The 228,286-nt window shown below is 70.3% G+C and carries 207 protein-coding genes, 8 tRNA genes, 2 pseudogenes and 1 riboswitch (2 of these 218 only partly in view); of the genes and pseudogenes, 135 read left to right on the top strand and 82 right to left on the bottom strand.

The features are described from left to right. Positions 1-1,095 carry the 5' portion of an ABC transporter family substrate-binding protein gene (locus tag EDF46_RS10385; protein WP_123506204.1) on the bottom strand. It extends 579 nt beyond the left edge of the window, so 1,095 of the gene's 1,674 nt are visible here — the first part of the coding sequence; the start codon lies at positions 1,093-1,095; its stop codon lies beyond the left edge, outside the window. A 210-nt stretch (positions 1,096-1,305) separates the two neighbouring features. Between EDF46_RS10385 and EDF46_RS10380 the strand changes: the two genes are divergently transcribed. From EDF46_RS10380 to EDF46_RS10370, 3 genes are read left to right on the top strand one after another with little or no spacing between them, the layout of a single operon-like run. Beyond that, positions 1,306-2,292, top strand: a complete 987-nt coding sequence (locus EDF46_RS10380) for an ABC transporter permease (RefSeq protein WP_123506203.1) — start codon at positions 1,306-1,308, stop codon at positions 2,290-2,292. A 10-nt stretch (positions 2,293-2,302) separates the two neighbouring features. After that, positions 2,303-3,352 carry an ABC transporter permease gene (locus EDF46_RS10375; RefSeq protein WP_123506202.1) on the top strand — a complete coding sequence of 350 codons (1,050 nt, stop codon included), beginning with the start codon at positions 2,303-2,305 and terminating at the stop codon, positions 3,350-3,352. Further along, a complete protein-coding gene (locus EDF46_RS10370; RefSeq protein ID WP_123506201.1) occupies positions 3,349-5,472 on the top strand; it encodes an ABC transporter ATP-binding protein in 2,124 nt (707 codons plus the stop codon). Before EDF46_RS10375 ends, EDF46_RS10370 begins: the two co-directional genes overlap by 4 nt. Before the next feature lie 26 nt (positions 5,473-5,498). On the opposite strand, the gene efeB is transcribed toward EDF46_RS10370, so the two are convergent. From efeB to efeU, 3 genes are read right to left on the bottom strand one after another with little or no spacing between them, the layout of a single operon-like run. Next, a complete protein-coding gene (efeB, locus tag EDF46_RS10365; RefSeq protein ID WP_123506200.1) occupies positions 5,499-6,812 on the bottom strand; it encodes an iron uptake transporter deferrochelatase/peroxidase subunit in 1,314 nt (437 codons plus the stop codon). Between the two features lie 7 nt (positions 6,813-6,819). Then, a complete protein-coding gene (gene efeO / locus EDF46_RS10360; RefSeq protein ID WP_123506199.1) occupies positions 6,820-8,016 on the bottom strand; it encodes an iron uptake system protein EfeO in 1,197 nt (398 codons plus the stop codon). Then, positions 8,013-8,882, bottom strand: coding sequence for an iron uptake transporter permease EfeU (efeU, locus tag EDF46_RS10355; protein ID WP_123506198.1), 870 nt, complete (start codon positions 8,880-8,882; stop codon positions 8,013-8,015). The genes efeO and efeU overlap by 4 nt, the downstream gene beginning before the upstream one ends. Positions 8,883-9,020: 138 nt before the next feature. Here efeU and EDF46_RS10350 point away from each other — a divergent pair, with 138 nt between their 5' ends. The 4 genes from EDF46_RS10350 to EDF46_RS10335 are packed head-to-tail and all read left to right on the top strand — an operon-like array spanning position 9,021 to position 13,125. Then, on the top strand, positions 9,021-10,322 hold the full coding sequence (locus EDF46_RS10350; RefSeq protein ID WP_158614213.1) for a PIG-L family deacetylase: 1,302 nt from the start codon (positions 9,021-9,023) through the stop codon (positions 10,320-10,322). Continuing rightward, entirely contained in the window at positions 10,319-10,645 is a 327-nt protein-coding gene (gene fdxA, locus EDF46_RS10345; protein WP_123506196.1) for a ferredoxin, read from the top strand. The genes EDF46_RS10350 and fdxA overlap by 4 nt, the downstream gene beginning before the upstream one ends. 10 nt (positions 10,646-10,655) lie before the next feature. After that, positions 10,656-11,786, top strand: a complete 1,131-nt coding sequence (gene dapC, locus EDF46_RS10340; protein WP_304999888.1) for a succinyldiaminopimelate transaminase — start codon at positions 10,656-10,658, stop codon at positions 11,784-11,786. 40 nt (positions 11,787-11,826) lie between these two features. Beyond that, positions 11,827-13,125, top strand: coding sequence for a citrate synthase (locus EDF46_RS10335; RefSeq protein ID WP_123506195.1), 1,299 nt, complete (start codon positions 11,827-11,829; stop codon positions 13,123-13,125). Positions 13,126-13,146: 21 nt separating this feature from the next. Here EDF46_RS10335 and dapD read toward each other — a convergent pair whose 3' ends face one another. After that, positions 13,147-14,115: a 2,3,4,5-tetrahydropyridine-2,6-dicarboxylate N-succinyltransferase gene (gene dapD / locus EDF46_RS10330; protein WP_123506194.1), complete on the bottom strand. Its 969-nt coding sequence runs from the start codon at positions 14,113-14,115 to the stop codon at positions 13,147-13,149. Positions 14,116-14,205: 90 nt separating this feature from the next. On the opposite strand from dapD, the gene dapE reads away from it, so the two are divergent. From dapE to EDF46_RS10315, 3 genes are all read left to right on the top strand, one after another. Then, positions 14,206-15,279 carry a succinyl-diaminopimelate desuccinylase gene (dapE, locus tag EDF46_RS10325; RefSeq protein WP_123506193.1) on the top strand — a complete coding sequence of 358 codons (1,074 nt, stop codon included), beginning with the start codon at positions 14,206-14,208 and terminating at the stop codon, positions 15,277-15,279. Then, the gene (locus EDF46_RS10320; RefSeq protein WP_233579990.1) at positions 15,264-16,517 is read left to right on the top strand and encodes a hypothetical protein; all 1,254 of its coding nucleotides are present in this window, start codon (positions 15,264-15,266) and stop codon (positions 16,515-16,517) included. Before dapE ends, EDF46_RS10320 begins: the two co-directional genes overlap by 16 nt. Positions 16,518-16,612: 95 nt before the next feature. Next, positions 16,613-16,789, top strand: coding sequence for a DUF3117 domain-containing protein (locus EDF46_RS10315; protein ID WP_084816223.1), 177 nt, complete (start codon positions 16,613-16,615; stop codon positions 16,787-16,789). A 107-nt stretch (positions 16,790-16,896) separates the two neighbouring features. Here the strand turns inward: EDF46_RS10315 and EDF46_RS10310 are convergent, their stop codons facing one another. After that, positions 16,897-17,523, bottom strand: coding sequence for an O-methyltransferase (locus EDF46_RS10310; protein WP_123506192.1), 627 nt, complete (start codon positions 17,521-17,523; stop codon positions 16,897-16,899). Positions 17,524-17,586: 63 nt separating this feature from the next. Here EDF46_RS10310 and EDF46_RS10305 point away from each other — a divergent pair, with 63 nt between their 5' ends. After that, a complete protein-coding gene (locus EDF46_RS10305; RefSeq protein WP_123506191.1) occupies positions 17,587-17,973 on the top strand; it encodes a Sec-independent protein translocase TatB in 387 nt (128 codons plus the stop codon). Positions 17,974-18,075: 102 nt separating this feature from the next. On the opposite strand, the gene EDF46_RS10300 is transcribed toward EDF46_RS10305, so the two are convergent. From EDF46_RS10300 to EDF46_RS10275, 6 genes are all read right to left on the bottom strand, one after another. Beyond that, the gene (locus EDF46_RS10300; protein ID WP_123506190.1) at positions 18,076-18,993 is read right to left on the bottom strand and encodes a LysR family transcriptional regulator; all 918 of its coding nucleotides are present in this window, start codon (positions 18,991-18,993) and stop codon (positions 18,076-18,078) included. A 361-nt stretch (positions 18,994-19,354) separates the two neighbouring features. Further along, the gene (locus tag EDF46_RS10295) at positions 19,355-20,500 is read right to left on the bottom strand and encodes an Mrp/NBP35 family ATP-binding protein (RefSeq protein WP_123506189.1); all 1,146 of its coding nucleotides are present in this window, start codon (positions 20,498-20,500) and stop codon (positions 19,355-19,357) included. Then, positions 20,493-21,020, bottom strand: coding sequence for a DUF1003 domain-containing protein (locus EDF46_RS10290; protein ID WP_123506188.1), 528 nt, complete (start codon positions 21,018-21,020; stop codon positions 20,493-20,495). The genes EDF46_RS10295 and EDF46_RS10290 overlap by 8 nt, the downstream gene beginning before the upstream one ends. After that, positions 21,007-22,326 (bottom strand): magnesium transporter MgtE N-terminal domain-containing protein, encoded by a 1,320-nt coding sequence (locus EDF46_RS10285; RefSeq protein WP_123506187.1) that lies wholly within the window; start codon positions 22,324-22,326, stop codon positions 21,007-21,009. The genes EDF46_RS10290 and EDF46_RS10285 overlap by 14 nt, the downstream gene beginning before the upstream one ends. A 58-nt stretch (positions 22,327-22,384) precedes the next feature. Further along, on the bottom strand, positions 22,385-23,875 hold the full coding sequence (locus tag EDF46_RS10280) for an aminopeptidase P family protein (RefSeq protein WP_123506530.1): 1,491 nt from the start codon (positions 23,873-23,875) through the stop codon (positions 22,385-22,387). A 52-nt stretch (positions 23,876-23,927) separates the two neighbouring features. Continuing rightward, positions 23,928-24,944: an endonuclease/exonuclease/phosphatase family protein gene (locus tag EDF46_RS10275; protein WP_233579989.1), complete on the bottom strand. Its 1,017-nt coding sequence runs from the start codon at positions 24,942-24,944 to the stop codon at positions 23,928-23,930. A 57-nt stretch (positions 24,945-25,001) separates the two neighbouring features. Between EDF46_RS10275 and EDF46_RS10270 the strand changes: the two genes are divergently transcribed. Then, on the top strand, positions 25,002-25,856 hold the full coding sequence (locus EDF46_RS10270) for a PHP domain-containing protein (protein ID WP_123506186.1): 855 nt from the start codon (positions 25,002-25,004) through the stop codon (positions 25,854-25,856). Positions 25,857-25,927: 71 nt separating this feature from the next. Here the strand turns inward: EDF46_RS10270 and EDF46_RS10265 are convergent, their stop codons facing one another. After that, entirely contained in the window at positions 25,928-27,430 is a 1,503-nt protein-coding gene (locus tag EDF46_RS10265) for a DEAD/DEAH box helicase (protein ID WP_123506185.1), read from the bottom strand. Positions 27,431-27,528: 98 nt separating this feature from the next. On the opposite strand from EDF46_RS10265, the gene EDF46_RS10260 reads away from it, so the two are divergent. Continuing rightward, positions 27,529-28,254, top strand: a complete 726-nt coding sequence (locus EDF46_RS10260; RefSeq protein WP_233579988.1) for a ferritin-like fold-containing protein — start codon at positions 27,529-27,531, stop codon at positions 28,252-28,254. 69 nt (positions 28,255-28,323) lie between these two features. On the opposite strand, the gene EDF46_RS10255 is transcribed toward EDF46_RS10260, so the two are convergent. After that, positions 28,324-28,623: a hypothetical protein gene (locus EDF46_RS10255; RefSeq protein ID WP_123506184.1), complete on the bottom strand. Its 300-nt coding sequence runs from the start codon at positions 28,621-28,623 to the stop codon at positions 28,324-28,326. A gap of 7 nt (positions 28,624-28,630) precedes the next feature. Then, a complete protein-coding gene (locus EDF46_RS10250) occupies positions 28,631-28,855 on the bottom strand; it encodes a DUF3107 domain-containing protein (protein ID WP_123506183.1) in 225 nt (74 codons plus the stop codon). A gap of 132 nt (positions 28,856-28,987) precedes the next feature. Here EDF46_RS10250 and EDF46_RS10245 point away from each other — a divergent pair, with 132 nt between their 5' ends. Both EDF46_RS10245 and EDF46_RS10240 read left to right on the top strand, forming a co-directional pair. After that, positions 28,988-32,080, top strand: coding sequence for an ATP-dependent DNA helicase (locus EDF46_RS10245; RefSeq protein ID WP_233579987.1), 3,093 nt, complete (start codon positions 28,988-28,990; stop codon positions 32,078-32,080). Next, on the top strand, positions 32,077-35,328 hold the full coding sequence (locus EDF46_RS10240) for an ATP-dependent DNA helicase (protein WP_233579986.1): 3,252 nt from the start codon (positions 32,077-32,079) through the stop codon (positions 35,326-35,328). The genes EDF46_RS10245 and EDF46_RS10240 overlap by 4 nt, the downstream gene beginning before the upstream one ends. Before the next feature lie 307 nt (positions 35,329-35,635). On the opposite strand, the gene EDF46_RS10230 is transcribed toward EDF46_RS10240, so the two are convergent. Next, positions 35,636-36,637: a phosphotransferase gene (locus EDF46_RS10230; protein WP_123506180.1), complete on the bottom strand. Its 1,002-nt coding sequence runs from the start codon at positions 36,635-36,637 to the stop codon at positions 35,636-35,638. Positions 36,638-36,775: 138 nt separating this feature from the next. On the opposite strand from EDF46_RS10230, the gene nudC reads away from it, so the two are divergent. Both nudC and EDF46_RS10220 read left to right on the top strand, forming a co-directional pair. Then, entirely contained in the window at positions 36,776-37,744 is a 969-nt protein-coding gene (gene nudC, locus EDF46_RS10225; RefSeq protein ID WP_123506179.1) for an NAD(+) diphosphatase, read from the top strand. 1 nt (position 37,745) lies between these two features. Further along, positions 37,746-39,458, top strand: coding sequence for an ATP-dependent helicase (locus tag EDF46_RS10220; protein WP_123506178.1), 1,713 nt, complete (start codon positions 37,746-37,748; stop codon positions 39,456-39,458). On the opposite strand, the pseudogene EDF46_RS18725 reads toward EDF46_RS10220, so the two are convergent. Both EDF46_RS18725 and EDF46_RS10210 read right to left on the bottom strand, forming a co-directional pair. After that, positions 39,415-40,203, bottom strand: a pseudogene (locus tag EDF46_RS18725) (hypothetical protein); the annotation flags it as partial. The gene EDF46_RS10220 and the pseudogene EDF46_RS18725 overlap by 44 nt on opposite strands. Positions 40,204-40,273: 70 nt before the next feature. Then, a complete protein-coding gene (locus EDF46_RS10210) occupies positions 40,274-41,638 on the bottom strand; it encodes a zinc-dependent metalloprotease (RefSeq protein ID WP_123506176.1) in 1,365 nt (454 codons plus the stop codon). 151 nt (positions 41,639-41,789) lie between these two features. Here EDF46_RS10210 and EDF46_RS10205 point away from each other — a divergent pair, with 151 nt between their 5' ends. The 3 genes from EDF46_RS10205 (at position 41,790) to EDF46_RS10195 (ending at position 46,146) form a co-directional block, all read left to right on the top strand. Further along, complete coding sequence (locus tag EDF46_RS10205; RefSeq protein ID WP_123506175.1) at positions 41,790-42,914, top strand: PDZ domain-containing protein; 1,125 nt, start codon at positions 41,790-41,792, stop codon at positions 42,912-42,914. A gap of 109 nt (positions 42,915-43,023) precedes the next feature. Further along, complete coding sequence (locus EDF46_RS10200) at positions 43,024-46,023, top strand: UPF0182 family protein (protein ID WP_233579985.1); 3,000 nt, start codon at positions 43,024-43,026, stop codon at positions 46,021-46,023. Positions 46,024-46,072: 49 nt separating this feature from the next. After that, a tRNA-Met gene (locus EDF46_RS10195) sits at positions 46,073-46,146 on the top strand. A 93-nt stretch (positions 46,147-46,239) separates the two neighbouring features. Here the strand turns inward: EDF46_RS10195 and EDF46_RS10190 are convergent. Together EDF46_RS10190 and fdhA are read right to left on the bottom strand one after the other, a co-directional pair. Further along, on the bottom strand, positions 46,240-47,205 hold the full coding sequence (locus EDF46_RS10190) for a family 43 glycosylhydrolase (RefSeq protein ID WP_123506526.1): 966 nt from the start codon (positions 47,203-47,205) through the stop codon (positions 46,240-46,242). Between the two features lie 111 nt (positions 47,206-47,316). Further along, entirely contained in the window at positions 47,317-48,540 is a 1,224-nt protein-coding gene (gene fdhA, locus EDF46_RS10185) for a formaldehyde dehydrogenase, glutathione-independent (protein ID WP_123506174.1), read from the bottom strand. Positions 48,541-48,683: 143 nt separating this feature from the next. Between fdhA and EDF46_RS10180 the strand changes: the two genes are divergently transcribed. The 5 genes from EDF46_RS10180 to EDF46_RS10165 are packed head-to-tail and all read left to right on the top strand — an operon-like array spanning position 48,684 to position 53,944. Beyond that, the gene (locus EDF46_RS10180; protein WP_158614212.1) at positions 48,684-49,307 is read left to right on the top strand and encodes a molybdenum cofactor guanylyltransferase; all 624 of its coding nucleotides are present in this window, start codon (positions 48,684-48,686) and stop codon (positions 49,305-49,307) included. A 9-nt stretch (positions 49,308-49,316) separates the two neighbouring features. Next, positions 49,317-49,574 carry a DUF6457 domain-containing protein gene (locus EDF46_RS18720; protein ID WP_158614211.1) on the top strand — a complete coding sequence of 86 codons (258 nt, stop codon included), beginning with the start codon at positions 49,317-49,319 and terminating at the stop codon, positions 49,572-49,574. Then, entirely contained in the window at positions 49,571-50,740 is a 1,170-nt protein-coding gene (locus tag EDF46_RS10175) for a molybdopterin molybdotransferase MoeA (RefSeq protein WP_158614210.1), read from the top strand. The genes EDF46_RS18720 and EDF46_RS10175 overlap by 4 nt, the downstream gene beginning before the upstream one ends. Positions 50,741-50,783: 43 nt before the next feature. Next, positions 50,784-51,653 (top strand): formate dehydrogenase accessory sulfurtransferase FdhD, encoded by an 870-nt coding sequence (fdhD, locus tag EDF46_RS10170; protein WP_123506171.1) that lies wholly within the window; start codon positions 50,784-50,786, stop codon positions 51,651-51,653. Further along, on the top strand, positions 51,650-53,944 hold the full coding sequence (locus tag EDF46_RS10165; RefSeq protein WP_123506170.1) for an FdhF/YdeP family oxidoreductase: 2,295 nt from the start codon (positions 51,650-51,652) through the stop codon (positions 53,942-53,944). Before fdhD ends, EDF46_RS10165 begins: the two co-directional genes overlap by 4 nt. 51 nt (positions 53,945-53,995) lie before the next feature. Here EDF46_RS10165 and EDF46_RS10160 read toward each other — a convergent pair whose 3' ends face one another. Beyond that, entirely contained in the window at positions 53,996-55,735 is a 1,740-nt protein-coding gene (locus EDF46_RS10160; RefSeq protein WP_123506169.1) for an AMP-binding protein, read from the bottom strand. A 63-nt stretch (positions 55,736-55,798) separates the two neighbouring features. On the opposite strand from EDF46_RS10160, the gene EDF46_RS10155 reads away from it, so the two are divergent. Together EDF46_RS10155 and EDF46_RS10150 are read left to right on the top strand one after the other, a co-directional pair. After that, on the top strand, positions 55,799-56,800 hold the full coding sequence (locus EDF46_RS10155; RefSeq protein WP_123506168.1) for a glycosyl hydrolase family 18 protein: 1,002 nt from the start codon (positions 55,799-55,801) through the stop codon (positions 56,798-56,800). A 47-nt stretch (positions 56,801-56,847) separates the two neighbouring features. Beyond that, positions 56,848-57,687 carry a carbon-nitrogen hydrolase family protein gene (locus tag EDF46_RS10150; RefSeq protein WP_123506167.1) on the top strand — a complete coding sequence of 280 codons (840 nt, stop codon included), beginning with the start codon at positions 56,848-56,850 and terminating at the stop codon, positions 57,685-57,687. Positions 57,688-57,735: 48 nt separating this feature from the next. Here the strand turns inward: EDF46_RS10150 and EDF46_RS10145 are convergent, their stop codons facing one another. Next, on the bottom strand, positions 57,736-58,935 hold the full coding sequence (locus EDF46_RS10145; protein WP_123506166.1) for a pyridoxal phosphate-dependent aminotransferase: 1,200 nt from the start codon (positions 58,933-58,935) through the stop codon (positions 57,736-57,738). Between the two features lie 60 nt (positions 58,936-58,995). On the opposite strand from EDF46_RS10145, the gene EDF46_RS10140 reads away from it, so the two are divergent. The 6 genes from EDF46_RS10140 to EDF46_RS10115 all read left to right on the top strand — a co-directional run bounded on the left by EDF46_RS10140 (position 58,996) and on the right by EDF46_RS10115 (position 65,273). Beyond that, positions 58,996-60,672, top strand: coding sequence for a S1C family serine protease (locus EDF46_RS10140; protein ID WP_123506165.1), 1,677 nt, complete (start codon positions 58,996-58,998; stop codon positions 60,670-60,672). A 103-nt stretch (positions 60,673-60,775) separates the two neighbouring features. Next, complete coding sequence (locus EDF46_RS10135; protein WP_233579984.1) at positions 60,776-61,819, top strand: glycosyltransferase family 2 protein; 1,044 nt, start codon at positions 60,776-60,778, stop codon at positions 61,817-61,819. Between the two features lie 6 nt (positions 61,820-61,825). Then, the gene (locus EDF46_RS10130; protein ID WP_123506164.1) at positions 61,826-62,635 is read left to right on the top strand and encodes a CDP-alcohol phosphatidyltransferase family protein; all 810 of its coding nucleotides are present in this window, start codon (positions 61,826-61,828) and stop codon (positions 62,633-62,635) included. Positions 62,636-62,664: 29 nt separating this feature from the next. Beyond that, positions 62,665-63,513 (top strand): glycosyltransferase family 2 protein, encoded by an 849-nt coding sequence (locus EDF46_RS10125; RefSeq protein ID WP_233579983.1) that lies wholly within the window; start codon positions 62,665-62,667, stop codon positions 63,511-63,513. Between the two features lie 60 nt (positions 63,514-63,573). After that, positions 63,574-64,878, top strand: coding sequence for a CDP-glycerol glycerophosphotransferase family protein (locus EDF46_RS10120; RefSeq protein ID WP_123506163.1), 1,305 nt, complete (start codon positions 63,574-63,576; stop codon positions 64,876-64,878). Between the two features lie 92 nt (positions 64,879-64,970). Next, entirely contained in the window at positions 64,971-65,273 is a 303-nt protein-coding gene (locus tag EDF46_RS10115) for a helix-turn-helix domain-containing protein (RefSeq protein WP_158614209.1), read from the top strand. Between the two features lie 82 nt (positions 65,274-65,355). Here EDF46_RS10115 and EDF46_RS10110 read toward each other — a convergent pair whose 3' ends face one another. The 5 genes from EDF46_RS10110 to EDF46_RS10090 form a co-directional block, all read right to left on the bottom strand. Next, a complete protein-coding gene (locus EDF46_RS10110) occupies positions 65,356-65,634 on the bottom strand; it encodes a hypothetical protein (protein ID WP_123506161.1) in 279 nt (92 codons plus the stop codon). A gap of 109 nt (positions 65,635-65,743) precedes the next feature. Next, positions 65,744-66,613 carry a hypothetical protein gene (locus EDF46_RS10105; RefSeq protein WP_233579982.1) on the bottom strand — a complete coding sequence of 290 codons (870 nt, stop codon included), beginning with the start codon at positions 66,611-66,613 and terminating at the stop codon, positions 65,744-65,746. Between the two features lie 9 nt (positions 66,614-66,622). Next, a complete protein-coding gene (locus EDF46_RS10100; RefSeq protein WP_123506160.1) occupies positions 66,623-67,378 on the bottom strand; it encodes an ABC transporter ATP-binding protein in 756 nt (251 codons plus the stop codon). Next, on the bottom strand, positions 67,378-68,190 hold the full coding sequence (locus EDF46_RS10095) for an ABC transporter permease (protein ID WP_123506159.1): 813 nt from the start codon (positions 68,188-68,190) through the stop codon (positions 67,378-67,380). Before EDF46_RS10095 ends, EDF46_RS10100 begins: the two co-directional genes overlap by 1 nt. A gap of 61 nt (positions 68,191-68,251) precedes the next feature. Next, entirely contained in the window at positions 68,252-68,944 is a 693-nt protein-coding gene (locus EDF46_RS10090; protein WP_123506158.1) for an NTP transferase domain-containing protein, read from the bottom strand. A gap of 264 nt (positions 68,945-69,208) precedes the next feature. On the opposite strand from EDF46_RS10090, the gene EDF46_RS10085 reads away from it, so the two are divergent. From EDF46_RS10085 to EDF46_RS10075, 3 genes are all read left to right on the top strand, one after another. Beyond that, positions 69,209-70,243, top strand: coding sequence for an ABC transporter ATP-binding protein (locus EDF46_RS10085; RefSeq protein ID WP_233579981.1), 1,035 nt, complete (start codon positions 69,209-69,211; stop codon positions 70,241-70,243). Next, positions 70,219-71,784 carry a hypothetical protein gene (locus EDF46_RS10080; protein ID WP_123506157.1) on the top strand — a complete coding sequence of 522 codons (1,566 nt, stop codon included), beginning with the start codon at positions 70,219-70,221 and terminating at the stop codon, positions 71,782-71,784. The genes EDF46_RS10085 and EDF46_RS10080 overlap by 25 nt, the downstream gene beginning before the upstream one ends. A 92-nt stretch (positions 71,785-71,876) precedes the next feature. Then, entirely contained in the window at positions 71,877-72,152 is a 276-nt protein-coding gene (locus EDF46_RS10075; protein WP_123506521.1) for a DUF3039 domain-containing protein, read from the top strand. A 4-nt stretch (positions 72,153-72,156) separates the two neighbouring features. On the opposite strand, the gene EDF46_RS10070 is transcribed toward EDF46_RS10075, so the two are convergent. Further along, a complete protein-coding gene (locus EDF46_RS10070; RefSeq protein WP_233580013.1) occupies positions 72,157-73,407 on the bottom strand; it encodes a nicotinate phosphoribosyltransferase in 1,251 nt (416 codons plus the stop codon). 82 nt (positions 73,408-73,489) lie between these two features. Here EDF46_RS10070 and murI point away from each other — a divergent pair, with 82 nt between their 5' ends. Genes murI through EDF46_RS10055 form a run of 3 tightly spaced genes read left to right on the top strand, consistent with a single transcriptional unit; the run spans position 73,490 to position 75,722 of the window. Then, positions 73,490-74,356, top strand: coding sequence for a glutamate racemase (gene murI / locus EDF46_RS10065; RefSeq protein ID WP_123506155.1), 867 nt, complete (start codon positions 73,490-73,492; stop codon positions 74,354-74,356). Beyond that, positions 74,353-75,081 (top strand): ribonuclease PH, encoded by a 729-nt coding sequence (rph, locus tag EDF46_RS10060; protein WP_123506154.1) that lies wholly within the window; start codon positions 74,353-74,355, stop codon positions 75,079-75,081. The genes murI and rph overlap by 4 nt, the downstream gene beginning before the upstream one ends. A gap of 2 nt (positions 75,082-75,083) precedes the next feature. Beyond that, on the top strand, positions 75,084-75,722 hold the full coding sequence (locus EDF46_RS10055; protein WP_123506153.1) for a non-canonical purine NTP pyrophosphatase: 639 nt from the start codon (positions 75,084-75,086) through the stop codon (positions 75,720-75,722). A 653-nt stretch (positions 75,723-76,375) separates the two neighbouring features. On the opposite strand, the gene EDF46_RS10050 is transcribed toward EDF46_RS10055, so the two are convergent. Beyond that, a complete protein-coding gene (locus EDF46_RS10050; protein ID WP_123506152.1) occupies positions 76,376-77,077 on the bottom strand; it encodes a DedA family protein in 702 nt (233 codons plus the stop codon). 250 nt (positions 77,078-77,327) lie between these two features. Here EDF46_RS10050 and EDF46_RS10045 point away from each other — a divergent pair, with 250 nt between their 5' ends. Further along, positions 77,328-78,110, top strand: a complete 783-nt coding sequence (locus tag EDF46_RS10045; protein ID WP_123506151.1) for a hypothetical protein — start codon at positions 77,328-77,330, stop codon at positions 78,108-78,110. Between the two features lie 52 nt (positions 78,111-78,162). On the opposite strand, the gene EDF46_RS10040 is transcribed toward EDF46_RS10045, so the two are convergent. Together EDF46_RS10040 and EDF46_RS10035 are read right to left on the bottom strand one after the other, a co-directional pair. Then, a tRNA-Leu gene (locus EDF46_RS10040) sits at positions 78,163-78,247 on the bottom strand. Positions 78,248-78,280: 33 nt separating this feature from the next. Then, positions 78,281-79,540, bottom strand: a complete 1,260-nt coding sequence (locus EDF46_RS10035) for an MFS transporter (protein WP_123506150.1) — start codon at positions 79,538-79,540, stop codon at positions 78,281-78,283. A 56-nt stretch (positions 79,541-79,596) separates the two neighbouring features. On the opposite strand from EDF46_RS10035, the gene mnmA reads away from it, so the two are divergent. The 8 genes from mnmA to EDF46_RS09995 all read left to right on the top strand — a co-directional run bounded on the left by mnmA (position 79,597) and on the right by EDF46_RS09995 (position 89,550). Next, positions 79,597-80,721: a tRNA 2-thiouridine(34) synthase MnmA gene (gene mnmA, locus EDF46_RS10030; RefSeq protein WP_123506149.1), complete on the top strand. Its 1,125-nt coding sequence runs from the start codon at positions 79,597-79,599 to the stop codon at positions 80,719-80,721. 18 nt (positions 80,722-80,739) lie between these two features. Continuing rightward, a complete protein-coding gene (gene ligA, locus EDF46_RS10025; RefSeq protein WP_123506148.1) occupies positions 80,740-83,016 on the top strand; it encodes an NAD-dependent DNA ligase LigA in 2,277 nt (758 codons plus the stop codon). 166 nt (positions 83,017-83,182) lie between these two features. Continuing rightward, entirely contained in the window at positions 83,183-84,703 is a 1,521-nt protein-coding gene (locus tag EDF46_RS10020) for an alpha/beta hydrolase (protein WP_148061191.1), read from the top strand. 97 nt (positions 84,704-84,800) lie between these two features. Continuing rightward, positions 84,801-85,100 (top strand): Asp-tRNA(Asn)/Glu-tRNA(Gln) amidotransferase subunit GatC, encoded by a 300-nt coding sequence (gene gatC, locus EDF46_RS10015; RefSeq protein ID WP_123506146.1) that lies wholly within the window; start codon positions 84,801-84,803, stop codon positions 85,098-85,100. Continuing rightward, positions 85,097-86,638 (top strand): Asp-tRNA(Asn)/Glu-tRNA(Gln) amidotransferase subunit GatA, encoded by a 1,542-nt coding sequence (gene gatA / locus EDF46_RS10010; protein WP_123506145.1) that lies wholly within the window; start codon positions 85,097-85,099, stop codon positions 86,636-86,638. The genes gatC and gatA overlap by 4 nt, the downstream gene beginning before the upstream one ends. Next, positions 86,638-88,140, top strand: coding sequence for an Asp-tRNA(Asn)/Glu-tRNA(Gln) amidotransferase subunit GatB (gene gatB, locus EDF46_RS10005; RefSeq protein ID WP_123506144.1), 1,503 nt, complete (start codon positions 86,638-86,640; stop codon positions 88,138-88,140). Before gatA ends, gatB begins: the two co-directional genes overlap by 1 nt. Positions 88,141-88,153: 13 nt before the next feature. After that, positions 88,154-88,723 (top strand): hypothetical protein, encoded by a 570-nt coding sequence (locus EDF46_RS10000; protein WP_148061190.1) that lies wholly within the window; start codon positions 88,154-88,156, stop codon positions 88,721-88,723. Next, positions 88,720-89,550: a DUF3097 domain-containing protein gene (locus EDF46_RS09995; protein ID WP_123506142.1), complete on the top strand. Its 831-nt coding sequence runs from the start codon at positions 88,720-88,722 to the stop codon at positions 89,548-89,550. Before EDF46_RS10000 ends, EDF46_RS09995 begins: the two co-directional genes overlap by 4 nt. 79 nt (positions 89,551-89,629) lie before the next feature. Here EDF46_RS09995 and EDF46_RS09990 read toward each other — a convergent pair whose 3' ends face one another. Both EDF46_RS09990 and EDF46_RS18320 read right to left on the bottom strand, forming a co-directional pair. After that, a complete protein-coding gene (locus EDF46_RS09990) occupies positions 89,630-90,727 on the bottom strand; it encodes an SGNH/GDSL hydrolase family protein (RefSeq protein WP_123506141.1) in 1,098 nt (365 codons plus the stop codon). An 18-nt stretch (positions 90,728-90,745) separates the two neighbouring features. Next, a complete protein-coding gene (locus EDF46_RS18320; protein WP_158614208.1) occupies positions 90,746-90,919 on the bottom strand; it encodes a hypothetical protein in 174 nt (57 codons plus the stop codon). A 90-nt stretch (positions 90,920-91,009) separates the two neighbouring features. On the opposite strand from EDF46_RS18320, the gene EDF46_RS09985 reads away from it, so the two are divergent. After that, positions 91,010-91,657 carry a spermidine/putrescine ABC transporter substrate-binding protein gene (locus EDF46_RS09985; RefSeq protein WP_123506140.1) on the top strand — a complete coding sequence of 216 codons (648 nt, stop codon included), beginning with the start codon at positions 91,010-91,012 and terminating at the stop codon, positions 91,655-91,657. Next, positions 91,657-92,046: a DUF3054 domain-containing protein gene (locus tag EDF46_RS09980; RefSeq protein ID WP_123506139.1), complete on the top strand. Its 390-nt coding sequence runs from the start codon at positions 91,657-91,659 to the stop codon at positions 92,044-92,046. The genes EDF46_RS09985 and EDF46_RS09980 overlap by 1 nt, the downstream gene beginning before the upstream one ends. Before the next feature lie 15 nt (positions 92,047-92,061). On the opposite strand, the gene EDF46_RS09975 is transcribed toward EDF46_RS09980, so the two are convergent. Further along, positions 92,062-92,382 (bottom strand): ATP-dependent DNA ligase, encoded by a 321-nt coding sequence (locus EDF46_RS09975; RefSeq protein WP_123506138.1) that lies wholly within the window; start codon positions 92,380-92,382, stop codon positions 92,062-92,064. A gap of 141 nt (positions 92,383-92,523) precedes the next feature. Between EDF46_RS09975 and EDF46_RS09970 the strand changes: the two genes are divergently transcribed. Continuing rightward, complete coding sequence (locus EDF46_RS09970; protein WP_123506137.1) at positions 92,524-93,090, top strand: hypothetical protein; 567 nt, start codon at positions 92,524-92,526, stop codon at positions 93,088-93,090. Here EDF46_RS09970 and EDF46_RS09965 read toward each other — a convergent pair. Further along, entirely contained in the window at positions 93,080-94,762 is a 1,683-nt protein-coding gene (locus tag EDF46_RS09965; protein WP_370454101.1) for a long-chain-fatty-acid--CoA ligase, read from the bottom strand. The two genes, EDF46_RS09970 and EDF46_RS09965, sit on opposite strands and share 11 nt — an antisense overlap. 93 nt (positions 94,763-94,855) lie before the next feature. On the opposite strand from EDF46_RS09965, the gene EDF46_RS09960 reads away from it, so the two are divergent. From EDF46_RS09960 to EDF46_RS09950, 3 genes are all read left to right on the top strand, one after another. Next, positions 94,856-95,674, top strand: coding sequence for an SDR family oxidoreductase (locus EDF46_RS09960; protein ID WP_199738258.1), 819 nt, complete (start codon positions 94,856-94,858; stop codon positions 95,672-95,674). Between the two features lie 39 nt (positions 95,675-95,713). After that, the gene (locus tag EDF46_RS09955) at positions 95,714-96,637 is read left to right on the top strand and encodes an oxygenase MpaB family protein (RefSeq protein ID WP_233579980.1); all 924 of its coding nucleotides are present in this window, start codon (positions 95,714-95,716) and stop codon (positions 96,635-96,637) included. A 356-nt stretch (positions 96,638-96,993) separates the two neighbouring features. Further along, on the top strand, positions 96,994-97,422 hold the full coding sequence (locus EDF46_RS09950) for a BLUF domain-containing protein (protein ID WP_123506133.1): 429 nt from the start codon (positions 96,994-96,996) through the stop codon (positions 97,420-97,422). Between the two features lie 63 nt (positions 97,423-97,485). Here the strand turns inward: EDF46_RS09950 and EDF46_RS09945 are convergent, their stop codons facing one another. Further along, on the bottom strand, positions 97,486-98,280 hold the full coding sequence (locus EDF46_RS09945; RefSeq protein ID WP_123506132.1) for a phosphatase PAP2 family protein: 795 nt from the start codon (positions 98,278-98,280) through the stop codon (positions 97,486-97,488). Between the two features lie 44 nt (positions 98,281-98,324). After that, positions 98,325-98,723 (bottom strand): class I SAM-dependent methyltransferase, encoded by a 399-nt coding sequence (locus EDF46_RS09940; protein ID WP_370454086.1) that lies wholly within the window; start codon positions 98,721-98,723, stop codon positions 98,325-98,327. A 145-nt stretch (positions 98,724-98,868) separates the two neighbouring features. Between EDF46_RS09940 and EDF46_RS09935 the strand changes: the two genes are divergently transcribed. The 3 genes from EDF46_RS09935 (at position 98,869) to EDF46_RS18535 (ending at position 101,311) form a co-directional block, all read left to right on the top strand. Beyond that, a complete protein-coding gene (locus EDF46_RS09935; protein ID WP_123506131.1) occupies positions 98,869-99,585 on the top strand; it encodes an HAD family hydrolase in 717 nt (238 codons plus the stop codon). Positions 99,586-99,757: 172 nt separating this feature from the next. Further along, positions 99,758-100,384 (top strand): DUF2510 domain-containing protein, encoded by a 627-nt coding sequence (locus EDF46_RS09930; protein WP_123506130.1) that lies wholly within the window; start codon positions 99,758-99,760, stop codon positions 100,382-100,384. Positions 100,385-100,810: 426 nt separating this feature from the next. Further along, positions 100,811-101,311: a CPBP family intramembrane glutamic endopeptidase gene (locus EDF46_RS18535; protein WP_199738257.1), complete on the top strand. Its 501-nt coding sequence runs from the start codon at positions 100,811-100,813 to the stop codon at positions 101,309-101,311. Between the two features lie 265 nt (positions 101,312-101,576). On the opposite strand, the gene EDF46_RS09920 is transcribed toward EDF46_RS18535, so the two are convergent. From EDF46_RS09920 to EDF46_RS09905, 4 genes are all read right to left on the bottom strand, one after another. After that, entirely contained in the window at positions 101,577-103,295 is a 1,719-nt protein-coding gene (locus EDF46_RS09920; protein ID WP_123506128.1) for a long-chain-fatty-acid--CoA ligase, read from the bottom strand. Between the two features lie 29 nt (positions 103,296-103,324). Then, on the bottom strand, positions 103,325-103,882 hold the full coding sequence (locus tag EDF46_RS09915) for a TIGR03086 family metal-binding protein (RefSeq protein ID WP_123506127.1): 558 nt from the start codon (positions 103,880-103,882) through the stop codon (positions 103,325-103,327). A gap of 149 nt (positions 103,883-104,031) precedes the next feature. Then, positions 104,032-104,592, bottom strand: coding sequence for a YceI family protein (locus EDF46_RS09910; RefSeq protein ID WP_123506126.1), 561 nt, complete (start codon positions 104,590-104,592; stop codon positions 104,032-104,034). Positions 104,593-104,732: 140 nt separating this feature from the next. Further along, positions 104,733-105,737 (bottom strand): aldo/keto reductase family protein, encoded by a 1,005-nt coding sequence (locus EDF46_RS09905; RefSeq protein WP_123506125.1) that lies wholly within the window; start codon positions 105,735-105,737, stop codon positions 104,733-104,735. A gap of 234 nt (positions 105,738-105,971) precedes the next feature. On the opposite strand from EDF46_RS09905, the gene EDF46_RS09900 reads away from it, so the two are divergent. The 6 genes from EDF46_RS09900 (at position 105,972) to EDF46_RS09875 (ending at position 112,915) form a co-directional block, all read left to right on the top strand. Continuing rightward, entirely contained in the window at positions 105,972-107,483 is a 1,512-nt protein-coding gene (locus EDF46_RS09900; protein WP_233579979.1) for a glycosyltransferase family 2 protein, read from the top strand. After that, positions 107,480-109,465 carry a glycosyltransferase family 39 protein gene (locus EDF46_RS09895; protein WP_123506124.1) on the top strand — a complete coding sequence of 662 codons (1,986 nt, stop codon included), beginning with the start codon at positions 107,480-107,482 and terminating at the stop codon, positions 109,463-109,465. Before EDF46_RS09900 ends, EDF46_RS09895 begins: the two co-directional genes overlap by 4 nt. A 61-nt stretch (positions 109,466-109,526) precedes the next feature. Next, positions 109,527-110,405: a DUF4397 domain-containing protein gene (locus EDF46_RS09890; RefSeq protein ID WP_123506123.1), complete on the top strand. Its 879-nt coding sequence runs from the start codon at positions 109,527-109,529 to the stop codon at positions 110,403-110,405. A 47-nt stretch (positions 110,406-110,452) separates the two neighbouring features. After that, positions 110,453-111,574 carry a glycosyl hydrolase family 8 gene (locus EDF46_RS09885; RefSeq protein WP_158614207.1) on the top strand — a complete coding sequence of 374 codons (1,122 nt, stop codon included), beginning with the start codon at positions 110,453-110,455 and terminating at the stop codon, positions 111,572-111,574. Position 111,575: 1 nt separating this feature from the next. Then, positions 111,576-112,226, top strand: coding sequence for a sortase domain-bontaining protein (locus tag EDF46_RS09880; RefSeq protein ID WP_123506121.1), 651 nt, complete (start codon positions 111,576-111,578; stop codon positions 112,224-112,226). 26 nt (positions 112,227-112,252) lie between these two features. After that, complete coding sequence (locus EDF46_RS09875; protein WP_233579978.1) at positions 112,253-112,915, top strand: 1-acyl-sn-glycerol-3-phosphate acyltransferase; 663 nt, start codon at positions 112,253-112,255, stop codon at positions 112,913-112,915. Positions 112,916-112,972: 57 nt separating this feature from the next. Here the strand turns inward: EDF46_RS09875 and treZ are convergent, their stop codons facing one another. Genes treZ through glgX form a run of 3 tightly spaced genes read right to left on the bottom strand, consistent with a single transcriptional unit; the run spans position 112,973 to position 119,192 of the window. Beyond that, complete coding sequence (gene treZ / locus EDF46_RS09870) at positions 112,973-114,730, bottom strand: malto-oligosyltrehalose trehalohydrolase (protein WP_123506120.1); 1,758 nt, start codon at positions 114,728-114,730, stop codon at positions 112,973-112,975. After that, positions 114,727-117,078 carry a malto-oligosyltrehalose synthase gene (treY, locus tag EDF46_RS09865; RefSeq protein ID WP_123506119.1) on the bottom strand — a complete coding sequence of 784 codons (2,352 nt, stop codon included), beginning with the start codon at positions 117,076-117,078 and terminating at the stop codon, positions 114,727-114,729. Before treY ends, treZ begins: the two co-directional genes overlap by 4 nt. After that, on the bottom strand, positions 117,075-119,192 hold the full coding sequence (glgX, locus tag EDF46_RS09860) for a glycogen debranching protein GlgX (RefSeq protein WP_123506118.1): 2,118 nt from the start codon (positions 119,190-119,192) through the stop codon (positions 117,075-117,077). Before glgX ends, treY begins: the two co-directional genes overlap by 4 nt. A gap of 135 nt (positions 119,193-119,327) precedes the next feature. Between glgX and EDF46_RS09855 the strand changes: the two genes are divergently transcribed. After that, positions 119,328-120,278 carry an NAD(P)-dependent oxidoreductase gene (locus tag EDF46_RS09855; RefSeq protein WP_123506117.1) on the top strand — a complete coding sequence of 317 codons (951 nt, stop codon included), beginning with the start codon at positions 119,328-119,330 and terminating at the stop codon, positions 120,276-120,278. A 7-nt stretch (positions 120,279-120,285) separates the two neighbouring features. On the opposite strand, the gene EDF46_RS09850 is transcribed toward EDF46_RS09855, so the two are convergent. Next, entirely contained in the window at positions 120,286-121,566 is a 1,281-nt protein-coding gene (locus EDF46_RS09850) for a hypothetical protein (RefSeq protein WP_148061189.1), read from the bottom strand. A 169-nt stretch (positions 121,567-121,735) separates the two neighbouring features. Further along, positions 121,736-122,041 carry a hypothetical protein gene (locus EDF46_RS18010; RefSeq protein ID WP_148061188.1) on the bottom strand — a complete coding sequence of 102 codons (306 nt, stop codon included), beginning with the start codon at positions 122,039-122,041 and terminating at the stop codon, positions 121,736-121,738. Positions 122,042-122,137: 96 nt separating this feature from the next. Then, positions 122,138-122,248: riboswitch (TPP riboswitch) on the top strand. Here EDF46_RS18010 and EDF46_RS09845 point away from each other — a divergent pair. The 4 genes from EDF46_RS09845 (at position 122,243) to EDF46_RS09830 (ending at position 125,710) form a co-directional block, all read left to right on the top strand. Next, positions 122,243-122,875: an ECF transporter S component gene (locus tag EDF46_RS09845; protein ID WP_123506518.1), complete on the top strand. Its 633-nt coding sequence runs from the start codon at positions 122,243-122,245 to the stop codon at positions 122,873-122,875. (Overlaps the previous riboswitch by 6 nt.) Positions 122,876-122,878: 3 nt before the next feature. Next, a complete protein-coding gene (locus EDF46_RS09840; RefSeq protein ID WP_123506115.1) occupies positions 122,879-124,384 on the top strand; it encodes an ABC transporter ATP-binding protein in 1,506 nt (501 codons plus the stop codon). Next, positions 124,381-125,175, top strand: coding sequence for an energy-coupling factor transporter transmembrane protein EcfT (locus EDF46_RS09835; RefSeq protein ID WP_123506114.1), 795 nt, complete (start codon positions 124,381-124,383; stop codon positions 125,173-125,175). Before EDF46_RS09840 ends, EDF46_RS09835 begins: the two co-directional genes overlap by 4 nt. Then, entirely contained in the window at positions 125,168-125,710 is a 543-nt protein-coding gene (locus EDF46_RS09830; protein ID WP_233579977.1) for a hypothetical protein, read from the top strand. The genes EDF46_RS09835 and EDF46_RS09830 overlap by 8 nt, the downstream gene beginning before the upstream one ends. Here EDF46_RS09830 and EDF46_RS09825 read toward each other — a convergent pair. Next, the gene (locus tag EDF46_RS09825; RefSeq protein WP_158614206.1) at positions 125,707-127,881 is read right to left on the bottom strand and encodes an acyltransferase family protein; all 2,175 of its coding nucleotides are present in this window, start codon (positions 127,879-127,881) and stop codon (positions 125,707-125,709) included. The genes EDF46_RS09830 and EDF46_RS09825 overlap by 4 nt on opposite strands. Before the next feature lie 128 nt (positions 127,882-128,009). On the opposite strand from EDF46_RS09825, the gene EDF46_RS09820 reads away from it, so the two are divergent. After that, a complete protein-coding gene (locus tag EDF46_RS09820) occupies positions 128,010-129,593 on the top strand; it encodes a glycosyl hydrolase family 28-related protein (protein ID WP_158614205.1) in 1,584 nt (527 codons plus the stop codon). Positions 129,594-129,607: 14 nt separating this feature from the next. Here the strand turns inward: EDF46_RS09820 and EDF46_RS09815 are convergent, their stop codons facing one another. The 4 genes from EDF46_RS09815 to orn all read right to left on the bottom strand — a co-directional run bounded on the left by EDF46_RS09815 (position 129,608) and on the right by orn (position 133,047). Continuing rightward, the gene (locus EDF46_RS09815) at positions 129,608-129,958 is read right to left on the bottom strand and encodes a metallopeptidase family protein (protein WP_123506111.1); all 351 of its coding nucleotides are present in this window, start codon (positions 129,956-129,958) and stop codon (positions 129,608-129,610) included. 12 nt (positions 129,959-129,970) lie between these two features. Continuing rightward, positions 129,971-132,139, bottom strand: coding sequence for an acyltransferase family protein (locus EDF46_RS09810; protein WP_158614204.1), 2,169 nt, complete (start codon positions 132,137-132,139; stop codon positions 129,971-129,973). Between the two features lie 156 nt (positions 132,140-132,295). Next, a tRNA-His gene (locus EDF46_RS09805) sits at positions 132,296-132,368 on the bottom strand. A gap of 61 nt (positions 132,369-132,429) precedes the next feature. Then, positions 132,430-133,047 (bottom strand): oligoribonuclease, encoded by a 618-nt coding sequence (gene orn, locus EDF46_RS09800; protein WP_123506109.1) that lies wholly within the window; start codon positions 133,045-133,047, stop codon positions 132,430-132,432. A 102-nt stretch (positions 133,048-133,149) separates the two neighbouring features. On the opposite strand from orn, the gene EDF46_RS09795 reads away from it, so the two are divergent. The 5 genes from EDF46_RS09795 (at position 133,150) to EDF46_RS09775 (ending at position 137,479) form a co-directional block, all read left to right on the top strand. After that, complete coding sequence (locus EDF46_RS09795) at positions 133,150-133,431, top strand: oligoribonuclease (protein WP_123506108.1); 282 nt, start codon at positions 133,150-133,152, stop codon at positions 133,429-133,431. 56 nt (positions 133,432-133,487) lie between these two features. Continuing rightward, the gene (locus EDF46_RS09790) at positions 133,488-133,757 is read left to right on the top strand and encodes a thioredoxin (protein WP_123506107.1); all 270 of its coding nucleotides are present in this window, start codon (positions 133,488-133,490) and stop codon (positions 133,755-133,757) included. A 55-nt stretch (positions 133,758-133,812) separates the two neighbouring features. Continuing rightward, the gene (locus tag EDF46_RS09785) at positions 133,813-135,090 is read left to right on the top strand and encodes a bifunctional glycosyltransferase family 2/GtrA family protein (RefSeq protein ID WP_123506106.1); all 1,278 of its coding nucleotides are present in this window, start codon (positions 133,813-133,815) and stop codon (positions 135,088-135,090) included. Continuing rightward, positions 135,087-137,351 carry a glycosyltransferase family 39 protein gene (locus EDF46_RS09780; protein ID WP_123506105.1) on the top strand — a complete coding sequence of 755 codons (2,265 nt, stop codon included), beginning with the start codon at positions 135,087-135,089 and terminating at the stop codon, positions 137,349-137,351. Before EDF46_RS09785 ends, EDF46_RS09780 begins: the two co-directional genes overlap by 4 nt. A gap of 55 nt (positions 137,352-137,406) precedes the next feature. After that, positions 137,407-137,479: transfer RNA gene (locus tag EDF46_RS09775), tRNA-Arg, on the top strand. Positions 137,480-137,577: 98 nt separating this feature from the next. Here the strand turns inward: EDF46_RS09775 and EDF46_RS09770 are convergent. Both EDF46_RS09770 and EDF46_RS09765 read right to left on the bottom strand, forming a co-directional pair. Next, on the bottom strand, positions 137,578-138,522 hold the full coding sequence (locus EDF46_RS09770; protein WP_123506104.1) for a hypothetical protein: 945 nt from the start codon (positions 138,520-138,522) through the stop codon (positions 137,578-137,580). A 122-nt stretch (positions 138,523-138,644) separates the two neighbouring features. After that, positions 138,645-138,959, bottom strand: coding sequence for a hypothetical protein (locus EDF46_RS09765; RefSeq protein WP_233579976.1), 315 nt, complete (start codon positions 138,957-138,959; stop codon positions 138,645-138,647). 104 nt (positions 138,960-139,063) lie between these two features. On the opposite strand from EDF46_RS09765, the gene msrA reads away from it, so the two are divergent. From msrA to EDF46_RS09735, 6 genes are all read left to right on the top strand, one after another. Next, on the top strand, positions 139,064-139,591 hold the full coding sequence (msrA, locus tag EDF46_RS09760; protein ID WP_123506103.1) for a peptide-methionine (S)-S-oxide reductase MsrA: 528 nt from the start codon (positions 139,064-139,066) through the stop codon (positions 139,589-139,591). Positions 139,592-139,634: 43 nt separating this feature from the next. After that, positions 139,635-139,865, top strand: coding sequence for a methyltransferase (locus EDF46_RS09755; protein WP_123506102.1), 231 nt, complete (start codon positions 139,635-139,637; stop codon positions 139,863-139,865). Between the two features lie 106 nt (positions 139,866-139,971). Beyond that, positions 139,972-140,520, top strand: a complete 549-nt coding sequence (locus EDF46_RS09750; RefSeq protein ID WP_123506101.1) for a single-stranded DNA-binding protein — start codon at positions 139,972-139,974, stop codon at positions 140,518-140,520. A 33-nt stretch (positions 140,521-140,553) separates the two neighbouring features. After that, the gene (locus tag EDF46_RS09745; protein WP_123506100.1) at positions 140,554-141,054 is read left to right on the top strand and encodes a hypothetical protein; all 501 of its coding nucleotides are present in this window, start codon (positions 140,554-140,556) and stop codon (positions 141,052-141,054) included. 79 nt (positions 141,055-141,133) lie between these two features. Continuing rightward, positions 141,134-142,816: an energy-dependent translational throttle protein EttA gene (gene ettA, locus EDF46_RS09740; protein WP_123506515.1), complete on the top strand. Its 1,683-nt coding sequence runs from the start codon at positions 141,134-141,136 to the stop codon at positions 142,814-142,816. A gap of 2 nt (positions 142,817-142,818) precedes the next feature. Beyond that, entirely contained in the window at positions 142,819-143,292 is a 474-nt protein-coding gene (locus EDF46_RS09735; RefSeq protein ID WP_123506099.1) for a thioesterase family protein, read from the top strand. Positions 143,293-143,468: 176 nt separating this feature from the next. On the opposite strand, the gene EDF46_RS09730 is transcribed toward EDF46_RS09735, so the two are convergent. Further along, the gene (locus EDF46_RS09730) at positions 143,469-144,368 is read right to left on the bottom strand and encodes an acyl-CoA thioesterase II (RefSeq protein WP_123506098.1); all 900 of its coding nucleotides are present in this window, start codon (positions 144,366-144,368) and stop codon (positions 143,469-143,471) included. Between the two features lie 21 nt (positions 144,369-144,389). On the opposite strand from EDF46_RS09730, the gene EDF46_RS09725 reads away from it, so the two are divergent. Both EDF46_RS09725 and EDF46_RS09720 read left to right on the top strand, forming a co-directional pair. Then, positions 144,390-145,058 carry a hypothetical protein gene (locus EDF46_RS09725; protein WP_123506097.1) on the top strand — a complete coding sequence of 223 codons (669 nt, stop codon included), beginning with the start codon at positions 144,390-144,392 and terminating at the stop codon, positions 145,056-145,058. Between the two features lie 32 nt (positions 145,059-145,090). After that, positions 145,091-145,939, top strand: a complete 849-nt coding sequence (locus tag EDF46_RS09720) for an NAD-dependent epimerase/dehydratase family protein (RefSeq protein WP_123506096.1) — start codon at positions 145,091-145,093, stop codon at positions 145,937-145,939. Between the two features lie 36 nt (positions 145,940-145,975). Here the strand turns inward: EDF46_RS09720 and EDF46_RS09715 are convergent, their stop codons facing one another. The 5 genes from EDF46_RS09715 to EDF46_RS09695 form a co-directional block, all read right to left on the bottom strand. Beyond that, positions 145,976-146,425, bottom strand: coding sequence for a globin (locus EDF46_RS09715; protein WP_123506095.1), 450 nt, complete (start codon positions 146,423-146,425; stop codon positions 145,976-145,978). Further along, positions 146,422-147,471, bottom strand: a complete 1,050-nt coding sequence (locus tag EDF46_RS09710) for a mechanosensitive ion channel family protein (RefSeq protein ID WP_233579975.1) — start codon at positions 147,469-147,471, stop codon at positions 146,422-146,424. Before EDF46_RS09710 ends, EDF46_RS09715 begins: the two co-directional genes overlap by 4 nt. Before the next feature lie 125 nt (positions 147,472-147,596). Beyond that, positions 147,597-150,134 (bottom strand): aminopeptidase N, encoded by a 2,538-nt coding sequence (pepN, locus tag EDF46_RS09705; RefSeq protein WP_123506094.1) that lies wholly within the window; start codon positions 150,132-150,134, stop codon positions 147,597-147,599. A 58-nt stretch (positions 150,135-150,192) separates the two neighbouring features. After that, positions 150,193-150,765 carry a cysteine hydrolase family protein gene (locus tag EDF46_RS09700; RefSeq protein ID WP_233579974.1) on the bottom strand — a complete coding sequence of 191 codons (573 nt, stop codon included), beginning with the start codon at positions 150,763-150,765 and terminating at the stop codon, positions 150,193-150,195. Further along, on the bottom strand, positions 150,762-152,219 hold the full coding sequence (locus EDF46_RS09695; RefSeq protein ID WP_370454085.1) for a cytosine permease: 1,458 nt from the start codon (positions 152,217-152,219) through the stop codon (positions 150,762-150,764). The genes EDF46_RS09700 and EDF46_RS09695 overlap by 4 nt, the downstream gene beginning before the upstream one ends. A gap of 43 nt (positions 152,220-152,262) precedes the next feature. Between EDF46_RS09695 and EDF46_RS09690 the strand changes: the two genes are divergently transcribed. The 6 genes from EDF46_RS09690 to EDF46_RS09665 all read left to right on the top strand — a co-directional run bounded on the left by EDF46_RS09690 (position 152,263) and on the right by EDF46_RS09665 (position 158,145). Then, on the top strand, positions 152,263-152,886 hold the full coding sequence (locus EDF46_RS09690; protein WP_123506093.1) for a DsbA family protein: 624 nt from the start codon (positions 152,263-152,265) through the stop codon (positions 152,884-152,886). A gap of 43 nt (positions 152,887-152,929) precedes the next feature. Continuing rightward, positions 152,930-153,448 (top strand): ribose-5-phosphate isomerase, encoded by a 519-nt coding sequence (locus EDF46_RS09685; protein WP_123506092.1) that lies wholly within the window; start codon positions 152,930-152,932, stop codon positions 153,446-153,448. Between the two features lie 51 nt (positions 153,449-153,499). Then, positions 153,500-154,519, top strand: a complete 1,020-nt coding sequence (locus EDF46_RS09680) for an Fpg/Nei family DNA glycosylase (RefSeq protein WP_123506091.1) — start codon at positions 153,500-153,502, stop codon at positions 154,517-154,519. Between the two features lie 4 nt (positions 154,520-154,523). Then, positions 154,524-155,153 carry an FMN-binding negative transcriptional regulator gene (locus EDF46_RS09675; protein ID WP_123506090.1) on the top strand — a complete coding sequence of 210 codons (630 nt, stop codon included), beginning with the start codon at positions 154,524-154,526 and terminating at the stop codon, positions 155,151-155,153. Further along, a complete protein-coding gene (locus EDF46_RS09670; RefSeq protein WP_123506089.1) occupies positions 155,150-156,610 on the top strand; it encodes an amidohydrolase in 1,461 nt (486 codons plus the stop codon). Before EDF46_RS09675 ends, EDF46_RS09670 begins: the two co-directional genes overlap by 4 nt. Before the next feature lie 203 nt (positions 156,611-156,813). Then, positions 156,814-158,145 (top strand): acyltransferase, encoded by a 1,332-nt coding sequence (locus EDF46_RS09665; RefSeq protein WP_123506088.1) that lies wholly within the window; start codon positions 156,814-156,816, stop codon positions 158,143-158,145. On the opposite strand, the gene EDF46_RS09660 is transcribed toward EDF46_RS09665, so the two are convergent. Continuing rightward, on the bottom strand, positions 158,135-158,620 hold the full coding sequence (locus EDF46_RS09660) for a Dps family protein (RefSeq protein WP_123506087.1): 486 nt from the start codon (positions 158,618-158,620) through the stop codon (positions 158,135-158,137). The genes EDF46_RS09665 and EDF46_RS09660 overlap by 11 nt on opposite strands. 211 nt (positions 158,621-158,831) lie before the next feature. Here EDF46_RS09660 and EDF46_RS18715 point away from each other — a divergent pair, with 211 nt between their 5' ends. Together EDF46_RS18715 and EDF46_RS09650 are read left to right on the top strand one after the other, a co-directional pair. Next, positions 158,832-160,379, top strand: a complete 1,548-nt coding sequence (locus tag EDF46_RS18715; protein WP_233579973.1) for a sensor histidine kinase — start codon at positions 158,832-158,834, stop codon at positions 160,377-160,379. 9 nt (positions 160,380-160,388) lie between these two features. Then, positions 160,389-161,081: a response regulator transcription factor gene (locus tag EDF46_RS09650; protein ID WP_123506086.1), complete on the top strand. Its 693-nt coding sequence runs from the start codon at positions 160,389-160,391 to the stop codon at positions 161,079-161,081. A 35-nt stretch (positions 161,082-161,116) separates the two neighbouring features. Here EDF46_RS09650 and EDF46_RS09645 read toward each other — a convergent pair whose 3' ends face one another. After that, complete coding sequence (locus EDF46_RS09645; protein ID WP_158614202.1) at positions 161,117-161,815, bottom strand: SGNH/GDSL hydrolase family protein; 699 nt, start codon at positions 161,813-161,815, stop codon at positions 161,117-161,119. Positions 161,816-161,953: 138 nt separating this feature from the next. Between EDF46_RS09645 and EDF46_RS09640 the strand changes: the two genes are divergently transcribed. The 5 genes from EDF46_RS09640 (at position 161,954) to EDF46_RS09615 (ending at position 164,744) form a co-directional block, all read left to right on the top strand. Next, positions 161,954-162,493 (top strand): low temperature requirement protein A, encoded by a 540-nt coding sequence (locus EDF46_RS09640; RefSeq protein ID WP_123506084.1) that lies wholly within the window; start codon positions 161,954-161,956, stop codon positions 162,491-162,493. A 1-nt stretch (position 162,494) separates the two neighbouring features. Then, a complete protein-coding gene (locus tag EDF46_RS09635; protein WP_123506083.1) occupies positions 162,495-162,722 on the top strand; it encodes a hypothetical protein in 228 nt (75 codons plus the stop codon). Between the two features lie 311 nt (positions 162,723-163,033). Further along, entirely contained in the window at positions 163,034-163,210 is a 177-nt protein-coding gene (locus tag EDF46_RS18315; protein ID WP_158614200.1) for a hypothetical protein, read from the top strand. A 1,105-nt stretch (positions 163,211-164,315) separates the two neighbouring features. Further along, positions 164,316-164,660 carry a tyrosine-type recombinase/integrase gene (locus EDF46_RS18840; RefSeq protein WP_255410960.1) on the top strand — a complete coding sequence of 115 codons (345 nt, stop codon included), beginning with the start codon at positions 164,316-164,318 and terminating at the stop codon, positions 164,658-164,660. Between the two features lie 10 nt (positions 164,661-164,670). Further along, positions 164,671-164,744 (top strand) — tRNA-Leu (locus tag EDF46_RS09615). Here EDF46_RS09615 and EDF46_RS09610 read toward each other — a convergent pair. Further along, a complete protein-coding gene (locus EDF46_RS09610) occupies positions 164,742-165,518 on the bottom strand; it encodes a DUF5677 domain-containing protein (protein ID WP_123506079.1) in 777 nt (258 codons plus the stop codon). The genes EDF46_RS09615 and EDF46_RS09610 overlap by 3 nt on opposite strands. A gap of 91 nt (positions 165,519-165,609) precedes the next feature. Continuing rightward, a tRNA-Gly gene (locus EDF46_RS09605) sits at positions 165,610-165,680 on the bottom strand. A gap of 157 nt (positions 165,681-165,837) precedes the next feature. Between EDF46_RS09605 and EDF46_RS09600 the strand changes: the two genes are divergently transcribed. The 5 genes from EDF46_RS09600 (at position 165,838) to clpX (ending at position 170,409) form a co-directional block, all read left to right on the top strand. After that, a tRNA-Pro gene (locus EDF46_RS09600) sits at positions 165,838-165,910 on the top strand. A 115-nt stretch (positions 165,911-166,025) separates the two neighbouring features. Further along, positions 166,026-167,354: a trigger factor gene (gene tig / locus EDF46_RS09595; protein WP_123506078.1), complete on the top strand. Its 1,329-nt coding sequence runs from the start codon at positions 166,026-166,028 to the stop codon at positions 167,352-167,354. A 191-nt stretch (positions 167,355-167,545) separates the two neighbouring features. Next, a complete protein-coding gene (locus EDF46_RS09590; RefSeq protein ID WP_123506077.1) occupies positions 167,546-168,133 on the top strand; it encodes an ATP-dependent Clp protease proteolytic subunit in 588 nt (195 codons plus the stop codon). Positions 168,134-168,163: 30 nt separating this feature from the next. Beyond that, positions 168,164-168,823, top strand: coding sequence for an ATP-dependent Clp protease proteolytic subunit (locus EDF46_RS09585; RefSeq protein ID WP_304999887.1), 660 nt, complete (start codon positions 168,164-168,166; stop codon positions 168,821-168,823). Positions 168,824-169,131: 308 nt separating this feature from the next. Beyond that, positions 169,132-170,409, top strand: coding sequence for an ATP-dependent Clp protease ATP-binding subunit ClpX (gene clpX, locus EDF46_RS09580; RefSeq protein WP_123506075.1), 1,278 nt, complete (start codon positions 169,132-169,134; stop codon positions 170,407-170,409). A gap of 642 nt (positions 170,410-171,051) precedes the next feature. Here clpX and EDF46_RS09575 read toward each other — a convergent pair. Next, positions 171,052-173,112: pseudogene (locus tag EDF46_RS09575) on the bottom strand (M3 family metallopeptidase). An 83-nt stretch (positions 173,113-173,195) separates the two neighbouring features. Between EDF46_RS09575 and EDF46_RS09570 the strand changes: the two are divergent. The 4 genes from EDF46_RS09570 (at position 173,196) to EDF46_RS09555 (ending at position 175,844) form a co-directional block, all read left to right on the top strand. Next, positions 173,196-173,795 carry a transcriptional regulator gene (locus EDF46_RS09570; protein ID WP_123506074.1) on the top strand — a complete coding sequence of 200 codons (600 nt, stop codon included), beginning with the start codon at positions 173,196-173,198 and terminating at the stop codon, positions 173,793-173,795. Beyond that, positions 173,792-173,992, top strand: coding sequence for a hypothetical protein (locus EDF46_RS09565; RefSeq protein WP_123506073.1), 201 nt, complete (start codon positions 173,792-173,794; stop codon positions 173,990-173,992). Before EDF46_RS09570 ends, EDF46_RS09565 begins: the two co-directional genes overlap by 4 nt. A 37-nt stretch (positions 173,993-174,029) precedes the next feature. After that, the gene (locus EDF46_RS09560) at positions 174,030-174,836 is read left to right on the top strand and encodes a methyltransferase domain-containing protein (RefSeq protein WP_123506072.1); all 807 of its coding nucleotides are present in this window, start codon (positions 174,030-174,032) and stop codon (positions 174,834-174,836) included. Between the two features lie 237 nt (positions 174,837-175,073). Beyond that, positions 175,074-175,844 (top strand): hypothetical protein, encoded by a 771-nt coding sequence (locus EDF46_RS09555; RefSeq protein ID WP_123506071.1) that lies wholly within the window; start codon positions 175,074-175,076, stop codon positions 175,842-175,844. Between the two features lie 123 nt (positions 175,845-175,967). Here EDF46_RS09555 and EDF46_RS09550 read toward each other — a convergent pair whose 3' ends face one another. Together EDF46_RS09550 and valS are read right to left on the bottom strand one after the other, a co-directional pair. Continuing rightward, complete coding sequence (locus EDF46_RS09550; protein ID WP_123506070.1) at positions 175,968-176,222, bottom strand: hypothetical protein; 255 nt, start codon at positions 176,220-176,222, stop codon at positions 175,968-175,970. Beyond that, positions 176,222-178,819 carry a valine--tRNA ligase gene (gene valS, locus EDF46_RS09545; protein ID WP_233579972.1) on the bottom strand — a complete coding sequence of 866 codons (2,598 nt, stop codon included), beginning with the start codon at positions 178,817-178,819 and terminating at the stop codon, positions 176,222-176,224. The genes EDF46_RS09550 and valS overlap by 1 nt, the downstream gene beginning before the upstream one ends. Positions 178,820-179,027: 208 nt before the next feature. Between valS and proP the strand changes: the two genes are divergently transcribed. Next, positions 179,028-180,503, top strand: a complete 1,476-nt coding sequence (gene proP, locus EDF46_RS09540; RefSeq protein ID WP_123506068.1) for a glycine betaine/L-proline transporter ProP — start codon at positions 179,028-179,030, stop codon at positions 180,501-180,503. A 125-nt stretch (positions 180,504-180,628) separates the two neighbouring features. Here the strand turns inward: proP and EDF46_RS09535 are convergent, their stop codons facing one another. The 4 genes from EDF46_RS09535 to EDF46_RS09520 are packed head-to-tail and all read right to left on the bottom strand — an operon-like array spanning position 180,629 to position 185,635. Further along, positions 180,629-182,233, bottom strand: a complete 1,605-nt coding sequence (locus tag EDF46_RS09535; RefSeq protein ID WP_123506067.1) for an ABC transporter ATP-binding protein — start codon at positions 182,231-182,233, stop codon at positions 180,629-180,631. After that, on the bottom strand, positions 182,233-183,063 hold the full coding sequence (locus tag EDF46_RS09530) for an ABC transporter permease (RefSeq protein WP_123506066.1): 831 nt from the start codon (positions 183,061-183,063) through the stop codon (positions 182,233-182,235). Before EDF46_RS09530 ends, EDF46_RS09535 begins: the two co-directional genes overlap by 1 nt. Then, the gene (locus tag EDF46_RS09525; RefSeq protein ID WP_123506065.1) at positions 183,060-183,992 is read right to left on the bottom strand and encodes an ABC transporter permease; all 933 of its coding nucleotides are present in this window, start codon (positions 183,990-183,992) and stop codon (positions 183,060-183,062) included. The genes EDF46_RS09530 and EDF46_RS09525 overlap by 4 nt, the downstream gene beginning before the upstream one ends. Before the next feature lie 2 nt (positions 183,993-183,994). Further along, a complete protein-coding gene (locus EDF46_RS09520) occupies positions 183,995-185,635 on the bottom strand; it encodes an ABC transporter substrate-binding protein (protein ID WP_233579970.1) in 1,641 nt (546 codons plus the stop codon). 43 nt (positions 185,636-185,678) lie between these two features. Here EDF46_RS09520 and EDF46_RS18005 point away from each other — a divergent pair, with 43 nt between their 5' ends. Both EDF46_RS18005 and EDF46_RS09510 read left to right on the top strand, forming a co-directional pair. Beyond that, the gene (locus tag EDF46_RS18005; RefSeq protein WP_158614198.1) at positions 185,679-186,269 is read left to right on the top strand and encodes a TetR/AcrR family transcriptional regulator; all 591 of its coding nucleotides are present in this window, start codon (positions 185,679-185,681) and stop codon (positions 186,267-186,269) included. Between the two features lie 156 nt (positions 186,270-186,425). Further along, entirely contained in the window at positions 186,426-188,267 is a 1,842-nt protein-coding gene (locus EDF46_RS09510; protein WP_123506063.1) for a hypothetical protein, read from the top strand. Here the strand turns inward: EDF46_RS09510 and EDF46_RS09505 are convergent. Further along, positions 188,194-189,183 (bottom strand): cation diffusion facilitator family transporter, encoded by a 990-nt coding sequence (locus tag EDF46_RS09505; protein ID WP_123506062.1) that lies wholly within the window; start codon positions 189,181-189,183, stop codon positions 188,194-188,196. The two genes, EDF46_RS09510 and EDF46_RS09505, sit on opposite strands and share 74 nt — an antisense overlap. 74 nt (positions 189,184-189,257) lie before the next feature. Continuing rightward, positions 189,258-190,799, bottom strand: coding sequence for a hypothetical protein (locus tag EDF46_RS09500; protein ID WP_148061186.1), 1,542 nt, complete (start codon positions 190,797-190,799; stop codon positions 189,258-189,260). Positions 190,800-191,352: 553 nt separating this feature from the next. Here EDF46_RS09500 and ileS point away from each other — a divergent pair. The 4 genes from ileS to ndk are packed head-to-tail and all read left to right on the top strand — an operon-like array spanning position 191,353 to position 197,027. Continuing rightward, positions 191,353-194,598 (top strand): isoleucine--tRNA ligase, encoded by a 3,246-nt coding sequence (gene ileS, locus EDF46_RS09495; protein ID WP_123506060.1) that lies wholly within the window; start codon positions 191,353-191,355, stop codon positions 194,596-194,598. Then, on the top strand, positions 194,591-196,102 hold the full coding sequence (locus EDF46_RS09490; RefSeq protein ID WP_123506059.1) for a folylpolyglutamate synthase/dihydrofolate synthase family protein: 1,512 nt from the start codon (positions 194,591-194,593) through the stop codon (positions 196,100-196,102). The genes ileS and EDF46_RS09490 overlap by 8 nt, the downstream gene beginning before the upstream one ends. Further along, positions 196,099-196,557, top strand: a complete 459-nt coding sequence (locus EDF46_RS09485; protein WP_123506058.1) for a DUF4233 domain-containing protein — start codon at positions 196,099-196,101, stop codon at positions 196,555-196,557. The genes EDF46_RS09490 and EDF46_RS09485 overlap by 4 nt, the downstream gene beginning before the upstream one ends. A gap of 50 nt (positions 196,558-196,607) precedes the next feature. Further along, positions 196,608-197,027, top strand: coding sequence for a nucleoside-diphosphate kinase (gene ndk, locus EDF46_RS09480; protein WP_123506057.1), 420 nt, complete (start codon positions 196,608-196,610; stop codon positions 197,025-197,027). A gap of 67 nt (positions 197,028-197,094) precedes the next feature. Here ndk and EDF46_RS09475 read toward each other — a convergent pair whose 3' ends face one another. Together EDF46_RS09475 and EDF46_RS09470 are read right to left on the bottom strand one after the other, a co-directional pair. Then, positions 197,095-197,970, bottom strand: coding sequence for a thioredoxin domain-containing protein (locus EDF46_RS09475; protein WP_123506056.1), 876 nt, complete (start codon positions 197,968-197,970; stop codon positions 197,095-197,097). A gap of 124 nt (positions 197,971-198,094) precedes the next feature. Beyond that, positions 198,095-198,703 carry a vitamin K epoxide reductase family protein gene (locus EDF46_RS09470; RefSeq protein WP_233579969.1) on the bottom strand — a complete coding sequence of 203 codons (609 nt, stop codon included), beginning with the start codon at positions 198,701-198,703 and terminating at the stop codon, positions 198,095-198,097. Between the two features lie 302 nt (positions 198,704-199,005). Here EDF46_RS09470 and EDF46_RS09465 point away from each other — a divergent pair, with 302 nt between their 5' ends. Both EDF46_RS09465 and EDF46_RS09460 read left to right on the top strand, forming a co-directional pair. Beyond that, positions 199,006-201,642, top strand: a complete 2,637-nt coding sequence (locus tag EDF46_RS09465) for an Rne/Rng family ribonuclease (RefSeq protein WP_123506055.1) — start codon at positions 199,006-199,008, stop codon at positions 201,640-201,642. A 104-nt stretch (positions 201,643-201,746) separates the two neighbouring features. Continuing rightward, entirely contained in the window at positions 201,747-202,640 is an 894-nt protein-coding gene (locus EDF46_RS09460; protein ID WP_148061185.1) for a hypothetical protein, read from the top strand. Positions 202,641-202,682: 42 nt separating this feature from the next. On the opposite strand, the gene EDF46_RS09455 is transcribed toward EDF46_RS09460, so the two are convergent. After that, positions 202,683-202,967: a DUF4031 domain-containing protein gene (locus EDF46_RS09455; protein WP_123506053.1), complete on the bottom strand. Its 285-nt coding sequence runs from the start codon at positions 202,965-202,967 to the stop codon at positions 202,683-202,685. A 126-nt stretch (positions 202,968-203,093) separates the two neighbouring features. Between EDF46_RS09455 and rplU the strand changes: the two genes are divergently transcribed. From rplU to EDF46_RS09380, 15 genes are all read left to right on the top strand, one after another. Next, a complete protein-coding gene (rplU, locus tag EDF46_RS09450) occupies positions 203,094-203,405 on the top strand; it encodes a 50S ribosomal protein L21 (protein ID WP_123504783.1) in 312 nt (103 codons plus the stop codon). A 15-nt stretch (positions 203,406-203,420) separates the two neighbouring features. Further along, positions 203,421-203,672: a 50S ribosomal protein L27 gene (rpmA, locus tag EDF46_RS09445; RefSeq protein WP_123506052.1), complete on the top strand. Its 252-nt coding sequence runs from the start codon at positions 203,421-203,423 to the stop codon at positions 203,670-203,672. Positions 203,673-203,840: 168 nt separating this feature from the next. Continuing rightward, positions 203,841-205,484 (top strand): GTPase ObgE, encoded by a 1,644-nt coding sequence (gene obgE, locus EDF46_RS09440; protein WP_123506051.1) that lies wholly within the window; start codon positions 203,841-203,843, stop codon positions 205,482-205,484. A 65-nt stretch (positions 205,485-205,549) separates the two neighbouring features. Then, positions 205,550-206,338 (top strand): glutamate 5-kinase, encoded by a 789-nt coding sequence (gene proB / locus EDF46_RS09435; RefSeq protein WP_123506509.1) that lies wholly within the window; start codon positions 205,550-205,552, stop codon positions 206,336-206,338. Positions 206,339-206,361: 23 nt separating this feature from the next. After that, positions 206,362-207,660 carry a glutamate-5-semialdehyde dehydrogenase gene (locus EDF46_RS09430; RefSeq protein WP_123506050.1) on the top strand — a complete coding sequence of 433 codons (1,299 nt, stop codon included), beginning with the start codon at positions 206,362-206,364 and terminating at the stop codon, positions 207,658-207,660. A gap of 38 nt (positions 207,661-207,698) precedes the next feature. Continuing rightward, on the top strand, positions 207,699-207,950 hold the full coding sequence (locus tag EDF46_RS09425; RefSeq protein WP_123506049.1) for a hypothetical protein: 252 nt from the start codon (positions 207,699-207,701) through the stop codon (positions 207,948-207,950). A 17-nt stretch (positions 207,951-207,967) separates the two neighbouring features. After that, positions 207,968-208,621: a nicotinate-nucleotide adenylyltransferase gene (nadD, locus tag EDF46_RS09420; protein WP_255410946.1), complete on the top strand. Its 654-nt coding sequence runs from the start codon at positions 207,968-207,970 to the stop codon at positions 208,619-208,621. Further along, positions 208,618-210,087, top strand: a complete 1,470-nt coding sequence (locus tag EDF46_RS09415) for a hypothetical protein (RefSeq protein ID WP_148061184.1) — start codon at positions 208,618-208,620, stop codon at positions 210,085-210,087. Before nadD ends, EDF46_RS09415 begins: the two co-directional genes overlap by 4 nt. A gap of 57 nt (positions 210,088-210,144) precedes the next feature. After that, entirely contained in the window at positions 210,145-210,537 is a 393-nt protein-coding gene (gene rsfS, locus EDF46_RS09410) for a ribosome silencing factor (protein ID WP_123506046.1), read from the top strand. Positions 210,538-210,646: 109 nt separating this feature from the next. Further along, on the top strand, positions 210,647-211,651 hold the full coding sequence (locus EDF46_RS09405) for a methionine ABC transporter ATP-binding protein (protein ID WP_123506045.1): 1,005 nt from the start codon (positions 210,647-210,649) through the stop codon (positions 211,649-211,651). Next, the gene (locus tag EDF46_RS09400; protein ID WP_233579968.1) at positions 211,648-212,394 is read left to right on the top strand and encodes a methionine ABC transporter permease; all 747 of its coding nucleotides are present in this window, start codon (positions 211,648-211,650) and stop codon (positions 212,392-212,394) included. Before EDF46_RS09405 ends, EDF46_RS09400 begins: the two co-directional genes overlap by 4 nt. Positions 212,395-212,408: 14 nt before the next feature. After that, positions 212,409-213,236 carry a MetQ/NlpA family ABC transporter substrate-binding protein gene (locus EDF46_RS09395; protein ID WP_233579967.1) on the top strand — a complete coding sequence of 276 codons (828 nt, stop codon included), beginning with the start codon at positions 212,409-212,411 and terminating at the stop codon, positions 213,234-213,236. A 109-nt stretch (positions 213,237-213,345) separates the two neighbouring features. After that, positions 213,346-213,418 (top strand) — tRNA-Ala (locus EDF46_RS09390). A 73-nt stretch (positions 213,419-213,491) separates the two neighbouring features. Next, positions 213,492-214,082, top strand: a complete 591-nt coding sequence (locus EDF46_RS09385; RefSeq protein ID WP_158614197.1) for a gamma carbonic anhydrase family protein — start codon at positions 213,492-213,494, stop codon at positions 214,080-214,082. A 62-nt stretch (positions 214,083-214,144) separates the two neighbouring features. Then, positions 214,145-214,594, top strand: coding sequence for a VanZ family protein (locus EDF46_RS09380; RefSeq protein WP_123506043.1), 450 nt, complete (start codon positions 214,145-214,147; stop codon positions 214,592-214,594). A gap of 69 nt (positions 214,595-214,663) precedes the next feature. Here EDF46_RS09380 and EDF46_RS09375 read toward each other — a convergent pair whose 3' ends face one another. After that, a complete protein-coding gene (locus EDF46_RS09375; RefSeq protein ID WP_158614196.1) occupies positions 214,664-216,055 on the bottom strand; it encodes an LCP family protein in 1,392 nt (463 codons plus the stop codon). Between the two features lie 195 nt (positions 216,056-216,250). On the opposite strand from EDF46_RS09375, the gene EDF46_RS09370 reads away from it, so the two are divergent. Beyond that, a complete protein-coding gene (locus EDF46_RS09370; protein ID WP_123506041.1) occupies positions 216,251-217,666 on the top strand; it encodes an MFS transporter in 1,416 nt (471 codons plus the stop codon). Positions 217,667-217,999: 333 nt separating this feature from the next. After that, on the top strand, positions 218,000-218,227 hold the full coding sequence (locus EDF46_RS18000) for a hypothetical protein (RefSeq protein ID WP_148061183.1): 228 nt from the start codon (positions 218,000-218,002) through the stop codon (positions 218,225-218,227). Positions 218,228-218,374: 147 nt separating this feature from the next. Here the strand turns inward: EDF46_RS18000 and EDF46_RS09360 are convergent, their stop codons facing one another. Next, positions 218,375-219,229 carry an NmrA family NAD(P)-binding protein gene (locus tag EDF46_RS09360; RefSeq protein WP_123506039.1) on the bottom strand — a complete coding sequence of 285 codons (855 nt, stop codon included), beginning with the start codon at positions 219,227-219,229 and terminating at the stop codon, positions 218,375-218,377. A gap of 113 nt (positions 219,230-219,342) precedes the next feature. On the opposite strand from EDF46_RS09360, the gene EDF46_RS09355 reads away from it, so the two are divergent. Next, a complete protein-coding gene (locus EDF46_RS09355; protein WP_123506038.1) occupies positions 219,343-219,714 on the top strand; it encodes a helix-turn-helix domain-containing protein in 372 nt (123 codons plus the stop codon). Between the two features lie 32 nt (positions 219,715-219,746). Here EDF46_RS09355 and EDF46_RS09350 read toward each other — a convergent pair whose 3' ends face one another. Then, positions 219,747-220,202: a MaoC/PaaZ C-terminal domain-containing protein gene (locus EDF46_RS09350; protein WP_123506037.1), complete on the bottom strand. Its 456-nt coding sequence runs from the start codon at positions 220,200-220,202 to the stop codon at positions 219,747-219,749. A gap of 4 nt (positions 220,203-220,206) precedes the next feature. Beyond that, positions 220,207-220,839 (bottom strand): phosphatase PAP2 family protein, encoded by a 633-nt coding sequence (locus EDF46_RS09345; protein WP_233579966.1) that lies wholly within the window; start codon positions 220,837-220,839, stop codon positions 220,207-220,209. 63 nt (positions 220,840-220,902) lie between these two features. On the opposite strand from EDF46_RS09345, the gene EDF46_RS09340 reads away from it, so the two are divergent. Beyond that, a complete protein-coding gene (locus EDF46_RS09340; RefSeq protein WP_123506036.1) occupies positions 220,903-222,039 on the top strand; it encodes a TIGR03364 family FAD-dependent oxidoreductase in 1,137 nt (378 codons plus the stop codon). An 821-nt stretch (positions 222,040-222,860) separates the two neighbouring features. Here the strand turns inward: EDF46_RS09340 and EDF46_RS09335 are convergent. Next, positions 222,861-224,414 carry an MFS transporter gene (locus EDF46_RS09335; RefSeq protein ID WP_123506035.1) on the bottom strand — a complete coding sequence of 518 codons (1,554 nt, stop codon included), beginning with the start codon at positions 224,412-224,414 and terminating at the stop codon, positions 222,861-222,863. 126 nt (positions 224,415-224,540) lie between these two features. Between EDF46_RS09335 and EDF46_RS09330 the strand changes: the two genes are divergently transcribed. The 3 genes from EDF46_RS09330 to EDF46_RS18305 all read left to right on the top strand — a co-directional run bounded on the left by EDF46_RS09330 (position 224,541) and on the right by EDF46_RS18305 (position 226,043). Continuing rightward, on the top strand, positions 224,541-225,233 hold the full coding sequence (locus EDF46_RS09330) for a TetR/AcrR family transcriptional regulator (protein WP_233579965.1): 693 nt from the start codon (positions 224,541-224,543) through the stop codon (positions 225,231-225,233). A 46-nt stretch (positions 225,234-225,279) separates the two neighbouring features. Next, positions 225,280-225,765, top strand: a complete 486-nt coding sequence (locus EDF46_RS09325) for an N-acetyltransferase (RefSeq protein WP_123506034.1) — start codon at positions 225,280-225,282, stop codon at positions 225,763-225,765. A gap of 140 nt (positions 225,766-225,905) precedes the next feature. Then, the gene (locus tag EDF46_RS18305; protein ID WP_158614195.1) at positions 225,906-226,043 is read left to right on the top strand and encodes a hypothetical protein; all 138 of its coding nucleotides are present in this window, start codon (positions 225,906-225,908) and stop codon (positions 226,041-226,043) included. A 159-nt stretch (positions 226,044-226,202) separates the two neighbouring features. On the opposite strand, the gene EDF46_RS09320 is transcribed toward EDF46_RS18305, so the two are convergent. Together EDF46_RS09320 and EDF46_RS09315 are read right to left on the bottom strand one after the other, a co-directional pair. Next, complete coding sequence (locus tag EDF46_RS09320; RefSeq protein WP_123506033.1) at positions 226,203-227,663, bottom strand: MFS transporter; 1,461 nt, start codon at positions 227,661-227,663, stop codon at positions 226,203-226,205. 9 nt (positions 227,664-227,672) lie between these two features. Beyond that, positions 227,673-228,286 carry the 3' portion of an ATP-dependent DNA ligase gene (locus EDF46_RS09315; protein WP_123506032.1) on the bottom strand. The gene runs 1,837 nt beyond the window's last position, so only the last 614 of its 2,451 coding nucleotides appear in the window; its start codon lies beyond the right edge, outside the window; it ends in the stop codon at positions 227,673-227,675.

Raw genomic sequence — 228,286 nt, 5'->3', positions numbered from 1 at the left:
GCCCGCCTCGTCTTTGTAGCCCGCGTCGGTCGACAGGAAGATGTGGTTGTTCAGCAGAGACACCTTGTAGGGCAGCGTGCCGTAGATGACGCCGGCGATAGCCTCGCGGTTGATGGTGCTCTGCACGGCGAGTCGGAGCTGCTTGTCTTTCAGGATGCCCGACGACGACATGTCGATGTGGAAGAAGTTGGCACTGGGAGCGGCGCGGAGCACGCTGTTCTTGGCCTTCTTCACGCGGTCGTAGCGGTCGGAGGTGGCGGCCGAGACGACGTCGATCTCGTTGTTCAGGTAGGCGTCGATGTCGGCGTCGCTGTCGAGGGCACGGAAGGTGACTGAGTCGAGCTTCGGCTTGTCACCCCACCAGCTGTCGTCGCGCACGACAGTGACCGTCTGGGCGGTCTTGTCGATCTTGCTGAGCTTGAACGGCCCGCTGGTGACGGGGATCTTGTTCAGGTAGCCCGTGTTGAAGCCGTCAGCCGTGCTGATGACGCTGGCGGGGTAGAGGTAGTTGAACATCGACTTCCAGTCCGCGAAGGGAGTGGAGTACGTGACGATAGCCTGCTTGGCGCTGGTGCCCTGCGTGACCGACTTCATCTGGTTGTAGCCGGTGGGGTCGGCGATCTGGTACTTGGAGTCCTTGCCGTTCAGGGCCTTCCAGTTGGCCTCGAAGTCCTTCCAGGTGATCGGCGTGCCGTCGCTCCACTGCGCCTTGTCGTTGATGTTGTACGTGATCGTCAGCGGGTCGTCCTTGACGTCGACGCTCGAGACGAGGTCGGTGTCGAGGGTCGGCTCGCCCTTGGCGTTGATCGTGTACGGCGACAGCATCATGGTCTTCATGACGTCGAAGGCGTCCTGCAGGGTGCCGTCGACCTCGCCGTAGTTCCAGTTCGCCGGGAACGACGAGAGCGGCACGCGGAGGGTTCCGCCGTCTTTCAGTGCCGATGCGGGCTGGATGTTCTGGTCACCCGAGGACGACAGGGTCTGCTTGCCGTCCGAGGTGCTCTTCGTATCGCCGCCACCCCCGCTGCACCCGGTCAGAACCAGGGCGACCGCGACGGCCCCGGCGGCGAAAACGGCAGATTTCTTCAGTTTCATGGCGCTCCAAGAGTGATCTAATTGCTGATCAGCGGTTGGTTTTCGCCGTCATTCCGAGTGTCTGCCCCCGGCGGCGAAACCGCGTTGTGAATCGGCAATGACTATGACCCTACCGATCCTGAGAATTTCTGCACTCACAGCACGATCTTTTAACGTGTCGGAAACTTGCCGTGCGCGATCGGCTCGGGGGTGCGTCTAGTGTGAGTCACCATGATCCGCTACCTCTCGCGGCGTCTGGTCTATTACGTGATTCTCGCGTTCATCGCCACATCGCTGACGTACTTCCTGGCTTCGGCCACGTTCGACCCCCGGGCCCAGTACTCCCAGCGAAACCCGGCACCGCCCGTGTCGGTCGTCGACGCCAAGCTCGATCACATCGGAGTGAACGACAAGACGCCGATCCTCGTCCGCTACGGGCACTGGGTCGGCGACCTCGCGCACGGCGACCTCGGCCAGACCATCCGGGACACCTCGGTCAACCAGGAGTTCTGGCCGCGTCTGGGCGTCAGCCTCCGGCTGCTGCTCGCGGGCTCGATCGTCGGCATCCTGCTCGGCGTGCTGGTCGGCGTCTGGAACGCGGTGCGGCAGTACAAGCTCTCCGACCGCGTGACGGCGGTGCTGTCGTTCATCCTGATCTCGACACCGGTCTTCTTGACGGCGGTGTTCCTCAAGATCGGAGCGACCCAGCTCAACTCGACCCTCGGCTTCCAGCTCATCAGCTTCACCGGCGAGGCGACGCCGAACCTCCAGGGCGGGCTCGCCGCCATCGCGGGGGACCGCTTCGTGCACCTGCTGCTGCCGACCATCTCGATCGCCCTCGGCTCGATCGCGATCTACAGCCGGTACCAGCGGGCGACCATGCTCGACGTGCTGCAGGCCGACTACATCCGCACGGCGCGGGCGAAGGGTCTCCGCCAACGGCCGGCGATCCTCAAGCACGGCCTCCGGACCGCTCTGATCCCGATGACGACGCTCTTCGCCTACGGCTTCCTCGGCGTCCTCACCGGTGCGACGTTCACCGAGAAGATCTTCGGCTGGAACGGTCTCGGCGCCTGGTTCATCGACTCCGTCAACGCGAACGACGTCAACTCGGTCGTGGCCTACACGCTGTTCAGCGCTTTCGTGGTGCTGTTCGCCGGCTTCCTGTCGGACGTCCTGAACGCCATCCTCGACCCGCGCGTGCGCACCCAGAGCTGAGGCACACACCATGACTCGATTCAGTCCCGACCTCCTGCAGGGGTCGAACGACGAGACGCTGCCCGAGACGCCCGAGGAGGAGGTCGCCGCGTCGCCCAACCGCGCCGTGCTCACCATCCGCCGCCTCTTCGCGAACCGCGGGGCAGGCGTGGGCCTCGTCGTGCTCATCCTTCTGTTCGTCTTCGCGTTCATCGGCCCGCTGGTGACGCCGTGGAGCTTCTCGCACATCGACTACCTGAACCTCTCGAAGCCGCCGAGCGGCACGCACTGGTTCGGCACCAACACGATCGGCCAGGACGTCTTCGCGCAGACCGCGCGAGGCATGCAGAAGTCGCTCCTGATCGGACTCTTCGTGGCCCTGTTCTCGACGGTGATCGCCGGCCTGCTCGGCTCGATGGCCGGCTACTTCGGCGGATGGACCGACCGGATCATCATGTTCGTCGTCGACCTCATGCTGGTGCTGCCGTCGTTCCTGATCGTCGCGATCCTGTCGCCCCGCTTCCGGCAGTTCGGCTGGGTCGCCCTGATCGTCCTGCTCGCCGTCTTCGGCTGGATGATCACGGCGCGCGTGGTGCGCTCGATGACGCTGAGCGTGAAGGAGCGCGAGTTCGTGCGTGCCGCTCGCTACATGGGCATCGGGCACTTCCGCATCATCCTGCGACACATCCTCCCGAACGTGGCGTCGTTCCTCGTGGTCGACGCGTCGATCGCGATCGGCTCGGCGGTGCTGACCGAGGCCGGCCTGTCGTACTTCGGCTTCGGCGTGCAGTCGCCCGACGTGTCGCTCGGAACGCTGATCGCCAACAACCAGGACGCCGCCCTGACCAAGCCGTGGCTGTTCTACTTCTCGGCCGGCGCCCTGGTCGTCTTCGCCCTCGCCAGCAACCTGCTCGGCGACGGCCTCCGGGACGCCCTCGACCCGACCTCCACCGCGGGCCGCAAGGGCCGTCGACGTCGTCGCACCGGCGTCGACTCGAAGCCCGCCGGCCGCGTGACCGCGATGACCGCGACCGACACTCCCACCCCCGAGAAGATCCGCAAGGCGGGACGAGACCGATGACCCTCACCGATTCCAGCACCAGCCGCGCCGCCGGCGGCGATGTCCCCCTCCTCGAGGTCAGCGGCCTGACGGTCGGATTTCCGACGCCCGACGGCGTCGTCGAAGCCGTGCGCGGCATCGACTTCACGCTCCGCCGCGGCGAGGTCCTCGGCATCGTCGGCGAGTCCGGCTCCGGCAAGTCGGTGACGAGCACCGCCATCCTCGGCCTGCTGCCGCCGACGGCCCGCATCGGCGGCTCGATCCGCCTCGACGGCACCGAGCTCGTCGGCGCCGACGACCGCTCGATGTCGGCGATCCGCGGCAAGCGAATCTCGATGGTGTTCCAGGACCCGCTGTCGGCGTTCACGCCGGTCTACACGGTCGGCCAGCAGATCGCGGAGACGGTGCGGATCCACCGGGGCTCCTCGAAGGAGGAGGCCCGCGCCCGCGCCATCGAGCTGCTCGAGATCGTCGGAATCCCCGATGCGCCCCGACGCGTGGACTCGTTCCCGCACGAGTTCTCGGGCGGCATGCGGCAGCGTGCCATGATCGCGATGGCCATCGCCAACGACCCCGACGTGATCCTGGCCGACGAGCCCACGACGGCTCTCGACGTGACCATCCAGGCGCAGGTCATCGCGGTGCTGCGGAAGGCGCAGCAGGAGGCGGGCGCGGCTCTCGTCTTCGTGAGCCACGACCTCGGCGTCATCGCCGGGTTCGCCGACCGCATCGCCGTCATGTACGCCGGTCGGATCGTCGAGACGGCCACCGCCGAGGACCTTTTCACGAAGCCTCGGATGCCTTACACCGTGGGGCTCATCGGGGCGCTCCCGCGTCTGGATCAGCGCTCCGGCCAGCCGCTCGTGCCGATCCCCGGAACACCGCCGTCGCTGCTGAACCTGCCGACCGGCTGCCCGTTCGCGGCGCGCTGCCCGCTCGTCACCGACGAGTGCCGGTCGTCCGAGCCGCCGCTGGCCCAGGCCGAGGGCGTGCTCGGCGGCCACCTGGCCGCGTGCCACCACTCCGACGAGCTCGCGCGCACCGGCGCCGACCCCGACGAGGTGTTCGACCTCCCCGAGCTCGAGGCGGGTGCGCTCGACGGCGTGCCGCGCGACGAGCGCGAGACGGTGCTTCACGTCGACGGCCTGGTCAAGACGTTCCCGCTCCGCCGCGGCGCCGTGTTCAAGCGCACGGTCGGCCAGGTCTGGGCGGTCGACGGGGTCGACCTCGACATCAGGGAGGGCGAGACGCTCGGCCTCGTCGGCGAGTCGGGTTCGGGCAAGAGCACGACGCTGCACGAGATCATGGACCTCCGCCGCCCCGAGCAGGGCTCCATCCAGGTGCTCGGCACCGACCTGGGGGCAGGGCAGCTCGACGGGGCCACCGTCCGCCGGCTGCGGTCGACCGTCAGCATGGTGTTCCAGGACCCGATGGCCAGCCTCGATCCTCGGCAGCCGGTGAGCGACATCATCGCGGAGCCGCTGCTCGCGGCGGGGACGCCGGCGGGTGATGTCGCACGTCGAGTTCCTGCGCTCATGAAGATGGTGGGCCTCGACTCGTCAGCGGCCAGCCGGTTCCCGCACGAGTTCTCGGGCGGTCAGCGTCAGCGCATCTCGATCGCGCGGGCCCTCGCCGCGTCGCCGCGCCTCGTCGTGCTCGACGAGCCGGTCTCGGCGCTCGACGTGTCGATCCAGGCCGGCGTGCTGAACCTCCTCCGCGAGCTCAAGGCGAAGCTCGGTCTCTCGTACCTGTTCGTCTCGCACGACCTCAGCGTGATCCGGCACGTCGCCGATCGGGTGTCGGTGATGTACCTCGGCCGCACGGTCGAGACCGGCGCCGTCGACGAGGTCTTCGAGCACCCGCTGCACCCGTACACGCAGGCGCTCCTGTCGGCGGTACCGGTGCCCGACCCGGCGCGGGAGCGCGCCCGCGAGCACATCCTGCTGCCGGGCGACCCGCCGAACCCCACCGAGAAGCAGGTCGGCTGCCGGTTCCGCGGCCGGTGCCCGGTGTTCGCGATGCTGGGCGCCGCCGAGAAGGAGCGCTGCGCGACCGAGGTGCCGCTGGCGCTGCCGCACGGCCGTGACGGCCAGGACCACACGGCCGCCTGCCACTTCCCGCAGGAGAAGCAGCTGGTCTAGACGACGAGCGAGCCGTCGGCGGGACGCTACGCGAAGAGCGTCTCGCCGACGTAGCCTCCGGCCGAAGCGCCGGGCGGCACCGCGAAGATGCCGCTCGACACGTGCTGCACGTACTCGTTCATGGCGTCGTTCGCCGCCAGGGCGCTCTGGATGCGCACGAACTGGTTCTCGGGGTCTCTCTGGAAGCAGATGAAGAACAGCCCGGCGTTCAGGCGCCCCAGATCGTCGTTGCCATCGACGAAGTTGTAGCCCCGGCGCAGGATCTGCGCACCGCCGTTGTGCTTCGGGTGCGCGAGCGAGGCATGGGCGTCGGCGGCCACCAGCGGCGCGCCGTGCTGCTTCTTCGAGAAGTCGAACGCGGTGAACTCGGTGCCTCCCGAGAGCGGTGCCCCCTCGCCCTTGTCGCGGCCGATGACCGTCTGCTGCTCCTTGAGCGACTGGTGATCCCAGGTCTCGATCTGCATGCGGATCTTGCGCGACACGAGGTAGGTGCCGTTCGCCATCCAGTCGGCCCCGTCGGCGGCGGACGCCCAGACGTCCTGCTTCACGAGCGAGGTGTCCTCCGCCTTGAGGTTGGCGGTGCCGTCCTTGAAGCCGAACAGGTTGCGCGGCGTGGTCTGGCCGCGCGTGGTCGACGAGGTACGGCCGAAGCCGAGCTGCGACCAGCGGAGCGACGCGCGGCCGAAGGCGATGCGCGACAGGTTGCGGATGGCGTGCACGGCCACCTGCGGGTCGTCGCTGCAGGCCTGGATGCAGAGGTCGCCGTTCGAGGCATCCGCCCGGATGTTGTCGCCCGCGAACTCCGGCAGGTCGATCAGGCGCGCGGGCTTCTTCGACGCCAGGCCGAAGCGGTCGTCGAAGAGCGACGGTCCGAAGCCGATGGTGATGGTGAGGCCGGCGGCGGGAAGGCCGAGCGCCTCGCCGGTGTCGTCCGGGGGAGCGTAGAGCGAGCCGCCGACGGCACCCGACTTCGAGACCTGCTCGCCCTGGGTCATCCGACCGGCGGCGTACGACCAGTCTTTGAGGAGGTCGACGAGCTCGGCGCGCGTCATCCCCGACGTGACGTCGAAGGCGGCGAAGTGGAGGCGATCCTGCGCTGCCGTGATGATCCCCGACTGGTGGGTCGCATAGAACGGGTACGTCTCGGCGGCGCCCGAGGTGCCGGTCGCGCCGCTCGTCACGGCGGTCTCGATGCCGAGAGCGGCACCGGCGCCGACGACTCCGGCTCCGAGGCCGACGCCCGCGAGGCCGAGCAGGCCTCGGCGGGACAGCCCGCGGGAACGGGCCACGCCCGAGTCGTCGATCGACTCGGGCGGGGCCGCGTGCTGGTCTTCCGTCACAGGTGGATCATCCCAGGAGCGCTGCCGTGAGCTGGCTGAGGGGCTCGCTCAGGGCGTTGACGCCGTCAGAGAGAGCCTTCTTGTCGGCGGTCGTGAGCGTCGTGTACGACGGGTAGCCCTTGTCCAGCGAGCCGTACTTCGCGAGAAGCTCGTCGAGCGAGGTGAACTCGGCGTCGAGCTCGGTGGCGAGCGCCTTGTCTTTCGTGAGGAGGATGGAGCGCACGCCCTCGTAGGCGACCTGGGCGCCCTCGAGGTTGGCCTGGAAGTCGTACAGGTCGGTGTGCGACCAGGTCTCCTCCTCGCCGGTGATCTTCGAGGTGGCGACCTCGTCGAGCAGGCCGACAGCGCCGTTGCCGATGGTGTCGAGCCCGACGGTGAAGTCAGACGCATTGACCTCGTCGTACAGCTGCTTCGTGTTCTTCGTCAGCTGCGCGCCCATCGTCTTCTTCTCGGCGGCGGTCAGTGCCGGGTAGGACGTCGACGAGCCGGGGACGGCCGCGGAGGGAGCCCACAGGTCCTTCTCGATGCGGTGCCAGCCCGTCCAGGTCTCGCCCTTCTCCAGGTCGGCCGCGCGGTTGTCGAGCTCGGGGTCGAGGTCGCCGAACGACTCGGCGACGGGCTCGATGCGCTCGTAGTGGGCGCGGACGGTCGGGTAGAGCTCCTTGGCCTTCGTGTCGTCGCCCGAGAGGTAGGCGTCGAGGAACTCCTGCGTGCCGGTGACGAGCTGGCCGGTCTGGTCCTTGACGTAGCCGACGTACGCCGCGTCGGCCGCGTCGATCTGCTGCTTCTCGGTGCCGGTGGCCTTGACCGTCTTGCCGGAGTCGGTGACGGTGAACTTCGCGCGGACGCCCTCGCCGACCAGGCCGGGGATGCAGGCGGTGTAGTAGTCGCCCGCGGCGAGCTGCGTGGTCAGCGTCCCCGACGTTCCGGGGCCGATGTTCTCCTTCTCGGAGACGATGCGGAGGCCGTCGGAGGCCAGGACCTCGAACTCGCTGTTGTCGGAGCCCTTGTTGGCCATCGTGAACGTCACGGTGCCGCTGGGGGCCGTGGTGGACGAGAGCTCGCAGGTGGTGTCCTTGCCGGTGACGGCGATCGTGCCGGCGGCGGAGGACGAGCCGCCGCCCGGGTTGTTCTCGACGCAGCCGGTGAGGGCGAGGGCGGCGATGGCGACTCCGGCTGCGATACCGAGGGGACGGAGGGTCATTCGGGGGCTCCTGTGGTGAGGACGGGCTCGGGGGTCGAGCGCTGCGCGATGGGATCCGCCGGTGAGCGGCGGCGGGTGGCACGGAAGAAGAGGGGCAGGACGATCGCGAGGTACACGACCCAGACGGCGGACTGCAGCCAGGTCGGTCGCGGCGTGAAGTTGACGAGGCCCTGCAGGAGGGTGCCGTACCAGCTGGTCGGGGGGATCGCCGCCGAGATGTCGAAGGCGTAGTGCCCGACACCGGGGATCACGCCGGCCTCCTGGAGGTCGCCGATGCCGTAGAGAAGGACGCCGGCGGCGACGATCACCAGGAAGAAGCCGGTGATGGTGAAGAAGCGCGCGAGGTTCAGGTGCACGAAGCCGCGGTAGATGCCGATCTCGATGACGACGGCGCTGACGATGCCGAGCAGCGCGCCGATCGCGGGGAGGGCGGTGCCGCCCGCTGTCGAGACGGTGGCCCAGACGAACAGCGCGGTCTCGATGCCCTCGCGGCCGACCGACAGGAAGGCCAGGCCGACGATCGCCCACGCGCCGCCGGCCAGGGCCTTGGCGAGGCTCGACTGGAGGTCGTGCTTCATGTGGTTGGCGGTCTTGGCCATCCAGAACGTCATCGTGGTGACGAAGCCCACGGCGACGATCGAGAGCCCGCCGCCGATGATCTCCTGCGCCTGGAACGACAGGCCATACTTGCCGAAGGTCAGCAGGGCGCCGAGGCCGAGCGAGAGCACGGTGGCGAGCCCGACGCCGACCCAGATGCGGGGCAGGACGTCTCGGCGCGAGACCTTGACCAGGTAGGCGATGAGGATGCCCACGACGATGGAGGCCTCGAGGCCTTCACGGAGGCCGATGAGGTAGTTGGCGAGCACGGGTGAGCCTTTGGCATTTCGGCGGCCGGAGCCGGTTCGGCGGGGACAGTGGCCCGAGCCGGGTAGGGGAGCCTAATCAAGGTAAGCCTTGCCTAACCAGAGATGACGATAACGGGCGCTCGCCTATCCTGTCCAGTGATGAGCCTCACCGATCCCACCCCCCAGAACCCCGTTGTCTCGATGTCGAACGACATCGAGCGCGTGCTCGTCGTGCACGCCCACCCCGACGACGAGACGATCGCGACCGGAGCGCTGCTGGCGACCCTGGTCGACGACGGCGCGCGCGTGACCGTCGTCACGTGCACTCGGGGCGAGCTGGGCGAGGTGCTCGACATCCCGATCCCGGCGCAGGAACTCGCCGCCCTCCGTGCCGATCCAGCCGCACTCGCAGTGCACCGCCAGGGCGAGCTCGCCGCCGCCATGCGGGAGCTCGGCGTCTCCGACCACCGCTTCCTCGGCGCCGAGGCCGCCCGCACGCCGGGCCTCCCGGTGCGCGCATACCGCGACTCGGGCATGGAGTGGGGGGCCGACGGCATGCCGATCCCCGTCATCGACGTGCACCCGGCCGCGTTCTGCTCGGCGCCCTTCGGCGAGATCGTCTCCGACCTGGCGGCCGTCATCGCCGACGTGCACCCGACTGCGATCGTGAGCTATGACGCCGACGGCGGCTACGGCCACCCCGACCACGTGCGCACGCACCGCGCTGTCCTGCGGGCCGCCCGGCTCGCCGGTGTCCCGTTCTACGCGATCACCGGCGGTACCGCGCACCCCGGGGCCGAGCTGGTCGCGGCGGGCGGCGACCTGGTCGTCGACGGCACTCCGGTGCTCGACCGCAAGGTCGCGGCGCTGGGGGAGTACCGCTCGCAGGTGACCCTGGTGTCGACGCCCGGCGGCCCGGCGCTCGAGTTCCCGCACGGGGCGATCGAACCGGTGACGGTGGTCGAGACCTTCCGCCACGTGCCCGACCAGGCCGACGAGCCGCCGGCATTCCCCGGCCTCGGCGGCCCGGACGAGCTCGGACCGCTCGGCAAGGGAGTGACGCTCGCCGCCTCGCTCGTCGTCGGCGCGCTGTTCGGCGCCATCGGCACGGTGGCCCACCAGGAGGCGCAGGGAGCCTTGCCCTACGGCGTCATCATCGCGCTCGCCATGGTGGCCGCCCTGCTCGTCGGCTTCCGCCTGCAGTTCTCGTCGCGTCTCGCCGGCGTGCTGGCCGCGGTCGGGATCGTCGGCATCATCGGGCTGCTGTCGCTGCCGCAGTCGAGCGGAACCGTGCTGATCCCGGGCAACGCGCTCGGCTACACCTGGCTGTTCGGGCCGACCCTCATCGCCCTCGTCGTGCTGGCGTGGCCCAGGTTCCCCGCCCGCCAGGGCGATAGGATTGCCGGATCGCCGCAGCGCCCTCAGGCGCAGCCCGACGCGAAGGAACAGACAAGCCCGTGACGTATGTGATCGCCCTCCCCTGTGTCGATGTCAAAGACCGCGCCTGCATCGACGAATGCCCGGTCGACTGCATCTACGAGGGTGAACGCTCGCTGTACATCCACCCTGACGAGTGCGTCGACTGCGGTGCGTGCGAGCCGGTCTGCCCCGTCGAGGCGATCTACTACGAAGACGACCTCCCCGACAAGTGGTCCGACTACTACAAGGCCAACGTCGAGTTCTTCGACGAGGTGGGCTCGCCCGGCGGTGCGGCCAAGGTCGGCGTGATCGCGCACGACCACCCCGTCATCGCCGCGCTGCCCCCGCAGTCCGCCGAGCACTGATCTCCGCCTCGTGCCTCTGAACGCCGTGCCGCTGAAGCTCGTGCCCCTCACTCTCCCCGACTTCCCGTGGGACTCCCTGGCCGACGCCACGGCGACAGCCCGGGCGCACGCCGACGGCATTGTCGACCTGTCCGTGGGCTCGCCCGTCGACCCCACGCCCGCTCTCGTGCGCGACGCCCTCCGCGAGGCGACCGACGCCCACTCGTATCCGCAGGTCGCGGGCACGCCGGCTCTCCGGGCCGCGATCATCGAGTGGTACGAGCGCCGACGCGGCGTCAGCGGGCTCGGCGACGCGAACGTGCTGCCGACGATCGGCTCGAAGGAGCTCATCGCAGGCATGGCGCTCTGGCTCGGCCTCGGCCCGGGCGACACGGTCGTCTACCCGCGCAACGCCTACCCGACCTACGAGCTCGGCGCCGCCCTCGTCGGCGCGAGCGCGCTCGCCTCCGACGACCCGGCCGAATGGCCCGAGTCGACGAGGCTCGTCTGGCTGAACAGCCCGGGCAACCCCGACGGCCGCGTGCTCTCGATCGACCGGATGCGCGCCGCTGTGACCCGGGCGCGCGAGCTCGGAGCCGTCATCGCGGGTGATGAGTGCTACGCCGAGCTGGGCTGGACGCCGGAGTTCGAGACGGACGCGACCCCGTGCATCCTGGACCCCCGTGTCATCGGCGACAGCCGTCGCAACGTCATCTCGGTGTACTCGCTGTCGAAGCAGTCGAACCTCGCCGGCTACCGCGCGGGCTTCATCGCCGGCTGCGGAGAGATCGTCGGCCGGCTGCTCGGCGTCCGCAAGCACGCGGGCCTCATGCCGCCGGCACCGGTGCAGCAGGCGATGATCGCCGCCCTCGCCGACGAGGAGCACGTGCGCGCCCAGAAGCAGCTCTACCGCGGCCGTCGCGACCGCCTGTCGGCCGCGCTCGTCGCCGCCGGCTTCCGCATCGACCACAGCGAGGCGGGCCTGTACCTCTGGGCCACGCGCGACGAAGACGCCTGGGCGACCGTCGCGTGGCTCGCCGAGCGCGGCATCCTCGTGGCGCCGGGCACCTTCTACGGCACTGACGGCGCCCGTCACGTGCGGGTCGCGCTCACGACGACCGACGAGCGGATCGACGCAGCGGTCGAGCGCCTCTCCGCCTGAGGCGTGTCGTTCCGGCCTGCGCGCCTATTAGGCTGGACAGGTGACTGACACTGCCAATGACGCTCAGAAGGCCACGCTCTCTTTCCCGGGGGGATCAGCCGAGTTCCCGATCATCCCCGCGACCGCCGGGGCTTCGAGCGTCGACATCTCGACGTTCATGAAGCAGACCGGCTTCTCGACGCTCGACTCGGGCTTCGTCAACACGGCGGCCACCAAGAGCGCCATCACCTACATCGACGGCGATAAGGGCATCCTGCGCTACCGCGGCTACCCCATCGAGCAGGTCGCCGCGAACTCGACCTTCCTCGAGACGGCCTGGCTGCTGATCTACGGCGAGCTCCCTACGGCCGACGAGCTCGCCCGGTTCGACGCCCGGATCCGCCGCCACACGCTCCTCCACGAAGACCTGCGCCGCTTCTTCGACGCGCTCCCCGCGTCGGCGCACCCGATGTCGGTGCTCTCGTCGGCCGTCGGCGCCCTGTCGACGTTCTACGAGGACGACACCAACGTCCACGACCCGGAGCAGGTCGAGGTGCAGATGATCCGCCTGCTCGCCAAGCTCCCGGTGATCGCGGCCTACGCGCACAAGAAGAGCCTCGGCCAGGCGTTCCTCTACCCCGACAACAGCCTCTCGTTCGTCGACAACTTCCTGCGCCTCAACTTCGGCACCATGGCCGAGCCGTACGTCGTGAACCCCGTGCTGTCGAAGGCGCTCGAACGCCTGCTCATCCTGCACGAGGACCACGAGCAGAACGCCTCCACCTCGACCGTCCGGCTGGTCGGGTCGACCGAGGCCAACATCTACTCCTCGATCTCGGCCGGCATCTCCGCCCTCTACGGCCCGCTCCACGGCGGCGCGAACGAGGCGGTGCTCACGATGCTCGCCGAGATCCGCGACTCCGGCCAGGGCGTCGCCCGGTTCGTCGAGCGCGTGAAGAACAAGGAGGAGGGCGTCAAGCTCATGGGCTTCGGCCACCGGGTCTACAAGAACTACGATCCGCGCGCGAAGCTCGTGAAGGAGAGCGCCGACGAGGTGCTTGCCGCCCTGGGCGTGAAAGACGAGCTGCTCGACATCGCCCTCGAGCTCGAGCAGGTGGCCCTGTCGGACGAGTACTTCATCTCGCGCCGCCTCTACCCGAACGTCGACTTCTACACCGGCATCATCTACAAGGCGATGGGATTCCCGCCTCGCATGTTCACCGTGCTCTTCGCCATCGGGCGTCTGCCCGGGTGGATCGCGCACTGGCGCGAGATGAACCTCGACGCGTCGACGAAGATCGGCCGCCCGCAGCAGCTGTACACGGGCTCGCCGGCGCGCGACTGGCCCGAGGGCCGCTAGCGCGGCCTCGCTCCCGCGCCGTCAGGCGTGCAGCGCCTCGTTGAGCGCGACGCCTGTGCCCTTGCGGGTCAGTACCTCGACGGCACCCGTGAGCGAGTTGCGGCGGAACAGCAGCCCCGGCCTGCCCGACAGCTCGACGGCTTTGACGGTCTGCGCCTTGCCGTTGCTGTCCGACGCCGAGCCCACGACGACGACCTTGGTGCCGGCGGTCACGTAGAGGCCGGCCTCGACGACGGTGTCGTCGCCGATCGAGATGCCGATGCCCGAGTTCGCGCCGAGCAGCGCGCGGTCGCCGATCGAGACGCGCTGGGTGCCGCCGCCCGAGAGCGTGCCCATGATCGACGCCCCGCCGCCGATGTCGGAGCCGTGGCCGACGACGACGCCCTGCGAGACGCGCCCCTCGACCATGGACTCGCCGAGCGTGCCGGCGTTGAAGTTGACGAAGCCCTCGTGCATGACCGTGGTGCCGGGCGCGAGGTGCGCGCCGAGGCGGACGCGCGAGGCGTCGGCGATCCGCACGCGCTCGGGCGTCACGTAGTCGAGCAGGCGCGGGAACTTGTCGATGCCGCTGGTGACGATGCCGGCGCGCTGGAGCGTCATCCGCAGGCGGCTGAAGTCGTCGGGGTGCACCGGCCCCGCGTTGGTCCAGGCGACGATCGGCAGGTGCCCGAAGATGCCGTCGAGGTTGATGGTGTTCGGCTTGACGAGCAGGTGGCTCAGCAGGTGCAGGCGGAGGTACGCATCCGGGGTCGAGGTGGGAGCGGCATCGAGGTCGATGCGGACGGTGAGCGGTTCGAGACGGACGGCCCGGCGCTCGTCGCGGCCGGCGAGCTCCTCGACCCAGGCGGGGGCGAGCTCGGGGTCGCGCTCGGCGGGGAAAGCACCCAGGGTGGGCTCGGCGAACCAGGTGTCGAGCACGGTGCCGTTGTCGGCGACGGTGGCGAGGCCGTAGCCCCAGGCGCGGGTGGCGGCGGTGTCGTCAGGACTCATGGCAACGACTGTACCGGTGGAGGCAGGCTCTTCAGGTTCGTTGTCGGACCCCGCAGGTTCGATGCGGGGAGCCCCGGATAGGCTGTGCCCATGGCAGCTCTCGACCTCTCCGTCTCGTCGACCGACCTCACGCGCCAGCTGTGCGACGTCCCCTCCGAGTCGGGCGACGAGAGGCGCGTCGCCGACGACATCTGGGACGTCCTGTCGGGGGTCGCGCACCTCGAGCTGTTCCGGGACGGCGATGCGATCGTGGCCAAGACGAACCTCGGTCGCGAGAAGCGCGTCGTGATCGCCGGGCACATCGACACGGTTCCCATCAACGACAACGTCCCGACCCGCTACGAGACGATCGACGGCGTCGACTACCTCTGGGGCCGCGGCACGGTCGACATGAAGGCCGGCTGCGCCGTCGCGCTCACGCTGGCCGTCGAGCTGTCCGAGCCCGCCGTCGACGTGACCTGGGTCTGGTACGACCACGAAGAGGTCTCCGACGCCCTCAACGGCCTCGGGCGCCTCACGCGCGAGTTCCCCGACATGCTGCTCGGCGACTTCGCCATCCTGATGGAGCCCTCGAACTCCAGCGTCGAAGGCGGCTGCAACGGCAACCTCCGGGCCGAGATCCGCACCTTCGGCCTCCGGTCGCACAGCGCCCGCTCCTGGATCGGCGATAACGCTATTCACAAGGCCGCCCCCATCCTCGACAGACTGGCCGCGTACGAGCCCCGCCAGGTCGAGGTCGACGGCCTCGTCTACCGCGAGGGCCTGAACGCCGTGGGCATCTCCGGCGGCATCGCCGGCAACGTGATCCCCGACGAGTGCATGGTCCACATCAACTACCGCTTCGCCCCGAGCCGCTCGGCCGACGAGGCCGTCGCGCACATCCACGAGGTCTTCGGCGAGTACGACGTCACGATCGTCGACCTCGCCCAGGGTGCCCGGCCCGGTCTCGACGCGCCCCTCGCGCAGGAGTTCCTGGCCGCCGTCGGCGGCGAGGCCAAGCCGAAGTACGGCTGGACCGACGTCGCGCGCTTCGCCGGCCTCGGCATCCCGGCCGTCAACTACGGCCCCGGCGACCCGATGAAGGCGCACGCCGACGACGAGCGCGTCGCAGTGGAGCAGATCGTCGAGTGCGAGCGCGGGCTGCGGGCGTGGCTGACGGCCTGATCACCGGACGGCCGGAGGTGGCCGACGAGGTCGAGGCGCCCGAGCGGCCGATGCGCGAGAAGGCGGGCGAGTTCCTGCGCGCGCTGCCGTGGTGGGTCCGCGTGCTGGCGATCTTCGCGGCCTCGCGGCTGGTCAGCACGGCGCTGCTGCTGGGGTTCGCACGGGTTCAGGCCAACAACGCGTGGACCCTGGCGCACCCCGTCTACGCCGACTACGCCAAGATCTGGGACGGCCAGTGGTACTACATCGTCTCGCAGGTGGGGTATCCGACGACTCTTCCGCTGACCGACGCCGGCCAGGTCGCGCAGAACGCCTGGGCCTTCCTGCCGGTGTTCCCGATGCTGATCAAGGGGCTGATGGTGCTCACGGGCGCCGCGTTCGCGCCGACGGCAGTCGTCGTCTCGGTCGCGGCGGCGGCGGTCACGTGCGTGGTGTTCTTCCGGATCCTGCGCCGGTTTCTGCCGGCGTCGACCTCGTACTTCGCCGTGCTGCTGTTCTGCGTCGCTCCGCTGTCGCCGTTGCTCCAGGTCGCCTATGCCGAGTCGCTCTTCCTGCTGCTGATCGCAGTGGCCCTCTGGCTGCTTCTCGAGAGGCAGTACTGGCTGATGCTGGCCGTGCTGGCCGTCGCGTCGTTCACCCGGCCGGGCGTCGTCGCCTTCGCGCTGGCGCTGGCGCTGCACTGGGGGCACCGGTGGCTGGTGCGCGAGCGCGAGCCGTTCCCGCCCGCGGAGCGCCTGAAGGTGGGCATCGTCGCCGTGGCGACGGGCCTGCTGGGCTTCGCCTGGCCGGTCGTCGCAGCGCTCGCCACAGGACGCCTCGACGCGTACACGGCCACCGAGCTCTCGTGGCGGGCCGACTACGTCGGGTACGGGCACCTGCTGCCGTTCACGCCGTGGGTGCAGGGTGCGAACTGGTGGGTGCCGGGCGGCGCGGGCATCGTCTTCCTCGTGGTGGCCGTGGCGTTGTTCGTGCTGCTGATGCTGTCGCCGTGGGTGCGCCGGCTGCCGCTCGACCTGCGCTTCTGGATCGTCGCCTACGTGGTCTACCTGCTCGCCGTCTTCTTTCCGCAGTCGTCGACCTTCCGCGTGCTGATGCCGATCTTCCCGCTGCTCGGAGCCCTCGCGATCCCGCGCTCGCGCGTCTACCGGGTGCTGATCGTGGCCGGCGGCATCGTCGGCCAGTTCGCGTGGCTGTACATCTGCTGGTGGGTGAACGGCTACGACTGGACCCCGCCGTGAGCGGGCGGTTCCGCCGAGATCACCCCCTTCGTTTAGGGATAGTCAGCTAAATCATCGATAATGGTACGAAGCATTCCGCGAAAGGGGACTATCTGATGGCAGCCATGAAGCCGAGAACCGGCGACGGACCAATGGAGGCTGTCAAGGAGGGTCGGCTCATCATCGTGCGGGTTCCGCTCGAGGGTGGTGGGCGACTTGTGGTCTCGGTCAACGACGACGAGGCCAAAGAACTGCACGACGCCCTCGCCGGCGTCGTGAAGGCCGCCTCCTAGGCATCCCACCGACGCCCCGTCTCTCACCCTCGCGGGTGGGCGGCGGGGCGTCGCTCGTTGAGGCGACGTGAGAATCGGGCGCAGGAACTGCCCGACCATCGCCCGGCTCAGCGCTTGACGAGCTGCAGCAGGCCGTCGCCCGCGGTCGCCAGGGCGCTGAACACGGCAGGCGACGTCGACACCTCCGTGAGGAGGGTCCGGAAGCCCGTCGTGGTGGCCTCGCGCGCCGCCGGGTTCGCGACGCGGCCGTTCCACAGGGCGTGCGCGACGAGCACGACGCCGCCGGTCCGGGCCAGGCGGAGCCCGTGCTCGACGTACTCGATGACGCCGTCGGGGTCGGCATCGATCAGCACCACGTCGTAGGCGCTCTCGTTCATTCGCGGGAGCACCTCGGAGGCGCGGCCGGTGATCATGCGCACCCGGTTGGCCGGGATGCCGGCGAGCACGTAGCTCTCGCGGGCGGTCTGCTGGTGGTCGACCTCGATGTCGATCGAGGTGAGGGTCGCCCCGGGCGCGCCCTGCATCAGCCAGAGGCCCGAGACGCCGAGGCCGGTGCCGATCTCGATGATGCTCTTGGCCGACACGAGGGCGGTCGTGAGGGCGAGCTGAGCGCCGACTCCGGGGGAGACCGCGTCGACGCCGGCCTCCAGGGAGTGCTGCCGCGCGAGGCCGATCGCGTCGACCTCGGTGACCAGTTCTTCGGCGAACTTCCAGCTGGACTCTTTGTGTGGCACTCGTCACTCCTTGTCGCCCAAGTCTAGGGCGCGTTTTGAAGCGAAAGCGGTTACTCTCATCACGTGCCTGCCGGATTCGACAAACTGATAGTGATCGCGCTGATAGCGGTCCTGCTCCTCGGTCCGGCGCGCCTTCCGATCTACGCGTCGAAGCTGGCGCAGCTGGTCAAGACCGTCCGCGGCATGGCCGACACCGCCCGAGCCCGCATGCGCGAGGAGATGGGCGACGAGTTCGACGACGTCGACTGGCAGAAGCTCGATCCGCGCCAGTACGACCCGCGGCGGATCATCCGCGACGCTCTGCTCGAAGAGCCCACGACGGCCATCAGCACGCCGGCCTCGGCGGCTGCCGCGGTGAGCGCCGGGCTTCCGGCCTCGGCGCACGTCCGGTCGGCCATGGTGCCGCTCGCCGCGGGCGAGACGCCGCCGTACGACAACGAGGCGACGTAGGGCAGTTCCTGCGCTCTGGCTCGGCCGTCTGGCCGCTCGGCGAGATGCCCGGACCTGGGTGTTCTCGGCGGCGAGATGGCCTGATCTGGGGAAGTGGCGCGGTCAGATGGTGCCGTGCAGCGCCGCCACCCGCGTGGCCTCGGCTCGGAGGGCGTCGACGACGCGCCGGACCGACGGCCGCTCCGCCCGGTCGGGCCGCATGAGCACCGACAGATAGCGGACGGCGCGGATCCCCTCGAGCGGCGTGAGGACCATGTCGTCGCGCACGCCGGACGACGTGAAGCGGGGGAGCACGGCGATGCCGAGGCCGGCCCCGACGAGTGACTCGGTGATCCGGGTGTCGCTGAACCGCTGCGACACCCGGGGTGCGGAGCCGGTGACGCGCTCGATCTCTCGGTAGATCCAGTCGTAGGGGTAGCCGTCGGGCACGCCGACCCAGGTCTCGCCGACGAGGTCGGCGGGCGTGAGAGCCGGTCGGCCGGCGAGGCGGTGGTCGGCGGGCAGGGCGACGTCGAGAGGCTCCCGGAGCAGCGGGACGACCATGAGGTCGCGGCTCTTCCAGCTCCGGTCGCCGTCGGGGGAGTGGGCGATGACGACGTCGTGATCTCCGGTGAGGTCGGGGAACGCGGCCGTCGCGGGGTCGTGGTCGGTGGCCCGCACGACCAGGCCGGGGGTCTCGGAGACCGTGCGCAGCAGGCCCGGGAGCAGCATCTGGCCGGCCGTCGGGAACGTGGCCAGGGTCACCTCGCCCTGCGGCGCCACCACGAAGTCGTCCCACACCGCCTGTGCGCGTTCGAGGGCGACTGCGACGTCGGTCGCCGTCTGAGCGAGCACGCGCCCGGAGCCGGTCAGCACGATGCCGCGCCCCACGCGCTCGGTGAGGCGCGTGCCGGCCTCGCGCTCGAGCACCTTGAGCTGCTGCGAGACGGCCGACGGCGTGCGGTGCGTGGCCTTCGCGACGGCGGCGATGCTGCCCCGCTCGGCGAGCTCGCGAAGCAGTTCGAGGCGCTTGACATCCATGAAGTAAAACTACATTATCGGGCGAGAAAAGATCGATTGTTCTTTACTGTCGATGAATTCATACTCGTATTACACAGTTTGAATCAACCCCCAGGAGCACTCATGTTCATCGGTCTCGGCATCTTCATCGCCGCTGCCGTCGCTGCCGTCGCCGGCACCGTCGTCAGCACCGCCCGCGACGGCTACCACCGTCAGCCCACGCGCCTCTTCGACTGAGAGGTCGGCGCGCGCCAGGCCCGTCCGGGTCGGCGCACCAGCACGAGGCGACCCTCGCATCTGCGGGAGGTCGCCTTCGCTGTCTCCCGGCGTCTGTCGGGGCGCGTGGGCAAGTCGGCAGACCGATGGGGCGCAGGAACTCCGGCTAGCCGACGCTCAACCCGAGCTTGCGCCCGGCCAGGCCCCGCTCGCGCACGGCCAGGCGCGCCGCCAGCCGGTCGATGGCCTGCGCCGCGGGGTCGGCGGGCTCTCCGAGGACGACGGGCACGCCCTCGTCGCCGCCGGTGCGGAGCCCCACGCTGAGCGGCACGCTCGCGAGCAGCTCGACGGGGGCGTCCTGTCCCGCCGAGAGGCGACGGGCCGTCTCGGCGCCGCCTCCGGTGCCGAACAGCTCGAGAACGCTGCCATCGGGCTGGACGAGCCCTGCCATGTTCTCGACGACGCCGAGGATCTTCTGGCCGGTCTGGCGAGCGACGAGGCCCGAGCGCTCGGCCACGTCGGCGGCGGCCGGCTGCGGGGTCGTCACGACCAGCACCTCGGCGTTGGGGAGCAGCTGCCCGACCGAGATGGCGACGTCGCCGGTTCCCGGGGGCAGATCGAGCAGGAGCACGTCGAGGTCGCCGAAGTAGACGTCGGTCAGGAACTGCTGGATGGTCCGGTGCAGCATCGGCCCGCGCCACGCCACCGCCGTCGACGTGTCGTCGACGAACATCCCGATCGAGATCACCTTCACCCCGTGCGCGACCGGGGGCAGGATCATGTCGTCGACCTGCGTCGGCTTCACGCTGGCGCCAGAGGCATCGACGAGGCCGAGCAGGCCGGGGATCGAGAAGCCGTACACGTCGGCGTCGACGATGCCGACCGCGAGGCCGCGTGCGGCGAGGGCGACGGCGAGGTTCGCGGTGACGGTCGACTTGCCGACGCCGCCCTTGCCGCTGGTCACGGCGTAGACGCGGGTCAGCGAGTCGGGGCCGAACGGCATGACGCGGCCGGCGCGACCGCCCTTGAGCTTCGCGGTCAGCGCGGCCCGCTCGTCGCGGGTCATGACGGTGACCCGGACGTCGACCTCGCTGACGCCCTCGACCGATTCCGTCGCGGCGCGGACGTCGCGCTCGATGGTGTCGGCGGCGGGGCAGCCCACGATGGTGAGCTTGACGCCCACGGTGGCGGTGCCGTCGGCCGTGACCTCGACCTCGCCGACCATGTCGAGCTCGGTGATGGGCTTGCGGATCTCAGGGTCGATGACGCGGGCGAGCGCCGTGCGGATCCGCGTGGCGACCGCGTCAGGCACGGGCCGGGCTCTCGCCTCCGGGCTCGTCGCGGCGGTCGAGCTCTTCGAGGAGGGAGCGGAGCTCGTCGCGGATGAAGTCCTTGGAGGCCATGTCCTTCATCGCGAGGCGGAGCGCGACGACCTCGCGCGCGAGGTACTCGGTGTCGGCGAGGTTGCGTTCCGCCCGCTGGCGGTCCTGCTCGACCTGGACCCGGTCGCGGTCGTCCTGGCGGTTCTGCGCCAGCAGGATGAGGGGAGCGGCGTAGGAGGCCTGCAGCGAGAGAACGAGGGTGAGCGCCGTGTAGCCGTTGGCGGCGGAGTCGAAGCGCACGGAGAGCGGAGCCACCGTGTTGAAGGCGATCCAGACGAGGCAGAAGAGCGTCAGCGCGATCAGGAAGTACGGCGTCCCCATGCCGCGGGCGATCGCCTCGGTGGCTCGACCGAAGCTGTCGCGACTCTGGCGGCCACGGCCTGGAAGCACGCGGACGCGGAGGCCCTTGGGGGAGTCGAGACGGACGTCGCTGCGGCTATCGCGTGCCATTGGGCGTCCTCCTTCCGGTTGGGGTCACGGGTGCTCTTCTGAGGCGGGGCCGCGTTCGGCCCAGCGGTTGCTCGGGATCCTGGCTGCGCCAGTCGTCGGGCAGCACGTGGTCGAGGACGTCGTCGATTGTCACCACCCCGACCAATCGGTGGTTGTCGTCGACGACGGGGACGCTGACGAGGTTGTACCGCGCCATGACGCGCGTCACCTCGAGCGCGGAGGCCCCCACGTGGACCGGTTCGGTCTGGGCGTCGAGAAGCGTGCCCAGACGCTCGTTCGGCGGATACCGGAGCATCCGCTGGAAGTGCACCATGCCCAGGAACCGGCCGGTGGGCGGCTCGTAGGGCGGCAGGACGACGCACACGGCCGCACCGAGCGCGGGAGCGATCTCATGCCGTCGGATCATCGCGAGCCCCTCGGCCACGGTGGCGTCGCCCGACACGATCACCGGCTCGGTGGTCATCAGACCGCCGGCGGTGTCGGAGTCGTAGCTGAGCAGCATGCGGACGTCTTCGGCCTCGTCGGGCTCCATGAGGCCGAGGAGCGCCTCGCCGCGCTCGTCGGAGAGCTGGGCGATCAGGTCGGCGGCGTCGTCGGGCTGCATCTGGTCGAGCACGTCGGCCGCGCGGCTGTCGTCGAGCCGGTTGAGGATCGACACCTGCTCGTCTTCGGGCATCTCCTCGAGCACGTCGGCGAGCCGGTCGTCCGAGAGCTCCTCGGCCACCTCGAAGCGGCGCTCCTCGGAGAGGTCGAGCAGCGTGTTCGCGAGGTCGGCCGGCAGGAGATCGGAGTAGGCCGCGATCACGTGCTCGGCGCTCTGCGCCTCGCCGTCGGCGGTCTCTTCGGTGACATCGCTCCAGGCCGCGAACATCGTCGGACCCTTGCCGAACGGCGACGGGCTGGTCTTGGGCTTGCGGACGAAGACCTGGCCGATCTCCCAGCCGCCGTCGGCGGTCTCGTCGATCGCGACGTCCTCGATGGTGGCGCGGGCGTTGTCGTGGCGCAGGCGGACTCGTCGGCCGAGGAGCTCGGCGATGACTCGCACCTCCCCGCCGCGCTGCTCGAAGCGGCGCAGGGTGATCGTGCCGGTCGTGATGATCTGGCCGGAGCCGATGCTGGTGACGCGCCCGATCGAGACGAAGACGCGGCGTTTGCCCGGGACCTCGACCACGAACCCCACGACTCGCGGAGACTCGTCGGCCCGGTACACCACGAGGACGTCGCGCACCTTGCCGACCCTGTCGCCCGCGGGGTCGAAAACGGAGCACCCGGCGAGCCGGGCGACGAAGACTCTCGTGGCGCTCACGGAACCAATTTAGCCTGTGCGGGAGGGCGACCCGCGCAGATCGTCAGGTGGAGCCGACTTAACGGCGCCCGGCGATCCACGCCTCGACGTCGGACGCCGTGCGGGGGATCGACACCGAGAGGTTCTCGGCGCCGTCGGCGGTGACGAGGATGTCGTCCTCGATCCGGACGCCGATGCCTCGGAACTCGGCGGGCACGCTCAGGTCGTCGGGCTGGAAGTAGAGGCCCGGCTCGATGGTGAAGACCATGCCCTCCTCCAGGACGCCGTCGAGGTAGAGGTCGCGGCGGGCGGCGGCGCAGTCGTGAACGTCGATGCCGAGGTGGTGGCTGGTGCCGTGGACCATGTAACGGCGGTGGAACTGGTTCTCGGGCTTGATCGACTCGGCGGCGCTGACGGGCAGGAAGCCCCACTCGGCCGTCTTCTCGGCGATGACGGCCATCGCGGTGGCGTGGATCTCGCGGAACCTGATTCCGGGCCTCACGATGGCGAAGGCGGCGTCGGCCGCCTCGAGCACGGCGTCGTAGACGAGACGCTGGATCTCGGAGAAGCGGCCCGAGACCGGGAGGGTGCGGGTGATGTCGGCCGTGTACAGGCTGTCGAGCTCGATGCCGGCATCGATCAGGATCAGGTCGCCGGGGCTCACGTGACCGTCATTGCGCGTCCAGTGCAGGATGCAGGCGTGGTCGCCCGACGCGGCGATGGTGTCGTAGCCCACCGTGTTGCCGTCGGCACGGGCGCGCCGGTTGAAGGTGCCCTCCACGATCCGCTCGCCGCGGGGGTGGGCGAGCACCTCGTCGAAGTCGGCGATGATGTCGCGGAAGCCGTCTTTCGTCGCGGCGACGGCGGCCCGCATCTGCGCGACCTCGTACGCGTCTTTCACGAGGCGGAGCTCGCCGAGGTCGCGGGTCAGGACGTCGAGACTCGCTGCGCGGTCGGCGACGGTGTCGACGCTCTCGTCGGCGGGCTCTGTGGGCAGAAGCGCGTCGAGGCGGCGGGTGAGGTCGGGGTCGGCGTCGCGGACGAGCATCGTCTCGGCGTCCGAGGTCGTGACGACCTCATCGAAGTCGGCGAGGTCGCGCGTGGCGACGCCGAGGTCGACGGCGACGTCGGCGAGCGACGGACGAGGCCCGATCCAGAACTCGCCGATCTCGGGGTTGGCGTAGAACTCGTCGGAGTCGCGGCCGGCGCTGGCGCGCAGGTAGAGGGTGGCCTCGTGGCCGGAGTCGGCGGGCTCGAGCACGAGCACCGAGCCGGGCACGGTGTCGGAGGCCCAGCCGGTGAGGTGCGAGAAGGCGGAGTGCGCGCGGTAAGGGTAGTCGGTGTCGTTCGACCGGACCTTGGCCTGGCTGGCCGGGATCACGAGGCGCTTTCCCGGGTGCAGGGCCGAGAGCGCCGCCCGGCGCTGGGCGGCGTACGGCGACTGCTCGCGGGGCTCGGTGACGGTGTCGGGACGCTCGGCCCACTGCGACGAGATGTACTCCTTGAAGGCGTCGGAGCCGGGAGTGGTGGAGCGGTTCGAAGTGGCGCGCGGTGCCTTCTGATCAGCCATGCTCACCATTATGCAGGCGCCGCACTGAACGAGCCGTGGCTGATCCTGCCGGCTACTGGTTCTTCGAGACCAGCTGCGCCAGCACGGGCCGGTGGTCGCTGCCGGCATCGTCGCGGCCGCCGATCACCTTGAAGCCGGTGACCTTCCAGTCGGGGGTCGCCATGACGTGGTCGATCGGCGTGGCGAGGAGCTCTGGAACGTTCGTCGGCCACGTGCCGACCGCGGCGTTGCCCGTCGCCTTGGCGGCGTCGCGGCAGCTGCCGAGGGCCGACGTGGCGTCCTTGCCGAGGCCGGACTCGTGGTCGAGCGTCGAGTTGAAGTCGCCCGCCATGATCATGCTCTCGCCGGAGCAGAGCTTCGCGAGGTACTTGAGGTCTTTGCTCCAGGCGGCCATGTGCGCCTTGACAGGGGCTACCGGGTGCGCGGCGACGATGACGGGGCCCGTGCCGTCGGCGGGTCGGGCGACCACGGTGGGAAGCACATCGGTCGTCGTCTTGTCGGTGGAGGTCGTGTACGAGCCGAGCTTCGTCGAGATGAGGAGCGACGTCGAGTCGGCCGACGACGTCTGGTCGTAGGCGAGCACCAGCACTCTCATCGGGCGCCCCGCCTTCTTCATAGCGGCGGCCACAGCTGCGGCGGTCTTCTTCTGCGTCTCGGGGAGGCTGACGATGTCGGCCTTGGTCGAGATGGCGAGCGAGGCGATCGCGGCGGCGCCGGGTGCCGCACCGCGCGTGTTCCAGGCGAGGACGCGCAGGTCGCCGGTCTGGCGCTTCGCGAACTCCGTCGACCCCGTGCCGCGCTCGATCAAGACGCCCGCCGACACCGCCGCGAACGCGACGAGCAGCACGGTGACGCCTGTGAAGAGGCGGCGGAGCGGGCGCGCGGCGAGCCCGACGACGAGCAGGATCACCGCCAGGACGAGCGCGACCACGCCCATGACGCCCCGGAAGGCGATGATCTGGGCGACGTAGTAGTGCTGCTGGAGGCCGAGGGCCTGGGGGAATGCGGCCACAGCGAGCACCGCCGCCACAGCGAGCAGGAGGACGAGGGTCACGAATCGGCGAAGCACAGTGGACCGATCCTAACGGCTGCGGCCCCCGGGACTCGCGGCGCTTACGATGGGGGAATGTCTTCCGGTCCGATCGACCTGCACACTCACAGCAGTGTCTCGGACGGCACCGAGACCCCGCGCGAGCTCGTCGACTCGGCGGTCCGCGCGGGGCTCGGCACCGTCGCACTCACCGACCACGACTCGACCAGCGGCTGGGCCGAGGCCGCCGAGGCGGTCGAAGGAACCGGTCTCACGCTGATCCGCGGCATGGAGCTGTCCACCCGCGTCGGCTACAACAGCGTCCACATGCTCGCCTACCTGTTCGATCCGGCTGCCCCGGGTCTCGTCCGCGAGACCGAGCGGCTCCGCGAGGACCGCCTGCACCGGGCCGAGCGCATGGTCGCGCGCATCCGCGCCGACTACGACCTCGAGTGGGGCGACGTGCTTGCACAGGCGACCGTGGGCGCTACGCTCGGCCGCCCCCACATCGCCGACGCACTCGTCGCGAAGGGGTACGCGCGCGACCGCAGCGCCGCCTTCGCCGGCATCCTCCACTGGCGCAGCGGGTACTACGAGCCGCACGAGGCGCCGAGCCCGCTGACCGGGGTCCGTCTGATCCGCGAGGCCGGCGGCGTGCCGGTCCTCGCCCACCCGGCGACCCGTGGTCGGGATGCGAACCTGCCGATGACCGACCTCCTCGAGCTGATCGAGGCGGGGCTCGGCGGGGTCGAGGTCGGCCACCGGGAGAACACGGATGCGGGCCGCGAGTTCCTGCGCCGGCTTGCTCGCGAGCACGATCTCATCATGACGGGCTCGAGCGACTACCACGGCGACGGCAAGCCGAACCGGCTCGGCGAGAACTCCACCGAGCCGTCGCAGCTCGCGCGCATCGTCGAGCAGGCGACCGGCGCCGCGCCCGTCGTCGGCTAGCAGGGCCCGCGGCGCATGCGAAAGCCCCGCACCCCTCGTGGCGAGGAGATGCGGGGCCGGCAGGACTGCGACTAGGCCTGAGCCGGTGACGAGCCCTCGCCGGAGGGCCGGCGGCGACGGTTGCGGCTGCGGTTGCGGGGCGGCCGCGACTCGCCGTCGGCGGTCGACTGCGACGGGGCGGTGGTCGACGCGGAAGCCTCGGACGACGAGCCCGTCTCCGACCCCTGGCCGCCGCGGGTGCGACCGCGGCCGCCACCGTCACCGGAGGAGCGCTGGCCGTCGCCCGACGAGCGCTGGCCCTCGCCCGATGAGCGCTGGCCCGAGCGGCCGGACGACGAGCGGCCGGAGGAGGCGGGTGCCTGCGTGCGGGGAGCGGCCTCGCGCGAGGTCGGCTTGAGGCGGCCACGCGTGCCGGCCGGGATGTCGAGGTCGCTGAACAGGTGCGGGCTCGACGAGTAGGTCTCGACGGGCTCCGGCATGTTCATCTCGAGCGCGCGGTTGATGAGGGCCCACTTGTGCAGGTCGTCCCAGTCGACGAAGGTGACCGCGATTCCGGTCTTGCCCGCGCGGCCGGTGCGGCCGGCGCGGTGCAGGTAGGTGTCGTGGTCGTCGGGCACCGTGTGGTTGATCACGTGGGTGACGTCGTTCACGTCGATGCCGCGAGCCGCGACGTCGGTGGCGATCAGGATGTCTTTCTTGCCGGCCTTGAACGCGGCCATGGCGCGCTCGCGCTGCTCCTGGTTGAGATCGCCGTGCACGGCGGCGGCGTTGAAGCCGCGGTCGTTCAGCTCTTCGACCAGCTTGGCCGCCGCGCGCTTGGTCCGCGTGAAGATGACGGTCTTGCCGCGGCCCTCGGCCTGCAGGATCCGGGCGATGACCTCGTCTTTGTCGAGGTTGTGCGCGCGGTAGACGACGTGCTTGATGTTCGCCTGCGTCAGGCCCTCGTCGGGGTCGGTCGCGCGGATGTGGATCGGCTTCGACATGAACCGGCGAGCCAGGGCCACGATCGGGCCGGGCATCGTGGCCGAGAACAGCATGGTGTGCCGGGTCGGGGGGATCTGAGCGAAGATCTTCTCGATGTCCGAGAGGAAGCCGAGGTCGAGCATCTTGTCGGCCTCGTCGAGCACGACCTCCGTGACCTTCTTCAGGTCGAGGAGGCGCTGGCCCGCGAGGTCGAGGAGACGGCCGGGCGTGCCGACGACGATCTGGGCGCCGTCTTTGATCTGCTCGACCTGGCCCTCGTAGGCCTTGCCGCCGTAGATGGAGACGATCTTCACGTCGCGGCGGTTGGCGATGGCGGTCTGCAGGTCTTCCGTGACCTGGACGCAGAGCTCGCGGGTCGGGACGACGACGAGCACCTGCACGCCGGGCGTCGGGTGGAGGCCGATTCGCTGGATGATCGGGAGGCCGAAGCCGAAGGTCTTGCCGGTGCCGGTCTTCGCCTGGCCGATGATGTCCTGGCCGGAGAGGGCGAGGGGAATGGTCTGGGTCTGGATGGGGAAAGGCTCGATGATCCCCTTGGACGCCAGTGCGTCGACGATGTCTTCGTCGATCGAGAGGTCGCTGAATGTCAAGTGTGGCCCTGTTTCAAATAGAGGGGTAAGCCTGTAGTTTAGCCGGTCCTCGTCCGGGGCCGACTGTCCTCGCCCGGCCGACCCTCTAAGGTGGTGCCGTGGTGTCGTGGAAGGGGTTCCGAGTCGGTCGTTCGAAGACCGCTGGTTCCCGCCCCCGGCAGACCCCCCGCCCGCTCCCCGTCAGCCGGGTCGAGCTGGGCGACTTCACTCCGGATCTCGACGTCTATCTCGGTCTCGTGGCCTACCTGCAGCTCGCGCTCTTCGAGTCGCTCGGCCGCGCGTCGAGCATCACGCCGAGCACGCGCGCCAAGGCCCTGACCGGGGTCGTCGCGACCTCCACCCTCGAGCGCCACAAGGCCCTGCTGGCCGAGATCGAGCGCCAGGGCGGCGACGCGGCCGACGTCATGCAGCCGCACTCGGCGCTCATCGACGACTTCCAGCGGCGCACCGGGGGAGGCGACTGGCACGAGTCCATGCTCGCGACCTACGTGGCGGCCGGTCTCCTGAACGACGTCTTCATCCGTCTCGCAGCCGGGCTCTCCGCCGACTACCGGGAGCGTGTCGTCGCGGCCCTCGAGCTCGGTGCCGAGACCGACGAGAGAGAACTCGTGGCCGAGCTGTCCCTCGCCATCGGCGCCGACCCGAAGCTGGCGTCGCGCCTGGCGCTCTGGGGGCGCCGTCTCGTCGGCGACACCCTCCTCGTGGCGCGGGCGGCGATCTCGGCGTCGCACCAGTCGGCCGACGACGAGCGCCTCGAGCCGGTCTTCACCGAGCTGATCGCCGCCCACACCCGCCGCATGGACGCGCTGGGGCTGACGGCGTAGCGGACCGCCCCACGCGGCGAGGCTGCGCAGCGAACCGCCGCGCGCGGCGTGGCCGCGGAACGGACCGCTCTACGCGGCCTGGCCGCGCAGCAGCTCGTCGAACAGCTCGCGGTCCCGGTCGGCACGGCGACGAGCGCTGATCCGGGCCACGGCGGCGCCGGTGAGGGCGGCGACGACCAGGGTGACGGCCCAGATCCATCCCCTGTCGGACTTCCACTCGAGCCAGGTCAAGGCCTCCCACACGACGATCGCCGCGCAGGTCGCCCAGCCGGCCGTCCAGAACAGCCCGCGGCTGTCCTGGCCCGGGAGGGCGAAGTGGACGATCAGGCCGAGGATCGCGCCGCCGAGCGCCGCGAACAGGAGTTCCATGTCGTGCCTAGTTGACGAAGCCGACGCGGCCGCGCTCGACGCTTCCGACCTCGACGTAGGCGAGGCCCGCGGTCGGGATCAGGTAGACCTTGCCCTTGTTGTCCTTCAGGGTGAAGTAGGTCTTCGAGCCGTCGAGGGCGTCTGCGATGACCTTCTCGACGTCTGCAGGCGAATCCGTCGACTCGATTGCGATCTCACGGGGGCTGTTGGCGATACCGATGCGAATGTCCACGTCATGACGATATCCGACTTCGCGAAGCGCGTGCGCGGGCGTTCACTGTCGGCAGATTTTCGTCGGCTTCCGGGCGCAGGAACTCCCTGCCGGCTCCCCCGAGCGACGGTGGCTCCGACTAGCGTCGTTCCCGTGACGCCGACACCTGCCGCCCTCGACCCCTTCCAGCGCGCTGTCGTCGCTCTCGGCGACGGCGAGTCGGCCGCCGTCATCGGGGCACCCGGGTCGGGCAAGACCACGGCCCTCGTCGCCTTCGTCCTCGATCGCGTCCACCGCGAGGGATGGGGGCCGCAGGCGGTCGTCGCCCTCGCGCCGACCCGTGCCTCGGCGACGGCGCTGCGCGACGTGCTGGCCGCCGGGGTGGATGTGCCGACGCCCGGCCCGCTCGCCCGCAGCGTGGCCTCGCTCGCCTTCGACATCGTCGGCCACGCCGCCCGCCTCGCGTCGGCCCAGGTGCCGACGCTCCTGACCGGCGGCGAGCAGGACACCCTGATCCGCGATCTTCTGCAGGGCCACCTCGACGAGGGCGCGGGGCCGGTCTGGCCCGAGCACCTCGGCGCGTCGGTCCGCGAGCTGCGCGGCTTCCGCACCGAGCTGCGCGAGCTGATGATGCGCGCCACCGAGCACGGAATCACGTCCGACCGGCTGCGGCAGCTCGCCGTCTCGGCAGAGCGGCCCGAGTGGGCGGCCGCCGCCGACTTCCGCGACGAGTACCTCCGCGTGGTCGACGGTCTGCAGGGCGCCGCACTCGACTCGGCCGAGCTCGTCGACTTCGCCGTCGCCGCACTGGACCGCGGCGAGTCGTCGCCGCTCGTCGAGCCGCTCCGCGCCGTGGTGGTCGACGACGCGCAGGAGGCGACCGAGTCGACGCTGTCGCTGCTGCGGGCTCTCTCCCGCCGAGGGGTGACAGTCGTCGCGTTCGGCGACCCCGATCTGGCGACGACGGCCTTCCGCGGGGGATCGCCGGACGTCCTCGGCCGTCTGGCCGTGCGCCTCGGCCTGCCGTCTGTGACGACGCTGCACCTCGGCGCCGTGCACCGCCACGGTCCTGCGGTGCGGGCGCTCGTCGGATCCGCGACGGAGCGCATCGGCGCCGCCGGAGCCGGCCGCCAGCATGCCGCGGGATCCGCCGTGGCCGACGTCGGCGGCGTTCAGCCGCTGGTGCGGATCGAGTCCGACAGCCCGGCGCACGAGACCGCCGCCGTGGCTCGCCTGCTGCGGGAGCACCATCTGTTCCGCGACGTGCCGTGGTCGCGGATGCTCGTCGTGGTCCGCAACGGCGCCCTCGTGCCGACGGTGGCCCGGGCGCTGCAGCTGGCCGAGGTGCCCACGCGCACGCCGGTCGCCGGCCGCGCGGTCCGCGACGAGTACGGCGCCCGTCACCTCCTGCTCGCGGCGTCCGTCGCGACCGGTCGCGTCGAGCTGACGGCCGACGTCGCCGGCGACCTCCTCTCGGGTCCGCTCGCCGGCTTCGACTCTCTCTCGCTCCGCCGACTGCGCCTCGCGCTCCGCGCCGAGGAGCTCGCCGGCGGCGGCTCGCGCTCCAGCGACGACCTCCTCGTCGAGGCGCTCGCCGGCCCGGGGCGCTTCGCCACCATCGAGTCGCGGTTCGCGGCTCGCGCCGGCCGCTTCGCCGCGAGCCTCGACACCGCCCGGGGCGACGCTCAGGGAGGCGCGACCATCGAGGAGATCCTCTGGGGCCTGTGGGAGCGCAGCGGGCTCGCCGACGAGTGGAGCACCCGCTCGGCCGGTCACGGCATCCTCGCGGCCGAGGCCGATCGCCACCTCGACGGGGTCGTCGCCCTCTTCACGTCGGCGAAGCGCTTCGTCGAGCGCTCGCCGGAAGCCGAGCCGGAGGAGTTCCTGGCCGCGATGCTCGACGCCGACGTGCCCGAAGACACTCTGTCTCCGCAGGCGCTGGCCGAGTCCGTGCTGGTGTGCACGCCGAACGGCGCCATCGGCCTGGAGGCCGACGTGGTGGTGGTGGCTCGCCTGCAGGACGGCGTGTGGCCCAACCTCCGGGTCCGCGGCGGCCTCCTCGGCCCCGACGATCTGGTCGATGCGGCGGACGGCCTCGTCTCCGACCTCAGTCCCGTCGACCGGCGCGCCGGGGTCCTGTCCGACGAGCTGCGCATGTTCACCCTCGCCGTCTCGCGGGCGACCACCCAGGTCGTGCTGGCCTGCACGGCGAACGACGACGAGTCGCCGTCGATGTTCCTGCGCCTGCTGCCCACCGACCTCGAGCCCACCGAGGTACGGCCGCCGCTGTCGCTGCGCGGGCTCGTCGGCCACCTCCGGCACGTGGCCACCACCGCCGAGCCCGGCGGCGTCCGCGGAGCCGAGGCGGCGGGCGGGTTGGCCCGACTGGCCGAGGCCGGCGTGACCGGGGCGTCGCCCGACGACTGGTACGGACTCCTGGAGCCGACGACCGCCGACCCGCTCGTCGACCTCGCCGCCGACCCCGAGGCCCGCGTGCGCGTCTCGCCGTCGGCCATCGAGTCGTTCGAGACCTGCCCCCTGCACTGGTTCCTCGATCGCTTCGGCGGCACGCAGGCCACGTCGGCCATGGGCATCGGCACCGTGATCCACGACGTCATGGAGCATGCGACCGACATCGACCCCGATTCGCTCTGGGCCCAGGTGGAGGCGCGCTGGGGCGAGCTCCAGTTCGAGTCGCCATGGATGTCGGCGGCCGAGAAGCGGAAGGCGCGAGTACTCACCGAGGGTCTCTCGGGCTACCTGCGCGACTTCCGAGCGGCCGGTGCGACCCTGCTCGGCGCCGAGACGGAGTTCACGCTGTCCGTCGGCCAGGCCGAGCTCCGCGGCAAGATCGACCGCGTCGAGCAGCAGGCCGATGGCAGGGTCGTCATCGTCGACCTGAAGACCGGCCGCAAGACCTTCACTGCGATGGAGATCGAGGAGCACGCTCAGCTGGCCGCCTACCAGCTGGCTCTCGCCGAAGGGCAGGTCGACTCGGCCCCGGAGGTGCACGAGCCCGGCGGCGCGAAGCTCGTCATCGTGTCGTCCGGCGTCAGGGGCAAGGCGTATCGAGAGCCCGCCCAGGCCGCCTACGGTCCCGAGGAGCTGGAGGCGTTCCGCATCCGCGTTCAGGGTGACGCGGCCGGGATGGCGGGGCGCACCTTCGTCGCCCGCGTCGAAGACCACTGCCTCGGCCGCCTGGGTGGCTCATGCCGGATCCACGTCGTCGGAGAGGTGACCCAGTGAGCGCGACCCCGATGGCGCCCCGTGCGGCGCTCTCGGCCCTCGACATCGCCGAGGTGCTGAGCCTGCCCGCACCCACGCCCGAGCAGCAGGCCGTCATCGAGGCGCCGCTCGAGCCCGCGCTCGTCGTGGCCGGTGCCGGTAGCGGCAAGACCGAGACCATGGCCGGCCGTGTCGTCTGGCTCCTGGCCAACGGCCACGTCTCGGTCTCCGAGATCCTCGGTCTCACGTTCACGCGCAAGGCCGCCGGCGAGCTCCAGAAGCGGATCGAGAAGAGGATCGCCCTCTTGAGCGAGCGCGGACTGCTCGGTGCCGACCGCGACCCGTTCGACGCGCCGACTGTGTCGACGTACAACTCGTTCGCGAGCACGATCTTCCGCGACAACGCCCTGCTCGTCGGCCGGGAGAGCGAGTCGCAGGTGCTGAGCGAGGCGTCCGCCTGGCAGATCGCGCGTGCCCTCGTGGTCACCAGTGGCGACGAGCGCCTCGCGTTCCTCGACCGCTCGGTCGACGCCATCACTCAGGCCGTCATCGACCTCAGCCACGCGCTCGCCGAGAACGTCGCGTCCTCCGACGACGTCCGGCGCATGGCGCGGCAGTTCGAGAGGCTGATCGACCTCCCCGCGACCAAGGCGTCGCCCTACAAGAGCGTCGTCGACGCGGTGGCCGACGTCGGCTCGCTGGCGCCCTTGCTCGACCTCGCCGACGCGTTCGCCCGCGAGAAGGCCCGCCGCGGACTCGTCGAGTTCAGCGACCAGGTCGCGCTGGCTCTCGCCGTCTGCGAGACGGCGCCGCGCGTCGTCGAGGAGCTGCGCACCCGCTTCCGCGTCATCCTGCTCGACGAGTACCAGGACACGAGCGTCGTCCAGACGCGTCTCCTGGCACGGCTGTTCGCCCGCACCGGGGTGATGGCCGTCGGCGACCCGCACCAGTCGATCTACGGGTTCCGCGGTGCGAGCGCCGCCAACCTGGGCCGCTTCCCGGTCGACTTCGGCGCCGGTGCCGGTGCGCACTACACGCTGTCGACCAGCTGGCGGAACGCGAAGGTCATCCTCGACTCGGCCAACGCGGTGGTGCACGAGCTGGCTGCGGGCGCCGGCGTCGGCGCGCTCACCGCGCGGCCGGGCGCACCGGACGGCCGCATCGACATCGCGTACGAGGAGACCCTCGTCGACGAGGCGGCCGCCGTGGCCGACTGGTTCGCCCGCGAGCTGGAAGCCCGCACCGCCGAGGGCCACCTCAAGACCGCGGCACTGCTGTTCCGCTCGAAGAAGACCGTGGCGGTGTTCGCCGACGCCCTGCGCGATCGCGGCGTCCGCTACCGGATCCTCGGGGTCGGCGGCCTGCTGCAGCGCCCGGAGGTGGTCGACCTGGTCAGCTGCCTGCGGGTCCTCGGCGACCCGGCGGCCGGCTCGGAGATGATCCGCCTCCTCGTGGGGGCTCGCTGGCGGGTCGGCCTGCGCGACATCGCGGCGCTCCGTGACGTGGCCTCCTGGCTGTTCCGGCACGATCACGCCCAGAAGCTCCTCGACGACGACGTGGCCACGGCGCTGCGGTCGTCGGTCGCACCCGGCGAGCAGGGCTCGATCGTCGATGCGGTGGACTTCGTGGCGACCGCGCCCGCGACGCACCGTCAGCTCGCCGGGTTCACCCCGGCGGGGGTCGAGCGGATCCGCACGCTGGGGCGGCACCTCGCGTTCCTGCGCAATCGCATCGGGCTGGACCTCGTCGACCTCGTCACCCTCGTGCAGCAGGAGATGCTGCTCGACGTCGAGGTGGCCGCGGCCGGCGGATCGCTTCGCGGAGGCGCCTACCTGCAGGCGTTCGACGACGAGGTCGCGGGCTACGTGGCCACCGACGAGTCGGCGAGCCTGCAGGGGTTCCTCTCGTGGCTCTCGGCCGCCGAGCGCCGCGACGACATGGGCCCGCGCTCGGACGAGGGCGAGGACGGCGTCGTCCAGCTCCTCACCATCCACGGGTCCAAGGGGCTCGAGTGGGACCTCGTCGGCGTTCCGCGGCTCGTCGCCGACGAGCTGCCGGGAGCCTCGCGCGCCGGCAGGGGCTGGCTCAACTTCGGGCAGCTGCCCTACGAGTTCCGCGGGGACTCCGCCGAGCTCCCGGCGCTCGCCTGGCGCGGCGTCGACGATCAGAAGCAGTTCGACCAGGGCAAGCAGGGGTTCGAGGCCGAGCTGAGGGCGCGCCACTACGACGAGGAGCGCCGCCTCGCCTATGTCGCCTTCACCCGCGCCAAGGAGGCTCTGCTGCTCAGCGGCTCGTTCTGGGCGACCCAGTCGAAGCCGCGGGCACCCAGCCGCTACCTCGTCGACCTTGTCGAGGCGGGCGTCGTGCTGCCCGACGCCCTGCCCGACGCGCCCCGCTCCGACGAGAACCCGCTGAGCGAGAGCAGCCTCACCCTGAGCTGGCCCGTCGACCCGCTGTCGACCCGGCGCGACGCGGTCGAGTACGCGGCGGCCCTCGTCCGCACGACGGGCGCGGCCGGCGGTGCGCGGTCGGCCGACATCGACCTCCTGCTCGCCGAGCGCGACTCCTCTCGCGACCGCGCCCTCCAGGTCGCGCTGCCGCAGCGCATCCCCGCATCGCGCTTCAAGGACTACGTCGACGACGCCGCCGCCGTGGCGAGGTCGCTGCGGCGGCCGCTGCCCGAGCGCCCCTACCGCGCCACCCGGCTCGGCACGCTTTTCCACGCCTGGGTCGAAGACCGCTACCAGCCCACGGGAGCCGGCGAGACGCTCGACGCCGCGGCGTTCGACCAGGAGGCCGCCTTCGCGCTCGACTACGACGCCGACGAGGCCGCGCCTCTGGGCGGCGGTCGGAGCGGGCCGGTCGACCCCGACGACGCGCGACGCCTGGCCGAGCTGCAGGCGACCTTCGAGGCGTCCGAGTGGGCCGACCTCGATCCGGTCGACGTCGAGCTCGAGATCCACCTGCCCCTCGGGCCGCGCACGGTCATCTGCAAGATCGACGCCGTGTTCGTGCGCGACGGGCGATACCAGGTCGTCGACTGGAAGACCGGCAAGGCGCCGCGCGACGCCGACGACCTGCGGCTGAAGCAGCTGCAGCTGGCTCTGTACCGCGAGGCGTATGCGTCCTACCGCTCGATCGACCCCGCGATCATCGATGCCGTCTTCTACTTCGTGGCCGACGACAAGGTGGTCCGGCCCGAGAACGTCAGCAGCCGGGCGGAGCTGGAGCGGCTGTGGGCCGGGGTCGAGGGCGGCCTGGCTGGGTAGCCCTGCCGGTCCGGGTTGGCCCCGCCGGTCCGGGTTGGCCCCGCCGGTTCGGGTTGGCCCCGCCGGTTCGGGTTGGCCCCGCCGGTTCGGCACCGCCGATTCGGTTCAGTCCCGCCGATCTGCGCGGGCGACCCGCCGAATCGGCAGGATCCCGCCGAACCTTCTGCGGGGTTGTGCCGATTCGGCGGGCGTGGCGGCGGCGGGCTCCGCGACGGCGGGTACGGCGACGGCGGGTTCCGCGACGGCGGCGGGGCCGGCGACGGCGGGCCGGCCGCCGGCAGCGGCGAACGGCGGCGACGCCGACCCGCTACGGCCGGTGGCGCTCCGTCGCCGCGAGCAGGTCAGCCACCCCGTCGACGTCGAGCGCCTCGGTGGTGCCGACGACGAGCGGGCGCTCCTCGTCGTGCTGGACCGCGTCGACCAGGCGCGACATCATCTCGACGGCGTCGTCGACGACGTCGGCGTTCTTCGTGTGCGTCCCGTGGAGCAGCCACTTCGCGAGGTCGAGCTCGTGGTAGAGCGTCGCGCGGTTGCGGAGCTGCCGCTCGCTGGTGCCGCGGGCTGCGGCGTAGGCGTCGAAGACGGCGTCCACGGCGTCGGTCGTCGGGGCGCCGAGCACCCAGGCGAGGTCCTTGGCAGGGTCGGCGATCTGGAGTTCCTGCCAGCCGAGGATCCCGGTGATGCGGTCGCCCGACACGAGCACCGACGACGACTCGAGCGACCCGTTGATGACGGTGGGCTGGAACTGCCACAGCTGGGAGTCCTGGATCGCCGTCTCCCAGCGCTCGAGGAGAGCGGCCGGGAGCAGGCCCGTGGAGGCGGCGCGGTCGACGACGCTGGCCGACGACCGCATCGCCTCGAACGGCGTGTGGCTGGTGAGTCCGGCGTCGGTGACGAAGCTCGTGGGCAGCGAGTGGATCGCCGCGACTGCACCGCCGACGGCGGACGGCAGACCCGATCCGACGACGACGTCGGAGACCGACAGGGGCGAGCCGTCGACGAAGTCGTAGAGGATCGCTCGGGTCTGAGCGACCGGCGCCTGGCCCCGGTACGCCGGCACCTGGAACGACAGGCGACCGCGGACGCCCGGGCTGAGAGCTCGGAGGGCGACGAGGTCGGCCGACTGGACCGCCTCGGCACGCTGGGTGCGCGGAACGCGGATGATCCACTGCTCTCCGGCGCCGCCGGCGAGGCGCGCGGAGTCGAAGTCGCCCGCGCCGACCGAGCCGTGCGGCCCCGTCGATCGGACGTCGAGGTCGGCGACGGCTGCGGTCGCCAACGCGGCTAGAGTGAGGTGGGATCTGGCCATGCCGCAAGGGTAGGTCGGAGGACGCGATCTCCGGGCCTCCGCCACGCACGATCATCAAACAAGCACAGCCTGAAACACGCACAGCCTCAAACAAGCACAGCTCGCGAATACAGCGAATCCCAGACGATTGGTGGTCGGATGCCTGCACGCCCCACGGTTCCGCAACGTGACTCCGGCTCCCAGGCGTCGTTCTCGGCGAAGCTCCCGCTCTCTCGGCACCAGATCGACCGTGACTACCTCGCGCGCGACGACGAGGAGCTCTTCGCCCGCCTGCTCGGCGACTCGGCGACGCGAGTGCTCCCGGTGTGGAAGGGACGAGCGCTGTTCCGCGGCGACGACGCCCTGGCCCTCCTGGCGCCGGCCGACGTTCCTGCGACCGCGCACTTCATCTACCTGGGGCTGTCGACGGCTGACGATGCACCGGAACCCGTGGGCACGCCGATTCTCGCCGCGATCCTCACCGACGAGCAGGCCGAGGCGGTGGCATCGGCCGACGAGTGGGGCAACCTGCGCATGTTCGCGACCGAGCTGAGCGACCGCGACGCCGGGCTCGCCACCGAGGCCATCGCGATCGCCAACTGGCACGCCTCGCACCGCTTCTCGCCGCGCACCGGGCGCCCGCTCGTCTCGACCAAGGGCGGGTGGGTGCTCGTCGACGCCGACGACGGCCACGAGATCTTCCCGCGCACCGACCCGGCGATCATCGTCGGCGTGACCGACGCCGACGACCGCCTGCTGCTCGGGTCGAACGCGATGTGGGAGAAGAACCGCTACTCGCTCCTCGCCGGGTTCGTCGAGCCCGGGGAGTCTCTCGAGCAGGCCGTCGAGCGCGAGATCTTCGAGGAGTCGGGCGTGCGCGTCCACGACGCCGTCTACCTCGGGTCGCAGCCGTGGCCGTTCCCGGCGTCGCTGATGCTGGGCTTCCGCGCCACCGTCGACGCGGCGAACCCCGGCAGCCTCGAGCCCGACGGCGCCGAGATCGTCGACCTGCGCTGGTTCACCCGCGACGAGCTGATCGCCGCCGGTGACGAGGTGATCCTGCCCGGCCGGTCGTCGATCGCCCGCGCGATCATCGAAGACTGGTACGGCTCCGAGATCGCCGACTGACGTGGAGGCCGCCGATCTCATCGCCGGCCTCGACGAGCAGCAGCGCCGCGCCGCCGAGACGCTCCTCGGGCCGGTCTGCATCCTCGCGGGCGCCGGCACCGGCAAGACGCGGGCCATCACGCACAGGATCGCCTACGGGGTCGCGACCGGCGTCTACGCGCCGAACCGCGTCATGGCGCTCACGTTCACCAAGCGGGCGGCGGGGGAGCTCCGCAGCCGTCTCCGCGCGCTCGGCGCCGGGGGCGTGAGCACCCGCACGTTCCACTCGGCCGCGCTGTCGCAGCTCGCCTACTTCTGGCCCGACACGATGGGCGGCACCATGCCGCGGCTCGTCGACGGCAAGGCCAAGCTCATCGCCCACGCCGCCGAGACGCTGCGCCTGCGCCTCGACACGGCGACCCTCCGCGACCTGGCGGCCGAGATCGAGTGGCGCAAGGTCTCGCGCCTCACCTACGAGGAGTACGAGGCGGCCCTGCCGACGCGCAGCCTGCCCCAGAACGTGTCGGTCGACCAGGCGGTGGCGGTGCACAAGGCCTACGAAGACCTGAAGGACAGCCGACGCCAGCTCGACTTCGAAGACGTCCTCCTCGCGACCGCCGGCATGCTCGAGCTCGAACCTCGGGTGGCGCAGCAGGTGCGCGAGCAGTACCGCTTCTTCGTCGTCGACGAGTACCAGGACGTCTCGCCGCTCCAGCACGACCTCCTCGACCTGTGGCTCGGCGATCGCAACGACCTCTGCGTCGTCGGCGACGCCAGCCAGACCATCTACTCGTTCGCCGGCGCCTCGGCCGACTACCTCCTCGGGTTCGGCTCGCGTCATCCCAACGCCGACGTGCTCCGCCTCGAGCAGAACTACCGCTCGGCCCGGCCCATCGTCGAGACCGCCAACCAGCTGATGCGGGGGAGGCCCGGTGCGCTGCACCTGCACCCCGTCGACACCGAGCCGGGGCCGGCGCCGCGAGTCACCGATCACGTCACCGACTCGGCCGAGGCACGGTTCGTCGCCGAGAGCATCGCGGCCGAGATCCGCGCCGGTGCCGCTCCCGAGAGCATCGCCGTGCTGTTCCGCGTCAACGTGCAGGCACCCGCTCTCGAGCGCGCCCTCGACGACCTGGGCGTCACCACCCGCCTCCACGGCAGCGCCCGCTTCTTCGACCTCGCCGAGGTCAAGCAGGCGATGATGATGCTGAAGGGCGCGGCGATCAGCATCGTCGACGAGCCGCTGTTCAAGACGGTCAGCGACGTGCTTCGCTCGCTGGGCTGGCTGCAGCAGGCTCCCGAGCAGCGCGGTGCCGTGCGCGACCGGTGGGAGTCGCTCAACGCCCTCATGGGCCTCGCCGAGGCCGCCGGCCCGCAGACCACCCTCCGCCAGTTCGTCGACGAGCTCTTCGCCCGCCAGGCCAGCCAGCACGAGCCGACGATGGCGGCGGTCACGCTCGCGACCCTGCACTCGGCCAAGGGGCTCGAGTGGGAGAGCGTCTACATCGTCGGCCTCACCGAGGGGCTGCTGCCGATCAGCTACGCCCAGACGTTCGAGGCGGTCGACGAGGAGCGACGCCTCCTGTACGTCGGGGTCACGCGAGCGCGCCGGCGGCTGAGCCTGTCGTGGGCGCGGCAGGGGCAGAGCCGAGCGACGATGGAGCGCCGGCCGAGTCGTTTTCTGGAAGAGCTGCGCATCCGCACGCCGGATGGGGTCGGCTCGTCGATCGCGTGACACGGCCCGTGTCGAGCTCGACCATCTCGAGATCGGCGCGATCCACCTCGGGCGGCCCGTCGCCATCGCCCACCTCGGCGAGAACGCGCCGCGCGATCTTCGACGAGAGCTCCCTCCGCAGCACTGGCCCCGGCGCGGTGCCGCGTCGACCCCAGAGCTGAGCGGCGATCACGCCCCACCGGTCGTCCACCTCGGCGCGGAAGAGGTCGAGGCAGTGGGCGCAGGCCGTCTCGCCCGGCACGACGACCGGGCCGACGCGGCACAGGGAGTCGCCGACCACGACCTGCAGGTGCGGGATATCGCGCCGCAGCCAGGCCCCCGAGACCACGGGGTCGTGCACGTGGTCGCCGATGGCGATTCCGAGCGCAGGAACGGGCCACCCCTCACCGAGGTCACCCGACCGGCGACGTACCTCCAGGCCGCACTCGCCCAGCACTTCCGCGACATCGTCCGCCACGTCGCCTGCGCCGGCGAGCTCGACGATTGGCGCCGGCACCGCGCGCGTCGTGACCAGCGCGGGCGCCAGCTGCTCGAGCAGCTCGATGACCTCGCGTTCCAGGCAGCCGATCTGCTGGGCCAGAACGGCGGTGCCGGCTCGCCCGTGGCCGGACGCGATCGCGGCGACGATCCGCTCGTCGCGCGCGGTCAGGTCGGCGACGACCACGCGGGGGCGGTCGACGCCGATCTGCAGGGTCTGCGGGTCGCGCCAGACGAGGGGGAGGCGGGGGTCGAAGCGGATGTCCATCCGAGAATGGTGGCCCGGATCCTGCCCGCGCCGCTCCGTCTGTCCACAGGCCCCGCGGCGTGCGCTTGGGCTACGCCTTGGGCTCCTCGGCCGATCCGTCGTCGCCTTCGCGCGGTCGGTCGTCGCTGACGTCGTTGAGGAGGTCCTCGATGGCGCGGTCGACGTCGTCGAGTGCCGGCTCCGTCGAGGTCAGGCGAGCGATCAGACCGGTCGGCGAGTCGATGTCGTCGCTCGTCGGCACGATGTCGGGGTGCGCCCAGAGGGCATCCCGCGCCTCGCCGCCGACGGCGTCGGACACGGCCTGCCACATGGCGGCCGCCTCGCGCAGGCGTCGCGGCCGCAGCTCGAGGCCGACGAGCGTGGCGAACGCCGACTCGGCGGGGCCGCCGGCCGCGCGCCGGCGGCGGACCATCTCGGCGATGGCGTCGGACTTCGGCAGTCGCTCGGTCGCCTTGGCCGTGACGACGTCGACCCACCCCTCGATGAGAGCGAGGGTCGTCTCGAGGCGCGCGAGGGCAGCCATCTGCTCGTCGGTCTTCGGCGGGATCAGCGCCCCGGAGGCCATAGCCTCGCGCAGCTCCTCGGGGTTCGAGGGATCGAAGTCGGCGGCCAGCTCTTCGAGTCGGCTGGTGTCGATCGAGATGCCCTGGGCGAACTCGCGGATCGACGAGATGAGGTGCAGGCGCAGCCACCGGGCGTGGCGGAAGAGCCGAGCGTGGGCGAGCTCGCGCACTGCCAGGTAGAGCTGCACCTGGTCGGAGGGCACGTCGAGGCCCTCGCCGAAGGCGAGGACGTTCTGGGGCAGGAGCGCGGCCTGCTGGTCGTCGAGGAGGGGGATGCCGACGTCGCCGCCCGAGACCACCTCGGTCGACAGCTGCCCGACGACCTGGCCGAGCTGCATGGCGAACAGGGCGCCGCCCACGTTCCGCATGACCTGGCTGGCGCCGGTCAGCATCTCGCGCATCTCTTCGGGCGCCTGGTCGCGGAGGACGGTCGTCAGGGAGTCGGCGATCGAGTCGGCCACCGGCTCGGAGAGCTGGCTCCACACGGGCATGGTCGCCGCGGCCCACTCGGCGCGCGTCATGAGTCGGGGGGCCACGGTGAGCTCGGCCACGTAGGCGACCTCGTCGAGCCAGAGGGCCGCGACGTGGAAGGCCTGCTCGAGTGCCGAGGTGGTGCCGGGCGCGGTGGCCACGGCGGACTGCGAGCCGATGCCCGAGGCCTGCTCGGTCGCGAGCGACCAGTCGATGCCGTCGCCCGACCGGCTCACCGCGGCCTGGAGCTGGCTCATCAGCCGGGCCATGAACGCCGGGTCGTTGGGCAGGCCCGCCGCCCCGACCAGCTTGGCGGGGTCGATCTCGGAATCGCCGGACAGGAACTGCCGCAGCATGTCGCGGAACTCGTCGTCCGGCCCCGGCTGCGCATCTTCAGACATGCCAACTACGCTAGCCTCTGGCCACTCGATGAGCCTGGGATTCCACCGCTTCTCGGGGCCCGAGACTGCGCCCACGGCGAACACGCCGGAGCCTCCCGAGGCGGGCCACAGCTCGTCTCGAACCCGTGTGTCCTGAAAGGCAGCATCCGACTTGGCTCGTTTCACCGCCCCCGCCTCCGCTCCCAGCGCCCCGCGGCGTCGTCGGGGAGTCCTGGGGCCGGCGCTTCTGGGCGGCGCCGTCGTGCTCGCGGTCGTGCTGTCCGTCCTGCCCGCGCCCTACCTGATCGAGCAGCCGGGCCCGGTCTTCAACACCCTCGGCACCAACGAGTTCGACGGCAAGCAGACTCCGCTGATCTCGGTGAGCGGCCACCCGACCTACCCCACCGGCGGCACCCTCGACCTCCTGACGGTGAGCGTCGTCGGCAACCAGACGCAGCGCCCCAACTGGGCTGAGATCGTCGGCGCCTGGTTCGACCCCAGCAAGGCCGTCATCCCGGTCGAGGCGATCTACCCGACGGGAGTCTCGAACACGCAGGTCGACCAGCAGAACACCATCGACATGGAGCAGAGCCAGAAGTCGGCCGTCACGGCCGCCCTCGCCCACGAGGGCTACGACGTCGGCACCTCCATCTCGGTCAGCACCGTCTCGAAGGGCAGCCCCGCACACGGCGTCCTGAAGAAAGGCGACGTGATCCGCTCGATCAACGGCGTCGACCTGACCGAGAACTGCGACGTCGACAGCCTCCGTGCGCTCGTCGCGAAGAACAAGGGCGCGAAGGCGACGATCACCTACACGACCGGCGGCTCGACCGACCCCGGCCCGGTCAAGACCGTGACGATCGCGCCCGAAGAGGTGCAGGGCAGCTACCTGCTCGGCATCGGCGCCACCGTCGCCTACACCTTCCCCTTCTCCGTGACCCTCAAGCTCGCCGACGTGGGCGGCCCCAGCGCCGGCCAGATGTTCGCCCTCGGCGTCATCGACAAGGTCACCCCCGGCGAGCTCAACGGCGGCAAGAAGGTCGCAGGAACGGGCACGATCACCGCCAGCGGCACCATCGGGGCGATCGGCGGCATCCGCCAGAAGATGTACGGCGCCCGAGACGCCGGCGCCACCGTCTTCCTCGCTCCCGAGAGCAACTGCAACGAGGTGACCGGCCACATCCCGTCGGGTCTGTCGGTCTACGCCGTCAAGACGCTCGACGACTCGGTGACCGTGCTCGAGACGGTCGCCTCGAAGGGCGACACGTCGAAGCTGCCGACCTGCCCCGCGTCCTGACACACGGCTCGTCCAGAGGTCGTCCACAGGCTGACGTACGCCCGGACTGACATGGAGGTTGGGCACATAGGATGACAGCTCATCCTCTCCACCAGCCAGGAGCACCCTCTTGACTTCCTCTGCATCAGCCCCGTCGGGGCCTGCGCGTTCATCGTCGACGCGACCCGGGCGCCGCTCGCCCCGGGTCCCCGTCCTCGTCACCATCGCGATCCTCGCGGCGTTGGTGATCCTCTTCTTCATCTTCTCGGGGCTGGCCACCGACTACCTGTGGTACCAGCAGCTCGGCTACACGCGCGTCATCATGACCCAGTGGATCACCGGCGTCTCGCTGTTCTTCATCGGCTTCCTGGGCATGGCCGTCCCGGTCTACGTGAGCATCGACATCGCGTTCCGCTTCCGCCCTGTCTACGCGAAGCTGAACTCGCAGCTCGACCGCTACCAGCAGGTCATCGAGCCCCTCCGCCGCACGGTCATGCTCGGCATCCCGATCATCCTCGGCCTCTTCGGCGGCATCGCCGCCTCCAGTCACTGGTCGATGATCCTGCAGTGGATCAACCGCACGCCGTTCGGCAAGGTCGACCCGCAGTTCCACCTCGACATCGGCTTCTACGTCTTCTCGCTGCCCTTCTACCAGGGCATCGTCGGCTTCGCCTCGGCCGTCGTGCTGCTCTCGGCGATCGCCGCGCTCGCGACGAGCTACCTCTACGGCGCGCTGCGCTTCTCGGGTCGCGAGGTCCGCATCTCGAAGGTGGCGCGCATCCAGATCGCCGTCACGGCCGGTCTGTACCTGGCCCTCCAGGCCGTCAGCCTCTGGCTCGACCAGTACGCGACGCTGACCGACGGCTCCAACAAGCGCTTCGTCGGCGCCACCTACACCGACGTGTTCGCCGGCATCCCGGGCAAGCAGATCCTGGCCTACGCCGCCGCCGTCGTCGCGATCCTCTTCATCGTCACCGCGGTCATCGGCCGCTGGCGCCTGCCCGTCATCGGCACCGCGCTGCTGATCATCATCAGCCTCATCATCGGCGCGATCTACCCGTGGATCGTCCAGCGCTTCACCGTCGACCCCTCGGCCAAGACGGTCGAGTCGTCGTACATCCAGCGGAACATCAACGCGACGAGAGACGCGTACGGGGTCTCGGACGTGAAGGAGGAGACCTACCAGGCGAAGTCCGACGCCACCGAGGGGGCTCTGGCGAGCGACGCCGTCACCACGGAGAACATCCGGATCATCGACCCGTCCCTCGTCACCGAGACGTTCGCCCAGCTCCAGCAGCTGCGCCAGTACTATTCGTTCCCCGACGACCTCGACGTCGACCGCTACACGATCGACGGCAAGGTGCAAGACACCGTCATCGGAGTCCGCGAGCTGAACACGCAGGGCCTGGGCTCGGCGAACAACGCCTACAACTCGACCTTCGTCTACACCCACGGCTACGGAGTCGTCGCGGCCTACGGCAACGAGCGCGCCTCGGACGGCACGCCCGTGTTCCTCGAGTCCGACATCCCGGTGAAGGGCAAGCTCGGAGACGCCTCCGACTACGAGCCCCGCATCTACTTCGGCGAGCAGAACCCGGCGTACTCGATCGTCGGCGGCAACTCCAAGAAGCAGATCGAGCTCGACTACCCCTCGGGTACGTCCGACGACACCGGCAACCCGACGACGAACTACACCGGCGACGGCGGTCCGAAGCTCGACAGCATCTTCAAGCGCCTCATCTACGCGATCAAGTTCCAGTCGGAGCAGGTCGTGCTGTCGAACGCGGTCAACAACGACTCGCAGATCCTCTACGACCGCGACCCCAAGACGCGCGTGCAGAAGGTCGCCCCGTACCTCACTCTCGACAGCGACCCGTATCCTGCGGTCGTCAACGGGCACGTGGTCTGGATCGTCGACGGCTACACGACGTCGAACGACTACCCGTACTCCGACCAGCAGAGCCTGACGAACACGGTCGAGGGCACGACGACCGCGCAGAGCGCGTTCGCGTCCGATCAGATCAACTACATCCGCAACTCGGTGAAGGCGACCGTCGACGCGTACTCGGGCAAGGTGACCCTCTACGCATGGGACAAGACCGATCCCATCCTGAAGACGTGGGAGAAGGTCTTCCCGACCACGGTCAAGCCCATGGCCGACATGAGCGGCACGCTGCTCAGCCACGTCCGGTACCCCGAAGACCTCTTCAAGATGCAGCGCTCGATCCTCGCCACGTACCACGTGACCGACGCCGGGTCGTTCTTCTCGGGCGACGACGCGTGGGCTATCCCCAGCGACGCGTCCGACTCGACGAGCACCGCCTCGGCCGAGCAGCAGCCGTACTACCTCACGATGAAGCTGCCCGATCAAGACGCCGCGTTCCAGCTGTACACGACGTATATCCCGCAGCAGTCCTCCGAGGCGAACGCGCGGAACGTCTTGACGGGCTATCTCGCGGCCAACTCCGATGCCGGCAACACCAAGGGCAGCGTCTCGAGCGACTACGGAAAGCTCACGCTCCTGACCCTGCCGAAGGACGACAACGTCGCAGGCCCCAACCAGGTGCAGGCGAGCTTCAACTCCGACACCGACGTGGCGAACGCGCTCGCGCTCCTGCGCCAGGGCGACACGTCGGTCAAGAAGGGCAACCTGCTCACACTCCCGGTCGGAGGCGGGCTGCTCTACGTGCAGCCGGTGTACGTCCAGTCGAACTCGAGCGGGTCGTACCCGATCCTGCAGAAGGTCCTGGTCTCGTTCGGTGGTCAGATCGAGTTCGAGGACACCCTGCAGGAGGCGCTCGACAAGCTGTTCGGCGGCAATGCCGGTGCGTCGGCCGGTGACAGCGGCGTGCCGTCGGCTGGCGACGGCACGGGCACAGAGACGGGGAGCGGCTCGGGCACCGGCTCGAACACCGGCTCTGGCACGGGCTCAGGCTCCGGTTCGGGTTCTGGCACCGGGTCCGGTTCTGGCGGCACGTCCAGCGCGGCCCTCAAGGCGGCCCTGGCGGACGCGCAGACGGCTCTCGACGACCGTGCTGCGGCCTACAAGGCCAACGACCTGGTGGCCGCCGCCGAGGCCGACAAGGCGCTTCAGACAGCCATCGAGGCCGCAGTGAAGGCGTCGCAGTAGGCCTCGATTAGACCGAATCCAATCCGCGTGATAGAGTCATTTCTTGTGCCGCGGGGTGGAGCAGTTCGGTAGCTCGCTGGGCTCATAACCCAGAGGTCGTAGGTTCAAATCCTGCCCCCGCAACAAGAGAAAGGCCCCCTGATCAGGTGATACCTGATCAGGGGGCCTTTCGTCTTTCCCCGCCGCCGCGCTCATCCGGAGCGCGGAGCGCGGTGGTCAGACGATGTCGACGGTCGGGTCGGGGCCGTCGAACTCGAGTCGCGTGGTGGCCAGATACCAGGTGCGTCCGTCGTCGGGATTGCCTTGGAACGTGAGGTACTCCTGGCCGTCGTGGTCGCGAAGGTACCCGGGGTGGCCTGACTCCGAGCTGTTCCACTCGCCGTCTCGGCCGGCGGGGATGAGCGGTTCGTCAGAACCGCGGGTCCACGTGCGGCCGTCGGGGCTCGTCGCCCAGCCGATCTGCTGGGGCCGGTTGTTGTAGGCGCCGGCGTAGAACATCGTGAAGGTCGTGCCGTCCCACCGGAGGGCGGGCGCCTCGATGCACTCCTGCTCCCAGGGCAGCTCGGGGGCGAGAGCGGGCCCGTCGACGGACAGCTGCTCCCAGTCCTCCGGCCCGTATGCGCTGCCGAGCGGTGCTCTCGCGGTTCCGACCATCTGGATTCGCATCTCGGGATCCCGAGTGACCCAGGCCATCAGGAGGTGGTCGCCGGCTACTACCAGGTCGGCGTCGATGGCGCGCCCGCAGGTCCAAGCGCCCGTGGGGGAGAACACGGGGTTCTGCGGGTTCGCGGTGAAGACGGTTCCGTCGTCGCTCGCGGCATGGCAGATCGCGTCGTCTCGGCCGTTTCCGTAGGTCTGGAAGAACAGGTGGACCCTGCCGTCGATGACGACCGCTCCGGGGGCCGCAGCACCGGTGGCGTCGTAGTCGCCGAACGCGGGCAGGACGGCGATCGTGTTCCAGGCCACGAGGTCGTCGCTCTCAGCCACGGCCACCGACCATCCCTCAGCGCGGTCGTCGTCCTGCGACGGCAGCGAGAAGTACATCAGGTAGCGGCCCTGGAAGCGGACGACCGACGGGTCCTTGGCGTAGGGGCGTCCTCGTCGTGAGCTGTCGCCCCAGGGAGCCCCCAAGATCCGAACGGATCCAGCCCGGTTGAAAGTCGCCTCGTCGTCGATGTGCATGCCTTCCAGCATGCGCCGGCCCCCCGCAGAAAGGCCCTCTCAACACGAGTCGTCTCGGTGAGGGGGCCCTTCTCGTTCTCGCGGGGTCGACGCCGCGCCCCGTCTCAGGACTCAGGCGGCCTTGCCGTCCAGGTACCCGTTGGGGTTGAGCACGTACTTCGTCGCGGCTCCCGCGTCGAACTCCTTGTAGCCGCGGGGGGCGTCCTCGAGGGTGATCGCCGTGGCGTTCACGTTCTTGGCGATGTGGACGCGATCGTGCAGGATCGCGTTCATCAGTCCGCGGTTGTACTTCATGACGGGGCACTGGCCGGTCGTGAACGAGAGCGACTTCGCCCACCCCGTGCCGAGTGACAGCGAGAGGGAGCCCTTCTTTGCCGCCTCGTCGGACGCACCCGGGTCGCCGGTCACGTACAGCCCGGGAATGCCCATCGCACCGCCGGCGGCCGTGATGTCCATGAGCGAGTTCAGGACGGTCGCCGGCGCCTCCTTGGCGTCGTGTCCATGCCCCTTCGCCTCGAACCCGACCGCGTCGACCGCGCAGTCGACCTCGGGTACCCCGAGGATCTGCTCGATCTGCTCGGCCGGGCCGCCCTGGCTCAGGTCGACCGTCTCGCAGCCGAAGCTCCTGGCCTGGGCGAGCCTGCCCTCGTTCATGTCGCCGACGATGACGGCTGCGGCGCCCAGGAGCAGCGCGCTGGTCGCCGCGGCCAGGCCGACCGGACCGGCGCCGGCGACGTAGACGGTGGAGCCCACGCCGACACCCGCGGTGACAGCGCCGTGGAACCCGGTCGGGAAGATGTCGGACAGCATCGTGAGGTCCATGATCTTCTCGAGCGCCTGGTCCTTGTCGGGGAACTTCAGCAGGTTCCAGTCGGCGTACGGCACGAGCACGTACTCGGCCTGCCCGCCGACCCACCCGCCCATGTCGACGTAGCCGTAGGCGCTGCCGGGTCTGTCCGGGTTGACGTTCAGGCAGATGCCGGTCTTCCGCTCGATGCAGTTCTTGCAGCGCCCGCACGAGATGTTGAACGGCACCGAGACGAGGTCGCCGACCTTGATGAACTCGACTCCCGGCCCGACCTCGACCACTTCGCCGGTGATCTCGTGCCCGAGCACGAGGTTCGCAGGTGCTGTGGTGCGACCTCGGACCATGTGCTGGTCCGAGCCGCAGATGTTCGTGGCGACCGTGCGCAGAATGGCGCCGTGCGGCACCTTGCGGCCCACGTTGGCCGGGTTCACCCCCGGGCCGTCCTTGAGCTCGAACTCGGGGTAGTCGGTGTCGATGACCTCGACCTCGCCCGGGCCCTTGTAGGCGACTGCTCTGTTTCCTGACATGAATCCTCCTTGATCCATCGGCCTCTGACGGCCGTCGCGCTGATGCTACGTCCGCTGCCGACATGTTCGCCGGTTTCCTCCCAGGTCCGCTGGCAGACGGATGGAGCCAGACAGCGAGCCTGCAGGCGAGCAGGATGGGTCACATGCCACTCGCGTTCGACGCCGTCCTCCTCGCCGGAGGCCGGGCGTCCCGCGTCGGCGGTCTCGACAAGACGGCATTCACGACCGGCGGGTCGACTCTGCTCGATCTGGCGGTCGAGGCGGCGGGTGCTGCGGCGGCTCGAGTCGTCGTGGGGTTGCGCGACGGCCGCGAGACGCCGGCCGGTTCGGTGGCGACCCGGGAGCACCCGCCGTGGTCGGGCCCGGTCGCCGCCGTCGCCGCGGGTCTCGCGGCGGTGCCCGAGGCGGCGTCGGAGTTCGTCCTCGTGCTGGCGTGCGACCTGCCCCGCGCGCCGGAGGCGGTACGGGTGCTCCTGGACGGCGCGTCTGCGGGATCCGACGGCGGGATGGCCGACGGCTGGATCGCCGTCGACGACGATGTCCGCCGTCAGCCCCTCCTCGCCCTCTACCGCCGGGCTGCGCTCGACGACCGCCTCGCCGCTCTCTCCAGCTCCGTCGGCCTCGCGAACCTCTCCCTTCGTCGCATGCTCGATGGCGTCGAACTGATCGACGTCGCGGTGCCGACCGAATTGTGCGCCGACGTCGACACGGTCGACGATGCCCGGCGATGGGGTGTCGTGGGCGCGCCCGAGTCGACGGCTGGTTAGGTGGAGGCCATGACCGAGACACCTGCCGAGCTCGAGGCGTGGGCGAAGACGCTCACCGAGGCTCTTCCTCTGCCGCCCGGCTTCGCCGCCGACATCCCCGCCGTGCTCGACCTGGCCCGGGATGCAGCGCACGGCGTCGCGCGCCCGGCCGCACCTCTGACGACATTCCTCGTCGGTCTCGCAGCCGGTCTGGACGGCGGCTCACCGGAGGCCCTCGACCGCGCGTTCGCGACCGCGCGGCGCCTGGCCACGGCCGACCCGGAGTGACGCTGGCGGGCGGTACGTGGAGCGAGGTTCGCTGCGCGGCCTTCGATGCAGGATCAGCCCTCCGGGCCACCGCCGAGACGGTTCCCCTGACCTCCGCGGCCTTCCGCACCCTCGCCGCCCCTCTGCGCTCGCCCGGGCTCGTGCCGGGCTTCGATGCCGCCGCCATGGACGGCTGGGCCGTCTCGGCTGCCGGGCCCTGGATTTTCGGCGAGCCGATCGTCGCCGGACCCGTGATCGACTCCCGACCGCTGGCGCCCGGCGTCGCTCGCCCCATCACGACAGGAGCAGCCGTTCCCCTCGGCGCGGAACGCGTCCTGCGTTCGGAGTCCGGACGGATAGCCGACGGCCGTCTGGTCGACGACGGCCCTCCCGCGGCTCCGCGCCACATCCGCGTCGCGGGCGAGGAGACCACGCCCGGCGATCTGCTGTTCGAGGCGGGTGTCGTCCTCACGCCTCCGCGCGTCGCGGTCGCCGCCGTCTGCGGGCTCGACACCGTGACCGTCGCGACCCCGCCTCGGGTGGGCATCGCGGTGCTCGGCGACGAGATCGTGTCCGAGGGCGTGCCTGCACCCGGTACCGTCCGGGACGTCTTCACCGTGCAGCTGCCCGATGTCCTGCGCCGTCTCGGCGCCGTTGCGGACTCGGCCGTCCGGGTCGCCGACGACCTCGATGCCACCGTCGCGGCTCTCGACCGCCCCGATCTCGCACTCGTCATCACGACCGGGGGCACGGCGCACAGCAGCACCGATCATGTCCGAGCGGCCCTCGCACGCCTCGGCGCCGAGCTCGTCGTCGACCGCGTCGCCATGCGCCCCGGCCAGCCGACGATGATCGCGCGCCGAGGCTCGACCCTGCACCTCTGCCTCCCCGGCAACCCGATGGCGGCCATGGTCGCCCTCGTCGTCGTCGGCGTACCGCTGATCGACGGCCTGCTCGGCCGTACGGTGGCCGTGCCGAGCACAGTGGACCTCGCCGCCGACGTCAGCCACCCGCGAGGGGGAGTGCTCGTGCAGGCCTACCGGCAGACGCTCGCAGGTGCGCTTCCGCAGCTCCGCCAGTCGTCGGCGATGCTCCGGGGGCTGGCCGACGCCGACGGGATCCTCCTGGTCCCCGAAGGCGGGGCCCGCGCGGGTGATTCCGTGCCCTCACTGGATCTTCCCTGGTGAGCCGTCTTCCCAGACCGTGCCCCGGAGGGGTAGACCATGAGTCATGGGACGCATCACCGCACGCAAGCACGTGACACGCCTGACCGTCGGCGGCGAGAGGCGTTCGACGACGGACACTCTCGCGGTCGAGGAGCCACTCGAGATCCGCGTCGGCGGGCAGTCGCTGGCCATCACCATGCGGACGCCCGGCCACGACTTCGACCTGGCTGCGGGTTTCCTGGTCTCGGAAGGCGTCATCTCGCGCGGAGACGAGTTCTCGGCGGCCCGCTACTGCGCCGGCGCGACCGACGAGGGCCTGAACACGTACAACGTGCTCGACGTGGCTCTGGCACCGGGCGTTCCCGCCCCGGATCCCTCTCTCGAACGGGCCTTCTACACCACCAGCTCCTGCGGGCTGTGCGGCAAGGCGTCGATAGACGCGGTGCGGACGAAGTCGCAGCACGGCGTGCTGCACGACCCGCTCGTGGTCGACCCTGAACTGCTCGCCACGTTCCCGGACCTCCTCCGGGCCGGTCAGGACGTGTTCGAGAAGACCGGAGGCCTGCATGCGGCAGCGCTCTTCGACGGGCGGACCGGACGCCTGCTGGTTCTCCGCGAGGACGTCGGCCGGCACAACGCTGTCGACAAGGTGGTCGGCTGGGCCGTCAAGGAGAACCTGCTGCCGCTGACCGGCATGGTGCTCATGGTGTCGGGACGAGCCTCGTTCGAGCTGACGCAGAAGGCGTCGATGGCGGGCATCCCGATGATGGCGGCTGTGTCCGCACCCTCGTCACTGGCCGTCGATCTGGCTACCGAGCTCGGCGTGACCATCGTCGGGTTCCTGCGCGGTGCGAGCATGGTCGTCTACTCCCGCCCCGATCGACTCGCCGCCACGGCGACTGCGGCAACCCGACCGATGGAGAGCATCGCATGACCGAGAAGCCTCCCGTCCACGACGTCAGCGACGACCACCTCGAAGTCGGGGAGCCTCGCGAGTGGGCCGCCGGAGTGCCGGGGGTGCTCCACTCGATGGAGCCGGCGATCAAGCAGCTCGGCCTCGCCCGCACCGTGAAGCTGATGACGTCCTTGAACCAGAAAGACGGCTTCGACTGCATGAGCTGCGCCTGGCCCGATCCTGCGCATCGCAAGGTGGCGGAATTCTGCGAGAACGGGGCCAAGGCGGTCACCTGGGAGGCGACGCCCGTCCTCGTGCCTTCGTCTTTCTGGGCTGAGCACTCCATCGACGACCTGCTCGACAAGTCGGAGTACTGGCTCGGGATGCAGGGACGCCTGTCGAAGCCGGTCTACAAGCCGGCCGACAGCGAGCACTACGAGGAGGTCAGCTGGGAGCGCGCCTTCGAGGTCATCGGCGAGAAGCTCAACTCGCTGGCGAGCCCGGATGACGCTTCGTTCTACACCTCCGGTCGCACCTCGAACGAGGCCGCCTTCGCGTACCAGCTCTTCGTCCGCGCCTTCGGCACGAACAACCTCCCCGACTGCTCGAACATGTGCCACGAGTCGACGGGCACGGCGATGAGCGAGGTCGTCGGCATCGGCAAGTCGACCATCGCCTACGACGACTTCGAGAAGGCCGACCTCATCATCGTGATGGGCCAGAACCCGGGAACGAACCACCCGCGGATGCTCACCGCGCTCGAGGACGCCAAGCGGAACGGCGCGAAGATCGTCGCGGTGAACCCGCTCCCCGAGGCAGGTCTCCGCCGCTACAAGAACCCGCAGCGAGTGGCCGGCGTCCTGGGCCGCGGCACGGAGATGGCCGACCAGTTCGTTCAGATCCGGCTCGGAGGCGACATGGCCCTCCTGCAGGCCGTGTCCAAGCGCGTGCTCGCCGCCGAGGCGGCAGCGCCCGGGACCGTGCTCGACCACGACTTCATCGACGAGTACTGCGGAGGATTCGATGCGTTCGCGGAGCACATCGCCGCGGTGGACGACGACGAGGTGCTTCTCGCCACCGGCCTCTCGCTTGCGGAGATCGACGAGCTCGCCGACCGCTACATCCACTCGGAGCGCGTGATCATCACCTGGGCGATGGGCATCACCCAGCACCGGAAGGCCGTCGACACGATCAAGGAGATCCTGAACCTCCTGCTGCTCCGGGGCAACATCGGCAGGCCGGGCGCCGGCGCGTCGCCGATCCGCGGGCACAGCAACGTGCAGGGAGATCGCACGATGGGCATCTGGGAGCAGATGTCGGACACCTTCCTCGACGCCCTCCGCGACGAGTTCCACTTCGAGCCCCCGCGCAAGCACGGCGTCGACGCGCTCGACGGGATCAAGGCGATGCGCGACGGCGACATCAAGTTCTGGATGGGCCTCGGCGGAAACCTCGTCGCGGCCATCTCCGACACGCAGCTGGCCGAGAAGGCCATGCGGGGCACCGAGATGACCGTCCAGGTGTCGACGAAGCTGAACCGCTCGCACGCCGTCGTCGGTGCGGAGGCGCTCATCCTGCCCACCATGGGACGAACGGAGATCGACATCCAGAAGGCGGGCCCGCAGTTCGTGTCCGTGGAGGACACCGTCTGCTCCGTGCACGGCAGCCACGGCCAGGTGCCTCCGGTCGCGGCCGACCTGCTCTCCGAGGTCGCCATCGTCGCCCGCCTCGCGCGGGCCACGCTCGCGGACCGCGTGCCGGTCGACTGGCAGTCGTTCGAAGACGACTACGACGTGATCCGCGACCACATCAGCCGAGTCGTGCCCGGCTTCGAGCGGTACAGCGAGCGTGTCCGCAGCCGTGATGGCTTCGTACTGCCGAACGGCCCGCGCGACTCCCGCACGTTCACGACCGCGAGCGGCAGGGCAGAGATCACGGTCAACCACCTCGAGCACGTCGAGCGGCCCGAGGGGCGGCTGCTGCTCCAGACCCTGCGGTCGCACGACCAGTACAACACGACCATCTACAGCCTCAACGACCGCTATCGCGGCATCAAGAAGGGCCGCGAGGTCGTGTTCGTCAACCCCGCCGACCTCGCCGACCTCGGCCTCGTCGACGGACAGCGCGTCGACGTCATCACCGACTGGCCCGACGACGTCGAGCGGGCTCTCCGCGGCTACCGGGCGGTCGCCTACCCGACCGCCCGCGGGTGCGCGGCCGCCTACTTCCCCGAGGCGAACGTGCTCGTGCCTCTCGACAGCGCCGCTCTCGGCAGCAACACCCCCGTGTCGAAAGCCGTGCTGGTCAGCGTCGTGGCGTCCTCTGACTAGACGGGCTCCGGCAGGGCCGGCCCGAGGGCGACCGGCGACTCGGCCGTCGCCTCAGCGCGGCCGCGAGGCCGATGCTCGGTCGCCCGCGAGTTCGGGAAACTGGCTGTCGCGCCACTCGTCGGCCAACGGCTCGGCACCGGCAAGGGCCGCCTGCTCTTCGCGGTCGCGCAGCTCCACTCGGCGGATCTTGCCCGAGATCGTCTTCGGCAGCGGCCCGAACTCGACCCGCCGCACCCGCTCGTAGGCGGGGAGGGCCGTCCGGGCGTGGCTGAGGACCGCCAGAGCGGTCTCCGCGCTCGGTTCCCAGCCCGCCGCCAGAGTCACGTACGCCTTGACCACGTTCAACTTGACGTCGTCGGGTGCGGGCACGACCGCCGACTCGGCCACCGCGGGGTGCTCGAGCAGGACGCTCTCCACCTCGAAGGGCGACACCTTGTAGTCGGACGACTTGAAGATGTCGTCGGTGCGGCCGATGAACGTGATGAATCCGTCCTCGTCGCGTGACGCGACGTCGCCGGTGTGGAAGAACCCGTCGCGCATCGAGTCGGAGGTGCGCGCAGGATCGCCGAAGTAGCCCGCCATGAGGTTGAGGGGCCGATCGGCGAGATCGAGGCAGACCTCGCCCTCGTCGCCGGGCTCGCCGGTGAGCGGGTCCAGGAGGGTCACCGTCACGCCGGGGAGCGGGAGTCCCATCGAGCCGGGCTTGACGGCCGACCCCGGCGGGTTGCCGATGATGGCGGTCGTCTCGGTCTGTCCGTAGCCGTCGCGAATCGTCAGACCCCACGCGTCGCCCACGCGGGCGATGACCTCCGGGTTGAGGGGCTCGCCGGCCGATACGATCTCGCGGAGAGCCGACGGGCGGGGGCCCAGGTCGGCCTGGATCAGGAGGCGCCAGACCGTCGGCGGCGCGCAGAACGTCGTCACCTGCGCGCGCTCGAGCTGCGAGAGAAGGCCCTTGGCGTCGAAGCGGCCGTAGTTGTAGACGAAGACGGTCGACTCGGCGATCCAGGGCGAGAAGAAGCAGCTCCACGCGTGCTTTCCCCAGCCGGGCGAGCTGATCGCCAGCTGCACGTCGCCCGGCGTGAGCCCCAGCCAGTACATGGTGCTGAGGTGCCCCACGGGATACGACGTGTGGGTGTGGACGACCATCTTCGGCTTCGAGGTCGTGCCCGAGGTGAAGTAGATCAGGCACGGATCGTCGGCTCGGGTCAGGACGCTCGGCCGTGCGGGCCCCGCCTCATCCGGCTCGACGAGCGAATCGGGATAGTCGCTCCAGCCGTCGACTGCGCCGCCGATGACGATGCGGCCGAAGTCGCCGTCGACGGCATCGAACTTGGGGGCCTCGCCGACGGTGGTGATGACGTGGGCGACGCTCCCGCGGACGACGCGATCCTGCAGATCGTGCGCCTCGAGCATCGTCGACGTGGGCAGGATCACGGCGCCCAGCTTCATGACGGCGAGCATGGTCTCCCAGAGCTCCGCCTGATTGCCGAGCATCAGCAGCACGTGGTCGCCCTGAGCGACGCCGAGACGGCTCAGGTGCGTGGCCAGCCGTTCGGAGCGCCGGGCCATCTCGGCGAACGTGGTCGTCGACTCGGTGCCGTCCTCCTCGACGATCCAGAGCGCGACTCGGTCGTTGCCGCCGGCGATGACGTCGAACCAGTCGGTGGCCCAGTTGAACTCGGCGCCGACGTCGGGCCAGCGGAAGCTCGCGGGCGTGCCCTCGTCGAGGGCGCGGAGGAGCTGATCTCGGGCGGCGCGGTAGGCATCGGTGCTCGGTACGGAACGCATGGAACGATCATGCTCCAGGAACGATGGGAGCTCGCGAGCCCGACGAGGTCGTAACCTGATCCGATGCTGCCGACCCGATCCGCCCGCCTCGTGACGGCCGCGCTCGCCGCCCTCGTCGTTCTGACCGCCGGCTGCTCCAGCGCCCAGGCCGCCACCCCGCCCCAGGTCGTCGGGTACGCCGAGGCGGGCTCGACCAGCACGGCGAAGCTCGACGCGAGCCGGTCGGCGCTGACGACGATCGGCATCGACGGCGTGAACGTCACCTCCGACGGGGGCTCGATCACGCCGGTGTCGACCGAGGCGCTCGACCTCGTGAAGGCCGCGCACGCCCGGTCTGAGAAGGCCGAGCTGCTGGTGGGCAACTTCGACGGCGATCTCGGAGACTTCTCGCCCGCCATCGGCGACGCCCTCCTCGGCTCCCGCACGCACATCGACGCAGTGGTCGGCGACCTGGCGGCCGAGGTCAGGGCCCACGGCTGGGACGGCGTCACGGTCGACCTCGAGAGCCTCTCCGACGCGCACGCGGCCGGTCTGACGCGGTTCGTGTCCGAGTTGAACAAGGCCCTGGGTGCCGGCACGAGCGTCTCGGTCTGCATCATGGCGTCGACCGGCGGGTACGCCGCCCTCGGCTACGACATGGCGCCCCTCGGGCGCGCCGCCGACCACATCGTGCTGATGGCCTACGACGAGCACGGACCCGGCTGGTCGGGCGCCGGCGCTGTCGGCGGCCTGCCGTGGGTGAAGGAGTCGCTGGCACCCCTCCGAAAGGCCGTGCCGGCCTCGAAGCTCCAGCTCGGCATCGCGGGCTACGGCTACACCTGGCCGAAGCATGGCAACGGCGAGCAGCTCTCGGACGCCCGCGCCCGCGCCATCGTGAAGCGCGACCGCGCCACCGCGAAGTGGAGCGCCGCGCAGGCCGAGTGGCACGCCACGCTGTCCAGCGGCACCACGATCTGGTGGTCCGACGCCAGGTCGTACCGAACGCGCCTGGCGTACGCGAAGCACCTGAAGCTCGGCGGCGTCGCGGTCTGGAGCCTGGGGCTCTCGGACGCCCTCACCCGCTGACCGCGACGGCACTCTCGCCGTCTTGCCCCGACGGCTACAGTGGCCGCATGAGCGACGATCCCCGATCCAGCGACAGCATGCTCGTAGCCGTCGGGCAGTTCGCCCCCGGCGCGGACCCCGAGGCGAACCTTGCCGAGATCGAGCGGCTGGCCGAGCGGGCAGCGGCCCGCGGCGCCGCCATCGCGGTCTTCCCCGAGTACTCGTCGTTCTTCGAACCCGACCTGGGGCCGCGCTACGTCGAGCTCGCGCAGCCGCTCGACGGGCCGTTCGTCACGGGGCTGGGGCGGATCGCCGCCCGTCTCGGCATCCACGTCGTCGCCGGTCTCGTCCAGTCGACCGGCACCGACCGGTTCTCGAACACGCTCGTCGCGGTCGCTCCCACCGGCTCGGTCGTGGCGACGTACCGCAAGCTGCACCTCTACGACGCGTTCGGATCGACGGAGTCCGACTGGGTCGTCCCGGGCGACATCGAAGCGCCCGAGACGTTCGAGGTCGGCGGCTTCATCGTGGGGCTGCAGACTTGCTACGACATCCGCTTCCCCGAGGTGACGCGCACGCTCGTCGACGCGGGAGTCGAGGTGGTGCTGCTGCCCGCCGAGTGGGTCCGCGGCCCGCTCAAGGAGCACCACTGGCGCACGCTCGTCACTGCGCGAGCCATCGAGAACACCGTGTACATCGCGGCCGCCGACCACGTGCCCCCGGTCGGCGTCGGCAACAGCATGGTCGTCGATCCGTTCGGCGTCGAGATCGCCGCGATCGGCGACGAGGCCGGCATCGCGCTCGGCGAGGTGACTCGGGCGCGGATCGACGGCGTGCGCCGGGTGAACCCCGCTCTCGCGCTGCGACGGTTCCGGGTCGCCGAGGGCGCGCCCGTCGTCACGGGGTAGCCCCGAGATGCGACGCAGGAACCCGAGTTCCTGCGTCCCGAAGAAGACCTACCCGCCGAGCGAGGCGAGCTGCCGAGCAGCCTGCTCGAGCACCTCCGTGCGCTTGCAGAACGCGAACCTCACCAGCGACGAGTACTCGTCGGCCAGGTCGGCGTGGCAGAACGCCGAGATCGGCACCCCGACGACTCCGGCGAGCTCGGGCAGGCGGCGGCAGAGGTCGACCGCGTCGGTGTAGCCGAGCGGGCGGGCGTCGGCGACGACGAAGTAGGAGCCCTGGGGGCGCGACACCGTGAACCCCGCGGCCTCGAGGCCCGTGCGCAGCAGGTCTCGCTTGTGCTGGAGCGTGGCGGCGAGCTGGTCGAAGTAGGAGTCGGGGAGGCCGAGGCCGACCGCGATCGCGGGCTGGAACGGGGCGCCGTTGACGTAGGTGAGGAACTGCTTGACCGCGAGGATCTGGCTGACGAGCTCGGGTCGAGCGCTGAGCCAGCCGATCTTCCAGCCCGTCGTCGAGAACGACTTGCCCCCGCTCGAGATCGTGACGGTGCGCTCGGCGGCGCCCGGGAGAGTGGAGATCGGCACGTGCTTCGCGCCGTCGAACAGGAGATGCTCGTAGACCTCGTCCGAGACGATGGTGACGTCGTGGCGGTTCGCCAGCTCGACGATGAGCGCCCTCGTGTCGGCGTCGAGCACGGAGCCGGTCGGGTTGTGCGGGTCGTTGAGCAGGATCACCTTCGTCTTGTCGGTGATCGCGCGGCGCAGCTCGTCGGGATCGACCCGGAACTCGTCACCCCGGAGCGGGACGGTGCGGTGCTCGCCGCGGGCCAGGCCGATGACCGCGCCGTACGAGTCGTAGAACGGCTCGAGCGTGACGACCTCGTCGCCGGCGTCGACCAGGGCGAGGAGGGTCGCCGCGATGGCCTCGGTCGCGCCCGCTGTGACCAGCACCTCGCTGCCCGGATCGACCTCGATGCCGTAGAAGCGCTTCTGGTGCGCCGCCACCGCTTCGAGGAGGACGGGCATGCCGCGCCCCGGCGGGTACTGGTTGATGCCGTCCGTGATCGCCTGACGAGCGGCCTCGAGCACCTCGGCCGGGCCGTCCTCGTCGGGGAACCCCTGCCCCAGGTTGAGGGAGCCGGTCGCCTGCGCCAGCGCCGACATCTCGGCGAAGATCGTGGGGGCCATGCGGCCGGACGCATCGAGGAGCATGGCGCCACGGGCTGCGCGCTCCCAGGGGGCGAGAGTGGTCATCTGCCCACCGTAACGTCCTTCTCGGCTGACCCTTACGCAGCCCGCCTATGATGTGGCACCATGACCGATCCCACCGATCCGCAGACCCCCGACAACGCCGCCGGCAGCGAAGCGGGCAGGGGCTCAGAGAACGGTCGGAACGCCTGGCAGGCACCTCACGAGGCCTCTCGTCAGACAGGGGAGCAGTCGACGGCCGCGCCCGGGGCCGAGCAGCCGACCGAGCCGATTGCCGGCGAGACGCCGACCGGGCCCGCCGAGCCGACCGCACCGCCGGCCCTCGGTGCCCCGCCGCTTCCCGGCGAGACCCCGGCGCCCCTCGCCGACACGAAGCCGTACACGGGCTTCGCCGCGCCCGACGGCGCGCACCACGCCCCGCCGTCGCTCGACCATGCCGCCTACGCCGGCTCGAACTCGGCCGCGTACGCCGGACTGTCGAACTCCCCGCAGGCCGACGTGAACCCGGCCGCCCCGGGTGCCTGGTCGTACGACGCCGCGACGGCCTCGGCCGCGCCCTCCGGCTGGCAGGCGCCCGACGCCCGCCGTCCGCGCCGCCGCGGCCTGGGCGGCTTCGTCGCCGTCGCCGTCGTCGCCGCGGTGATCGGCGCCCTCGTCGCCACCGGCGGCTACGCGCTGTTCGGCGCACGCGGCTCGAACGACGCCACCGGCGGCACCTCCGACACGCTCTCGATCGGCCACTACAAAGACGCCTCGCTCATCACGGCCGTGGCGGCGAAGGCGACCCCGTCGGTCGTGACGATCGACGTCGCCGCCGGAACCTCCGCCGGCACCGGCTCGGGCGTGGTCCTCACCGGCGACGGCTACATCGTGACGAACACGCACGTCGTCACGCTCGACGGCGCCAGCGCCAAGGGCACCATCCGGGTCACGACCTCGGGCGGCCAGCTCTACTCGGGAAAGCTCATCGGCACCGACCCCCTCGTCGACCTCGCCGTCATCAAGATCGACGCGACCGGGCTCACCCCGATCGCCTTCGCCGACTCGTCGAAGCTGAACGTCGGCGACACCACCGTCGCGATCGGGGCTCCGCTCGGCCTCTCGAACACCGTCACCGACGGCATCGTGTCGACGCTCAACCGCAGCATCACGGTCGCATCGTCGGCCGCACCCGACTCGAGCGACGACTCGTCGTCCGGCAGCGAGAACAACGGCCAGGGCCCGTTCAGCTTCGACAACGGCAGCGGCTCGTCGACCTCGACCAGCTCGACCATCTCGCTCCCCGTCATCCAGACCGACGCCAGCATCAACCCCGGCAACTCGGGCGGAGCCCTGCTCGACACCGACGGCAAGCTGATCGGCATCAACGTCGCGATCGCGAGCGCGGGCAGCTCGAGCTCGTCGTCGAGCGCCTCGGGCAGCATCGGCGTCGGCTTCTCGATCCCGGCCAACCTGGTCGAGCGCGTGGCCAACGACATCAAGGACACCGGGTCAGCCACTCACGGACTCCTCGGCGCGAGCGTCGACGACTCGACCAACGACACCTCGGCCACTCACACCGGCGCCCTCATCAAGTCGCTGACGTCGGGCGGCGCCGCCGAGACCGCCGGCCTGCGCGCGGGCGACATCGTCACCAAGTTCGACGGCATCCCGATCACCGGGGCGACCGACCTCACCGCCCAGGTGCGCACGCTGGCGGGCGGCTCGACGGCGTCGCTGACGTACATCCGCGACGGCAGCACGAAGTCGCTCACGGTCGACCTGGGAACCCTCAAGGCCTGAGGCGTCCTGATAGGCTCGTCCGGATTTCCGCGGACGGCGACCGGCCGGTCGCGTGGTCCATGCCCGCGCCGCCGCCTGGTCGCGCTTCGAATCCCAGGACGCCATGAGCAGTGAAGACAGCCGCACCGTCGGGGTCTCGTACGTCATGCCCGTTCTGAACGAGGTCCGCGAGATCGAGTCCGCTGTCGCGAGCCTGGTGGCGCAGGATCACGAGGGCCCCTTCGAGGTCATCCTCGCGCTCGGCCCGAGCGTCGACGGCACGAACGAGGTCGTCGCGCGTCTCGCCGCCTCCGACCCGCGCCTCCGCAGCATCCCGAACCCCGTCGGGTCGACGCCGGCCGGTCTCAACGTCGCCATCGAGGCGTCGAAGCACCCGGTGACCATCCGCGTCGACGCCCACTCGGTGCTGCCGACCGATTACACGCGCGTCGCAGTCGAGACGCTCCTGCGCTCCGGCGCCGACAACGTCGGCGGCATCATGCGCGCCGAGGGCCGCACGCCGTTCGAGAAGGCCGTCGCCCGCGCCTACGGCAGCCGCGTCGGGCTGGGCGGCACTCCGCACCACGTCGGCGGCAAGGAGGGCCCGGCCGAGACGGCCTACCTGGGCGTCTTCCAGCGCCATCGCCTGATCGAGGTCGGCCTGTTCGACGAGAACATCAAGCGCGGCCAGGACTGGGAGCTCAACCGGCGCCTCCGGGCGACCGGCGGCACGGTGTGGTTCACCCCGCACCTGACGGTCACCTACCGCCCTCGCCCGAGCCTGCGCACCCTCGTGCGGCAGTTCGTCGCGACCGGCATCTGGCGCGGCGAGCTCGTGCGGCGCTTCCCCTCGTCGAGCTCCCTGCGGTACCTCGTGCCTCCGGTCATGGTCGCTGCCGTGACCGTGGGCCTGATCGCCGGCCTCGTCGGGATCGTGGGCGCAGCCACGGGGTCGTGGGCCGGCTGGCTCCTCCTCGGCTTCGTCGCGCCCGCCGTCTACGCCGTCTTCGTCGTGGCGGCGACGTTCACCGCCGCCCGAGACGAGAGCGGCCGGGCCAAGCTCTGGTTTCTCGTAGTCTTGCCGTGCATCCACTTCGGGTGGGGAACGGGCTTCTTCGCCGGGTTCCTGAAACTCACCAAGAACATCACCGCGCACGTCGGAAGATAAGCAAGCATGTCGACACCCACACGATCGAGACCGTCGTCGATCGCCGAGCTCAAGCGCGTCGCGCAGCCGCCCGAGGTCCGCAGCCGGGCGAACGCCGAGCACTGGACCGCGTCGCTCTACCTCCGCGACGTGTCGCCCTACCTCACCTGGGTCTTCCTGAAGACGAGCATCACGGCGAACGGCGTCACCGGCTTCATGATCCTCGCCGGCTGGGCGACCGCCTTCTCGCTGCTCATCCCCGGCATCGCCGGTCCGGCGCTCGCGCTGGTGCTCGGCCAGGTGCAGATGCTCATCGACTGCTGCGACGGCGAGGTCGCGCGCTGGCGCAGCACGTCGTCGCCGGCGGGCGTCTTCCTCGACAAGGTCGGCCATTACACGACCGAGGCGCTGATCCCCGTGATGCTGGGCATCCGCGCGGCGGGTTTCCCGTTCCAGGTCCCGGCCGACTACCGCTGGACCACCCTGGGCCTCGCCCTGGCGCTCGTCATCGTGCTGAACAAGGCCCTGAACGACATGGTCCACGTCGCCCGTGCGAACGCCGGGCTCGACAAGCTCGAAGACAAGCGCGGCGGCATCACCGTCCCCAGCGGACGCCTGCTGGCCCGGGCGCGTTCGGTCGCGCGCTTCGTGCCGTTCCACCGCCTGTACCACTCGGTCGAGCTCACGATCATCATCTTCGCGATCTCGGTCGTCGGCCTGTTCGCTGGCCAGATGACGGTCGACCGCATCGCCCTCCAGGTGCTCGTGCCGCTGTCGCTGCTCGCCCTGCTCGGCCACTTCGTCGCGATCATGTCGTCGAAGCGGGTGCGCTCCTGACCCCTGTCGCAGGGCGACCCTCGATCGGCGTGGTCAGCCTGACGCAGGGTCGCCGACCCGACGACCTCCTCCGGGGCCTCGCGTCGGTGCAGTCGCAGGAGGGCGTCGAGCTCGACGTGGTCTGCGTGGGCAACGGCGCAGGAACGGGGCCGCTGCCCGCCGGAGTCCGCGCCCTGGTCCTTCCCGACAACGTCGGCATCCCCGCCGGGCGCAACCGCGGCGCCGAGACCGTGTCAGGCGACTGGATCTTCTTCCTCGACGACGACGCCTCGCTCTCGTCGCCGACCTTCCTCGCCGATGCCGTTCGCCTCGTCGAGAGGGCGGGCGATATCGGACTCCTCCAGCCCCGGGTCACCGACCCGGCAGGAGCGGGAGACCCGAGGCGCTGGATCCCGCGACTGCGGAAGGGCTCCGCCACCGATTCGAGCGACGTGTTCTCGGTGTGGGAGGGAGCGACCCTGATGCCGCGAGCCGTCTTCGACGCCTGCGGCGGCTGGGGCGAGCCGTACTTCTACGCGCACGAGGGAATCGAGCTCGCCTGGCGCGTCTGGGCCCAGGGCAAGCGGGTCTGGTACGCCGGCGATCTGACCGCGCACCACCCGGCCATCGATCCTGCCCGCCACAGCCAGTACTACCGCCTCAACGCGCGCAACCGCGTCTGGCTCGCCAAGCGCAACCTGCCGTGGCCGCTCGTGCCCGTCTACGTGGCGTCCTGGACGGGCGTGCAGGTGCTCCGTTGGGCGCGCCGCCCCGATCGCCTGGGCCCGTGGTTCGCGGGCTGGCGCGAGGGCTGGGCGACCTCCCCGGGTGGACGGCGTTCCATGGGGTGGCGGACCGTCCTCCGAATGGCCCGCGCAGGCCGCCCGCCCGTCCTGTGACGACCCACCCCGCCGTCCCCACCACCGCCCGCTGACACCCCCGATTCGAACGGAGCCCCAGTGCCTCTTCTCCGAGATCTCGGACTCGGCATCGGTCTCGCCCGACGCCTGCTCGTCTCGCGCAGGAACCGCCGCGATCTGGCCCGGCGCGACGTCCGGGCTGTCGCGCCCGCTCCGGGGACGGTCCGCGTCGCCGTCTACTTCGCCGACGGCGCCGTGAACCTCTACCAGATCCGCCAGTGGTACGGACCTCTCGCGCATCTGGCCGAGACCGTGCCGGTGGCCATCGTCGTGCGCAATCCTGCCACCATGCTGGCCCTTGTCGACGAGTCGCCGGTGCCGGTCGTCTACGCCCGCCAGGTCGTCGACCTCGAGGCATTCGTCGAGGCCCACCCGATCGCCATGACGCTGTACGTCAACCAGAACTCCCGCAACTTCCAGATGATGCGGTACGGGCGCATGTGGCACGTCTTCGTCAACCACGGCGAGAGCGACAAGATGTACATGACGACGAACCAGTTCAAGTCGTACGACTATGCGTTCGTCGCCGGAAAGGCGGCTCTGCAGCGCCTCGGCGCGAAGCTCTGGGACTACGACCTCGACCGCAGGGCGATCATGATCGGCCGCCCGCAGGCCGACCACTTCGCCGGCGTCCTGCCGTTCACACCCGACGACCGCATCGTCGTGCTCTACGCGCCGACGTGGGAGGGCGACCGCGCAGCGGCCGCCTACGGGTCGATCGCGACCCACGCGGCGCTCGTGCCCGCCCTGCTCGCAACAGGACGCCATCGCGTCGTCTACCGCCCTCATCCGCGCAGCGGCGTCCTCGACGCCGGGTACAAGGCCGCTCACGAGGGCATCGTCCGGGCGATCGACGAGGCCAACCGCCGTGATCCGGCCGCCCAGCACGTCTACGACGACGGCCCGGAGCTCGGCTGGCAGCTCGCCGTGGCCGACGTCGCCATCACCGACATCTCGGCGATGGTCTACGACCGGCTCGCGACCGGCAAGCCCCTCCTCGTCACGCGGCCGGTCTCGCCGGCGGCAGAAGTCGACGAGGGCGGGTACCTCGGCTCGGCGGAGTGGGTCGCCGCCGACCAGGCCGGCGATATCGAGCAGCTCGTCGCGGCCGTCCTCGGCGACGAGGACGCCCGCTCGCGCCTCGACTTCTGGGCTGAGCACCACTTCGGCGACACGACCCCAGGTGAGGCCACCCGGCGCTTCGAGGCGGCCGTCGACGTTCTCATCGACCGATGGCGCGAGTACGACCGTGCCCAGCCCCTGGCGGACGACGCGGCAGGCTCGGAGATCGGCACCGGCGAGGATCTCCTCGCACGCGGTGATGACGATCTCGACTCCCTCTGACCCCGACTTCAAAAGGCATATATAAATGAGGCATAAAGCGCCTGATTCTATATAGTCTGGACATGCGAGAGCCAGTCGCGTATCCATGGGGTGTGCCTGATCCAGCGTCTGAAGCCTCGCGACTGTTCGGTGAGCGTGTTCGCACCGAGCGCCTCCGCCTCGGCCTGAGCCAGGACGAGGTGGCGCACCTCGCCGGCATGAACGTCTCGAACTACGGCAAGATCGAGCGCGGCATCGGCAACCCGGTGCTCCACACGATCGTGCGGCTCGCCGCAGTCCTCGACGCCGACCCGGCCGCGTTCGTCTCCGGGCTCGGCGCCGACCACCTGCCGCCCCTTCTCGAGGCGTTCAGCGCCGCCGACTACGTCCGCGAGCAGCGCCGCCGCCGCTCCTGAGCGTGCCGCAGACGAGGACTCGGCGCGCTCACGCTGCTCCTGCCGCGGACTCCACGCCCCCGGTGGCCCGCGTCTCGCGCCCCTAGAACGCGAATCGCCACACGTACTCGTCGCCGTCGGGCCGAAACCAGCGCACCACAGCGATCGAGTCGCGGCTGTCGACGGCCAGGAGCGTCAACGTCAGCGTGCGCCCCGGCGGCAGAGGCCGGGGGTCCACGGGCACGAGGTGGCCCGACCCGAGCAGCGTCACGCGGACGCCGCGGACAGGCTCGTCGCCGAGGTTGACGAGTCGGTAGACGTGGGGTTCATCAGTGCGGTCGACCCAGAAGGGCACGGCGTAGGCCGAAGGAAGAGTGCTCATGCCCGAGACGATAGGAGGGGCATCCGACGTCGCGAGCACGGACCCTGTGGACAACGTCCGATCGGTGGATAACCCCGGTCGAACGGCACCTGTGGAGGAGCAGTCGGCGCTACTGGTCGGCGTCGCCGCGGCGCCTGCGTCCGATCGGGAACGGGAGCCGCTGGAGCAGCGATCGGTGCTCGGGCTTCGACTCGAGCTCACTCGGGAAGGCGGCCGGCGCGGGGCCGAATGCGGTCCGCGAGCTGGTGACGACCTTGCGGCCGAGCGTGTGGTTGCCCACGCCGCCGACGACGGCGCCGATGCCGAAGGGAATCGCCCGGCCCACGATGGTGGCGCTCTGCATACGGACGAAGCGCTTCGTGAACTCCTTGCGGACCATCCCCGACAGGTTCGACATGGCCGCCTGCGGGAGGCGCTTCGCGACGAGGTCGCCCCAGAAGGCCGAGCGGGCCGGGCCCGTGCCCATGGCCTCGCCGGCGAGCTGGCGTACGAGCTCGCTCCCGGGGCCTCCCAGCATCATGGCCATGACGATCGTCCGCGCGCGCTCGGGCTCGGTGACGGCAATTCCGTGCACCTCGGTGACGGACTGCGCGAACAGGGCGGTGGCTTCCAGGAAGTAGGCCGTCTCGGCGCCCGACAGGGCCAGCGAGACGCCGATGCCGACGCCGGGGATGACGGCGCTCGCACCGACGGCGGCCCCGCCGGTCGTGACTGCCGTCAGGTACTCGCGCTCGAGGGTATGCAGAATCTGCTCGGGAGAGTGGTCGGGGTGGCGACGGCGGAGCGCCCGCACGTGCGACTCGACCACGGGGTGCTGGACGGCGAGGACCCGGTTCAGGCTTCGCTGCCAGACGGGGCTGTCGACGTCGGCCGTGAGCTCGCGCCCGGTCTCGCGCAGCGCCTCGCCCTTCAACGGCAGGGCCTTCTCGAGGTCGGTCGTCTCGGGCTGGTCGACCGGAGGATTCTTGGAACGTCGCATTGCGCGACCCTACGCCTGAGACTTGCGAGCGAGATCGGCGTTGTACCTCGCCAGAGCCTCGTCGATCGGCCCGTCGAAGACGAGGGCTCCCTTGTCGAGGTAGAGGCCGCGCGTGCAGAAGCGACGGAGGTCCTTCTCGTTGTGCGAGACGAAGAACAGCGTGCGGCCTGCTGTGAGGAGCTCCTCGATGCGGCGGTAGCACTTCTCGCGGAAGGCCCGGTCGCCGACGGCCAGGACCTCGTCGACCAGGATGATCGGCTCGTCGAGGCGGGAGATGACCGCGAACGCGATCCTGACCTTCATTCCGCTCGACAGGTGCTTGTACGGCGTGTCGATGAACGACTCGATCTCGGCGAAGCCGATGATCTCGTCGAAGGCCTCGTCGATCTCGGTGCGGGACATGCCGTGGAGACCGGCGGTCAGGTAGACGTTGTCGCGGACGCTGAGATCGCCGACGAAGCCGCCGGTGATCTCGATCAGGGGGGCCACTCCGTCGGCGACCGCGATCGCGCCCTCGTCGGGCAGCATGACCTCCGCCACGAGCTTGAGCAGGGTCGACTTGCCCTGGCCGTTCCGGCCGACGACGCCGATCGACTCGCCGGGCTGCACGTCGAACGTGACTCCGCGGAGAGCCCAGAACTCGCCCGGCCGCGAACGCCGGCTGCTGTCGGCGAAGAGGTCTTTGAACGACCGGCGCGCCCTCTTGTTGCGACGGAAGCGGATGCCGGCGTCGGCCACGCGGATGACGGGAGACGTGGTCGACATCAGATCTCCTTCAGCACGGCGCGCTCGCACGCGCGGAACACCAGGACGCCGACGCCGAGGATGACGAACGAGAGCAGAGCGCCGATGACGACCTCCCACAGCGAGAGCTGGTCGGGGAAGAACGCCGACCGGTAGAGCCCGAAGATGCCGCTGAGCGGATTGAAGGCTGCGACGAGGTGAAACGATTCGGGAAGGCTCTTCGTGCTGTAGATGATCGGCGATGCGTAGAAGAGGAAGCGCAGGATCAGCTTCACCGCTCGCTCGAGGTCGCGGAAGAACACGACGAGCGGCGCGATGATGAGTCCGAGTCCGGTGACGAGGACCGCCTGCAGCACGATAGCCAGCGGGAAGTAGACGACCTGCCAGTGCACGGGCGCGCCCGTGACCAGGGCGAAGATGACGAGGACAGGCAGGCTCAGCAAGAACTCGATGCCCTTCGACATCACTATCCGGCCCATCCAGATGGTCCGCGGGATCTTCGTGGAGCGCACCAGCTTCGCATCGGACGTGAACGCCTTGGTGGCATCGGAGACGGTTCCGTTGAACCACTGCCAGGCGAGCAGGCCGCTCAGCAGGAACACGATGTACGGCTTCTCGCCCACGTTGCGGTGGAACACCTGCGTGAAGACGAAGAAGTAGATCCCGCTCATCAGCAGCGGGTCGAGGATCGACCACAGGTAGCCGAGCACGTTGGTCGAGTAGCGGACCTTGAGATCGCGCTTCGTCAGCAGCCACAGCACCTGGCGGTACCGCTCGAACCCCCGGGGTCGGGGGCGCGCGGGGGCGCTCGGCTGAAGGGTTGGTGCAGTCACGGGAGTCCTATTCGATCACGGGCACCCGCCGGGATCCGAGCGGAACCCGCATCGGACGGAGTCAGACGAACAGGTTGGCGCGCTCGAGATCTTCGGCGAAGTCGACCTCGACAGCGTAGAGGTCGGAGATGTCGACCGGGACGAACCGGAGGCCGTTCTGCTCGATGCCGAGCTCGATGCCGCGCTCGAAGTAGTCCTGGTTGTCGACGCGGCCGAGCTGACGGACGAGGTCGGCCTTGTCGCGCTTCGACACGAAGTTGATGCCGACGGCCTCGCCGAGGCCGTTCTTGACCTGCTTGGAGAGCTCGTCGATGAATCCCTCGGCGTCGGTCGTGTACTTGACCTCCTCGTCGGAGACGCTGGAGGTGTTGACCGAGACGAACGACTGGTCGGAGGCGATGTACGGGGCGGCGCGCTTCAGCGCGGCCGGGTCGAAGACCACGTCGCCGTTCATCCACACGACGCTGGAGGAGCCGGTCGCCTTCAGGGCGCGCAGCAGGCTCTTCGACGTGTTGGTCTGGTCGTACTGCTCGTTGTAGACGAAGCTCGCGGTCGGGAAGGCCTCGACGATGTGCTCGTACTTGTAGCCGACGACGACGGTGATCTTCACGTCGGCGCCGAACGCGCTGCGGATGTTCTCCATCTGCTGCTGCATGATCGTGCGGCCGTCGGCGAGCTCGGTCAGGCACTTGGGCAGCGAGCGGCCAAGGCGCGTGCCCATGCCGGCTGCGAGAATCACGATCTGAGTGCTCACGGTTGTCTCCTCGTTCGAAGGCGGTTCATCGACTGTTCATCGTCGAGATGCCCCGGGTTGGTCGTCTGTGGCACGGCAGTGTGCGTTGCCACCATACGCCGGAACCCCTGGCAGATCGCGGATTGTCAGCCAGTCGTGTCCTTTTCGTGACACCCCCGGATTCGTGACACAGGGGTACGTCGCGTCGTCCGGGACGGGGGACGGTTGGTACGGTTGTCCGACGAAGCGGCCATTCAGGGCGGCCGTTTCGGGCAAGGGGACGAAGTGACAGAAGCCGACGACGGTGACGACACCGTGATCGACGCGCCCGAGGCCGAGGGGAAGGCCGAGGCGGCGGCGAATCGGGGTACGCCGGCGCGCAAGACGACGCCGCGCACGCAGACGCCGCGCACGCCGGCCCGCAAGCCGGCCGCGCCGGCGGCTCGGAAGACCGCGGCGACTGCGACTCGCAAACCCGCCCCCCGCAAACCGCCGGCGACTGGGCGGAAGAAGGCGCCCGTCGTCGTTCCCGAGCCCCCGAAGGCGCCCGAGGGCCCCGTCGTCCTCGCCATCCGCGGCCTCGGGAAGCGCTACGGCTCGACGGTGGCTGTCGAAAACCTCGACCTCGAGGTCCGAGCCGGAACGTTCTACGGCATCGTCGGCCCGAACGGCGCCGGCAAGACCACCACTCTGTCCATCGCGACGGGGCTGCTCCGGCCCGACAGCGGCACGGTCGAGATCCTCGGCAGCGACGTCTGGAGCAGCAAGGACTCCCGTCAGGCCAAGCGTTCGCTCGGCGTGCTGCCGGATCGCCTCCGCCTGTTCGACCGCCTCACGGGCGCGCAGTTCCTGTACTACGCCGGCACCCTCCGAGGGCTCGACGGCGCGACCGCGCGCAAGCGCTCCGCCGACCTGGCGGAGGCCTTCGGCCTCCAGGACGCACTCGGGCGCCTCGTCAGCGACTACTCCGTCGGCATGACCAAGAAGGTCGCGCTCGCGGCGGCCATCATCCACTCGCCGCGTGTGCTGGTGCTCGACGAGCCGTTCGAGTCGGTCGACCCGGTGTCGGCGGCGACCGTGACCGAAATCCTGCAGCGGTATGTCCGCGGGGGCGGCACGGTGCTGCTGTCGAGCCACAGCATGGACCTCGTCGAGCGCATCTGCGACAGCGTCGCGGTCATCGTCGACGGGCACGTGCTCGCGCAGGGCACGGTGCACGACGTCCGCGCGGGCCGCTCGCTGCAGGAGCGCTTCGTCGAGCTGGCCGGCGGGCAGGCCGCCACGGAGGGGATGGAATGGTTGCACTCCTTCTCCGACTGAGGGTCGCCGGAACTGCGAACCGCCTCCGCTTCGGCCTCCGACCCGCGTTCACCGCCGTCGTGGCCGTGCTCGTCGCCGTCCTGGCGTCCATCGCGGTGTCGACGCTGACCAGCCGTCTCCGGGACGACCCGCTCGGCGAGGTCCAGGCGCTCGTCGTCGGGGGAGGCGCGCTGCTGCTCGTGGGCTTCGTCGTAGCGCCCTTCGCGTCGTCGCGGCCGCCGTGGGGCGACCCGCGGCGCCTGTACGGCTACGGCGCGCCCGTCGACCGTGCGGCCGTCGGCCTCGCCCTCGGCTCCGCTCTCGGCGTCCCCGCCCTCTGCCTGCTGATCCTCGGGGTGGGCTACGTCCGCTCGTTCGGGCTGGGGTCGGGCATCGCCTGGCTGGCCGTCCTCGGCGCCGTGCTCGCCGGAGCCACCGCCCTGCTGCTGGCGCTCGTCGCGGGGACCGTCAGCGCCTCGATCACCGGCCGCCGGGCCCGCGACTTCCTCGCCGCGGGCGGCGTCGTGGTCGGGCTGCTCATCATCCCGCTCGTCGTCGACCTCGTGCGCGTGCTCCTGCCCGGCGGCTACCGGGGATCGGGGGTCGCCACCTCCGGTCTCGCCTGGACGCCCTTCGGCGCGGCACTCGCCCTGCCGGGACACGCCGCCTCGGGTCAGACCGGGCGTGCGGTCGCGGACCTCCTCGTCGCCCTCGTGACCCTGGGTCTGCTGTGGTGGGCGTGGCGCACGCTCGTCGAGCGCGGCCTCCGTCGCCCTCCGGCTCCGGAGGTGGCGGCCGACCGCGTCGGGCTGGGCTGGTTCGACCTGCTCCCCGGCACCGCGAGCGGCGCCGTCGCCGGACGGAGCCTCACCTACTGGGTCCGCGACGCCCGCTACCGCTGGTCGCTGGTGATCCTGCCGTTCCTGCCGCTGCTGGTGATCCCGCTGGGGATCGCGGGGGTGGACTGGCGGATGCTCGCCCTGGCTCCGGTGCCGCTCATGTGCCTGATCCTGGGCTTCCTGCCGCACAACGACGTCGCGTACGACAACACGGCGCTGTGGATGCACGTGTCGGCCAACACGCGGGGCCTCGCCGACCGGCTCGGACGCCTGGCGCCGGCGCTCGTCATCGGCGTGCCGCTCGCCCTCGTCGGGTCGTTCGCCGCGGTCGTCCTGCACGACGACATCGCCGTCTTCGGAGCCGAGTTCGGCGTCGCGATCGCCCTGCTCCTCACCGGCCTCGGCCTCGCGAGCATCCTGTCGGCGGCCCTGCCCTACGCTGCGGTCCGGCCGGGCGACGACCCGTTCCAGCAGCCGCAGAGCACCGGCGCGGCTGCGGGCTGGTCGCAGTCGCTGATGATCGGCGGAGCGGCGCTGCTCAGTGCCCCGACGGGGATCCTCGCCGTCATGGCCGCCGTCGAGGGGCGCACCGACCTGGTCGGCGCCGCGTTCTGGGCCGGGACCCTCACCGGGGTCGGCGTCCTGGTCGCCGGGGTCGCGATCGGCTCGGCCGTCTACTCGCGCCGCGCGCCCGAGCTGCTGGCGTTCGCGCTGCGCAGCTAGAGAAGGGCGGCGCAGCCGGTCGCCTCGGCGGGCACGACGCTGTCAGCGATCGCCCGGGTGTGCTCCGCCTGGTTCGGCGTACCATGGTGGCCATGAGCGACACGGGATTCCAGGGCGACGGCATCGGCGGAGGCACGGACGTGCTCGACCGCGAACTCGAGAAGCTCCTCAACGAGGAGGCGATCGAGCCGGGCGATCACGAGCGCTTCTCGCACTACGTGCCCAAGAACAAGATCATGGAGTCGGCCCTGAGCGGCAAGCCCGTCAAGGCGCTCTGCGGCAAGAAGTGGACGCCGGGCCGCGACCCCGAGAAGTTCCCGGTCTGCCCGAGCTGCAAGGCCATCTACGAGAAGATGAAGTCGGAGTAGTCCTTCATTCGTAACGGGTGGGGATGATCGCCTCGCCCCGACCGAGGCTGAAAGCCGCCTCCGGCAGCTCGCCGATCGCGGCCTCGCGGTGCTCGCGTGCCAGCAGCACTCCACCCGGGCCGGTCCAGCGCTCGTCGACCACTCCGGCCGTGACCAGGGGCACGAGCAGCGGCCGCTCCGACGGGCCGACATCCTGCGAGCCGACCCGCACGATCTCCTCCGCCGCGACCCCGCGGCGTCGCGATCGCACTGGGAACTTGCGCCCGCCGACTGTCGCCTTCTCGGCCGACTTCTTGCCGACAGACACCCATCTGCCGGCGCCGTCCTGGTGCGCCACGAGCTTGAACACCATCGACGCCGCCGGATGGCCCGAGCCCGTCACGACCGACGTGCCGACGCCGTAGCTGTCGACCGGAGCCGCGCGGAGGGCGGCGATCGTGAACTCGTCGAGGTCGTTGGTGACGGTGATCTTCGTGCCGGTCGCGCCGAGCGAGTCGAGCTGCGCGCGCACGGCGGCCACGAGCGAGGGCAGATCGCCCGAGTCGATTCGCACCGAGCCCAGCTCCGGGCCGGCGACCTTCACGGCCGTCTCGACCGCGGCCGCGATGTCGTAGGTGTCGACGAGGAGCGTCGTCGACGGGCCGAGGGCGGCCACCTGCGAGCGGAAGGCCTCCTCCTCGGTGTCGTAGAGCAGCGTGAACGCGTGGGCCGCGGTGCCCATCGTGGGCACGCCCCAGTGCCGACCGGCCTCGAGGTTGCTCGTGGCGCCGAATCCGGCGATGAACGCGGCCCGCGCGGCGGCGACGGCACTCCACTCGCCGGTGCGGCGCGAGCCCATCTCCGCGAGAGGCCGCCCGTCGGCGGCCGACACCATGCGCGCTGCGGCGCTGGCCACCGCGGAGTCGTAGTTGAAGACGCTCAGCGCGAGGGTCTCGAGCAGGACCGCCTCGGCGAAGGTGGACTCGACGACGAGGATGGGCGAGTTCGGAAAGAACACCTCGCCCTCGCGGTACCCGTGGATGTCGCCCGAGAAGCGGTAGTCGGCGAGCCAGTCGATGGTGGCCGAGTCGACGATGGCACCGGCGCGGAGCCACTCCAGCTCGGGCTCGCCGAAGCGGAAGCGGCCGAGCTCTTCGAGGAAGCGGCCGGTTCCTGCGACCACTCCGTACCGTCGCCCCGGTGGCAGGCGGCGGGTGAACACCTCGAACACGCTCCGCCGGAGGGCCGTCCCGTCGCGGAGACCCGCCTCGAGCATGGTGAGTTCGTACCGGTCGGTCAACAGCGCGCTGGTCACGCCGCCAGCCTAGGCCCGCCCGGCCCGGGTAGGCTTGACGATCGTGACGGACGCACCAATCGGAGTCTTCGACTCAGGCGTCGGCGGCCTGACGGTGTCGCGGGCTATCATCGACCAGCTTCCGCGCGAGTCGATCCTCTACGTCGGCGACACCGAGCACTCGCCCTACGGCCCCAAGCCGATCGCGGCCGTCCGCGAGTATGCGCTCGCCGTCATGGACGACCTCGTCGCGCAGGGCGTCAAGGCCCTCGTCATCGCTTGCAACACCGCCTCGTCGGCCGTGCTCCGCGACGCGCGCGAGCGCTACACCGGGGCGCACGGGATCCCCGTCGTCGAGGTCATCCAGCCCGCCGTCCGCGCCGCGATGAAGCAGACGCGCTCGAAGCGGGTCGGCGTCATCGGCACCGAGGGCACCATCAACTCGCGCGCCTACGAAGACGCCTTCGCCGCCGCCCCCGACCTCACCCTCTTCACGCGGGCCTGCCCCCGGTTCGTCGAGTTCGTCGAGGCCGGCGACACCTCCAGCCCGGAGCTGCGAGCCGTCGCCGAGGAGTACCTCGCTCCGCTCCGCGACGCCCGCGTCGACACGCTCGTGCTCGGCTGCACCCACTACCCGCTGATGTCGGCGGCCATCCAGTACGTCATGGGCCCCGGCGTCACGCTCGTCTCCAGTGCCGAAGAGACTGCGAACGACGTCTACTCGACCCTCGTCGCGCACGAGCTCGAGCGCCGCTCGGCCCGTGCGCCCACCTACGACTTCCAGGCGACCGGCCCCGATCAGCAGGGCTTCATCCGCCTGGCCAAGAGATTCCTCGGCCCCGAGGTGGCGACAGTGGGCCACCTCGAGACCGGCACGATCGACCTTCCCCCGGGCTTCCGGGTGACGAGAACCAAGGAGAGCACCCCATGACCGAACGCGCCGACGGACGACAGAACGACCAGCTCCGCGAGGTCACCATCGAAAAGGGCTGGTCGAGCCAGGCCGAGGGCAGCGCGCTCGTCAGCTTCGGCGACACCAAGGTGCTCTGCACCGCGTCCTTCACGAACGGCGTGCCGCGGTGGCTGACCGGCAAGGGCAAGGGCTGGGTCACCGCCGAGTACGCGATGCTGCCCCGCGCCACGAACTCGCGCAACGACCGCGAGAGCGTCAAGGGCAGGATCGGCGGCCGCACGCACGAGATCTCGCGCCTCATCGGCCGCAGCCTCCGTGCCGTCGTCGACATGAAGGCGCTCGGCGAGAACACCATCGTGCTCGACTGCGACGTGCTGCAGGCCGACGGCGGCACGCGCACCGCGGCGATCACCGGCGCCTACGTCGCGCTCGCCGAGGCCATCGAGTGGGGCCGCGCTAGCAAGTTCATCGCGCAGAAGGCGACGCCCCTCAGCGACAGCGTCTCGGCCGTCTCGGTCGGCATCATCGACGGTGTGCCGATGCTCGACCTGGCCTACGTCGAAGACGTCCGCGCCGAGACCGACATGAACGTCGTCGTCACGGGGTCGGGCAAGTTCGTCGAGGTGCAGGGCACGGCCGAGGGCGCGCCGTTCGACCGCGACGAGCTGAACTCGCTGCTCGACCTCGCCCTCGGCGGCGCCGTCGACCTCTCCCGCATCCAGCGCGAGACCCTGGGCCTCTGACCGTGCAGCGCGTCGTCCTCGCCACCCACAACGCCCACAAGGTCGACGAGCTCCGCCGCATCCTCGGTGACGCCCTCGAGGGGATCGAGCTGGTCGCCTACGACGGGCCCGAGCCGGTCGAAGACGCCGACACGTTCGAGGGCAACGCGCTGATCAAGGCCCGTGCGGCCGCAGCGCACACGGGGCTCCCGTCGCTGGCCGACGACTCCGGAATCTCGGTCGACGCCCTCGACGGCGCCCCCGGCATCCACTCGGCCCGCTACGCAGGAACTCGCGACGACACCGACAACCTCCACCTGCTCCTTGCCAACCTGGCTGCGCTGGGGCCCGACTCGGCTCGCGGCGCGGCGTTCGTCTGCGCCGCCGCTCTCGTCGTGCCCCCGCGCGACGGAGCCGTCGGGCCCGACGGTCCGGCCGTCGCGGCCGAGTCGACCGAGCTCGTCGAGCTCGCCGAGTGGCGTGGCACCGTGCTCGACGCCCCCGCCGGAGCCGGCGGCTTCGGGTACGACCCGATCTTCCACCCCGACGGCGCGCCCGGCTCGGCCGCCGAGCTGTCGGTCGCCGAGAAGGACGCCACGAGCCACCGGTCGCAGGCGTTCCGGGCGCTGGCGCCGCGCCTGCGCGCCGCGTTGGGCGCGTAGCGCGCCGGCGCCGGCGCGCCTCGTCCGCGAGATGGCCCTCGCCGTCGGGCCGCGCGGGCCGGTGCGACGTGCGCGGCCACCTCGCGGCCCCCGGCCGCCCACTTCGCAGCCGCCCGGCCGTCTCATTCGGGCCGACGGGCCATGCGGCGTCCCGAGTGCGGATGCTGGGCGTCGTGCGGCCCCTCACCGGCGAGATGGCCCTCGCCGTCGGGCCCGGCGGGTCGGTGTGACGGGCGCGGCCACCTCGTGGCCCCGGCCGCCCACTTCGCGGCCGCCCGGCCAACCGCCTCCGGGCCGCCCGGCCGTCTGCCTCAGGCCGCCGGGCCACGCGGCGTCCCATGGGCGCGCCGCGCGGCCCCTTGACGGCGAGATGGCCCTGGCCGTCGGGCCCGGCGGGCCGGTGCGACAGGCGCGGCCACCTCGCGGGTAACGCCGGGTCTCCCGGGCCGCCGGGCCTTGGGGCCGCCGCGCCGTGCGTCCGCGAGATGGCCGGCGCCGTCGGGCGGGGTGCGGCGGCGCGACAGGTGCGGCCATCTCGGGGTCCTCCGGCGGCACGGGGTGCGGCGGCGCGACAGGTACGGCTACCTCGCGGCCGGCACGGGCGGGCGCGGGCGCCCCGGGCCCTGGGCCGAGCGGGACGGCCGCCGAAGCCCCTACGGCTGGGTGCGCGCCTCGCCGTTAGCCGGCGTGGACGACTCCGCCTCGGCCTTCTTCGCCTTGCGCGACGTGCTGAGCACCTTCACGAGCACCGGCACGACGGTCAGGACGACGGCTCCGAGCAGGATGATGTCGATGTAGTTCTCGACGAACGTGGCCACCGGCGGGATGTGCCCGATGCCGTAGCCGATCATCGTGATGCCGAAGCCCCAGGCGACGGCGCCGATGGCGTTGAACAGCGAGTACTTCTTGTAGCGCATGTGCGCCACACCCGCGGCAATGGGCAGGAACGTGCGGATCACCGGCACGAACCGGGCCAAGATGACCGCGCCCGAGCCGAACCGCTCGAAGAACTGGTTCGTCTTCTTCACGTTCTCGGACGAGAAGATGCCGCTGTCTTTGCGCTCGAAGATGCGCGGGCCCACCTTGTGCCCGATGAGGTAGCCGAGCTCGCCGCCGAGGAACGCCGCGATGGCGATGAAGAACGCGATCAGCACGATCGGCATGCCGAGGCCGTAGCTGTCTTTGGCCGCGATGACGCCGGCGAGGATGAGCAGAGTGTCGCCCGGGAAGATGAAGCCGATGAGCAGGCCCGTCTCGGCGAAGATGATCGCGCAGATTCCGAGCACGGCCCACGGCCCGAAGGCGTGGATGAGGGCCTCGGGATCGAGGAAGGGAATTGCTGCGAGCGGGAGCATCGGTGTTTCTCCAGGGAAGCGACCCGGAGCCGACTGAGTGCGAGCTTCGTGATCGGTGCCAGCGTAACCGACGGACGTGAGCGGTTCTCTGGGGGTAGCCACCCAGTCCGCGGGGGCCATCCCCCCTGCGCGGGACGGAGCAGTCCCCTCCTTCGAGACGCAGCGGTCCCCTCGGCACGTCGGCGCGGCCCCGTCGGCGCGGAGACGCGGCCGCGGGCGACCTAGGATCGGGGACGACGAGGGGGTCGCGATGGACGACGGACGACAGGACGAGCGCACACGACTGGTGGAGCGGGCGTTCGGGCCGGAGGCGACGCGCGAGGACCGACAGGCGCTGGCCCGGTTCGACGGCGTGGAGGCCGAGCGGTCGGCGGCGGCGGAGCGGTCGGCGGCGGCGCAGCGGGCAGCGGCGGAGCGAGCGGCAGCCGCGGAGCGGGCGGCGGAGGCACCGCCAACGGCGGAGGCCAGGCAGACGGCCGAGGCCGATCCGGCCGCAGCCGCGCCCACGGAGCAGCCGCCCGGGGCGGGGCCCGGCGCGAGGAGGCCGAAGCGCCGGAGACTGGTTCTGGTTGCCGGGGCTGCCGCGTTCCTGCTGGCGGGATTCGGGGTCGGGCTGTCACTCGGCCAGCATCGGACGGCGGCCGACGTGCAGGCCGCCAGAGTCACAGCCGCCGAGAGGAACCTGCGGGCGGTGCAGACGCAGCTGCCGAAGGCCGACTTCTCGGACTGGTACGACACCCCGCAGTCGAACCTCGACGTGCCGAAGATCGACATCCCGGGGACGCTCGTGAAGACGTCGTTCCGCAGCGTCGGCATCACCGACGACTCGGCCGGCGTGCGCTACTACCTCGCGAAGGACACGTCGAACTACGACTGCCTGGTGGTCGTCCACGGCAACTCGCTGTCATCGGCCTGCGTCTCGGAGCAGTACTTCCCGGCGAGCGGTCTCACGGTCGACTGGACGACCGACGGCCAGCCCGGCAGCATCACGTGGCTGCCCGATGGGAGCTTCACCCCGGGTGTCGGCGGCTAGCCGCGACGAGAAGCGGACGGGAACTGCGACCTCAGTGCGAGAACTGCGTACCTGGTGCGGGAGAAGGGACTTGAACCCTCACGCTCGAAAGCACAGGAACCTAAATCCTGCGTGTCTGCCAATTCCACCACTCCCGCGGGCGTGGCAATCCTAGCTGCGACCGGCACCGGCTAGCGCTTCAGGTGCGGCTGGTGGGGCGAGTACCGGGGCACGTACCGCAGCAGGATCGCGGCCCCGACGAAGCCGAGGACGCCCATCACGCCCGACGCGAGCGAGATCGTCGCGATCGCGGTGATGCCCGAGATGAGCAGGGGAGCGGCGGCGCTGCCGAAGTCGCCCGTGAACCGCCAGGCGCCGAGGAAGGGCGCGGGGTCGGACTTGTCGGCGAGATCGGCACCGAGCGTCATGAGGATGCCCGAGCCGATGCCGTTCGCCACCGACATGAACATCGCGACCCCGACGAACCAGGCGACGTTCGTCGGCAGGGCATGGGTGAACGACAGCACGACGTACGAGATGCCGAGGCCCACCATGCAGGGCATGGCGCTCCACATGCGGCCCCAGCGGTCCATGATCTGGCCGCTCGTGTAGAAGAGGCCGAAGTCGATGGCGCCGGCGATGCCGATGATGAGGGCGGTCTCGCTCGACCCGATCCCGATCGAGACGGCCCACAGCGGCAGGATCACCTGGCGCCCGGCGCGCATGGCCCCGATCAGTGCTGCGCCGCTCCCGAGCTTCACCAGCACGCCGCGGTACTTCACCAGCGTCGCGAACAGCCCTTGGGCCTCGCGGCGCACCTCCTGCTCGCCGGGGGTCTCGGCGTGCGAGGCGCGGGGCGTCGGCCTCGCGAGCTTCGACGCGGGATCCTTGATGAACAGCAGCACGGCGGCGGCCGAGAGGCACCCGACGATGTGGATCCAGAACGCCGACTGCACCGAGCCGGTCAGGTGGATCAGGCCCGCCGACAGGAAGGGCCCGACGAAGTAGCCCAGACGGAAGACGCCGCCGAGGCTCGACAGCGCCCGGGCGCGGATCTCGGGCGGCACGAACGACGTCATGAACGCGTGCCGCGCCAGCGCGAAGACCGCGGTCGAGAGGCCGATCAGGAAGACGCCGATCGCGAGCACGACGAAGTTCGGCGACACCAGGCAGACGACCAGCCCGATCACGCTCACCAGGGCCGCGCCGATCATGGCCCGGCGCTCGCCGACCCGCGAGACGAGCCAGCCGCTGGGGATGTCGCCGATGAGCTCGCCGACGAGGATCAGCGAGGCCACGAACGCCGACAGGGCCAGGGTCGCGCCGAGGTTGTCGCTGGCGACCGGGATGATCGGGATGATGGCGCCCTCGCCGATCGCGAAGAGCGCGGCGGGCAGGAACGCGGAGAGTGCGACGGACCGCATCGAGAAGGAGGCGGTCTGCTGAGTCATCGCTTTGGAGCCTAGACCCGACTCGAGCGCGGAATCGCGCGTTTACACTGGAGCACATGAAGGTTCTGGCAGCGATGAGCGGCGGCGTCGACTCCGCCGTGGCGGCGGCCCGGGCCGTCGATGCCGGCCACGACGTCGTCGGCGTGCACCTGGCGCTCAGCCGGATGCCGGGCACGCTCCGCACCGGCAGCCGCGGCTGCTGCACCATCGAGGACTCGATGGACGCCCAGCGCGCCGCCAACATGATCGGCATCCCGTACTACGTCTGGGACTTCTCGGAGCGCTTCAAGCTCGACGTCGTCGACGACTTCGTCGCCGAGTACTCGGCGGGCCGCACGCCGAACCCGTGCATGCGCTGCAACGAGAAGATCAAGTTCGCCGCCCTCCTCGAGAAGGCGATCGCCCTCGGCTTCGACGCGGTGGCGACCGGTCACTACGCCTCGATCGTCGCCGACGCCGACGGCAACAAGGAGCTCCACCGGGCAAGCGCCTGGGCGAAAGACCAGTCGTACGTCCTGGGCGTGCTGACCAAGGAGCAGATCGACCACTCGATGTTCCCGCTGGGCGCGACCCCGTCGAAGGCGGAGGTGCGCGCCGAGGCGGCCGCCCGCGGCTTCACGGTGGCCCAGAAGCCCGACAGCCACGACATCTGCTTCATCCCCGACGGCGACACCCGCGGCTGGCTGGCTGAGCGCGTCGGCGCCGAGCAGGGCGAGATCCTGGATCGCACGGGTGCCGTCGTCGGCACGCACGAGGGGGCTCACGCGTTCACCGTGGGCCAGCGCAAGGGCCTCAACATCGGCTTCCCGTCAGACGACGGCAAGCCCCGCTTCGTGCTCGAGGTGCGTCCGAAAGACAACGCGGTCGTCGTCGGGCCCAAGGAGGCTCTCGACATCGCCGAGATCGCCGGCGAGAAGTTCTCGTGGGCAGGCCTCGCGCCGCTCGACCCGACCGAGGTGTTCGACTGCGACGTGCAGATCCGCGCGCACGCCGATCCGGTCCCCGCAGTTGCGCGAGTGTCGGTGGATGGCGATAGAACAGAGTTGGTCATCACCCCGCACGAGCCCCTCAACGGCGTCGCGCCCGGTCAGACCGCGGTCGTGTACGTGGGCACGCGAGTGCTCGGGCAGTGCACGATCGACCGCACCATCAGCGCGGTGCCTGTTCCCATCCCCGCATAACTCTCCGAGGAGCCCCGCATGACCACCTCCGACACCACTCTCGAGGCGGCACGCGACGAGGCGCAGGCGCTGACCACCCGGATCCTCGGGCTCCGCGACCAGTACTACGAGGGCAACGCGTCGACGGTCGCCGACTCCGAGTACGACGCCCTGGTGCGGCGCCTCGACGAGCTCGAACGCGAGCACCCCGAGCTGCAGTCGCCCGACAGCCCCACCCAGACGGTCGGCGGCCGTGCCGAGACGACGCAGTTCGCACCGGTGCAGCACGCCGAGCGCATGCTGAGCCTCGACAACGTCTTCGACTTCGACGAGCTGCGCGAGTGGGCCGGCAAGGTCGAGCGTGACGCCGGTGCCGGCACGGTGCGCTTCCTCTCCGAGCTCAAGATCGACGGTCTCGCCATCAACCTCCGGTACGAGAACGGAGTGCTCATCACCGCGGCGACGCGTGGCGACGGCGTCGTGGGGGAGGACGTCACCGGCAACGTGCTCACGATGGGCACGATCCCCGAGCGCCTGAAGGGCACCGGCCACCCGCCCCTCGTCGAGGTGCGGGGCGAGATCTTCTTCCCGGTCACCGAGTTCGACGCGCTCAACGCCGCGCAGCGGGACGCCGGCGAGCGGCTCTTCGCCAACCCGCGCAACGCCGCAGCCGGCTCCCTCCGCCAGAAGGAGGAGGGCAAGAGCGTCGAGAAGAAGGCGCTGATGGTCCGGCGCCTCACGGGCCTGCGGATGCTCGTGCACGGCATCGGCGCCTGGCCGGTCCGCGAGCTCGAGGCCTCGACGGAGGTGACGAGCCAGTCCGAGATCTACGGCCTGCTCGGCTCGTGGGGCCTGCCGATCTCGACTCACTTCCGGGTGTTCGACACGATCGACGAGGTCGAGAAATTCATCACGCGCTACGGCGAGCAGCGCGCCTCGGTCGAGCACCAGATCGACGGCATCGTCATCAAGGTCGACGACCTCGGCCTGCACGAAGAGCTCGGCGCCACCAGCCGCGCCCCGCGCTGGGCGACAGCCTTCAAGTACCCGCCCGAAGAGGTCAACACGAAGCTCCTCGACATCGTCGTCAGCGTCGGACGCACCGGTCGCGCGACGCCGTTCGCCGCCATGGAGAAGGTGGAGGTAGCGGGCTCCGAGGTGCGCCAGGCGACCCTGCACAACCAGCAGGTCGTCAAGGCGAAGGGCGTGCTGATCGGCGACACCGTCGTGCTCCGCAAGGCGGGCGACGTGATCCCCGAGGTGCTCGGCCCGGTCGTCGAGCTCCGCGACGGCACCGAGCGCGAGTTCGTCATGCCCGAGAACTGCCCGGAGTGCGGCACGAAGCTCGCTCCGGCCAAGGAGGGAGACATCGACCTCCGCTGCCCGAACAGCAAGAGCTGCCCGGCGCAGGTCCGCGGTCGCGTCGAGCACATCGCCTCTCGGGGGTCGCTCGACATCGAGGGCCTCGGCGAGGTCGCCGCGGCCGCGCTCACGCAGCCGCTCGAGCCGAAAGAGCCGCCGGTCGTCACCGAGGCCGGTCTGTTCGACCTGACGATCGACGACATCCTGCCGATCCGCGTGATCGTGCGCGACTCCGAGACGGGCATGGAGAAGCTCGAAGACGACGGCAAGCCGAAGGTGATGTCGCCGTTCCGCATCGCCAAGCTCCAGGACGACGGATCGCCGACGCCGTCGAAGCGGGCCGAGCTGCTCCTCGAGAACCTCGAGAAGGCGAAGACGAGCCCGCTCTGGCGGTTCCTCGTCGGGCTCAGCATCCGCCATGTCGGTCCGGTGGCGGCGCGAGCGCTCGCCGACTACTTCGGCTCGCTCGACGCCATCCGCGCCGCGTCGCGCGACGAGCTCGCCGCCGTCGACGGGGTCGGCGGCATCATCGCCGATGCCCTCCTCGCCTGGTTCGAGGTCGACTGGCACGTCGAGATCATCGACCGCTGGACAGCCGCCGGCGTGCAGTTCGCGACGCCCGGCCACCCGGGTCCGGGTGCCGCCGAAGCGGCCGGTGGAGTCCTCGCCGGGCTCACTGTCGTGGCCACCGGCTCGCTCGAGGGCTACAGCCGCGAGGGCGCGCAGGAGGCCATCCTCGCCGCCGGCGGCAAGGCCGGCAACAGCGTCAGCAAGAAGACCGACTACGTCGCGGCCGGACCGGGGGCCGGATCGAAGCTCACGAAGGCCGAAGCCCTCGGGGTACGGATCATCGACGCGGCAGAATTCGCACTCCTCGTCACTGTCGGGCCGAGCGCCCTCACTGCCCCCAGTGAGGGGGACGAAGCGGCCCCCATTTCGGGGGACGATTCCTGATGAATTCGGCCCATCACTGGTCAACCGGTCAGCGGGCCTCCTAGGATGTGTGCTAGCGCATCGATCTCGTCTGTAGGGGTACGGGACCCAGGTGCGCTAGTAGGGGAACCCCGACGTGCTGTTCTTTGCCGCAGCCATCCTGTATTCCTCGGTCAACGTGCTAGGCGTGACCGGGCCTGTCGCCGTGCCACCGCGCGTCGACGTGGTGTCCGTGTCCGCGACCCAGCAGTCCTCCGAGTCGGTCCGGTCGCATGACGACGCGGCCTCCTCCGTCGACGTCACGGCCGGCGCCGACGTCGCGACCGCGGCTGACGCCACGACCGCGGCTGACGTCTCGACGCACTCCGCAGCCGTCGAGGGCCTGCCGATCTCGTCGTTCGCGACGCTCCGCTCCTGCGGAGCCGACAGCGACGGCCGTGCGCCGGCGAGCCTCCCAGCCGATCTCGACGCCCCCGCCTGCCTCTCCGCTCTGGCCGGCGCGTCGTCTCTGACCCTCGGCGAGTTCGGGGAGTCGCTCGACGTCGACTCCGGTGCCGATCTGACCCTGGCGCAGGAACTCGGCGCCGGCGCCGACGAAGCCACCGCCGTTCGCGCCTGGTGGAGCACCGTCCCCACGGCGCAGCGCACTGTCCTCCTCTCGGCCGTCCCGAGCATCATCGGCAACCTCGAGGGCGTCCCGTACTCGCAGCGGAACCTCGCCAACCGCATCACGCTGAGCCGGACCATCGACGACCTCGAGCAGAACCCGGGCGGCACCGTCGTCGGCGCCCCGACCCAGGGGCAGCGCCTCGCCATGCTGCAGCAGGTGCAGCAGTCGCTCATACCCGGCTACGACGGCAACGACACCGCTCGCAGCCTCGTCTCGCTCGACACCGTCTACCCGGGTCGTGCCGCCGTCGCCATCGGCGATCTCGACACCGCGAAGAACGTCAGCCTGATGGTGCCGGGCATGATGTACACCGTCTCCACGCAGATGGTCTCGTTCACCAACGCCGCAGCGGCGGTCCAGAGCTCCGAGACCTTCTGGTCGAACACGCTTGCCACCACGACCTCCGCCCCCGAGTCGTCCGCCGTCGTCTCGTGGATGGGCTACCGCACCCCGGTCATGACGAACGTGCTCGGGCTGAGCCTCGCCGAGGCCGGCGCGGTGCACCTCGAGAACGCCGTCGAGGGCCTGGACGCCGTCCGCCTCGAGGACGAGCCCCGCACGACGATCATCGGCCACTCGTACGGCTCCACGACGGCCACGATCGCTCTGTCGTCGGGCACGATCCACGTCGACGACTTCGTGGCCCTCGGATCGCCCGGCAGCGTCGTGGCCGACGCCGGCGACCTCGCCGTCACCGCGGGCCACGTGTTCGCCGGAGCCGCGGCGCTCGACCCCGTCGCCGGCAGCGGCGTCTTCGGCGCCGACCCCGGCTCGGTGGTGTTCGGCTCGAAGCTCCTCAACCTCGGCTCGGCCGTCGACCCGTACACGTCGCAGAAGCTGACCGCAGTCGTCACGCACAACGAGTACTTCACGACCGGCAGCCACGCCATGCGCAGCCTCGCGCTCATCGGCATCGGCCGAGGCGACCTCGCCGACGGCCGCGACCCCGTGCCCGACGGGCCGCAGCTCGTGAACGGTCCGTCGCTGGAGTACGTGCGGCCCCAGGACGTCAGTCGCGAGTCCGTCCACAGCGCCTAGTCGCGCCGCTTCGACTCGAGGAGCCGGGCGCCCCGAGTTCCTGCGCCCAGCTTGTGTCCTGCAGGTTCTCAGACGGGCGCCGAATAGACTCGTGGGCATGTCTGAAATCACGCGCGAGCAGGTGGAGCACCTCGCAGGGCTCGCCCGGATCGCCCTCACCCCCGACGAGATCGACAAGCTGACGGGCGAGCTCGGCCACATCGTCGACAGCATCGCCAAGGTGTCCGAGGTCGCGAACGCCGACGTGCCGGCCACGAGCCACCCGATCCCTCTGTCGAACGTCTTCCGCGACGACGTGGTCGGCGAGACCCTCACGCAGGAGCAGGCGCTGGCGGGCGCGCCCGAGCACGACGGAACCCGCTTCAAGGTGAGCGCGATCCTGGGAGAAGAGCAGTGACCGACCTCATCCACCTGTCAGCCGCCGACCTGGCGTCGAAGCTCCAGAGCCGCGAGGTGTCGAGCGTCGAGGCGACGAAGGCGCACCTCGACCGCATCGCCGGCGTCGACGGCGACGTCCACGCGTTCCTGCACGTCAACGCCGGGGCCCTCGCCACCGCGAAGTCGATCGACGAGCGCCGGGCCGCGGGGGAGACCCTGGGCGAGCTCGCCGGCGTGCCGATCGCGGTCAAGGACGTCCTCTGCACCATCGGGATGCCGTCGACCTCGGGCTCGAAGATCCTCGAGGGCTGGATCCCGCCCTACGACGCGACCGCCGTCGCGAAGGTCCGTGCCGCAGGCCTGGTGCCGCTCGGCAAGACCAACATGGACGAGTTCGCGATGGGTTCGTCGACCGAGTTCTCGGCGTACGGCCCGACCCACAACCCGTGGAACCTCGACCGGATCCCCGGCGGCTCGGGAGGTGGCTCGGCTGCGGCCGTCGCGGCCTTCGAGGCGCCCCTCGCCCTCGGCAGCGACACCGGCGGCTCGATCCGCCAGCCCGGCGCGGTCACCGGCACGGTCGGCGTGAAGCCGACCTACGGCTCCGTCAGCCGCTACGGCGCGATCGCCCTGGCGTCGTCGCTCGACCAGATCGGCCCCGTCAGCCGCACCGTGCTCGACTCGGCGCTGCTGCACGACGTGATCAAGGGTCACGACCCCCGCGACTCCACGTCGCTCCGCGACGAGTGGCCGTCGTTCGCCGACGCCGCCCGCGCGGGACTCGCGCCCGGCTCGCTCCAGGGCGTCAAGGTCGGCATCGTCAGGGAGCTGAACGGCGACGGCTTCCAGGCCGGCGTCAAGGCCCGCTTCGCCGACGCCGTCGCGCTTCTCACCGCCGCCGGCGCCGAGATCGTCGAGGTCTCGGCCCCCAGCTTCGAGTACGCGATCAGCGCCTACTACCTGATCCTCCCCGCCGAGGCGTCGTCGAACCTCGCCAAGTTCGACTCCGTCCGGTTCGGCCTCCGCGTCACGCCCGAGGGCGGCGGAACCGTCGAGCAGGTCATGGCGGCCACGCGCGAGCAGGGCTTCGGCCCCGAGGTGAAGCGCCGCATCATCCTCGGCACCTATGCCCTCAGCGCCGGCTACTACGACGCGTACTACGGCTCGGCGCAGAAGGTGCGCACGCTCGTGCAGCGCGACTTCTCGCGCCTCTTCGACGAGGTCGACGTGCTCATCTCGCCGTCCGCGCCCACCACGGCGTTCCCGATCGGCGAGAAGATCGACGACCCGCTGGCGATGTATCTGAACGACCTCACGACGATCCCCGCGAACCTGGCCGGCATCCCCGGCCTGTCGCTGCCGATGGGCCTCGCCGACGAGGACGGCCTGCCGACCGGGATCCAGCTGATGGCGCCCGCCCGGGAGGACGCCCGCCTGTACACCTACGGCGCCGCGCTCGAGCAGCTCTTCGAGTCGACCTGGGGTCACACGCTCATCTCGAAGGCGCCGAGCCTCAGCGTCTCCGAACAGTCCGCCGCAACCGAAGGAGTGGTCTGATGGCCGCCCGCCCAGAACTGATGGACTACGACAAGGCGCTCGAGATGTTCGAGCCCGTCGTCGGGTTCGAGGTGCACGTCGAGCTGTCGACCGCGACGAAGATGTTCTCGGACGCCCCGAACGAGTTCGGCGGCGAGCCCAACACCAACATCACGCCGGTCGACCTGGGGCTGCCCGGGTCGCTCCCGGTCGTCAACGGCCAGGCCGTGAAGTACGCGATCAGCCTGGGCCTCGCGCTCGGCTGCTCGATCGCGCCCACCTCGCGCTTCGCCCGGAAGAACTACTTCTACCCCGACCTGGCCAAGAACTACCAGATCAGCCAGTCCGACGAGCCGATCGCCTTCGAGGGCTCGGTCGAGGTGGAGATGCCCGACGGCACGCTGTTCACGGTGCCCGTCGAGCGCGCCCACATGGAGGAGGACGCCGGCAAGCTCACGCACGTCGGCGGCTCCACCGGCCGCATCCAGGGCGCCGAGTACTCCCTGGTCGACTACAACCGCGCCGGCGTCCCGCTCGTCGAGATCGTCACGCACCCGATCATCGGCGCCGAGGCCCTCGCGCCCGAGCTGGGTGCCGCGTACGTCGAGACAATCCGCGACATCGTCCGCGGCCTCGGCATCTCGGAGGCGCGCATGGAGCGCGGCAACCTCCGCTGCGACGCCAACATCTCGCTGCGCCCCCGCGGCCAGGAGAAGCTCGGCACCCGCACCGAGACGAAGAACGTCAACTCGTTCCGCGCCGTCGAGCGCGCCATCCGCTACGAGATCCAGCGCCAGGCCGCCATCCTCGCCAAGGGCGGCACGATCACGCAGGAGACCCGCCACTGGCACGAAGACACCGGCCGCACCTCCGCCGGCCGCCCGAAGAGCGACGCCGACGACTACAGGTACTTCCCCGAGCCCGACCTCCTGCCGGTCGAGCCCTCGCTGGAGCTGATCCAGGAACTCCGTGCGGCCCTTCCCGAATCGCCGGCCGTCATGCGCCGCCGCCTCAAGGCCCAGTGGGGCTTCACCGACCTCGAGTTCCAAGACGTCAAGAACGCGGGCCTGCTCACCGAGATCGTCGAGACGGTCGCCGCCGGATCGACTCCGGCCAGCGCGCGCAAGTGGTGGACGGGCGAGATCGCCCGTCTCGCGAACGCCGCCGAGGTGGACGCATCGTCGCTGGTGGAGCCGTCGCAGTTGGCCGAGCTGATCGCCCTGATCGACTCCGGAGAGCTGACCGACCGCCTGGCCCGCCAGGTGCTCGAGGGCGTCATCGCCGGAGAGGGCACTCCCGCCGAGGTCGTCGAGAAGCGCGGCCTCAAGGTCGTGTCGGACGACGGCGCGCTCATCGCCGCCATCGACGAGGCCCTGGCGTCGCAGCCCGACGTGCTCGAGAAGATCCGCGACGGCAAGGTCCAGGCCGCCGGTGCGGTCATCGGAGCGGTCATGAAGGCCATGAAGGGCCAGGCCGACGCTGCTCGCGTGCGCGAGCTCGTCCTCGAGAGAGCGCAGGCCTGACCTGGCTTCCGACGTGAGCTCCGGCACAGCGCGGGGAGCGGCATGGTGGCTCGCGCCCCTGCGGCCCGCGGCGATCGGCATGGCAGCCGTCGTCGTGGCGCTCCTCGTCGCCTCCCGGCAGCTGCCCGCGCACACGATCCTGATCTGGTCGTCGGCCGGGAAGAAGGGCCTCGCTGCCTCCCGGAGCGACCTCGAGATCGTGGTCGTGATCACCAGCCTGATCGTAATCGGCATCTGGGTGGTGGCCTCAGCCGCGCTCGCCTTCATGCCGGCACGCCACATCCTGGTTCCCCATGCCGTCTATTGGAAGGGCGGCGGACGCGACCGCACCCGCGACATGCGCCACCGGTTCGCGATCTACGTGTCGCGCGCCATCGGCATCACCTTCTGGTTCCTGGCGGCGGAGGTCGTGGCCGCACTGGTGTCGCAGAAGAACGGCCTGCTGGAGTCGCCGTGGCTGCCGGTGATCATCTCGATCCTCTACATCATCGCGCTCCTCGTGTTCGCGGTCTGGGCGTTCGCCGACGGCTTCCAACCTCCGTCGCGAGCCGCGCAGGAGCAGGCCCGGAGGCGCACGGCATGACCGACTTCGACCGCTACGGCGACGACGTCCTGGCGGGAGGCACCTGGAAGAAGTCGAAGCGACCGGAGCCTCGCGTCGTCGACGCCGTCCGCGACCTCGTTGTCGAGGAGACGGTCTCGGGCTTCACCGGTGCGGTCGTGCGCGTCGAGGCGCAGACGGTCGAGCTCGTCGACTGGAAGGATCGGGTGCGGGCCTTCCCGTTGACCGCGTCGTTCGCCATGGACGGCGAGCCGGTGCGCCTGCGCTACCCGCAGGCGGCCCCGCAGGGGCGCATGAGGTCGGCCTCCGGGTCGTTCGCCGTGCAGGACGCCAAGGCCCGTACAGCGCTCCCCAGTCGCATCTTCGTCGAGGGGCGACACGACGCCGAGCTGGTGGAGAAGGTCTGGGGCCACGACCTCCGGGTCGAGGGTGTCGCGGTCGAGTACCTGGAGGGCGTCGACAACCTCGCCGACGTGCTGAAGGAGTTCCGGCCCGGTCCCGGCCGTCGTGTCGGCGTGCTCGTCGACCACCTGGTGAAGGGCTCGAAGGAGAGCCGCATCGCCGCGGCCGTGTCGGATGCCAACGTGCTCGTGGTCGGGCACCCCTATGTCGACGTGTGGCAGTCGGTGAAGCCCGCCCGCGTCGGATTGGCGGAATGGCCGGTGATCCCGCGCTCGATCGAGTGGAAGCACGGCATCTGCCAGGCCCTCGGCTGGCCGCACGAGGAGCAGGCCGACATCGCCCGCGCGTGGCAGAGGATCCTCGGGCAGGTGCGCACCTTCGCCGACCTCGAGCCGGCCTTCCTCGGCCGCGTCGAGGAGCTCATCGACTTCGTGACGGCGCCTTAGCCCCCTGCCGGGCAGCCCCCCTGCCGGGTACCCCCCTGTCGGCCAGCCCCCGTCGGCCAGCCGCGTCGGCTCGGTCCCGTCAGCTCCGGTCGCGCCGCGATCGGCGGATGCTGCGCGCCACGAGGAGCGCGATCGCCGCGAACACGACGACGATGCCGGCGAGCACGAGCCACACCAGCGGGAATCCGCCCGCATCGGCCGTTGCCGGTGACGCGGGCGGCGTCGCGGCGGCCGCGCGGATCGCGTCGGCCGTCTGCGCCGCCAGGTACCGGGTGCCGCGCTCGTTCGGGTGCAGGGCTCCGTCGGCCAGAGTGATCGACGAGAACGTCGAGTCGGCTGACAGCGTGATGCCCTCGAGGTACGAGTCGGAGGTGGCGCAGGCGGAGTGCGCGTAGCTGCCGGCGAGAGTCGACACGTAGGTGAACCCGGCGCGCTGCGTGGCGGAGCGCAGAGCGCCGTCGAGGTGCGACTGCATGCCGCCGAGGAACGCGACGTCGGTCGTCGTGAAGGGGAACCCGTCGCCGACGAAGCCCGATCCGTCGGCCACCGACCGGAAGCACCCGCCAGCCGGGACGCTCGCGGCGTTCGGGAACAGCGCCGGGTAACCCACGACGAACACCCGCGCGTTGGGCGCCGCACGAGCGATGTCGCGGAAAGCGGCACGCACCTTCGGCACGACCGTGTCGTCGATCGACCGGTTCAGCGTGTTCACCCCGTCTCTCTCGAGCGTCGCCTTGCAGCTGTCCTCGCCGGTCGAGAACACGGGGCCGTTCGCGGACACGGCGATGCATCGGGCGACGGTTCCGATCAGGTCGGCGTCGTTGCCGCCGATGGTGATGGTGACGAGCCTGGTGGAGTCGCTGAGGGCGGCGACCTGGGGCTGCGCGCCGAGCTGCCGCCGGCTGACCACGTCGGAGGTGGTGGCACCGGCGCACGTGACGTCGGTGAGGGGGAGGGCCAGTTCTCGCGCCAGGAGATGCGGGTAGTCGAGACGCGACTGGCCGCATCCGGACACGGGCTCGCCGGTGGCCTCGGGGAGGCCGTAGCCCGACGCGTACGAGTCGCCCAGGGCGACGTAGGGGCCGGTGGCGGTGGCGGCGCTGGCCGACGCCGGAGCCGCGACGACGGAGATCATCACGAGGGCCGCGACGAACGCCGCCCATCGTCTCGCCACCATCAGGCCATTCTAGGTCGGCTAGTGGAGGGGGAGGTGCCCGCCCAGCTCACTGTCGGCCTCGGCCTCGGCCGGGTTGTGGAAGGGCGTCGTGTCTTCGGCGTCGACCGTGTCGACCTCGTCGGGGCTGTCGCCGTGCTCGGCGGCGGGGTCGGGCTCGGGGCGCTCGGCGTCGTGGCCGTGGATGTCGCTCATGGGGGCTCCTTCGATGGTGTCCCGCACGCTACGCTCCGTTCGCGGCGCGCGCCCCCACGGATTCCCGGGCGCGTCGGCCTACCATGAGGCATGGCCGATTCGATCGAGGGGCGCGTCCGCAGCGGCGTCGACGCCTTTCTCCGCTGGCTTCCGCGCTGGCAGGTCGGCACCTCCCGGGCGCGCACCCGCGTCTGCCGACAGTGCTTCGGCTCGCCGATCGCGACGGCCGCCGGCTTCGACCACGACGTGCCCCACGCCGTGCAGCACGCCCTGCTGAGCCGCATGCAGGCGATCATCGACGAGGCGGTCGACGACTACACCGCCAGGAACCTGCCCATGGTCGCGCGCGAGCTCGCCAAGGCGGCCGAGCCCGAGACCGGCGGCTACAAGCCCGACGAGGGTCTCGCCCTCGAATTCCAGGGCCTCGAGATCGATCCGGAGCCCGAGCCCGGCCAGCCCTTCCTCTTCACGCTCGCGGAGCTCGCCGAGAGAGACCGGCCCGTCGCTCCGCCCGCCGCCGAACCCCCCGCCCCCTACTCCGAAGAAGCGAAGAAGGCCTTGCGCACCGAACTCGAACTCGCCGACGACCACGCCCGTCAGGTCGGCACCTCCGTCTGCCTCGCCCTCGTCGAGCACCGCCGCCGGATCTCCGACGCCGTCGACCGCCTCGTCGAACCGCAGATCGATGAGCTCCTCGCCGAGCTCGCGCAGGCCCTCGAGAACCCGCGGTCGCGCTGATGATCCCGAAGTCGGTCTACCCCCGCGCGCCGTGGTGGTCGTTCGTGTTCGACCTCGCGCTCGTGCTCGCCTTCGTGCTCATCGGCCGCCGCAGCCACGACGAGTCGAACGCGCTCTTCGGCATCGCGACGACCGCGTGGCCGTTCGTCACCGGCCTCGTGATCGGCTGGCTCTTCGTGATCGGCTTCCGCTGGCCGTTCGTCACCGTCTACTCGGGCGCGATCATCTGGATCGCCACGGTCGTCGGCGGAATGCTGCTCCGCAACGTCAGCGACCAGGGCGTCGCGACGAGCTTCGTGATCGTCGCCCTCATCGTCAACGCCGTCTTCCTGATCGGCTGGCGCGCCCTGGCGATCGTGCTGAAGAAGAGGTCGGCCGCCCGCGCCTGATCGCGGGGCCGCGCGTTACGGCTTGGCGCTGTTGTCGAGCGACGGCTCGTCCGAGAGCACGAGGCCCGACGAGCTGTTGGCGCTCGCGGTCAGCTCGGCGAGCCAGCTGCGGCTGATCGACGGCACCCGGCCGCCGTTGTACTTGAAGTAGAGCGGGATGCCGGGGTCCATCCAGAGGCTGGAGCGGCCGTCGCCGACTTTCTGCGGGTCGCGCCACGAGAAGAAGAACGACTCGCGACGGCGGAGCTTCGTGGCGATGACGATCTGGAGGTGCTCGAGAGTGCGATCCTCGAACTCGATCTCGATCGAGGTGGAACCGTAGATGAGGGATCCCAATGTCTCTCCTTGCTGAACTGGGCGCTCCAGGGTCTCGGGAGTGCAAGCAGTAGAGCGTACCTTGCCAGACACGTCGTGCGTGCGTTAGGTGTGCCTATCCTGCTCGGGCGCAGCGCAGGGCCGTCGGCTACCGTGACCCGCATGACCGACTCGACGATCATCGCGAACCCCGACAGCCCCGACGTCGCCGTGCTCCTGCCCGGCACCGGCTACACCGCCCAGGCGCCTCTTCTCTTCTGGTGCGGCCGGCTCCTCGCCGAGCGCGGGTGGCAGGTGCGGGCCGTGTCGTGGATCGTCCCGGACGACGTCGACCCCGTCTCGTTCGTCGAGCGGGCGACCGAGCAGGCCTTCGCCGGCGCGACCGCTCGGCGCCTCGTCGTCGCGAAGTCGTTCGGCTCGTTCGCGCTGCCGTGGGCCGTGCGCGAGAAGGTCCCCGGCATCTGGCTCACCCCGGTGATGACGGCCGAGGCCGTGACGGCGGCGATGCAGGAACTCGACACCACGGGCCTCGCCATCGGCGGCGACGCCGACGCGATGTGGCTGCCGGCCGAGGCCGGCGACGCGGCGGCCGACCTGATCACCATCAAGGGCGCCGACCACGCGCTCACGCACGTCGACGGCTGGCGGTCGTCTCTCGACGCCCAGCGCCGTGTCTACGACGCGGTGTCGCGCCACCTCGACGACATCGAGGCGGCTGCTACTTCTTGAGCAGCTGCTCTTTGACGTGGCGGCGGATCACCTTGCCGATGAGCGACTTCGGCAGGTCTTTCACGATGACGATGCGGCGCGGCACTTTGTAGGCGGCGAGGTTCTCGCGGGCGAACTCGCGCAGGCCGGCCTCGTCGAGCGTGACGCCGGGCTCGACGACGATGGCGGCGGTGACCTGCTCGTTCTCGCTGCTGCCGAGACCGACGACGGCGACGTCGGCCACACCGGGGAACTGCCGCAGAGTGTCTTCGACCTCGGAGGGCGAGACGTTGAAGCCGCCGGTGATGATGAGGTCCTTGATCCGGTCGACGATGGCGACGAATCCGTCGTCGTCGATCGTGATGATGTCGCCGGTGCGGAACCAGCCGTCGACGAAGACCTCGTCGGTCTCCTCGGGGCGGCGGTAGTAGCCGCTGAAGACCTGCGGCCCACGGACGATCAGCTCGCCGCGCTCGCCCTTGGGCACGTCGTGCGTCGGGTTCTCGGGATCGACGGCCCGGATCTCGGTGCTGGGGAGCGGCAGGCCCACGGTGCCGGCCCGTCGGGCGTCCGAGACCGGGTTGGCCATCAGCACCGGCGACGTCTCGCTGAGGCCGTAGCCCTCGATCAGCCACCCCCCGGAACGCTCCTCCCACGGCTCGACCACGGAGGCCGAGAGGGGCATGGCACCCGAGATCGCGATCTCGATGCCCTCGAGCGACGCGCCCGCGTCGTCGGCGGCGCGCTGCAGCCGCTGGTAGATCGGCGGCACAGCCGGAAGGAACGTCGGCGGGTGCTTCTTCATCGCGGCCAGCACGAGCGCGGGCTCGAAGGCGGGGAAGAGCACGAGGCGCGCCCCCATGCGCATGGCGAACGTGAGGCAGAGCGTGAGTCCGTAGGCGTGGAACATCGGCAGCACGGCGTAGACGACGCTCTCGCCCTCCTTGACCTGCGGGATCCACGCCTGGCACTGGGCCGCGTTGGCGAGCAGGTTGAAGTGCGACAGCATGGCGCCCTTGGGGCTGCCGGTCGTGCCGGACGTGTATTGGATGAGAGCGAGGTCGTCGGTGGCCGGACGAGGGTGGTCGGCCGGGATCCTCGGCGACGACATGAGCTTCTCGAAGGTCGTCGTGCCGGTGACCGTCGTGGTGAGGCGGGCGCGCGACTCGCGCGCGCGCTTCACCGGAAGGCGCAGGGCCAGCTGGGTCTTGAGCGGCATCGCCTTGGTCACGTCGACGGAGACGATCGCCTGGATCGGCACCTCGGCCGGGAACTTCTGAATGGTGGCCACCACCTTGTCCCACGCGATGGCGAACTGGGCGCCGTGGTCGACGAACTGGTGCTCGAGCTCGCGGGGCGTGTAGAGCGGGTTGTGCTCGACGACGATGGCGCCGAGGCGCAGGATCGCGTAGAACGCCACGATGTGCTGCGGGCAGTTCGGCAGGATCAGAGCGACCGTGTCGCCCTTCTTCACGCCCAGCTTCCGCAGGCCCTCGGCGGCCCGCTGGATCTGCTCGACCAGGCTGCTGTAGCTGGTCTCGGCGCCGAAGTACTCGAGCGCCGTGGCCGACGGGTACTTCGCGGCCGTGTCGCGCACGAGGTCGATGAGCGACCCCGTCGGCGGTTCGATGTCGTGCGGAATGCCGGGGGCGTAGCTGTCAAGCCAGGGACGCGCGCTGTCGATGGTCACCAGGCCACTCTAGAAGGTTCGGAGTGCAAGTTAGCGGAGCAGCGCCCAGGATGCGGGAGTTGACTGCTCGAGGAACACCACCCGAGAGGACACATTGTGAGCAAGGTCTGGTTCATCACCGGAGCATCGAAGGGCTTCGGCCGCGAGTGGGCCGAGGCGGCCCTGGAGCGCGGCGACAGGGTCGCAGCGACGGCGCGCAAGATCGACACGCTCGACGAGCTGGTCGAGAAGTTCGGCGAGAACGTGCTGCCGCTGACGCTCGACGTCACCGACCGCGACGCCGACTTCGCAGCCGTCGCGCAGGCGGCCGAGCATTTCGGACGACTCGACGTCGTCATCAACAACGCCGGCTACGGCCACTTCGGAATGATCGAGGAGGTCACCGAGGAGGAGCTCCGCGCCCAGCTCGAGACGAACCTCTTCGGCGCCTTCTGGGTGACGCAGGCGGCTATTCCGATCATGCGCGAGCAGGGGTCGGGCCATGTCATCCAGGTCTCGAGCATCGGCGGCATCAGCGCCTTCCCGACGGTCGGCGCCTACCACGCCTCGAAGTGGGCCCTCGAGGGCTTCTCGCAGTCGCTCTCGCAGGAGGTCGCCGGCTTCGGCATCGACGTCACCCTGATCGAGCCCGGCGGCTTCTCGACCGACTGGTCGGGCCCGTCCGCCTCGCGCAGCGACGAGATCGCCGCCTACGCCGAGGTCCGGGAGGCCGCGTCGAAGCGTCCGTCGGCCGCCGACCCGGGCGACCCGAAGGCCACCCGCACGGCCATCCTGAAGGTCGTCGACGCCGACAAGCCGCCGCTCCGCATCTTCTTCGGCAAGGCGCCCCTCGGCATCGCGACCAAGGACTACGAGTCGCGCCTCGCGACGTGGAACGACTGGAACGACGTCTCCGTCGAGGCCCACGGCGACTAGCGGTCGCGTTCTCCCAGGTGGCTGGCATTCACTGAGTGAGTGCCAGCCACCTCGTTCATGAAAGCGGCGACCGAGCCGATCCGCTCCCGCCTGCAGTTCACGTTCAACGGCCAGCGCACCGGAACCCCGCAATGGGTGCAGGATCTCGGCGACGGCGACGATCCCGGCCTCTTCGGCCCCGGCTCAGCTGTCTGGTCCGTTCACGGCGGAATATCGACGATCCCCGCCGGTGTCCGCGCCCTCCTCGTACAGGCCCTTCACCCGGGTGCGCTCGCCGGGGTCCACGACCACTCCCGCTACCGCGAAGACCCGCTCGGCCGCCTGGCGGGCACCATCCGCTGGATCTTCACGGTGTCGTACGGCAGCCGCGCCGACGCCGTGGCCGCCTCGAACTTCGTGCTCAAGATCCACGAGCGCGTCACCGGCTCGTACCACGACCGCCACGGGGTCTCGCACGACTACGCCGCCAACGACCAGGACCTCCTGTCGTGGGTGCACATGGCCTTCGCCGACTCCTTCCTGCAGGCGGCTCTGGCCTGGGGCGAGCCGATCCCCGGCGGGCCGGACGCCTACGTGCGCGAGTGGGCCGTCGCGGGAGAGCTGATGGGGGTGGAGAACCCGCCGCGCTCCGTCGACGAGATGCAGGCGCAGCTGGCCGGGTTCGACGAGCGCGGGGTGCTCGAGCGCAGCGGGCGGACCGACGACGTGGTGAAGTTCCTGCGCCGGCCGCCGCTCTTTCCGGTGCTGCGGGCCGGCTACCCGGTGCTCTTCGACGGCGCCGTGACGACCATCTCGCCACGTTTTCAGGAACTGCTCGGCGTGCGCCCCACCCGCGTGCTGCCCGGCCGTGCCGCGACCGGCGTCGTGCTGAAGGGCATCGGGGAGCTCCTCGGCCCGGAGCCCGTCGCCGCGAAGTACGCGCGCGCTCGGCGTGCGCGGCTCGGCATCGTCGATACGGACTGACGCGCGAGGGTCGTTCAGGTGGCGAGGCGGGGCGGCGTGGGCTCGAATCCGATCCACCCGCACGCCGGACAGACCAGGAGGACCCGGTGCACCGAGAGGGCAGTGCCGTAGAACCGGTTGAGCTCTTTGCGGGTCGTGGCACCGCACGCCGAGCAGGGTCGCGCCGGGGGAGCGGGCTCGCGAGCTGGACCGCGGCTCGAGGTCGGCGGCATGGAACGCTCCGTAACCGGGGACCGTCTGCGATCACCCTGCGACAACTCAATCAACCGCCGGGCGAAACGACACACCCCCGTGCTGGGGCTGTTCCGGGGCACGGCGATCAGGCACGCTGGAGTCTTCGATCCTGGGAGATACGCATGCTGTCACTCGTGTACACGAGCACCGCCGTCGACACCTTCGACGACGACACCCTCGCCACGCTCCTGATGAACAGCCGGTCGAACAACCGGCGCCTCGGCCTCACGGGCTTCCTCCTCTACCGCGACGGCCAGTTCATCCAGGTGCTCGAGGGAGACGACGAGGTCGTCCGCGATCGGCTGCGCGTCATCTCGGCCGACCCCCGCCACACCGACGTGTCGGTCCTGGTGGAAGACGAGGAGGCTGAGCGCCTCTTCCCGTCCTGGTCGATGGGCTACGAGCCCGCCTCGGACGACCTCGCCGACCAGATCCCCGGCTATCGAGCCACCTTCGACGACCTCGCCGACAGCACACCGGGCTTCGGCAATCAGCCGGCGCTGAGGCAGATGCTGCAGTGGTTCCAGATGCGGGCACCGCAGGCGGCTTAGAGCGCTCGCCGGACAGACGTCGTCGGGCCGGTGATTCGGCGTCGGGCGGGCCGCGCCTGGCCGTCAGCTGTCGCGGTCGGTGCTCGTCAGGTAGAGGCGGTGGCTGGTCACGATCAGCGACAGCCAGCCGGTGCCGGTGGTCCAGCCGACGGCGACGTCGGTGAACCAGTGCGCGCCGAGCAGGACTCGAGAGAGCCCCACGGTGACGGCGGTCGCGGCCGCCGCCCCGATGACGGCCGTCTGGGGTGCGTTGCGCTTCTGGTTCAGGGCGTACAGGTAGGCGACGGAGCCGAGCACCGTCGTGGCGTTCAGCGTGTGGCCCGACGGGAACGACGGCGACTTCTCGTACGGCGCGATCGCGTCGCGGCGGTGCGGGCGGTTGCGGCGGATGATGTTCTTGCCCGCGAGCGTCATGGCCAGCGAGCCGGCTCCGGCTGCCGTCATCAGGATCACCGGTGTCAGCTCGCGTCGTCGCGCGGCCAGCGCGGCGGCTGTGCCGAGCGCGAGGACGGGCATGCCGACGGGGCCGAAGCCTCGGGCGATCGCCGCTGCGGCGGCGTTCGCCGCAGGTGACCGCAGGCTCTTCGCCAGCTTCAACGCAGGCCCGTCGAGGCTCTCGATGCCGTTACGGCTGGTGACGCCGTCGTAGATCCAGGACGCGCCGACCGACGCGACGACTGCGACGCCGCCGCCGATCGCCAGCGTCGCGACGAGCGCTCGCCTCGCACCGACGCGGGACGCGAGGCGGTCGTGACGCTCGGCCAGCCGCCTGCCGGCCTTCGTGCGCCAGTCTCGGACGTCGCGGCGGCCGACCTTCCGGTCGTAGCGGTCGTCGTGCGTGGCTGCGTCGGTCGTCATCAGGACAGTGTCCCGCACCCTGTGCGGTGGTGGTCGCTCGTTCGTCAGTCTCGGAGGCGTGCGAGAACGGCGCCGTGCGGCCGCGGGCCGGGGTGGGGCCCGGTTCGCGTGTGCGTCTCGATCACCTCGAACCCGGCGTCGCGCAACTCGATGCCGAGAGCATCGGGAGGCCAGCGGTAGGCCGTCGTGATCGCGTGGTCGAACGCCTCGACCTCGGGCCCGGTGAAGAAGCCCACCAGGAGCGCGCCGCCGGGTCGCAGGACTCGGGCGAACTCGCTCAGAGCCCGCCGGATGCTGCGGGGCTCGTGGTGGATCAGCGAGTACCGGGCGAGCACTCCCGCGTAGCTGTCGGGAGCGTCCGGGAGAGCGTCGAGAGTGCCGACGACGAAAGGGATGTCGGGGGAGTTCCTGCGAGGATGGGTCCGTTCAGCTCGACGGCCCACGACGTCACCAGGTGCGCATCCGCCCGGTGGACCGCCGTCATCGTGCCCAGGTGCTCAGCGTATTCGACGGCCCGCCGCGAGTAGGAGGCCTGTGCGTCTGACACCACAGCGTGATCTTAGGAGCCGGCCCGCCTAGGGTCGGGTCATGAGTGGACACGGCGATTCGCCTGCGGACGACGATCGACTCGGCCGCGGTGCGCCTGTCGAGCACGAGCGATCGACCGGCCGGCCCCGCGCCGTCCTCCTCGATTTCCACAACACGACGGCGGTCGTGGGATCGATGGAGAACTGGATCGCCGAGGCGGGATCGCGCGTGGCGAGCCGCCCCGCGTCGACGTCGGTGGCCGTGGGGAGGATCCGGACGGTCTGGGGCGACGCGAGAGAGCTCTTCCCGACCCTGGACTGGGATCTCGATGCCGCAGCGCACAGGCACGCCTTCGTCTCGACGGTGACCCGCGGCGAGGCCATGCCGCTCGACTTCGCCGAGGCGCTCTACGAGACGATGCCGAATCAGTGGGTGCTCAACGACGGGGCCCGGGACTTCATCGTCCGGGCGTCCGGCGCAGGGATCCGTCTGGCGATCGTGTCGAACATTGCCCTCGACATCCGCCCCGCGTTGGCGGGCTGGGGGATCGCCTCCGCGCTCGACGCGGTCGTCCTGTCGTACGAGGTCGGCTCTGTGAAGCCCGATCCGCGGATCTTCCAGCTCGCGGCCGGTCGGCTCGACAGCGACCCGCGAGAATGCCTGATGATCGGCGACTCCGCTCACGACGACGCCGGCGGCGCGGCCCTGGGGATGCCGTGCCTGATCGCCCGGCCCGATCAGATGTGGAGGGCGTTCGAGCTCGTGTGCCCGAGGTGAGGCCGGTCCTGCGGCCCTGGCCCCGGGAGCGCCAGGTCATCCGGACCTGCCGAGGGCATGGGGAGTGCAGTCATCGGCTCTGCCGTGAAGGTGCGAGCCGGTATGACCTACAGTGAGCACCGGCGAGGGAGCCCGAATCTTCCTCAGCTATCGAACTCGAAGGGGGAGTGCCATGTCTGATGGATCGCGTCCGGAGGTGGGCCCCGGGTGGTACCCGGATCCTGAAGGGGGTCCTGGCACCCGGTGGTGGGACGGAGTGGTGTGGACGGCTCCGACCGCTCCCGCCGGCGGGCCGCAGGCCGTGGCGATGGCGAACCCAGTGAGACCCGAGCTCGCGCCGGGTGCGCCGATCTACGGGGCGTTGATCTGGGTGATCGTTCTGCTGCCGCTCGTGGTGTGGCCGCTGACCCTGTCGTACCGGCCGAAGTTCCGGATCATCGAGGTCGGGCCGTCCGGCACGCCGACTGTCGATCCGTCGTCGATCTACACCCCGCAGTACATCGCCGTGCTCCTGGCCAGCCTTGCCCTGTACGGGGTGAGCGTCCTGCTCGCCGTGGCGGACTATCGGCGGCTGCTTCGAGTGGGCGTCGTGAGGCCGTTCCACTGGGCCTGGAGCTTCCTGTCGTCGCCCGTCTACGTGATCGGCCGGTCGGTGATCGTCCGCCGAGTCGCACCGGGCCGCGGGCTCTGGCCGGTGTGGGTGCTCATCCTCATCGAGGTCGTCGGTCTCGTGCTCAGCTCGATCAGTGCGGTCGGGTACTTCCAGCAGCTGACGGATGCGCTCCAGTCGCAGACCTGAGTCGAAGTCGCAGCTCTGTCGACGAGCCGCTCGGTCATGACCTCGCCTCGACCGGGTCTTGGCAGTGGCTGTGCGCCTGATTAGAGTCGTTTCTGAGCCAAGGCCGGCTCGTTGCGATCAGAGAGCAACGCGATGTCATCGACCGAAGCAGTGGATTCTCCGACCCCACCAGCGGAGAACGACCAGAGATACGGAAAAGCGATAGAGAGGCCTGACGGCCGGGATTTCCCGTTCTACAACGGTGTCCCGTTCGAGCTGGCGACCTGGAAGTGGATCGTCGTCATCCTCGGTTGCGCCGCAGGATTCGCGGTTCTCATCTTCTATCCGGCGACTAGCAACGTGCAGGCGCTGGTCTCGAGATTCCTTTTTCCGGCTGTCCAACTGGCTGTTTTCATTGCCTTCACCCGCCGCCAGTGGTCAAGCATCTTGCGGCGTATCCGCCCCCGCGACTTCGGCCTCATGGTCGTGTTCGCCGTGCTCAACTTCGTCGTGTCGTTCCTGGTCGGGATCATCGTGAAGGCGTTCTTCGGCGCGAACGCCAACCCGGCAGCGGACGGCATCCACAGTGCCGGGGAAGCATTCGCCTTCTACCTCGGAACAGCCGTGCAGATCTTCGGCGAGGAACTGTTCACGATCCTGCCGTTCCTGGCGGTGATGGCGTTCTGCACGAAGGCCGGACTCTCGCGGAAGCACGCGCTCCTCATCGCCTGGTTCGTGACGGCCGCGTGGTTCGGCGCGGCGCACCTGCCGACGTACCAGTGGAACTTCGCGCAGGCGTTCCTCATCATCGGCGTCGCTCGACTCGTCCTGACGCTGGCCTACATCCGGACGAAGAACATCCTCGTCAGCACGGGCGCCCACATCCTCAACGACTGGGCGATCTTCACTGTGGCGCTCCTCGCGGCATCGGCGGCGGCGGCGCGATGAGCGCGACGGCGACGCGAGAGGCCCGCGGATGGCGCGGTACGGTGCCGGTGGCTCCCAGAGGCCTCTCAGCGCGGGCGCGACGCGCCGGTCAGTCGTCGGAGGTGCTGGTCGACGTGGTCTCCTCGTGAGTCGTCGTCGTGGTCTTCTCGGTGGTGCCGTCGCCGTCCGAGGTGTGCGTGGTCGTGGTGGTCTTCTTGTCGTCGGTCATTGGTGCACCGTACTCGGTTCGTGACCATCGTCGTTCCCAGGCAGGCGCGCCGACGGCTCAGGCGCGCCGCGCGATGAGCTCCTCCCGCACCTGCCGGCGCAGCACCTTGCCGATGAGGTTGCGCGGCAGCTCGTCGACGACGAACAGGTGCCGCGGCACCTTGTAGCCGGCGAGGTGCTCGTGGAGTGCCGCCCGGGCGGCCGCCTCGTCGAAGCGCGCGCCCGGTTCGAGCACGACGACGGCGGTGACGTCCTCGCCCCCGGCGTCCTTCGGGAGCCCGACCACGGCGGCGTCGAGCACCCCGTCGAGGTTGCGGACGGCGTCCTCGACCTCGGAGGGCGCGACGTTGAAGCCACCGGTGACGATGAGTTCCTTAATTCGGTCGACGATGGTGACGTAGCCGTCGTCGCTCAGGGTGACGATGTCGCCGGTGCGGAACCAGCCGTCGCCGGGCAGCACGGCGGCGGTCTCGTCGGGGCGGCGCCAGTAGCCCTGGAACACCTGCGGTCCCTTGATCATCAGCTCGCCCGGCTCGCCGCACGGCAGCTCGACGGTGATGTCGTCGCGCCGCACGACCTTGATGTCGGTCGACGGGAACGGCAGCCCGACGGTGCCGGGGCGCCGTGTCGGGCCGAGCGGGTTGCCGAGCGCCACCGGCGACGTCTCGGTGAGGCCGAATCCCTCGACGAGGATGCCGCCCGAGACCGCCTCCCACGCCGTGATCGTCGACGCGGGGAGGTTCATCGCGCCTGAGATCGCGACGCGGCACCTGCCGAGACGCGACCCCCGCGAGCCCGCCTCGTCGGCGAGCCTCTGGTAGATCGGCGGCACGGCGGGCAGGAATGTCGGCGGGTGCTTCTTCGCCGCCTTCAGCACGAGATCGACGTCGAACTTCGGGAACAGCACGAGCCGGGCGCCGATGCGCATGGCGAACGTCAGGCACAGCGTCAGCCCGTAGGCGTGGAAGAACGGCAGCACGCCGTAGATCGTCTCCGCGCCGTCGTTCAGTTCAGGCACCCAGGCGCGCCCCTGCTCGACGTTGCTCCGGAGGTTGCGGTGGCTGAGGATGGCGCCCTTCGGCAGACCGGTCGTGCCGCTCGTGTACTGGAGGAGGGCGACGTCGTCGAGCTTCGGCCGTTCGTGCCGCTTGCTGAGACGCCGGCCGCCGACGAGCTGCTCCCACGTCGAGAGGGGCCCGCGGGAGCGCACCGGCCGTGCCGTGGTGAGTGCGGCCCGGGATTCCCTTGCGCGTCGCACGGGGAGCCTCAGCGCCGCCCGGGTGGCTGCCGACATCTCACGCGTGAGGTCGACGGCGACGACGCGGTCGAAAGCGAGGTCGTTGGGCATGGCGCGGAGGCGGTCGGAGAGCTTGTCCCAGGCGATGGCGACCTTTGCCTCGTGGTCTTCGAACAGGTGCCGCAGCTCGCGGTCGGTGTAGAGCGGGTTGTGCTCGACCACGATGGCCCCGAGCCGCAGCACCGCGTAGAACGCCACGACGTGCTGAGGGCTGTTGGGAAGCAGGATCGCGACCCTGTCGCCCCGCCGCACGCCGAGGCGCCGCAGCCCCTCGGCGGCCCGGAGGATGTCGTCGTGCAGCTCGCGGTAGGTGGTCTCGCGCCCGAAGAACTCCAGCGCCACGTGGCCGCGGTACCGGTCGGCCGCCCCGTCGATGAGATCGACGAGGGTGCCGACGACCGGCTCGATGTCGGCGGGCACGCCGTGGGCGTAGTGGGCGAGCCAGGGGCGGTCGGGCGAGCCGGCTTCGTTGTCGGTCATGCGCCCACCTAACCATGGAGGACTGAGGGTCAGCTCGCGTCGCGGCCCGTCAGCGCGAGCAGGCGGACCCGGAGCGACGCGTCGGCTGAGACGGGAACGACCGGCGCGTAGAGGCCGCTCGACGCGAGGGCGTCGGCCTGCGGCTCGAAGACGGTCCACACGGCGTCGACGAGGTCGTCGTCGAGGTCTTCGCTGGTTCCGGTGGCGCGGGCGAGGTCCCAGGTGTGGATCGTGACGTCGCCGACCTGCTCGGCGAGGTACTCCGAGGCGCGGACGGTGTCGTACGAGAGCTGGACGGCGCGGGCCAGGTCGACCGACTTCCAGGCGTCGAGGGCCGCAGGCGCGTACCGGCGCCACTCGGCGGCGAGGTCATCGCCCAGCGGGGCGATCGCGAGCTGAGCCTCGGCGTGCGACTTGCCGGCGAGCAGGAGCGGGACCCACTGCTGGTCCTCGACGACGTGCGCCACGAGGTCGCGGGTCGTCCAGTCGGTGTCGGGGGTAGGAGCGTCCCAGTCGCGGACGGCTGCGATGCGCGCGGCGAACTCGGAGTGAGCAATGCGGAGGAGGGAGATCCAGTCGGTGTCCACGGGTGTCCTCTCGGGGGTGGGGCGGGATCAGGGACAACTCCGCATGTGCGGAGTGTGTTCCCAGGTGCTGTTCGCTGTCGGCGGATGATCCGAGCTCGGGCACGCGAAAGGGCCCGCGCCGACGGCGCGGGCCCTTCGTGTGCGGCTGCTTACGCCGAGGCGAGAACGACCTGGATCTCGAGGTCGAACGAGATGTCGTTTCCGAGCAGCACGCCGCCCTTCTCGAGGTTCTGGTTGAACGAGATGCCGAACTCGGTGCGGTCGATCTTGCCCTTGGCCGAGAAGCCGGCCTTGGTCTGGCCGTAGCCGTCCGTGACGATTCCGCCGAACTCGGCCTTGAGCGTGGTGGGCTTGGTGACGCCCTTCATCGTGAACTCGCCGTCGATGAGGAGGTCGTCGCCGTCTTCCGTGACCTTGGTCGACTTGAAGGTGGCGGTGGGGTGCGACTCGGTCGAGAAGAAGTCGTCGGAGTGCAGGTGGCCGTCGCGGTCGGCGTTGCCGGTCGAGATCGAAGCGATGTCGATGGTGGCCTCGACGGTCGAGTCGACGATCGACTCGCCGGTGGTCAGGGTGACGTCGAACTTCGAGAAGTTGCCCTTGACCTTCGAGATCGCGAGGTGGCGCACCGAGAAGGTGAGCTCGGAGTGCATCGGGTCGATGTTCCAGGTGCCGGCGACGTATCCGGGAATGGTTTCGGTGGTGATGGCCATGGGTGGCTCCAAACGTGTGAGGTGGTCTGAGGTCTCGCCGGTCGGTGTCATGTCACCGACCCACGAATACATGCAATCGTATCTATAGCCGGACTATTCCCGGTGACGCGAAACGGAACAGAGAGAAAAGACGACCCGGTTCAGGCGGGGCGCTGATCGGGCGACACGGTCTTGGCGGGGTCGCGCTCGGCGATCGATCCGACCGCGGCGTCGATCTTCGCGAGGACCTCGGCGGGCAGCTTCACGCCCGCGGCCTTGACGTTGTCGACGACCTGCTCGGGCCGCGAGGCGCCGATGATGGCCGACGCGACGTTGTCGTTCTGCAGCACCCAGGCGATGGCGAGCTGGGCCATCGTCATGCCGAGGTCGGCCGCGATCGGCTCGAGCCCCGCCACGGCGGTCAGCACGTCGTCGTTGAGGAAGCGCTTCATCGCGGAGGCGCCGCCCTTCTCGTCGGTGGCGCGGGAGCCGGCAGGGAGTTCCTGCCCCGGCTTGTACTTGCCCGAGAGGATGCCCTGCGCGACGGGAGACCACACGATCTGGGAGAGGCCGTACTGCTTCGACGCCGGCACGACCTCCGACTCGATGACGCGCCACAGCAGGGAGTACTGCGGCTGGTTCGAGATGAGCTGGATGCCGTGCTTCTGCGCGAGCTCGTGTCCGGCCTGGATCTGGGCCGCGGTCCACTCCGAGACGCCGATGTAGAGAGCCTTGCCCTGGCGGACCACGTCGGCGAACGCCTGCATCGTCTCTTCGAGAGGCGTCTCGGAGTCGTAACGGTGCGCCTGGTAGAGGTCGACGTAGTCGGTTCCGAGGCGCTTCAGCGACCCGTCGATCGACTCGAGGATGTGCTTGCGGCTGAGTCCGGTGTCGTTGTGGCCGCGAGGTCCGGTCGGCCAGTAGACCTTCGTGAAGATCTCGAGCGACTCGCGGCGCTGGCCGTGGAGAGCGTCGCCCAGGACCTTCTCGGCGGCGGTGTTCGCGTAGGCGTCGGCCGTGTCGAACGTCGAGATGCCGACGTCGAGCGCCGCGCGCACGCAGGCGGTCGCCGCATCGTTCTCGACCTGCGAGCCGTGGGTGAGCCAGTTGCCGTAGGTGATCTCGGAGATCTTGAGGCCGGAGTTGCCGAGGTATCTGAATTCCATAGGCCCAAACTACGCGCGCGTCGACCCGGGCCGCATGTGAACAGCTCGTGTCCGGTTTCTGGCAATCGCAAGAAAATGCCGTACCCCGACCAAACCCCTGCTCCGTGGCCCCCGAACGAGTCGCATACCCAAGGAGCGTCCCCCGAACAGGTGACGTGGCCCGGGGCCGGGACCCAGACCCGCCCCGCACACCCGAAGCACCACTCACAATCCACCCGAAGGAGAGTGACGCCCGTGTCCTTTGATCCGACACGCCTCACCACCCTCGCGGCAGCCGGCGACCCCGCACCGCTGCTCACCCCGCAGGCCCCTCAGGACGGCTCGTTCGTCCCCAACCGCGGCGCCTCCACCGGCGTCGACCCCTCGGCCGTCGGCTTCCATCTGCCGGCCTGGACCCCTCTCGAGTGGGTCGGCTACTCGGCCATGGTGATCGTTGCGCTCCTGCTGACCGCGGTCGCGGTGTCGACTCTCTGGTGGATGCTCCACGCCTGGCGCTCGAAGGACAACCTGTCGGGCACCGCCTTCAGCGAGAACCCGCTGAAGGCCGAGCACACCTTCACGCTGCTCGTTCCGGGCCGCCACGAGGAGGAGGTCATGGGCCAGACCCTCGACCGCCTCGCGCAGCAGGACCACCAGGGCTTCGAGATCATCGCGATCGTCGGGCACGACGACCCCGGCACCGAGCGGGTCGCCCGCGAGGCCGCCGCTCGGCACCCCGAGCTGATCCGCGTAATCGTCGACGACTCGGTGCCGAAGAACAAGCCGAAGGCGCTCAACCTGGCGCTCCAGACCGCCAAGGGCGAGATCGTCGGCGTGTTCGACGCCGAAGACGAGGTGCACCCGCGCCTGCTCAGCCTGGTCGACTCGAAGTTCACCGAGACCGGCGCCGACGTCGTCCAGGGCGGCGTCCAGCTGATGAACTTCCAGTCGTCGTGGTGGAGCCTCCGCAACGTGCTCGAGTACTACTTCTGGTTCCGCTCGCGCCTCCACTTCCACGCCAAGTCGAAGTTCATCCCGCTCGGCGGCAACACGGTCTTCGTGACCAAGAAGTGGCTCGACTGGTCCGAGGGCTGGGATGCCGGTTGCCTCGCGGAAGACTGCGAGCTCGGCGTGCGCCTCTCGAGCGCCGGAGCCAACGTCGTCGTGGCGTACACGCCCGAGGTCGTCACCCGAGAAGAGACCCCCGGCTCGTTCACGTCGCTCCTCAAGCAGCGCACCCGATGGAACCAGGGCTTCATGCAGGTGCTCGGGAAGGGCGAGTGGAAGAAGCTCCCCACCTTCCGCCAGCGCTTCTACGCCCGCTACCTGCTGACGATGCCCTTCATCCAGGCGGTCACCGGCCTCCTGATCCCGGTGTCGATCATCCTGATGCTGACCGTGAAGGTGCCCACCGGCGTCGCGCTCATCTCGTTCATCCCGCTCGCGCCGACCCTGGTGCTCCTGGCTGTCGAGATCACCGGACTCGCCGAGTTCGGCCGCACGTACGGCATTAAGGTGCGTGCTCTCGACTACTTCCGCCTGATCTGGGGTCTCATTCCCTACCAGGTGTTCCTCGCCCTCGGAGCCGTCCGCGCGGTCTACCGCCAGCTCCGCGGCCAGAACGGCTGGGAGAAGACCGAGCACACCGGCGCCCACCGCGACGCCGACGTGCCGACCGAGACGGGTGCGACCGTCACGCCCATCGGCGCAGGCCGCACGGCCGAGCCCCAGCCCGCTTATGCCATGGTGTCAGGAGACGAGCGATGACGACGACGCAGGAACGCCCTTCGGTCCGCACCCTCCGCCCCGAGACCCCGCCCGTCGAGGTCCGGCCGCCGTCGCGCGCCGGCGGCTGGCTTCGCCGCCACGCGGCCTCCCTCCTCGTGCTGCTGCCGATCCTGGCGATCGGCGGCGTGGTGCAGCGCCTCAACATGGCGGGCTCCCCGCAGCGGATCGACGACGAGGGCACGTACACCGCCCAGGCGTGGGCGATCGGCCACCTCGGCGAGCTCACGCACTACACGTACTGGTACGACCATCCGCCGCTCGGCTGGATCCAGATCGCCGGCTACACCGGCCTGACGAACGCGTTCGCGCGCTACGACCAGGCGGTCATGGCAGGCCGCGAGGCGATGCTGTTCTTCACGCTCGTGTCGGCGATCCTGATCTGGCTGCTCTCGCGCCGTCTGAAGCTCAGCCGCGCCGCAGCCGGCGTCGCCACCGCCGTGTTCGCGCTGTCGCCCCTCGCCGTGCAGTTCCACCGCACCGTGTACCTCGACAATGTGGCCGTCCCGTGGCTGCTCCTCGCCTTCCTCCTGGCTCTGAGTCGCAAGAACCAGCTCGCGGGCTTCATCGGGTCGGCCTTCGCCTTCGGTGTCGCCGTCCTGACGAAAGAGACGTTCCTCCTCGCCCTGCCGTTCCTGGCCTGGGTCATGATCAGGAACTCCGACCGCTCGACGCGCCGCTACACGCTGGCGACCTCCGGCGCCGTCCTCGCCCTCGTCGGCCTGGCGTACGTCGTGTTCGCGGCCGTCCGCGGCGAGCTCATCCCGGGGCCCGGCCACACCAGCCTGATCTCCGGCCTCAGCTTCCAGCTCGGCACCCGCGACTCGAGCGGCTCGATCCTCGACACCGGCAGCCTGTTCTTCAAGGTCGTCAACCAGTGGTGGATCCTCGACCAGGTCTTCATCGTGATGGGGCTGCTGTCGGCGATCGTCGGCCTGTTCCTCCGTCGCACGCGACCGTTCGCCGTGCTCGTCCTCTTCGCCGTGGCGGTCATGTTCCGCCCGAACAGCTACGTGCCGGTGCCCTACGTCATCATGCTGCTGCCGTTCGGCGCGCTCCTCGTGGCCGCGGTCGGCGACACCGCGGTGAAGGCATACCGCGCTCGCCGTGCCGGGACGGTCACGACCTCGCTCACGCGCATCGGCGCGACCGCCTGGCTGGTGGCGTCCGCGGTCGCCATCGCCGCCCTCGTGCCGCTCTGGACCGTGCAGCTGCGAGGCTTCCTGCTCTCAGACCTCGACCAGCCGATGGTGAGCGCCGAGCAGTGGGTCGACGACAACGTGCCGCACGACTCCCGCCTCCTCGTCGACGACTCCATGTGGGTCGACCTCGTGAAGGACGGCTTCGCCCAGGACAACGTCATCTGGTTCTACAAGATCGACACCGACGGCGCCGTCGAGGCCCAGTCGCCCAACGGCTGGCGCGACAGCGACTACCTCGTCACGACCAACTCGGTCCGCACCTCGGCGGCCAACAGCCCCGACGTCCAGGACGCCCTGAAGAACTCCACCGTCGTCGCCTCCTTCGGCGAGGGCACGGAGCAGGTCGACGTGCGCCAGATCCACCCGCAGGGGGAGGCCGCCGCGAAGCAGACGGCCGAGACCGAGAACGCGGCGCAGATCGCAGCCGGCACGGAGATCGCCGCCAACCCGAACTTCACGGGCTCGGACGCGGTCAAGAAGCAGCTCGAAGCCGGCCAGCTCGACTCGCGGGCGCTGGTCGTCCTGAGCGAGCTGCTCGCGACCGGTCCGGTCGACATGAAGACGCTCGTCCCGCTGCCCGGCGAGGAGGGGCTGGACTTCCGCAGCCTCGTCATCACCTCGAGCGGGGCCGGCACGCCGGCCGAGCTCAAGACCTGGCTGACCTCGGTCGGCTCCAAGTACGCCCCGTCGACGGTCACCCAGACCAGCGGCGGCACCACGGTCGTGTTCCCGGCGATCGAACCCTCCGGTCTCCTGGGCTGACCCTCAGCCGCTACCGGGATTCCACCCGCACCACCGCACCACACCCGAGAAAGGTTCCGCCATGGCAACCCTGATCCACTCCTCCCGCTCGCCGCAGAGCGCGCCCCGAGACGAGGCCAAGCGCCTCGTCCGCCTCCAGCGCGTCGCGATCGTCCTCGCCCTGTTCGTCGCCGCCGCCCTCGCCCTGGGCTCCGCCCTGTTCGGCGGCTCGTCCGCCGACGCCGCCCCCGCCGCAGGCAAGGGCTGGGTGCGCGTCGGGCACCTCTCGCCCGACACCAAGGCCGTCGACGTGCGCCTCACGGCGTTCGCCGGAGGCCAGACCGTCTACGAGCTCGACGGCGTCAAGTACGGCCAGGTCAGCCCCTACAAGCAGCTCCCGACCGGCCGCTACACCGTCGCGATGACCGCGTCGGACGCCCCGAAGTCGGCCAAGCCGGTCATCAGCGCGTCGATCACGGTCGCGACCGACAAGCCGATCACCGTCGTCGCGTACGGCACCAACGACGACCTGCAGACGAACGTCTTCCAGGACGACCTGACGAAGCCGGCGGCCGACAAGGCTCGCGTGCGTCTCGTTCAGGCGGCCACGGTGTCGAAGACCGTCAGCGTCGCCACCAGCACGGGCACGGCAATTGCCGAGGACGCCGCGTTCGGCAGCGCCTCAGGCTACGCGTCCGTCGGCGCCGGCACGTGGAAGCTCGACCTGGACGGCCGTGACAAGAAGGCCGAGGCCACGAAGACGCTGAAGCTCGCCTCGGGCAGCATCAACACGCTGTTCGTGCTCGACAACGCCTCGAACGGCATCACGATCGTGCCCGTCGTCGACAGCGCCGCGACCACCACCACCCCCAAGGGCGGCGTCCAGACCGGCGGCGGCTACGAGGCCACGCACCCCGAGCTGATCCCGACCGCCCTCCCGTTCGAGGCGGTCGCGCCGTAGCCCCCGCGCGCAAGGTCCTGCTCGCCGTCGGCATCGCGGCGGCGCTGGTGGCGACGGCGACGGTGGCGGCCTTCGCGACCGGCGTGCTGCCGGGAGGCGGTGCGCCGGCGCCGGAGGCGGCCTCGACGCCGGGTTCTTCTGGCTCCGCAGTTCCTGCGCGGAGTGCCACCGAGATCGGCACGGCGTTCCTCGCCGACTACGTGCAGCAGGGCGGAGACGATGCCGGTCGCGTCGTGCGCCGCGACCAGGGCGACGACACGGTCAGCGAGGGGCAGGCCTACGGCATGCTCGTCGCGGCCGCTCTCGGCGACGAGAAGTCGTTCGCGTCGATCTGGACGTGGACGAAGACGAACCTCCAGCGATCGGACGGCCTCATGGCGTGGCAGTGGAAGGACGGCGCCGTCGTCGACCCGATGCCCGCGTCGGACGCCGACGTCGACATGGCGCACGCGCTCGTGATGGCGGGCGCCACCTTCGACCATCCGTCGTGGACGACCGCAGGAGAGACGCTCGCCGGTCACATCATCGACGACCTGACGGCGCAGACGCCCGACGGGCGCATCCTGCTCCCGGGCCCCTGGGCGCAGGGCGACGGCCCCTGGTCGTACAACGCCTCGTACGCGGCGCCATCGAGCTTCCAGGCGCTCGCGAAGGCCACCGGAGACGACCGCTGGTCTCAGCTGCTCGCAGGAACTCGCACGGTCACCACGAAGATCCTCGATTCGAGCGCCCTCCCCAGCGACTGGTCGCAGGTCGCCGCCGACGGCTCGGTCACTCCGCTGCCCGGCCCCACGGGCTCGTCCGGGACCGTGCAGTACGGCTACGACGCCGGCCGCGTCGCCATCCGGTTCGCTCAGTCGTGCCAGCCCGCCGACACTGCGATCGCTGCCCGCCTGGCGGGACCGCTCGCCGACAAGGACCCCCTGCCCATGCAGCTCGACCTCGGCGGGACGGCCCTCAACCGCGACCAGAGCCCGCTCGGCTACGTGGCCCGTGCGGCCGCTCGCGCGAGCGGATCGGACCGCGCGGGAGCACAGGCCGACCTCGCCGCGGCCGACCGGCTCGCGCAGTCGACGCCGACCTACTACGGCGCCGCGTGGGACGCCCTCGGAGCGCTGTCGCTGCAGACGGACGCGATGGGCTCGTGCCCCCTCTTGAAAGGCGAATGACATGAGACTCCCTGCACGCGCGAGCGCCGCGCTCGCCGCCGCCGCCCTGGTCGTGGCGGGCCTCGCGGCCTGCTCGACCGGCGCGACCACCGAGGCGGCGCCCACCGCGACCGCCACCTCGACGCCGACCCCCGGCCCCGGAGCCGCGGGACGCCTCCAGGACCCGGACGAGAGCTCGCTCTCGAGTGCTCCGGCGGCGGGCGTGGTGCCGACGAAGATCGCCATCGCGAAGCTCGGCGTGTCAGCGGGAATGCAAGACCTCGCGATCGGCGCCCAGGGGGAGCTCGACCCGCCCACCAATGCGACCGACGCCGGCTGGTACGCCAAGGGGGTCGTGCCCGGCGCTGTCGGACCAGCCATCATCGCCGGTCACATCGACTCGACGACCGGGCCCGGTGTCTTCCTGCACCTGGCGCAGCTCGCCGCTGGCGACACCGTGAAGGTGACGCTCTCGTCGGGGGCCGTCCAGACGTGGAGCGTGACCGGAAGCCGCGCCGCGCTCAAATCGGAGTTCCCGACCAGCGACGTCTACGGCACGTCGCCGACGCCGCAGCTGCGCCTCATCACGTGCGGCGGTACCTTCGACGCCTCGATCGGGCACTACGACCAGAACACGATCGTGTTCGCCGAACTGGTTTCGACGACGGCCTAGCCGCTCGGCCCTCTACAGTTGCTGGCGTGTACCGCTTCCTGCGCTTCTTCGTCGTCCGGCCCGTCATGTTCGCGTTCTTCCGGGTGAGGGTCAGCGGCCTCTCGAACATCCCGAAGCGCGGGGGAGTGATCCTCGCCGGCAACCACATCGCCTTCATCGACTCGGTGTTCGTGCCGGCCGTCGTCCTCCGGCCGATGACCTACCTGACAGCCAGCGACTACTTCACGAAGACCGGTTTAGGCGGGCGGCTGCTCGGCTGGTTCCTGACGCAGATCGGCCAGCTCCCCATCGACCGGGCGGGCGGCTCGGCCGCCAAGGCCTCGCTGCAGACCGGCCTCGGGGTCCTCGCCTCCGGCGGCGCCCTCGGCATCTACCCCGAGGGTTCCCGGAGCCGTGACGGCAGCCTGCACCGGGGCCGCACCGGGGTGGCGCGGATGGTGCTGTCGTCGGGCGTGCCGATCGTGCCGTTCGGCATCCAGGGGAGCGACCAGGTGATGGTGAAGGGCTCGAAGCTGCCGAGGCGCGCGCGAGTCACGGTCGTCTTCGGCGAGCCGATCCACTTCGAGAAGGTCGAGGGCGACTACGACGCGACGCGGCTGCGTGCGGTCACCGACGAGGTGATGGCCGCGATCGCGGCGCTGACGCCGCAGGAGTACGTCGATTCGTACTCAACGGGTCGAGGAGCATAGGCGCAGCCTCGACGGGTCGAGGAGCATGGGCGCAGGGCGGCGCGGGCGGCGCGCCGCTCAGCGCACGACGGCGACCGAGTGCGGCGGCAGCGCGAGCGACCGGCCGGGCTCGACGGCGGCCGAGCTGGCGAAGAGCACCTGCTCGGAGCGGATCGGGAGCTCGCGGAGTTCCTGCGCGAAATTCACCGCCACACGGAGGCTGCCGCGCGTGATGACCAGCCAGCGGGCCTCCTCGTCGAAGTCGACCGACAGCGTGGCGCCGCCGAGCGACGGGTCGGTCAGCTCGGGCTCGGCCCGCCGCAGCGCCAGGAGGGCGCGGTAGGCCTCGAGAACGACCGCGTGGCGGCCCGACTCGACCTCGGTCCAGTCGAGCTTCGAGTCGGCGAACGTCGACTGCTCTTGCGGGTCGGGCACGGCGGACTCGTCCCAGCCCATGCGGGCGAACTCGGCGATGCGGCCTTTGGCGGTGGCCTCGCCGAGATCGTGCTCGGGGTGCGACGTGAAGAACTGCCACGGCGTCGAGGCCGCCCACTCCTCGCCCATGAAGAGCATCGGGGTGAACGGCGCGGTCAGCGTCAGGGCCGCGGCGATGATCAGCTGGCCGTCATCGAGCGTCGCGGCCAGGCGGTCGCCGATGGCGCGGTTGCCGATCTGATCGTGGTTCTGGTTCGCGACCACGAGGCGCCAGCCGGGCATGCGCTCGGTGTCGATCGGCCGGCCGTGGTACGCGTCGCGGAACGACGACCAGGTGCCGTCGTGGAAGAACCCGCGCGTGAGCACCTTGGCCAGGGCGCCGAGGTGCTCGAAGTCGGCGTAGTAGCCCGAGATCTCGCCGGTCAGCGCCACGTGCACCGAGTGGTGGAAGTCGTCGCTCCACTGCGCGTCGAGGCCGAAGGCCGAGCCTCCGCGACCGGCCGCCTCGCGGGGAGCGACGAGCGACGCGTCGTTCTTGTCGCTCTCGGCGATGAGCCACTTCGGGCGGCCGACGTGGGCGGAGAGGCGGGCGGCGCGGATGCCGATCTCCTCGAGCAGGTGCACCGGCGAGTCGTCGACCAGGGCGTGAACGGCATCGAGTCGGAGACCGTCGACGTGGTAGTCGGCGAGCCACAGGGCGGTGTTGTCCGAGATGAACGAGCGCACCTCGTGCGACCCCGTGTCGTCGAGATTGACGCCGGTGCCCCAGGTCGAGGCGTGCTTGTCGGTGAGGTACGGACCGAGCTGCGGCAGGTAGTTGCCGCTCGGGCCGAGGTGGTTGTAGACGACGTCCTGGATGACTCCGAGTCCGCGGTCGTGAGCGGCGTCGACGAAGCGCTGGTAGGCCTCGGGGCCGCCGTAGTTCTCGGTGACGGCGAACCAGTCGACGCCGTCGTAGCCCCAGTTGTGCGTGCCGTTGAACGCATTGACCGGCAGCAGCTCGACGAAGTCGACGCCGAGGTCGACGAGATGGTCGAGGCGGTCGATCGCCGAGTCGAGAGTGCCGGTCGGCGTGAAGGTGCCGATGTGGAGCTCGTAGATCACGGCGCCGGCGAGCGGTCGCGAGGTCCACTCGTCGTCGGTCCACGCGAAGGCCGCCGGGTCGTAGGTCTCGCTCAGGCCGTGCACGCCGTCGGGCTGGCGCAGGGAGCGCGGATCCGGAATCGGCGTGGTCTGGTCGTCGAGCAGGAACCCGTAGCGGCGTCCCGCTGCGCGGTCGAGGCCGGCCGGGGCGCGCCACCATCCCTCGTCGTCCTGGGCGAGGTCGTGGACCTCGCCGTCGAGCTGGAGTCGGACGCGCGCTGGCAGCGGGGCCCAGACGTCGTAGAGAGCCACGGTCATACCTCGGAGTCGGGGGTGGATGAGTCGTCGGGAGCAGGGATCAGCAGCGCCACCGGGTACGTGGAGAGCACATCGGCGAGCCGCAGGCGCGAGCCCGAGTGCCGACGGCCGGTGAGCACGTCGATGCGGTCGCCGCCCGAGAGGTGCAGTACGGTGTCGCGCCAGCCGCCCGATTCGGCGAGCCCGACCGGGAGCCTCGTGGCGACGGCGATGGCCCCGCCGCGATCGACGGCGACGGCCGAGGAGGCCGCCTCGCCGAACACGGGCAGCGGCGCGTACCGCTCGAACAGCTCGGACCGGTCGCGGCGCAGCGTGAGCGCGCGGTGCGTGACGAGAAGCTTGGCGGCGCCGCTCTCGTCGACAGCCGGCGTCTCGCCCTCGTTGATCGCCGCGAGGTACAGGCGGCGCAGGTCGAAGTCGACGGCGCGGCGGTTGTCGGGGTCGACGAGCGAGTAGTCCCACAGCTCGCAGCCCTGGTAGACGTCGGGGGCTCCCGGGCCGGTGAGCTGCAGCAGCTGGAGGCTCAGCGAGTTGCTCCAGCCGGCATCGCGCACGAGATCGACGACGCGGTGCAGCTCGGCCTCGACGCGCTCGTCGTCGAAGCACGAGTCGACGAGGGCATGCATCTTCTCTTCGAACTCGGCGTTCTGGTCGGTCCAGGCGGTCGAGGTGCCGGCCTCCCGCGACGCCTTCTCGGCGTAGTCGTGAAGTCGTTCGCGCGACGCGGGCCAGACCCCGACGATGCTCTGCCAGAGGAGGTTCTCGAACGGCCCGTCGCCGAGCGGCGCCAGTTCGCGAAGGCGTCCGAGCGCGGCCGCCCACTCGACGGCGACTTCCGACAGCACGCTGATGCGGGCACGGACATCCGCCGACCGCTTGGTGTCGTGCGTCGACAGGGTCGTCATGGCGTGCGGGTACGTCGCGAGCCGCTTCTGCTGCCGCTGGTGGAACTCGGCCTGCGAGAGCGCGAAGACGTTCGGCTCGGCACCCACCTCGTTCAACGACACCAGGCGGCTGTAGCGGTAGAAGGCTGTGTCTTCGACGCCCTTGGCCATCACCATGCCGCTCGTCTGCTGGAAGCGCACGGCGGCGGGGTCGCTCGGGTCGCCCAGACGGGCCACGACGTCGGCGATCGCGTCGGTGAGGTCGGGGCGGGCCCGCTCTGCGATGGCCGCGGCTTCGGCGAGCTGCTCGCCGCCCTGCGGCAGATAGCTGCGGTACACGGGGAAGGCGGCGGCGAGCTCGGCCAGAGCTTCGACGGTCGCAGGAACCGGCGCGCCGCCATCGGGCGCGAGCATCCGCGCCAGCCGGTTGATCTCGCTCCCGAGGATCCCGTCGGCGATCCCGAGCTTCGTGCCCAGGATCATGTCGTGCCAGTCGACGGGCTGGCTGCCGTCACGGACGGATGCGTCGAGCGCGCCCAGCGCGGCGGCGCCGTCGGGGTCGACCAGAACGCGGTCGAACTCGCCGAGCGCGTCGTAGCCCGTTGTGCCGGCCGTGGCCCAGTCGTGAGGCAGCTCCTCCGGACCCTCGAGGATCTTCTCGACGAGCACGTGCGCGCCGCCGGTCAGCTCGCGGAGACGGTCGAGGTAGCCCGCGGGGTCGGCGAGGCCGTCCGGGTGGTCGACCCGGAGGCCGTCGGCGATCCCGTCGCGGAACCAGCGGCCGATCTCGGCGTGCGACTCGTCGAATACCCAGGGCTCCTCGACGCGGATGCCGGCGAGGGTGTTGACGGCGAAGAAGCGCCGGTAGTTCAGGTCGGAGTCGGCGCGCTTCCAGTACACGAGCTCGTAGTTCTGGCGAGCGTGGACGTCGACGGGGGAGTCGCCCTCCGAGAAGGTGCCGGGCGCCAGCGGGTAGCGGTTGTCGAAGTAGCGGAGCTCGTCGCCCTCGATCCTGAGGTCGTCGAGGCGGTCGTCGCCGTCGTCGCCGAGGACCGGGATGAGCACCTTGCCGCCGCCCGCCGCCCAGTCGACGTCGAAGGCGGTCGCGTAGCGCGAGTCGGTGCCGTGCTTCAAGAGGTCCCACCACCACGAGTTCGTCGCCGGCGAGGCGACTCCCATGTGGTTCGGCACGATGTCGATGAGCACGCCGAGCCCGAAGAGGTGCGCGCGGTCGGCCAGCGAGTGGAGGCCGACCTCGCCGCCGCGGGCGGGGTCGATGCGCGAGTGGTCGACGACGTCGTACCCGTGGTCGCTGCCCTTTTCGGCTTCGAGCACGGGCGACAGGTAGACCCAGTCGACGCCGAGGTCGCGGAGGTACTGCGTCACGTCGGCCGCGGCGGTCAGGTCGAACGACGCACGGATCTGGAGCCGGTACGTGGAGAGCGGCGCGTGCTCGCGGGTCATCGGGCGACCTGCTCGATCGCGCGGAGGACCACCATCGAGCGGCCGGCGACAGGCAGGCTGTCGCCGGGCTTCACGGGCGTGGCGGGTCGCTTGGGCAGAACGGTGTCGATGACGACCTCCCATTTATCGGCGTACTCGTCCGTCGGGACGGTGAACGTCACTGTGTCGTCGTGGGCGTTGAAGTAGAGCAGGAAGTTCACGTCGGTGATCCGGCCGCCGCGGGAGTCGCGCCCGTGGATGCCGTTGCCGTTCAGGAACATCCCGATCGAGCGGCCGAAACCGGAGTCCCACTCCTCGGGCTGCATGGCGTCGCCCTCGGGCGTCAGCCAGACGATGTCGGGCAGCGGATCGCCCTCACCCCGGCGGACCGATCGGCCGTCGAAGTAGCGCTGGCGGCGGAACGTCGGGTGGTCGCGGCGAAGGTGGACGAGCTTGGTGGTGAACGCGATGAGGTCGTCGTCGGCGTTCTCCCAGTCGATCCAGCTGAGCTCGTTGTCCTGCGCGTACGTGTTGTTGTTGCCGAGCTGGGTGCGGCCGAGCTCGTCGCCGTGCACGAGCATCGGGACGCCCTGGCTGAGCATCAGCGTGGCGAGGAAGTTGCGGACGCGCTGGCGACGCAGCTGCTCCACCTTCTTGTCTTTGGTGGGGCCCTCCGCGCCGGAGTTCCACGACCGGTTGTGGCTCTCGCCGTCGTTGCCGTTCTCGCCGTTGGCGTCGTTGCGCTTCTCGTTGTACGACACCAGGTCGCGCATCGTGAAGCCGTCGTGCGCGGTGACGAAGTTGATCGACGCGATCGGGCGACGGCCGTCGCGCTGGTAGAGGTCTGCTGATCCTGTGATGCGAGAGGCGAACTCGCCGAGCGTCGCCGGCTCACCCCGCCAGAAGTCGCGCACGGTGTCGCGGTACTTGCCGTTCCACTCGGTCCACTGCGGCGGGAAGTTGCCGACCTGGTAGCCGCCGGGCCCGACGTCCCACGGCTCGGCGATGAGCTTGACCTGCGACACGATCGGATCCTGCTGCACGAGCTCGAAGAAGGTCGAGAGCCGGTCGACCTCGTAGAACTCGCGTGCGAGAGCCGCCGCGAGGTCGAAGCGGAAGCCGTCGACGTGCATCTCGGTGACCCAGTAGCGGAGGGAGTCCATGATCAGCTGGAGCGAGTGCGGGTGACGGACGTTGAGGCTGTTGCCGGTGCCCGTGTAGTCCATGTAGTACTGCTGGTCGTCTTCGACGAGCCGGTAGTAGGCGGCGTTGTCGATGCCCTTGAACGACAGCGTCGGGCCCAGGTGGTTGCCTTCGGCCGTGTGGTTGTAGACGACGTCGATGATGACCTCGATGCCCGCGTCGTGGAGCACGCGGACCATCGTCTTGAACTCCTGCACCTGCTGCCCGTGGTCGAGCACGGACGAGTACTGCTGGTGCGGCGCAAAGAAGCCGATCGTGTTGTAGCCCCAGTAGTTGCGGAGGCCCTTCTCGAGCAGCGTGTTGTCTTGCACGAACTGGTGCACCGGCATCAGCTCGATCGCCGTGACGCCGAGGCTCTTCAGGTGCTCGATGATCACCGGGTTCGCGACGCCGGCGTAGGTGCCGCGCTCGTGCTCGGGGATGCCGGGGTGCGTCTCCGTCAGGCCCTTGACGTGCGCCTCGTAGATGACCGACTCGTCGTAGCTGTACTTGGGCGGCCGGTCGCCCTGCCAGTCGAAGTACGGGTTGATGACGACGCCCATCATCATGTGCGGGGCGCTGTCCTTGTCGTTCCGGGAATCGGGCGCGCCGAAGTTGTACGCGAACAGCGCCTCGTCCCAGTCGATCTCGCCGGCCGTGGCCTTGGCGTACGGGTCGAGGAGCAGCTTGTTCGGGTTGGCCCGGTGCCCCGTGGCGGGGTCGTACTGGCCGTGGACGCGGTAGCCGTAGACCTGGCCGGGCTGCACGCTCGGCAGGTAGGCGTGCCACACGTAGGCGTCCACCTCGACGAGGTCGACGCGCGTCTCGACGCCCTGATCGTCGAACAGGCACAGCTGCACCAGATCTGCCGCTTCGGAGTAGATCGCGAAATTGGTACCGCTGCCGTCGTACGTCGCACCCAGGGGATAGGGGTTGCCGGGCCAGGTGATCATCGAACCTCCGTCAGGACTCGTTACAGCCTAGGGGCGTTAGCTGTGCCTGTCCGGGCGTATGGTCGGGTTCCGGACCGCGACACCCGCGCGTCGCATCCGTCGCGACGTGCTTGCGGCGCACGCGAAGGAGCTGGCATGAAGATCGTCGTCATCGGAGCAACGGGGCACGTCGGGGGCTATCTCGTGCCGAGGCTGGTGCTCGCCGGGCACGACGTCGTGGCCGTCAGCCGGGGCGTCAGCGCCCCCTACCGGTCGGACCCGGCGTGGAACCGCGTCGAGCGCATCGTCCTCGACCGCGAGGCCGACCCCGGCTTCGCCACCGCCATCCGCAACCTGGGTGCCGACGTCGTCATCGACATGGTCTGCTTCACGCCCGAGTCGGCCCAGCAGCTGGTCGACGCCCTTCGCGGCACCGGCGCGTTCCTGGTGCACTGCGGAACGATCTGGGTGCACGGGCCGAGCCTCGAGGTCCCGATCACCGAAGACGCCGAGCGGACGCCCTACGGGTCCTACGGCGTCGGCAAGGCCGCGATCGAGAAGCTCCTCCTCGCCGAGGCGCGCAGACCGGGCGGTCTCCGCTCGACCGTCCTGCACCCGGGTCACATCACCGGGCCGGGCTGGCCGATGATCAACGCGCAGGGCAATCTCGACCTCGGTGTCTGGAACGACCTCGCCGCTGGCCGCGAGGTAGCGATCCCGAACTTCGGCCTCGAGACCGTCCACCACGTCCACGCCGACGACGTCGCTCAGGCGTTCCAGCTCGCGGCTGAGCGGCAGCCGACCGGGGAGTCGTTCCACGTCGTCTCGGAGCGAGCGATGACCCTCCGCGGCGTCGCGACCGGCATCGCCCGGTGGTACGGCGTCGAGCCGAACCTCACCTTCCTGCCGTTCCGCGACTTCCGCGCGACGACGACGGCCGAGCACGCCGACGCGAGCCACGAGCACATCGGGCGGAGCCACTCGGTCTCGATCGAGAAGGCGCGGCTGCTGCTCGGCTACGCACCCCGCTACACGTCGCTGCAGGCGATTCAGGAGGGGCTCGACTGGCTGAGGGCGGACGGACAGCTGGAACTGCAACCGGCCTGACGCGGCATCACTTCGCGAGGGAGTCGGCCTTCTCGGCCTTCTCCTCGACCGCCGCGGGGCTCTGCGGGTCGACGTACAGCCGCGCGAGCATCCACTTCCAGACCGGCTCGAACACGGGCGTGCCGTCGGCGTCGAGCGGGGTCGAGTCGGTGATGGTCCGCAGGTGCGAGAGGCGGCCGTCGCCGAGGTAGAGCGTGGTCACGAGGCGGTGCACGCCGGTATCGGAAGCGGCGGGGACGGGCACCCTCGAGCGGACCACGGGCCCGGCGAGGCCGAGTTCCTGCCAGGAATTCAGGATTCGCCCGTAGAACGTGTCGCCCCACGAGTCGAACCCGTACATGCGGCTGGCAGGGGTCGCGCTCCGGGTGTCGAGCCACGACGCCTTGGCGTCGGCGTCGGTGATGATCGGAGAGGCGAACGTCAGCTGGCCCTTCACGTCGTGACGGTGGGCGATGTACGCCGACTCGCCGCCCCCCTGGGAGTGGCCGGCGACGACGATGCTCTTCCACTTGATCAAGCCGTCGTCGCTGTACTGGCCCCAGCCGCCGTTCGGGTCGGCCTTCTGCAGGTACGCGAGGGACGCGCGGAGGCGCGCGAGCACCGAGTTGGCGGCGCCGATCTTGCTGAAGTGGTTGGGGGCGCTGCCGTTGAAGCGGTTCTGCTGCACCATCGTGTAGCACCGGGCGTCGACGCCGCAGGTGGTGGCGACCGACTTGCCGCGATTGAAGTAGTCGAGCCCGAGCACGTGGTAGCCGGCCTCGGCCGCCGTCGTCAAGAACCTGCGGTAGTCGTTCGGGATGTGGCCGGTCGCGGGCAGAAAGAGCAGCAGCGGGCCGTCCGCGACCGAGCGTGCCGCCCAGTTGCGGGCGTCGGGCTCGACCACCGTGCCGGTGATCAGGCCGAGGCGGAAGCTGTACGGGTTGACGGTCAGCGCATCGCCGGCCGGGCCTGCGTCTCCCGCCGCGATGCTGCTCGATCCGCCGCCCGTCGCCACCTGCGACCGGTCGCTCTGGCGGTCGCGCGATGCCGCCGGGGGAGCCGTCGTCGACGCGGTGGGCTCGCCCTCCGGCCCCGCGGCCGTGACGTCGCCCGCCTTGCGGCCGCCTGAGCCGGGCATCGGGAAGTCGGGCGTGGCCGGGCCCGCGATCGCCAGGCCCGCGGGAAGCCCCGGCGCGTGGCCGGCGGTCTGCCGAGTGTCGGAGCCGGTCTCGACCGACACGAGCACCAGGACCGCCACGCCGAGGACAGCGAGCAGGGCGAGACCGCGCGTCACCCTCCCCGACTTCATCCTCCATTGCTAACACAGCAAGGTGGACGCCCCATGGCCGCCGTGCGGCTCGGCGCGCGCCGGCCGGGCCTGGCGCGCGCCGGCCCGGTCGCTTCGGCGGGTGCTCGTCGGTCTCGGCGCGTCGCCGGGGACGCGCCCACGCCGACCAGCCCCCGCCGACCCTCCCGGATCAGTAGATCTGCCCGAAATTCCCGGGTGCCGATCCGCCGGGGGCAGCCGAGGCGTCCACTTCGAGAAGGTCGCCGGTGCGGGCGTCCACCGTGATCTGCGTCGAATTCGCGGCTACATGGTTCTCGAGCTGCGCCAGCGATCTCATGCTGGGGAGGCCCCTGACCATCACGCCTTCGATCGACTGCGTCGAGACAGCCGACGGCGCAGAGGAGTGCGGGCTCGGATCGGCAACGACGGGGGACGCGGCGGCTACGCAGAGGGCGGCGGCACATACCGCGACGAAAACGGTAGCGGGACGATTCATTCGATTCTCCTGGTCGGTTTCGGGTTATGTGTACAGAACCTTACATTCAAATTCGATCCCAGGAACCACGGGGTGGCGAGCCGCGCTAGAGTGGGCGCCACAACACACGGGAGTCCGGTGAGCCGGGCTGAGAGGAAGCGATCCACGCTTCGACCGTCGAACCTGATCCGGATCATGCCGGCGCAGGGAGGAGATCTGACCATGTCTGTTTCTGCACGCACTCGCGAGGCGTCCACTGCCACGACCACGAAGCCCACTCGTCGGTGGCGGGTCGTCGACATCGTCGTCGCCAGCGTCCTCGGAGTCGCCTCCGGCGTCATCTTCTGGGCGTGGGGCCTCGCCTGGACTCCGCTCAGCGGCGTCCTGGCCTTCTCGCCCGGGCTCGACGGTCTGCTCGCAGGCGGCTGGCTGTTCGCCGGCGTGCTCGGCGGGCTCGTCATCCGGAAGCCCGGCGCGGCGCTCTACACCGAGATCGTCGCCGCCGTGGTCTCGATGCTCGTCGGCACCCAGTGGGGATTCTCGACGCTCATCTGGGGCATCCTGGAGGGCCTCGGAGCCGAGCTCGTCCTCGCGCTGTTCCTGTACAAGTCGTGGCGTCTCGGCACCGCCCTCCTGGCCGGTGCTGGAGCGGGACTCGTGACCGGCCTGCTCGACACCAACTTCTCGAGCGTCGCCGCGCTCGCCGCCGAGTTCAAGGTCGTCTACATCGTCTCGGCCGTCGTCTCGGGCGTCGTGCTCGCCGGCCTCCTGTCGTGGCTCGCCGTCCGCGGCCTCGCCGCCTCGGGCGCCCTGTCGCGATTCGCGTCCGGGCGGTCGGCGAAGAAGCTGGTCTGACCGGTGGCCTCCGCAGGCGGGGGCGGGGGCTCCAGGGTCGAAGCGCGCGGCTGGTCGTGGCGGCATGCGGGCAGGCGAGTTCCTGCGGTCCGGGATCTCGACCTCGTGATCGAACCGGGGGAGCGCGTGCTGCTGCTGGGCGCGTCGGGCGCGGGGAAGTCGACCCTGCTCGCCGGGCTGGCGGGCGTGCTCGGCGGTGACGACGAGGGCGACGAGACGGGCTCGCTGACTCTCGACGGCGCGTCAGCCGCCTCGCAACGCGGGCGCGCCGGGCTCGTGCTGCAGGACCCGGACTCGCAGGTGATCCTCGCGCGTGTCGGCGACGACGTGGCGTTCGGGCCCGAGAACCTCGGGGTGCCGCGCGACGAGATCTGGCGTCGGGTGCGCTCGGCCCTCGATGCCGTCGGGCTCGATCTGCCGCTCGATCGCTCGACGTCGGAGCTCTCGGGCGGCCAGAAGCAGCGGCTCGCGCTCGCCGGAGCCCTCGCCATGCAGCCGGGCCTCCTGCTGCTCGATGAGCCGACGGCCAATCTGGATCCCGCCGGAGTCACGGAGGTGCGCGACGCCGTCGCCCGGGTCGTCGCGCAGACGGGAGCCACCCTGGTGGTCGTCGAGCACCGCGTGTCGGTCTGGCTGCCCGTCGTCGACCGGGTCGTCGTGCTCGCACCCGGCGGGGGAGTCGTCGCCGACGGCACTCCCGACGTGGTACTCGCCGCCCGCGGTGCCGAGCTCGCCGAGTCGGGCGTCTGGGTGCCCGGCGTCGCTCCCGCCTTCCCGGCACGAGTGCCGTCGCCGTCGTCTCCGCTGCTCGAGATCGACCGCCTGTCGGTCGGCCGTCGACCTCGCGTCGCCGTCGCCGACGGCATCACCGCGACGGTCTCGTCGGGGCGCGCCCTCGCGGTCACCGGCCCGAACGGCGTCGGCAAGTCGACGCTCGCCCTCACTGCGGCCGGGCTCCTGCCGCCCGTCGGCGGCCGGCTCCGCGCCTCCGGACCCCTCAGCCTCGGGGCTTCCGACCACCCCATCGACTGGAAGTCGCGCGAGTTGCTGACGCGCATCGGCACCGTCTTCCAGGATCCCGAGCACCAGTTCTTGGCGTCGACGCTGCGGCAGGAACTGGCGACCGGACCACGGGCCCTCCGCCTCGCGCCGCGCGACATCGCCGACCGCACCGACGAGCTCCTCCACCGCCTGAGGCTCGACCACCTGGCCGAGGCCAACCCGTTCACGCTGTCGGGGGGCGAGAAGCGCCGGCTGTCGGTCGCCACCGTCCTTGCGACGAGACCGCGGATCGTCGTGCTCGACGAGCCGACCTTCGGGCAGGATGCCCGAACCTGGCGCGAGCTAGTCGCGCTGTGCGCCGAGCTGCTCGACACCGGCAGCGGCATCGTCGCCGTCACGCACGACGCCGAGTTCGTCGACGCGCTCGCTGACGAGGTGCTCGAGCTCGGGGGCGCCTCCGCCCACGCCGTCTCGCGCGTCTCGGCGTCGATCGGGGCGTCGGCATGACCGTGCTCGCGACCATCGCCACCCAGCGGGCCATCGGCCGCGTCAACCCGGTCGCGAAGCTGCTCGCTGCCGTCGTGCTCAGCCTCACGCTGCTGCTGTCGATCGACTGGGTGTCGGCCGGCGTCGCGCTCGTGCTCGAAGCCGGGCTGCTCGCATGGTCCGGCCTGACGCCCGGGCAGCTGCTCCGCCGTACGGCCCCGCTGTGGATCGCCGCGCCCCTCGCCTTCATCACGACCTGCCTCTACGGCCGGGATTCCGGCGCGACGCTCCTGACGTCGGGCTTCATCACCGTCACCCAGGGCTCCGTCGCCCTCGGCCTGGCCATCGGACTGCGCATCCTCGCCATCGGAATCCCCGGCATCGTGCTCTTCGCCACGACCGACCCGACCGATCTCGCCGACGGCCTCGCGCAGGTTCTGCGGCTGCCCAGCCGGTTCGTGCTCGGGGCGCTCGCCGGCATCCGACTGGTGGGGCTGTTCCAGGACGACTGGCGCCAGCTCGGGCTGGCTCGCCGCGCGCGCGGCGTTGCCGACGTCGGCGGTCTCATCGGCCGCATCCGCCGCGGGGCAGGTATGGCCTTCGCCCTGCTCGTCCTGTCGGTGCGACGCGGCAGCAAGCTCGCCACAGCGATGGAGGCCCGGGGGTTCGGCTCGGACATCGAGCGGACCTGGGCCCGGCCCTCGACCTTCGGCCGGCCGGAGTGGACGCTCGTCGCGACAGCAGCCCTGATCGCGGCTGTGGCCGTCGTCTGCGCTGTCGGCGCGGGCACCTGGGAGATCGTCGTTGGCTGACCTGACCGCGCCGGGTGTCGTCGATGAGCTCGCCCGCCGCGCCCTCGAGTCGGCCTCGAGGCCGGTGGTGCTCATCGACGGCCGCTCGGGCTCGGGCAAGACGACACTCGCCCGGGCTCTCGCTCCGCTCGTCGACGGCTGCCAGCTGGTGGAGCTCGACGACGTGTACCCGGGATGGCGCGGACTGGACGCCGCCTCGCGCGCCGTATCGGAGACGATCCTCGCCCCGGAGGGGCCGGGCCACCGTCGCTGGGACTGGGACGCCGGCACGGCGACCGACTGGCGCGCGCTCGATCCGCTGCTGCCGATCGTCGTCGAGGGTGCCGGGGCGATCACCCCGGCGTCCGCGGCCCTGGCGACCCTTCGGGTCTGGGTCGAGCTGCCTGACGACGAGCGCTTCGCCCGCGTGCTGGCGCGATCGGACGGCGACGCGTACGCCCGGACCGAGTGGTGGACCATCTGGGCGGCCCAGGAGGACGACCACCTGCGCCGCAACCACCCCCGGAGCCTGGCCGACGTCGAGGTCATCGGCTAGCTCCCCTTTTTCGCCGGCAGCGCTCCCGCCTCACGGAGCAACTCGTCGACCGCCGGCACGATCTTCTTCGCGAACGCCGTGGTCAGGTGCACGCGATCCTCCTTCACCGGCGCCGTGCCGATGAACGCGGGGCAGAGGTCGGACGCGCACAGCATCGGCCGGGGGTCGACGACGACACCCGTGCGCTTCTCGATCACGGTGGAGTCGGAGTCGAACCGAGTGAACCACGTCTTCTGGGTGCGAGTCAGGCAGTTGGCGGGGGTGCTCCGCGGCGTGTAGCACGCCACGATGTCGGCTTCGTCGGGCGGCGGAGCCAGAAGGGCGATCTTCGACTCGTCCGGGATCGCGCCGAGGTGCTCGGCCAGCCCGCCCGACCAGCGCTCCGCCGTGACGGGTGCGCCGGTGTCGTCGTCGGTCAGCTCCTGGTACGAGTTGGTCACGATGACGAGATCTGGCTTCGACTGACGCAGGAACTCGACCGTCTCGGAATTGTGCTGCGCGCACCTCGCCAGGATCCCGGCCGTGTCGTTCCGGATGGGTACGGCGACGAAGGGGCACGCGAACATGGCCCGGTTCTGCAGCCGCAGCCCGCTGTTCTCGGAGGTCGCGACGCCGACGAGGGAGTCGAGGTAGTGCATCGCCGTGGAGTCGCCCACGAGCACCGCAGTCGACTCGGCATCGGCCGCGCCCCACGTGCACTCCTCCTGGGGGATCCTGCGCTCGTCGGCCTCGCCGCAGCGCAGCACATCGCTGCCTTCCCGGCTGCCGTCGAGAACCGAGTCGAGGCTGGGGTCGAGCGCGGGCCAGGAATTCGCGGCGAGAGCCGCGCGGATCTCCGTCTGGAGGGCGGCGACCGCGGGGCCGGCTGTCGCCTCGGCCGCCGCGTCAGCCGTCGCCGACGGGTTCGGCGTCACCGCCCCGGCCGCCGCCGCCGCGGGCGGGAGGACGGGCGCCACCGGGGACTCGCCAGGCAGCAGCGCAGCTGCGAGGCCGAGCGTCGTCGCACCGACGAGCACGCCCAGCCCGGCACGGCGGACGCCCGGCCCGACCTCGGCCCGCCACGCCGACCACCGCCTGCGCCGCCGCTCGGGAGACAGCCCCGTCGTCGGCCACGGCGATCGGAGCGCGGGCATTTCGATCAGGGCGTGCGAGGCCGCGGAGAGAACCACGCTGAACGCGATCAGCACTGCGGGGGCCCACGGAGCGTCGGGCAGGAGCGTGGCTCCGAGGATCACGACCGGGAAGTGCCACAGGTAGAGCGCGTAGGACAGCGTGCCCAGTCGCTGAGCAAGCGGATTGGACAGGAGCGGGCACCACGGCTGGCTGCTGCCGGTCGAGCCCGTTCCGGACGCAATCACCGCCGCCGTAGCGAGCACCGGCGCCAGCGCCCACGGTCCCGGCAGGGGGAAGGAGTCGTCGAGGAGGAACAGGCTCGCCCCGATTCCGGCCAGGCCGCTCCAGCACAGTACCGTGCGAGCCGCCCCGGGCAGGCCCGCGAGAGTCGGCGCCATCACGGCGAGGAGCGCGCCCGCCCCGAGCTCCCAGGAGCGAGTCGCCGTCGAGAAGTACGCGCTCGTCGGGTTGGCGGCCGTCACGACCACCGCCACGACGAACGAAGCGGCCACGCCTGCCCCGAGGACCCCGCCCAGCGCGAGGCGACGAGCGCGGTCGGACGCCCTCCTGGTAGCCACGAGCACCACCGCGATGACGGCCGGCCAGACGAAGTAGAACTGCTCCTCGACCGAGAGCGACCAGAAGTGCTGGAGAGGGGAGACCGGTCCCTGCGACTGGAAGTAGTCGGTCCCGGCTCGCTCGAAGCGCACGTTAGCGCCGAAGGCGGCGGCCCAGAGCGCGTCGACACCGATCTGGCCGGCGCGCGCCGCATTCACTGTGAGGCGGGCGGCGACGACAGTCGCCGCGAGGACGACGACGGCCAGCGGCAGGATCCGCTTCACTCGACGGACGTAGAACGCGCGGAAGTCGATCCGCCCCGATCGCTCAGCCTCGCGGATCAGCAGGCCTGTGATCAGGAAGCCCGAGATGACGAAGAACACGTCGACGCCGAGGAACCCGCCGGACGGCCAGGCCACGGTGTGATCGAGGACGACCGCGCCGACGGCGACGGCCCGCAGGCCCTGGATGTCGGCGCGAAGGACGGTCGGGGCTGTCATCGGGCTCCTCCCGTCGGGGTCGTCGTGGACTCTCTCGACGAGAGGATGCCGCAGGTCGGCGGCATGCCACAGAATTTGTCCACAGGTGATGAAAGCATGAGGCATATAGTACTGATATGGTTCAACTCATGCCCTCACCCACCCCGTCCGACAGCCGACGCGGCTTCCTCGCAGCGGGCGGCCTGGCCGCGGCCGGCGCCGTCGTCGGCAGCCTCTCGTCCGCAGGGCCGGCCGTCGCAGCCGCCGATCCGGAGACCTCGCCCCGGGTCTCCGTCGACGTGACCGAGCACGGAGCCAAGCCCGACGGCAAGACCGACTGCACGAAAGCCTTCGCCGCCGCTATCGCCGCGGCCGCGGTGGTGCGAGGGCGCGTCGTCGTCCCAGCCGGCGACTACCTCATCGAATCCGTGACCGTTCCGAGCCTCGTGAAGATCCAGGGGCTGGGCGCCGATGTCAGCCGCTACGGCGCGAGCACGTCGGGCGGCGTCAACCTGAAGCACCGGGCCGCCTCGACCCAGCCCATGATGATCGTGAACGGCAACGGCATCACTCTCGAGAACCTCGGCCTCCAGGGGAACGGCTCGGCCGCCCCGCTGATCCGCGTCGACAACGGGTTCGAATCGCGCTTCGAGCGGCTCCAGCTCTCGGGAGTCGCGGGCACCGCACTCCAGGTCGAGCGGGTCAACAACAACCTCTGGACTGACGTCTTCGTCAACAACAGCGGCTCCGCCTCGGCGGCCGCGGTCGTCTTCAAGTCGCCCAAGACGGGTACCAACTCGAACACGATCACGTGCGTGAACCTGACGATCGAGGGCAGCCCCGGGCCCGCGCTCGACCTGGGCTACGGCACCTCGTCCGACTACTTCGTCGAATTCGTGCGGCTCATCGCTCTGCACGTCGAGGCGCTGCAGAAGGGAGTGGATCCGGCCGGTGTCGTCCGCATCGGCAATGTCCGCCAGGTCGAGCTGGTCGCGCCGATCATCTACGGCGGTCCCGGGCCACTGGTGGTCCACGACCAGCGTGCTGCGCGCAGCATCGAGCTCTGGGGCGGCATCCGAGTGATCGGCGGCGCTCTCCTGGGCGTCGATCCCGCGCAGGCGAGCGGACCGAGCCCCGTCCTCGTCAAGCTCACCCGCGGCGACGACTTCTCGCTCGCGGGCACCCGCCTGGGCCGTTTCACGAAGGCTGGCGTCGAGCTCGGCGCGACCTACGGGTCTCGGTTTCTCGTCGACCCGACCTGCCGCATTCAGAACTGGGGCGGCTCCGTGCCGCTTCTTGACCACCGCGCGACCGGATCCGGCTTCGCATGGGCGTGGCCGGCTGGCCTCTCGGTGGGCGGCGATGCCTCGTTCGCGGGACGAACGACGATCAGCGGGCATCTCTCGACGCCAGCCACACCCGAGGTATCGCCGACCGCGGCGGCCCTCGCCGGTCTGGGCAAGCCGACAACCGCGCCCACGGTGGCCGGAACCGACACGGCGGGCCGAATCTCGGTGACTGCAGGGGCGTCACCGGCGAAGGCCGGTCAGGTGCGGGTGACCTTCGCCGAGCCGTTCGAGCGGCGCCCGACAGTGATGGTGACACCGGCGACGTCATCGGGTGGTCCGCGCGGTGTCTACGTTCAAGCGTCGAAGTCGTTCTTCGACGTCTGCCTGAGCTCCGCCCTCCAAGCGCGCGGCTCGGCCGACTTCAACTACGTCGTCATCGGATGATCGACTTGCCGGGGTCAGGCCCAGCCCAGCTCGTGGAGCTTGGCGTCGTCGAATCCGTAGAAGTGGCCGATCTCGTGAACGAGGGTCACGTGGATCTCGTCTTTCAGTCCCTCGATGTCGTCGACCGCGGCCAGGTGCGGCTCGCGGTACAGGATGATGCGGTCGGGCAGCTCTCCGAAGCCGTACTGGCCCCGCTCGGTCAGGCTGACCCCGTCGTAGAGGCCGAGCAGGTCGAGCGAGCCGTCTTCGGGGCGGTCCTCCGTCACGAACGCGACGTTCTCGAGCCCGTCGACCATGTCATCGGGCAGCTGGTCGAGCTCGTCGACGACGAGCCGCTCGAACTCGTCCGCGCTGATGTCGTGCATGACGTCACTCTGTCACGGAGAAGCCGTACGCCCGGTCGGAACATCGGCTTCGAGCAGGAGTTCGAGCAGGGCGCCGGCGATGACGTGCGCGTAGGCGGGCGTCATGTGAACGGCGTCGTCTTTCACCGGCGTCGTTCCGATAAAGGCCGGGCACACGTTCTGGAGACAGAACAGCGGTCGAGAGTCGACGACAGCTCCGCTGATTCCATCGAATGCGGAGCGCGTGGCGGCGGCGGCCGTCAGCCAGGCCTCGGAAGTTCGCGTGATGCACGACTGCGGAGCGCTGCGTGGCGTGTAGCACTCCTGGAGGTTGGCACCCGCCGGCGGCGGCGTCAGCGCGACGACCCTCGAGCCCGCTTCAGCGATAGCGCTGGCGAAGGATGCGGTGCCAGCTGCCCATTCGGCCGACGTCACCTCGGCGTCCGTGTCGGAGTGAACCCGCTCGACCCACGTGTTCGCGACGATCACGATGTCAGGCCTCGTCTCGGCGAGGGACGCCGCCACGGTCCGGTTGTGCCGGTCGCACTCGGCAGTCCGGCCGGCTTCGTCGGCGAGGGAGATGTCGACGAACGAGCAGCCAAAGCGTGCCAAGGCGGTGAGCTGCCAGTCGGTCGACGGCTTCTCGGCAATGTCGACGAGCGTGTCGAGGTAGCGCATGGCGACCGAGTCGCCGACGAGCGCGACAGTGGTCCCGGCACCCTCGGAGCCCCAGGTGCATTCCGACATCGGCAGGCGGGTGTCGTCGTCGGCACCGCACCGCGCGAGGCTCGTGCCCGCGCGGGTGCCGTCGAGAATGCTGTCGATCGTGGGGTCGAGCACGGGCCACGAGGTGGCGGCGAGGGCGGTGCGGATCTGCGCCTGGATCGCGTCGACGGCCGGTGTGGTCGACGGTGCCGACGTTCCTGCCGTCGTCGGTTCTGACTGGGCGAGCGGGACGACAGGCGCTTCGTCGGTCGCGCGGGGTGCAACGGCGGCAACACCTATGAGCGCGCACGTCGCCAGGGCCAGAAGGCTCAGGCCGACGGGCTTGGCTGTCCTCCCGGTGCTAGCCCGCCATGCCGCCCACCGTGCCTTCTGCGCCGACCGAGACCGCGAGGGCTGCAGCCACGGCGACGTCATCACCGGCTTCTCGACCAGGTGGTGCGACCCGACACTGAGCACGAGGGCCACAGCGATCGAGGTGACGACGGTCGCTGCCGTGCCTGCGCCGAGCAGCGTCGCCGCGAAGATGAACACGGGGAAGTGCCAGAGGTAGAGCGAGTACGAGATGTCGCCGAGATAGCGGGCGACGGGGTTGGCGAGGACGACCGGCACGGGGGCATCGCTTCGGCTGCCAGCCACGATGACCAGCGCCGTCGCTCCCACCGCCGTCGCGGACCAGGGGCCCGGCACGCCGGCGTCTTCCGTGACCAGCAGGAACGAGGCGATGATCCCTGCGAGGCCCAGCCACGAGGCCGCACCGACCAGCTGCCGAGGTATCCGCCGTGCGAACCCCCGGGGTACCACCCCGTGGAGCAGCGCGATCAGTGCGCCGACGCCGAGCTCCCACGAGCGGGTGAAAGTCGAGAAGTAGGCGGATGCAGGGGTGGCCTGGGTCGCCTGGACCGCGTACCAGAAGGAGGCGACCACGATCACGGTCATGACGATGGCCAGTCCGGTGACGAGTGCCCGACGACTCACGCGGCCGAGCACGGCGGCGGCGACGATCATGACCACGGGCCAGACGACGTAGAACTGCTCTTCGACGGACAGCGACCAGTAGTGCTGCAGGGGCGAGACGGGCCCCGCCGCCGCGAAGTAGTCGCTGCCGACGGCGGCGAAGTGCCAGTTGGCTGCGAAGAACGCGGCCCAGACGGCATCGACGCCGACGGAATCGGCCCGCGCCGCATTGAACAGCCCAGGCGCGATGGCGACCGTCGCGATGAGGACGAGAGCGGCCAGGGGCAGGATCCGCTTGACCCGGCGCCGGTAGAAGTCGACGAGCGAGATGCGGCCGGCCTTCTCGTGTTCGCGAAGCAGCAGCGAGGTGATCAGGAAGCCCGAGAGGACGAAGAACACGTCCACACCGAGAAATCCGCCGACGGGCTTCTCGGTGAGGTGGTTGGCGACGACTCCGACCACGGCAAGGGCTCGGAGACCCTGGATGTCAAGTCGGACGCGTCGGGGCGCAGTTGTAGTCACAACTCGAAAGAATATCACTCACAAATCCGATATTCTACTTAGCCGCAGCCACATGCGTGCCCCTGTTGCGTTTTGCAGGCGCTCGCGCCTGAAAAACAAAACAAGCACGGAAACCGAAAAAGGTCCCGTCCCTACGGGACAGGACCTTCTCATTCGGGTGAGTAACGGGGCTTGAACCCGCGACCTCCTAGACCACAACCAGGCGCTCTACCAGCTGAGCTATACCCACCATGCGGCTCCGCCCGTCGAGCTGGCGAGAGCTCTTCGAACGAAGCAACTCCGAAAGTCTATTACAGTCTCGGAGCCCATTTCGCCACAACCGCGTTCGAGATGCCCTGGACGTCCTCCGTGGAGGGTCCCGGCTCGGCCACGAAGCCCGCGAGTCGGTAGTACTCGAGCTCGCGGATCGACTCGAGGATGTCGGCGAGGGCGCGGTGTCCGCCGTTCTTGGCGGGGGCGTTGAAGTACACGCGGGGGAACCAGCGGCGGGCCAGCTCCTTGATGGACGAGACGTCGACGCTGCGGTAGTGCAGGTGACCGTCGACTCGCGGCATGTACTTCGCGAGGAAGGTCCGGTCGGTGCCGATGGTGTTGCCCGCGATGGGCGCGGTACCGGCGTCGGGCACGTACTCGAGGATGTAGTTGAGCACCTCGTACTCGGCTTCGGCGAGGCTCTTGCCTTTCGGGATCTCGGTGATGAGGCCCGACGAGGTGTGCATGTTCGTCACGAACTCGCCCATGTTGTCGAGGGCGGCCTGGTCGGGTCTGATGACGATGTCGAATCCCGGGTGCACCGGTACTAGGTCGAAGTCGGTGATGACGACGGCCACCTCGACCAGTTCGTCGACGCCGAGGTCGAGCCCGGTCATCTCGCAGTCGATCCAGACCAGTCTGTCGCTTGAAGCCATGTCGCGAGTCTAGCGACGTCGAGACGACCTTCCCAGGCGGGGCCGGTGGCCTTCCTGCTGCATCCTGAACCTGGGCTGGACTCCGGCTGGTAGACATGACGAATGACTGACAACAAGCTCACCGTGGCCGAAGGCGCAGAATACGTCGTGTTCTTCGAGGGCGGCCCGAGCGACGGGCGCACCGACAAGCGCGTCTCGACCACCGGCACCTACGACGACGAGATCACCGACTTCGTGCTGATCGACGGCACCGAGACGGGGATCGTGTACACCGCGACCTCGGCGAAGATGGTCGGCGAGCAGCTCCAGGTGCACTACGCGCTCGATGCGAAGGACAGCGACCCGGTCGAAGACCCCGAAGACCGCCGCGAGAGCACCAACTGACCACCCGACCACGCACTGAACGGAATGCCTGACGGGCCCACGGAGTTGGGCCCGTCATGCGTTTAGAGCTGTACACGTCGGCGTTCTGCGGGGCGTGCCATGCCGCGCGGGGTGCTGTTGCGGAGGCGGTGGGGCTCGTTCCTGCGCTCGAGGCCTCGGAGAAGGACGTCGCGTTCTCCCCCGACGAGGCTGAGGCTCGGGGCATCGAGGCGACGCCGACGATCCTGCTGACCGATGACGACGGCACGGAGCTCTTCCGCGCCGCCGGAGTGCCCACCGTTCCGCAGCTGCTCACGGCCGTCGCCAGGCATCTTCCCGGTTCATAGCCGTCTCTTGGGGTTCGTGCGACGGCCTCATTGAGTCATTCCGCATTCTCGGTGCATGCCCGAATTCTCCGAGCCTCTCGACCTCGACATCGTCGTGCCCGTCTTCAACGAGCAGGCGACTCTCGTGCAGAGCGTCACCGCGCTGCACGCCTTCCTCTCGCGCTCGATGGCGGAGACCTGGCGCATCACGATCGCCGACAACGCCTCGACCGACGCGACGCCCGCGCTCGCCGATCGACTGGCGCAGGAACTCGAGGGGGTCACCTCGGTCCACCTGCTCGAGAAGGGCCGTGGCCGGGCCCTCAAGCAGGTCTGGTCGCAGTCTGACGCGACCGTGCTCGTGTACGTCGACGAGGATCTCTCGACCGACCTCTCGGCGTTGAGGCCGCTGGTCGCCCCGTTGCTCTCGGGGCACTCCGACCTCGCGATCGGCACCCGGCTCGACCGCTCGTCGCGCGTCAACCGCGGCGGCAAGCGCGAGTTCATCTCGCGCACCTACAACCTGCTGCTGCGGCGCACGATGGGTGTGTCGTTCAGCGACGCGCAGTGCGGCTTCAAGGCGATCCGCCGCGACGTGGCGCAGAGGCTGCTGCCGCTCGTCGAGGACACGGGGTGGTTCTTCGACACCGAGCTGCTGATCCTCGCCGAGCGGTCGGGTCTGCGCATCCACGAGGTGCCCGTCGACTGGGTCGACGACCCGCAGTCGTCCGTCGACATCGTGGCGACGGCCAGCGCCGACCTGCGCGGCATGGTGCGGGTCGCGAGCGGCATCGCCCGCGGGACGATCCCTGTGGCGGCGATCTACGAGGAGATCGGCCGGCACCCGTACGAGCGGACGCAGCAGCCCACGTTCTTCGGGCAGGTGGTGCGCTTCGGCGTGGTGGGCGCGCTCTCGACGGCGGCGTACGCGCTGCTGTACCTCCTCTTCCAGCACGTCGTCCCGGCGCAGGCCGCCAACTTCCTGGCCCTGCTCGTGACGACCATCGCGAACACGGCGGCGAACCGGCGCTTCACCTTCGGCGTTCGCGGCGGCGGTGCGGTCAAGCACCAGGCGCAGGGCCTCATCGTGTTCGGCATCGCCTGGCTGATCACGTCGGGGTCGCTGTTCGGCCTGCATCAGGTCTCGCACGACGCCTCGGCGCACGTGGAGCTCGTCGTGCTGACGGTCGCGAACCTCGTCGCCACCGTCGTGCGGTTCGTGCTGCTGCGGGTGTGGGTGTTCCGGCGGCAGGCGAGGCCCGCGCCGGTGATCAGCCCCCGCAGAGTCATCGATGATCCTGCGCCGATCACCACCCCGACCACCGAGATCCTGACGAAAGCGAACCAGTCATGAGCACGGCGACTCTCCATCGTCCGTCCGCCACCGCGGAATCCGCCCCCGCCGGCTCGCGCGCACGTCGCGCGGGCCGCTGGCTCGCCTTCGGTCCGACGACCGCGCCGCGCTGGGAGCGGCCGGCCCTCTGGGGTCTGCTCGTGGCGTCGGGCTTCCTCTACATCTGGAACCTGGCGATCTCGGGCTACGCCAACACGTTCTACTCGGCGGCGGTGCAGGCCGGCGCCTCGAACTGGGAGGCGTTCTTCTTCGGCTCCTCGGACGCCGCGAACTCGATCACCGTCGACAAGCCGCCCGCCTCGCTCTGGATCATGGAGCTGTCGGTGCGGCTCTTCGGGCTGTCGTCGTGGAGCATCCTCCTGCCCGAGGCGCTCATGGGCGTCGCCACCGTCCTGCTGGTCTACGTCATCGTGCGGCGCCACTTCTCAGCGGCGACCGCCCTGATCGCGGGCGGCGTGCTCATGCTCACGCCGGTAGCGGTGATGATGTTCCGCTTCAACAACCCCGACGCGATGCTCCTGCTGCTCATGGCGCTCGCCGTCTACCTGACGCTGCGCGGGATCGAGTCGGGCCGGCTGCGCTGGGTCGTCTGGGCAGGCGTCGTCGTCGGCTTCGGGTTCCTGACCAAGCAGCTGCAGGCGTTCGTGATCCTGCCCGAGCTCGCAGCGGTCTACTACCTCTGCGCGCCGAAGCGCTGGCTGGCTCGTCTCGGCCACTTGGCGGCGGCACTCGGCGGTGTCGTGGTCGGCGCCGGCTGGTGGGTAGCCATCGTCTCCCTGTGGCCGGCCGACTCGCGCCCCTACTTCGGTGGCTCGCAGACCAACTCGTTCCTGGAGCTGACCTTCGGCTACAACGGCTTCGGCCGCCTCACCGGCGACGAGACCGGCAGCGTCACCGGCGGCACGGGCACCGCGGGCGCCGGATCGTGGGGTGCCACGGGCATCACGCGCCTCTTCGGGTCGGAGATCGGCGGCCAGATCACCTGGCTGCTGCCCGCCGCGCTCATCGTCATGGTGGCCGCCTTCGTGGCCGTCGGGCGCCGCCACCGCATCGACGCCCGGCGCGCGACGCTCCTGCTGTTCTCGTCGTGGCTCGTCGTCACCGGCCTGGTGTTCAGCTTCGCCGGGGGGATCTTCCACCCGTACTACACGGTCGCTCTAGCCGCACCGCTCGCCGGGACCCTCGCCATCGGCGGCTCGATCCTCTGGAAGGCCGGGACCGCGCACTGGTGGCCCCGTGTCGTGCTGGCCGTCGCCATGCTCGTCACGGCGGCCTGGTCGTACGTGCTTCTCGCCCGCGCCACGGACTGGCTGCCGTGGCTGAAGTTCGTGGTGGTCGCGGCGTGCGTCGCGGCCGCGGTGCTGCTGCTGGTGCCGGGCGTGCGGCGTCGTGACGAAGTCGCGGTGTCGGCAGGTTCCGGGTCGGGAGGCGCCTCGTCTGCCGCGACGCCTGCGCCCGCACCGGGGGAGTACCCGGCTCCGGTGGGCCAGGCTCCGGCCGGCGGCATCGCGCCTCCGACGCCACCGCGGGTGCGTGGCCGCGCGCTTGCCGCCAGCACTCTCGTGCTCATGCTGGTCGGCGGACTCCTCGGCCCTCTCGCCTACTCCCTCGAGACGGCGTCGACGGCGCACACCGGCTCGATTCCGTCGGCCGGCCCGGCGGTGGCCTCGTCGCGCGGCGGGTTCGGCGGCGGCGGTCCTGGCGGTGGCGGCAACGGCGGCGGCTTCGGTGGCCAGCGCGGCACTGTCGGCGGCGGCACCGGCACTGCCCCGGGCGGGTTCGGCGGCGCGGGCGGCACCGCGCCCGGCGCGACCGGAGGCACGGGCGCAGGAACCGGCCCCACCACCGGCGGCTTCACCGGTCGGGGCGCCGGGGGCTTCGGCGGCGCCGGCGGCATCTTCGGCGGCACCTCGACGGTCTCCTCGGCGTTGACGAAACTCCTCCTGGCCGACGCAGACACGTACACGTGGGTCGCAGCCACTGTCGGATCCGACAACGCCGCGAAGCTCCAGCTCGCGACCCTGCACTCGGTGATGCCGATCGGAGGCTTCAACGGGAGCGACCCGTCGCCCACCCTGGCGGAGTTCAAAGCCGACGTCGCCGCCGGCAGGATCCACTACTTCATCGGCGGATCGGTCGGCACGTCGAACGGCGGAAGCGACGCCTCGTCGACGATCGCGGCGTGGGTGCGGTCGAACTTCGCCTCGCAGACCGTGGGGGCCGACACCGTCTACGACCTGACGAACCCGCTCACGCAGTGATGCGCTCGCTCGATTCCGAGGGCCACCTGGCGCGCACGGTATCGTGGACGCCGACGCCCTCGTAGCTCAGCGGATAGAGCAGGAGCCTTCTAATCTCTTGGTCGCAGGTTCGATTCCTGCCGAGGGCACCGGACCCCAGGCTTGGCGACGCCGCTTTCGCCTCGCGACACCGGCTTTCGCCGGTGTCCTGCGGCGAAAGCGGTGTCGCCGGTCGTCCGAGCCTGCGTCAGGACGCCGGCTGCTCCGCCGCCTCCGGGCTGGTGCGTCGGCGCACATCGTGCGCGCTCACGGGCGAACTGTAGGCGGGCTCGCGCAGACGCTCGACCTCGGCCGTGTCGGTGTGGTCGGCGGGCTCGTCTGCGGCGACCGGGCTCGCGGATGCGGCACTGGAGGTGGAAGCCGTCGTAGCCGACACGGTGGCCGTCTCCGCGGAGACCGGGGCGGCGCTCGTCGCGTCGGCGGACCCGGGCGTGGGCGCTGGGGTCGGCGTGGCAGCCGGGTTCGGCGCGGCAGCCTCGGTCGGCGTGGCAGCCAGGTTCGGCGCGGCCGCCGGGGCAGCGAACGACGGCAGGTCCGTGCGGCGCGCCGACGCCTCCGCCGACAGCCCCGACGCCTCCGCCGACAGCCCCGACGCCTCGGCCGACGGCCCGGCGGCCGCGATCGGCGCGGCTTCGGGCTCCTCCGCCTTCCATCGCTCGATATCGCCCTGGAACAGCCGCTTCGCCCGGCTCGGCTTGGCCTGCCACTCGACGAGCCGGTCTCGCACGTCGGCGAAGGTCTGCTGCGACTGGAAGCTGAACGTGGCCGAGTTCGAACGGATCGACGCGATCTCGTGCTCCGACCAGGCGGCAGCGAGGCCCGCACCCGAGACCGGGAGCAGCCGGAGACGGATGCCGGCCTCGTCGGCGAGCAGTGTCGCGTGCGAGCGCTCATCGGTTCCGAGCGTCGACCAGTCGACCGAGCGGCGCGCGGCGGCTACCAGTGACGTCACGGTCGCCGCCTTGGCCTCGCGCTCCCGGACGTCGAGGATGCGCTTCGACATTCCGCGGCCGATCAAGGCTGCCACGATGCCGGCGACGACGATCGCGACGAAGGGAAGGACCGTGGTGGTGATGACCCGCGTTCCGTCGGCGGACGAGATCCAGTCGATGGCGCTGTTGAACCAGTTCATGCCGCGCAGGCTAGCCCATTCGTACCCCGGTGGCGGGGAACGGAGGCCGCGGTGTCGCGATTAGGCGACCGCCCCGAGTTCCTGCGCTGGATCGGCCCTGTACCCCGAAAGCGACGAGGGGATCAGGCGAAGCGGAAGCAGTCGGTCGCGTCGGAGCGGCTCCAGAACTCGCCGATCTCGATGAAGCGGCGCTGGCGCGGCAGGAAGCGTTTGGCGCGGAACCGCTCGCCGTCGGGGTGCTGGAAGCTCTCGACGTAGCCGAGCACCTCGCCTGTCGGCCGGGTGACCCGTACGAGGCCGTCGTGAAGCTGCACGAGCTTGAGCCCGCTGCGAACCTCGGAGAGGCTGTGCACGTCGGCCCCGGCTGGAGCTGAGACGGCCGGCGCCGTCGCGTATGCGCCCTGGGGAGTCGTCGTGGTGAATTCGATGGTGGTCATGGGTGCCTCTTCTCGCTGTCTGCCGGCCGCCTGGTGGGAACGGTTCGAACATACGTGCGACCACCGACATTCGAAGAGCAGGCGAGGGAGAGTAGGTTCGACGCATGACGACTTTCACGCTCGCTGGTGGCTGCTTCTGGTGTCTCGACGCGGTGTACCGCTCGCTGCAGGGCGTCTCCGACGTCGTCTCGGGCTACACCGGCGGCGTCGCGGCGAACCCGAGCTACGAGGCCGTCTGCACCGGTTCGACCGGCCACGCCGAGGCGGTCCAGGTCACCTTCGACGAGTCGGCGATCCCGGCTGACGTCATTCTCGACGTGTTCTTCACGCTGCACGACCCCCGCCAGCTCAACCGCCAGGGCGCCGACGTCGGCACCCAGTACCGCTCGGCCATGTTCTACACCGACGACGCCCAGAAGGCCGTCTTCGAGGCCGCGCTCGAGCGCGCGTCCGAGGCGTGGGACGGCGGTATCGTCACGACCCTCGAGCCGCTCGGCGACTGGTACGACGCCGAGGAGTACCACCAGGACTTCTTCGCCAAGAACCCCGGCCAGGGCTACTGCCTGGCCGTCGCGCTGCCGAAGGTCAACAAGATCCGCAAGTCGTACGGCAAGTACGTACTCGCCTCCTGAGGCGCGGCATCGGGCCGCGCCCGACACAGTAAGGAGCTCAATGATGAGCAGCAGCAGCAGCAGCAGCAGCACCAGCACCACCAGCCCCACGTGGGTCGCATTCGGTCCCGCCGGCGTCGTCGGGTCCATCCACCGCACCGACGACGGCTTCGCCATCCGGATGTCGTCCGAAGGCGCGTATCACGGGGCGTTCCCGACGCTGGACATCGCCAAGAGCGCCGTCCACGCGGCGCTCGGGCCGGGTGTCGACCGTCCGGAGTTCAGCGAGCACTGATCGACTCCACGGCGAATCCTTCTCCACAGGCGGCCGACGGGCCCGATTCATCCACAGATCGGATCGGATCCCGTCGGCCGTCGTCGCGTCCGGCGACGCTTGATCCATGACAGACACGATCTCGCTCACCGGCACCATCGCCACCCAGCTCAAGAGCCTCCGCACCCCCTCGGGCATCAGCATCGCGCGCTTCCGGCTCGCGTCGAGCCAGCGCCGGTTCGACCGGTCGCGCAACGAATGGGTCGACGGCGAGACCAACTGGTACACGGTCACGGCATTCCGGCAGCTCGCCGACAACGCCGGGGCCTCGCTCGGCGTCGGCGACCGCGTCGTCGTCGCCGGCCGCCTCCGCATCCGCCAGTGGGAGAAAGACGGCAAGAGCGGCACGGCCGTCGAAGTGGATGCCGAGTCGCTCGGCCCCGACCTGCTGTTCGGCACCACGACCTTCAGCCGCATGCAGCGCCCCGAGGCGTCTCCCTCTGAGCACCCGCAGGCGCAGGAACCCGACTCCGCCGCCGATCCCGCCGCCGCCACGACCCCCACCCCGCCGGGCCCGGGCGCGGAGCCGCCGTCGGCCTTCCCGTCCGCGCCGCCCGCCGACCCCGCCTCCGCCTCCGACTGGGGTGCGCCCCGTGACGACGAGCAGCCGTTCTGAGGCGCGCGGGGCCCGCCCCCGTACACTCGGAACGTGGCTCTTCGACTCTCGCGCGCTCGCACGGCTGGCCTTGCGGCTGTCGCCGCGGCCGTCGCCCTCGGAGTGGCCGGCTGCACCGCGGGTCAGCAGACAGTCGACCCGACGACCACGTCGCCGCCCACCGGCTCGTCGAGTGCGATCTCGGCCCCGACACCGAGCGCTGTGCCGACCTATTCGGCCGATCTCACGTCGGCGGAGGCCCACACGCTGCTCGATCGCACGATCAAGCAGCTGCTCGCGAAGAACGACAACCCGGACGGCCGCACGGTCGTCGACACGCTGACGACGGCCGGCTTCTCGAAGGCGTCGATGGAGCTGACGCCCGATACGACCTCGATCGGCCGGACGGTCGATTCGATCGAGTTCTCGGTGCTCTGGAAGAAGAAGGTCTGCCTCCTCGGGCAGGTCGGCACCGCGGGCTTCTCGGGCGGCACGGCTCCCGTGCTGTCCACCGGCAAGTGCCTCGTCGGCACGACCCGCGCGATCGACTGGTAGCGCTCCGGAGCCTGCTCGTCGACCGGGCCCGCATCCGCCCCGGCGAACCCTCACTGCAACCCCGAATAGACTGGTGCTCATGGCCGAATACATTTACTCGATGGTCCGCGCTCGCAAGACGGTCGGCGACAAGCTGATCCTCGACGATGTGACGATGTCCTTCATCCCCGGCGCGAAGATCGGCGTGGTCGGCCCGAACGGCGCCGGCAAGTCAACGATCCTCAAGATCATGGCGGGCCTCGACACGCCCAGCAACGGCGAGGCGAAGCTCACCCCCGGGTTCACCGTCGGCATCCTCATGCAGGAGCCCGAGCTCGACGAGTCGAAGACGGTGCTCGAGAACGTCCAGGAGGGCGTCGGCCCGATCAAGGGCAAGATCGACCGCTTCAACGAGATCTCGCTGGCCATGGCCGAGCCCGACGCCGACTTCGACGCGCTGCTCGAAGAGATGGGCGGCCTGCAGGAAGAGATCGACGCCGCCGACGCCTGGGACCTCGACTCGCAGCTGGAGCAGGCGATGGACGCCCTCCGCACCCCGCCGGGCGACGCTCAGATCGCGAACCTCTCCGGTGGTGAGAAGCGCCGCGTGGCGCTCTGCAAGCTCCTGCTCCAGAAGCCCGACCTGCTGCTGCTCGACGAGCCCACCAACCACCTCGACGCCGAGAGCGTGCTCTGGCTCGAGCAGCACCTGAGCCAGTACCACGGCGCTGTCCTCGCCGTGACCCACGACCGGTACTTCCTCGACCACGTCGCCGAGTGGATCGCCGAGGTCGACCGCGGACGCCTCTACCCGTACGAGGGCAACTACTCGACCTACCTCGAGAAGAAGGGCGAGCGTCTCAACATCCAGGGCAAGAAAGACGCCAAGCTCGCCAAGCGCCTGTCGTCCGAGCTCGAGTGGGTGCGGAGCAACTCGAAGGGCCGCCAGGCCAAGTCGAAGGCCCGCCTCGCCCGCTACGAAGAGATGGCGACCGAGGCCGAGCGCACCAAGAAGCTCGACTTCGAAGAGATCGTGATCCCCGTGGGTCCGCGCCTCGGCAACCAGGTGATCGACGCCAAGGGCCTCGAGAAGGGCTTCGACGGCCGCGTGCTGATCGACAACCTCTCGTTCACCCTGCCGCGCAACGGCATCGTCGGAGTCATCGGCCCGAACGGTGTCGGCAAGACGACGCTCTTCAAGACCATCACCGGTCTCGAGCCCCTCGACGGCGGCGACCTGAGGGTCGGCGAGACGGTCGACATCTCATACGTCGACCAGAACCGCGGCGGCATCGACCCGAACAAGAACCTCTGGGAGGTCGTCTCGGAGGGCCTCGACTACATCCAGGTCGGCAAGACCGAGATCCCGTCGCGCGCCTACGTCTCGCAGTTCGGCTTCAAGGGCCCCGACCAGCAGAAGAAGGCCGGCGTGCTCTCGGGTGGTGAGCGCAACCGCCTCAACCTGGCGCTCACGCTCAAGCAGGGCGGCAACCTGCTGCTGCTCGACGAGCCCACCAACGACCTCGACGTCGAGACCCTGGGCAGCCTCGAGAACGCGCTGCTCGAGTTCCCCGGCTGCGCCGTGGTCATCACCCACGACCGGTGGTTCCTCGACCGGATCGCCACGCACATCCTCGCCTACGCGGGCACCCCCGAGAAGCCGGCCAACTGGTACTGGTTCGAGGGCAACTTCGAGGCGTACGAGGAGAACAAGGTCGAGCGCCTCGGCGCCGACGCAGCCAAGCCGAGCCGCGTCACCTACCGCAAGCTCACGCGAGACTAGGCGTGGCCCGCCTTCAGGTGCCCACCGTCCTGCGGTGGGGCGACCTCGACGCCTACGGCCACGTCAACAACGCCGAGATGCTGCACCTCCTCGAGGAGGCACGCATCCAGGCGTTCTGGTCGGCGGGCGAAGAGTCCGGCGACCACGGGGCGACCGCGATCCTCGACTCGAGCCCCGGCACGCAGACGTGGTCGCTGATCGCCCGCCAGGAGGTCGAGTACCTGGCACCGATCGCGTACACGCGCCAGCCGCTCGACATCCAGCTCTGGATCGGCCACATGGGCGGTGCGAGCCTCGAGATCTTCTACGAGGTGTTCTCGCCGGTCGGCGTCGAGCCTCGAGTCCTGCACACCCGTGCGGCCTCGACGCTCGTGCTGGTCGATGCCACGACCCAGCGCCCGCGCCGGATCAACGACGCCGAGCGCGCGGCGTGGTCGCCGTTCGTCGACGAGCCGCTCCAGTTCCGGCGCCGGTAGCTTTCGATCGCGGTCGTTCTCGAGGACTCCCGCACTAGACGTCCTCGTGGCGGGCGCAGGAACTCCGCGCCCTCCTTGCCGGGCTGTCACCGACAGGGCGCGATTCTCGTGTGCGCTCTCCCTGTCCTTACCTGAGGTTCGACGGCGGGTGCGCGGCGGGCGGCGCACGCGAGCGGCTAGTCGCTTATGCCCTCCGGCACCCGCACCATGCCCTCCTGGGCGACGCTCGCCAGCAGTGTCCCCGACCGGTCGTAGAAGCGCCCGGTCGACAGGCCGCGGCCGCCCTGCGCCGTCGGCGACTCCATCGCGTACAGCAGCCACTCGTCGGCGCGCCCCGACCGGTGCCACCACATGGCGTGGTCGAGGCTGGCTATCTTCATCTCGCGCGTGGCGAGCGGCACTCCGTGACGGCGCAGGATCGGCTCGAGGATCCCGAGGTCGCTCGCGTAGGCCAGCGCCGCGCGGTGCACGAGCTCGTCGTCGCCGAGCGGCCCGACCGTCTTCATCCACAGCGCCTGGTGGGCGACGTGGGCTCCGTCGACACGGAGGAAGATCGGCGACGGCACGTGCCGGATGTCGAACGGGCGGCCGTGGGCCCAGAACTGAGCGGCCGGGTGGGCGATCCCGGCGAGCGAGTCGGCCATCGTCGGCAGCGAGTCGGGCTCGGGCAGGCCGGCCGGAGGGTCGATCTGGTGGTCGATGCCGTCGTCGAGGCTCTGGAACGACGCCATCGTCGTCATGATCACGGCGCCGTTCTGCAGGGCCTCGGTGCGCCGCGAGGCGAACGAGCGACCGTCGTGGCTGCGGTCGACCCGGATCGTGACGGGGTGCTCGACCTTGCCTGCGCGCAGGAAGTACGCGTGCAGCGAGTGGGGCAGCCGCGCGCCGTCGACGGTCCGCGCGGCGGCGATCAGAGACTGGGCGAGAACCTGCCCGCCGAAGACGCGGCCGTTCGGCATCCACTGGCTGGGCCCGTCGAAGGTGTCGGGAGCGTCGCCCGGCGTGAGGTCGAAGGCTCGCAGGAGGTCGTCGAGGGGGTCGGTCGGCGTGCCGCCGACAGGCGCGGTGTCGGTCATCAGCGGTAGTTTAGATCGCTCATGAGTACCGACTTCGCACTTCCCGACTCCCTCTCGCTCGACGATCTCCACACCTTCCTCGCGCGGGCCTCCGCCGTCGACGACGGTGCCGTGCGCCTCATCGGCACCGGGGGAGTCCTCGCCGCCTACGTCGGCGTCCTCAGCCCTGCCGGCCTGCTCGACACCAGCCCGACGGTGCTCGGCCTCCGCACCTACGCCCTGGCGGCCGAGTCGACGTTCGATGCCGTCGTGTCGCTGCGGAGCGTCGTCGAGCGCCTGGTGCGTCTGCAGAACGAGATCGTCGACCCGACGGCGCCGGTCGTCGTGTCGCTGCCGCCGTCGGTCATCACCGCGTCGTGGGCTGCGATCTCTCCGCCCCGGGGCGGATGGACCGCGCAGACCGCGCTCGAGTCGGCCACCCTCGAGGCCGTCGCCAAGGCGGGCATCGAGGAGGTCGCGGGCGTCATTCCGGCGGGGACAGGCGAGCAGATCGTGCAGAGGGTGCGGTCGGGCGTGTGGTCGAGGCCCGTCGAGGGTTCCGACGTTCCTGCGGGTGCCGCTTTCGCCGCTCTGACACTCGGGTTCCTCGTCGACGACGAACCCGCGCGGGTCTTCGTCGTCGGAGCGTGGACGCGCCTGAGCACCAGCCGAGGCCACGTGCTCGTCAAGCGGAGGTCGGGCCTGCTCTGACGGGTGTCGGCGGCCCCCGCTACCGTGGGGCCATGGCAGTTCTCCTCACCGGTGCGACCGGGTACATCGGCTCGGCCGTCCTCCGCGCCCTCCGGGCTCGCGATCACGACGTCACCGCCCTCGTGCGGTCCGAGGCGAAGGCCGAGGCCGTCCGAGCGGCGGGTGCGACCGCCGTCGTCGGCGACGCGACCGACCTCGACCTCCTCACCCGGCTCGTGCGCGAGAGCACCGGCGTCGTCCACACGGCCGCGACGGGCGACTCGTCGAGTGCCGCCCTCGACGAGTCGCTGGTCGAGATCGTGTCGCGCGAGTTCGCGGAGGACGACCGGCCGTACCTTCACACCGGGGGCGTCTGGGTCTTCGGCGCGGGCGACGACCTCACCGAGTCGAGCCCGATGCGTCCCGAGACCATCTCGGGGTGGCGCATCCCCATCGAGGCGGCCGTTCGCCGGGCCCCGGTCCGCACGACGATCGTGGCCCCGGGAATCGTCTACGGGCACGGCGGCGGCATCCCCGCCGAGTTCATGAGCGGCGAGGAGGTGCGCCTGCCGGGCGACGGGTCTCAGCGCTGGACTCTCGTGCACGTCGACGACCTCGCCGAGCTCTACGTGCTCGCACTCGAGGCCGCGGCCGACGACGACTACGTCTTCGCCGTGTCAGACGAGCAGTCGACGGTCCGCGAGCTCGCCGAGGCCGCGGCACACGGTCGGCCCGTCATCGACGAGTCCGCCGACGAGTCGAGGGCTCGGCTCGGATCGGCCTACGCGGACGCCCTGCTGGCCGACCAGGTGGCCTCTGCTGCGCACGCCCGAGACGTGCTGGGCTGGCGCCCAGGCAGCCCCCGCCTCGTCGACGAGCTGCGGGCGGGCTACGTCGGCTGACCGACGCCGCTCTCGTGGCCGTGGCCGGGACGAGCTCTATTCGCCGGCCGTGTTGGTCATCGCGTGCGCGGCTCGGTCGAGGTACCCCCAGAGCGTCGCGTCGTCGAGCGGGGACAGCTCGAGCGAGTCGACCGCTGCCCGCATGTGCACGAGCCAGCGCTCGCGGGCCAGAGGTGTGATCGGGAACGGCGCGTGGCGCATGCGCAGCCGCGGGTGGCCGCGCTCGTCGCTGTAGGTCGTCGGGCCGCCCCAGTACTGCTCCAGGAAGCCGGTGAGACGCTGAATCGCACCCTCGAGGTCGTCGGCCGGGTACATCGGCCAGATGACCTCGTCGGTCTGCACGCCCTCGTAGAAGCGACGGACCAGCTTCTCGAACGTGGGCCGACCGCCGACCTTCTGCCAGAAGTTGCCCTGCACGTCGTGGTCGCCGAGTCCGCGGCGGACGGTGATCGGCTGGATGAGGGGGCGGGGGGTCTCGTCGGTCATGCTCGATTGTCTCCCGGACCATCGAACGGCGGAGCCGTCGGGGTGCTCGGTCGACGCGGTGCTCGGCGTGCTCGCGGAACAGTGGGGGTCGGCTGCGTCTCGACCGGGCGGGCGCCCTTGATGCTGTTGGCCTCGTCGAAGCCGCTCAGGATCACGCTCGAGAGCGACGGAAGGCTGATCCCCTCGGCCTCCAAGGCCTTCTTGAGCCGGATGCGGAGCTCGCGAGCCACGTTGTCCCGCTCCGCCGAGCGCGTCCGGACGGCGAGGCGCACGATGACGTGCGAGTCCGAGATCGACTGCATGCCCCAGAGCTCGGGCTTCTCGAGCATGCGGGTCTTCCAGCGCGGCTGGGCCTTCAGGTCGACGGCGGTCTTGAGGATGATCGACTCGACGAGATCGATGTCGGAGCCGTTCGGCACAGCGGTGTCGATGATGGCGCGTGCCCAGCCCTGCGACATGTTGCCGACGCGCAGGATCTCGCCGTTCCGCACGAACCAGAGGGTTCCGTTCACGTCCCGGATCTGCGTGACCCGGATACCGACGGCCTCGACGACTCCGCTGGCAAGCTGCACGTCGACGATGTCGCCGACGCCGAGCTGGTCTTCGAAGACCATGAACAGGCCGCTCAGGAGGTCTTTGACGACGTTCTGGGCGCCGAAGGCCAGGCCGGCCGCTATGACCCCGGCTGCGCTGACCACGCCGACGACGGAGACGCCGATCTCGCTCAGGATGCTCGTGAAAGCGATGAGGATGATGACGACCGATGCGATGTTGTTGAGGACGCTGCCGAGCGTGCGGGTGCGCTGCACCACGCGGACGGCCTTGAGGGGCGAGTCGAGGGCCTGCGTGTCGTCGATGTTCTGCTTTCTCTTGACACCGTTGACGACCTGGTCGACGACCCGCCGGATCACGAAGTGGATGATGACCCGCAGGATGATCGCGCCCACGATGATCCCGGCGACGGTGATGGCGACGCCCCACATGCCCCAGAACGTCGAGGCGTCTTTGGAGAGGTCGGTCGCGGCTGCGAGAGGAAGGGTAACCATTCGCCCCATGCTACGAGGCGGCGTTTCGGTGCGGGCTGAACGACGCCGCGGCTGAACGATGCAACGGGTGAACGACGACGGCGGTGCTCCGAAGAGCACCGCCGTCGTCCGTTCGACCTGACCGCCTAGCTGTCGGCGGCCTGGACCTTGAGCGCACGCTCCGTGCCGGCGCGATTCTCGCTGATGATGCGACGGAGAGCCGGCGTCTCGGGGTTCGCGTCGAGCCAGGTCGTTGCCGCCGACTCGAGGGCCTCGTTCGCGAGACCCGCCGGGTAGAGGCCCGACACCAGCGTGTCCGCGATGTGGTAGCTGCGGCTCTCCCAGATGCCGGTGAGCGAGTCGAAGTAGCGGGCTACGAGCGGCTCGAGGATCTCCGGGTCGTTCGTGTGCTGGAAGCCCATCGCGGTGGCGCGCACGATGGCGTTCGGCTGGTCGTCGGAGTCGACGATCGAGGCGAAGGCCGCCAGCTTGCCCTCGGTGGTGGGCATGGTCGCGCGGGCGCGTGCAGCGGCCTGAGCGCCGTTGGCGGTGTTGTCGGCAGCCAGCGCGGCGTCGATCTCGGCGGCGCCGGCGCGGCCGACGAGCACGAGGCCCTCGAGGAGCTCCCAGCGCAGGTCGGTGTCGATCGTCAGCTCCGGCAGCGTGACCGTGCCGTCGACGAGGCCCTGGAGGGCGTCGCCGTGAGCGTCGGTCGACGCGATGTTCGCGAAGAACTTCACGAACTGGAACTGGGCGTCGGACCCGGCCTGCGCCGACTGGGCCAGCGCCCACAGTGCGTCGCCCACCGCCGTGATCGTCTCAGCGCGCTTCGACGGTGCGACGTAGCTGCGGGCGGCCTGGGTCAGCTGGGTCAGCGTCGTGCGGATCGTCGTCGACTCGGTCTCGCTGGCGATGTTGGCGAGCACGAGCTTCACGTAGTCGGATGCCGGGCTCTCGGCATCGCGGGTGGCGTCCCACACCGAACCCCAGACGATCGCGCGGGCGAGGGGGTTGTGGATCTTCGCGAGGTGCTCGATGGCGGTCGCGAGCGAGCCCTCGTCGAGGCGGACCTTGGCGTAGGCGAGGTCGTCGTCGTTCGTCAGGACGAGCGCGCCCTTGGGGAGGCCGACCAGCTCGGGCACCTCGGTGCGCTCGCCGTCGACGTCGATCTCGACACGGTGGCTGCGGACGAGGTCGTCGCCCTGCAGGTCGTAGAGGCCGATCGCGAGGCGGTGCGGGCGGATGGTCGGGTAGTCGGCGGCGGCGGTCTGAATCACCGCGAACGAGGTGATGACGCCGTCGGCGTCGGTCTCGATCTCGGGCCGGAGGGTGTTGACGCCGGCGGTCTCGAGCCAGAGCTTCGACCAGGAGGTCAGCTCGCGGCCGCTCGTGACCTCGAGCTCGGCCAGGAGGTCGGAGAGCTCGGTGTTCGAGTGGTGGTGCTTCTTGAAGTACGCGGCGACGCCGGCGTAGAAGGCGTCGATGCCGACCCAGGCTACGAGCTGCTTGAGCACCGAGCCGCCCTTGGCGTAGGTGATCCCGTCGAAGTTGACCTGGACGTCCTCGAGGTCGTTGATCGTGGCGACGACGGGGTGGGTCGACGGCAGCTGATCCTGGCGGTAGGCCCAGCTCTTCTCCATGGCCTGGAACGTGGTCCACGCCTCGGTCCACTCGGTCGCCTCGGCCGTCGAGATCGTCGACGCCCACTCGGCGAACGACTCGTTGAGCCAGAGGTCGTTCCACCACTTCATCGTGACGAGGTCGCCGAACCACATGTGCGCGAGCTCATGCAGGATCGTGACGACGCGACGCTCCTTGATGGCGTCGGTGACCTTGCTGCGGAAGACGTAGGTCTCGGTGAAGGTGACCGCGCCGGCGTTCTCCATGGCGCCCGCGTTGAACTCGGGGACGAAGAGCTGGTCGTACTTGTCGAAGGGGTACGGGTAGTCGAACTTCTCCTCGTAGTAGGCGAAGCCCTGGCGGGTCTTCTCGAAGATGTAGTCGGCGTCCATGTACTCGGAGAGCGACTTGCGCGTGAAGATGCCGAGGGGGATCTCGCGGCCGTCCGACGAGGTCAGCGACGAGCGGACGACGTCGTACGGGCCGGCGACGATCGCGGTGATGTAGCTCGACATGACGGCGGTGGGCTCGAAGGCCCACGTGGCGACCTCTCCGTCGACGGTCGGCTCGGGCGTGATCGAGTTGGACACCATCTGCCACCGCGCCGGCGCGGTGATCGTGAACTGGAACGTCGCCTTGAGGTCGGGCTGCTCGAAGACCGCGAAGACGCGCCGGCTGTCCGGCACCTCGAACTGCGAGTAGAGGTACACCTCGCCGTCGACCGGGTCGACGAAGCGGTGCAGGCCCTCGCCGGTGTTGGTGTACTCGGCGTCGGCGACGACGGTGAGCACGTTCGACGAGGCGAGGCCGTCGAGCTGGATGCGGATGCCGTCGCTGACCGCGGCGGGGTCGAGCTCGGTGCCGTTGAGCGTCACCGAGTGGACGGTGCGTGTGAACGCGTCGATGAAGGTCGAGGCGCCCTCGGTCGCGGTGAACGCGACCGTGGTCGTGCTGCCGAAGACCTCGTCACCGCGGGTGAGGTCGAGGTCGACCAGGTAGGACGACACGTCCAGAATGCTCTTGCGCTCCTGCGCCTCGATACGGGTGAGATTCTCTCCAGGCACGGCAGTGCTCCATCCATCGTCGGTTGTGTGCGTTGCGGGCTCGTGGCCCTCGACAACCCTACTGGTGAGCGGGAATCGGCGTCCCCGAGAGCACCTCGGCGACGGTCGTGATCTCGATGAGCGGAGCGTAGAGGGCCATCACCTCGAGAGCACGCCGGTGGTCGGTCTCGGTGGCGCCGGCGCACGCGTCGGCGGCGATGCGCACGCGCACGCCGGAGTCGGCGGCGGCCAGGGCCGTCGAGAGGACGCAGCAGTCGGTGGAGACGCCGCACAGGACGATCTCGGTCGTGTCACCGAGGGCCGCGGCCGTCTCGGCGTCCCACTTGCCGAACGTCGAGCGGATGATCACGGTCGCGTCGCGCACCGGGAAGTCGGGCATCAGCTCGTAGAGCGGATCGGAGTCGGGGACCAGCGCGAACGGCCAGTCCTCGTAGTACGGCACCCACGCGCCGGCCGGCGTCTCCGGCGCGACGAAGCGGGTCAAGGCCACCCTCGACCCGAATGCCTCGCGGAGCCGCGCCGCGCCGGTGCTCGCCGAGGCGAAGTCGGGCGTGAACCAGTCGCTGCCCGGCTGGCCGAAGATCCGCTGCATGTCGACGACGACGAGCCAGGGCGCGACCTCGCCGCTCACGCGAGGTTCTCCTGGCGGCGCACGGTGCGACGGGTGAAGAGGAGCGTGCCGACGTACCCGATGGCGAGGGCGGCGAGCACCCCGAGGTTGGCGCCGCTCCAGTCGGTGCGGAACGCGCCCTTCTCAGGCCCGAGCAGATAGCCCTGCCAGCCGAGCCAGCCGGCGTAGAAGCTGTTGTCGACGAGGCCCCAGCCGATCATCGTGCCGACGACGATGAGCGCGATGGTCGGCCACTGCACGCTGCCGTAGCGGCCCTTGGCGTCGAACAGGTCGGCCGTCGAGTAGTCGGTGCGGCGCAGCTGGATGTCGGCGAGGAAGATGCCCGCCCACGCGGCGATCGGGACGCCGAGCGTGATCAGGAAGCCCTGGAACGGGCCGATGAAGGAGGTCGCGAAGAAGGCCACGTAGATCGTGCCCGCGATCATCACGACGCCGTCTACAGTCGCGGCCGCGTAGCGCGGGATCGTCACTCCCATGTTCAGGAACGAGAAGCCCGACGAGTAGATGTTCATGACAGACCCGCCGACGAGCCCGAGGACTGCGACGACGGCGAAGGGGACCAGGAACCACTTCGGCACGACTGTCACGAGGGCCCCGATGGGGTTGTCGTTGATGGCGCCGAGGAGGTCGGTCGAGCTGCCGGCCAGGAAGAGACCGAAGACGAAGAGGATGATCGGCGCGAGGGCGGCGCCGAACGTGGTCCACCAGACGACGCCGGCGCTGGAGGACGACCGCGGGAGGTAGCGCGAGTAGTCGGCCGCCGCATTGACCCAGCCCAGGCCGAAGCCCGTCATCATGAAGACGAATCCGCCGATGACCGAGGGCAGCGGGCCGCTCGGGAGAGCGGCCACCGCCGCGAAGTCGACCCGCTGCAGCGTCAGGATCACGAAGACGACGGTGAGCACAGCCGTAGCCAGGGTGATCCATTTCTGCAGCCGCATGATGAAGTCGAAGCCGAGGATGCCGGCGACCACGACCAGGGCCGCGATCACGACGAGGGCGACGATCTTCGTCGGGACACCCGCCGCGAAGCCGAGCTCGGTGAAGATGGTCTCCGTCGCCAGCACGGCCAGCGAGGTGAGCGCCGTCTCCCAGCCGACCGTGAGCACCCAGGAGATGACGGACGGGACCCGGTTGCCGCGGACGCCGAAGGGCGCCCGACCCAGGGTCATCGTCGGTGCGTTGCCGCGCTTGCCGGCCAGCGCGATCAGGCCGCAGAACAGGAACGAGATGGCGATGCCGAGGACTCCCACGACGATCGCCTGCCAGAAGGACACGGCGAAGTTGAGCAGGTAGGCGCCGTAGCCGATCCCCAGGACCGAGATGTTGGCCGCGAACCACGGCCAGAACAGCTGCCGCGGCGTGCCCTTGCGCTCGGACTCGTCGATGGCGTTGACGCCGTTCGCCTCCACGCCGCGCGGTGAGGCGTCGGGGGTCGCTTCTTTGATGGACACAGGCACTCTTCTCGACGCGGGGCGGGGGTCTTAGGCTCAACCTATGACCGACACCGTAGCTTCCACCACCGTCACCCCCGTCGACTTCTGGTTCGATCCGTCGTGCCCCTGGGCGTGGATGACCAGCCGCTGGATGGACGAGGTCGCCGCCCACCGCGACCTGGCCGTCACCTTCCACGTGATGAGCCTCGGCATCCTGAATGAGGACAACGAGGGAATGGACCCCGCCAACCTCGCGAAGCTGATCCGCTACACGCGCGTCGTCACCGCGGCCACCGAGCTGCACGGCCAGGCCGTCGTCAAGCCGCTCTACGACGCGCTCGGCACGCGCATCCACGTCGAGGGCCGCAAGGACGACCAGGACGCCGTCATCGCGGAGGCGCTCGCCGAGGCGGGACTGCCGGCCGAGCTGGCCGCGTTCGCGGACACGGACGAGTACGACGCAGCCATGCGCGCCAGTCACGCGGACGGCATCGACCGCGTCGGGCAGGACGTCGGCACGCCGGTCATCGCCGTCAACGGAACCGCGTTCTTCGGCCCGGTCATCTCTCCCGCCCCCAAGGGCGAGATCGCGCTGACCCTCTGGGACGGCGTCGTCGCCGCGGCCTCGTACCCCGGCTTCTTCGAGCTCAAGCGCTCCCGGACCGTCGGCCCCATCTTCGATTAGGCGAGGCGCTCGGCGGGGGCTCGACGGCCATACACTGACGGTCATGCGCATCCACGTTGCGACCGATCACGCCGGCCTCGAATTCGCCCAGACACTCATCGCCCACCTCGCCGAGCAGGGCCACGAGGTCACCGACCACGGCCCCGAGACGTACGAGCCCCTCGACGACTACCCGTCGTTCTGCATCGCCGCGGCCCGTGCCGTCGTCAGCGACCAGAGCGAGGGGCTCGAGAGCCTGGGCGTCGTCTTCGGCGGCTCCGGCAACGGAGAGCAGATCGCCGCGAACAAGGTCGAGGGCGTCCGGGCGGCACTCGCGTGGAACATGTCCACCGCCCAGCTGGCCCGCCAGCACAACGACGCGAACGTCGTCGCGATCGGCGCGCGCCAGCACAGCGAAGACGAGGCGATCGCCCTGATCGACGAGTTCATCAAGACGCCGTTCTCGTTCGAGGAGCGCCACGAGCGCCGCATCGCCCAGCTCGCCGAGTACGAGACCACGGGCGCCATCAAGGGCCACCCCGTCGACTGGGTCACGCCGACCCAGACCCCAGCCGCCGACTGAACGGCGCCCTCCCTGAACGGTCGTGTCGGCGGCCCCGGGTAGCCTCGGAGAGTGCCTGAAGGTCATTCCGTCCACCGCATCGCCAACCAGTTCCGAGCGAGTTTCGTCGGCGAGCCCGTCGCCGTGTCGAGCCCCCAGGGGCGCTTCGCGGCGGGTGCCGCCGTGCTCGACGGCCGGGTGATGGTCGACGCCGTCGCAGTCGGCAAGCAGATGTTCCTCGAGTTCGAGGGCCGAAAGTTCCTGCAGGTGCATCTGGGGCTGTACGGCTCGTGGGACTTCGCGGGCGACTTCTCGACCGACCCGACCATCCAGAGCGCGTCGGGGCGGATGGGTCAGACCAATCAGCGCGGTACCGACCTGACCGACGAGGCGGGGGAGGACAGCTGGAAGAGCATCGGCGCCCCGCGCAAGGCCCGCATGGTGCGCGTCGGCAAGCCGCTGAGTGCGGCGCGGCTGCGGATCTCCGAGCAGGAGACACCCGAAGATGACATCGACCTCGAGGCGTTCCCTCCCGAGCCCGTCGGCGCGGTGCGGGTGAGGATCCTCGCCGAGACCGTCGTGGCCGACCTCCGGGGGCCGACGAAGTGCGAGGTGCGGACGGCCGAGGAGGTCGATGAGATCATCGCGAAGCTCGGCCCCGACCCGCTGGTCGACTCGCCGAAGAAGGGGTCCGACCGCTTCTTCGAGCGGGTGCACAAGACCAAGACGATGATCGGGCTCCTGCTGATGGACCAGTCGGTGGTCAGCGGCATCGGCAACGTCTACCGGGCCGAGATGCTGTTCCGCGCACGGCTCAACCCGCACACGCCCGGTGTCGACGTGCCCGAGGAGACGGTGCGCGCCCTCTGGAAAGACTGGACGAAGCTGCTCAAGAGCGGCGTCAAGCTCGGCCAGATGATGACCATGGACGGCTTGAGCAAGAAGCAGTACGCCCAGGCGATGGCCAAGCGCGACGACCGGCACTGGGTCTACCACCGCGAGGGGCTGCCCTGCCGGGTGTGCGGCACGAACATCCTGATGGAGGAGGCCGCCGGGCGGAAGCTCTACTGGTGCCCCGTCTGCCAGGCTTAGCTGCATGCGCCACACCCCTCACTTCATCATCGACGACGCCGACGAGGTCAAGCGCCTCATCCGCGAGAACCCGTGGGCGACGATCGTCTCGAACACGGCCACCGGCCTCGTCGCCTCGCACTACCCGGTGGTGCTCGAAGAGACCGATGACGACACGATCAGCCTGGTCAGCCACGTGGGCCGTCCTGACGAGCAGCTGCACGAGCTGGGGCAGCACGAGATCCTCGTCATCGTCCAGGGTCCGCACGGCTACATCTCGCCCAGCTGGGCTCTGTCGGCCGGGATGACGTCGGGCGGGATCGTTCCGACCTGGAACCACGTCACGGCCCACCTCTACGGCACCCCCGAGATCCTCGACGACGCCGAGAACTTCCGCGTGCTCGGCGAGCTGGTCGACCACTTCGAGCAGCGCCTCGAGACGCCGGTGTCGCTGGAGCTCGACGAAGAGGGCTCCCGCCGCGTCGCCAAGGGCACCGTCGGCATCCGCCTGCGCGTGACCCGGTTCGACGCGCGCGCCAAGCTCAGCCAGAACAAGGCGCCCGAGGTCGTCGACCGCATCGTGTCCGAACTCGAGGGCGACGGCCCCTACGCGCATCCGAGGCTCGCCGCTGAGATGCGCCGGGCCCGCGAATGAGCGACCTCCTCCTCGCGAACGCGCGGATGGTGGGCCGCGACGGAACGCCGACAGACGTCTTGATCGAAGACGGCCTCGTCTCGGCCATCGCACCCGCGATCGCACCCGGCGACCGGGAGGTCGTCGATCTCGGCGGCCGCTTCGTCGCCCCCGGCCTCTGGGACAACCACGTGCACATGGAGCAGTGGGCGCTCGTCCGCCAGCGCCTCGACGTGTCGGCCGCCTCGTCCGCCGCCGAGACCGTGGCGCTCGTGAAGGCGCGCATCCGCGAGGACCGCCCGGCCGACCGCGACCTGCTGGTCGGCTACGGCTTCCGCGACGCGCTCTGGAGCGACGCTCCCACCGCCGAGACGCTCGACGCGGCCGGAGCGTTCCCGGTCGCGCTGGTGAGCGCCGACCTGCACGCCGTCTGGCTGAACCGGGCGGGGCTGGCGCTGGTCGGTCAGCCCGACCACGCGACGGGGCTGCTGCGCGAGCAGGCCGCCTTCGACGCGTCGGGCATCATCACGGCGATCGACAGCTCGCGCATGGACGAGTGGGTCGGCGAAGCGGCGGCGGCGGCGGCCGCCCGCGGGGTCGTTGGCGTGGTCGACCTCGAGATGACCCTCTCGATCGACGCCTGGGCCGAGAGAGTGGGCGCAGGAACCCGCGCCCTCCGCGTCCGGCCTGGGGTCTACCCCGCAGACCTCGACGCCGTGATCGCTCGGCGCCTGCGCACGGGCGACGTCATCCCGGGCACCGAGGGCCTGGTGACCATGGGCCCGGCCAAGATCATCACCGACGGCTCGCTCAACACCCGCACGGCCTACTGCCACGACCCGTACCCGGTCGGCGGCGGCGTAGGGATCCCGTCGTTCTCCGTCGACGAGCTGACCGGCCTGATGGGCCGGGCCCACGAGCACGGCCTCGACCTGGCGGTGCACGCCATCGGCGACCGCGCGAACACCGTCGCCCTCGACGCCTTCGCCGCCGTCGGCTGCCGCGGGTCGATCGAGCACGCCCAGCTGCTGCGTCCCGCCGACGTGGCGCGGTTCGCCGCCCTCGGCATCGTGGCGAGCGTGCAGCCCGAGCACGCGATGGACGACCGCGATATCGCCGAGGTGTACTGGGCCGGCCGCACCGGCCGGGCGTTCGTGCTCGACTCGCTCGTGGCGGCGGGGGTGCCGCTGCGGCTGGGATCGGACGCCCCGGTCGCGCCCCTCGACCCCTGGGTCGCGATGGCGGCCGCGGTGACGCGGGCCCGCGACGGCCGCGAGCCGTGGCACCCCGAGCAGCGCCTGACCCCGGCGGTGGCACTCGCGTCGTCGACCGACGGGCGCGAGTCCGTCGTGGCCGGCAGCCTCGCCGACCTGGTCGTGCTCGACGCCGACCCGCTGGCGGGCGATCCCGAGGCCCTCCGCACGATGCCCGTGGCGGCGACGCTGCTCGGCGGGCGGTTCACGCACCGCGCCCTGTAGCCGGCGCATCGTCCGGACGGCCGACCGATCTCGGCGGTCCGGGGCGGGGTCGATCTCGGCCGTCCGTTGCAGGACGGATCTCGGCCATCCGTTGCAGGGCCGATCTCGGCCGTCCGTTGCAGGGCCGATCTCGTCCGCGCGGACGACGGAGTTTGGCCGGACGGACGTGGTCCCGTTCCTGCGCCCCCGACAGCCTTGATGTCATGGGGGAATCACAGGAACGCACACATCTGGCGGGGCTCGACGGACTGAGGGGACTGGCGGCCGTGAGCGTCGTGGCGTACCACGTGTCGAACGTGCTGTCGCCGGGGGTCCGGCACCGCGAGCCGGGTCTCGTCTTCGCGCTGCATCAGGGGCTCGGGCTCTTCTTCGTGCTGTCCGGCTTCCTGCTGTACCTGGGCTTCGCCGGCCGGCTCGTCGACGGGAGGCCGCTCCCGTCGCTGCGGCGGTACGCGGCCAATCGCGCATTCCGGGTGTGGCCGGCCTACCTCGTCGTGCTCCTCGTCACGAACTGCGTGCTCGGCCTCTCGTTCGTCTGGCCGCGTGGCATCGGCCGGCTCGACGCCCCCGGCCTCGCCGCCGACCTGACGATGATGCAGGCCTACTCGCCGCACCACATCCGCACCGGCCTCGAGGTCGCCTGGACCCTGACCGTCGAGCTGACGTTCTACGCCGTGCTGCCGCTGGTCGCGCTGCTCGCGAGCCGGGTCGGCCGCAGGCTCCAGGGGTGGCAGCGCGCCTCGCTGCCGCCGCTCGTGCTGCTCGTCGTCGGGGCCGCCGGCGCGCTCGTCCGAGCCGTCTTCCACGCGACGCACGGTCGCGAGCTCCACGGCTGGGGTCGCGACTGGGAGTCCGTCGTCAGCCGCAGCCTGCTGATGCACGGCCAGCTGTTCGCGTTCGGCATGGCGGCCGCGCTCGTGTACCTGGCCGTGCGGCGGGGTGCCGTCAGCGCGACCGTCGCCCGCTTCGGCGCCGTGACCGGCGGGGTCGCCGCGGGTGCCCTGGCGCTGAGCCACCGCCGCTGGGAGTCGGCCGACACGCTCGCCGCCCTCGCGTTCGCGGCCGTGCTCGTCGTCGCCGTCACGCCGACGCGCACCGGAGCGACGAGCCTCCTCGGCCGGCTGCTCGACACGCACGTGCTGCAGCGGCTCGGCCTCGTGTCGTACAGCGTCTACCTCTGGCACATGCCGGTCGTGCGGGGGCTCGCGGCGTGGGTGCCGGGGTTCGGTGCCGGCGGCGGGTGGGCGTACGTGTCGGCGACGGCCGCGGTCGTCGGGCTCACGCTCGTGCTGGCGAAGCTGACGTACGTACTGGTGGAGCAGCCGGCCCTCCGCCTCCGCTCCATAATTTCAAGGAGAATGTCGGCTCAGCACGCCCGGATCGGCGTCGAGCCGTCGCCGAGCGACCGGAACTTCTTGAAATTCGAGGGGAGGGGCGCAGGAACTCCGCAACGCGACGAGGCCGCCACCCCGAAGGGCGACGGCCTCGTGACGCTGCACCCCGCCGTGGCGGAGCGGGCTCGGTCTACTGGCTGACGTGAGCCGAGAGGAACCAGCGGTCCTTGTCGAGGCCGCGAGCGATCTCGATCGCGACGTCCTGCGACGAGGCGTCGATCTCGCCGAGCTCGTCGATGGCGATCTGGACGGAGGCGCGAGCCGAGTCGATCTGCGCGACGATGCCGGCGATGGTGGCGTCGATCTGCTGGAAACCGGCCTTGAGCGGCGGGTTGGTCGTGGTGGCGGCGACCGTCTCGAGGCGGCCGTCGACGGGGAGGCCGAGGGCGACGATGCGCTCCGCGGCGAGGTCGGCGTACTCCTGCGCGTTGCCCACGACGGTGTCGAGGAGCTCGTGCACGGCGATGAAGCTGATGCCGCGGACGTGCCAGTGAGCCTGCTTGCCGTTGACGGCGAGGGCGGTGAGGTTCGTGACGATCGGGGTCAGGAACTGGGCGGTGGCGGCGGCGACGTCGGGGTCGACAGACGACTGGGTGACGGTGATGGCGTCGGACATGGTGGAGTCCTTTCGTAAGCGGGCTGGGGCCTCGAAGGCCCCTCGATGCACCCAACGCTAGACGTCTGCGAAAATTCCGCAAGCAAACTGAGGCTCGGCTAATTGAGGTGAACCTGGGCTTCCCACGGGGCGCAGGAAGGGGGATAACCCCCGCCGGAATGCGGCCGGTGGCACCATTGGGCCATCCCTCGCGCTCCGCCACGCTGGATCCATGACCACCACCGAGACGAGTTCCATGCACTTCTCCGCGCCTCCCGCAGCTCCCGCCAAGCAGCGGGCGCTCTACTGGCGGCTGTGGGCGGCGTTCCCGCGCGACATCGGCTACCTCGCCCTCACCGGCGTGCTGGTCGTCATCGCCGCGGCCCTCTACGGAATCGTCGGCAACATCCTGACGAGCTTCGGAGGCGGTCTGGCTGCGTTCGTCGCCTTCGCCGTCCTCCTCGTCGCGGGCCTCTACTTCGGGCGGCTCTTCGGCACCATCGAGCTGACGCGTCTCGGCTGGGCGCGCGAGCCGGCGCCACGGCCGGTCGTCTGGCGCCGCAAGACCTCGGCTAACCGCTTCGTGCGCTTCGTCGAGGTCGCGGCCGATCCGCACTACTGGCTCTACTTCGCCTTCACGGTGGTCGTCTTCCCCTGGGTCGGCTTCCTCGTCGTCGCGGTGACCGTCGCCGTGGCGAGCACCGCCCTCGGGGGAGTGTTCGGCAGCATCGCTCTCGCCGTCCTGACCAGCAACGGCGCCACCTACGGGATCCCCGGCGGCATCTGGCAGTACCTCTTCAACGATCACGCCGCCATGACGTCGACCGCCGCCGTCGTCGTCGCGTTGATTGCCGCTGCCCTCCTGCCGTTCATCACGCGCGGCGCCGTGCTCGTTCAGGGCGCGATCGCCGGTTGGATGCTCGGCGGCTTCCGCTCCGAGCAGCTGCAGGCCGAGGTCGCCGGGCTCGAGGTCTCCCGGAGTGCAGCCGTGTCGGCCGAGGGCACCGCTCTCCGCCGCCTCGAGCGCGACATCCACGACGGCCCGCAGCAGCGCCTGATCCGCATGCAGATGGACCTCTCCGCAGCCTCGCGCGCCGTCGAGACCGACCCGGAGAAGAGCAGGCGCCTCATCGTCGAGGCCCAGCAGCAGGCGAAGGAGGCTCTCGAGGAGCTCCGCGCCCTCTCCCGCGGCTTCGCTCCGCCCCTGCTGCTCGACCGCGGACTCGCCCCGGCTCTCGACGCCGTGGTCGACCGCGCGACCGTGCCGACGCGCTTCACGGACGAGCTTCCCGAAGGTCTCGAGATCCCGGTCGAGACCGAGCGCAACGCGTACTTCATCGCAGCCGAGCTGCTGACGAACGTGGGCAAGCACTCGGGCGCCGGCCGCGCCGAGCTCATCCTGTCGGCGCCGAAGACCATCGCCGGCGACGAGCTGCGAGTGGTGGTGACCGACGACGGCCGCGGGGGCGCGACGGCCCGGCCCGGGCACGGCCTGGCGGGGATCGAGCAGCGGCTGATGGGGCTCGGCGGGCGGCTGGAGCTGCGGAGCCCGGAGGGGGGCCCGACGCACGCCAGCGTTCACCTGCCCCTGGCCGCGCCCGACGGCTCGACGGCACGGGGCCCGGAGGCGCGGGCTGAGACGGCGGCCGCGACGCCGAACCCGACGCTGCCGTACCCCACGGAGGATCTGTCGGTCGGGGGCGGGGGAGTTCCTGCGCCCGAGTCGGCGAAGCCGCGCACCACGGAGGACGAAGCCGCGCGCACCGACGGCGACTCGTAGGCTCGGCGGGTGACCACCACCACCCCGCCGACCAGCGAGCGCCCGTCGACAGAGCTTCCGCGTCGGAGGGTCGTCGTCGCCGACGACTCCGTGCTGCTGCGAGAGGGGCTCGTGCGACTGCTCGACGAGCTCGGCACCGACGTCGTCGGGGCGTACGGCGACGCGGACTCCCTGCTCCGCGATCTCGACCGGTCGCGCCCCGACCTCGCGGTGCTCGACGTGCGCATGCCGCCCACGCACCGCGACGAGGGGGTGCGGGCGGCGATCGAGCTGCGGCGGGTGCGGCCCCGGACGGGGATCCTGCTGCTGTCGCAGTACGTCGAGGTCGCCTACGCGAGGGAGCTCCTCACGGCGGGCTCGGACGGCGTCGGCTACCTGCTCAAAGACCGCGTGACCTCGATCGACGAGCTCGGCAGCGCCATCGAGCGGATCGCCGACGGGGCCACGGTGCTCGATCCGGAGGTCGTGGCCGCTCTCCTCGGGCGCCGCAGCGACCCCCTGGCGGCGCTGACCCCACGCGAGCGGGAGGTGCTCGCGCTGATGGCCGAGGGGCGCACCAACTCGGCGATCGCGGCGGCGCTGTTCATCGGGACGGGCGCGGTCGAGAAGAACGTGACGTCGATCTTCCAGAAGCTCGGGCTCGACGACTCGGGGAGCGACCACCGGCGGGTGCTGGCGGTGCTCGCCTTCTTGCAGAGCTGACGCACGGTGGGCAGCCGGCGCAGCGGGCTAGCCGCTCAGCCCTTCTGGGGCGTCGAGGAGACCCGCAGGATCGCCGCCCGGAACGCCAGCCCGACCTTCTTGTAGCCGGCCGTCGTCGGGTGGATGCCGTCGACCGTCGTGCCCGTGGCGTAGACCAGGCCGTGGCGGGCGAAGCCCCACGGGTCGACGAGGTCCCAGCCCTTCGCGCGCGCGTACTTCTCGAGCTGCTCCTGGTAGTGCTCGGCCGCGACCGGGTGCCTGTCGTTCGGCGGTATCGCTCCGATGATGACGTGCTTCGGGTGCATCGTCGCGACGACCTTATCGTAGCTGGACGCCGTCTGGCCGAACGAGATGCTCTTGCGGACGTCGTTGGTGCCGCCCATGAGCACGAGCACGTCGACCTTCGAGATCGGCGCCGCGTACTCGGCCATCTGCTGCACGGTGCGCCCGCCGACCGCCCAGCCGCCGACGTAGTCGATGCCGTCGCCCTGCGCGTACGTCATCCACGTGTCCGCGGTGAGGCCCGAGGCGAGCGAGCGCCCGCCGCCCGCGGTCAGCGAGTCGCCGACGATCGCGACGCGGATGCCGCCCTCCGCACCGCTGGTCGGCTGCGGTGTGGCGTTGGCCATCGAGACGGCCTCCGGAGTGCTCTCGGGCGTCGTCGCGCAGCCCGCGAGCAGGCCGATGGCGACGACGGCCACACCCAGGGCCAGCACTCGAGCACGAATTCGCATTGCACAATTCTCACCCGAAAACGGCGGCCCGTCTGACACCCCTTCTGGGCGCGGGGCCGGCCTTCTCCGGGGCGCGGGGCTGGCCATCTTCTGGGCGCAGGAACGGGCCGCCCGCCGCCCGCCCCGCCACTACTGTCGATGATCGTGCTGGGCGAGTCAATCCTCGCGTCGAGCAACGCGGTCGTCGAGGTCGGCCGCGAGACCGAGCACGTCGGGCAGCTCGTGCTGCTGGCGGCCACGTCGCTGGTGATCATCGTCTGCTTCTGGTGGATCTCCTTCGCCTTCCCGCAGCACGGCCTCCTCACCTCGCTGCGGACGGCCCTCGGCTGGGGCTACGGCCACTACGCGATCTTCGCCGCGGCCGGCGCCCTCTCGGCGGGAATCGAGATCGCCATCGACGTCGAGGGTGGCGACGTGGCGCTGACCCCGGCCGCGGCGGCAGCGACTCTTGCCGTGCCCTGCGCGGTGTACCTGCTCTTCGTCTGGCTGCTGGTGCTGCGGCGGCAGTCGTCGCCCCGGGTCAACGTCGCCGTGCCCGTCATCGCCGTGGTCGTGGCGCTCGCCTCATTCGCGCCGCACTCGCTGCAGGTGGTCGCGGCGCTCATGGTCGTCGCGGTCGTGGTCGTGGTAGCCGGGCGCGATCGGTCGGCGGTGCCTGTCGACAGGGTCGAGGTCTGAGATGCCCCGCAGGAACGTAGCCCTCCGGCTGCTGGACTCCCTTGTCCTGGCGGTCGTCGCACCGACCGGCCTCCCCGACTACCTTCGGGTACTCGGCCTCGCCCTCATAGCCGAGGGTCTCTTCCTCCTGGCGATCTCGGGCACAGCACCCGTCGGGCAGCTCGCCTGGTCGAGCCTCCTGACCGGTGAGATTCTGTTCGTCGCCTCCTTTGCGCCGCTCGGTGGTTAATATTTCGGATTGACAATCTGAAGTCCTTAATGGGTAGATGGACAGGTCCATATCTCTCGCTTCCCTGACAAAGGTCTTCAATGCGAATTCGATCCCTCCTCTCCGCCCTAACTCTCTCGGCCACTCTCATCGTCGGGCTAGGGGCGACCCCGGCCGTCGCAGCGGGGTCACCGACGACCGTGGCCTCGGTTGCGTCCGTGTCCAGCGAACGACTGGGAAGGACTGGACTGGGGCCTGGCGCTGGCGATTCGCGCGTCCCGAGCTCGCCCACCTCGTCGGTGCCAGTCGAGACCCGCGGCATCGCTAGCGTCGTGATCGCGGCCATCAAGAAAGTACCTGGCCTGTTTGGTTCCCTTTCCAAGGCCGCGAAGAAGGGCTACTCCTCGTTCGCCACGGCGTGGCGCAAAGTGCCGGCTCCCATCCGATTCCTGCTCGGAGACATGTCCGTCTCCACCATCTACGACCTGCTCAAGGGCTTCCTCCTGTGACCGTCTATTTTCGCCGGGTCGCATTTGAGCTCCGCCTCCGCGGTGTGCCCGAGGCAACGATCCGCAATGAGCTAGACCGATTGAGCAGCGCTAATTCTGGTGGCGACTTGGAGGCCGTCCTGGGACCTCCCCAGGACGTCGCTAGTGCCTTCGGCGGCGAACGGCGGACGGGGATGTCCAAGAATCTTGTGTGGATCGGCGGGGGAGTCCTCGTGCTCGCCGTCCTCGTTCAGATAGCGGGCTTCGGCTTCTTGCACCAAGATCTGCGGGCTGGGCCTTTCCCACTCTTCTCGGTCGCGCTCCCGGTGTTCGGGTTGTTGTTTGCCGCGTCAGTGGCAGTCGACCACCGGCTACCCCGTGGGTTCACGCGCGCGAATCCCGATGGGCAGTTGACATAGGGCCGATCAGTTTCGATAGCAAGGCTGGCGGTGCCTGGCACTCGCGCTAGCGAAGGCCAGGCACCGCCTGTCTTGAGTCGGCGACGCATCTACGGCAGGGATCGGCGACGCATCTACGGCAGGGAACGGACCGGCTTGGTGAGTAGCGGCCGAGATCGCCGCCCCCGCCGTTGACTGGTGGGCTGACGCGAAGGCCGCGGAGGGTCCTGCTGGCCCATCGCCACTCCAACGAGCAGATCGCTCTATTCGACGCCTTAGTGCTGACCCGTGTAGCGCGATCCGGCCTCATCGAGCTTCTAGATCACTATCGGGTTTGAAGGGAGGGGATGACGGGAATCGAACCCGCATCATCAGTTTGGAAGACCCTCTATTGACCTGAACTACCTCAGACGACATTGCGCGCTCTCAGACGAGCTTCGCCGCTGATAGCCGCTGATTCCTCTGCAATTGCAGGCTTCTCAGGGTCGGGAATGCGGCTGAAAACGCCTGAGATCGTTTGAGCTCGTAAGAGATCGCGTGGCAGGGATGGAGGGGTTTTTCCAGTCGAGGGGATCTGCGCAAACAGTTTCGGGACAGGGAGAAGGCTGTATCGGAACGTTGGGGGAACGTGTCCGGTGCCGCCTATGGATGGAGCTTAGATATCCCCGTCGAGTTCCCGCTGGACGGCTCGCAGCCACGCGTCGGGGTTGTCCGCCTTGTTGACCGTGATGTTGTTGGTGACCGTCTTGGTGCTGGAACCCGTGACCGTTGCGACGGTCGGAGTAATTGCACGGTTGGACCCGGAACGTCGACTGCGGGGGAGTGCGGGCGTACTACCTGGTGCCAGTGGCAACCGTCTCGGTGTTGTAGAGCACGTGCGCTTTCACGACCTCCGGCACACCTATGCGTCGATGATGTTCGCCGCCGGGTTCGAGCCCTACGAAGTCAGCCGGTGGATGGGGCACACCAACGTCTCCACTACGGACGGCATCCACGCCCACCTGTACCCGAGCGACTACAACGAGCAAATTGCCCGGTTCGAGGCGTTCATTGCGACGGGCACCGACGAGTAAGAATTGCACCAGACCTCTACGCCAACTGGCAGAGCGGGCTGACTTAAATTCAACCGGATGCGGGTTCGAATCCCGCGAGGTCTACTCCACGCGTTTGATGGTTCGCCCGTAACCGAACCGGTCGGCTTTTGCTTGCAAAGCGACATCGTCTGGGTGTTTCGGATCGATCAAGTCCCAGGCTGACATTGCCAGGCTAAGCATGGCGACGTGCATGGCCATTGCCTCATCGGTCATCTTGTAGGCGGCGCGCTCTAAGAACGCCCATCCGTCAGGTGCGGTTTCTGTCTTCGCAGTCTGCGTCACGTACAGGTCGGCAAGACCCGGACCGGCATGCACGTATCCGGACAGGGCTCGGTACACGCCGTAAAGCTGACCCCCACCGATGAGCTGACCGCAAAGCCGTTGAAAGTTACGAGCGGCGGCAGACGCATCCTCTCGCCAGTCGAGCATCATCTGTTGCGCTTCTTCGATGTCCGGCGAAAGGTCGAGCGCCGTATCCATCGCCCAGGCCTCGAACAGATTTTTACGGTTCCTAGCCCACTCGTGAGCAACGGCGTTCCCGGCCTTCGGCGTGACTGACATCCACGCTGCTGTGACTGCACACTCCATGGTGCTTCGGCTCAAGCCAGCGGCCTGGGAGAAATGGCCATGCTCGGCAAGCAGGATCACGGAGTCTGTAAGGGAGACGGCATGTTCGACCAGCGCCCGGATCGTGACGGCAGGAAGGAGGCTGTCGTCGATTATCGGTACGTCGATCGATTTGCTGGCCCGCCAGATGACCAGCAGCTCCCGCATTGCGACGATCGACTCTTCGACTGTAGGGATGCGCTCCGTGAGCGACCCCTCGCTTCCGACCATGCTGTGATCGTAATGAACGCCGAGGGGTTTTGGAGGGGTTTTCGCTCTGGGCCGACGTGGCTGACTGGTCGCGATCCCAGCGTTTGAAGGGAGGGGATGACGGGAATCGAACCCGCATCATCAGTTTGGAAGACTGAGGCTTTACCACTAAGCTACATCCCCGCAAAGCTGGCCCGGAGGCCGCTGTGCGTTAGCAAGCATAGGGCATTGTCAGAGCCGCTCAGTTTCCCCGGCGCACGACGGGCTAGACTTCACAAGGCTCTTTTCGCCCCGACCTCAACGGGGGCACCGGCAAGAGCCGCGCACGACACTGAAATACCGGGGCGTAGCGTAGTGGCTAGCGCGTCCGTTTTGGGGGCGGAAGATCGCAGGTTCGAGTCCTGTCGCCCCGACGTGCAGTGCTAGCAACACGAGTGCCAGGCTGGTACCACGACGGCCCGGCTGAGAATTCGACGGCCAGCACGCCAGAAGATCCGCACGATCCACCAACACAGGAGAAGTACGACATTGGTCAAGACCACGGTTGAGCAGCTCAGCCCCACGCGCGTCAAGCTCAACATCGCGGTGAGCCCCGACGACCTCAAGCCCGGCATCACCCACGCCTACGGCCACATCGCCGAGCAGGTGTCGATCCCCGGCTTCCGCAAGGGCAAGGTCCCGCCGCCCATCATCGACCAGCGCGTCGGCCGTGAAGAGGTCCTGAACCACGCTGTCAACGAGAGCATGGACACCTTCTACCGCGCCGCAGTCGAGGAGAGCGAGATTCGTCCGCTCGGCCGTCCCGAGGCGGACGTCGTCGGATGGCCTGACGTCAAGGACTTCTCCGGCGACCTGCTCCTCGCCATCGAGGTCGACGTGCGCCCCGAGTTCGACCTTCCTGACTACGAGGGCCTCGCGCTCACCGTCAAGTCGGTCGACGTCACCGACGCCGAGGTCGACGAGGAGCTCGACAACCTCCGTACGCGCTTCGGCACGCTGATCACCGTCGACCGTCCCGCCACGAAGGGCGACTTCGGCCAGATCGACCTGACCGCCACCATCGAGGGCGAAGAGGTCGACAACGCCAAGGGCATCTCGTACGAGCTCGGCTCGGGCGATCTGATCGAGGGCATCGACGAGGCCCTCGAGTCGCTGACCGCGGGCGAGACCACCACGTTCGAGTCGAAGCTGCTCGGCGGCGACCGCGAGGGCGAGACCGCCCTCATCGAGGTCACGCTGACCGCCGTCAAGGAGCGCGAGCTCCCCGAGGCCGACGACGACTTCGCTCAGATCGCCAGCCAGTTCGACACCATCGACGAGCTCAAGGGCGACCTCAAGGAGCAGCTCGGCCGCTCGAAGACCTTCGGCCAGGGTGCCGAGGCTCGCGACCAGGTCGTCGAGAAGCTCCTCGAGCTCGTCGAGATCCCCGTCCCCGAGAAGCTGGTCGAAGACGAGGTGCACCGTCACCTCGAGCAGGAGAGCCGCCTCGAAGACGACGAGCACCGCGCCGAGGTCACCGAGTCGTCCGAGTCGGCGTTCCGCAACCAGATCCTCCTCGACGCGATCGCCGAGAAGGAGGCCGTCAAGGTCGAGCAAGACGAGCTGACGCAGTACCTCATCCAGGGTGCGGCCCAGTACGGCATGGAGCCCGGCGAGTTCATCAAGGTGCTCGACGAGAACGGCCAGATCCCCGCCATGGTCGGCGAGGTCGCCCGCTCGAAGGCCCTCGCGGTCGTGCTGTCGAAGGCCAAGGTCACCGACGACAAGGGCGCCGACGTCGACCTGTCCGCTTTCACGGCCACGGCCGGCATCGGCGGCGAGACCGAAGACGAGCACGCCGGTCACGACCACGCGTAGTCCGCACGAGCGCAGAACCACTGCGTGATGAGAAGGCCGGGTGCAGACGCGCCCGGCCTTTTCTGTCGGCTGCGCACCCGAGTTCCTGCGACCTCATGCGCATGGATGGTCTGCCGTGGGCGAACAGCCCGGAATCCGTGCGTTGCACCCCCTAAGTTCGTATGCAAGCGACAACTGAATGGGAGCACCACATGGCCGACGTAACACTGCCCAACAGTGTTTTTGACCGACTTCTCAAAGACCGCATCATCTGGCTCGGTTCCGAGGTGCGCGACGACAACGCCAACGAGATTGCCGCGAAGCTTCTCCTGCTTGCCGCCGAGGACTCCGAGAAAGACATCTACCTCTACATCAACTCGCCCGGCGGGTCGATCACGGCGGGCATGGCGATCTACGACGCCATGGAGTTCGTGCCGAACGACATCGTCACGGTCGGCATCGGCATGGCCGCCTCGATGGGCCAGCTGCTGCTCACCGCGGGCACCAAGGGCAAGCGCTACATCACGCCCAACGCGCGCGTTCTGCTCCACCAGCCGCACGGCGGCTTCGGCGGCACCTCGTCCGACATCCAGACGCAGGCCCAGCTGATTCTCTCGATGAAGCAGCGCCTCGCCGAGATCACGGCGGCCCAGACCGGCAAGACGGTCGAGCAGGTCAACGAGGACGGCGACCGCGACCGCTGGTTCACCGCCGAAGAGGCCCTCGAGTACGGCTTCGTCGACCACATCCGCTCGTCGGCCTCCGACGTCATCGGCGGCGCCGGAACCGACCAGGAATAACCCCTCTCCCCATACGAGTAAGGAACGAAAATGGAACTGCCAATGATGGGTGGAGCGGGTCGGTTCGAGACCCCGAGCTCACGCTATGTCCTGCCCTCCTTCGAGGAGCGCACCGCCTACGGCTACAAGCGCCAGGACCCCTACGCCAAGCTGTTCGAGGACCGCATCGTCTTCCTCGGCGTGCAGGTCGACGACGCGTCGGCCGACGACGTCATGGCTCAGCTGCTCGTGCTCGAGTCGATGGACCCCGACCGCGACATCACCCTCTACATCAACTCGCCCGGCGGCTCGTTCACTGCGATGACGGCCATCTACGACACGATGCAGTACATCCGCCCCGACATCCAGACGGTCTGCCTCGGTCAGGCGGCTTCGGCTGCCGCGGTGCTCCTCGCCGCAGGAACCCCGGGCAAGCGCCTCGCGCTGCCGAACGCCCGCGTGCTCATCCACCAGCCGGCTACCGGCGGATCGAGCGGCGGCCAGGCGTCCGACATCGAGATCCAGGCGGCCGAGGTGCTCCGCATGCGCACCTGGCTCGAAGAGACGCTGTCGAAGCACTCGAACAAGACGCCCGAGCAGGTCAACCGCGACATCGAGCGCGACAACATCCTCGGTGCGTCCGAGGCGCTCGAGTACGGCCTGATCGACCAGGTCCTGACCTCGCGCAAGAACCTGGCTCTCGCTAAGTAGTCCGCTGATCGAAGCCCCGAGCACCGTCGTGCTCGGGGCTTCGTGCGTCCCGCGCCGCCGCACCTCCGCGGGGCCCGGGGCGCAGGAACTCCGGAGCCAATCGCTCCCGACCTCCGCCCCGAACCACTGTCACGCCGCCACCCGGCGATTCGCGCGTCTCGATGCCGACACTGTCGGCGGTTCGGGTTAGGCTCGTCGAGCAGTCGAACCGGAGATCACAGGGGATCATCGGGTGACTGCACCACACGGCCGCGACAGGCGGCACGGCAACAACTCTGATCACGACTATTGGCTGAGGGAGGCCGCTCATGGCCCGCATTGGTGAGAGCGCCGATCTGCTCAAATGCTCGTTCTGCGGCAAGAGCCAGAAGCAGGTCCAGCAGCTGATCGCCGGCCCCGGCGTCTACATCTGCGACGAGTGCGTCGAGCTCTGCAACGAGATCATCGAAGAGCGTCTGGCCGAGGCCGGCGAAGAGCCGTCGAGCGAGTTCGACCTGCCGAAGCCCCGCGAGATCTACGACTTCCTCGAGGAGTACGTCATCGGGCAGGCACCGGCCAAGCGCTCGCTGTCTGTGGCCGTCTACAACCACTACAAGCGCATCCGCTCCATGAACACCCTGACGTCGGCCGACTCGCTCGGCGACGACATCGAGATCGCCAAGTCGAACATCCTGCTCATCGGGCCGACCGGCTGCGGCAAGACCTATCTCGCCCAGACGCTGGCCAAGCGCCTCAACGTCCCGTTCGCCGTGGCCGACGCGACGGCGCTGACCGAGGCGGGCTACGTCGGGGAAGACGTCGAGAACATCCTGCTCAAGCTGATCCAGGCCGCGGACTACGACGTCAAGCGGGCCGAGACCGGCATCATCTACATCGACGAGATCGACAAGATCGCCCGCAAGGCCGAGAACCCGTCGATCACCCGCGACGTGTCGGGCGAGGGCGTGCAGCAGGCGCTGCTCAAGATCCTCGAGGGCACTGTCGCATCGGTTCCGCCGCAGGGTGGTCGCAAGCACCCGCACCAGGAGTTCATTCAGGTCGACACGACGAACGTCCTGTTCATCGTCGCCGGTGCCTTCGCGGGGCTCGAAGAGATCATCTCGTCTCGTGCGGGCAAGCGCGGCATCGGCTTCGGCGCCCCTCTCTACGAGAAGGGCAACGACGTCAACCTCTTCAGCGAGGTCCTGCCCGAAGACCTGCACAAGTTCGGGCTCATCCCCGAGTTCATCGGCCGCCTTCCTGTCGTGACCACGGTGTCGCAGCTCGACCAGGTCGCCCTGATGGAGATCCTGACCAAGCCGAAGAACGCCCTCGTCCGCCAGTACCAGCGAATGTTCGAGATCGACGGCGTCGAGCTGGAGTTCGAGCAGGCCGCCCTCGAGGCCATCGCCGACCTCGCCGTTCTGCGCCAGACGGGTGCCCGCGGCCTGCGCGCCATCATGGAAGAAGTGCTCGGGCCGATCATGTTCGACGTGCCCTCCGACGAGACGGTCGGCCGGGTCGTCGTGACCAAGGCGTCGGTGCTCGAGAACGCGGCGCCGACCATCGTGCCGCGCCAGACGGAACGCGCCGAGAAGAGCGCGTAGCCGCGACGCCCGGCGGCGCGATCTGCGGCGCGATCTGCGGCGTTGTTGGTTGCCGCGCATGGCTCCGCTGCGGCGGTCGGTCCGTCGGCACGGCGAGGTGGCCTTTGTCGTCGGGTGGCGCCGCTTGCGTTCGTGCGCCGAGGTGGCCGCGGGCGTCGCGCCGCGCGGGCGGAGCCGACCTGCGAGACCATCTCGCGGGACGCGGGGGACGGCGTTCCCTGCCCCGGTGTGCCGAGGTGGCCCTCGGCGTCGCGTGGCGGGGGCGGGGCGACGCGGAGGGCCATATCGCGGGGCCGCGGGGCGGGCGCGCCTTGCGCTCGTGTGCCGAGGTGGCCGCGGGCGTCGCGCCGCGCGGGCGGAGCCGACTTGCGGGGCCATCTCGCGGGACGCGGGGGACGGCGTTCCCTGCCCCGGTGCGCCGAGGTGGCCGTCGTCGTCGGGCCGGTGCGGCGCGGGCGACGGGGAGGGCCACCTCGCGGGGCCGCGGGGCCGCGGGGCCGCGGGGCCGCGGGGCGGGCGCGCCTTGCGCCCGCGCGCCGAGGTGGCCGCGGGCGTCGCGCCGCCGGGGCGGGGGCGACGCGGAGGGCCACCTCGCGGGGCCACGCGCGACGCGGCCCGGCGGCGGCGTACCCCGACGCCGCGCTACTGCAGGCGGCGGCGCACCAGGAGCGGCGCGACCTCGGCATCGCGGCCGCGGAAGTCGCGGTAGGCCTCGAGGGGGTCCTTGGCGCCGCCGACACCGAGCAGCCGCTCCGCGAAGCGGGCCCCGTTCGCCCGGGTGAGCCCGCCGTTCGCCGTGAACCACTCCACGGTGTCGGCGTCGAGCACCTCGCTCCAGATGTAGGAGTAGTAGCCGGCGTCGTAGCCCCCCGAGAAGGTGTGCGCGAAGTAGGTGCTCGCATAGCGGGGAGGGACCGCGGGGTTGTCGAGGCCGGCGGCGGCGAGTTCCTGCGCCTGGAACGCGGCGACGTCGTCGACGGCCGAAGCGGCCTCGAACGTCAGGGAGTGCCACGACTGGTCGAGGAGGGAGGCTGCGAGGTACTCGGAGGTCTCGAATCCCTGGTTGAAGCCCTCGGATGCCGTGAGCTTCTCGACGAGGTCGGCGGGCATGGGCTCTCCGGTCTCGTGGTGGAGGGCGTAGTGCTCGAGCACCTCGGGCCAGAGCAGCCACATCTCGTTGACCTGGCTCGGGAACTCCACGAAGTCGCGGTACACGTTGGTGCCCGAGAAGTACGGGTACTCGGTGCGTGCGATCAGGCCGTGCAGGGCGTGGCCGAACTCGTGGAACATCGTCGTCACCTCGTCGAGCGTGAGCAGCGTGGGGCTGCCGGCCGGCGGCTTCGAGACGTTGAGGTTGTTGACGACGACGGGCAGGGTGCCGAAGAGTCCTGACTGCGAGACGAGCGGGTTCATCCAGGCACCGCCGCGCTTGGAGTCGCGCGTGTAGAGATCGAGCACGTAGAGCCCGACCGGCTCGCCCTCGTCGCCGGCGACCTCGAACACGCGGGTATCGGGATGGTAGGCGACCAGATCGGTGCGTTCGGTGAAGGTCAGGCCGTACAGGGTCGATGCGGCGTAGAGCACGCCGTCGTGCAGCACGCGCTCGGCGTCGAAGTAGGGGCGCATCTCGGCGGCGTCGAAGTCCTACTTCTCGGCGCGGACCTTCTCGGTGTAGTACGCCCAGTCGTGGGCGGCGACGTCGGCTCCGTCGGGAAAGGCCGGGTCGGCGTCGGCGAGGCGCTGCAGGTCGGCCCACTCGGCGCGGGCGTTGCGGGCCGCGGGGGCCGCGAGGCGCGCGAGCAGATCGTGCACTGCCTCGGGGGAGCCCGCAGTCTGGCCTGCCGTCACATACGCCGCGTGCGATTCGAAGCCGAGCAGCGCCGCGCGCTCGGCCCGCAGCCGCACGATCTCGAGAAGCACAGCGCGGTTGTCGAACTCGCCGCCGTGGGTGCCGCGCGCCATCGAAGCTGCAAGGAGCCGTTCGCGCAGCGGCCGGTTCGTGAGCGAGGCCAGAAGCGGGTGACCGGTGAAGAGCACGAGCGAGATCAGGAACTTCCCGTCCAGCCCGCGCTCGGCCGCCGCCTGGGCGAGGCCCGCGATCTCGCCCTCGCCCAGTCCGTCGAGCTCGGCGACGTCGTCGACCACGACGGCGAGCTCGTTCGTGTCGGCGAGAAGGTTCTTCTCGAAGCGGGTGGTCAGCGTCGAGAGTGCGCCGTTGAGCTCGCGCAGGCGTCGCTTCGCGTCGTCGCCGAGGCCGGCGCCGGCCCGGCTGAACTCGTCGTGCAGGCGCTCGACGAGGTAGACCTCCTCCGGCGTGAGGTGCTCGGTCGCGGCCGTGCCGAGCTGCTCGTAGACGGCGGCGACGCGACCGGAGAGCCGCGGGTCGAGGCGGATCGTGTCGGCGTGCGCGGCCAGCCTCGGCGCCAGCTCGAGTTCGAGCGCGTTGGTGGCGTCGTTCGAGTCGCTGGAGGACTTGTTGAAGAAGACGTGCTCGACTCGCGACAGGATCTGGCCGCTCCGCTGCAGCGGAACGACCGTGTTCTCGAACGTCGCCTGAGCCGGGTCGGAGGCGATGGCCTCGATCTCGGCGAGCTGCTCGGCGAAGCCGGCCTCGAAGGCGGGCAGGTAGTCGTCGTCCGAGATCCGCTCGAACGGCGGGAGAGCGTAGGGGAGAGGGCTCGGTTCGAAGAACGGATTCGTCATTCCTCCACCCTATGCCGCAGATGCAAAGACATGCTTGCAAAGAAATGCTTGCAAAGATTTCTTTGCGGTCGTACGATCGAGACATGAGCGACAAGCCGAACGACAGAGCACTCGACGCCGGTGCCCTCCGCGCCATGGCGCACCCCCTGCGGGTCGAGCTCTACGAGGCGCTCTCGAACTACGGCCCGGCCACCGCCAGCGGCCTGGCCGAACGTCTCGGCGAGTCGAGCGGCTCGACGAGCTACCACCTGCGTCAGCTCGCCCGGCACGGCCTCGTCCGCGAGGTCGAGGGCCGAGGCTCGGGTCGCGAGCGCTGGTGGGAGCGCTCTCCGGGTAGCGTCTCGGTGTCGGTCTTCGACCATGACACCGCCGCCGGCCGAGCAGCGGCCCAGATGGTGGGCCGCGAGTGGGAGCGCGTGCGCGCGGGCCTGCTCGCCCAGTTCCAGGACCGCGCCGAAGACGTCGGCAAGGACTGGTACGAGGCCTCGACTCTCGACACCCTGAACCTCTCGGCCACCCGCGACGAGCTGCGCGAGATCGGCCAGGCCTTCACCGCCTTCTACGAGCAGCACATCGCACCGCTGCGTGCGCGCGAGCCCCGTCCGGGTGCCCGCCGCGTCCAGATCCACTTCAACGCCTTCCCGATCGCCGACGCACCCCACGTCGAAGGAGAACACCGATGACCGCCGCACTCCACTCCACCCGCCCCGGCTCGCCGTTCGACCGCCTCCTTCTGCAGGCCGGCCTCGCACTCGTGGCCTGGTCGCGTCGCCGGTCGAGTCGCGTCGCGAGTCTCGCCGAAGCGCCGAACCGCTCCGACGGCGATCCGTTCGCCGACATGCTCGTGCGCGACGGCATCCGGCACACGACGTTCCGCTGACGCTCGTCGACACCCGCTCGTCCGCTAACGTCAGGGCATGAGCAGCGGCGAGAAGTACACCCACGGCCACCACGAGAGCGTCCTGCGCAGCCACACCTGGCGCACCGCCGAGAACTCCGCCGCGTACCTCCTCCCGCACCTCGCGCCCGACATGACGCTCCTCGACGTCGGAGCCGGCCCCGGCACCATCACGGTCGACTTCGCCCGCATCCTGTCAGCCGGTCGCGTCGTCGGAATCGACTCGTCGGCCCAGATCGTCGCCGCGGCCACCGAGCTCGCCTCGGCGCAGGAACTCGCCAACGCCGTCTTCCAGACCGCCGACCTGTACTCCCTGCCGTTCCCCGACGACACCTTCGACGTCGTGCACGCCCACCAGGTGCTGCAGCACGTCGCCGACCCGGTAGCCGCCCTCGTCGAGATGCGCCGCGTGGCGAAGCCCGGCGGGCTGATCGCCGTGCGCGACGTCGACTACCGCGGCACGATCTGGGCCCCTGAGAACCCCGGCCTCGACCACTGGATGACGGTCTACCAGCTCGTCCACCGCGGCAACGGCGGCGAGCCGGACGCCGGGCGCCACCTCAAGGGGTGGGCGCTCGAGGCCGGCCTGACCGACTTCGAGTCGTCGGCGTCGATCTGGTGCTACTCGTCTGACGCGGAGCGCACCTGGTGGGGCGAGTCGTGGGCCGCGCGGGCGCTCGAGTCGGCGTTCTACGCCGACGCGATCGAGAAGGGCGCCGCCACCGACCTCGAGCTGCGGGCGATCTCCGACGCCTGGCTCGCGTGGCGCGACGCCCTCGACGGCTTCTTCGCGATGCCCCACGGCGAGCTCCTCGCCCGCGCGTAGCCCCTGCGAAGCGGCACCCGACCAAGGCCGCCGCGTTGCGCGGGTGCCGGAACGCGGGGTGGACGGCGGCGGGAGCGGCAGACCGTTACGGGACCGTGATCGGCGGGGTGAAAGGAGTAGCCGATGGATGCAGTGGGGCGGCGCAGGTTCAGCCGAGCGGCCTATACCCTCCGGGTCGGGCGCGGAGCACGATGGACGCATCGGCTCCAGGGGGGAGCCGCACAGAGAAGGATCACCATGCGCACCACACGCATCATCGCCGCACTCGTGGCCGGCACTCTCGCCGCCGGAGCGCTGCTCGCGGCGCCGCTCGCCGCCAACGCCGCGACGCCGACCGACGGTCACGTCGACTCGGTCACGTTGTCAGGACTGAACGCGGTCCGTGTCCGGGGCTGGGCAGCCGTGGACGCGAAGACGACAACGGTCGCGATCAGCATCCAGGGCACCGTCATCGAGAAGGTCAAGGCAGACAGGCCGCGCGCAGACGTAGCCGCGGCACTCGGGACCACGTCGAAGGCCTACGGCTTCGACGAAGTCGTGCTCGTGCCGCCGGGGCGCGACTCGGCCGGCCGCGTCACGGTCGCAGCGAGCATCACGAGTTCGACCGGAGCCACGAAGGTCCTGAACCGCCAGTACCTCATCGGCGTGCCGTCGTCGGCGATCTCCCACCTCGACTCCGCCGTCGGAGCGTGCCCCACGCCGGGAACCACCACGCCGCGCATCCGGCTGACCGGCTGGTCGTTCGACCCGCAGAAGTCCGCTGGTCCGGGTACCGTCGACGTCTACACCGTCTCGACGACCGGCGTGACCAAGGCGTTCCGCCACACGGCGAACCTCTCGCGGGCTGACGTGAAGAAGAAGTACGGACTCTCGAACGCCACCGTCGGATTCTCGTTCGAGATCCCCGCCGACAAGCTGTCGCAGTTCGTGGTCTTCGGCATCTCGCAGGGCCCTTCGAAGGCGATCAAGACGGTGACCCGCGAGGAGATCCCTCTGGCCACCTGCTGACCGACGGACGCGCGGCCCCGCTTGCTGGGGCTGCGCCGCCCGCCGAAACGGCTCAGCCCCTCCGTACAGACGGAGGGGCTGAGCCGTTTCGGCGGGGCGAGCCCGATGGGGAGCGGCGGAGGGCTAGTCGAGCTCCTCGCCGTCGACCGGCTCGTGCACCGACGCCGTGTCGGCCGCGGCGTCGTACCGGATGACGGTGCCGTCGTCGAGCTCGACGACCGGCTTGCGCTCGAGCCACGTGAGAGTCCAGCGCCAGGTCGACGCGTCGACGGCCTGCGAGGCCAGCTCGGCCTCGACGCGGGCGACGGCCTCGACGACCGCGGCCGGGAGCCGGTCGGGGGTCTGGCCCCCGACCGACCAGCGCGTTCCCAACTGCATCAGACTGCCGAGTCCGTCGACGACGGCTGCTCAGCCAGCACGATGTCGCTCACGGCGAGCTCCTCGCCGGCAGCGAAGGTCAGCGTCTCGATGCGTCCGACGGCCGAGAGGTCGGCCGCGGCCGTCCGCAGCAGCGCGAGCGACGCCTCGGGGGCCACGACGACGGCCGACGTCACCGGCGTCTTCTGCGACGCCTTGGCGTCGGTCTTCGCGCGGCGGATCGAGATCAGCGCCTCGCCGACGAGCTCGAGGAGCCCGGACGGGGAGGTGACCGCCCCGAGTTCCTGCGCCGTGGGCCAGGCGGCCGTGTGGACGGAGGTGTCGTGGGTCCACGACCAGACCTCTTCGGTGGCGAAGGGGAGGTAGGGCGCGAGCAGGCGGAGCAGGCCGTCGATGGTCGAGCGGAGCGCGAGCACCGCCGACGACTGGGCCTCGGGAGTCGAGGTGGCGCCGTACGCGCGCTCCTTGACGAGCTCGAGGTAGTCGTCGCAGAACGTCCAGAAGAACTTCTCGGTGGTCTCGAGCGCCTTCGCGTGGTCGTAGTTCTCGAGAGCCGTGGTGGCTGCCTCGATGACGGCGGCGAAGTTCGCCAGCAGGTCGACGTCGAGGGCCTCGGTGACAGCGGCGCCCTCGACGGGCTCCGGGAACGAGTAGACGAACTTGGCGGCGTTGAGCACCTTGATCGCGAGGCGGCGGCCGACCTTGATCTGCTTCGGGTTCTGCGGGTCGAACGCCGCGTCGGTGCCCAGGCGCGACGAGGCGGCCCAGTAGCGGACCGCGTCGGAGCCGTGATCGTCGAGCATGGCCGCGGGCGTCACCACGTTGCCCTTCGACTTCGACATCTTCTTGCGGTCGGGGTCGACGATGAAGCCCGAGATCGAGGCGTTCTTCCACGGCACGGTGTCGCCCTCGAGCTGCGCGCGCAGCACGGTCGAGAACAGCCAGGTGCGGATGATGTCCTGGCCCTGCGGGCGCAGCGAGTACGGGTAGACGAGGTCGAACAGCTCGGGGTCGGACTCCCACTTGCCCGCGAGCTGCGGGGTCAGCGAGGAGGTCGCCCAGGTGTCCATCACGTCGACCTCGCCCTGGAAGCCTCCGGGCACGCCGCGCTGCGACTCGTCGTAGCCGGGGGCGGTGTCGCTCGACGGGTCGACGGGCAGCTGGGCCTCGCTCGGCACAATAGCGCTGTCGAAGACGGGGTTGCCGTCGCCGTCGAGCGGGTACCAGACCGGGATCGGCACGCCGAAGAAGCGCTGGCGTGAGATGAGCCAGTCGCCCGAGAGCCCCTTGACCCAGTTCTCGTAGCGAACCCGCATGAAGTCGGGGTGGAACGCGACCTCCTCGCCGCGGGTGAGGAGCGTCTCGCGGAGAGCCTCGTCGCGGGCGCCGTTGACGATGTACCACTGGCGGGTCGACACGATCTCGAGCGGCTTGTCGCCCTTCTCGAAGAACTTGACCGGGTGGGTGATCTTCTCGATCTCGCCCTGCATCTCGCCGGACTCCTGCAGCAGGGCCACGATGGCGGCCTTCGCGCTGAACACGGTCTTGCCGGCGAGCTCGCCGTAGGCGGCCTTGCCGGCCTCCGACACGATGACGTCGGGCGCCTCGGAGACGAACCGGCCGTCGAAGCCGATCACCGAGCGGTTGGGCAGGTCGAGCTCGCGCCACCACACGACGTCGGTCGTGTCGCCGAACGTGCAGACCATGGCGATGCCGGAGCCCTTGTCTTTCTGAGCGAGGTGGTGAGCGAGCACCGGAACCTCGACGTCGAACAGCGGCGTCTTCACCGTCGTGCCGAACAGGCCCTGGTAGCGCTCGTCGTCAGGGTGCGCGACCAGCGCGACGCAGGCGGGGAGCAGCTCGGGGCGGGTGGTCTTGATGAGCACGTCGCCGGCCGGTCCGTGGAACGCGAGCGTGTGGTAGGCGCCCGGCATGTCCTTGTCTTCGAGCTCGGCCTGGGCGACCGCGGTGCGGAAGGTGACGTCCCACAGCGTGGGGGCCTGCGCCTGGTAGGCCTCGCCGCGCGCGAGGTTGCGGAGGAACGCCTTCTGCGCGACGGCCTGCGAGTCGTCGCCGATGGTGCGGTACGACTGGGTCCAGTCGACCGACAGGCCGAGCTTGCGCCAGACGTCTTCGAACTGCTTCTCGTCTTCGACCGTGAGGCGCTCGCAGAGCTCGATGAAGTTGCGGCGCGAGATCGGGATCTGGTCGGCGGCCTTCGACGACTTGTTGTCGCCGCCCTCGAACGGCGGCGTGAAGTCGGCGTCGTAGGGGAGCGTCGGGTCGCAGCGCACGCCGTAGAAGTTCTGCACGCGACGCTCGGTGGGCAGGCCGTTGTCGTCCCAGCCCATCGGGTAGAAGACGCTCTTGCCGCGCATGCGCTCGAAGCGCGCCTTGACGTCGGTGTGCGTGTAGCTGAAGACGTGGCCGATGTGCAGCGACCCGGAGGCCGTCGGCGGGGGAGTGTCGATCGAGAAGACGGTGGCCTTCGACGCGCTCGCCCGGTCGAACTTGTACGTTCCCGCCATCTCCCAGGCGGGGCCCCAGACCCCTTCGAGGCCTTCGAGGGCGGGCTTCTCTGGCATGGGTCTGGGCATCGCGTACTCCTTCGATATGGGCGGCACCGTGTCGGTGGTGAGGTGCCTGAATGTGCTGCGGGCCAGTCTACGTCAGGGCAGTTCCTGCGCCCCGAGACGGGCCTCGGGAGTGCACTCCCTGCAGCGAAATACTGACATCTGGTAAGCTTTCGGAGTTTTTTGTGCCGCCGTGCCGGTGGCGCGTGTCGATAACTGGAGTGAACCGCGCATGAGAAGAAGACTGACGAATGATGACGTGACCGTCGTCGAAGAGCCCCTGCTCAAGCGAGCCGTCGCCGCCGCCGCCCTCGGGAACGGCATGGAATGGTTCGACTTCGGGGTGTTCGCCTACCTCACCACCACCCTCGCCCGAGTCTTCTACCCCTCGCTCAGCCCGACGCTCAGCGTGATCCTGACCTTCGCGACGTTCACGGCGGCGTTCGTGGTCCGGCCCATCGGCGGCGCGGTCTTCGGCCCTCTCGGCGACCGCATCGGCCGTCAGAAGGTGCTGGCCGTGACGATGATCATGATGGCCGCAGGAACTTTCGCCATCGGCTTCCTCCCCGACTTCAACACCATCGGCGTCTGGGCACCCCTCCTGCTGCTCGTGGCCCGCCTCGTGCAGGGCTTCTCGACCGGCGGGGAGTACGGCGGGGCCGCGACGTTCATCGCGGAGTACTCGCCCGACAAGCGCCGCGGGTTCATGGGCTCGTGGCTCGAGTTCGGCACCCTCGGCGGCTACGTGCTCGGCGCCTCGCTCGTGACGGTGCTGCAGTTCGCCATGTCGGAGGAGGTGCTGCTGAGCTGGGGCTGGCGGATCCCGTTCCTGGTCGCCGGGCCCCTCGGCCTCGTCGGCCTCTACCTGCGCCTGAAGCTCGAGGAGACGCCGGCCTTCCAGAAGCAGCAGGAGGAGGCCGCGTCGCGCGAGTCGGCCAAGACGCCGTTCTTGCGCCTGTTCGCCGAGAACTGGCGCGCGCTGCTCGTCTGCATCGGCCTCGTGCTCGTCTTCAACGTCACCGACTACATGCTGCTGTCGTACATGCCGACGTACCTCACGTCGACGCTCGGCCGCGATGCGACCAACGGGCTCATCCTCGTGATCGTCGTGATGGTGCTGATGATGGCCGTCATCGGGCTCGGCGGGCGCCTGTCGGACCGCTTCGGCCGCCGACCCGTTCTGTTCGCCGGCTGCCTCGGCTTCCTGGTGCTCTCGTGGCCCGCGCTCAAGCTGGTGCAGACCGAGTCGACCGTGCTCGTCTTCGTCGGCCTGCTGCTGCTCGGCCTCGTGCTCGTCACGTTCACGTCGACGATGCCCTCCACGCTCCCGGCGCTGTTCCCGACGATCATCCGCTACGGCGCCCTGGCCATCGCGTTCAACGTGTCGGTCTCGCTGTTCGGCGGCACCACGCCTCTCGTCACCGAGTCGCTCGTCGCCTGGGCCACGAAGAGCGGCTTCGCGTGGGCGAACGACATCCCGGCGTTCTACCTGATGATCGCCGCCGTGATCGGGCTCGTCGCCGTCTGGTTCACCAAGGAGACGGCCAACATCCCGCTGCTCGGGTCGGGCCCCTCGGTCGCCACCGAGGAGGAGGCCGAGGAGCTCATCGCCGCCTACGCCGACGAGTCGAGCGAGGTCGCGCAGGCCGACTGGGCCGTGGAGTTCGCGGCGTCCGGGCCGATCGACATCGTGCCGGCGGGGCGCTAGGCCCACGATCGCGACATGGCACCACGGGAAACCGTGGTGCCATGTCGCGATCTCGGTCCCGGATGTCGGGATCGTGGTGCGGCGGGGCAGCACAGGGAGGGGCGGCCCAGGCGCCGGGCGGGCAGCTAGGTGGCCGCGGCGAGGAGCGCCCGCGTGTACGGGTGCTCGGGCGCGGTGAAGACCTGCTCGGCGGGGCCCTGCTCCACGACGCGGCCGGCCGACATCACGGCGACGCGGTCGCTCTGGTGCCGCACGACGTCGAGGTCATGCGAGATGAAGACGTAGGCGAGCCCGCGCTCGCGCTGCAGCTCGTCGAGCAGGTCGAGCACCTGCGCCTGCACCGTGACGTCGAGCGACGACACCGGCTCGTCGCACACGACGACGCGGGGTGACGGCGCCAGCGCCCGGGCGATGGCGACCCGCTGGCGCTGGCCTCCCGACAGGGTGCGGGGCAGCCGGGCGGCGACGGCGGGGTCGAGCCCGACCTCGCGGAGCATGCGCTCGACGTCTGGGAGGCGGGCCCGGCCCGGCCGGGTCGCGCGGCCGGCGGTGAGCGCGTCGACGAGGATGCGCCCGACGGTCATGCGGGGGTCGAACGACGAGAGGGCATCCTGGTAGACGGCGCCGAGGGCGGCCCGGCGAGGGCGGCGCTCCCGCTCGGGCAGGGGGTTCCACGGGGCGCCGAGCAGGGCGACCTGTCCGGCGTCGGGAGCGTCGAGGCCCAGCAGCAGGCGGGCCGTCGTCGTCTTGCCCGACCCGGACGCGCCCACCAGGCCGAGCGTCTCGCCGGCGCGGAGCTCGAGCGACACGTCGTCGACGGCGGTGAAGTCGCCGAAGCGCCGGGTGAGGCGGCGGGCGGAGAGCACGACGGGGGAGGATTCGGCCGTCGGCGCTTGAGGGGTCGGCGTTCCGGAGTTCCTGCGCCCCGCTGCGACGGCCGACAACCGCGTGCCGCGGGGCTTGCCATGCGGGAGAGCCGCGACGAGGGCCTGCGTGTACGGATGGGTCGGCGCGTCGAGGATCTGCTCGGTCGGGCCCTGCTCGACGGCTTCTCCGTCGCGGAGCACGACGACACGGTCGGCCAGGCGGCGCACCGCACCGAGGTCGTGGCTGATGGCGAGCACCGATGTTCCCTCATCGCGGAGCCGTGCCAGCCGGTCGACGACCTGCCGCTGCACCTCGGCGTCGAGCGCGGTCGTCGGCTCGTCGGCGATCAGGACGCCGGGCCGCAGCGCGAGCGCCGCCGCGATCAGGGCGCGCTGCCGCAGGCCGCCGGACAGCTCGCCGGACCGCTGCCGTGACCGTGTCTCGGGCGAGGGCATGCTGACCTCGTCGAGCACCTCCAGGACGCGGGCGGCGCGCTCCGGGCGGGTCAGGCGGGAGTGCAGCCGCAGCGGGTCGTCGATCTCGCGGGCGATCGGGCGGAGCGGGTCGAGCGAGACGAGGGCGTCCTGGAGCACGAGGCCGATGCGGGGGCCGCGGATCCGGCGCCAGTCGCGCTCGCCGAGGGCCGCGAGGTCGGTGTCGTCGAGGGTGAGGGCGTCGGCGGTGACCGTGCCGCCGGCCAGGCCGAGAAGGGCGCGCGCGGTCACGCTCTTGCCCGAGCCGGACTCGCCGACGAGGGCCACGCACTCGCCGGCGTCGAGCGTGAACGAGACGCCGCGGACCACCTCGACGCCGCCGAACGCGACCCGAAGGCCGTCGACGGTGAGGCGCCGCGAGCCGGCCATCAGGAACGCCCCCGCGCCGTCAGCGCCCGCCCGAGCACGGTGGTCGCAGCCGCGGTCGCGACGATGGCGAGCCCCGGGAACACCGTCATCCACGGCGCCACCGCGAGGTAGGTGCGCCCGGCCTCGAGCATGGCGCCCCACTCCGGCGCGGGCGGCGGCGAGCCGAGGCCGAGGTACGACAGCGACGAGGCCCAGACGATCGCCTGCCCGACGCCGAGCGTGGCGAGCACGACGACCGGCGCCAGCGCGTTCGGGAGCACGTGCCGCACGAGCAGCACCGACGGCCGGCGCCCGAGCACGCGGGCAGCCTCGACCATCTCCGAGGAGGCGACCGCGCGGATGCGGCTGCGGAAGATCCGGGCGTATCCGGGCGCCGTCGCCAGCCCCACGGCCACGGTCGCCGGGATCGGCCCCGGCCCGGCGAACGCGATGATCACGAGCGACAGGAGCAGCCCGGGCAGCGCGAACAGCACCTCGAGCAGGCGGCTGACCGCGATGTCGGTGATGCGCGAGCCGACGGCGGCGGCGATGCCGAGCACGAGGCCGAGGGCGACTCCGATGGCGGTGGCCGCGACGCCGATCAGCAGCGAGGCGCGGGCGCCGTGCACGACGCGGGCGAGGAGGTCGCGGCCCGAGTCGTCGGTGCCGAAGGGGTGCGCGGTCGACGGCGCCTGGAACGCGTCGGCGGGGTGGATCGCCAGCGGGTCGACAGGGGCGATCACCTCCGGCCAGACGGCGGCGACGAGCACGGCGAGCAGCAGCACAGACGCCACGAGCGCAGGAACTCGGGGCGCGAACCTCACCCGCGGAAGCGCGGCGATCATCGTCATGCCCGGCCTCCCCGCGGGTCGACGAGTCGCTCGGCAAGGTCGCCCAGGGCCACCACGAGCACGTACGCCAGGGCCGACACGAGGGCCACGCCGGTCACCAGCGGGATGTCGCGCAGGGTCACCGCGTCGAGCAGCGTGCGGCCGAGACCGGGCCTCGCGAACAGCGACTCGACCACGATCGCTCCCGACAGCAGCGAGCCGAAGGCCCAGCCCGACAGGGCGAGGCCGGGCAGGGCGGCGTGCCGGAGCAGGTGCCGCCAGAAGACGCCGGAGCGCGACTCGCCGCGGGCGCGAGCGGTGAGGGCGAACGGCGCCGCGGCCGCGTCGAGCAGGGAGTCGCGCGTGACCTGGCCGAGGAACCCCGCCACCGGGATCGCCAGCGTGATCACCGGCAGGACGATCCCCGACGCGGTTCCGGTGCTCACCGGCGGCAGGAGCCCGAGCGAGGTCGAGAGCACGACGATCAGCACGCTCCCCAGCAGGAAGTGCGGCACCGCCGACGCCACGACCTCGAGCCCCGACGCCACCGCGTTCGCGACCCGGCCCGAGCCGGAGCTCCACCAGGCGACGCCGATCGCGAGCAGCCACGCCGCGACGAGCGACAGGGCGGCGAGCGTGAGCGTCGGCGGCACCTGGGCGGCGAGGACGGCCGCGACGGGCTGCTTCAGCGAGTACGACTCGCCGAGGTGGCCCGTCGCCAGGCGGCCGAGCTGGTCGAGGTACTGCACGAGGAGGGGCCGGTCGAGGCCGTACTCGCGCCGGACCAGGTCGAGCGACGCCTGGGAGGCCTGCGAGCCGGGCCCGCCGAGGATCGCCTCGGCGGGGTCGCCGGGCACCAGGCGGATCGCGAAGAAGATGAGGGTCGCGACCGCCCAGAGGACGACCACGGCTCCCACCACGCGGGAGCCGACCCAGCGGACGGCCGGCACCGCTACTTCTGCAGCCAGGCGTCGTAGAGGCTGGGCGTCGAGACCGTCGGCATCGCGCGCAGGCCGTGCACGGCCGTCCGGTACAGGTAGTGGTTCTGCTGGTCGTAGAGCGGGAGCACGTAGTAGCCCTCGAGAACGATCTTCTGCACCTGGTCGTACAGGTCGTGGCGCTTCGTCTCGGACGGCTCGGCGCTGGCCTCGGCGAGCAGCGAGTCGACCTGCTTCGAGTCGACCTGCGCGTTGTTCGCGAAGTAGCCGCTCGGCGCCGGGGTGATGCTCGACGAGTTGTAGAGGATGTCGAGCACTCCGGGGCCGACCTTCGTGTACGGGGCGCTGACGATCTCGTACTTGTGAGCGGCCAGAGCGCCGTACCAGCTCGACAGGTCGAGCTGCTGGATCTCGACGTCGAAGCCGAGGCCCTTGGCCTCCTGCTGGATCTGCTCGAACAGCGAGCGCTCGGCGGGGATCGACTGGTTGGTCGAGACAGGGAAGCGGACGGTCAGGCGCTTGCCGTCCTTCGTGCGGTAGCCGTCGCTGTCGCGACCGGTCCAGCCGGCCTGGCCGAGCAGCTTCTTCGCGTTCGCCGTGTCGATGGCGAACAGCGAAGGGTCGGAGTAGGAGTCTTTCTCGACGCTCGACAGCAGCGAGTAGGAGCGCTTCGCGGTGCCGAAGAAGAGCGACTTGATGCCGGGGTTCACGGCGACCCCGGTGATGAAGGCGCGGCGGACGTTCTCGTCGTCGAACGGCGCCTGGCTCGAGTTCAGCTCGAGGCGGTCGCTCGCGCCGGGGCGCGGGGCATCGATGGCCCTGAGCTGGCTGCTCTTGGCGGCCGCGACGAGGGAGTCGGGCTGCGCGTTGTCGATGACGTCGACCTCGCCCGACTGGAGGGCCGCGTAGCGCGAGGCCGAGTCGGGCAGGAAGCGCCAGACGATCTTCGAGAGGTACGCCGCGCCGGTGTGCGCGGCGTCCTTCGGCGGCGACGTGTAGTCGGAGTTGCGGACGAGGGTGATCGACTCCTGCTTGACCCACTTCTGCACCTCGAACGGCCCGGTGCCGACGGGCGACTCGCAGTTGACCGCCTGGCTCCGCTTGAGGGCGGTGGGCGATTCGATGGCGAGCCAGGGCTGAGACAGCGAGTCGAGCAGGGAGCTGTCGGGGCTCGACAGGTCGAAGCGGACGGTCTGCGCGTCGACGGCCGTGGCCTTGTCGACCTTGGCGAGGGCGAGGTAGCCGGTCGACGACAGCGTCTTCGGGTCTTTCACGTGCTCGACGTTGGCGACCACCGCGGCAGCGTCGAAGGCGGTGCCGTCGGTGAAGGAGACGCCCTTCTTGAGAGTGAAGGTCCAGCTCAGGCCATCGTCGGACTGCTTCCAGGCCGTCGCGAGCCAGGGGATGACGTCGCCGTCGGAGTTCTTCGAGACGAGCTCCTCGAGGTACTGCGTCGAGACGAGCGCCTGCGGGTAGTTGCCGCCGACGTGCGGGTCGAGGCAGGTCGGCTCAGCGTCGCCGGTCGCGTAGGTGAGGGTGCCGCCGCTGACGGGCGTGGCGGTGCCGGTGGCGTCGCCGCCGGTGGCCGTGCAGCCGGCGAGGACGAGGGCGGCCGCGGCTGCTGTGCCGACGACTGCGGGAAGCGGGGTGCGCACAAGGGCTCCGAACGTGGTTTCTAGACTGAGTACAATAAACAGCGTGACCGAGTCTAGTAGAGCCGGGCGGCCTCGTCGCTCGTCGGCCGACATCCTGGCCGACGCCGCCTCCGAGCTGTTCCTCGAGAACGGGTATGCGAAGACGACGGTCGACCAGATCGCTCAGCGGGCCGGCGTCAGCCGGGCGACGTTCTTCAACTACTTCGGGGGGAAGGCCGACCTGCTCTGGGTCGACCTCGACCGGAGCCTCGAAGCGCTGCCGGGGTGCCTGCGTGCCGTACCGCGGGGAGTTCCTGCGCGCGAGGTCGCCGAGGCGCTCACCGCCGTGGCCCGCGCGCACGACGACTCCCGCGTGCCCTGGGCGCTCACGCAGGGCGAGACGATGCGGCTGGGTGACGACCTCGTGGCATCCGGGGCCGCGCGGTTCGTCGCCCACCAGGCCGTCATCGGCACGTTCGTCGCCGAGCGGCTCGGCCTGCGGCCGGACGACCCCCAACCCCGTCTCGTGGCTGCGACGCTGCTCGCGGCGGCGGGTGCGGCGACGGTGGCCTGGGCACGCGCGGGCATCGGCCGCGGCGAGCTGGCGTCGCACGTCGCCCCGGCCGTCGACGCCGTGGCGCTCGGCCTCGGCTGAGTCGACGCAGACGGTCGCGCGGCCGGGACAGCGGACGCTGTTGAGGAAGTGTTATGTTCGCAGCACCGCTCAGATCACGGGGCGGTCTTCCTCGCTCGCGGTGGGCCGGAGCGAGGGGCTGTTCCCGAGACCCACGCCGAGAGCCACCCGACACCCGTGAAGAACCCGAGCTTCCGGGCCGCCGTCGCGCTGCCCGCCGTACTCCTGCTGGTCTTCGGCGCGAGCGCGCTCGGCGCCGTCTCGGCCTTCGCCGAGTCGGGCGATCCGGCGGCTGCCGTGACGCGAAGCCCGACGGCCGCGGCATCGAGCGGCCCGACGGCACCCTCCGCCGCATCTGCGCCGACGGCACCCGCCTCCGCATCCGCGCGGACGGCGCGCTCGAGCGCAGCCGCACCCGCCACTCGCCGCCCCGAGCTCACGGTCACCTCCCCGCTGACCGACGAGGACGGCCTCGTGCAGAGCCCCGATACGCGCACAGTCGTCGTCGAGGGCCGCGCCCCGGTCGGCGCCGTCGTCAGTGTGGGGGAGGCGTTCTCGCGGCGCGACACCCCCTACGCGAGCATGACCACGACAGCGAGGACCTTCTCGCTGACGGTGACCTTTCCCGCCGACGGGCCCTACGACACCCTCGCCGTCGTGAACGCGAGTGTCGGCACGACCGACCTCGTGCCGACGTACCTCGAGTTCGTCTTCGATGCCGAGCCGAGCGCCGCGCCCGCTCTCGGCGCGCCGGCCGACGGATCGGGCTTCACAGTGAAGCCGCTGCCGTTCGGCTACTCGGCCTACTCGTCGATCCTCCAGGTCTCGGGCACCGGCACCCCGGGCGACGACATTCTGCTGATGTTCGCCGACGCAGGAACCGCGCCCTCCTACGACGAGTACGGCCAGCTCGACAGCCAGCCCCTCGGCGGCCAGCTGAACGACATCACCGTCGGGGACGACGGCACCTGGCGGGCCGACGCCGCCGTGCTCTACGGGACGGTCAGCATCTCGGCCGCCCAGGTCGAGTACTGGCCCGGCGACTTCTACGAGCCGGTCACGCACGCGTCCGACCTGTCGAACGCGCACACGATCACCGTCGTGCCCCCGGCCGGGACGGTCGTGGCGCCCGACATCACGCGCCCGTCCTCCTTCGACGATGTGACGTTCGGCGACCCGGGCTCCGACGGGTCGCTGGCACGCCTTCTCGCGGCGCCGACGCTGACGGCCCACGCCGACGCCGTGCGGGCGAAGCGCCGGTCGCACCCCGCAGCCGATCCAAGCGGCGCTGCCGCGCGGGTGAAGCGGGTGCAGACGGAGAGCCCCATCGGCCTGGACGACCTCGTCCGCGACGACGGGATCCAGCTCCGCGGCGCCCCCGTCGCCGGCCGGCCGGGCTACGTCTCGACCACCGTGTCGGGCACCGGCACACCGGGGGACCACATCGTGCTGCTGCAGGGCCGGCCCGAATCCGCGTTCGCGCGCCTCGCGACGATCTACCCGGCGTTCTTCGCGTCGATCGAGGCGGGGGAGATCCCCACGCGCGCCGGAACGGTCTCGAGACGCCTTCCGACCGACCACGGCCGGATCACGGTGAATCGCGACGGCGAGTGGTCGACCCGGGTGACGCTGAAGGCGGGCCCTTACCTCCTGACGGCCTTCGCCACCGAGCCGTCCGCGTCGAAGACGCCGAGGTACTCGGTCGCCGGACCGCTCGTCGCGTACGACCTCAGCGGCGGTCGCGCCGCGGCGGCGACCCCGGCAGGGGCGACCCCGGCGGGACAGGTCGCCGGGGCGGAGGCCGACCCCGCCGAGCTGGCGATGACGGGCACCGGGACGCCGGTCGTTCCGGCGCTCGCCGCGGGCGCGGGCCTCGTGGCTCTCGGGGTCGCGCTGATGGTCGGGGTGCGGCGGCGGAGGGCGCAGTTCCTGCGCCTGCGACCCGCTACGAGAGCGACCCCGGCCTGGCCTCGTCGTGCGTCGGCACCAGGCTCGACTCGTCGGGCGTGGAGAGGGTGAGGACGGCCTCCTCGACGATGTCGTGCTCTTCGAGCGCGCGCTCGACGCGGCGCAGGGCGACGGCCACGTGCTCCTCGTCGGCGTTGCCCACCATGTCGACGGCTGCCACCAGGTAGAGACGACCCGGCCCGACGAACTCGGTGTGCAGGTAGGTGACCCGGTTGATGTCGTCGCGTTCGAGGAGGCGGCGCAGCACGGTCGACTCGACCTCGTCGGAGGGGCTCTCGCCGATCAGGAACCGGCGGTTGCGGTCGATCAGCACGACGGCGACCACACCCAGCAGCACGCCGACGAGGATCGACCCGATGGCGTCGAACACGGCGAGGCCGGTGAGCTGGTGCAGCAGGATCCCGAGGAACGCGAGCACGAGGCCGATGAGGGCCGCGGCGTCTTCGAAGAACACGGCGCGCAGCGTGGCGTTCGACGAGCCGATCACGTGCCGCAGCACCGGAATCCGGCGCTTCGCGGCGACGCCGCGAGCCTGGCGCAGCGCCTGCAGGAAGGACGTGCCCTCGAGCACGGCCGCGACGCCGAGGACGATGTAGTTGATCAGGAAGTCGCCGTCGGCCTCGGTCGCCCCGAGCTCCGAGATGCCGTGGTAGATCGAGACGACCGCGCCGACCGTGAAGAGGCCGAACGCCGCGAACATCGACCAGACGTACGTCTCTTTGCCGTAGCCCAGGGGGTGGTCGTCGTCGCGGGCCCGCGTGCCACGTCGGTCGGCGACGAACAGGAAGATCTCGTTGCCGGTGTCGGCCCACGAGTGCGCGGCCTCCGCGATCATCGACGCGGAGCCGGTGATCAACGACGCGACGGTCTTCGCGATCGCGACCAGCAGGTTCGCCAGGAAGGCGATGATGACGGTCGTGTTGCTCTCCGGCTTGGACGTGTCGGGCGAGGCATCAGGTGTCGTCATGCAGACGAGTCTGCACCCGGTCGCGAGCGGCCGGGTGCAGACAGTGCAGGATGACTCCTGCTTCGACGCTGTGCCTACTTGGACATCGTGATCGCGGCCTTCGAGTAGGCGAGCGCAGCGGTGCCGTCCGGGTGGTTGAGGGTGACCTGCACGTGGTACGCGCCAGCCGAGAGCGAGCCGAGCTTCCAGGCGAACGAGTTGACGCCCTTCGACACCGAGATCTTGGAGGCGACCGTCTTGTAGCCCGTTCCGCCGGGGGCGTTCTTGCCGACCTTGATCGTGGCGGTGGTTCCGGCGACCCAGCCCGCATCGTGGAACTGGATCGTCGTCTTGGCCTTCGCCGCGGGAGCCGCACGGAGGTGCAGCGCGAGCAGGTGCCAGGTGGCGGCGCCCGGATCTTCGTTGGGGTCGAAGCGGAGCGACGTGATCGTCTTGCCCGCCCAGCCCTGGCGCGGAGCCTTCGAGTTCTCGTCGAGCACGGAGCCCTTGGCGAGGTCGACGTTGATCGTGCCGGCGTTCGCGCCCGAGTAGGTGACGATGTCGTTGCTCTCCTGCGAGACGGAGGTGCCCTTGACGCCCCAGATCCAGCGGGCCATCTTGCCGCCGCCGGAGTTCGACGAGAGCGAGAAGCCGCCGTCGTACTTCATGGCGATGGACAGGTAGCGGTACTTGCTGCCGGGGAAGGCGCGCGACGCCAGGAGCACCTCGGGATCGTTCCGTTTCGAGCCGGAGTTCGTCGCGGTCATGCCTTTCGAGCTGTACGACTTGACCGTGGCGTTCTTCACGCCGACGCCGGCGACGCGGCCGCCGGTGAAGACCCACTGCTGCAGGCCCTCGGCCGAAGTGATGTCCTTGCCCTGCGTGGTGTTGGGGCTGTCGACGACCGGCTGGGGGCGAGGCTTGACCGAGAAGTAGTCGTAGGTGCCGGGCGGGTAGGCGCCGTGCGTGGTCACGTCGTCGTAGATGCGCATCCAGTTGAACGCCGTCGAGATGACCTTGGTCTTGGATCCGGTCACGGAGGGGACGACGCGCATGCCGACGACGCGCGAGCCCTTCCAGGCCTTCTTGGCTCCGACGGTCGACTTGGCGGTGAGGTCGAAGTCGTAGACGTGCGTGCCCGGGTAGAGCTTGAAGGTCTGCCCGCCCGCGCAGGTGGCGAGCATCGAGGTGCAGGTGAACCAGTAGATGGCGCCCACGCCGTTGTCGGGCTGGGTCATCTCGAACGACATGTGGTTGTAGCGGCTCGTGCTGACGGGGCTCTTGTTGCCGTCGCGGCCGTACGAGAGGGCGCCGGGCACGGTGTTGACGGGCGAGAAGTAGTCGCCGCCGACCACCTTGACGTGCAGCTTGCCGCCCGACACGCTCATGCCGCGGGTGCGACCGGCGTTGGTGTTCACGTCGCCGGAGTTGCTGTAGTCCCAGGCATCGCCGTAGACCTCGGACGCGAAGTCCGGAGACTCCTTCTCGACGGTGGCCGCCTCGGCGCGCGGGGCGGGGAGCGCCAGCTGCACGCCGCTCGCCAGCGGGGCCGCGACGAGGATCGCCAGGCCGAGCGCAAGCGCGCTTCGCTTCGTGCGCCGCTTCATCTCGAAGGGCTGATTCTTGTCAAAGCTCACGGAAGTGTCTCCTAGCTGGGCGCGCCCGAACGCGCCGCGAGGTCACGCGCCTGATCCAGCGCGACAAGTGAAGGCGAAGCGTGGTGAGCGCCTCGTTGATCGCTCAACCTTAGACATGCGGTGAAAGGTGAACAAATCCCCGCTTTGGGGGACTGATACGGGCTGTCTGTCGTACTTTTCGGGGACAATCACGCCCGATATGTCCGTGCTTCGGGGGACATCCGCCGCCCCCGTTCCGCTCTCGGCGTAGCGCCGAGGTGGTTGCTGCGGACCTCCGAGAGCTGAAGTCTCGGCCCTCCACGAGGGTCACCTCGTCTCAGGTAGACTCGGGCGAGCATCGATCCGGCCATCACCGGGGAGCACTCGGAAGAACGCGTACGCCGCACCAGGCGTGCTCCACTAGACCCGAGCGGGGCAGGCCCGTCACAGCCGCAGAAGAAGGGGCCCTCGCCACCGCGGGAGGGCAAGCGGGGTGGTACCGCGACCTCCGGCAGTCTCCGGCGGGCGTCCTCGTGCGAGAAGCAAGAACCACGCATCTGCACTGGAGTTGACCATGGCCGACCGTAAGAACGTCCCCGCGCGAACCGTCCCGGCATCGCCGAGCTTCCCCGCCATCGAGCAGGGCATCCTCGCGTTCTGGAAGGGCGACGACACCTTCCAGGCGTCCATCGACCAGCGCCAGGGCGCCGACGAGTGGGTCTTCTACGACGGCCCGCCCTTCGCCAACGGCCTGCCGCACTACGGCCACCTACTGACCGGCTACGCCAAAGACGTCTTCCCGCGATTCCAGACCATGCGCGGCAAGCAGGTCCATCGACGCTTCGGCTGGGACACCCACGGACTCCCCGCCGAGCTCGAGGCGATGCGCCAGCTCGGCATCACCGAGAAGCACGAGATCGACGACATGGGCGTCGCCGAGTTCAACGCCGCCGCCCGCAGGAGCGTGCTCGAGTACACGGGGGAGTGGCAGGAGTACGTCACCCGCCAGGCGCGCTGGGTCGACTTCGAGAACGACTACAAGACCCTCGACGTCACCTTCATGGAGAGCGTGCTCTGGGCCTTCAAGACGCTCTACGACAAGGGCCTCGCCTATGAGGGCTTCCGAGTGCTGCCGTACTGCTGGCACGACGAGACCCCGCTGTCGAACCACGAGCTGCGCATGGACGACGACGTCTACAAGATGCGCCAAGACCAGACGGTCACCGTCACCTTCCCGCTCGACGGCGCGAAGGCGGAGGCCCTCGGGCTCACCGGCGTGAAGGCGCTCGCCTGGACGACGACCCCGTGGACGCTGCCGACCAACCTGGCGCTTGCCGTGGGCCCCGCCATCGAGTACGCCGTGCTGCCGTCGGGGCCGAACGGCGCGTCGGACGGATCGGAAGACGGGGTCAGCCAGTTCCTGCTCGCGACCGACACGGTCGCCGCGTATGCGAGAGACCTGGGCTACGACTCGGCGGACGACGCCCTGGCCGCTGTGACGCGGACGCTGCCGGGTGCGGAGCTCGAGGGCGTGCGCTATGACCGCCTGTGGGACTTCTACGCCGACACCGAGAAGTGGGGCACCGAGAACGCGTGGCAGATCCTCGTCGCCGAGTACGTCGCCACCGGCGAGGGAACCGGCATCGTGCACCAGGCGCCCGCCTACGGCGAGGACGACCAGCTGGTCTGCGCGGCCGCGAGCATCCCCGTGCTGATCTCGGTCGACGACGGGGGCCGATTCCTGCCGATGTTCGGCGACGTGGCAGGCCTGCAGGTGTTCGACGCCAACAAGCCGCTCACGCAGCAGCTGAAGGCCGAGGGGCGCCTGCTGCGCCAGGCCAGCTACGAGCACAGCTACCCGCACTGCTGGCGCTGCCGCAATCCGCTGATCTACAAGGCCGTCTCGTCGTGGTTCGTGCGCGTCACCGACTACCGCGACCGCATGGTCGACCTGGGCGAGCAGATCACCTGGGTTCCCGAGAACGTCAAGCACGGCCAGTTCGGCAAGTGGGTCGAGAACGCCCGCGACTGGTCGGTGTCGCGCAACCGCTACTGGGGCTCGCCGATCCCGGTCTGGCGCAGTGACGACCCCGAGTACCCGCGCGTCGACGTCTACGGCTCGCTCGCCGACCTCGAGCGCGACTTCGGGCGCCTGCCGGTGAACGCCGACGGCGAGCCCGACCTGCACCGGCCGTTCATCGACGACCTCACCCGCCCGAACCCGGACGACCCGACCGGGCGCTCGACCATGCGCCGGATCGACGACGTCTTCGACGTCTGGTTCGACTCCGGCTCGATGCCGTTCGCGCAGGTGCACTACCCGTTCGAGAACCAGGAGTGGTTCGACAGCCACAACCCCGCCGACTTCATCGTCGAGTACATCGGCCAGACCCGCGGCTGGTTCTACGTCATGCACGCGCTCTCGACGGGCCTGTTCGACCGCCCGGCGTTCTCGAACGTCATCAGCCACGGCATCGTGCTCGGCTCGGACGGTCAGAAGATGTCGAAGAGCCTCCGCAACTACCCCAACGTCAACGAGGTGTTCGACCGCGACGGAGCCGACGCGATGCGCTGGTTCCTGATGTCGTCGAGCGTCATCCGCGGCGGCAACCTCGTCGTCACCGAAGAGGGGATCCGCGAGGGCGTACGGCAGTTCCTGCTGCCCCTGTGGTCGACGTACTACTTCTTCACGCTGTACTCCAAGGGCCACGAGCCGACCTGGCGCACCGATTCGACCGACGTGCTCGACCGCTACCTGCTCGCCAAGACGCACGACCTGATCGTCGACGTCGCCGCCGACCTCGAGGCGCTCGACTCCCCGCTCGCCACGGCCAAGCTGCGCGACTTCGCCGACGTGCTTACCAACTGGTACGTCCGCCGCTCGCGCGACCGCTTCTGGTCGGGCGACGACCGAGACGCCTTCGACACCCTGTACACGGTGCTCGAGACGGTCACCCGGGTCGCCGCGCCTCTGGCTCCGCTCGTGACCGAGGAGGTCTGGCAGGGGCTCACGGGCGGGCGGAGCGTGCACCTGACCGACTGGCCCGACGCCGAGCTCTTCCCGCAGGAACGCGCACTCGCCGCCGCCATGGACGGCGTCCGCGCCATCGCCTCGTCGGGCCTCGCCCTCCGCAAGGCGACCGGCCTCCGCGTGCGCCTTCCCCTGAGCGCGATCACCGTCGTGACGCACGACCCCGACGCGCTCGAGCCGTACGCGGCGATCCTGCGCGACGAGCTCAACGTCAAGGCCGTCGTGCTCGACCGCCTGAGCGAGGAGTCGCTCGGGGCCTATGGCGTGACCCGCAAGCTCACCGTCAACGCGCGCGCCGCCGGCCCGCGCATCGGCAAGCAGGTGCAGCAGGTCATCCCGGCCGCCAAGAAGGGCGACTGGAGCGCCGCCGGCGAGAACGTCGTCGTGGGAGGCATCGAGCTGCTCCCCGGCGAGTTCTCGCTCGAGCTCACCGTCGGCGACCCGACGCGGGCGATCGCCTTCGTCGGCGACGGCGGCTTCGTGCTGCTCGACACGCAGACCACCCCCGAGCTCGAGGCCGAGGGCCTCGCGCGCGACGTGATCCGCGCCGTCCAGGCCGCCCGTAAGAGCGCCGGCCTCGACGTGAGCGATCGCATCCGCCTCACCCTCGGCGTCGACGCCCAGGCCGAGGCGGCCGTCGAGGCCCACCGCGAGCTGATCATGCGCGAGACGCTGACGCTCGGCCTCGAGGTCGACCTGCTCGACATCTCCTCCTCCGGCACGGCCTCCGACGCCGTCCCGGTGGGCTCCGATTCTGCAGTGACTGTGAAGATCTCCCGCCATGAGTGACACCCCCGGCCGTTTCGACCACGACGACGACGAGACCGTCGACCCGGGCTCGCTGCCCGACGTCTTCGGCACGCGCGACGACTTCGGCGACTTCGCCGACATGGGCGACGACGACGAGCGCGACCACGACGACCGCGCCGACGAGGTGCCCGTCGACGAGTCCGAGGACGCCGCGGCCGCGCGCCTCGTCTACGAGGAGCTCCTGGCCCGCGTCGGCGAGAACGCGCCGCAGCCGCGCCTCGACGCCACCCGCCGAGCCGTCGAGCTGCTCGGCGACCCGCAGCGCAGCTACCCGGTGATCCACATCACCGGGACGAACGGCAAGACCTCGACCAGCCGCATGATCGAGAGCATCCTCCGCGCCTACGGTCTCCGCACCGGCCTCATGACGTCGCCTCACCTCGTGCGGGTCAACGAGCGCATCGTCATCGACGGGGAGTCGATCAGCGACGCCGCCCTCGCGGCTAACTGGGCCGACATCCAGCCCTACCTCCTCATGGTCGACACCGAGCTCACGGCCGCGGCCGAAGAGCCCCTCACCTTCTTCGAGGCGCTCACCGTGCTCGCGTTCGCGTCGTTCGCCGACGCGCCTGTCGACGTCGTCGTGCTCGAGGTCGGCATGGGGGGCGAGTGGGACAGCACCAACGTCGCCGACGGCCAGGTCGCGGTGTTCACGCCGATCGCGCTCGACCACACCAAGCGGCTCGGCTCCACCGTGCTCGAGATCGCCCGGACCAAGTCGGGCATCATCAAGCCCGCGGCGAACGTCGTCTCGGCGGCCCAGGTGCCCGAGGCCCTCGCCGAGCTGCAGCGCGCCGCCGAGCTCACCGAGTCGACGTTCGCGTCGGAGGGTGCCGGATTCGAGGTGCTGTCATCGGCGGTAGCGGTCGGCGGTCAGGTCATCTCGGTGCAGGGCATCGCCGGCCGCTACGACGACGTTCCGCTTCCGCTGTTCGGACGCCACCAGGCGCAGAACGCGGCCGTCGCCATCGCCGCCGTCGAGTCGTTCCTCGGCAGCGGCAGCCAGCCGCTCGATGCCGAGATCCTCGCCGCGGGCCTCGCCGATGCGACCTCGCCGGGCCGCCTGCAGATCCTCGCCACGTCGCCGACGATCCTCGTCGACGCGGCCCACAACCCGCACGGGGCGCACTCGCTGGCGCAGGCACTGGAGGAGTTCTTCGACTTCGACCGGGTCGTCGCCGTGCTCGCCGTGCTGGCCGACAAGGACGCCGCCGGGATCATCCGCGCGCTCGCGCCCGTCGTCGAGCAGTTCGTCATCACGCAGACCGACTCCGATCGCGCCATCGATGCCGACGACCTCGCCCAGGTCGCAGTCGGTATCGTGGGGCCCGACCGGGTCACGGTCGAGACCAACGTCGTCTCGGCGCTCTCGATCGCCCGTGATCTCGCCGACGAGTCGGAGAAGGGCGGCGTGGTCGTGACCGGCTCCATCACGCTGGTGGGCGAGGTCATCGCCCTGACGGCAGAAGAGCGAGAGAAGTGAGCACCGTGACCAGCGAGCCGCAGTCCACTCCGCAGGGCAGCCCGCGCGGCCGGACTCCCCGTGCTCGTCGCGACCGCTCGCTGACCGAGAGCCTCCTCTCGATCATGCTGGTGCTCGAGGCGTGCGTGCTGTTCTTCGTCGTGCTGAACGTCGGCGGTGCCGGGATCCTGCCCTGGTCCGTCGCCATCGGCGGTGGTCTGGCATTCTTCGCGCTCATGATCGTGACCGCGGCCACCTTGCGCTACCGCGCCGGCGTCGTGCTCGGCTGCGTGCTGCAGGTGCTGCTCGCCCTCACGGGCCTGCTCGTCGTGCTGATGTGGGTCGTCGCGGCGATCTTCATCGCCATCTGGATCTTCTGCCTCTACAAGGGCATCACGATCGACCGCCGCAACGCGGCCCTGCGTCAGTGGATGGCCGAGCACCCCGGCATCGACCCGCGCACCTACCAGGCCTGACCCTCTCCGTCCGACCCACCGCAAATCCGACCCCTCACAAAGGAGCCACCGTGTCCGATCTCGAAGAAACCCTGGTCCTCGTCAAGCCCGACGGAGTAGCCCGCAACCTGACCGGCGAGATCCTCCGCCGCATCGAGGCGAAGGGCTACGGCCTCGTCGACATCAAGCTCGTCGAAGCCGATCGCGAGCTCCTCGCCGCGCACTACGAGGAGCATGTCGGCAAGCCGTTCTACGAGCCGCTCGTCGAGTTCATGGAGTCGGGTCCGATCGTCGCCCTCCGCATCGAGGGCAACGGCGTCATCGCCGGATTCCGCTCGCTCGCCGGCGCCACCGACCCGACGACGGCCGCGCCCGGCACCATCCGCGGCGACCTGGGCCGCGACTGGGGCCTCAAGGTGCAGCAGAACCTCGTGCACGGCAGCGACTCGGTCGAGTCGGCCACGCGCGAGCTCGGCCTCTGGTTCACGTAGGCCACCCGCTCGTCAGAAGGCCCCGCACCTCCTCGGAGGTGCGGGGCCTTCTCGTGCTTCACCCGACTCAGTTCGTCGAGGCCTGACTGGCGACGAACGAGGAGAACGTCGAGGCGTCGGTGAGCGAACCCGAGTACTGGGCGCCGTTGACGATGACCGTCGGGGTGCCGGTGAGCTTCGCGATCGACGAGTTCGGCAGCTTCTTGCTCAGGGCGTCTGTCGTCTGCTGACTGACGAACGACTTGAACGACTCATCGGTGATGCACGACGAGATACCCGAGGCTGTCGCCCCGGCCTTGCTGATGATGCTCTTGAGCTTCGTATCGGACATGCCCTTCGTCTGCTCCGCAGGCTGGTTCGCGTAGAGCGCCGTGTTGACGTCCAGGAACTTGTCGGGCTGGTAGTTGGCGACGCACATGGCGGCGTTGGCCGCGCGGGTCGCGTACCTGTTGCCGAGCGAGGAGGCGTCGAGGATCGAGATCGGGTGGACCTCGTAGGTGATGGCGCCCTTCTGGAGCCAGGTCGTGATCTGCGACTCGTTGGCCGTCTCGAACTGGTTGCAGTACGGGCACTGGTAGTCGAGGTACACCGTGATGTTCACTGTGTCTTTGAGCTTCGACTGGTCGGTCGCCGTGGTGGATGCGCCGGCGGCGACGGCCTTCGTCGTGACCGCGGAGATCTCGCTGGTCTTGGCGTCGCCCTGCAGAAGGATGCCGCCGGAGGCCATGTTCTTGGGGCCGGGGCCGGCCGGCGTGATCGAGTTCATGATGACGAGCGTCACGATGACCGCGAGGGCGACCACGCCCAGGCCGATGCCGCCTCCGAGGAAGAAGCGGTTGCGTCGGCGCTTGCGGGCGGCCGCCTCGCGGGCGACGCGGGCCTTCTCGCGGGCGTCTTCGCGGCGGTCGCGCTTCGTGGGTCCGTTTTCAGGGGGCGGGGTCATTGGTCCTCAGATCTGCGGAATTCGTCGGCTGTCCAGCAACGAGCGTAGCCCGGAGCCGGCTCGGGCAGGACCCTACGGTGACGGGTGATGGATTCGCTGGCAAACGCCTCAGTGCCGATGTCGACTAGGAGAAGAGCACCGTGAGCAGCGTCGGGAAGTGCGTGATGATGATGATCGCGATGACCGCGTAGTTCACCAGCGGGATCACCCAGGAGAACGGCAGGAACGCGCGCATCGCGGTCCGGACACGCTGGTTCTTCGTGAGCCGGCCGTTCGCGAGGTTCCAGACCGTGAAGATCCAGAACAGCGGGATGGTCGCCGACCAGACGAGCATGCACCAGGGGCACAGAGCGCCGATGACGAACACGGTCTGCGTGAACAGGAACGTGATGAACGCCCAGGCCAGGAAGAAGCCGACGTTCGCCGCGTTCCAGAACCAGCGCGAGAACGTCGCGCCGGCCAGCATCGCGGCGCCGATGGTGATCGGAATCATGAAGCCGGCGACGCCGATGATCGGATTCGGGAACCCGAAGAGGTGCGAGACCGTCGAGTCGATGACCGTCGAGCACGACACGAAGGGGTTGATGTCGCAGCCGAGCGCCTGGTTCGGGTGCTCGAGCAGCTCGTACTTCTCGACCACCAGCTTGAACGAGCCGAAGAAGCCGATCAGCCCGGCCACGATCAGCAGGATCGGGGCCAGAACACGGACGCGGGCAGGGCTTGGTGACGACACCCTGGGATTATGACATGCGCCGAATCTGCCTCCGGAGGCCTTCCGTGCGATAATCGGGACAGTCCCAGGGTGAGAGCCGGGAAGGTTTCCGACCGTGGCGCCGATAACGGTGGCAGTCGGTACTGAAGTGACACACAGATTTCCACCGGGCCGAGCGGCTCGCGTGACAGACGAGATTTCGCAGGGGAGCGACTCGCATCGACCAGGGGTCGATCGACATCGCACAGACGCTGCGCACACGAATTCCCGAAGGCGCCTTCGGCACTAGAGAAGGCGACCCGGGGCGAGGAGTTGCACCACCGATGGTGGACAAAAAAGAGAACACACCCAAGAAGCGGAGCCGCTTGTTCGCCGGCTTCCGGTCGCGCCAGGCCCAGCCGCCCGCGCAGCCCGCTTCCGAATCATTCGCTGCCCTGGAGGCCGCCACGGCCCCGGCCGCGGCTCCACACGTGCCCCAGGAGGCAACCGCAGTGACTACCGACACCGAGGGCGCGCAGACGCCCGAGCACCTCATCGACACCGAGACCATCGAGCGCGACGAGGCCGACTCGTCGCCCGTCGTCCCGGCGGTCTCGACGCCGGCCTCGACGTCGCCCTTCGAGGCGCCGCTCACCACGACGAGCCTCTTCTTCCATGCTCCCGAGATCTCGCCCCTGCCGGCGCTTCCCGAGCCGGACGACGACTACGAGCAGGGCGGCCCGCGCCGTCGCTCGCGGGGCCGCACCGGCGGGGCCGGCGACGGCTCCGACGAGGTCACCTCCAGCCGCACCCGCTCGCGGGCCGGCCGGGAGCCGCGCGAGCGTCCCGAGCCCGAGCTCATCACCGAGCCGCAGCGTGTCAAGGGCTCCACCCGCCTCGAGGCCAAGAAGCAGCGCCGTCGCGACGGCCGCGACGCCGGCCGCCGCCGTCCGGTCGTGACGGAGGCCGAGTTCCTCGCCCGCCGCGAGAGCGTCGACCGCAAGATGGTCGTCCGCTCGCAGGGCGACAGCATCCAGATCGGCGTGCTCGAGGACGGCATCCTCGCGGAGCACTACGTCGCCAAGTCGCAGAACGTCTCGCTCATCGGCAACGTCTACCTCGGCCGTGTGCAGAACGTCCTGCCGAGCATGGAGGCCGCCTTCGTCGACATCGGGCGGGGCCGCAACGCCGTCCTGTACTCGGGCGAGGTCGACTGGGACAACGTCGAGCACGGCAACCAGCCCCGCCGCATCGAGCTCGCGCTCAAGCCCGGCGACCGAGTGCTCGTGCAGGTGACCAAAGACCCGGTGGGCCACAAGGGCGCCCGTCTCACGAGCCAGATCTCGCTGCCGGGGCGCTTCCTCGTCTACGTGCCGAACGGCTCGATGAACGGCATCAGCCGCAAGCTGCCCGACACCGAGCGCGCCCGCCTCAAGAAGATTCTCAAGGAGGCCCTGCCCGAGAACACGGGCGTCATCGTGCGCACAGCCGCCGAGGGCGCGACCGAAGAGCAGCTGACGCTCGACGTCAAGCGCCTCCTGAACCAGTGGGCCGACATCTCGAAGAAGGTCGAGGCCGGGAACGCCCCGAACCTCCTGCACTCCGAGCCCGACCTGCTGATCAAGATCGTCCGCGACGTCTTCAACGAGGACTTCCACGAGCTCGTCATCGACGGCGACGAGGCGCGCGAGACCATCGAGACCTACCTGACGGCCGTCGCGCCCGACCTCCTCGACCGCGTCAAGGCGTACGAGGGCGACAAGGACTCGTTCGACGAGTACCGGCTCAACGAGCAGATCGACAAGGCGCTCGACCGCAAGGTCTGGCTGCCCTCGGGCGGATCCCTCGTCATCGACCGCACCGAGGCCATGACCGTCGTCGACGTCAACACCGGCAAGTTCGTCGGGTCGGGTGGCAACCTCGAAGAGACCGTCACCAAGAACAACATCGAGGCGGCCGAGGAGCTGGTCCGCCAGCTCCGCCTCCGCGACATCGGCGGCATCATCGTCGTCGACTTCATCGACATGGTGCTCGAGTCGAACCGCGACCTCGTGCTCCGCCGCCTCATCGAGTGCCTGAGCCGCGACCGCACCAAGCACCAGGTCGCCGAGGTCACCTCGCTCGGCCTCGTGCAGATGACGCGCAAGAAGCTCGGCCTCGGCCTCATGGAGTCGTTCCAGGAGATCGGCGTCGACCGCCAGCAGGCGCAGGAGCAGCAGCAGCAGAACCGCCAGCGCTCGCAGGAGCGTCGTCGGGCCAAGGCCTCGAACGGCAGCGCGTCCGGCTCGAAGGGCCCGCAGAACCGCGGCGGCTCGGAGGCTCACCCGGCCACCGGCACCATCCACGCCATCACCGACGACGTGAAGAACGCCCTCGCCAAGATCGCCGCCTCGACCGTCCCGCACGGTGACGAGGCTCCGACGAGCGTGTCCGAGGCGGCAGCCGCCGTCGAGGCCGCAATCGACGCGATCGTCGCCGAGGCGCCCGTGAACGAGGCTCCGGCGGCCGAGGCCGACGAGGCTCCCTCCGCCGGCTCGGGCCGCTCGCGCCGTGGTCGTGGTCGTCGTGCCTCCGCAGGCGGTCAGGCCCCCGAGTCCGATGCCGCCGTCGAGGCCCCGGCCGTCATCGACCTCCCCGTCGCGGCGTCCGCCCCGTTCGATAAGGTCGCCGAGGCAAAGGCCGCTCAGCCCGAGACCCCGGTGGCCGACGTCGCCCCCGAGCCCACGAGCACGGGTTCGCGTCGTTCGCAGGCCACGGTCGTCCAGCCCGAGGCCGCCACGGTCGCGATCCTCGACATCCCGCTGGCCAAGGTCGAGCGCGCCCCGCGCCGCATCTCGACGCACGACGCCGAGCAGATCCTGGACTCCGTGCTGGGCGCGCTGCCCGAGCCGAAGCAGCCCGGCCAGGGCCGCAGCCGCTCGCGCCGCGCCTCGAGCTCCGGCACCGTCTCGGCTCCTGCCGACGGCGACGGCTTGATCTGAGCTCACCCCACCCAGGCCGCTGAGGGGTCGCTCGTTGTCTGCCAGGCCCACCTGGCACGACAGGGAGCGACCCCTCAGCCGTTCAGGGGTGGGATAGTACAGGCGTGAGCAACAGCGACGACGAGCACAGGGCTCCGCATGCGCCGACCGGTCCGCGCGGGTCGTGGGCGCGCCGGCGTGCACCGTCCGGCCCGGGGGTGCGGCAGTGGGGTGCCACGGCAGAGACCGTCGTGGCCGCGGCTGTGGCCGTGGGCGTCCTGATCGTGGTGCGGTTCCTCGTGGCCTTCGTCGACCTCATCGGCAACGCCGTCCAGTACCAGCCGTCGTACTATGCCAGCGGCTTCGAGGAGTCGCCGATCGGGCTCTTCCTCGGTGCAGTCGTCCTGGATCCCCTCCCGTTCTACATCGCCGTCTTCCTCGCGGCGACTTTCGTCTACCCGTTCGCGCGCCCCGCCCGCCTCCCGCTCGTGCTCGTGCGCGCAGTTGCAGCCGGAGGGTGCGGCACGGTCGTCCTCGCCGTCGTCGGCCTGGCGACGTCGCTGCCGGAGGGGACCGCCTCGACCGTCGTCCTCGACTCCGTGTTCGTGCCGCTGTCGTCGGGCCTCGAGCTCACCGCCGTGCTCGCCGGGGGAGCAGTCCTCGCGTGGCTGTGGGGCGGGCGCCTCGACGAGCAGGCCCGCGACCAGCAGGCCCGCGACCAGCAGGCCCTCGACGAGCGAGCCCTCGACTCGCAGAGCCTCGAAGGGCAGCGGGCGCAGGAACTCGCGGCCGAGGCCGAGCCCGCCGCCGGACTGCCCGACGAGCAGACCGTCGGGGCACCCGCGGCCGGGGTCGGAGTTCCTGCGCCCGTGCCCGGCTCGGCGTCGGCCGCGGCCGCGCCCGTCGTTGTGCCCCTCTTCGCCGCGCCCTCGCTCGACGAGGCCCCGGTCGACGCGCCCGCGCCCTCGGCGCACCCCGCCCCCGACCTGTCGAGGTTCGCGCCGCCCGAAGAGCGCTGACCGCTGACCGCAGAGCGCGGATGCTCCTGGCTCGCGAGGCGTCTAGCGAGCTCGGCCGAGCTGCCGTTTGCGCCACTGCGGCACGCGGAGGCCGCTCGCCTGCAGGCGCACAGCGAGCTCCTTGCCGCCGACCGCGGTCGCGCCGGCGGTGACGAGCTCGTCGTAGCGGTCGGCCGGGACGTCGTAGTGGTCGTGGTCGAAGGCTCGCCGCGGGATGCCGTGAGCGAGCGCGAAGGAGTGCAGCTCGTCGTACGAGGCGTCGCTGACGATGTGCGACCACAGGGTGCCGTGGGCAGGCCACATCGGCTGGTCGATCAGGATGGTCACCCGGGCATCGTACCCTCAGTCGTTTGACTGCCCTGACGGGGGCCGGTAGCCTAGATCTTTGGTGTGCGCTCGCGGCGCCGCCCCCAGCCCGCTCTTTCGGGCATCACCCCCATCTTTGGAGTACCCATGGCTTTCGCAATCGTGCGCGCCGGCGGCCGTCAGGAGAAGGTCGAGGTCGGAACGATTCTGACCGTCGACCGTCTCAAGGCCGCCGAGTCCGACACCGTCTCGTTCGTCCCCGTCCTGCACGTCGACGGCGACACCATCCTCTCGGGCGACCAGCTCGGCACGGTCACCGTCGAGGGCGAGGTCCTGAACGACCTCCGCGGCCCGAAGATCGTGATCCAGAACTACAGGAACAAGACCGGCTACAAGCGTCGCATGGGCTTCCGTGCCGACCTGACCCGCGTCAAGATCACCACGATCACCACCAACTAGTCGGGGAGCTGACTCATGGCACACAAAAAGGGCGCATCATCCACCCGTAACGGCCGCGACTCGAACGCGCAGCGCCTCGGCGTCAAGCGCTTCGGCGGCCAGGTCGTCTCGGCCGGCGAGATCCTCGTCCGCCAGCGCGGCACCCACTTCCACCCCGGCGTGAACGTCGGCCGAGGCGGCGACGACACCCTCTTCGCCCTCGCCGCAGGCAGCGTCGAGTTCGGCGCCAAGGGCGGCCGCAAGGTCGTCAACATCACTGCGCTCTAGCGCGCTGACGCGCGGACGCGGCATGCGGCGCCGGACCTTCGACAGGCTCCGGTCGACCGGCGTCGCAAGCCGGGTCCATGCGCCAGCACCCGCAGACGGATGGGCAGCGTGTTCGCTCGCCCATCCTTCTGCTTTTCGCATCACTCCAACAGACTGAGAAACCTCCCCATGGCCACATTCGTCGACCACGTGTCGCTCCACCTCAAGGCGGGCAACGGCGGGAACGGCTGCGTGTCGGTCAAGCGCGAGAAGTTCAAGCCGCTGGCCGGCCCCGACGGCGGCACCGGCGGGCACGGCGGCGATATCGTCCTCGTCTCGACCAACGACGTCACCACTCTGCTCGGCTTCCACCGCAACCCGCACCGGTCGAGCGCCAACGGCGGCCCCGGCATGGGCGACCACCGGGCCGGCAACAACGGCGAAGAGCTCGAACTCGAGGTGCCGGTCGGAACCGTCGTGACCGACGAAGACGGCAACGAGCTCATCGACATGAACGAGGCGGGGCTCCGCTACGTCGTGGCCGAGGGCGGCATCGGCGGTCTCGGCAACGCGGCCCTCTCGTCGACCAAGCGCAAGGCCCCCGGCTTCGCGCTCCTCGGGACGCCCGGCTGGGGCGGCGACGTCCAGCTCGAGCTCAAGGTCGTCGCCGACGTCGCGCTCGTCGGCTACCCGTCGGCCGGCAAGTCGAGCCTCGTGGCGGCCATGAGCGCCGCGAAGCCGAAGATCGCCGACTACCCCTTCACCACGCTGCACCCGAACCTCGGCGTCGTCGAGTCGGCGGCCACCCGCTACACGATCGCCGACGTCCCCGGCCTGATCGAGGGAGCGAGCGAGGGCAAGGGGCTCGGACTCGAGTTCCTGCGCCATGTCGAGCGGTGCTCGGCGCTGCTGCACGTGCTCGACTGCGCCACGCTCGAGCCCGGCCGCGACCCGCTCACCGACCTCGAGACCCTGAAGCGCGAGCTGGCCGCCTACGAGGTCCCCGCCGGGCAGCTACCGCTTCTCGAGCGCGCCCAGATGGTCGTGCTGAACAAGATCGACGTGCCCGAGGCCCGCGAGCTGGCCGACTTCGTCCGCGCCGATCTCGAGGGCCAGGGCTACCGGGTCTTCGAGATCTCCGCGGTGTCACGCGAAGGACTCCGCGAGCTGTCGTTCGCGCTGGCCGAGGTCGTCGAAGCCGACCGCGCCGCACGCGCCGCCGAGCAGCTGGCCCGCCCCCGCATCGTCATCCGCCCCAGGGCGGTCAACGAGTCGAAGTTCGAGGTCATCGTCGAGGGCGGCTCGTACGGCAACATCTACCGCATCCGCGGCATCAAGCCCGAGCGCTGGGTCATGCAGACCGACTTCAACAACGAGGAGGCCGTGGGCTTCCTGGCCGACCGCCTCAACAAGCTCGGCGTCGAGGACCGTCTGTTCAAGGCCGGCGCCGTGGCCGGTTCGACCGTCGTCATCGGCGGCGCCGGCGGCATCGTCTTCGACTGGGAGCCCACGCTCACGTCGACCGCCGAGCTGATGACCGCAGCCCGCGGGACCGATCCCCGCCTCCACCAGTCGTCGCGCCAGACCCGCAACGAGCGCCGCGAGGAGTACTTCGCCCGCATGGACGCGAAGGCCGACGCCCGCGCGGAGCTGATGCGCGAGCGCGCCGCGGGGCTCTGGACCGACGACGACGGCTTCGAGGTCGACCCGGCCATCCGCCACGGCGAGGAGGGGTTCGACGACGAGTCCGTCGACGCGGCCGACGGGTCCGCGGACGCCGCCGACGACACGGTCGACGCGACCTCCGGTCGAGAGGACGACGGTCGAGCGTGACCAGCAGCACCGACGCCGAGACCTCGAGGCCTGCCGCCGCATCCGCGGAGATCGGCCACGGCCCGATCCGGACGCGTGGTGACATCCCGCGGGCCCGTCGCGTCGTCGTGAAGGTCGGGTCGTCGTCGATCAGCGGTGAGAACGCCGACCAGATCGGCCCCCTGGTCGAGGCCCTGGCCGAGGCCTACGGCCGCGGCGCCGAGGTGATCCTCGTGTCGTCCGGTGCGATCGCGACCGGAATGCCCTACCTGCGGCTCGACTCGCGGCCGACCGACCTCGCCACGCAGCAGGCGGCGGCGGCCGTCGGCCAGAACATCCTGATCTACCGCTACCAGGAGAGCCTGCGGCGGTTCTCGATCGTGGCCGGCCAGGTGCTCCTGACCGCGAGCGACATCGACAACCCGACCCACCGCTCGAACGCCCAGCGCGCCATGGAGCGGCTCCTCAAGCTGCGCATCCTCCCGATCGTCAACGAGAACGACACCGTCGCGACGCATGAGATCCGCTTCGGCGACAACGACCGCCTCGCCGCGCTCGTGTCGACGCTCGTCGAAGCCGACCTGCTCGTGCTGCTCTCGGACGTCGACGCTCTCTACACGAAGCCACCCCACGAGGCCGGCGCCATCAGGATCGTCGACGTCGCGCACGGAGACGAGCTCGCCGGCGTCACCTTCGGCTCGGCCGGAGCGGCCGGGGTCGGAACCGGGGGAGCGGGCACCAAGGTCGCTGCCGCGCGCCTGGCCACCGAGGCGGGCATCCCCGTGCTCGTGACGTCCACTCCGCTCGTGCGGGAGGCCCTGCGCGGTGCCGCCGTCGGCACCTGGTTCGACGCCCGGTCCGCTCTGCGGGGATAGACCCCCGGCAGTAAGATCTGCTCATGTCGCTCTCCGAAGCCTCCGCACCGGTCACTGACGCCTCGTCGACGCTGAACCCCGCGCTGGTCGCCACCCTGGAGGCGGCCCGAGGCGCCGCCCGGACGCTGTCGACAGCCACGGCCGACGTGAAGAACCGAGGGCTCGCCGCCATCGCCGCGGCCGTCCGTGCGCAGGCGCCCCGCATCATCGCTGCGAACGACCTCGACATCGCTCGCGGTCGCGACACCGGCATGAGCCAGGGGCTGCAAGACCGGCTCCGGCTCGACGAGAAGCGCCTCGAGGCACTGGCCCAGGCCACCGAGCTGATCGCCACCCTCGTCGACCCCGTCGGCGAGGCCCTGCGTGGCAAGATCCTCCCGAACGGCCTGCAGCTCACCCAGGTGCGCGTGCCCTTCGGAGTCGTCGGCGCCATCTACGAGGCGCGCCCCAACGTGACGATCGACATCGCGTCGCTCGCCCTCAAGAGCGGCAACGCCGTCGTCCTCCGCGGCGGCAGCGCCGCCGAGCAGACCAACCGCGTTCTCGTCGACGTCATCCAGGACGCCCTCGAGTCGGCGGGACTGCCCCGCCAGTCGGTCCAGACCATCGACGAGCTCGGCCGGGCCGGCGCGACCGAGCTGATGCGCGCCCGCGGCTATGTCGACGTCCTCATCCCGCGCGGCAGCGCCCAGCTCATCGAGACCGTCGTCGCCGAGTCGAAGGTGCCCGTCATCGAGACCGGCGCCGGAGTGGTCCACGTCTTCCTGGACGAGTCGGCCGACGCCCAGTGGGCCGTCGACATCGTCCACAACGCCAAGGTGCAGCGCCCGAGCGTCTGCAACGCGCTCGAGACCCTCCTCGTGCACGAGGCCGCGGCCGAGCGGCTGCTGCCGCAGGTGCTCTCCGACCTGCGCGACGCCGGCGTGACCATCCACGGCGACGAGCGCACGCGCGCTCTCTTCGCCGACGCAGTGCCCGCGACCGACGACGACTGGGCGACCGAGTACATGTCGCTCGACCTGTCCGTCCGCGTGGTCGACGGCCTCGACGCGGCCATGGACCATATCGCGCGCTACTCGACGCACCACACCGAGTCGATCATCACCAACGACCTCCGCAACACCGAGAGGTTCCTCGCCGAGGTCGACTCGGCGGTGGTGATGGTCAACGCGTCGACCCGCTTCACCGACGGCGGCGAGTTCGGCTTCGGCGCCGAGGTCGGCATCTCGACACAGAAGCTGCACGCCCGCGGGCCGATGGGCCTGCCCGAGCTGACCAGCAGCAAGTGGGTCGTGCGCGGAGCCGGTCAGGTCCGCGGTTAGACTTGCCCCTGTTGCACCGCACTGAATTGGAGAAGTGAATGATGATCACGGCCCTCACCACCAGCCTCGTGGCAGCCGAGGAGGCCCTCGCGCCCGTCTTCGCCCCCGCGCCCGTGATCGCTCTGACGTTCGGCGCCATCTTCTTCGTGCTCGGCGTCGTCGTCTTCAGCTACCGCAACATCGCCAACAAGAACTCCGCGACGGGCACTTCCGCCGACGCTCACTCCGACGCCGGCACCGGCAACGAGTACACCCCGCTCGACGAGTTCGGCCACGCCGACAAGCACTGAGCCGGGCCTGCAGATCAGTGGCCACGCCTGGAGGCGGTAAGCGTCGCATCGGCGTGATGGGCGGCACGTTCGACCCCATCCACAACGGCCACCTGGTCGCGGCCAGCGAGGTCGCCACCGAGTTCGATCTCGACGAGGTCGTCTTCGTCCCCACCGGTCAGCCGTGGATGAAGCACACGGTCACCGCCGGCGAGCACCGCTACCTGATGACGGTCATCGCGACGGCGTCCAACCCTCGCTTCACGGTCAGCCGCGTCGACATCGACCGCGAGGGCACGACCTTCACGATCGACACCCTCCGCGACATGCGCGCCGTCCACCCCGACGACGACCTGTTCTTCATCACCGGTGCCGACGCCGTCGCGCAGATCCTCGACTGGAAGGACGTCTCCGAACTCTGGGAACTCGCCCACTTCGTGGCCGTCTCCCGGCCGGGTCATGACCTCTCCGTCAGCGGACTCCCAGAGAGCGAAGTAAGCTTGCTCGAAGTTCCCGCACTGGCGATCTCGTCCACCGACTGTCGCAGCCGCGTCGGCCGTGGTTCCCCTGTCTGGTACCTGGTCCCCGACGGAGTCGTTCAGTACATCTCGAAGCACCACCTGTACCGAGCCGCATCACCTGAACCGAGCACTGACCCGGTCGCGACCGAATCCGTATCGGAGACTGAATGAGTTCGACCAACGGCCAGCCACCACTCACCAGGCGGCAGGTGCGAGACCTCGAACGGGCGAGAGAGGCCGGCGCCGCGATCACCGAGAGCATCTCGGCCGAGTCCGGCTCGCCCAAGCCGTCCTCCGTTCCGGTCACGGCGCCGACACCCGTCCAGCAGGCTCCGCAACAGCAGCCTGCCCCAACGTCTGCGATGACGCCGGCACCCGGGTCGATCGTCGGACCCGGCGGGCTCACCCGCCGCGAGCTCCGCGCCCAGCGCCAGGCGGCCGAGCCCGTCGATGCCGCGCCCGTGCCGCTCCGCGCACCCCAGCCGTCGTCGGCCGCCTCCCAGCCCGGCCGCAACCTCTCCGATGCCCTCAGCTACGCGGCCGACATCGAGGACGGAACGCCGGCCCCGATCGTCCCGCCGCGCGAGGCGGCCCGCGCCTCGGCCCCCGAGGCCCCTCGGCAGCAGTCCGTGCCGGTTCAGCCGGTGCCGGTCCGATCGGTGCCTGTGCAGAGCGTGCCGGTCCAGCCCCCGGTGCCGTCCGCCGCCGCCCCGGCCAGCGTCGACGAGGTCACGCACCCCGGCGCGCAGCCGACTCCGACACCACGCTCGGCCGGGCGAACGGTCGACGCTCCCGTCGCCGCGCCCGTCGACGACGCTGACTTCGCCACGACGGGCGGAATCCGCCGACGCGGTGGTGCGACGGCCGAGCCCGACGCCGAGAGCACCCTCGCGGCGGCGACCCCGCCGCCGACGTCGACGCCGACCGTGTTCCCGTTCCAGCTCTCGGGCGGCGCAGCGGCGGCGTCGCTCGACTCGTCGGCCCCGGCGGAGGCCGCGCGAGTTCCTGCGCCCTCTGCTGCGGCACCCGCGCCCGCCGGGGCCGGGGCTTCATCGGCAGCGCAGCCCCCTGCGGCTGTCGAGGTGCCGATCTCGTCGACGCCCGAGCCCTCCCAGCAGCCCGCGGCGTCCCGCATCCCGGCATCGGTGCCCGAGCCGAGCGGCTACGTGCCGCCGACCGGCCACTGGTCGACGCAGGCCGAGCGCGACGACGACGAGCACTCGAGCGTCGGCAGCCACTTCAGCGGTGCGACCGGCCAGCACAACGCCGTCGTCATCGGCGACGACCGCCTGCTCGATGTCACGGGCGCGCTCAACGCGACCGGTGAGGTCATCATCACGGGCTCGATCGACCTGCCCCGCAGTCTGGCAGCCACCGGCTCGCACTCCGCGCAGCGGATCGACGGCGCCGACATCGACCGCATGCTCGAGGAGGGCGACCGGGAGCAGCCGGAGTCCGACGCCACGCCGGTCCGGGCGAGCCGCGCTGTGAGCGCGAACACGTCGACGCGGGCCGTGGTTCTGACTTCTCAGCCGAAGCCCAGCCGACTCCCAATGGTCGCCACCATCTGTGTTGGAGTCGTAGTTGTTGTTATCGTGGGTCTGGTCGTCGCCGGTTTCGTCACCGGCGTTCTGTAGCACCACTCTCGCTGCCCCATCCGGGCGCACCCCATTTCTCCGTTCCCAAAGGAATCCGTGACCGCCACTTCCCGTGCCATCGAGCTGGTCCAGCTCGCCGCCCGCGCCGCCGACTCGAAGCAGGCCGAAGACCTCGTCGCCCTCGACGTGTCCGAGCCGCTCGCCCTCACCGACATCTTCCTGCTCGCCTCCGGGCGCAATGAGCGCAACGTCGTCGCCATCGCCGGCGAGATCGAAGACAAGATGATCGAGGCCGGCGTCAAGCCGCTTCGCCGTGAGGGCCGTTCCGAGGGGCGCTGGATCCTCCTCGATTTCGGCGACATCGTCGTGCACGTCTTCCATGAGGAAGACCGCCAGTTCTACTCGCTCGAGCGCCTCTGGAGCGACTGCCCTGCCATCGCCCTCGACGTGTCGCGCGAGCTGCAGGAGTCCTCGGCTCACGAGGCCTGAGCCGTAACGCTGCGTCACACCGCGTCACGGTGTGACGGTGCTCGTGGAATCATTGTGGGCACCCTCCCACTCGCCCACCGTCGGGCGTCTCCGACGACTCAAGGCGCCCGTGATCTCGCTTCAGCACCTCCACAAGACGTTCTCCGGGGCATCCGGCGCCGTCCGGGCCCTCGACGACGTGTCGATCGAGGTCGCCGAGCGGCAGATCTTCGGAGTCGTCGGCCAGTCCGGCGCCGGCAAGAGCACTCTCATCCGCACCGTCAATCTGCTGGAGCGCCCCGACTCCGGCACGGTTGCGGTCGACGGCCGCGACCTCCTGGGGCTCGACGCACAGGGCCTTCGAGCCGCGCGCCACGACATCGGCATGGTCTTCCAGCAGTTCAACCTGCTGCAGGGCCGGACGGCCCGGGGCAACGTCGAGCTCGCCCTCGAGATCGCCGGGGTGGACCGCGTCGAGCGTCGTCGTCGCGCGGGGGAGATCCTCGATCTCGTCGGCCTCTCGAGCCGGGCCGACTCGTACCCGGCTCAGCTCTCGGGCGGCCAGAAGCAGCGCGTCGGCATCGCCCGCGCTCTCGCGTCGAACCCGAAGGTGCTGCTCAGCGACGAGGCGACCAGCGCTCTCGACCCCGAGACCATGCGCTCGATCCTGGAGCTGATCCGCACGATCCGCGACGAGCTCGGGCTCACCGTGCTGCTGATCACGCACGAGATGGACGTCATCAAGCGCATCTGCGACTCGGCCGCGCTTCTCGAATCGGGCCGGATCGTCGAGCAGGGCCGCCTCGCCGACGTCATCACGACGCCGGGATCGCGGCTCGCGGCCGACCTCTTCCCCCTGCACGACCTTCCCCCCGACGTCAGCGGAACGGTCGTCGACATCACGTTCTCGGGCGGCAGCGCCGATCGGCCCGTCATCGCCCAGCTCGCCCGCACCCACGGCTTCGACGTCAGCATCCTCGGCGCGGCCATCGAGACGATCGCCGGCAAGCAGGCCGGGCGCACGCGCCTCGAGATTCCCGGATCCGGCACCGCGGTCGATGCGGCCATCGCCGACCTCCGCTCGCAGGATCTCCTGGTCGAGGTCATCCACACCCCGTCGAGAGCCGCCTCGTGATCGACTACTCCGCGCCCGACTTCTGGCCAATTCTGATCCAGAACGTGCTGCAGGGCCTCGTGCAGACGCTCTACATGACCGGGGTCGCGCTGCTCGTGACGATCGTCATCGGCCTGCCGCTCGGCATCCTGCTGGTCGGCACCGAGCGGCGCTCCTTCCTGGAGCGGATCGGCGGCTCGCGAGGGCTGTCGGCCACCATCAACCGCATCCTCAACTTCGTGGTGAACCTCGGCCGCTCCGTGCCGTTCATCATCCTGATGATCGCGCTGATCCCGTTCACACGCCTCGTGATCGGCACCTTCATCGGCACCACTGCGGCGATCGTGCCGCTCTCCGTCGTCGCGATCCCGTTCTTCGCGAGAATGGTCGAGATCGCCGTGCGCGAGATCGACCCCGGCCTCATCGAGGCCGCCGACTCGCTGGGCGCCACGCGCTGGCAGCTCGTCTCGAAGGTGCTCGTGCCCGAGACCGCGGGAGCGCTCCTGCTCGGCCTCTCGACCACGGTCACGTCGATCATCAACTTCTCGGCCATGGTCGGCGTCGTCGGCGGCGGCGGGCTCGGCCAGGTCGCCTACTCGTACGGCTACCAGCGCTACTCGACCGCGTACATCGTGGTCGTCATCATCGTGATCTTCGTCATCGTCATGGTGGTGCAGATCCTCGCCGGCTGGGCAGCCCGTCGGCTCGCGCACCGCATCCCCAGCACGAAGTCCCGCACACCCCTGGTCGCACCTCCCACCTGAAACGAGAGAACACCGTGTCCATCCGCACCCGCACCCCCAAGCTCGTCGGCGCCATCGCCGCCGTATCCGCGATCGCCTTCGCCCTCACGGGCTGCGCCGGGTCGTCCGACTCCGGGTCGTCCGATGCGAAGCTCGGCACCATCAAGGTCGGCGCTCTCGCCACCCCTGCCGGCGACATCCTCAAGTACATCCAGGACAACGAGGCGAAGGCCGCCGGTCTCGACGTGCAGTACACCGAGTTCCAGGACTACAACACGCCGAACCCGGCCCTCCACGACGGAGACGTCCAGGCCAACCTGTTCCAGAACGAGACCTTCCTCGACACCTACAACAAGGCCGCCGGCGACGACCTCGTCAGCGTCGGCAAGATCTACCTGCCGACCGCCGCGTTCTACAGCGACAAGGTGAAGAGCGTCGACGACCTGACGAGCGGCGCGACGATCGCCGTCCCGAACGATCCGACCAACGAGGGCCGCGCCCTCAAGATCCTCGCCGGCAAGGGCCTGATCGAGACCAGGGACAACCCCACCGTCCTCTCCGACATCACGTCGAACCCGAAGAAGTTCACCTTCAAGGAGATCGACAACGCCACGCTGCCGCAGTCACTGCCCGACGTCGACGCCGCATTCGTGACGCTTTCGTTCGCCCTCCCCGCCGGCCTCGACTCGTCGAAGGCGATCCTCGTCGAGGGCAAGGACAGCGACTACTACAACGTGCTCGCCACGACCAAGAAGCTGGCGGACGACCCGCGCGTGCTCGAGCTCAAGAAGCTGCTGCTCTCGGACAAGACGAAGGCGTACCTGAACACGACGTGGGACGGCCTGGTGGTGCCCGCCTCCTAGGAGGTGGTCTTGACCTGTGGTCTTGACCTCGAGAAAAGTGTAGTAATCTTGCAGGGTTGCTTCGGCAGGGAAACCTTCTCGAGCAACACTGTCTGGGTCTACACGGTCCGGGTCTGTGGCGCAGCTGGTAGCGCACCTGCATGGCATGCAGGGGGTCAGGGGTTCGAGTCCCCTCAGATCCACGAGACGAAAATGGCTCTCCCCTCCGGGAGGGCCATTTTCTCTATGCCCGAGGGCCCTTGCTACGGTGGGGCCGTGCTGATCCGCCACCGCGACGCCGTGCCCATCGTCCACGCCGACGCCGTCGTGTCGCCCGCAGCCACCCTCGTGGGCGACGTCCACGTGGCAGCCGGCGCGCGCATCCTGCCCGGAGCAGTGCTCAGCGCCGAAGACGGCCGAGTCGACATCGGCGAGAACACCGTCGTGATGGAGAACGCCGTCGTCCGCGGCCGCGCGGGGTATCCGGCGCGCATCGGGTCGTCCGTGATGGTGGGGCCGAACGCCCACGTCAACGGCAGCGATGTCGCCGACGGGGCGTTCATCGCGACGGGTGCGGCGCTCTTCCCGGGCAGTCGCATCGGGGCCGGCGCCGAGGTGAGGATCCACGGCGTCGTCCAAGTCAACACGACCATCGAGCCCGGCGTCGTCGTGCCGATCGGCTGGGTCGCCGTCGGGAGCCCGGCGGCGATCCTCCCGCCCGACCGGCACGATGAGATCTGGGCCATCCAGAAAGGCCTCGACTTCGTCGGCACGGTCTACGGCGGCGGAACCGACATGGCCGACATCATGCTCCGCCAGTCCGAGTTCTACGGCGCCCACCGCGCCGACGAGGTCGTCGGCGACTGACCCGTCGCGCCAGGAGAGGGTGCGCGGAGCTCAGCACAGCGCCGATCCGCTACCGTCGAGCGATGGACAGACGGCTGCGCACGATCGAGTGGGTCGCCGTGCTCGTCGTCCTGATCGCGATCCTCGCCGTCACGTTCTGGCCGACGCGCGTCGACGCCGGCGCCGACGGAGCGCTCTCGGCGCTGTTCCGCCGCTGGCACGCCGACGGGGTCCCGGCCTTCGTCGACTACGACCTCCTGCAGAGCGTCGCGAACGTGGTGATGTTCCTGCCGTTCGGCGCTCTCGTCGCGTCCGTCGCCATGCGACCGCTCTGGTGGGTCTCGGGCGTCATCGGGCTCACCCTGTCGCTCGTCGTCGAGAGCGGCCAGGCGATGTTCCTGCCCGCGCGGCTCGCGTCGGTTGGCGACCTCGCGACGAACACGGCGGGCGCGCTGCTGGGCGGAGCGGTCGTCTGGGCTCTCCGCACGGCGCGCGATCGACGGCGTCGCACCTCGAAGGGCATGCGGGCCTGACCCGGTCGCGCCACCCTGCACGCTCCCGCGGGCCCTCGCCCCGGCGAGCACCCCGTCGGCGCCGCCGCGTCAGTTGATGCAGGCGAGGGTGGTGGCCGCGGCCGCCTCGGTCTTCTTCGTCGAGGAGCCGCTCGTTCCTGCGCCCGAACCCGAGCCCGCCGACCCCGCCGACGACGAGCCGGACGACGCCTTCGAGCTGGCGGTCGCTCCATCGGTACCGAGCACGAGGGTGACGTTCGAGACGCCGGTCACCGCCTCGAGAGTGGCGCCGGGGACGTACTTCGCGAGCGTCTTCGCCTCCGCGGTCATCGACGCCGGGTACTGGATCGTCGTGGCGCTACGCGTCGAGACGGTGCCCGGCGTCATGACGGTGAAACCGGCCGACGTGAGCGACGACGTGGCGGTCGCTGCGGCGCCGGCGACTCCGCCGCCGTTGAGCACCTGGACGGTGACCTGGGAGGGCTTGACCGTCGTGGGGGCGGCCGCAGCCTTCGTCGTCGCCGTGGTCTTCTCGTCGAGCGAGGCGACGAACGACGCCATCTTGTCGGTGTCGACCTGCACGATCGAGACCGCGGTGCCGTTGTAGTAGATCGTCGGCGTGCCCGTGATCGGAATGGTCGTCGACTTCAGGTTGCCGCCGGCGAGGTTCTTCAGCTGCAGCCCGAGGGTGATCCAGTTGAGGTCGGGGTCGGTCTGGATCGCGCCGCTGACCGCCTTCAGCGACTTCTTCAGCCTGCCGGGGTTGAGGAGGGTCGACGCCGAGAGGAAGTTGTGGGCCTCGGCGCTGAGGAAGTAGCGCTGGCGGGCCTCGCGGTCGATGTCGCCGTTCGGGAGGCCGTGCCGCTGGCGGACGAACGCCAGGGTCTGCTTGGCGTCGAGCTCGGAGACGCCGGCCGGCGCCTTGAACGTCGAGTAGGGGTCGTCGACGGCGTTGTTGAGGCAGACCTGGATCGGGCCGAGCGCCTTCGCCACGTCGTAGAAGCCGACCATCGAGATGCGCACGAAGTGGTCGATGTGCATGTCTGTGAGGTTCTCGATCGTCGAGATCAGCAGCTGGGCGCCGCCGGCCGCGCCGCCCTTGGTGCTGCCGTAGGCGAACGCGGCGTTGAGCTTGCCCATGCCGTAGCCGGGGATCGACACCCACGAGTCGCGGGGGAAGGAGACGAGCGATGCCTGGCCGCCGCCGTCCGGGATGTGGAGCACGAGCATCGAGTCGGTGTTGGTGCCGCCGCCGTCGGCGGTCGTGCCGAGCTCGGCCAGCTCTTCGGCCGAGGCGTTCGCGGGGCGGTGGTCGTCGCCGACGAGGAGGATGTTCTGGCCGCTCGACTTCGCGACGGAGGTCGTGGCGGGCAGTGCGTCGATGTGCGTGACGCCGCCGACGAAGGTCTGGTAGTTGTACACGGCGTAGGCGACGGTGCCGACGAGGAGCAGGACGACGACGATCGCGATCCAGCGGATCACGTGGCGCGGCCTGACGCGAAGGCGTGTTCGAGGCGAATCGGACATCCGGGAACCCAATCATCAAAAGCAGTGACGGACCCGAAGACTAGCTGAGCGGGAAGAGCGTTCCGGGGTGCCCGCGCCTGCGGGCGCCGCATCTCACCCGCGCGGACGAGGGGTTCGGTACCTGCGGCGGGGAAGGCCATACTGGAGGAGATGACGACGACGCGATCCGTGAGCCAGGTACCCCTGGCGCTGCTCGTCGCGGGGTGCTTCTTCATGGAGAACCTCGACTCGACCATCGTCACGACGGCCGTCCCGAGCATCGCCCGCGACCTCGGAGTCGATGCGACGAGCGTCGGCGTGACGATCACCGCCTACGTGCTGACCGTCGCCGTGCTGATCCCGGTGAGCGGCTGGCTCGCCGACCGCTTCGGGAGCCGGCGGATCCTGCTGGTCGCCATCGCGCTGTTCACCCTCGCCTCGATCGCCTGCGCCCTCAGCACCGCCCTGCCGGCGCTGGTCGTCGCGCGCATCGTCCAGGGCGTCGGCGGCGCCATGATGGTGCCGGTCGGCCGCATGACCGTGCTGCGCGTCACCGCTAAGGCCGACCTGATCCGGGCCGTGGCGCTGCTGACCTGGCCTGCACTGGTCGCCCCCATCCTCGCGCCGTTCGTCGGCGGTCTGCTCACCACGTACGCGTCGTGGCACTGGATCTTTTTGATCAACGTGCCCCTGGGCGTCATCGGGTTCATCGCCGCGCTCCGGATCCTGCCCACCGGGGCCGCCGCGGACACCGGCATCGAGCCCACGCCGCCCGACTGGGTCGGCCTCTCGCTGTCGTCCGTCGGCATCGGGGCGCTCGTCTGGGCGGCGACCCTGCTCACCATCACCCCGGTCGACGTGCTGCAGGCGATCGTGTTCGGAGCGTCCGGCGCGATCCTGATCGGGCTGGCCATACGCCACCTGCTCACGACGCCGAAGCCGTTCGTCGACCTCCGCCTGCTCCGCATCCACACGTTCGGGGTCGCGCTCGGCGGGGGCGCGGTCTACCGGTTCGTCATCAGCGCCATCCCGTTCGTGCTGCCGCTGCTCTTCCAGAGCGCCTTCGGCTGGACCCCGGTGCAGGCCGGCTCGGCCATCCTCTTCCTCTTCGCCGGCAACCTCGCGGTGAAGCCCACGACGACGTGGATGCTCAAGACGTTCGGCTTCCGCCGACTGCTCGTGGCCGCGCACCTCGTCGGAGTGGCCTGCCTCGTCGGCATGGCCTTCTTCCGCGCCGATACGCCGTTCGTCGTCATGGTGATCGTGCTCGTCGTCTCGGGAGCGGCGCGCTCGGTCGGCTTCACGGCGTACAACACGATCACCTACGCCGACGTCGAGAAGGCTCAGATGACGCACGCGAACGTGCTCGACTCGACCATCTCGCAGATCGCGATCGGGTCGGGCATCGCGCTCGGGGCGATCGCGGTGTCGGCCGGGATCGCCTGGCTGGGCGGAGGGCAGGACCCCGCGGGAAGCGTCATCGCCTACGACTTCGCCCTCATCGTCATCGCCGTGATCCTGTTCGTCTCGCTCGTCCCGGCCTGGCGGCTGCCCGCCACCGCCGGAAGCGGCCTCACCAGCCGCTGAGCTCGGCCGCGCGCCTCGAGGCCGGCGGTGCTGCGCGCTGTCCCCTGACGGGCGGCGAGATGGCCCTCGTCGTCAGCTCGGGGCGGCTCCAGCGACGCGGACGGCCATCTCGCGCGCACGAGAGGCAGCGGAGACTGCCGCGGACCGCGGCGGCGTGGCGTAACACGCCGCACTCTTCGTCGTAATGAGACGTTTACCGTCTGACCCGTTCGGGGGCGTACCTTTCGTCGACTCGGGCGCTTACTCTGACCACATTAGATAACGGCACCGTAACGATTCAGGCTTCTGAGGCGTTGCGGAACCACTCGCGAAGCACGACGAAAGGGGTAAGACATGAGCACGACACACCGCTGGACCAAGGACGCCATTCTTGCCCGGCTCGAGGCGGCGAAGGCGATCGACTCCGACACGATCTTCACGGCGCGCGAGCGGGCCGAACGACGGCTGGACCTCGTGCGGGTATCGACGGCCGTCGACGACGGGCGCATGGACGCGCTCGACGCCGAGATCGAGTTCCGGCAGATCACTCGCCGGCTTCAGCCGCTGTCTCTGACCGCTTAGGGCTCACCGCGAAGACGCCCCCTGCCGCAAGGCAGGGGGCGTCTTCGTGCGTCGGCGGATGCTGCGCAGCGGCTGCTGCGTGGGCGGCTGCTGCGTCAGCCGCTACTGCGTGGGCGGCTGCTGCGTGGGCGGCTGCTGCGTCAGCCGCTACTGCGCGGCGGCGAGGCCCTCGGCGAGCGGAGTCGTCGGGCGGCCGATGAGCGCCGTGAGGTCGCCCGAGGTGGCCTCGAGCAGGCCGTCGCGGATGTTGCCGTCGAGCGCGACGACGAAGCCGACCGTGCCCTCGTCGAGGCCGAACGACGCCAGCTGCGCGGCGTGCTCCTCGGGCGTCAGCGCGCGGTACACGACGGGCGTGCCGACGATGCCCGAGATGGTCTCGGCGAGCTCGTTCCAGTTCCAGGCGGAGTCGCCCGAGAGCTCGTACGTCTTGCCCGTCGTCGACTCGTCGAGCGCGGCCGCGGCGGCGGCCTCGGCGTAGTCCTTGCGGCTGGCGCTGGCGACGCGTCCCTCGCCGACGCTCGCCGTGATCTCTCCCGAGTCGCGGCCCTTGGCGACCTCGCCCGCGTAGTTCTCGGTGTACCAGCCGTTGCGCAGGAACGTGAAGGGCACGCCCGAGGCGGCGATGTACTCCTCGGTGGCCTTGTGGTCGGGCGCCAGGATCAGCGCGGTGTCGTCGGCCTTCGGGGCGCTCGTGTAGATGATGCGCGCGGCGCCGGCGGCCTTCGCGGCGTCGACGACGGCGGAGTGCTGCTCGAGCCGCTGGCCCACGGCGTCGCTCGACACGAGGATCACGGTGTCGCCGGCCCCGATGGCGCTGGCGATGGTCTCGGGCTTCGAGTAGTCGAGGGTCGCGGTGGTGATGCCGCGGTCGGCGAATGCCTGGATCTTGGCAGTGTCGCGCGCGGTGGCGACGACGCTGTCGGGGGCGGCGCCGCGGGCGAGGAGCGCGTCGACGATGAGGCCGCCGAGGTGGCCCGAGGAGGCGGTGACGATGTACGACATGGGGGGAGTCCTTTCGAAGGGCGGCGGGCGAGTGGCCCGATGGTGGGGACAACGGTGAAGGTCGCACCTGACTTCCCGAACGCAGGTACGCACTTTTTTGTAAGCTACCCGCCATGGACGTCAGTTTTGCGGTTTCCCGGCCCCGCCCCGGCCTCACCTCGGGAAAATACCCGGCCGACTGCCCCACTCGCACCGTGCTCACCCACATCACGAGCCGCTGGGGTGTGCTCGTGCTCCTCGCTCTCGAGCAGGGCGGTCATCGCTGGGGTGAGCTGCACCGCGAGATCGAGGGCATCAGCGAGAAGATGCTGGCGTCGACGCTCCGCACCTTCGAGGCCGACGGGCTCGTGCACCGCGAGGCCCAGGCGACCATCCCACCGCGCGTCGACTACGAGCTGACGCCGCTCGGGCGCGAGGCCGCCGAGCGCCTGCTGCCTCTCATGGACTGGATCGCCGACAACGCGGAGGCGATCGTCGCCCGCTAGGCCCGGGGTGCCACCCGTGGTCTGGGTCCGCTCTAGCCGATCGCGGCGTCGCGCGTCAGCACCATCAGGTCCATGCGCCCCGACTGCACGACCTCGCCGCGCTGGTTCCGCAGGCTGACCGCCCGCTCGACGATGCCGGTCGTGCCCGACGAGGTCAGCCGCGTCGACAGGATCTCGACGGTGCAGGTCACGGTGTCGCCGATGAAGATCGGCGCCGAGAAGCTCCAGCCGTCGATGCCGAGCAGCGCGACCGCCGACCCCTCGAAGACGCCGGTGCGCGCGATCAGCCCGAGGCACAGCGACGTGCCGAGCAGCCCGTGCACGACGCGTCGACCGTATCGCGTCGACTTCGCGAACTCGGCGTCGGTGTGCACCTGGTTGTTGTCGTTGGTCCAGCTCGCGAACGAGACCACGTCGGCCTCGGTGATCGTGCGGCCGGGGGTGACGAAGGTCTGACCCGCTTCGAGGTCTTCGAGGAAGTGAGGCACGCGTCTAGTGTGCCAGCCGCCCTGCCGCCGCTGCCCGCTTCGCCCGTCGGGCCAGCCGCGCGACAAGGCGCTCCGGGCGCAGGAACTGCCCCGCCACCGCCACACCCGACCCGATCACGGCGCCCCCGACCACGTCCGACACCCAGTGCGCGCCGACGTGCAGTCGCGAGTACGCGACGCCGACCGCGATCGGCGCGATCAGCGCCGCCCTGCCGGGGCTCTCGAGGGCGACGCCGGTGGCGAACGCGAAGGCGCTCGCCGTGTGGCCCGACGGGAACGACGCCGACTGCGGGAAGACCTTCAGCTGCCGCGCCACGGGGATGTCTGCGGCGACGGGGCGGTGCCCGCCGAACAGCGGCTTGGCGACGAGGTTGGCGACGGCGCTCGACCCGCCGAGCGAGAGCAGGCCGCGCACGGCCGCGCGGCGCCCGGTCGGGCCGGTCAGCGCGAGGGCGCCGGCGACCCCGTACCAGAGGAGGCCGTTGTTGGCCGCGGTCGAGAGGCCGAGGAGCACGCGGTCGAGGGCGGGGCCGGTGCCGGCCCCGTTGACGCGCCGCCCGATCCTGCGGTCGAGAGCCAGGATTCTCGGGGGCAGGATGCTGGGGGTTCGCGACGAAGACGGAGGTCGAAGGGGCACGCGCCCACTCAACCATGCGGATGTGTTCACCAGCAGTCAACCGGGCCGACCTAGCCTCTGCGCATGGCAAAGGATTTCGACCGGATCGTCGACGTGGCGATCGTCGGCGCCGGCATCGTCGGGCTCGGCCACGCCCTGGCGGCGGTCGACCGGGGGCTCAGCGTGCACGTCGTCGACCGGACCAGCAGGCCCAACGGATCGACGATCAGGAACTTCGGCCACGCGTGCATCAGCGTGCAGTCCGGGGCCGCTCAGGTCTACGCCGACCGCAGTCGCCAGCTGTGGCTGCGCCTCCGCGACGAGGCGGGGCTGTGGATGCGCGACGGCGGCGGGTACGTGGCGGCCCGCGCCGACGACGAGCTGCGCGCGCTGTCGGAGTTCGCCGCCCGGCGCCCCACGTCGGTCGAGATGATCGGCGCCGACGACACGGCCCGGCTCACCGGTGCGGCGTCCGCCGTCGGGGGAGCGCATCTGCTCGACGACCTGCAGCTGAACCCGCGCGAGGCGGCCGGCCAGATCGTCGCCTACCTCGAGTCGCGCGGCGTGACCTTCGCGTTCGCCACCGCGGTGCGGACCATCCGCTCGGGTCGACTGCACACCACCCGGGGCAGGATCGGCGCCGACCAGATCGTCGTCGCCGTCAACTACGACGTCGACCAGCTCTTCCCCGACCTGTCGGCCGCGTACGGCGTGCGCCGCTGCGGGCTCGACATGATGCGCGTGCGGATCCCCGGCCTGACCGCGCCGCTCGCCGGGCCCGTGCTCACCGGCTGGTCGATGCTGCGCTACTCGGGTTTCGCCACGGCGCCCTCGCTCGAGGCCGTGCGCGAGCGGCTATGGGCCGGCGACCCCGAGTTCCGCGCCCTCGACATCAACCAGATGTACACGCAGCTGCCCGACGGAACGGTCATCGTCGGCGACACGCACTACCGCGACGACGCGATCGCGCCGTTCCAGTCGGAGGGGTCGTTCGACGCCCTGCTGCGCGGGACGGCCGACTTCTTCGGCCAGCCGGCGTCGACGCTCGAGGTCGTGGAGCGCTGGCAGGGCGTGTACGCGGTGGCGCCGGAGGAGTTCCTGGTCGAGGAGCCTCTCGATGGCGTGCACGTCGTCTCCGTGACGACGGGCATCGGCATGACGACCGGGCTCGGGCTGGCCGACCGTGTCCTGAGCGAGATCTACGAGCCCGTCGGGGTGTAGCGCCGGCGCTGGCGCCGGGCGGGCGCGGCTTGCGCGAGGTGGCCGTGCTTGTCGCCGCGGCGGGGCCGGCCCGACGGCGGGGGCCATCTCGCGGGAGGGTCGGCGGGTTGCTCGCCAGCGCGGGCGGGCGCGGGGCGGCGGCGGGTGGCGCGCCGGCGTGGGCGGGCGCGGCTTCCGCGAGGTGGCCGTGCACGTCGCCCCGGCGGGTCGCGCCCGACGGGAAGGGCCATCTCGCGGGTGGGGTCGGGGTGGCTGGTCGGGCGTGGGTGGGCCCGGCCTGCGCGAGGTGGCCGTGCTTGTCGCCCCGGCGGGTCCGGCCCGACGGCGGAGGCCATCTCGCGGGAGGGTCGGCGGGGGCGGGCGCGGGGCGGGGGCGGGGCGGGGCGGCGGCGGGTGGCGTGCCGGCGTGGGCGGGCGCGGCTGGCGCGAGGTGGCCGTGCTTGTCGCCGGGGCGAGGCCAGCGCGACGGCGGGGGCCATCTCGCGGGAAGGAGAGGCGGCGCGTGCGGGCGCGGGGCGGCGGCGGGTGGCGCGCCGGCGTGGGCGGGCGCGGCTGGCGCGAGGTGGCCGTGCTTGTCGCCGCGGCGGGGCCGGCCCGACGGGAAGGGCCATGTCGCGAGAGGGAGCGGCGGCGTGAGGGGGCGGCGGGGGCGCGCGCGGGGCGAGCGGACGGGCGCGGCGCGCGCGGCGCGGACGCGCACGGGGCCGCACGCGGCGAGGACCCCGCGCTTGGCCGAGCCCGCACGCGGCGAGGCCCCGCACGCTTCGCAACGCCGCGAGGCCCCCGCACGCGACGCGCGCGGGGGCCTCGCGGCGGCGCGGCTAGTGCGCGACGACCGGCTCGGCCGGCGACGAGTCGACGGTCGTGCCCTCGGCGGCGGCCTCCGCGTCGGCGCGAGCGGTGGCGGCCTCGGCCCGGGCCCGGGTGTCGGACCGGGTGCGGAAGAGCAGCACGGCCATCACGGCACCGAAGGCGAAGAAGCCGGCGCCCCAGGCGTACGCGGTCGCGTAGCTGTGCACGGCGGCCTCGGCCGCGACGCGCGCGGTGGCGGGGGTGTGCGACGCGACGTAGTTCACTGCGGCGGTGGCGGCGAGCGTGTTGAGCAGCGCCGTGCCGATCGATCCGCCGACCTGCTGGCTGGTGTTGACCATCGCCGAGGCCACGCCGGCGTGGCCGCGGTCGACGCCGAGGGTCGCGGTCTGGATCGACGCGGGCATGATGGAGCCCATGCCGAAGCCGAGCACCATCAGCGCGGGGAGCACGTCGCGGGCGTAGGTGCTGTCCAGGCCCAGGCGGGTGAGGTAGAGCATTCCCGCTGCGCCGAGCACCATGCCGAACGGCACCATGATCTTGGGGCCGAAACGGGGAACGAAGATGTTCGTCGACAGCTGGGCGGCGAGCACGAGCATGCCGATCATCGGCAGGAACGAGACGCCCGTCTGGATCGGCGTGTACGCCAGCGACGTCTGCAGGTAGTACGTCACGAACAGGAAGATGCCGAACATGCCCGCACCCGCGATCGTGACCGACGCGTAGGCGGCGCCGCGGTTGCGGTCGAGGATGATGTGCAGCGGCAGGAGCGGGTGCGCCGCGCGACGCTGCCAGAGGACGAAGGCGATGAGCAGGATCCCGGCGGCCGACAGGAAGCCCCACGTGAGCGGCGACGACCACTTCTCGGTCTCGGCGTTCGAGAACCCGTAGACGAGCGAGAACAGCGCGGCCGAGACCAGGACGGTGCCGGGCACGTCGAGCTTCGGACGCGGCCCTTGGCGCTTGGGGCTGGTGACGAAGATCACGGCGCCGATGACGGCGATGACGGCGATGAAGACGTTGATGTAGAGGTTCCAGCGCCAGTTGAAGTTCTCGGTCAGCACGCCGCCGAGCAGGAGGCCGATGGCCCCGCCCGCACCGGCGATGGCGCCGAACACGCCGAACGCGCGGGCGCGCTCCTTCGGGATGGTGAAGGTCGTCGTGAGCACGGCGAGCGCGGTCGGGGCGAGGAGCGCTCCGAAGGCGCCCTGCAGGGCCCGGGCGAACACGAGCATGCCGAAGCTGCCGGCCGCGCCGCCCAGGGCCGAGGCGAGGGCGAAGCCGATGAGGCCGATGATGAAGGTGCGCTTGCGGCCGATGAGGTCGGAGAGGCGCCCGCCCAGCAGCAGGAGGCTGCCGAAGGCGAGGGAGTAGGCGGTGACGATCCACTGGCGTTCGCCGTTCGTGAATCCGAGGTCGTGCTGGGCGCTAGGGAGCGCGATGTTGACGACGGTCGAGTCGAGCACGACCATGAGCTGCGCCAGGGCGACGGTGGTGAGGGTGAGCCACCGGCGAGGCGCCACCACGGCGCTCGGGGCGCCGGTAACGGGGGAGGTTTGCGTCATGCGGGGAACTCTATCCGGTTCTGGCGAGTTTCGGAACTATTGAGTTTCACAATGTGCAGACGTATAATCGGCACAACGAGAAAAGGGGCGACGGCAATGACGCGAGTCGATCCCGACGAGAGAACCATGCCAGCGACCACCGACATGCCAGCGACCAGCGCCAGCCCCGAGCGTTCAAGCACCGAGCCCGGCAGCCCCGAGCCCGGCAGCCCCGAGCCCGCCAAGCTGGGCCGCAAGCGCGACCACACCCGCGACCCCGAGATCCTCAGCGCGGCCATCGACGTCCTTGCCGAGGAGGGCTACGACGGCATGACCATGGAGATGGTGGCGGCCCGCGCCAAGGCCGGCAAGGCGACGGTCTACCGCCGCTGGGGCTCCAAGAGCGAGCTCGTCATCGAGGCCATCGCCTGCATGAAGCGCGGCGTCGCTCCGGAGACCCTGCCCGACACGGGAACGCTGCGCGGCGACCTCCTCGCCCTCATCCGCCCGCATTCGATCGACGACGCCGACAAGAAGCTCAAAGTCATGGCGGGCATCGTGTCGCTCATCGCGCGGAGCCCCGAGATGTCCGACGCCGTCAACGCCGCGATGGTCGAGCCCCGAGCGAAGATCAACCGCGTGCTCTTCCAGCGCGCGATCGATCGCGGCGAGATCTCGGCCGACTGCGACGTCGAAGCGCTCTCGCTGATCTCGCCGTCGATGGCCGCCTACCGCACGCTCGTGCAGCGCAAGCCCGTCGACCGCGAGTTCCTCGTCTCGCTCGTCGACAGCGTCATCCTGCCGGCGGTGGGGCTCCGCGCCGGCGCACCCGCCTCCTGAGGCCGAGCTCGGCGGGGCGGGGCAGTTCCTGCGCCATGATGGACGGGTGAGCATCGTGACAGCCGAGGCCTCGGACGACGATCTCGAGGCCTGCGTCGCGCTGTGGCTGCACGCCCTCGAGGTGCGCGACGGCCATCCGCCCGTCGAGGGCACGGCCGAGCGCTGCCGCGGCAAGTTCGCCCTCGCGCGCGTCGCCTGGGTGGTTCTGCGCGACGAGCTCGCCGAGATCGCGGCCTTCAGCCTGGTCACGGGCGCAGGAACCGGCCGCCCCGCCGACCCGCCCGCCGCCGCCTACCTCTCGCTCTTCGCGGTGGCCCCCGGTCGCCAGGGGGCCGGCCTGGGTGGGCGCCTGCTCCGCGCCGTGCACGAGCGCATCGCGTCCGCCGGGTACGACGAGGCGGTGCTGCACGTGCTCGTCGAGAACGCCGTGGCGGTCGGGCTGTACCGCTCGCAGGGCTGGGTCGAGGTGGGGGAGCGATTCCCGCACCCGCTGAACGGCTCGGCGACGGGCACGTTCGTCTACACGCCCTGACTCCCGGGCGGGCCGTGGCGCGTCTCGGAACGACCCGAACGAGGGGGCGACGACCCGTCTGCCCCCGAACGAGCGCGCCCCGAAGGTGGACTCGTGGCCTCCTGCCGACCTGAATTACCGTCAGACCAGGAGGTCGATTAATGGACAACGAACAGCTTCACGACGAAGGGCTCTCAGCGCTCTCGCTGGGCCAGCAGCATGACTTCGGAGACTACGGACGCGTCTCGGTCAGCGACGACTGGCTCGAGGAGCGAGTGCGCCAGTTCGGAGCGGACTGACCTCCCCCCAGACCGGTCCTGCGAGCCGCTGTCGGCGACCATCCCCTACAGGTCGTCGCGCAGTGCGAAGCATCCCTCGTCAGGACCCGCCGAAGCCGCCCCCTCCGCCCTACCGGAGCATGGGGCGGCTTTTGGCGTCCGGGCGACGGTCGCGAGCGCCTAGCCCTTCGTTGAAGACGAAGACGAAGAAGAAGACGACGACGACGAAGACGACGACGAAGGCGAAGGCGCGGGCGCCGTCGGCGGCGTCGTCCGCTCGGCCATCAGCCCGCGCGGCAGCCCGAAGAACGACACCGCCGCCGAGATGACGAGCAGCACGGCGACCACGATGACGACGCGGTGGAAGCCGGGGACGTCGAGCACGCCTCCCGCGATGACGCCGACGAACGCGATCGCGACCAGGCCGGCGACCCGCGAGATCGCGTTGTTGACGGCTGAGGCGATGCCGGCCTCCGACGGATCGATCTGGCCGAGCACCGTGGAGGTCAGCGGCGTCACCGTGATTGTCATGCCGAGGCCGAACAGGGTGACGCCGGGCAGGATCTGCAGCCAGGGGTCGAAGTCGGTCGAGACCGTCAGCATCCAGAGGAAGCCGGCCGCTGTGATCAGGGGCCCGACCGCCATGAAGGGGCGGGGGCCGAACCGGCCGGCCAGGGCGCCCACGCGCGATGACAGCAGCAGCGACACGACCGTCGTCGGCAGGGTGATGAGCCCGGAGACCGTCGCGGGCAGGTGGCCGATCTCCTGCACAGCGAGCGGGATCACGAGCGTGCCGAGGCTCACCGAGGCGTAGATGCCGACGGTCGCGAGGTTGCTCACGCTGAACGCGCGCACCGAGAACAGGCGGAGCGGCAGCATCGGCTGGGTCGTTCGCCGCTCCCACCAGACGAAGGCGACGAGGCAGGCGACGCCGGCCACGAGCGCCGTCAGCACGAACGGGTCGTCGAAGCCGATCCGCTGGCCCTCGATCAGCGCGAAGACGGGGCCCGCGAGCCCGAGGGCCGCCAGCACGGCGCCGGGCACATCGACGTGGGCGCCCGTTCCGGCGCCTCCTCGATGGGCATCGCCCGGCAGTCGACCCATGACGACGAGCGTGACGACGACGGGGACCACGACGATGCCGAACACCCAGCGCCAGCCGACCGTGTCGACCAGGCCGCCGCCGGCCAGCGGGCCGATCAGGAAGGCGACGCCGGTCCAGGCGGTCCAGGTACCGATGGCACGGGCGAGGGCAGCACCGGAGAAGGTCGCCGTGATGACCGCGAGGCTCGACGGCACGAGGAGGGCCCCCGAGACGCCCTGCAGTGCGCGCGCGGCGATCAGGAGGCCGGCGCTGGGCGCCACGGCGGCCAGGATCGAGGTCGCCGCGAATCCGGCCAGGCCGATGCGGAGGATGCGCACCCGGCCGAAGGTGTCCGAGAGCGACCCTGCTACGAGCATGAGCGAGCCGAGAGTCAGCAGGTAGCCGTCGACGACCCAGGCCTGCAGCGTCACGCCGCCTCCGAGGTCGCGGGCGATCGCCGGCAGCGCCACCGTGACGATCGAGCCGTCGAGGAAGGCCACGAACGACGCGAGGATCGCGACGACCAGAACTACGCGTTCGCCGGAGCGATTGGCCATGGGGTCAGGCTAGCCCTCGTGGAGGCCCGAGGGCGGGCGTTCCGGCTTCTCCAGGACGACGTCGACCGGGTCTTTGTCGGGCCGGAACCCCCTCCACGACGGCTGTCGGAGGCGGCCCGTCGACGTCCATTCCGCGAACTCGACCTCGCCGACGAGCGACGGGGTCACCCAGTGCGCGTCGCGGGAGTCGGCGGCGGGGACGTCGACGAGCGGCGAGGTCTTCCGGGCGAGACGCCCCAGGCGCTCCTGCAGGTCGTCGAGGTCGGAGTCGCGGAACCCGGTTCCGACGCGGCCCGCGTACCGGAGGCCGTCCGGACCGGGGATGCCGACCAGCAGAGATCCCACGCCGCCGGATCGACGGCCCGCTCCCGGGCGCCAGCCGGCGATCACGACCTCCTGGGTGGCGTGGTGCTTGATCTTGATCCAGGCGCGGCTGCGGCGTCCGGCCGTGTAGGTGCTGTCGCGTCGCTTGGCCACGACTCCCTCGAGGCGCAGCGACTTCGAGAAGGCGACGGCGCCGTCGAGGTCGCCCTCGAATGCCGGCGGCACGTCGATGGTGCGGTCGGTGTCGACGAGGCCCTCGAGGGTCGCTCGGCGTTCGTCGTACTGCTCCTTCACGAGCG

It is taken from the genome of Frondihabitans sp. PhB188 (genome assembly GCF_003752365.1).
Taxonomy (GTDB): Bacteria; Actinomycetota; Actinomycetes; order Actinomycetales; family Microbacteriaceae; genus Frondihabitans.
This window is presented reverse-complemented; position numbering and strand designations above follow the sequence as displayed.

Bases quoted from the DNA above. Each gene is read 5' to 3' on its own strand.
- dapE (WP_123506193.1), top strand. From the start codon at position 14,206: ATGGCAGCTCTCGACCTCTCCGTCTCGTCGACCGACCTCACGCGCCAG.
- dapD (WP_123506194.1), bottom strand. From the start codon at position 14,115: ATGAGTCCTGACGACACCGCCGCCACCCGCGCCTGGGGCTACGGCCTC.
- EDF46_RS09640 (WP_123506084.1), top strand. From the start codon at position 161,954: ATGATCGTGCTGGGCGAGTCAATCCTCGCGTCGAGCAACGCGGTCGTC.
- EDF46_RS09790 (WP_123506107.1), top strand. From the start codon at position 133,488: ATGCGTTTAGAGCTGTACACGTCGGCGTTCTGCGGGGCGTGCCATGCC.
- EDF46_RS10270 (WP_123506186.1), top strand. From the start codon at position 25,002: ATGTCTTCCGGTCCGATCGACCTGCACACTCACAGCAGTGTCTCGGAC.
- EDF46_RS10155 (WP_123506168.1), top strand. From the start codon at position 55,799: ATGCTGCCGACCCGATCCGCCCGCCTCGTGACGGCCGCGCTCGCCGCC.
- rpmA (WP_123506052.1), top strand. From the start codon at position 203,421: ATGGCACACAAAAAGGGCGCATCATCCACCCGTAACGGCCGCGACTCG.
- EDF46_RS10050 (WP_123506152.1), bottom strand. From the start codon at position 77,077: ATGCTCCCGCTCGCAGCAATTCCCTTCCTCGATCCCGAGGCCCTCATC.
- EDF46_RS18000 (WP_148061183.1), top strand. From the start codon at position 218,000: ATGAGCACGACACACCGCTGGACCAAGGACGCCATTCTTGCCCGGCTC.
- EDF46_RS18715 (WP_233579973.1), top strand. From the start codon at position 158,832: ATGACCACCACCGAGACGAGTTCCATGCACTTCTCCGCGCCTCCCGCA.
- EDF46_RS18305 (WP_158614195.1), top strand. From the start codon at position 225,906: ATGGACAACGAACAGCTTCACGACGAAGGGCTCTCAGCGCTCTCGCTG.
- EDF46_RS09690 (WP_123506093.1), top strand. From the start codon at position 152,263: ATGACCGACACCGTAGCTTCCACCACCGTCACCCCCGTCGACTTCTGG.
- efeO (WP_123506199.1), bottom strand. From the start codon at position 8,016: ATGACCCTCCGTCCCCTCGGTATCGCAGCCGGAGTCGCCATCGCCGCC.
- EDF46_RS09590 (WP_123506077.1), top strand. From the start codon at position 167,546: ATGGCCGACGTAACACTGCCCAACAGTGTTTTTGACCGACTTCTCAAA.
- EDF46_RS09765 (WP_233579976.1), bottom strand. From the start codon at position 138,959: ATGACCACCATCGAATTCACCACGACGACTCCCCAGGGCGCATACGCG.
- EDF46_RS10190 (WP_123506526.1), bottom strand. From the start codon at position 47,205: ATGCACATCGACGACGAGGCGACTTTCAACCGGGCTGGATCCGTTCGG.
- EDF46_RS09755 (WP_123506102.1), top strand. From the start codon at position 139,635: ATGAGCAGCAGCAGCAGCAGCAGCAGCACCAGCACCACCAGCCCCACG.
- EDF46_RS09360 (WP_123506039.1), bottom strand. From the start codon at position 219,229: ATGTCGTACATCGTCACCGCCTCCTCGGGCCACCTCGGCGGCCTCATC.
- EDF46_RS09730 (WP_123506098.1), bottom strand. From the start codon at position 144,368: ATGACCGACACCGCGCCTGTCGGCGGCACGCCGACCGACCCCCTCGAC.
- EDF46_RS10035 (WP_123506150.1), bottom strand. From the start codon at position 79,540: ATGACTCAGCAGACCGCCTCCTTCTCGATGCGGTCCGTCGCACTCTCC.
- fdhD (WP_123506171.1), top strand. From the start codon at position 50,784: ATGGGACGCATCACCGCACGCAAGCACGTGACACGCCTGACCGTCGGC.
- ettA (WP_123506515.1), top strand. From the start codon at position 141,134: ATGGCCGAATACATTTACTCGATGGTCCGCGCTCGCAAGACGGTCGGC.
- EDF46_RS10255 (WP_123506184.1), bottom strand. From the start codon at position 28,623: ATGGAACTCCTGTTCGCGGCGCTCGGCGGCGCGATCCTCGGCCTGATC.
- EDF46_RS09825 (WP_158614206.1), bottom strand. From the start codon at position 127,881: ATGACAGCCCCGACCGTCCTTCGCGCCGACATCCAGGGCCTGCGGGCC.
- EDF46_RS09585 (WP_304999887.1), top strand. From the start codon at position 168,164: ATGGAACTGCCAATGATGGGTGGAGCGGGTCGGTTCGAGACCCCGAGC.
- EDF46_RS10230 (WP_123506180.1), bottom strand. From the start codon at position 36,637: ATGGCCAGATCCCACCTCACTCTAGCCGCGTTGGCGACCGCAGCCGTC.
- EDF46_RS10105 (WP_233579982.1), bottom strand. From the start codon at position 66,613: ATGCGACGTTCCAAGAATCCTCCGGTCGACCAGCCCGAGACGACCGAC.
- EDF46_RS10300 (WP_123506190.1), bottom strand. From the start codon at position 18,993: ATGGATGTCAAGCGCCTCGAACTGCTTCGCGAGCTCGCCGAGCGGGGC.
- EDF46_RS10100 (WP_123506160.1), bottom strand. From the start codon at position 67,378: ATGTCGACCACGTCTCCCGTCATCCGCGTGGCCGACGCCGGCATCCGC.
- orn (WP_123506109.1), bottom strand. From the start codon at position 133,047: ATGGCTTCAAGCGACAGACTGGTCTGGATCGACTGCGAGATGACCGGG.
- EDF46_RS18320 (WP_158614208.1), bottom strand. From the start codon at position 90,919: ATGAGCGACATCCACGGCCACGACGCCGAGCGCCCCGAGCCCGACCCC.
- mnmA (WP_123506149.1), top strand. From the start codon at position 79,597: ATGAAGGTTCTGGCAGCGATGAGCGGCGGCGTCGACTCCGCCGTGGCG.
- EDF46_RS09340 (WP_123506036.1), top strand. From the start codon at position 220,903: ATGGCAAAGGATTTCGACCGGATCGTCGACGTGGCGATCGTCGGCGCC.
- nudC (WP_123506179.1), top strand. From the start codon at position 36,776: ATGCCTGCACGCCCCACGGTTCCGCAACGTGACTCCGGCTCCCAGGCG.
- EDF46_RS09570 (WP_123506074.1), top strand. From the start codon at position 173,196: ATGAGCGACAAGCCGAACGACAGAGCACTCGACGCCGGTGCCCTCCGC.
- EDF46_RS10135 (WP_233579984.1), top strand. From the start codon at position 60,776: ATGAGCAGTGAAGACAGCCGCACCGTCGGGGTCTCGTACGTCATGCCC.
- treY (WP_123506119.1), bottom strand. From the start codon at position 117,078: ATGACCCGCGAGCACGCGCCGCTCTCCACGTACCGGCTCCAGATCCGT.
- EDF46_RS09980 (WP_123506139.1), top strand. From the start codon at position 91,657: ATGATCCCGAAGTCGGTCTACCCCCGCGCGCCGTGGTGGTCGTTCGTG.
- fdhA (WP_123506174.1), bottom strand. From the start codon at position 48,540: ATGTCAGGAAACAGAGCAGTCGCCTACAAGGGCCCGGGCGAGGTCGAG.
- EDF46_RS09665 (WP_123506088.1), top strand. From the start codon at position 156,814: ATGGGGGAATCACAGGAACGCACACATCTGGCGGGGCTCGACGGACTG.
- clpX (WP_123506075.1), top strand. From the start codon at position 169,132: ATGGCCCGCATTGGTGAGAGCGCCGATCTGCTCAAATGCTCGTTCTGC.
- EDF46_RS10280 (WP_123506530.1), bottom strand. From the start codon at position 23,875: ATGGCTGATCAGAAGGCACCGCGCGCCACTTCGAACCGCTCCACCACT.
- EDF46_RS09660 (WP_123506087.1), bottom strand. From the start codon at position 158,620: ATGTCCGACGCCATCACCGTCACCCAGTCGTCTGTCGACCCCGACGTC.
- EDF46_RS09635 (WP_123506083.1), top strand. From the start codon at position 162,495: ATGCCCCGCAGGAACGTAGCCCTCCGGCTGCTGGACTCCCTTGTCCTG.
- EDF46_RS10110 (WP_123506161.1), bottom strand. From the start codon at position 65,634: ATGAGCACTCTTCCTTCGGCCTACGCCGTGCCCTTCTGGGTCGACCGC.
- EDF46_RS09610 (WP_123506079.1), bottom strand. From the start codon at position 165,518: ATGGTCGGAAGCGAGGGGTCGCTCACGGAGCGCATCCCTACAGTCGAA.
- EDF46_RS10180 (WP_158614212.1), top strand. From the start codon at position 48,684: ATGCCACTCGCGTTCGACGCCGTCCTCCTCGCCGGAGGCCGGGCGTCC.
- EDF46_RS09770 (WP_123506104.1), bottom strand. From the start codon at position 138,522: ATGAACTGGTTCAACAGCGCCATCGACTGGATCTCGTCCGCCGACGGA.
- EDF46_RS09820 (WP_158614205.1), top strand. From the start codon at position 128,010: ATGCCCTCACCCACCCCGTCCGACAGCCGACGCGGCTTCCTCGCAGCG.
- EDF46_RS09330 (WP_233579965.1), top strand. From the start codon at position 224,541: ATGCCAGCGACCACCGACATGCCAGCGACCAGCGCCAGCCCCGAGCGT.
- EDF46_RS09505 (WP_123506062.1), bottom strand. From the start codon at position 189,183: ATGACGACACCTGATGCCTCGCCCGACACGTCCAAGCCGGAGAGCAAC.
- EDF46_RS09905 (WP_123506125.1), bottom strand. From the start codon at position 105,737: ATGGAATTCAGATACCTCGGCAACTCCGGCCTCAAGATCTCCGAGATC.
- EDF46_RS09710 (WP_233579975.1), bottom strand. From the start codon at position 147,471: ATGGTTACCCTTCCTCTCGCAGCCGCGACCGACCTCTCCAAAGACGCC.
- EDF46_RS09920 (WP_123506128.1), bottom strand. From the start codon at position 103,295: ATGACCGACAACGAAGCCGGCTCGCCCGACCGCCCCTGGCTCGCCCAC.
- EDF46_RS09425 (WP_123506049.1), top strand. From the start codon at position 207,699: ATGATGATCACGGCCCTCACCACCAGCCTCGTGGCAGCCGAGGAGGCC.
- EDF46_RS09950 (WP_123506133.1), top strand. From the start codon at position 96,994: ATGCTGTCACTCGTGTACACGAGCACCGCCGTCGACACCTTCGACGAC.
- gatC (WP_123506146.1), top strand. From the start codon at position 84,801: ATGTCTGAAATCACGCGCGAGCAGGTGGAGCACCTCGCAGGGCTCGCC.
- EDF46_RS09335 (WP_123506035.1), bottom strand. From the start codon at position 224,414: ATGACGCAAACCTCCCCCGTTACCGGCGCCCCGAGCGCCGTGGTGGCG.
- EDF46_RS09990 (WP_123506141.1), bottom strand. From the start codon at position 90,727: ATGGTGGCGAGACGATGGGCGGCGTTCGTCGCGGCCCTCGTGATGATC.
- EDF46_RS10160 (WP_123506169.1), bottom strand. From the start codon at position 55,735: ATGCGTTCCGTACCGAGCACCGATGCCTACCGCGCCGCCCGAGATCAG.
- EDF46_RS09490 (WP_123506059.1), top strand. From the start codon at position 194,591: ATGAGTGACACCCCCGGCCGTTTCGACCACGACGACGACGAGACCGTC.
- EDF46_RS09845 (WP_123506518.1), top strand. From the start codon at position 122,243: ATGTCTGTTTCTGCACGCACTCGCGAGGCGTCCACTGCCACGACCACG.
- EDF46_RS09985 (WP_123506140.1), top strand. From the start codon at position 91,010: ATGGCCGATTCGATCGAGGGGCGCGTCCGCAGCGGCGTCGACGCCTTT.
- EDF46_RS10165 (WP_123506170.1), top strand. From the start codon at position 51,650: ATGACCGAGAAGCCTCCCGTCCACGACGTCAGCGACGACCACCTCGAA.
- EDF46_RS09715 (WP_123506095.1), bottom strand. From the start codon at position 146,425: ATGACCGACGAGACCCCCCGCCCCCTCATCCAGCCGATCACCGTCCGC.
- EDF46_RS09895 (WP_123506124.1), top strand. From the start codon at position 107,480: ATGACGACGACGCAGGAACGCCCTTCGGTCCGCACCCTCCGCCCCGAG.
- EDF46_RS09475 (WP_123506056.1), bottom strand. From the start codon at position 197,970: ATGACCCCGCCCCCTGAAAACGGACCCACGAAGCGCGACCGCCGCGAA.
- EDF46_RS09685 (WP_123506092.1), top strand. From the start codon at position 152,930: ATGCGCATCCACGTTGCGACCGATCACGCCGGCCTCGAATTCGCCCAG.
- EDF46_RS09935 (WP_123506131.1), top strand. From the start codon at position 98,869: ATGAGTGGACACGGCGATTCGCCTGCGGACGACGATCGACTCGGCCGC.
- EDF46_RS09645 (WP_158614202.1), bottom strand. From the start codon at position 161,815: ATGCGAATTCGTGCTCGAGTGCTGGCCCTGGGTGTGGCCGTCGTCGCC.
- EDF46_RS09370 (WP_123506041.1), top strand. From the start codon at position 216,251: ATGACGACGACGCGATCCGTGAGCCAGGTACCCCTGGCGCTGCTCGTC.
- EDF46_RS10380 (WP_123506203.1), top strand. From the start codon at position 1,306: ATGATCCGCTACCTCTCGCGGCGTCTGGTCTATTACGTGATTCTCGCG.
- EDF46_RS09555 (WP_123506071.1), top strand. From the start codon at position 175,074: ATGCGCACCACACGCATCATCGCCGCACTCGTGGCCGGCACTCTCGCC.
- EDF46_RS09465 (WP_123506055.1), top strand. From the start codon at position 199,006: ATGGTGGACAAAAAAGAGAACACACCCAAGAAGCGGAGCCGCTTGTTC.
- EDF46_RS09725 (WP_123506097.1), top strand. From the start codon at position 144,390: ATGAGTACCGACTTCGCACTTCCCGACTCCCTCTCGCTCGACGATCTC.
- EDF46_RS09415 (WP_148061184.1), top strand. From the start codon at position 208,618: ATGAGTTCGACCAACGGCCAGCCACCACTCACCAGGCGGCAGGTGCGA.
- msrA (WP_123506103.1), top strand. From the start codon at position 139,064: ATGACGACTTTCACGCTCGCTGGTGGCTGCTTCTGGTGTCTCGACGCG.
- EDF46_RS18840 (WP_255410960.1), top strand. From the start codon at position 164,316: ATGTTGTTGGTGACCGTCTTGGTGCTGGAACCCGTGACCGTTGCGACG.
- proP (WP_123506068.1), top strand. From the start codon at position 179,028: ATGAGAAGAAGACTGACGAATGATGACGTGACCGTCGTCGAAGAGCCC.
- EDF46_RS18720 (WP_158614211.1), top strand. From the start codon at position 49,317: ATGACCGAGACACCTGCCGAGCTCGAGGCGTGGGCGAAGACGCTCACC.
- EDF46_RS10045 (WP_123506151.1), top strand. From the start codon at position 77,328: ATGGACGACGGACGACAGGACGAGCGCACACGACTGGTGGAGCGGGCG.
- EDF46_RS09945 (WP_123506132.1), bottom strand. From the start codon at position 98,280: ATGACGACCGACGCAGCCACGCACGACGACCGCTACGACCGGAAGGTC.
- EDF46_RS10210 (WP_123506176.1), bottom strand. From the start codon at position 41,638: ATGTCTGAAGATGCGCAGCCGGGGCCGGACGACGAGTTCCGCGACATG.
- EDF46_RS09675 (WP_123506090.1), top strand. From the start codon at position 154,524: ATGCGCCACACCCCTCACTTCATCATCGACGACGCCGACGAGGTCAAG.
- EDF46_RS09430 (WP_123506050.1), top strand. From the start codon at position 206,362: ATGTCGCTCTCCGAAGCCTCCGCACCGGTCACTGACGCCTCGTCGACG.
- EDF46_RS09880 (WP_123506121.1), top strand. From the start codon at position 111,576: ATGAGACTCCCTGCACGCGCGAGCGCCGCGCTCGCCGCCGCCGCCCTG.
- EDF46_RS09750 (WP_123506101.1), top strand. From the start codon at position 139,972: ATGACAGACACGATCTCGCTCACCGGCACCATCGCCACCCAGCTCAAG.
- EDF46_RS10150 (WP_123506167.1), top strand. From the start codon at position 56,848: ATGAGCGACGATCCCCGATCCAGCGACAGCATGCTCGTAGCCGTCGGG.
- EDF46_RS09320 (WP_123506033.1), bottom strand. From the start codon at position 227,663: ATGGCCAATCGCTCCGGCGAACGCGTAGTTCTGGTCGTCGCGATCCTC.
- EDF46_RS09565 (WP_123506073.1), top strand. From the start codon at position 173,792: ATGACCGCCGCACTCCACTCCACCCGCCCCGGCTCGCCGTTCGACCGC.
- EDF46_RS10370 (WP_123506201.1), top strand. From the start codon at position 3,349: ATGACCCTCACCGATTCCAGCACCAGCCGCGCCGCCGGCGGCGATGTC.
- EDF46_RS10075 (WP_123506521.1), top strand. From the start codon at position 71,877: ATGAGCGACACGGGATTCCAGGGCGACGGCATCGGCGGAGGCACGGAC.
- EDF46_RS09780 (WP_123506105.1), top strand. From the start codon at position 135,087: ATGAGCACGGCGACTCTCCATCGTCCGTCCGCCACCGCGGAATCCGCC.
- EDF46_RS10145 (WP_123506166.1), bottom strand. From the start codon at position 58,935: ATGACCACTCTCGCCCCCTGGGAGCGCGCAGCCCGTGGCGCCATGCTC.
- rplU (WP_123504783.1), top strand. From the start codon at position 203,094: ATGGCTTTCGCAATCGTGCGCGCCGGCGGCCGTCAGGAGAAGGTCGAG.
- EDF46_RS09560 (WP_123506072.1), top strand. From the start codon at position 174,030: ATGAGCAGCGGCGAGAAGTACACCCACGGCCACCACGAGAGCGTCCTG.
- EDF46_RS09670 (WP_123506089.1), top strand. From the start codon at position 155,150: ATGAGCGACCTCCTCCTCGCGAACGCGCGGATGGTGGGCCGCGACGGA.
- EDF46_RS09380 (WP_123506043.1), top strand. From the start codon at position 214,145: ATGGACAGACGGCTGCGCACGATCGAGTGGGTCGCCGTGCTCGTCGTC.
- EDF46_RS09530 (WP_123506066.1), bottom strand. From the start codon at position 183,063: ATGACGATGATCGCCGCGCTTCCGCGGGTGAGGTTCGCGCCCCGAGTT.
- EDF46_RS09850 (WP_148061189.1), bottom strand. From the start codon at position 121,566: ATGAAGTCGGGGAGGGTGACGCGCGGTCTCGCCCTGCTCGCTGTCCTC.
- EDF46_RS10140 (WP_123506165.1), top strand. From the start codon at position 58,996: ATGACCGATCCCACCGATCCGCAGACCCCCGACAACGCCGCCGGCAGC.
- rph (WP_123506154.1), top strand. From the start codon at position 74,353: ATGACCGAACGCGCCGACGGACGACAGAACGACCAGCTCCGCGAGGTC.
- EDF46_RS09970 (WP_123506137.1), top strand. From the start codon at position 92,524: ATGACCGACTCGACGATCATCGCGAACCCCGACAGCCCCGACGTCGCC.
- EDF46_RS09910 (WP_123506126.1), bottom strand. From the start codon at position 104,592: ATGGCCATCACCACCGAAACCATTCCCGGATACGTCGCCGGCACCTGG.
- EDF46_RS09815 (WP_123506111.1), bottom strand. From the start codon at position 129,958: ATGCACGACATCAGCGCGGACGAGTTCGAGCGGCTCGTCGTCGACGAG.
- treZ (WP_123506120.1), bottom strand. From the start codon at position 114,730: ATGACCGTGGCTCTCTACGACGTCTGGGCCCCGCTGCCAGCGCGCGTC.
- EDF46_RS10130 (WP_123506164.1), top strand. From the start codon at position 61,826: ATGTCGACACCCACACGATCGAGACCGTCGTCGATCGCCGAGCTCAAG.
- EDF46_RS09720 (WP_123506096.1), top strand. From the start codon at position 145,091: ATGGCAGTTCTCCTCACCGGTGCGACCGGGTACATCGGCTCGGCCGTC.
- ileS (WP_123506060.1), top strand. From the start codon at position 191,353: ATGGCCGACCGTAAGAACGTCCCCGCGCGAACCGTCCCGGCATCGCCG.
- EDF46_RS18010 (WP_148061188.1), bottom strand. From the start codon at position 122,041: ATGAATCGTCCCGCTACCGTTTTCGTCGCGGTATGTGCCGCCGCCCTC.
- ligA (WP_123506148.1), top strand. From the start codon at position 80,740: ATGACCACCTCCGACACCACTCTCGAGGCGGCACGCGACGAGGCGCAG.
- EDF46_RS09355 (WP_123506038.1), top strand. From the start codon at position 219,343: ATGGACGTCAGTTTTGCGGTTTCCCGGCCCCGCCCCGGCCTCACCTCG.
- EDF46_RS09785 (WP_123506106.1), top strand. From the start codon at position 133,813: ATGCCCGAATTCTCCGAGCCTCTCGACCTCGACATCGTCGTGCCCGTC.
- EDF46_RS09995 (WP_123506142.1), top strand. From the start codon at position 88,720: ATGACCGACTTCGACCGCTACGGCGACGACGTCCTGGCGGGAGGCACC.
- EDF46_RS09835 (WP_123506114.1), top strand. From the start codon at position 124,381: ATGACCGTGCTCGCGACCATCGCCACCCAGCGGGCCATCGGCCGCGTC.
- EDF46_RS10315 (WP_084816223.1), top strand. From the start codon at position 16,613: ATGGCAGCCATGAAGCCGAGAACCGGCGACGGACCAATGGAGGCTGTC.
- EDF46_RS09855 (WP_123506117.1), top strand. From the start codon at position 119,328: ATGAAGATCGTCGTCATCGGAGCAACGGGGCACGTCGGGGGCTATCTC.
- gatB (WP_123506144.1), top strand. From the start codon at position 86,638: ATGGCCGCCCGCCCAGAACTGATGGACTACGACAAGGCGCTCGAGATG.
- EDF46_RS10290 (WP_123506188.1), bottom strand. From the start codon at position 21,020: ATGGCACGCGATAGCCGCAGCGACGTCCGTCTCGACTCCCCCAAGGGC.
- EDF46_RS09535 (WP_123506067.1), bottom strand. From the start codon at position 182,233: ATGGCCGGCTCGCGGCGCCTCACCGTCGACGGCCTTCGGGTCGCGTTC.
- EDF46_RS10080 (WP_123506157.1), top strand. From the start codon at position 70,219: ATGGTTGCACTCCTTCTCCGACTGAGGGTCGCCGGAACTGCGAACCGC.
- EDF46_RS09890 (WP_123506123.1), top strand. From the start codon at position 109,527: ATGGCAACCCTGATCCACTCCTCCCGCTCGCCGCAGAGCGCGCCCCGA.
- EDF46_RS09550 (WP_123506070.1), bottom strand. From the start codon at position 176,222: ATGCAGTTGGGAACGCGCTGGTCGGTCGGGGGCCAGACCCCCGACCGG.
- EDF46_RS10350 (WP_158614213.1), top strand. From the start codon at position 9,021: ATGAGCCTCACCGATCCCACCCCCCAGAACCCCGTTGTCTCGATGTCG.
- valS (WP_233579972.1), bottom strand. From the start codon at position 178,819: ATGCCCAGACCCATGCCAGAGAAGCCCGCCCTCGAAGGCCTCGAAGGG.
- obgE (WP_123506051.1), top strand. From the start codon at position 203,841: ATGGCCACATTCGTCGACCACGTGTCGCTCCACCTCAAGGCGGGCAAC.
- EDF46_RS10070 (WP_233580013.1), bottom strand. From the start codon at position 73,407: ATGCTCGAGGCGGGTCTCCGCGACGGGACGGCCCTCCGGCGGAGCGTG.
- EDF46_RS10375 (WP_123506202.1), top strand. From the start codon at position 2,303: ATGACTCGATTCAGTCCCGACCTCCTGCAGGGGTCGAACGACGAGACG.
- EDF46_RS09930 (WP_123506130.1), top strand. From the start codon at position 99,758: ATGTCTGATGGATCGCGTCCGGAGGTGGGCCCCGGGTGGTACCCGGAT.
- EDF46_RS09795 (WP_123506108.1), top strand. From the start codon at position 133,150: ATGACTGACAACAAGCTCACCGTGGCCGAAGGCGCAGAATACGTCGTG.
- glgX (WP_123506118.1), bottom strand. From the start codon at position 119,192: ATGATCACCTGGCCCGGCAACCCCTATCCCCTGGGTGCGACGTACGAC.